This is a genomic window from Streptomyces sp. NPDC050743 (genome assembly GCF_044456925.1).
GTDB lineage: Bacteria > Actinomycetota > Actinomycetes > Streptomycetales > Streptomycetaceae > Streptomyces.
On the sequence record NZ_JBITGJ010000002.1, the window covers coordinates 54,165 to 279,512 of the forward strand.

Annotated in this window: 205 protein-coding genes, 5 pseudogenes and 1 riboswitch (2 of these 211 running past the window's edge); of the genes and pseudogenes, 96 read left to right on the forward strand and 114 right to left on the reverse strand. The window is 71.7% G+C overall.

All coding sequences use genetic code 11. From position 1 onward, the window contains the following. A protein-coding gene (locus tag ACIBJF_RS02670) for a VOC family protein (protein WP_399171837.1) crosses the window boundary here: on the forward strand, window positions 1-228 show its 3' portion. 186 nt of this gene lie to the left of the window's left edge; 228 of the gene's 414 nt are visible here — the last part of the coding sequence; the start codon falls outside the window, past its left edge; it ends in the stop codon at window positions 226-228. A gap of 16 nt (window positions 229-244) precedes the next feature. Here the strand turns inward: ACIBJF_RS02670 and ACIBJF_RS02675 are convergent, their stop codons facing one another. The 3 genes from ACIBJF_RS02675 to ACIBJF_RS02685 all read right to left on the reverse strand — a co-directional run bounded on the left by ACIBJF_RS02675 (window position 245) and on the right by ACIBJF_RS02685 (window position 3,933). Continuing rightward, window positions 245-1,807 (reverse strand): hypothetical protein, encoded by a 1,563-nt coding sequence (locus ACIBJF_RS02675; protein WP_399171838.1) that lies wholly within the window; start codon window positions 1,805-1,807, stop codon window positions 245-247. Between the two features lie 208 nt (window positions 1,808-2,015). Then, the gene (locus ACIBJF_RS02680; RefSeq protein ID WP_399171839.1) at window positions 2,016-3,143 is read right to left on the reverse strand and encodes an alpha/beta hydrolase; all 1,128 of its coding nucleotides are present in this window, start codon (window positions 3,141-3,143) and stop codon (window positions 2,016-2,018) included. A 127-nt stretch (window positions 3,144-3,270) separates the two neighbouring features. After that, window positions 3,271-3,933 carry a class II aldolase/adducin family protein gene (locus ACIBJF_RS02685; protein ID WP_399171840.1) on the reverse strand — a complete coding sequence of 221 codons (663 nt, stop codon included), beginning with the start codon at window positions 3,931-3,933 and terminating at the stop codon, window positions 3,271-3,273. 189 nt (window positions 3,934-4,122) lie between these two features. Between ACIBJF_RS02685 and ACIBJF_RS02690 the strand changes: the two genes are divergently transcribed. From ACIBJF_RS02690 to cobI, 10 genes are all read left to right on the forward strand, one after another. Beyond that, window positions 4,123-4,878, forward strand: coding sequence for a lysozyme (locus tag ACIBJF_RS02690; RefSeq protein WP_399171841.1), 756 nt, complete (start codon window positions 4,123-4,125; stop codon window positions 4,876-4,878). Between the two features lie 143 nt (window positions 4,879-5,021). Next, window positions 5,022-6,272: an anion permease gene (locus ACIBJF_RS02695; RefSeq protein WP_399171842.1), complete on the forward strand. Its 1,251-nt coding sequence runs from the start codon at window positions 5,022-5,024 to the stop codon at window positions 6,270-6,272. A 34-nt stretch (window positions 6,273-6,306) separates the two neighbouring features. Then, on the forward strand, window positions 6,307-6,534 hold the full coding sequence (locus tag ACIBJF_RS02700; protein WP_399171843.1) for a hypothetical protein: 228 nt from the start codon (window positions 6,307-6,309) through the stop codon (window positions 6,532-6,534). Window positions 6,535-6,676: 142 nt separating this feature from the next. Further along, window positions 6,677-6,819: riboswitch (cobalamin riboswitch) on the forward strand. 97 nt (window positions 6,820-6,916) lie between these two features. Continuing rightward, window positions 6,917-7,882: a cobalamin biosynthesis protein gene (locus ACIBJF_RS02705; protein WP_399171844.1), complete on the forward strand. Its 966-nt coding sequence runs from the start codon at window positions 6,917-6,919 to the stop codon at window positions 7,880-7,882. Next, window positions 7,879-9,387, forward strand: a complete 1,509-nt coding sequence (locus ACIBJF_RS02710) for a cobyric acid synthase (protein ID WP_399171845.1) — start codon at window positions 7,879-7,881, stop codon at window positions 9,385-9,387. The genes ACIBJF_RS02705 and ACIBJF_RS02710 overlap by 4 nt, the downstream gene beginning before the upstream one ends. Then, window positions 9,384-13,034, forward strand: a complete 3,651-nt coding sequence (gene cobN / locus ACIBJF_RS02715; RefSeq protein WP_399171846.1) for a cobaltochelatase subunit CobN — start codon at window positions 9,384-9,386, stop codon at window positions 13,032-13,034. The genes ACIBJF_RS02710 and cobN overlap by 4 nt, the downstream gene beginning before the upstream one ends. After that, on the forward strand, window positions 13,031-15,037 hold the full coding sequence (locus tag ACIBJF_RS02720; protein ID WP_399171847.1) for a putative cobaltochelatase: 2,007 nt from the start codon (window positions 13,031-13,033) through the stop codon (window positions 15,035-15,037). Before cobN ends, ACIBJF_RS02720 begins: the two co-directional genes overlap by 4 nt. Further along, window positions 15,037-15,636: a cob(I)yrinic acid a,c-diamide adenosyltransferase gene (gene cobO / locus ACIBJF_RS02725; protein WP_399171848.1), complete on the forward strand. Its 600-nt coding sequence runs from the start codon at window positions 15,037-15,039 to the stop codon at window positions 15,634-15,636. Before ACIBJF_RS02720 ends, cobO begins: the two co-directional genes overlap by 1 nt. Then, the gene (locus tag ACIBJF_RS02730) at window positions 15,633-16,982 is read left to right on the forward strand and encodes a cobyrinate a,c-diamide synthase (protein WP_399171849.1); all 1,350 of its coding nucleotides are present in this window, start codon (window positions 15,633-15,635) and stop codon (window positions 16,980-16,982) included. The genes cobO and ACIBJF_RS02730 overlap by 4 nt, the downstream gene beginning before the upstream one ends. Further along, window positions 16,979-17,710 carry a precorrin-2 C(20)-methyltransferase gene (cobI, locus tag ACIBJF_RS02735; RefSeq protein WP_399171850.1) on the forward strand — a complete coding sequence of 244 codons (732 nt, stop codon included), beginning with the start codon at window positions 16,979-16,981 and terminating at the stop codon, window positions 17,708-17,710. The genes ACIBJF_RS02730 and cobI overlap by 4 nt, the downstream gene beginning before the upstream one ends. Before the next feature lie 62 nt (window positions 17,711-17,772). On the opposite strand, the gene ACIBJF_RS02740 is transcribed toward cobI, so the two are convergent. Next, a complete protein-coding gene (locus ACIBJF_RS02740; protein ID WP_399171852.1) occupies window positions 17,773-18,507 on the reverse strand; it encodes a ZIP family metal transporter in 735 nt (244 codons plus the stop codon). Window positions 18,508-18,641: 134 nt separating this feature from the next. Between ACIBJF_RS02740 and cobM the strand changes: the two genes are divergently transcribed. The 6 genes from cobM to cobC all read left to right on the forward strand — a co-directional run bounded on the left by cobM (window position 18,642) and on the right by cobC (window position 25,174). Then, entirely contained in the window at window positions 18,642-19,460 is an 819-nt protein-coding gene (gene cobM / locus ACIBJF_RS02745) for a precorrin-4 C(11)-methyltransferase (protein WP_399171853.1), read from the forward strand. Beyond that, on the forward strand, window positions 19,457-20,701 hold the full coding sequence (cbiE, locus tag ACIBJF_RS02750; protein ID WP_399171854.1) for a precorrin-6y C5,15-methyltransferase (decarboxylating) subunit CbiE: 1,245 nt from the start codon (window positions 19,457-19,459) through the stop codon (window positions 20,699-20,701). Before cobM ends, cbiE begins: the two co-directional genes overlap by 4 nt. Before the next feature lie 196 nt (window positions 20,702-20,897). Then, window positions 20,898-22,604, forward strand: a complete 1,707-nt coding sequence (gene cobJ, locus ACIBJF_RS02755; protein WP_399171855.1) for a precorrin-3B C(17)-methyltransferase — start codon at window positions 20,898-20,900, stop codon at window positions 22,602-22,604. 5 nt (window positions 22,605-22,609) lie between these two features. After that, on the forward strand, window positions 22,610-23,197 hold the full coding sequence (locus ACIBJF_RS02760) for a precorrin-8X methylmutase (protein ID WP_399172122.1): 588 nt from the start codon (window positions 22,610-22,612) through the stop codon (window positions 23,195-23,197). Further along, window positions 23,194-24,129 (forward strand): sirohydrochlorin chelatase, encoded by a 936-nt coding sequence (locus ACIBJF_RS02765; RefSeq protein ID WP_399171856.1) that lies wholly within the window; start codon window positions 23,194-23,196, stop codon window positions 24,127-24,129. The genes ACIBJF_RS02760 and ACIBJF_RS02765 overlap by 4 nt, the downstream gene beginning before the upstream one ends. After that, complete coding sequence (gene cobC / locus ACIBJF_RS02770) at window positions 24,119-25,174, forward strand: Rv2231c family pyridoxal phosphate-dependent protein CobC (RefSeq protein ID WP_399171857.1); 1,056 nt, start codon at window positions 24,119-24,121, stop codon at window positions 25,172-25,174. The genes ACIBJF_RS02765 and cobC overlap by 11 nt, the downstream gene beginning before the upstream one ends. 9 nt (window positions 25,175-25,183) lie before the next feature. Here cobC and ACIBJF_RS02775 read toward each other — a convergent pair whose 3' ends face one another. After that, the gene (locus ACIBJF_RS02775) at window positions 25,184-26,020 is read right to left on the reverse strand and encodes a helix-turn-helix domain-containing protein (protein ID WP_399171858.1); all 837 of its coding nucleotides are present in this window, start codon (window positions 26,018-26,020) and stop codon (window positions 25,184-25,186) included. 113 nt (window positions 26,021-26,133) lie between these two features. Here ACIBJF_RS02775 and ACIBJF_RS02780 point away from each other — a divergent pair, with 113 nt between their 5' ends. Beyond that, window positions 26,134-26,727 carry an NADPH-dependent FMN reductase gene (locus tag ACIBJF_RS02780; RefSeq protein WP_399171859.1) on the forward strand — a complete coding sequence of 198 codons (594 nt, stop codon included), beginning with the start codon at window positions 26,134-26,136 and terminating at the stop codon, window positions 26,725-26,727. Between the two features lie 51 nt (window positions 26,728-26,778). On the opposite strand, the gene ACIBJF_RS02785 is transcribed toward ACIBJF_RS02780, so the two are convergent. From ACIBJF_RS02785 to ACIBJF_RS02805, 5 genes are all read right to left on the reverse strand, one after another. Beyond that, window positions 26,779-27,681, reverse strand: a complete 903-nt coding sequence (locus ACIBJF_RS02785; protein WP_399171860.1) for an SCO1860 family LAETG-anchored protein — start codon at window positions 27,679-27,681, stop codon at window positions 26,779-26,781. 160 nt (window positions 27,682-27,841) lie between these two features. Beyond that, a complete protein-coding gene (locus ACIBJF_RS02790; protein ID WP_399171861.1) occupies window positions 27,842-28,933 on the reverse strand; it encodes an amidohydrolase family protein in 1,092 nt (363 codons plus the stop codon). A gap of 18 nt (window positions 28,934-28,951) precedes the next feature. After that, the gene (locus tag ACIBJF_RS02795; RefSeq protein ID WP_399171862.1) at window positions 28,952-29,746 is read right to left on the reverse strand and encodes an amino acid ABC transporter ATP-binding protein; all 795 of its coding nucleotides are present in this window, start codon (window positions 29,744-29,746) and stop codon (window positions 28,952-28,954) included. Next, entirely contained in the window at window positions 29,743-30,576 is an 834-nt protein-coding gene (locus tag ACIBJF_RS02800) for an amino acid ABC transporter permease (RefSeq protein WP_399171863.1), read from the reverse strand. The genes ACIBJF_RS02795 and ACIBJF_RS02800 overlap by 4 nt, the downstream gene beginning before the upstream one ends. After that, on the reverse strand, window positions 30,573-31,424 hold the full coding sequence (locus tag ACIBJF_RS02805; RefSeq protein WP_399171864.1) for a transporter substrate-binding domain-containing protein: 852 nt from the start codon (window positions 31,422-31,424) through the stop codon (window positions 30,573-30,575). Before ACIBJF_RS02805 ends, ACIBJF_RS02800 begins: the two co-directional genes overlap by 4 nt. A gap of 150 nt (window positions 31,425-31,574) precedes the next feature. Between ACIBJF_RS02805 and ACIBJF_RS02810 the strand changes: the two genes are divergently transcribed. From ACIBJF_RS02810 to thpD, 6 genes are all read left to right on the forward strand, one after another. Then, window positions 31,575-32,618 carry a pyridoxal-phosphate-dependent aminotransferase family protein gene (locus ACIBJF_RS02810; RefSeq protein WP_399171865.1) on the forward strand — a complete coding sequence of 348 codons (1,044 nt, stop codon included), beginning with the start codon at window positions 31,575-31,577 and terminating at the stop codon, window positions 32,616-32,618. Window positions 32,619-32,696: 78 nt separating this feature from the next. Further along, window positions 32,697-33,236 (forward strand): DinB family protein, encoded by a 540-nt coding sequence (locus ACIBJF_RS02815; RefSeq protein WP_399171867.1) that lies wholly within the window; start codon window positions 32,697-32,699, stop codon window positions 33,234-33,236. Between the two features lie 255 nt (window positions 33,237-33,491). Further along, window positions 33,492-34,010 (forward strand): diaminobutyrate acetyltransferase, encoded by a 519-nt coding sequence (gene ectA, locus ACIBJF_RS02820; protein ID WP_399171868.1) that lies wholly within the window; start codon window positions 33,492-33,494, stop codon window positions 34,008-34,010. Between the two features lie 13 nt (window positions 34,011-34,023). Then, the gene (gene ectB, locus ACIBJF_RS02825) at window positions 34,024-35,295 is read left to right on the forward strand and encodes a diaminobutyrate--2-oxoglutarate transaminase (protein ID WP_351800938.1); all 1,272 of its coding nucleotides are present in this window, start codon (window positions 34,024-34,026) and stop codon (window positions 35,293-35,295) included. 47 nt (window positions 35,296-35,342) lie between these two features. Continuing rightward, window positions 35,343-35,747 carry an ectoine synthase gene (locus ACIBJF_RS02830; protein ID WP_356310542.1) on the forward strand — a complete coding sequence of 135 codons (405 nt, stop codon included), beginning with the start codon at window positions 35,343-35,345 and terminating at the stop codon, window positions 35,745-35,747. Window positions 35,748-35,753: 6 nt separating this feature from the next. Next, window positions 35,754-36,647 carry an ectoine hydroxylase gene (thpD, locus tag ACIBJF_RS02835; RefSeq protein ID WP_399171870.1) on the forward strand — a complete coding sequence of 298 codons (894 nt, stop codon included), beginning with the start codon at window positions 35,754-35,756 and terminating at the stop codon, window positions 36,645-36,647. 65 nt (window positions 36,648-36,712) lie between these two features. On the opposite strand, the gene ACIBJF_RS02840 is transcribed toward thpD, so the two are convergent. From ACIBJF_RS02840 to ACIBJF_RS02855, 4 genes are all read right to left on the reverse strand, one after another. Beyond that, window positions 36,713-37,774: an aminotransferase class V-fold PLP-dependent enzyme gene (locus ACIBJF_RS02840; RefSeq protein ID WP_399171872.1), complete on the reverse strand. Its 1,062-nt coding sequence runs from the start codon at window positions 37,772-37,774 to the stop codon at window positions 36,713-36,715. Window positions 37,775-37,869: 95 nt separating this feature from the next. After that, window positions 37,870-38,598: a DsbA family oxidoreductase gene (locus tag ACIBJF_RS02845; RefSeq protein ID WP_399171873.1), complete on the reverse strand. Its 729-nt coding sequence runs from the start codon at window positions 38,596-38,598 to the stop codon at window positions 37,870-37,872. 75 nt (window positions 38,599-38,673) lie between these two features. Then, window positions 38,674-39,177: a GNAT family N-acetyltransferase gene (locus ACIBJF_RS02850; protein ID WP_399171875.1), complete on the reverse strand. Its 504-nt coding sequence runs from the start codon at window positions 39,175-39,177 to the stop codon at window positions 38,674-38,676. Next, window positions 39,174-40,154 (reverse strand): GlxA family transcriptional regulator, encoded by a 981-nt coding sequence (locus tag ACIBJF_RS02855; RefSeq protein WP_399172123.1) that lies wholly within the window; start codon window positions 40,152-40,154, stop codon window positions 39,174-39,176. The genes ACIBJF_RS02850 and ACIBJF_RS02855 overlap by 4 nt, the downstream gene beginning before the upstream one ends. Window positions 40,155-40,224: 70 nt before the next feature. Between ACIBJF_RS02855 and ACIBJF_RS02860 the strand changes: the two genes are divergently transcribed. Beyond that, window positions 40,225-41,613: an MFS transporter gene (locus ACIBJF_RS02860; protein ID WP_399171876.1), complete on the forward strand. Its 1,389-nt coding sequence runs from the start codon at window positions 40,225-40,227 to the stop codon at window positions 41,611-41,613. Here the strand turns inward: ACIBJF_RS02860 and ACIBJF_RS02865 are convergent. Both ACIBJF_RS02865 and ACIBJF_RS02870 read right to left on the reverse strand, forming a co-directional pair. Next, a complete protein-coding gene (locus ACIBJF_RS02865) occupies window positions 41,573-42,181 on the reverse strand; it encodes a DUF1349 domain-containing protein (RefSeq protein WP_351800924.1) in 609 nt (202 codons plus the stop codon). The genes ACIBJF_RS02860 and ACIBJF_RS02865 overlap by 41 nt on opposite strands. 46 nt (window positions 42,182-42,227) lie before the next feature. Beyond that, a complete protein-coding gene (locus ACIBJF_RS02870; protein ID WP_356310554.1) occupies window positions 42,228-43,757 on the reverse strand; it encodes an aldehyde dehydrogenase (NADP(+)) in 1,530 nt (509 codons plus the stop codon). 131 nt (window positions 43,758-43,888) lie between these two features. On the opposite strand from ACIBJF_RS02870, the gene ACIBJF_RS02875 reads away from it, so the two are divergent. The 6 genes from ACIBJF_RS02875 to ACIBJF_RS02900 all read left to right on the forward strand — a co-directional run bounded on the left by ACIBJF_RS02875 (window position 43,889) and on the right by ACIBJF_RS02900 (window position 49,620). Continuing rightward, window positions 43,889-44,659, forward strand: coding sequence for an IclR family transcriptional regulator (locus ACIBJF_RS02875; protein ID WP_351800920.1), 771 nt, complete (start codon window positions 43,889-43,891; stop codon window positions 44,657-44,659). 49 nt (window positions 44,660-44,708) lie between these two features. Then, the gene (locus ACIBJF_RS02880; protein WP_399171877.1) at window positions 44,709-45,179 is read left to right on the forward strand and encodes a GNAT family N-acetyltransferase; all 471 of its coding nucleotides are present in this window, start codon (window positions 44,709-44,711) and stop codon (window positions 45,177-45,179) included. Between the two features lie 78 nt (window positions 45,180-45,257). After that, window positions 45,258-46,196 (forward strand): hypothetical protein, encoded by a 939-nt coding sequence (locus tag ACIBJF_RS02885; protein WP_399171878.1) that lies wholly within the window; start codon window positions 45,258-45,260, stop codon window positions 46,194-46,196. Between the two features lie 5 nt (window positions 46,197-46,201). After that, window positions 46,202-47,434 (forward strand): sensor histidine kinase, encoded by a 1,233-nt coding sequence (locus tag ACIBJF_RS02890; protein ID WP_399172124.1) that lies wholly within the window; start codon window positions 46,202-46,204, stop codon window positions 47,432-47,434. Between the two features lie 17 nt (window positions 47,435-47,451). After that, entirely contained in the window at window positions 47,452-48,111 is a 660-nt protein-coding gene (locus ACIBJF_RS02895; protein ID WP_399171879.1) for a response regulator, read from the forward strand. Window positions 48,112-48,165: 54 nt separating this feature from the next. Further along, on the forward strand, window positions 48,166-49,620 hold the full coding sequence (locus tag ACIBJF_RS02900) for a peptidoglycan D,D-transpeptidase FtsI family protein (RefSeq protein WP_399171880.1): 1,455 nt from the start codon (window positions 48,166-48,168) through the stop codon (window positions 49,618-49,620). A 7-nt stretch (window positions 49,621-49,627) separates the two neighbouring features. Here ACIBJF_RS02900 and ACIBJF_RS02905 read toward each other — a convergent pair whose 3' ends face one another. Continuing rightward, entirely contained in the window at window positions 49,628-51,079 is a 1,452-nt protein-coding gene (locus ACIBJF_RS02905) for an NCS2 family permease (protein ID WP_399171881.1), read from the reverse strand. Window positions 51,080-51,346: 267 nt separating this feature from the next. Here ACIBJF_RS02905 and ACIBJF_RS02910 point away from each other — a divergent pair. Next, window positions 51,347-52,384: pseudogene (locus ACIBJF_RS02910) on the forward strand (glycoside hydrolase family 43 protein); the annotation flags it as partial. 10 nt (window positions 52,385-52,394) lie between these two features. Here ACIBJF_RS02910 and ACIBJF_RS02915 read toward each other — a convergent pair. Next, on the reverse strand, window positions 52,395-53,192 hold the full coding sequence (locus tag ACIBJF_RS02915; protein WP_399171882.1) for an HAD family acid phosphatase: 798 nt from the start codon (window positions 53,190-53,192) through the stop codon (window positions 52,395-52,397). A gap of 156 nt (window positions 53,193-53,348) precedes the next feature. On the opposite strand from ACIBJF_RS02915, the gene ACIBJF_RS02920 reads away from it, so the two are divergent. After that, window positions 53,349-53,708, forward strand: coding sequence for a hypothetical protein (locus tag ACIBJF_RS02920; RefSeq protein WP_399171883.1), 360 nt, complete (start codon window positions 53,349-53,351; stop codon window positions 53,706-53,708). Window positions 53,709-53,777: 69 nt separating this feature from the next. Then, window positions 53,778-54,260 carry a hypothetical protein gene (locus ACIBJF_RS02925; RefSeq protein WP_399171884.1) on the forward strand — a complete coding sequence of 161 codons (483 nt, stop codon included), beginning with the start codon at window positions 53,778-53,780 and terminating at the stop codon, window positions 54,258-54,260. A gap of 151 nt (window positions 54,261-54,411) precedes the next feature. Here ACIBJF_RS02925 and ACIBJF_RS02930 read toward each other — a convergent pair. The 10 genes and pseudogenes from ACIBJF_RS02930 to ACIBJF_RS02975 all read right to left on the reverse strand — a co-directional run. Then, window positions 54,412-54,711, reverse strand: a pseudogene (locus ACIBJF_RS02930) (pectin esterase); the annotation flags it as partial. Continuing rightward, window positions 54,712-55,104, reverse strand: a pseudogene (locus tag ACIBJF_RS02935) (carbohydrate ABC transporter permease); the annotation flags it as partial. Between the two features lie 117 nt (window positions 55,105-55,221). Beyond that, window positions 55,222-56,934 carry an L-arabinonate dehydratase gene (araD, locus tag ACIBJF_RS02940; protein ID WP_399171885.1) on the reverse strand — a complete coding sequence of 571 codons (1,713 nt, stop codon included), beginning with the start codon at window positions 56,932-56,934 and terminating at the stop codon, window positions 55,222-55,224. Between the two features lie 8 nt (window positions 56,935-56,942). After that, a complete protein-coding gene (locus ACIBJF_RS02945) occupies window positions 56,943-57,854 on the reverse strand; it encodes a dihydrodipicolinate synthase family protein (protein WP_399171886.1) in 912 nt (303 codons plus the stop codon). Beyond that, window positions 57,851-58,558, reverse strand: coding sequence for a GntR family transcriptional regulator (locus ACIBJF_RS02950; RefSeq protein ID WP_399171887.1), 708 nt, complete (start codon window positions 58,556-58,558; stop codon window positions 57,851-57,853). The genes ACIBJF_RS02945 and ACIBJF_RS02950 overlap by 4 nt, the downstream gene beginning before the upstream one ends. 120 nt (window positions 58,559-58,678) lie before the next feature. Beyond that, the gene (locus ACIBJF_RS02955; RefSeq protein ID WP_399171888.1) at window positions 58,679-59,431 is read right to left on the reverse strand and encodes an MBL fold metallo-hydrolase; all 753 of its coding nucleotides are present in this window, start codon (window positions 59,429-59,431) and stop codon (window positions 58,679-58,681) included. A 142-nt stretch (window positions 59,432-59,573) separates the two neighbouring features. Further along, on the reverse strand, window positions 59,574-59,948 hold the full coding sequence (locus ACIBJF_RS02960) for a hypothetical protein (protein ID WP_399171889.1): 375 nt from the start codon (window positions 59,946-59,948) through the stop codon (window positions 59,574-59,576). Window positions 59,949-60,021: 73 nt separating this feature from the next. Further along, window positions 60,022-61,242 (reverse strand): RNA-guided endonuclease InsQ/TnpB family protein, encoded by a 1,221-nt coding sequence (locus ACIBJF_RS02965; protein ID WP_399171890.1) that lies wholly within the window; start codon window positions 61,240-61,242, stop codon window positions 60,022-60,024. 347 nt (window positions 61,243-61,589) lie between these two features. After that, window positions 61,590-62,171, reverse strand: coding sequence for a TIGR03086 family metal-binding protein (locus ACIBJF_RS02970; RefSeq protein ID WP_399171891.1), 582 nt, complete (start codon window positions 62,169-62,171; stop codon window positions 61,590-61,592). A gap of 4 nt (window positions 62,172-62,175) precedes the next feature. After that, window positions 62,176-62,622: a DUF6010 family protein gene (locus ACIBJF_RS02975; protein ID WP_399171892.1), complete on the reverse strand. Its 447-nt coding sequence runs from the start codon at window positions 62,620-62,622 to the stop codon at window positions 62,176-62,178. A gap of 143 nt (window positions 62,623-62,765) precedes the next feature. Here ACIBJF_RS02975 and ACIBJF_RS02980 point away from each other — a divergent pair, with 143 nt between their 5' ends. Then, window positions 62,766-63,998 carry an MFS transporter gene (locus ACIBJF_RS02980; RefSeq protein ID WP_399171893.1) on the forward strand — a complete coding sequence of 411 codons (1,233 nt, stop codon included), beginning with the start codon at window positions 62,766-62,768 and terminating at the stop codon, window positions 63,996-63,998. Here ACIBJF_RS02980 and ACIBJF_RS02985 read toward each other — a convergent pair. Then, window positions 63,935-65,098, reverse strand: coding sequence for a hypothetical protein (locus tag ACIBJF_RS02985; RefSeq protein ID WP_399171894.1), 1,164 nt, complete (start codon window positions 65,096-65,098; stop codon window positions 63,935-63,937). The genes ACIBJF_RS02980 and ACIBJF_RS02985 overlap by 64 nt on opposite strands. 31 nt (window positions 65,099-65,129) lie before the next feature. Further along, window positions 65,130-66,071, reverse strand: coding sequence for a 5-dehydro-4-deoxyglucarate dehydratase (locus tag ACIBJF_RS02990; protein ID WP_399171895.1), 942 nt, complete (start codon window positions 66,069-66,071; stop codon window positions 65,130-65,132). Window positions 66,072-66,284: 213 nt separating this feature from the next. Between ACIBJF_RS02990 and ACIBJF_RS02995 the strand changes: the two genes are divergently transcribed. From ACIBJF_RS02995 to ACIBJF_RS03025, 7 genes are all read left to right on the forward strand, one after another. Then, window positions 66,285-67,094 (forward strand): NAD-dependent epimerase/dehydratase family protein, encoded by an 810-nt coding sequence (locus ACIBJF_RS02995; protein WP_399171896.1) that lies wholly within the window; start codon window positions 66,285-66,287, stop codon window positions 67,092-67,094. 294 nt (window positions 67,095-67,388) lie between these two features. Then, window positions 67,389-68,159 (forward strand): DeoR/GlpR family DNA-binding transcription regulator, encoded by a 771-nt coding sequence (locus tag ACIBJF_RS03000; RefSeq protein ID WP_399171897.1) that lies wholly within the window; start codon window positions 67,389-67,391, stop codon window positions 68,157-68,159. Between the two features lie 76 nt (window positions 68,160-68,235). Then, entirely contained in the window at window positions 68,236-69,603 is a 1,368-nt protein-coding gene (locus tag ACIBJF_RS03005) for an ABC transporter substrate-binding protein (protein WP_399171898.1), read from the forward strand. Further along, entirely contained in the window at window positions 69,600-70,535 is a 936-nt protein-coding gene (locus tag ACIBJF_RS03010) for a carbohydrate ABC transporter permease (RefSeq protein WP_399171899.1), read from the forward strand. Before ACIBJF_RS03005 ends, ACIBJF_RS03010 begins: the two co-directional genes overlap by 4 nt. After that, window positions 70,532-71,359 (forward strand): carbohydrate ABC transporter permease, encoded by an 828-nt coding sequence (locus tag ACIBJF_RS03015; protein ID WP_399171900.1) that lies wholly within the window; start codon window positions 70,532-70,534, stop codon window positions 71,357-71,359. Before ACIBJF_RS03010 ends, ACIBJF_RS03015 begins: the two co-directional genes overlap by 4 nt. Further along, window positions 71,356-72,345, forward strand: coding sequence for a zinc-dependent alcohol dehydrogenase family protein (locus ACIBJF_RS03020; RefSeq protein WP_399171901.1), 990 nt, complete (start codon window positions 71,356-71,358; stop codon window positions 72,343-72,345). Before ACIBJF_RS03015 ends, ACIBJF_RS03020 begins: the two co-directional genes overlap by 4 nt. Window positions 72,346-72,456: 111 nt before the next feature. Then, complete coding sequence (locus ACIBJF_RS03025; RefSeq protein ID WP_399171902.1) at window positions 72,457-73,686, forward strand: TerD family protein; 1,230 nt, start codon at window positions 72,457-72,459, stop codon at window positions 73,684-73,686. Between the two features lie 130 nt (window positions 73,687-73,816). Here ACIBJF_RS03025 and ACIBJF_RS03030 read toward each other — a convergent pair whose 3' ends face one another. From ACIBJF_RS03030 to ACIBJF_RS03060, 7 genes are all read right to left on the reverse strand, one after another. Continuing rightward, the gene (locus tag ACIBJF_RS03030; protein WP_399171903.1) at window positions 73,817-74,383 is read right to left on the reverse strand and encodes a TetR/AcrR family transcriptional regulator; all 567 of its coding nucleotides are present in this window, start codon (window positions 74,381-74,383) and stop codon (window positions 73,817-73,819) included. Between the two features lie 60 nt (window positions 74,384-74,443). Next, entirely contained in the window at window positions 74,444-75,007 is a 564-nt protein-coding gene (locus ACIBJF_RS03035) for a 2'-5' RNA ligase family protein (protein ID WP_399171904.1), read from the reverse strand. Window positions 75,008-75,415: 408 nt separating this feature from the next. Beyond that, window positions 75,416-76,432, reverse strand: a complete 1,017-nt coding sequence (locus ACIBJF_RS03040) for a 1-aminocyclopropane-1-carboxylate deaminase (protein WP_399171905.1) — start codon at window positions 76,430-76,432, stop codon at window positions 75,416-75,418. Between the two features lie 25 nt (window positions 76,433-76,457). After that, the gene (locus tag ACIBJF_RS03045; protein WP_399171906.1) at window positions 76,458-77,105 is read right to left on the reverse strand and encodes a GntR family transcriptional regulator; all 648 of its coding nucleotides are present in this window, start codon (window positions 77,103-77,105) and stop codon (window positions 76,458-76,460) included. A gap of 104 nt (window positions 77,106-77,209) precedes the next feature. Then, complete coding sequence (locus tag ACIBJF_RS03050) at window positions 77,210-78,793, reverse strand: TROVE domain-containing protein (RefSeq protein WP_399171908.1); 1,584 nt, start codon at window positions 78,791-78,793, stop codon at window positions 77,210-77,212. 358 nt (window positions 78,794-79,151) lie between these two features. Next, window positions 79,152-80,600: an alkaline phosphatase PhoX gene (locus ACIBJF_RS03055; RefSeq protein WP_399171909.1), complete on the reverse strand. Its 1,449-nt coding sequence runs from the start codon at window positions 80,598-80,600 to the stop codon at window positions 79,152-79,154. Window positions 80,601-80,762: 162 nt separating this feature from the next. Then, window positions 80,763-82,190, reverse strand: a complete 1,428-nt coding sequence (locus ACIBJF_RS03060) for a hypothetical protein (protein ID WP_399171910.1) — start codon at window positions 82,188-82,190, stop codon at window positions 80,763-80,765. Between the two features lie 265 nt (window positions 82,191-82,455). Between ACIBJF_RS03060 and ACIBJF_RS03065 the strand changes: the two genes are divergently transcribed. Continuing rightward, window positions 82,456-84,282: an endonuclease/exonuclease/phosphatase family protein gene (locus ACIBJF_RS03065; protein ID WP_399171911.1), complete on the forward strand. Its 1,827-nt coding sequence runs from the start codon at window positions 82,456-82,458 to the stop codon at window positions 84,280-84,282. A 12-nt stretch (window positions 84,283-84,294) separates the two neighbouring features. Here the strand turns inward: ACIBJF_RS03065 and ACIBJF_RS03070 are convergent, their stop codons facing one another. The 5 genes and pseudogenes from ACIBJF_RS03070 to ACIBJF_RS03090 form a co-directional block, all read right to left on the reverse strand. Next, the gene (locus ACIBJF_RS03070; RefSeq protein ID WP_399171912.1) at window positions 84,295-85,032 is read right to left on the reverse strand and encodes an SRPBCC domain-containing protein; all 738 of its coding nucleotides are present in this window, start codon (window positions 85,030-85,032) and stop codon (window positions 84,295-84,297) included. Window positions 85,033-85,046: 14 nt separating this feature from the next. Beyond that, on the reverse strand, window positions 85,047-85,658 hold the full coding sequence (locus ACIBJF_RS03075) for an ArsR/SmtB family transcription factor (protein WP_399171913.1): 612 nt from the start codon (window positions 85,656-85,658) through the stop codon (window positions 85,047-85,049). Window positions 85,659-86,107: 449 nt separating this feature from the next. Beyond that, window positions 86,108-86,413: pseudogene (locus ACIBJF_RS03080) on the reverse strand (DUF3618 domain-containing protein); the annotation flags it as partial. 282 nt (window positions 86,414-86,695) lie between these two features. Continuing rightward, window positions 86,696-87,409, reverse strand: coding sequence for a hypothetical protein (locus ACIBJF_RS03085; protein ID WP_399171914.1), 714 nt, complete (start codon window positions 87,407-87,409; stop codon window positions 86,696-86,698). Further along, entirely contained in the window at window positions 87,406-87,549 is a 144-nt protein-coding gene (locus ACIBJF_RS03090; protein ID WP_399171915.1) for a hypothetical protein, read from the reverse strand. The genes ACIBJF_RS03085 and ACIBJF_RS03090 overlap by 4 nt, the downstream gene beginning before the upstream one ends. 168 nt (window positions 87,550-87,717) lie before the next feature. Between ACIBJF_RS03090 and dapA the strand changes: the two genes are divergently transcribed. After that, window positions 87,718-88,617 (forward strand): 4-hydroxy-tetrahydrodipicolinate synthase, encoded by a 900-nt coding sequence (gene dapA, locus ACIBJF_RS03095; RefSeq protein WP_399171916.1) that lies wholly within the window; start codon window positions 87,718-87,720, stop codon window positions 88,615-88,617. Here dapA and ACIBJF_RS03100 read toward each other — a convergent pair whose 3' ends face one another. The 3 genes from ACIBJF_RS03100 to ACIBJF_RS03110 all read right to left on the reverse strand — a co-directional run bounded on the left by ACIBJF_RS03100 (window position 88,618) and on the right by ACIBJF_RS03110 (window position 91,022). After that, window positions 88,618-89,838: a WD40 repeat domain-containing protein gene (locus ACIBJF_RS03100; protein WP_399171917.1), complete on the reverse strand. Its 1,221-nt coding sequence runs from the start codon at window positions 89,836-89,838 to the stop codon at window positions 88,618-88,620. After that, window positions 89,835-90,386 (reverse strand): SigE family RNA polymerase sigma factor, encoded by a 552-nt coding sequence (locus ACIBJF_RS03105; protein WP_399171918.1) that lies wholly within the window; start codon window positions 90,384-90,386, stop codon window positions 89,835-89,837. The genes ACIBJF_RS03100 and ACIBJF_RS03105 overlap by 4 nt, the downstream gene beginning before the upstream one ends. Window positions 90,387-90,572: 186 nt before the next feature. Next, window positions 90,573-91,022, reverse strand: coding sequence for an ester cyclase (locus ACIBJF_RS03110; RefSeq protein WP_399171919.1), 450 nt, complete (start codon window positions 91,020-91,022; stop codon window positions 90,573-90,575). 330 nt (window positions 91,023-91,352) lie between these two features. On the opposite strand from ACIBJF_RS03110, the gene ACIBJF_RS03115 reads away from it, so the two are divergent. Further along, window positions 91,353-91,580: a hypothetical protein gene (locus ACIBJF_RS03115; protein ID WP_399171920.1), complete on the forward strand. Its 228-nt coding sequence runs from the start codon at window positions 91,353-91,355 to the stop codon at window positions 91,578-91,580. Next, entirely contained in the window at window positions 91,580-93,178 is a 1,599-nt protein-coding gene (locus ACIBJF_RS03120; RefSeq protein WP_399171921.1) for a phytoene desaturase family protein, read from the forward strand. The genes ACIBJF_RS03115 and ACIBJF_RS03120 overlap by 1 nt, the downstream gene beginning before the upstream one ends. 297 nt (window positions 93,179-93,475) lie before the next feature. Here ACIBJF_RS03120 and dapD read toward each other — a convergent pair whose 3' ends face one another. The 3 genes from dapD to ACIBJF_RS03135 all read right to left on the reverse strand — a co-directional run bounded on the left by dapD (window position 93,476) and on the right by ACIBJF_RS03135 (window position 95,383). Continuing rightward, window positions 93,476-94,462, reverse strand: coding sequence for a 2,3,4,5-tetrahydropyridine-2,6-dicarboxylate N-succinyltransferase (dapD, locus tag ACIBJF_RS03125; RefSeq protein ID WP_356304302.1), 987 nt, complete (start codon window positions 94,460-94,462; stop codon window positions 93,476-93,478). A 64-nt stretch (window positions 94,463-94,526) separates the two neighbouring features. Continuing rightward, complete coding sequence (locus ACIBJF_RS03130; protein ID WP_399171922.1) at window positions 94,527-95,060, reverse strand: TetR/AcrR family transcriptional regulator; 534 nt, start codon at window positions 95,058-95,060, stop codon at window positions 94,527-94,529. Further along, a complete protein-coding gene (locus tag ACIBJF_RS03135; RefSeq protein WP_365722216.1) occupies window positions 95,060-95,383 on the reverse strand; it encodes a multidrug efflux SMR transporter in 324 nt (107 codons plus the stop codon). The genes ACIBJF_RS03130 and ACIBJF_RS03135 overlap by 1 nt, the downstream gene beginning before the upstream one ends. Before the next feature lie 180 nt (window positions 95,384-95,563). On the opposite strand from ACIBJF_RS03135, the gene ACIBJF_RS03140 reads away from it, so the two are divergent. Then, window positions 95,564-95,893 (forward strand): AbfB domain-containing protein, encoded by a 330-nt coding sequence (locus ACIBJF_RS03140; protein ID WP_399171923.1) that lies wholly within the window; start codon window positions 95,564-95,566, stop codon window positions 95,891-95,893. Window positions 95,894-95,926: 33 nt separating this feature from the next. Here ACIBJF_RS03140 and ACIBJF_RS03145 read toward each other — a convergent pair whose 3' ends face one another. From ACIBJF_RS03145 to ACIBJF_RS03180, 8 genes are all read right to left on the reverse strand, one after another. Next, window positions 95,927-96,259 carry a metal-sulfur cluster assembly factor gene (locus ACIBJF_RS03145; protein WP_103812962.1) on the reverse strand — a complete coding sequence of 111 codons (333 nt, stop codon included), beginning with the start codon at window positions 96,257-96,259 and terminating at the stop codon, window positions 95,927-95,929. Beyond that, a complete protein-coding gene (gene sufU, locus ACIBJF_RS03150; RefSeq protein ID WP_399171925.1) occupies window positions 96,256-96,723 on the reverse strand; it encodes a Fe-S cluster assembly sulfur transfer protein SufU in 468 nt (155 codons plus the stop codon). Before sufU ends, ACIBJF_RS03145 begins: the two co-directional genes overlap by 4 nt. An 18-nt stretch (window positions 96,724-96,741) precedes the next feature. Further along, window positions 96,742-97,998, reverse strand: coding sequence for a cysteine desulfurase (locus tag ACIBJF_RS03155; protein WP_399171926.1), 1,257 nt, complete (start codon window positions 97,996-97,998; stop codon window positions 96,742-96,744). Continuing rightward, complete coding sequence (sufC, locus tag ACIBJF_RS03160; RefSeq protein ID WP_399171927.1) at window positions 97,995-98,759, reverse strand: Fe-S cluster assembly ATPase SufC; 765 nt, start codon at window positions 98,757-98,759, stop codon at window positions 97,995-97,997. The genes ACIBJF_RS03155 and sufC overlap by 4 nt, the downstream gene beginning before the upstream one ends. 7 nt (window positions 98,760-98,766) lie before the next feature. Next, window positions 98,767-99,084, reverse strand: coding sequence for a non-heme iron oxygenase ferredoxin subunit (locus ACIBJF_RS03165; RefSeq protein WP_351604967.1), 318 nt, complete (start codon window positions 99,082-99,084; stop codon window positions 98,767-98,769). Beyond that, window positions 99,081-100,265, reverse strand: a complete 1,185-nt coding sequence (sufD, locus tag ACIBJF_RS03170; RefSeq protein ID WP_399171930.1) for a Fe-S cluster assembly protein SufD — start codon at window positions 100,263-100,265, stop codon at window positions 99,081-99,083. The genes ACIBJF_RS03165 and sufD overlap by 4 nt, the downstream gene beginning before the upstream one ends. Before the next feature lie 84 nt (window positions 100,266-100,349). Further along, on the reverse strand, window positions 100,350-101,771 hold the full coding sequence (gene sufB, locus ACIBJF_RS03175) for a Fe-S cluster assembly protein SufB (protein ID WP_399171931.1): 1,422 nt from the start codon (window positions 101,769-101,771) through the stop codon (window positions 100,350-100,352). Then, on the reverse strand, window positions 101,768-102,502 hold the full coding sequence (locus tag ACIBJF_RS03180; RefSeq protein WP_399171932.1) for a helix-turn-helix transcriptional regulator: 735 nt from the start codon (window positions 102,500-102,502) through the stop codon (window positions 101,768-101,770). Before ACIBJF_RS03180 ends, sufB begins: the two co-directional genes overlap by 4 nt. Window positions 102,503-102,686: 184 nt before the next feature. Here ACIBJF_RS03180 and ACIBJF_RS03185 point away from each other — a divergent pair, with 184 nt between their 5' ends. The 4 genes from ACIBJF_RS03185 to ACIBJF_RS03200 all read left to right on the forward strand — a co-directional run bounded on the left by ACIBJF_RS03185 (window position 102,687) and on the right by ACIBJF_RS03200 (window position 106,371). After that, complete coding sequence (locus tag ACIBJF_RS03185) at window positions 102,687-103,481, forward strand: aminoglycoside N(3)-acetyltransferase (RefSeq protein ID WP_399171934.1); 795 nt, start codon at window positions 102,687-102,689, stop codon at window positions 103,479-103,481. 83 nt (window positions 103,482-103,564) lie between these two features. After that, window positions 103,565-104,542, forward strand: a complete 978-nt coding sequence (locus tag ACIBJF_RS03190) for an ABC transporter ATP-binding protein (RefSeq protein WP_399171935.1) — start codon at window positions 103,565-103,567, stop codon at window positions 104,540-104,542. A 53-nt stretch (window positions 104,543-104,595) separates the two neighbouring features. Then, the gene (locus tag ACIBJF_RS03195) at window positions 104,596-105,312 is read left to right on the forward strand and encodes an ABC transporter permease (protein ID WP_390681745.1); all 717 of its coding nucleotides are present in this window, start codon (window positions 104,596-104,598) and stop codon (window positions 105,310-105,312) included. A 48-nt stretch (window positions 105,313-105,360) separates the two neighbouring features. After that, the gene (locus tag ACIBJF_RS03200; RefSeq protein WP_399171937.1) at window positions 105,361-106,371 is read left to right on the forward strand and encodes a heme A synthase; all 1,011 of its coding nucleotides are present in this window, start codon (window positions 105,361-105,363) and stop codon (window positions 106,369-106,371) included. Window position 106,372: 1 nt separating this feature from the next. Here the strand turns inward: ACIBJF_RS03200 and ACIBJF_RS03205 are convergent. The 4 genes and pseudogenes from ACIBJF_RS03205 to ACIBJF_RS03220 form a co-directional block, all read right to left on the reverse strand. After that, a pseudogene (locus tag ACIBJF_RS03205) lies at window positions 106,373-106,989 on the reverse strand (nucleotidyltransferase). A gap of 18 nt (window positions 106,990-107,007) precedes the next feature. Continuing rightward, window positions 107,008-108,114 carry an amidohydrolase family protein gene (locus tag ACIBJF_RS03210; RefSeq protein ID WP_399171938.1) on the reverse strand — a complete coding sequence of 369 codons (1,107 nt, stop codon included), beginning with the start codon at window positions 108,112-108,114 and terminating at the stop codon, window positions 107,008-107,010. Between the two features lie 104 nt (window positions 108,115-108,218). Continuing rightward, window positions 108,219-108,539, reverse strand: coding sequence for a hypothetical protein (locus tag ACIBJF_RS03215; RefSeq protein WP_356304339.1), 321 nt, complete (start codon window positions 108,537-108,539; stop codon window positions 108,219-108,221). Between the two features lie 69 nt (window positions 108,540-108,608). Continuing rightward, the gene (locus tag ACIBJF_RS03220) at window positions 108,609-109,565 is read right to left on the reverse strand and encodes a heme o synthase (RefSeq protein WP_399171939.1); all 957 of its coding nucleotides are present in this window, start codon (window positions 109,563-109,565) and stop codon (window positions 108,609-108,611) included. Between the two features lie 374 nt (window positions 109,566-109,939). On the opposite strand from ACIBJF_RS03220, the gene tkt reads away from it, so the two are divergent. The 7 genes from tkt to ACIBJF_RS03255 all read left to right on the forward strand — a co-directional run bounded on the left by tkt (window position 109,940) and on the right by ACIBJF_RS03255 (window position 117,709). After that, window positions 109,940-112,027: a transketolase gene (tkt, locus tag ACIBJF_RS03225; RefSeq protein ID WP_399171940.1), complete on the forward strand. Its 2,088-nt coding sequence runs from the start codon at window positions 109,940-109,942 to the stop codon at window positions 112,025-112,027. Between the two features lie 33 nt (window positions 112,028-112,060). Next, the gene (tal, locus tag ACIBJF_RS03230; RefSeq protein ID WP_399171941.1) at window positions 112,061-113,179 is read left to right on the forward strand and encodes a transaldolase; all 1,119 of its coding nucleotides are present in this window, start codon (window positions 112,061-112,063) and stop codon (window positions 113,177-113,179) included. A gap of 1 nt (window position 113,180) precedes the next feature. Continuing rightward, window positions 113,181-114,719, forward strand: a complete 1,539-nt coding sequence (zwf, locus tag ACIBJF_RS03235; protein ID WP_399171942.1) for a glucose-6-phosphate dehydrogenase — start codon at window positions 113,181-113,183, stop codon at window positions 114,717-114,719. Continuing rightward, window positions 114,716-115,771, forward strand: a complete 1,056-nt coding sequence (gene opcA, locus ACIBJF_RS03240; RefSeq protein WP_399171943.1) for a glucose-6-phosphate dehydrogenase assembly protein OpcA — start codon at window positions 114,716-114,718, stop codon at window positions 115,769-115,771. Before zwf ends, opcA begins: the two co-directional genes overlap by 4 nt. Next, a complete protein-coding gene (gene pgl / locus ACIBJF_RS03245) occupies window positions 115,768-116,550 on the forward strand; it encodes a 6-phosphogluconolactonase (RefSeq protein WP_399171944.1) in 783 nt (260 codons plus the stop codon). The genes opcA and pgl overlap by 4 nt, the downstream gene beginning before the upstream one ends. A 185-nt stretch (window positions 116,551-116,735) precedes the next feature. Then, window positions 116,736-117,230, forward strand: a complete 495-nt coding sequence (locus tag ACIBJF_RS03250) for a lamin tail domain-containing protein (RefSeq protein WP_399171945.1) — start codon at window positions 116,736-116,738, stop codon at window positions 117,228-117,230. 26 nt (window positions 117,231-117,256) lie between these two features. Beyond that, complete coding sequence (locus tag ACIBJF_RS03255; protein ID WP_399171946.1) at window positions 117,257-117,709, forward strand: hypothetical protein; 453 nt, start codon at window positions 117,257-117,259, stop codon at window positions 117,707-117,709. A 15-nt stretch (window positions 117,710-117,724) separates the two neighbouring features. Here ACIBJF_RS03255 and ACIBJF_RS03260 read toward each other — a convergent pair whose 3' ends face one another. The 5 genes from ACIBJF_RS03260 to ACIBJF_RS03280 all read right to left on the reverse strand — a co-directional run bounded on the left by ACIBJF_RS03260 (window position 117,725) and on the right by ACIBJF_RS03280 (window position 124,323). Next, window positions 117,725-118,564: a carbohydrate ABC transporter permease gene (locus tag ACIBJF_RS03260; RefSeq protein ID WP_399172125.1), complete on the reverse strand. Its 840-nt coding sequence runs from the start codon at window positions 118,562-118,564 to the stop codon at window positions 117,725-117,727. Window positions 118,565-118,586: 22 nt separating this feature from the next. Further along, window positions 118,587-119,939 (reverse strand): ABC transporter permease subunit, encoded by a 1,353-nt coding sequence (locus tag ACIBJF_RS03265; RefSeq protein WP_399171947.1) that lies wholly within the window; start codon window positions 119,937-119,939, stop codon window positions 118,587-118,589. 12 nt (window positions 119,940-119,951) lie between these two features. Continuing rightward, the gene (locus ACIBJF_RS03270; protein WP_399172126.1) at window positions 119,952-121,277 is read right to left on the reverse strand and encodes an ABC transporter substrate-binding protein; all 1,326 of its coding nucleotides are present in this window, start codon (window positions 121,275-121,277) and stop codon (window positions 119,952-119,954) included. Between the two features lie 28 nt (window positions 121,278-121,305). Then, entirely contained in the window at window positions 121,306-122,916 is a 1,611-nt protein-coding gene (locus tag ACIBJF_RS03275; protein ID WP_399171948.1) for a glycoside hydrolase family 13 protein, read from the reverse strand. Window positions 122,917-123,051: 135 nt separating this feature from the next. After that, complete coding sequence (locus tag ACIBJF_RS03280) at window positions 123,052-124,323, reverse strand: ABC transporter substrate-binding protein (RefSeq protein ID WP_399171949.1); 1,272 nt, start codon at window positions 124,321-124,323, stop codon at window positions 123,052-123,054. A 129-nt stretch (window positions 124,324-124,452) separates the two neighbouring features. Between ACIBJF_RS03280 and ACIBJF_RS03285 the strand changes: the two genes are divergently transcribed. Genes ACIBJF_RS03285 through ACIBJF_RS03295 form a run of 3 tightly spaced genes read left to right on the forward strand, consistent with a single transcriptional unit; the run spans window position 124,453 to window position 128,011 of the window. Then, on the forward strand, window positions 124,453-124,959 hold the full coding sequence (locus ACIBJF_RS03285) for a PadR family transcriptional regulator (protein ID WP_365722258.1): 507 nt from the start codon (window positions 124,453-124,455) through the stop codon (window positions 124,957-124,959). Continuing rightward, the gene (locus ACIBJF_RS03290) at window positions 124,956-125,708 is read left to right on the forward strand and encodes an ABC transporter ATP-binding protein (RefSeq protein ID WP_399171950.1); all 753 of its coding nucleotides are present in this window, start codon (window positions 124,956-124,958) and stop codon (window positions 125,706-125,708) included. Before ACIBJF_RS03285 ends, ACIBJF_RS03290 begins: the two co-directional genes overlap by 4 nt. A gap of 2 nt (window positions 125,709-125,710) precedes the next feature. Then, window positions 125,711-128,011 carry an FtsX-like permease family protein gene (locus ACIBJF_RS03295; RefSeq protein ID WP_399171951.1) on the forward strand — a complete coding sequence of 767 codons (2,301 nt, stop codon included), beginning with the start codon at window positions 125,711-125,713 and terminating at the stop codon, window positions 128,009-128,011. A 48-nt stretch (window positions 128,012-128,059) separates the two neighbouring features. Here ACIBJF_RS03295 and ACIBJF_RS03300 read toward each other — a convergent pair whose 3' ends face one another. The 14 genes from ACIBJF_RS03300 to ACIBJF_RS03365 form a co-directional block, all read right to left on the reverse strand. Next, window positions 128,060-128,824, reverse strand: a complete 765-nt coding sequence (locus tag ACIBJF_RS03300) for a DsbA family protein (protein ID WP_399171952.1) — start codon at window positions 128,822-128,824, stop codon at window positions 128,060-128,062. Between the two features lie 89 nt (window positions 128,825-128,913). Beyond that, window positions 128,914-130,566 (reverse strand): glucose-6-phosphate isomerase, encoded by a 1,653-nt coding sequence (gene pgi, locus ACIBJF_RS03305; protein WP_399171953.1) that lies wholly within the window; start codon window positions 130,564-130,566, stop codon window positions 128,914-128,916. A gap of 52 nt (window positions 130,567-130,618) precedes the next feature. Beyond that, window positions 130,619-131,881: an MFS transporter gene (locus tag ACIBJF_RS03310; RefSeq protein ID WP_399171954.1), complete on the reverse strand. Its 1,263-nt coding sequence runs from the start codon at window positions 131,879-131,881 to the stop codon at window positions 130,619-130,621. Window positions 131,882-132,011: 130 nt separating this feature from the next. Then, window positions 132,012-132,347: an RNA polymerase-binding protein RbpA gene (locus tag ACIBJF_RS03315; protein WP_078066843.1), complete on the reverse strand. Its 336-nt coding sequence runs from the start codon at window positions 132,345-132,347 to the stop codon at window positions 132,012-132,014. Between the two features lie 217 nt (window positions 132,348-132,564). Continuing rightward, complete coding sequence (gene secG / locus ACIBJF_RS03320; protein WP_399171955.1) at window positions 132,565-132,801, reverse strand: preprotein translocase subunit SecG; 237 nt, start codon at window positions 132,799-132,801, stop codon at window positions 132,565-132,567. A 108-nt stretch (window positions 132,802-132,909) separates the two neighbouring features. Next, window positions 132,910-133,686, reverse strand: a complete 777-nt coding sequence (tpiA, locus tag ACIBJF_RS03325) for a triose-phosphate isomerase (RefSeq protein WP_399171956.1) — start codon at window positions 133,684-133,686, stop codon at window positions 132,910-132,912. Window positions 133,687-133,691: 5 nt separating this feature from the next. Then, window positions 133,692-134,903: a phosphoglycerate kinase gene (locus ACIBJF_RS03330; RefSeq protein ID WP_399171957.1), complete on the reverse strand. Its 1,212-nt coding sequence runs from the start codon at window positions 134,901-134,903 to the stop codon at window positions 133,692-133,694. 144 nt (window positions 134,904-135,047) lie between these two features. Further along, a complete protein-coding gene (gene gap / locus ACIBJF_RS03335; protein WP_055709530.1) occupies window positions 135,048-136,055 on the reverse strand; it encodes a type I glyceraldehyde-3-phosphate dehydrogenase in 1,008 nt (335 codons plus the stop codon). 343 nt (window positions 136,056-136,398) lie between these two features. After that, entirely contained in the window at window positions 136,399-139,353 is a 2,955-nt protein-coding gene (locus tag ACIBJF_RS03340; RefSeq protein ID WP_399171958.1) for a M14 family zinc carboxypeptidase, read from the reverse strand. 173 nt (window positions 139,354-139,526) lie between these two features. Beyond that, entirely contained in the window at window positions 139,527-140,516 is a 990-nt protein-coding gene (whiA, locus tag ACIBJF_RS03345; RefSeq protein ID WP_030583311.1) for a DNA-binding protein WhiA, read from the reverse strand. Then, window positions 140,507-141,598, reverse strand: coding sequence for a uridine diphosphate-N-acetylglucosamine-binding protein YvcK (yvcK, locus tag ACIBJF_RS03350; protein ID WP_399171959.1), 1,092 nt, complete (start codon window positions 141,596-141,598; stop codon window positions 140,507-140,509). Before yvcK ends, whiA begins: the two co-directional genes overlap by 10 nt. After that, on the reverse strand, window positions 141,595-142,614 hold the full coding sequence (gene rapZ, locus ACIBJF_RS03355) for an RNase adapter RapZ (protein WP_399171960.1): 1,020 nt from the start codon (window positions 142,612-142,614) through the stop codon (window positions 141,595-141,597). Before rapZ ends, yvcK begins: the two co-directional genes overlap by 4 nt. Then, complete coding sequence (gene uvrC, locus ACIBJF_RS03360; protein WP_399171961.1) at window positions 142,611-144,707, reverse strand: excinuclease ABC subunit UvrC; 2,097 nt, start codon at window positions 144,705-144,707, stop codon at window positions 142,611-142,613. The genes rapZ and uvrC overlap by 4 nt, the downstream gene beginning before the upstream one ends. A gap of 68 nt (window positions 144,708-144,775) precedes the next feature. Then, window positions 144,776-145,150 (reverse strand): hypothetical protein, encoded by a 375-nt coding sequence (locus ACIBJF_RS03365; protein WP_399171962.1) that lies wholly within the window; start codon window positions 145,148-145,150, stop codon window positions 144,776-144,778. Between the two features lie 280 nt (window positions 145,151-145,430). On the opposite strand from ACIBJF_RS03365, the gene ACIBJF_RS03370 reads away from it, so the two are divergent. After that, window positions 145,431-146,378, forward strand: a complete 948-nt coding sequence (locus tag ACIBJF_RS03370) for a hypothetical protein (RefSeq protein ID WP_399171963.1) — start codon at window positions 145,431-145,433, stop codon at window positions 146,376-146,378. Between the two features lie 175 nt (window positions 146,379-146,553). Here ACIBJF_RS03370 and ACIBJF_RS03375 read toward each other — a convergent pair whose 3' ends face one another. Continuing rightward, window positions 146,554-146,982, reverse strand: coding sequence for a Rieske (2Fe-2S) protein (locus ACIBJF_RS03375; protein ID WP_399171964.1), 429 nt, complete (start codon window positions 146,980-146,982; stop codon window positions 146,554-146,556). A gap of 245 nt (window positions 146,983-147,227) precedes the next feature. Here ACIBJF_RS03375 and ACIBJF_RS03380 point away from each other — a divergent pair, with 245 nt between their 5' ends. Continuing rightward, the gene (locus tag ACIBJF_RS03380) at window positions 147,228-148,376 is read left to right on the forward strand and encodes a LacI family DNA-binding transcriptional regulator (RefSeq protein ID WP_399171965.1); all 1,149 of its coding nucleotides are present in this window, start codon (window positions 147,228-147,230) and stop codon (window positions 148,374-148,376) included. Then, window positions 148,373-149,284: a carbohydrate kinase gene (locus ACIBJF_RS03385; RefSeq protein WP_399171966.1), complete on the forward strand. Its 912-nt coding sequence runs from the start codon at window positions 148,373-148,375 to the stop codon at window positions 149,282-149,284. Before ACIBJF_RS03380 ends, ACIBJF_RS03385 begins: the two co-directional genes overlap by 4 nt. A gap of 162 nt (window positions 149,285-149,446) precedes the next feature. On the opposite strand, the gene uvrA is transcribed toward ACIBJF_RS03385, so the two are convergent. Continuing rightward, a complete protein-coding gene (gene uvrA / locus ACIBJF_RS03390) occupies window positions 149,447-152,473 on the reverse strand; it encodes an excinuclease ABC subunit UvrA (RefSeq protein ID WP_399171967.1) in 3,027 nt (1,008 codons plus the stop codon). Between the two features lie 224 nt (window positions 152,474-152,697). On the opposite strand from uvrA, the gene ACIBJF_RS03395 reads away from it, so the two are divergent. The 5 genes from ACIBJF_RS03395 (at window position 152,698) to ACIBJF_RS03415 (ending at window position 156,938) form a co-directional block, all read left to right on the forward strand. Then, window positions 152,698-153,384 carry a maleylpyruvate isomerase family mycothiol-dependent enzyme gene (locus ACIBJF_RS03395; protein ID WP_399171968.1) on the forward strand — a complete coding sequence of 229 codons (687 nt, stop codon included), beginning with the start codon at window positions 152,698-152,700 and terminating at the stop codon, window positions 153,382-153,384. A 44-nt stretch (window positions 153,385-153,428) separates the two neighbouring features. Continuing rightward, a complete protein-coding gene (locus ACIBJF_RS03400; RefSeq protein ID WP_351800759.1) occupies window positions 153,429-154,085 on the forward strand; it encodes an MBL fold metallo-hydrolase in 657 nt (218 codons plus the stop codon). A gap of 314 nt (window positions 154,086-154,399) precedes the next feature. Continuing rightward, window positions 154,400-155,284, forward strand: a complete 885-nt coding sequence (locus ACIBJF_RS03405; protein WP_399171970.1) for an ABC transporter substrate-binding protein — start codon at window positions 154,400-154,402, stop codon at window positions 155,282-155,284. Next, complete coding sequence (locus ACIBJF_RS03410) at window positions 155,281-156,183, forward strand: amino acid ABC transporter permease (protein ID WP_399171971.1); 903 nt, start codon at window positions 155,281-155,283, stop codon at window positions 156,181-156,183. Before ACIBJF_RS03405 ends, ACIBJF_RS03410 begins: the two co-directional genes overlap by 4 nt. Beyond that, a complete protein-coding gene (locus ACIBJF_RS03415; protein WP_399171972.1) occupies window positions 156,180-156,938 on the forward strand; it encodes an amino acid ABC transporter ATP-binding protein in 759 nt (252 codons plus the stop codon). Before ACIBJF_RS03410 ends, ACIBJF_RS03415 begins: the two co-directional genes overlap by 4 nt. On the opposite strand, the gene aroQ is transcribed toward ACIBJF_RS03415, so the two are convergent. Further along, window positions 156,939-157,412 carry a type II 3-dehydroquinate dehydratase gene (aroQ, locus tag ACIBJF_RS03420; protein ID WP_365722309.1) on the reverse strand — a complete coding sequence of 158 codons (474 nt, stop codon included), beginning with the start codon at window positions 157,410-157,412 and terminating at the stop codon, window positions 156,939-156,941. A gap of 212 nt (window positions 157,413-157,624) precedes the next feature. On the opposite strand from aroQ, the gene ACIBJF_RS03425 reads away from it, so the two are divergent. Further along, window positions 157,625-158,896 carry an MFS transporter gene (locus ACIBJF_RS03425; RefSeq protein ID WP_399172127.1) on the forward strand — a complete coding sequence of 424 codons (1,272 nt, stop codon included), beginning with the start codon at window positions 157,625-157,627 and terminating at the stop codon, window positions 158,894-158,896. A 77-nt stretch (window positions 158,897-158,973) separates the two neighbouring features. Here the strand turns inward: ACIBJF_RS03425 and ACIBJF_RS03430 are convergent, their stop codons facing one another. The 6 genes from ACIBJF_RS03430 to ACIBJF_RS03455 form a co-directional block, all read right to left on the reverse strand. Beyond that, window positions 158,974-160,074, reverse strand: a complete 1,101-nt coding sequence (locus ACIBJF_RS03430) for a calcium:proton antiporter (protein WP_399171973.1) — start codon at window positions 160,072-160,074, stop codon at window positions 158,974-158,976. A 191-nt stretch (window positions 160,075-160,265) separates the two neighbouring features. After that, window positions 160,266-161,267 carry a TerC family protein gene (locus ACIBJF_RS03435; protein ID WP_399171974.1) on the reverse strand — a complete coding sequence of 334 codons (1,002 nt, stop codon included), beginning with the start codon at window positions 161,265-161,267 and terminating at the stop codon, window positions 160,266-160,268. Between the two features lie 220 nt (window positions 161,268-161,487). Continuing rightward, window positions 161,488-163,443 (reverse strand): TerD family protein, encoded by a 1,956-nt coding sequence (locus tag ACIBJF_RS03440; protein WP_399171975.1) that lies wholly within the window; start codon window positions 163,441-163,443, stop codon window positions 161,488-161,490. Window positions 163,444-163,504: 61 nt separating this feature from the next. Next, window positions 163,505-164,083 carry a TerD family protein gene (locus ACIBJF_RS03445; protein ID WP_399171976.1) on the reverse strand — a complete coding sequence of 193 codons (579 nt, stop codon included), beginning with the start codon at window positions 164,081-164,083 and terminating at the stop codon, window positions 163,505-163,507. Between the two features lie 156 nt (window positions 164,084-164,239). Further along, complete coding sequence (uvrB, locus tag ACIBJF_RS03450) at window positions 164,240-166,387, reverse strand: excinuclease ABC subunit UvrB (protein ID WP_399171977.1); 2,148 nt, start codon at window positions 166,385-166,387, stop codon at window positions 164,240-164,242. 40 nt (window positions 166,388-166,427) lie between these two features. After that, window positions 166,428-167,294 (reverse strand): MHYT domain-containing protein, encoded by an 867-nt coding sequence (locus ACIBJF_RS03455; RefSeq protein WP_399171978.1) that lies wholly within the window; start codon window positions 167,292-167,294, stop codon window positions 166,428-166,430. A gap of 281 nt (window positions 167,295-167,575) precedes the next feature. Between ACIBJF_RS03455 and ACIBJF_RS03460 the strand changes: the two genes are divergently transcribed. Next, a complete protein-coding gene (locus tag ACIBJF_RS03460; protein WP_399171979.1) occupies window positions 167,576-168,445 on the forward strand; it encodes a glycerophosphodiester phosphodiesterase in 870 nt (289 codons plus the stop codon). Between the two features lie 41 nt (window positions 168,446-168,486). After that, a complete protein-coding gene (locus tag ACIBJF_RS03465; protein WP_399171980.1) occupies window positions 168,487-169,041 on the forward strand; it encodes a methylated-DNA--[protein]-cysteine S-methyltransferase in 555 nt (184 codons plus the stop codon). A gap of 57 nt (window positions 169,042-169,098) precedes the next feature. Here the strand turns inward: ACIBJF_RS03465 and ACIBJF_RS03470 are convergent, their stop codons facing one another. After that, the gene (locus ACIBJF_RS03470; protein WP_399171981.1) at window positions 169,099-169,530 is read right to left on the reverse strand and encodes a VOC family protein; all 432 of its coding nucleotides are present in this window, start codon (window positions 169,528-169,530) and stop codon (window positions 169,099-169,101) included. Window positions 169,531-169,643: 113 nt separating this feature from the next. Between ACIBJF_RS03470 and ACIBJF_RS03475 the strand changes: the two genes are divergently transcribed. Both ACIBJF_RS03475 and ACIBJF_RS03480 read left to right on the forward strand, forming a co-directional pair. Further along, window positions 169,644-170,552: a pseudouridine-5'-phosphate glycosidase gene (locus ACIBJF_RS03475; RefSeq protein ID WP_399171982.1), complete on the forward strand. Its 909-nt coding sequence runs from the start codon at window positions 169,644-169,646 to the stop codon at window positions 170,550-170,552. Continuing rightward, complete coding sequence (locus ACIBJF_RS03480) at window positions 170,549-171,472, forward strand: carbohydrate kinase family protein (RefSeq protein WP_399172128.1); 924 nt, start codon at window positions 170,549-170,551, stop codon at window positions 171,470-171,472. The genes ACIBJF_RS03475 and ACIBJF_RS03480 overlap by 4 nt, the downstream gene beginning before the upstream one ends. Before the next feature lie 150 nt (window positions 171,473-171,622). Here ACIBJF_RS03480 and ACIBJF_RS03485 read toward each other — a convergent pair whose 3' ends face one another. Next, a complete protein-coding gene (locus tag ACIBJF_RS03485; protein ID WP_399171983.1) occupies window positions 171,623-172,417 on the reverse strand; it encodes a class I SAM-dependent methyltransferase in 795 nt (264 codons plus the stop codon). A 222-nt stretch (window positions 172,418-172,639) separates the two neighbouring features. On the opposite strand from ACIBJF_RS03485, the gene corA reads away from it, so the two are divergent. Then, window positions 172,640-173,767, forward strand: coding sequence for a magnesium/cobalt transporter CorA (gene corA / locus ACIBJF_RS03490; protein ID WP_399171984.1), 1,128 nt, complete (start codon window positions 172,640-172,642; stop codon window positions 173,765-173,767). 31 nt (window positions 173,768-173,798) lie between these two features. Here the strand turns inward: corA and ACIBJF_RS03495 are convergent, their stop codons facing one another. Further along, window positions 173,799-174,431, reverse strand: coding sequence for a uridine kinase (locus ACIBJF_RS03495; protein ID WP_399171985.1), 633 nt, complete (start codon window positions 174,429-174,431; stop codon window positions 173,799-173,801). Between the two features lie 537 nt (window positions 174,432-174,968). On the opposite strand from ACIBJF_RS03495, the gene ACIBJF_RS03500 reads away from it, so the two are divergent. The 3 genes from ACIBJF_RS03500 to ACIBJF_RS03510 all read left to right on the forward strand — a co-directional run bounded on the left by ACIBJF_RS03500 (window position 174,969) and on the right by ACIBJF_RS03510 (window position 178,380). Continuing rightward, window positions 174,969-175,664, forward strand: a complete 696-nt coding sequence (locus ACIBJF_RS03500; protein ID WP_399171986.1) for a DUF2293 domain-containing protein — start codon at window positions 174,969-174,971, stop codon at window positions 175,662-175,664. Window positions 175,665-175,860: 196 nt separating this feature from the next. Next, a complete protein-coding gene (locus tag ACIBJF_RS03505) occupies window positions 175,861-176,340 on the forward strand; it encodes a DUF1772 domain-containing protein (protein WP_399172130.1) in 480 nt (159 codons plus the stop codon). Window positions 176,341-176,892: 552 nt separating this feature from the next. Next, window positions 176,893-178,380 carry a glutamate synthase subunit beta gene (locus ACIBJF_RS03510; protein ID WP_399171987.1) on the forward strand — a complete coding sequence of 496 codons (1,488 nt, stop codon included), beginning with the start codon at window positions 176,893-176,895 and terminating at the stop codon, window positions 178,378-178,380. Between the two features lie 189 nt (window positions 178,381-178,569). Here the strand turns inward: ACIBJF_RS03510 and ACIBJF_RS03515 are convergent, their stop codons facing one another. Then, window positions 178,570-179,088 carry a carboxymuconolactone decarboxylase family protein gene (locus ACIBJF_RS03515; protein WP_399171989.1) on the reverse strand — a complete coding sequence of 173 codons (519 nt, stop codon included), beginning with the start codon at window positions 179,086-179,088 and terminating at the stop codon, window positions 178,570-178,572. Between the two features lie 46 nt (window positions 179,089-179,134). Between ACIBJF_RS03515 and ACIBJF_RS03520 the strand changes: the two genes are divergently transcribed. Beyond that, window positions 179,135-180,556 (forward strand): PLP-dependent aminotransferase family protein, encoded by a 1,422-nt coding sequence (locus tag ACIBJF_RS03520; RefSeq protein WP_399171990.1) that lies wholly within the window; start codon window positions 179,135-179,137, stop codon window positions 180,554-180,556. A gap of 103 nt (window positions 180,557-180,659) precedes the next feature. Here the strand turns inward: ACIBJF_RS03520 and ACIBJF_RS03525 are convergent, their stop codons facing one another. From ACIBJF_RS03525 to ACIBJF_RS03535, 3 genes are all read right to left on the reverse strand, one after another. Next, window positions 180,660-181,010, reverse strand: coding sequence for a hypothetical protein (locus ACIBJF_RS03525; RefSeq protein WP_399171991.1), 351 nt, complete (start codon window positions 181,008-181,010; stop codon window positions 180,660-180,662). A gap of 188 nt (window positions 181,011-181,198) precedes the next feature. Continuing rightward, window positions 181,199-181,453: a DUF397 domain-containing protein gene (locus tag ACIBJF_RS03530; RefSeq protein WP_399171992.1), complete on the reverse strand. Its 255-nt coding sequence runs from the start codon at window positions 181,451-181,453 to the stop codon at window positions 181,199-181,201. Then, a complete protein-coding gene (locus ACIBJF_RS03535; protein WP_399171994.1) occupies window positions 181,454-182,314 on the reverse strand; it encodes a helix-turn-helix domain-containing protein in 861 nt (286 codons plus the stop codon). 229 nt (window positions 182,315-182,543) lie between these two features. On the opposite strand from ACIBJF_RS03535, the gene ACIBJF_RS03540 reads away from it, so the two are divergent. The 3 genes from ACIBJF_RS03540 to ACIBJF_RS03550 all read left to right on the forward strand — a co-directional run bounded on the left by ACIBJF_RS03540 (window position 182,544) and on the right by ACIBJF_RS03550 (window position 186,027). Then, window positions 182,544-183,326, forward strand: coding sequence for an ATP-binding protein (locus ACIBJF_RS03540; RefSeq protein WP_399171996.1), 783 nt, complete (start codon window positions 182,544-182,546; stop codon window positions 183,324-183,326). A 122-nt stretch (window positions 183,327-183,448) separates the two neighbouring features. Beyond that, complete coding sequence (locus tag ACIBJF_RS03545; protein ID WP_351801127.1) at window positions 183,449-183,835, forward strand: hypothetical protein; 387 nt, start codon at window positions 183,449-183,451, stop codon at window positions 183,833-183,835. A 167-nt stretch (window positions 183,836-184,002) separates the two neighbouring features. Continuing rightward, window positions 184,003-186,027 carry an ABC transporter ATP-binding protein gene (locus ACIBJF_RS03550; RefSeq protein WP_399171997.1) on the forward strand — a complete coding sequence of 675 codons (2,025 nt, stop codon included), beginning with the start codon at window positions 184,003-184,005 and terminating at the stop codon, window positions 186,025-186,027. Between the two features lie 24 nt (window positions 186,028-186,051). Here ACIBJF_RS03550 and ACIBJF_RS03555 read toward each other — a convergent pair whose 3' ends face one another. From ACIBJF_RS03555 to ACIBJF_RS03575, 5 genes are all read right to left on the reverse strand, one after another. Continuing rightward, window positions 186,052-186,225 carry a hypothetical protein gene (locus ACIBJF_RS03555; RefSeq protein WP_399171999.1) on the reverse strand — a complete coding sequence of 58 codons (174 nt, stop codon included), beginning with the start codon at window positions 186,223-186,225 and terminating at the stop codon, window positions 186,052-186,054. Between the two features lie 156 nt (window positions 186,226-186,381). Beyond that, a complete protein-coding gene (locus ACIBJF_RS03560) occupies window positions 186,382-187,038 on the reverse strand; it encodes a DUF899 domain-containing protein (protein WP_399172000.1) in 657 nt (218 codons plus the stop codon). Window positions 187,039-187,165: 127 nt separating this feature from the next. Next, entirely contained in the window at window positions 187,166-188,518 is a 1,353-nt protein-coding gene (locus ACIBJF_RS03565) for an amidohydrolase (RefSeq protein WP_399172001.1), read from the reverse strand. 15 nt (window positions 188,519-188,533) lie between these two features. Further along, window positions 188,534-190,372, reverse strand: coding sequence for an FUSC family protein (locus tag ACIBJF_RS03570; RefSeq protein WP_399172002.1), 1,839 nt, complete (start codon window positions 190,370-190,372; stop codon window positions 188,534-188,536). 148 nt (window positions 190,373-190,520) lie between these two features. Next, a complete protein-coding gene (locus tag ACIBJF_RS03575) occupies window positions 190,521-191,312 on the reverse strand; it encodes a nucleotidyltransferase domain-containing protein (protein ID WP_399172004.1) in 792 nt (263 codons plus the stop codon). 217 nt (window positions 191,313-191,529) lie between these two features. Here ACIBJF_RS03575 and ACIBJF_RS03580 point away from each other — a divergent pair, with 217 nt between their 5' ends. Then, complete coding sequence (locus tag ACIBJF_RS03580) at window positions 191,530-191,946, forward strand: RidA family protein (protein WP_399172005.1); 417 nt, start codon at window positions 191,530-191,532, stop codon at window positions 191,944-191,946. Then, window positions 191,943-192,395 (forward strand): GNAT family N-acetyltransferase, encoded by a 453-nt coding sequence (locus ACIBJF_RS03585; RefSeq protein WP_399172006.1) that lies wholly within the window; start codon window positions 191,943-191,945, stop codon window positions 192,393-192,395. The genes ACIBJF_RS03580 and ACIBJF_RS03585 overlap by 4 nt, the downstream gene beginning before the upstream one ends. 49 nt (window positions 192,396-192,444) lie before the next feature. On the opposite strand, the gene ACIBJF_RS03590 is transcribed toward ACIBJF_RS03585, so the two are convergent. Together ACIBJF_RS03590 and ACIBJF_RS03595 are read right to left on the reverse strand one after the other, a co-directional pair. Next, complete coding sequence (locus tag ACIBJF_RS03590) at window positions 192,445-193,167, reverse strand: aspartate/glutamate racemase family protein (protein WP_399172007.1); 723 nt, start codon at window positions 193,165-193,167, stop codon at window positions 192,445-192,447. Window positions 193,168-193,172: 5 nt separating this feature from the next. Next, on the reverse strand, window positions 193,173-194,630 hold the full coding sequence (locus tag ACIBJF_RS03595; protein ID WP_399172008.1) for an NCS1 family nucleobase:cation symporter-1: 1,458 nt from the start codon (window positions 194,628-194,630) through the stop codon (window positions 193,173-193,175). 189 nt (window positions 194,631-194,819) lie between these two features. Here ACIBJF_RS03595 and ACIBJF_RS03600 point away from each other — a divergent pair, with 189 nt between their 5' ends. After that, window positions 194,820-195,482, forward strand: coding sequence for a GntR family transcriptional regulator (locus ACIBJF_RS03600; RefSeq protein WP_399172009.1), 663 nt, complete (start codon window positions 194,820-194,822; stop codon window positions 195,480-195,482). A 904-nt stretch (window positions 195,483-196,386) separates the two neighbouring features. Here the strand turns inward: ACIBJF_RS03600 and ACIBJF_RS03605 are convergent. After that, complete coding sequence (locus tag ACIBJF_RS03605) at window positions 196,387-197,082, reverse strand: uracil-DNA glycosylase (RefSeq protein ID WP_399172010.1); 696 nt, start codon at window positions 197,080-197,082, stop codon at window positions 196,387-196,389. A gap of 227 nt (window positions 197,083-197,309) precedes the next feature. On the opposite strand from ACIBJF_RS03605, the gene ACIBJF_RS03610 reads away from it, so the two are divergent. Further along, on the forward strand, window positions 197,310-198,101 hold the full coding sequence (locus ACIBJF_RS03610) for an RNA-binding S4 domain-containing protein (RefSeq protein WP_399172011.1): 792 nt from the start codon (window positions 197,310-197,312) through the stop codon (window positions 198,099-198,101). A gap of 231 nt (window positions 198,102-198,332) precedes the next feature. On the opposite strand, the gene ACIBJF_RS03615 is transcribed toward ACIBJF_RS03610, so the two are convergent. The 3 genes from ACIBJF_RS03615 to ACIBJF_RS03625 form a co-directional block, all read right to left on the reverse strand. Then, window positions 198,333-198,782, reverse strand: coding sequence for a DoxX family protein (locus ACIBJF_RS03615; protein WP_399172012.1), 450 nt, complete (start codon window positions 198,780-198,782; stop codon window positions 198,333-198,335). Window positions 198,783-198,891: 109 nt separating this feature from the next. Next, on the reverse strand, window positions 198,892-199,587 hold the full coding sequence (locus ACIBJF_RS03620; RefSeq protein WP_399172014.1) for a class I SAM-dependent methyltransferase: 696 nt from the start codon (window positions 199,585-199,587) through the stop codon (window positions 198,892-198,894). 132 nt (window positions 199,588-199,719) lie between these two features. Beyond that, window positions 199,720-200,631, reverse strand: a complete 912-nt coding sequence (locus ACIBJF_RS03625) for an acyltransferase domain-containing protein (RefSeq protein WP_399172015.1) — start codon at window positions 200,629-200,631, stop codon at window positions 199,720-199,722. 86 nt (window positions 200,632-200,717) lie between these two features. Between ACIBJF_RS03625 and ACIBJF_RS03630 the strand changes: the two genes are divergently transcribed. Continuing rightward, window positions 200,718-201,014: a DUF6343 family protein gene (locus ACIBJF_RS03630; protein WP_399172016.1), complete on the forward strand. Its 297-nt coding sequence runs from the start codon at window positions 200,718-200,720 to the stop codon at window positions 201,012-201,014. A 62-nt stretch (window positions 201,015-201,076) separates the two neighbouring features. On the opposite strand, the gene ACIBJF_RS03635 is transcribed toward ACIBJF_RS03630, so the two are convergent. The 4 genes from ACIBJF_RS03635 to rpsA all read right to left on the reverse strand — a co-directional run bounded on the left by ACIBJF_RS03635 (window position 201,077) and on the right by rpsA (window position 204,825). Beyond that, the gene (locus ACIBJF_RS03635; RefSeq protein ID WP_399172017.1) at window positions 201,077-201,457 is read right to left on the reverse strand and encodes a tetratricopeptide repeat protein; all 381 of its coding nucleotides are present in this window, start codon (window positions 201,455-201,457) and stop codon (window positions 201,077-201,079) included. Window positions 201,458-201,518: 61 nt separating this feature from the next. Then, window positions 201,519-202,130: a dephospho-CoA kinase gene (gene coaE, locus ACIBJF_RS03640; RefSeq protein WP_399172018.1), complete on the reverse strand. Its 612-nt coding sequence runs from the start codon at window positions 202,128-202,130 to the stop codon at window positions 201,519-201,521. 45 nt (window positions 202,131-202,175) lie between these two features. Continuing rightward, on the reverse strand, window positions 202,176-203,114 hold the full coding sequence (locus tag ACIBJF_RS03645) for a PAC2 family protein (protein WP_399172019.1): 939 nt from the start codon (window positions 203,112-203,114) through the stop codon (window positions 202,176-202,178). Between the two features lie 220 nt (window positions 203,115-203,334). After that, on the reverse strand, window positions 203,335-204,825 hold the full coding sequence (rpsA, locus tag ACIBJF_RS03650) for a 30S ribosomal protein S1 (RefSeq protein WP_023551529.1): 1,491 nt from the start codon (window positions 204,823-204,825) through the stop codon (window positions 203,335-203,337). 228 nt (window positions 204,826-205,053) lie between these two features. On the opposite strand from rpsA, the gene ACIBJF_RS03655 reads away from it, so the two are divergent. Both ACIBJF_RS03655 and hrpB read left to right on the forward strand, forming a co-directional pair. Beyond that, complete coding sequence (locus ACIBJF_RS03655; RefSeq protein ID WP_399172020.1) at window positions 205,054-206,034, forward strand: class I SAM-dependent methyltransferase; 981 nt, start codon at window positions 205,054-205,056, stop codon at window positions 206,032-206,034. Window positions 206,035-206,102: 68 nt separating this feature from the next. Next, window positions 206,103-208,628 carry an ATP-dependent helicase HrpB gene (gene hrpB, locus ACIBJF_RS03660; protein WP_399172021.1) on the forward strand — a complete coding sequence of 842 codons (2,526 nt, stop codon included), beginning with the start codon at window positions 206,103-206,105 and terminating at the stop codon, window positions 208,626-208,628. Here hrpB and ACIBJF_RS03665 read toward each other — a convergent pair. From ACIBJF_RS03665 to ACIBJF_RS03675, 3 genes are all read right to left on the reverse strand, one after another. Next, window positions 208,618-209,610: a DUF3068 domain-containing protein gene (locus tag ACIBJF_RS03665; RefSeq protein WP_399172024.1), complete on the reverse strand. Its 993-nt coding sequence runs from the start codon at window positions 209,608-209,610 to the stop codon at window positions 208,618-208,620. The two genes, hrpB and ACIBJF_RS03665, sit on opposite strands and share 11 nt — an antisense overlap. Before the next feature lie 28 nt (window positions 209,611-209,638). Further along, the gene (locus ACIBJF_RS03670) at window positions 209,639-209,773 is read right to left on the reverse strand and encodes an SPW_0924 family protein (protein ID WP_361116210.1); all 135 of its coding nucleotides are present in this window, start codon (window positions 209,771-209,773) and stop codon (window positions 209,639-209,641) included. Between the two features lie 161 nt (window positions 209,774-209,934). Beyond that, on the reverse strand, window positions 209,935-211,650 hold the full coding sequence (locus ACIBJF_RS03675) for a lytic murein transglycosylase (protein WP_399172025.1): 1,716 nt from the start codon (window positions 211,648-211,650) through the stop codon (window positions 209,935-209,937). A 341-nt stretch (window positions 211,651-211,991) separates the two neighbouring features. On the opposite strand from ACIBJF_RS03675, the gene ACIBJF_RS03680 reads away from it, so the two are divergent. Beyond that, complete coding sequence (locus tag ACIBJF_RS03680; RefSeq protein WP_399172027.1) at window positions 211,992-212,879, forward strand: DUF4184 family protein; 888 nt, start codon at window positions 211,992-211,994, stop codon at window positions 212,877-212,879. Window positions 212,880-214,002: 1,123 nt separating this feature from the next. On the opposite strand, the gene polA is transcribed toward ACIBJF_RS03680, so the two are convergent. Continuing rightward, entirely contained in the window at window positions 214,003-216,729 is a 2,727-nt protein-coding gene (polA, locus tag ACIBJF_RS03685; RefSeq protein ID WP_399172028.1) for a DNA polymerase I, read from the reverse strand. A 181-nt stretch (window positions 216,730-216,910) separates the two neighbouring features. Here polA and ACIBJF_RS03690 point away from each other — a divergent pair, with 181 nt between their 5' ends. From ACIBJF_RS03690 to ACIBJF_RS03715, 6 genes are all read left to right on the forward strand, one after another. Continuing rightward, a complete protein-coding gene (locus tag ACIBJF_RS03690) occupies window positions 216,911-219,223 on the forward strand; it encodes an FdhF/YdeP family oxidoreductase (RefSeq protein WP_399172029.1) in 2,313 nt (770 codons plus the stop codon). Window positions 219,224-219,271: 48 nt separating this feature from the next. Continuing rightward, window positions 219,272-219,763 (forward strand): hotdog fold thioesterase, encoded by a 492-nt coding sequence (locus tag ACIBJF_RS03695; protein ID WP_399172030.1) that lies wholly within the window; start codon window positions 219,272-219,274, stop codon window positions 219,761-219,763. Between the two features lie 793 nt (window positions 219,764-220,556). Continuing rightward, on the forward strand, window positions 220,557-221,765 hold the full coding sequence (locus ACIBJF_RS03700; RefSeq protein ID WP_399172131.1) for a branched-chain amino acid ABC transporter substrate-binding protein: 1,209 nt from the start codon (window positions 220,557-220,559) through the stop codon (window positions 221,763-221,765). A 109-nt stretch (window positions 221,766-221,874) separates the two neighbouring features. Further along, entirely contained in the window at window positions 221,875-222,813 is a 939-nt protein-coding gene (locus ACIBJF_RS03705; protein ID WP_399172031.1) for a branched-chain amino acid ABC transporter permease, read from the forward strand. Window positions 222,814-222,818: 5 nt separating this feature from the next. After that, a complete protein-coding gene (locus ACIBJF_RS03710) occupies window positions 222,819-224,597 on the forward strand; it encodes a branched-chain amino acid ABC transporter permease (protein WP_399172132.1) in 1,779 nt (592 codons plus the stop codon). Between the two features lie 6 nt (window positions 224,598-224,603). Then, on the forward strand, window positions 224,604-225,348 hold the 5' portion of the coding sequence (locus tag ACIBJF_RS03715) for an ABC transporter ATP-binding protein (protein ID WP_399172032.1). The gene runs 206 nt beyond the window's last position; only the first 745 of its 951 coding nucleotides appear in the window; it begins with the start codon at window positions 224,604-224,606; its stop codon lies off the right edge, out of view.

Here is a 225,348-nt window from a genome sequence, read left to right on the forward strand (position 1 = left end):
AAGGGGCGCGGCGGCCTCTTCGACACGGCGATGAAGGACGCGGGCCCCGCCGGGGTGTACGTCGTCGTGGACGACGTGGACGCCCACCACCAGCGGGCCCTGGAGCACGGCGTGGAGATCCTGATGCCCCCGACGGACCAGGACTACGGCTCGCGGGACTACCTGGCCCGGGACACCGAGGGCAACATCTGGAGCTTCGGGACGTACGCCCCCGAGATCGGCGCCTGAGCGGCCACCGCGCCGCTCATCCCCCGGTGTGCACGTGGAAGGCGGCCCGGCGCACGGCCTTGGCCAGGGCCGGGTCGGGATGCGCGGCGGCGAGCGCCACCAGGACCTGCACGGTGCGCGGGTGCCCGACGGCGCGGACCTCGTCGAGCAGCTGGGGGACGGTGGGCTGCACCGCGGACTCCAGATGCCGGACCAGCATCGGCGACTCGCCGTGGTCGGCGACGGCGGCCGCCGTGTCCACCCACAGCCAGGTGGCCTCCTCGCGGGTGAGGACCTCGTGGGCGTCCTCGGGGTCGATCCCGTCGTGCTCGGCGAGCCACAGCAGGGCGTAGGGCCGCAGGGCCGGCTCGTCCACGACGGCGCGTACGTCGGGCTCGGCGGGGGCGCCGACGACGCGCAGCGCCTCGAAGGCCAGGCCGCGCAGCAGGGCGTCCTCGCCGCGGGCGGCGTGGATCAGCTCGGTGACGGCATCGCCGACGGTGCGGGCGGCGAGCCAGGCGCGGTATTCGGCGCGGGCGGCGTTGGGGCGCAGCTGTGCGCAGCCGCGGAGCATGTCCTCGGCGGACTGCTCGATGTTGCCGGCCGGGCTCTGCGCGGCCACGCAGATCTGCTCCAGCTTGACCCAGACCGCCCAGCTGCCCAGCGGGGTGAGGGTGGCCTGGCCGTCGCCGTAGGTCAGCGCGCCGACCGCGGCGAGGGCCCGCAGCGCCCAGTCGAGGAGGGGTTCGAGCGGGGCGTTGCCGGTGGGCGCGTCGCCCGAGACGACGGCCGTGAGTCCCGCCGGGCTCGGGGAGTCGGCCGCCGGGCGGACGGGCCCCGGCTCGGACGGCCGCCGCGCCCCCGCCAGGGCCGGCTGTGCGGATCCCGGCTCGGACGGCTGCCGGGCCGCCGGCACGGTCGGCCGCGCGGGCCCGGGCTCGGCGGGCTGCCCGGCGCCGTGCTCGTAGGGGACCTCGCAGCGCTCGGTGCGCAATTCGGTGACCCGCTGCTGGAGCAGGTCGAGCAGCTGCTCGACCGGGACGGGCCCGGCGGACAGCTGGAGGAAGGAAAGCACCTGGGGCATGGCCGAGACGACCTCGGCGACGGCGGCCGGCTCGTGCTCCTCGGGTTCCGGGGAGGCGAGCGACCAGGCGTCGAAGAGGGCGACCCAGCCGCGCAGTACGGCGCTGTCGTCGCGGTCCCAGGCGCGCAGCCGCCAGCCGGGGCGCGCGCTGTCGCCGTGTACCTCGACGAGTCCGGCGAGGCGGGCGGTGTCCCAGTCGGCGCGGATCCGGGCGACGCTCAGGCCCAGATCGGCGGCGGCGCGCCGGGCGGTGGCGTCGGAGAGGGTGGCCTTGCCGTCGGCGGTGGCGCTGTCGCTGCCGGGGCCGAGTGCGGCGTCGGCCCAGCGGGCGACGCGGACCGGACCGGCCAGCCCGGTGCGGGCCATTTCGGCCAGTTCCGCGGGTGCCGGGGTGCCCTCCGGCGGCCGGGGTGCGGGGCGGCGCGGGCGCCGCTGGTTCACAGCTCTGGGGGCGGCGGCCAGGGGTCGCGGTCGGACGAGTCGGAGCCTGGAGTCGCGCGGGATACGGGACGTCACGAGTGCAGTCTTCCGGTTGACGGTCCGAAAACCCAAACGGAATGTCACGGCGGGCGACGGGGCTGGCCAAGGCACGGGGGCCGGGGCGGGGCGAGGAGTGGTGTTCAGGCCAGTGGCACGGCCTTAAACGGAATGCCCGGCACCGGGCCTCCCGGCGCCTGCCGGAGGGTCAAGAGCGTCCCCGTACCGGCGGGGTGGGGTGGCGTGCTCATACCAGTGGGGTCAGGAAGCGGCGCAGCCGCTCCTCGTACTCCTTCGGGTCGGCGTTCCACATCGCCGCGTGCGGGGCCCGCGGGACGGTGTGCAGGGCGACCAGATCCGGGCGGCGGTGGGCGAGCCGACGGGAGAACTCCCAGGGCGCCACCCGGTCGTCGGGCCCGTGGAAGATCAGCGTCGGCACGGTGAGCACGTCGGGGTCGGTGATCTCGGGGACCCGGTCGGCGTACAGGCCGGTCCGGCCCTGCGCGGCGCGCACGGCGAGCGGCAGCAGCGGCTGCGGGGTGCGGCGGGCGCGGGCGAGGGCGCGCAGCGTGGCCTCCCAGCTGAGCACCGGCGAGTCGAGGACCAGTCCGGCGATGTGCTCGCGCACCGCGGAGCGCTCGGCGGCGCGCAGCGCCATGGTGGCGCCGGTGGACCAGCCGAGCAGGACGACCCGGCGGGCGCCGTAGCGGAGGGCGTAGCGGATCGCCGCGTCCAGGTCGCGCCACTCGGTCTCGCCGAGGTGGTTCAGTCCGTCCGGGGGGCGCGGGGCGCCGAGGTCGCCGCGGTAGGCGAGGGCGAGGACCGGTACCCGGCGGGCGTGCAGGGGGGCCATGAGGTTCATGGCCTGTTCCCGGGTGGTGCCGAGGCCGTGCACGGCGATCACCCAGGTGTCCCGGGCGCCGGGCACGAACCAGGCGGGCAGTTCGCCGAGTTCGCCGGGGACGTCGATGTCGGCGTGGTCGAGGCCGAGGGCGGTGCCGGGGTTGCCGACGTACAGGTTCGGGGTGAACCACACCGCGTCGCCGGAGGCGAGGGTGCCGTGGGTGACGCGTACCAGGCGGCGTACGACGGTGTCGGCCGCGTGCTCGGCCGCCTCCAGGACGGGGCCGACGACCGCGTGGGAGCCGTCGCCGGAGAGGCCGTAGGTGCCGGGGCGCAGCGAGGCCAGATCGCGGGTGAGCGTGATCTGGCCGGCGGCGGTGCCGTGCACGGTGAGCCGGGGTTCGGTGGGCAGGGGGCGGCCCGCGGGCGCCTTCAGCGCGGCGTCGCTGGCGATCCGGCCGGCGGCGACGGATGCCGCGCCGGCGGCGAGGATCGCGGTCAGTGCGGTGGCGGTCGCTTTGACTGGGCGCACGGGTCCAGTGTCGTGGGGGTCGGGCCTGCCGGCCAGTGGAAGGGCCGGGCGGTGAGCAGGGACCGGCGGGGAAGGGTGGGCGAGGCGGTCGAGGAAGCGCCGGAGCGAAGGACTGGGCAGCACGGTGTCACCTCCGTTGGCCGTACCCCTTCAAACGTTCCCCGACCTCCGCCAGTTGTGCCTCCGTCAGCAGGGACGGGTTCGGGCCCGGTACCGAGGACGCCGTCAGCCACAGGCGGCACATCCACTCCAGTTGGGCGGTGCGGTCGTAGGCCTGGTCGAGGGTGGTGCCGTAGGTGACCGTGCCGTGGTTCTGCAGGAGGCAGCCGGAGCGGTCGGTCAGGGCGCGGAGCATGTTCCCGGCGAGCTCGTCGGTGCCGTAGGTGGCGTAGGGGGCGACCCGGACGGGGCCGCCGAGGGCCGCCGCCATGTAGTGGACCAGCGGGAGCTCCGGGACGAGCGTGGAGACGGCCGTCGCGTGCACGGCGTGGGTGTGGACGACCGCACGGGCGTCGGTGGTGCGGTAGACGGCGAGGTGCATGGGCAGCTCGCTGGTCGGCACCAGCGTGCCGAGCACCTGGCGTCCGTCGAGGTCGACGCCGGTGATGTCGTCCGGGGTGAGCCGGTCGTAGGGAACGCCGGACGGGGTGACGAGCACCAGGTCGCCGATGCGCGCGGAGACGTTCCCGGAGGTGCCGACCACCAGCCCGTCGGCCACGGTCCGCCGCGCCGTCGCGACCAGTTCCGCCCAGACCCGTTCGTGTTCCGCGTCCCGCCGCTGTCCAGCCATGCCGTGATCCTGCCAGCCGCGACCGCGGAAGGAGGACGGCCGGTCGCTTCCGGCCGGAAGTGCGCACCCTCCGAACGAGCGAAAACATGGCGAACCGCCGCAAAGAGGCGCTGATTCGCTGTTCAGCGGGCCTTCAATGGTCTCTCTTGCCCGCCGGACGATCTTCCGTCCGCCGACCCGGGGAGACACATGGCCCGCGAACGCACCCTTCTCCGTCACCGCGCCGGTGTCCTCGCGGCGGCCACGGCGGCGCTCGCCCTCACCGCCACCGCGTCCGCGGCCGCCGGACCTCCGGCACCGGCCACGGGCCTGCCCCGGGGGCACGACGTCTCGTCCCACCAGGAACACGTGGACTGGGCGGCCGCCCGGTCCATGGGCGCGCGGTTCGTCTACGTCAAGGCGACCGAGTCCACGGACTACCTCAACCCCTACTTCGACCAGCAGTACGACGGCGCCCGTGCGGCGGGCCTGTACCGGGGCGCGTACCACTTCGCGCGGCCGAACAAGTCCTCCGGCGCCTGGCAGGCCGCGTACTTCGTGCGGCACGGCGGGGACTGGGTGGCGGACGGCCGGACGCTGCCGCCCGCGCTCGACATCGAGGACAACCCGTACAGCAAGAAGCACAAGTGCTACGGGCTGGGCAAGACGCGGATGGTCCGCTGGATCCGGTCCTTCAGCGATGAGATCAAGCAGGAGACCGGCCGCCGACCGGTGATCTACACGACGACCCAGTGGTGGCGGCTGTGCACCGGCAACAGCCGCGCGTTCGCCAAGGGCCACGCCCTGTGGATCGCCCGGCACGGCACCTCGCGGCCGGGGACGCTGCCGGGCGGGTGGCGGTACTGGACGTTCTGGCAGTTCGACACCGACGGCCGGCTGCCGGGTGACCAGAATCTCTTCAACGGCTCCACGAGCCGGCTGCGGACCTTCGCGCGGGGTTGGTAGCCAAGGGACGCCTGGGCCGCCCGCGCCAAGCGGAACCTCAACCCTCCTCTCCGGACACCCCTACGCCTGTCGCAGTTCACCTTCCGTTCACCCAGGTTGCCTACGGTCGTCCAGCCAATGACCTCGAACGATTGCCTGGGTAAATGGAAAGCTTCTCGCTGATCCTCGCGATAGTGGTGACAACCGCTCTCGCGTTCGATTTCACGAACGGTTTCCACGACACCGCCAACGCGATGGCCACGACCATCTCGACAGGCGCCCTGAAGCCCAAGATCGCGGTGGCCATGTCCGCCGCCCTCAATCTGGTGGGCGCCTTCCTCTCCGTGGAGGTCGCCAACACGATCTCCAAGGGTCTCGTCGACGAGACCGGCATCCGTCCCGAGGTCATCTTCGCCGCCCTGGTCGGCGCGATCCTCTGGAACCTGCTGACCTGGCTGGTGGGCCTGCCCTCCAGCTCCTCGCACGCCCTGATGGGCGGTCTGATCGGCGCCACCATCGCCTCCGCCGGCTTCGGCGCCGTGCACGGTGACGTCCTGGTCACCAAGGTGCTGCTCCCCGCGGTCGCCGCGCCGATCGTGGCGGGCGTCGCCTCGATGCTGGCCACCCGGTTCTCCTACGGCATCGGCGGCAAGGCCGAGGGCGAGGCCACCCGCAAGGGCTACCGAGCCGGCCAGATCGCCTCCGCCGGCCTGGTCTCCCTCGCCCACGGCACCAACGACGCCCAGAAGACGATGGGCATCATCACCCTCGCGCTGATCACGGGCGGCGCCATCGCCCCGGGCTCGAACCCTCCCACCTGGGTCATCCTCTCCGCCGGCCTGGCCATCGCGCTCGGCACCTACATCGGCGGCTGGCGGATCATCCGCACCATGGGCAAGGGCCTGACCGACCTGGAGCCGCGCCAGGGCTTCGCCGCCCAGACCAGCGCCGCGACCGCCATCCTGGCCTCCTCCCACCTGGGCTTCTCCCTCTCCACCACGCATGTCGTCTCCGGCTCGGTGATGGGCGCGGGCCTCGGCCGCAAGGGCGGGGTGGTCCGCTGGTCCACCGCGACCCGCATGGCCGTCGCCTGGGTGCTCACCCTCCCGGCCGCCGCGCTGGTCGGCGCGGGCGCCGAGTCCGTCACGGACCTCGGTGACTGGGGCACCGCCGTCGTCGCCGTCTTCCTGGTCGCCGCGAGCGCCGCGATCTGGAAGGTCTCCCGCCGCGAGGTCGTCGACCACACCAACGTCGTCGACGCGCCCGAGGAGCCGGCCGGCGTGGTGACCACCGCCATCGCCGCGGTGACCCCGCCCCCGGCGGGCACGATCACCGAGGACCTGACGGCCACGATCCCCGCCCCGGCCACCGCCGAGCCCGCCCCCGAGGCCGCGCCGCCGGCCGCCACCGTCTGACCCCGGCCACACCGGTAACCAAGGAAGCAACCCCATGAAGATCGACTGGTCGGCCCTCGGCTCCGTCTTCGGCGCCAGCCTCGTGTTCACGGTGGGCCTGGTGGCCCTGTTCACCCTCGGCATCAACGGTCTGGCGCGGCGCGAGAAGGCCGCGGCCGAGGGCGGCTCCGCCACCCTCGCCGTCACCGGCGCCTACCTCTGCTTCGCCGCCTGCGCGGCGGCGGTGTCGTACGGCATCTTCCTCATCGTCTCCAAGTCCTGACGGAACACCACGAACCAGGCAACCCGAAGGCTCCCCGCCGTCCGTGACGGAGGGGAGCCTTCGTCGTGCCCAGGAGTCACGTGCGCCCCGCGATGTGGGGATCGGCACACTCTCCCCGCGCAGGTCAACGGCAAGTTGACGGCCGTTCCGGGCGCGTGGTGGACTGCCCAGGCCATGTACGGCGGCAAGAGAGGAAGCCGGTGCGAATCCGGCGCGGTCCCGCCACTGTCACCGGGGAAGAACCCCCGGGAGCCAGGAACTCTCACCGCCGAATCTCGTCGAACCAGGGCGCGGACACCCTGAGTGAGGACACAGATCGCCATGCTCGGCTGCCGAAGGACCCGTACCAGGCCCGCTCCTGCACCCACGGCCGGCTGAGCCGATGGGTGCCGATCGCTCCTACGCGTACGGCGCCGCCGCCGGCCTTCTCGGTGACCTGCTCCTCGGCGATCCGCGCCGCGGGCATCCGGTCGCCGCGTTCGGGCGTGCGGCCGCTGCCGTGGACCGCGCGTTGTGGCACGACCACCGCGGCTGGGGCGCCGTGCACACCGTCGCGTGCGCCGGTGGCGCCGTCGCACTCGGCACGCTGGCCGCACGCGCCGTACGCCCCTCCCCCGCCGCCTCCGCCGCGCTGACCGCCGCCGCCACCTGGGCGGTCGTCGGCGGCACCTCGCTCGCCCGGGAGGCCCGCACGATCGGGCGCGCCCTGGAGTCCGGGGACGTCGAGGCCGCGCGGGCGCGGCTGCCGCATCTGTGCGGCCGGGACCCGCAGGCGCTGGACGCCGACGGGATCGCCCGGGCCGTGGTCGAGTCGGTCGCCGAGAACACCTCCGACGCCGTCGTGGGCGCTCTGGTGTGGGGGGCGGTGGCCGGGGTGCCGGGGCTGCTGGGGTTCCGGGCCGTCAACACCCTGGACGCGATGGTCGGTCACAAGTCGCCCCGCTACCGCCGCTACGGCTGGGCCTCCGCCCGGCTGGACGACCTGGCCGGCTGGCCGGGGGCCCGGCTGACCGCCGTCCTCGCGGCCGCGGCCGGACCGGACCCGCGGGGTGCGCTGCGCGCCTGGAAGGCCGACGCCCATCGGCACCCGAGCGCCAACGCCGGGCCCGTGGAAGCGTCGTTCGCGGGGGCGCTCGGCGTCCGCCTGGGCGGAACGCTCTCCTACGGCGGCCGGGTCGAGCACCGGCCCGTGCTCAACGGGGGCACCGGCCGGGCCGTCGGGGTCGCCGACATCGACCGGGCCGTACGACTCTCCCGCCGCGTCGGCCTGCTCGCGCTCGGCGGCACGGTCGCCGCGCGCCCCCTCGCCAAAGGTCTCGTCAAGGTCCTGAAGGGACGTGGGAAGTGAACGGGGGACTCCTCGTCGCCGGCACCACCTCCGACGCCGGAAAGAGCGTCGTGACGGCCGGGATCTGCCGGTGGCTGGTGCGCCGGGGCGTGAAGGTCGCGCCGTTCAAGGCGCAGAACATGTCGCTCAACTCCTTCGTCACCCGCGAGGGCGCGGAGATCGGGCGGGCGCAGGCCATGCAGGCCCAGGCGTGCCGGATCGAGCCGACCGCGCTGATGAACCCGGTGCTGCTCAAACCGGGCGGCGAGCAGAGCAGCCAGGTGGTGCTGCTGGGCAAGCCGGTGGGCGAGTTGAGCGCACGCGGCTACCACGGCGGGCGGCAGCAGAAGCTCCTCGGCACGGTGCTGGACTGCCTGGCCGAGTTGCGGGGCACGTATGACGCGGTGATCTGTGAGGGCGCGGGCAGCCCGGCCGAGATCAATCTGCGCCGGACCGACATCGTGAACATGGGCATCGCGCGGAACGCGCGGCTGCCCGTGCTGGTGGTCGGCGACATCGACCGCGGGGGCGTCTTCGCCTCCTTCTTCGGCACCGTGGCCCTGCTCTCGCCGGAGGACCAGGCGCTGGTCGCCGGGTTCCTGGTGAACAAGTTCCGCGGCGATGTCTCCCTGCTGGAGCCCGGATTGGAGATGCTGTACGGCCTCACCGGGCGGCGCACGTACGGCGTGCTGCCGTTCCGGCACGGGCTCGGCATCGACGAGGAGGACGGGCTGCGGGTGTCCCTGCGGGGGACGGTCCGCGAGTCCTCCGTCGCCCCGCCGGTCGGCGAGGACGTGCTGCGGGTCGCCGTGTGCGCGATCCCGCTGATGTCCAACTTCACCGATGTGGACGCGCTCGCCGCCGAACCAGGGGTCGTGGTGCGGTTCGTGGACCGCCCGGAGGAACTGGCGGACGCGGACCTGGTCGTCATCCCGGGCACGCGCGGCACCGTGCGGGCGCTGGAGTGGCTGCGCGAGCGCGGGCTCGCGGACGCGCTCGTCCGAAGGGCCGCCGAAGGACGCCCGGTTCTCGGCATCTGCGGCGGCTTCCAGATCCTCGGCGAGCGCATCGAGGACGAGGTCGAGTCGCGGGCCGGCGCGGTCGACGGGCTCGGTGTGCTGCCCGTACGGGTGCGGTTCGCGCGCGAGAAGACCCTGACCCGGCCGTCCGGACAGGCCCTCGGCGAGCCGGTCGAGGGATACGAGATCCACCACGGGGTCGCCTCCCTGGAGGGCGGGGAGCCCTTCCTCGACGGCTGCCGGGTCGGTCAGACCTGGGGCACCCACTGGCACGGCTCGCTGGAGTCGGACGGTTTCCGCCGGGCCTTCCTGCGCGAGGTGGCCGCCGCCGCGGGCCGCCGCTTCGTGCCCGCGCCCGACACCTCCTTCGCCGCGCTGCGCGAGGAGCAGCTCGACCGGCTCGGCGACCTGATCGAACAGCACGCGGACACGGACGCGCTGTGGCGGCTCATCGAGTCGGGCGCGCCGCAAGGACTGCCTTTCATCCCACCGGGAGCGCCTGCATGAGCACAGTGTTGTTGTTGTCGACCGCCGACACGGACCTGCTGGCGGCCCGGGCCTCAGGCGCGGACTACCGCATCGGCAACCCGACCCGGGTGGACGTCGGGCAGGAGCTGCCGGGGCTGCTCGCGGGCGCGGACCTCGCCGTCGTACGGCTGCTGGGCGGCAAGCGCGCCTGGGAGGAGGGGCTGGCCGTCCTGAGGGCGTCCGGCGTGCCGACCGTGCTGCTGGGCGGCGAGGCCGTACCGGACGCCGAGCTGATGGCCGAGTCGTCGGTGCCGGCCGGTGTCGTGGCGGAGGCGCTGAAGTACCTGGTCGAGGGCGGTCCCGCGAACCTGCTGGAGCTGTCCCGGTTCCTCTCGGACACCGTGCTGCTGACGGGTGAGGGCTTCGAGGAACCGCGCAAGATGCCGGAGTACGGCGTCCACGGCTCCCACGAGCTCCAAGGCGGCTGGCCGACCGTGGGCGTGCTCTTCTACCGGGCGCACGAGCTCAGCGGCAACACCGCCTTCGTGGACACCCTGTGCGACGCGATCGAGGCGAAGGGCGCCAACGCCCTTCCGGTGTACTGCGGTTCGCTGCGGGGGGCGGACGCCGGGCTGTACGCGCTGCTGGGACAGGCGGACGCGCTGGTCGCCACCGTGCTCGCGGCCGGCGGCACGCACGCCTCCGAGGCGTCGGCGGGCGGTGACGAGGAGTCCTGGGACATCGGCGCGCTCGCCGATCTCGACATCCCTGTGCTGCAGGGGCTTTGCCTCACCTCCTCGCGGGCCGCGTGGGAGGGGTCGGACGCCGCCCTCTCCCCCATGGACGCGGCGATGCAGGTCGCGATCCCCGAGTTCGACGGCCGGCTGGTCACCGTGCCGTTCTCCTTCAAGGAGCAGGGTCCAAACGAGGTCCCGGTGTACGTGGCCGACCCGGAGCGGGCCGCACGGGTGGCCGGAATCGCCCTGCGGCACGCGCGGCTGAGGCACAAGCCCAACGCGGAGAAGAGGATCGCGCTGGTCTTCACCGCGTACCCGACCAAGCACTCAAGGGTCGGCAACGCGGTCGGTCTGGACACGCCCGCGTCGGCGGTGCGGGTGCTCGACGCGCTCCGGGACGCCGGGTACGGGCTCACCGCGTACCCTTCCGGCGGCGACGAGTTGATCCACCGGCTGATCGAGGCCGGCGGCCACGACGTGGAGTGGCTGACGGAGGAGCAGCTGGCGGCGGCGCCCGCGCGCGTCCCGCTGGCCGACTACCGGGCGTGGTTCGAGAAGCTGGAGCCGGACCTCAGGGACGCCATGGTGGAGGCGTGGGGCGAGCCGCCGGGCGGCCTGTACGTCGACGGCCAGGACATCGTGCTGGCGTCCCTGCGGTTCGGGAACGTCGTGGTGATGATCCAGCCGCCGCGCGGCTTCGGCGAGAACCCGATCGCGATCTACCACGACCCCGACATGCCGCCCTCGCACCACTACATGGCGGCCTACCGCTGGCTGGAGAACAGCTTCGGCGCCGACGCGCTCGTGCACATGGGCAAGCACGGCACGATGGAGTGGCTGCCGGGCAAGGGGCTCGGCCTGAGCGCGGGTTGCGCTCCGGACGCCGTCCTCGGCGACCTCCCCCTCGTCTACCCGTTCATCGTCAACGACCCCGGCGAGGGCACCCAGGCCAAGCGGCGCGGGCACGCCACCGTGGTCGACCACCTCGTACCGCCCATGGCGCGTGCCGACACCTACGGCGACCTGGCCAAGCTGGAGCAGCTGCTGGACGAGTACGCGCTCGTCTCCGACCTGGACCCGACGAAGGCACCGGCCGTCCGCGCCCAGATCTGGACGCTGGTCAAGGCGGCCGAGCTGCACCACGACCTGCATGTGGACGAGCAGCCGGACGACGACGCGTTCGACGAGTTCGTCATGCACATCGACGGCTATCTGTGCGAGATCAAGGACGTGCAGATCCGCGACGGCCTGCACATCCTGGGCGGCGGCCCGGTCGGCGAGCCCCGCGTGAACCTGGTGCTGGCGGTGCTGCGGGCATCCCAGGTGTGGGGCGGCCGGGCGAACGCCCTGCCCGGGCTGCGGTCCTGCCTCGCCGCCCACTTCGGGCTGGACGAGAAGGAGTTGCTGGCCGAGCCCGGCGCCCCGGTGAAGGTGCCGGTGGAGCTGACGGACCTGGTGGAGGGGCCGGCCCGTACCGCCTCCGACGCGGTCGACCTGCTGGAGCAGCTGTGCCGGCGGATCGCGGAGGGCATGGAGGAGCGGGCCTGGGACCGCACGGCCGTACCCGCCGTCCTGAGTGACGCGCTCGGCACCGAACTCCCCGCCGCCGTCGCGGTGCTGGAGTTCGCCTGCGACGAGGTCGTACCGCGCCTCGCCCGCACCACCGACGAGATCGGGAACATCCTGCGGGCCCTTGACGGCGGCTATGTCCCGGCCGGGCCCTCCGGCTCCCCGACCCGCGGTCTGGTCAACGTGCTGCCGACCGGCCGGAACTTCTACTCGGTGGACCCCAAGGCCATCCCCTCCCGGCTGAGCTGGGAGGTCGGCCAGTCGCTCGCCGACTCCCTGGTGCAGCGGTACCTGCAGGACACGGGCGCGTACCCGAGGTCCGTCGGCCTCACGGTGTGGGGCACGTCGGCGATGCGCACCCAGGGCGACGACATCGCCGAGATCCTGGCGCTGCTGGGCTGCCGTCCGGTGTGGGACGACGCCTCGCGCCGGGTCACGGGCTTCGAGGTGGTCCCGCTCGCCGAGCTGGGCCGGCCGCGCGTCGACGTCACGGTCCGGATCTCCGGGTTCTTCCGGGACGCGTTCCCGCACGTCGTCGGCCTGATCGACGACGCCGTGCGGGCGGTGTCCGAGCTGGACGAGCCCGCCGAGAGCAACTTCGTGAAGGCGCACGCCGACGAGGACACCGCCGAACACGGTGACCGGCGGCGGGCGACGGCCCGGATCTTCGGCTCCAAGCCGGGCGCGTACGGCGCCGGCCTGCTGCCGCTGATCGACGCCCGCAACTGGCGCTCCGACGCCGACCTCGCCGAGGTCTACGCGGTGTGGGGCGGTTACGCCTACGGCCGCGGGCTCGACGGGCGGGCGGCGCGCGGCGACATGGAGACCGCGTTCAAGCGGATCGCGGTCGCCGCGAAGAACGTCGACACCCGCGAGCACGACCTGGTCGACGCCGACGACTACTTCCAGTACCACGGCGGCATGGTCGCCATGGTCCGGCATCTGACCGGCGCCAACCCCGAGGCATACGTGGGCGATTCGGCCGTGCCGGACCAGGTGAGGACCCGCACCCTGGGCGAGGAGACCCACCGTGTCTTCCGGGCCCGCGTGGTCAACCCGCGCTGGATGGCGGCCATGCGCCGGCACGGCTACAAGGGCGCCTTCGAGATGGCGGCGACCGTGGACTACCTGTTCGGCTACGACGCCACGGCGGGCGTGGTCGACGACTGGATGTACGAGAAGCTCAGCGCGGAGTACGTCTTCGACCCGGAGAACCGGGACTTCATGAAGAAGTCCAACCCGTGGGCGCTGCGCGGCATCACCGAGCGGCTGCTGGAGGCGGCGGACCGGGGCCTGTGGGCCGAGCCGGACGCGCAGACCCTGGAGCGGCTGCGCGCCACCTACCTGGAGCTGGAAGGCGACTTGGAGGGCGACCAGTGACAACCCCCTTCCCTTTTACGGCCGTTGTCGGTCAGGACGACCTGCGGCTCGCACTGCTGCTGAACGCCGTCTCCCCGGCGGTCGGCGGGGTGCTGGTGCGCGGCGAGAAGGGCACCGCCAAGTCGACGGCTGTGCGCGCTCTTTCGGCGCTGCTGCCGGAGGTCGCCGTCGTGCCCGGCTGCCGCTTCTCGTGCGACCCGGGGGCACCGGATTCCGGGTGCCCCGACGGTCCGCACGAGCCGGGGCCGGGTGCGCGGCGGCCCGCGCGGATGGTCGAGCTGCCCGTCGGCGCCTCCGAGGACCGGCTGGTCGGTGCCCTGGACATCGAGCGGGCGCTCGCGGAGGGCGTGAAGGCGTTCGAGCCGGGTCTGCTGGCCGACGCGCACCGCGGGATCCTGTACGTCGACGAGGTCAACCTGCTTCACGACCACCTGGTCGACCTGCTGCTGGACGCGGCGGCGATGGGCGCCTCGTACGTGGAGCGCGAGGGCGTCTCCGTGCGGCACGCGGCCCGCTTCCTGCTCGTCGGCACGATGAACCCCGAAGAGGGCGAGCTGCGCCCGCAGTTGCTGGACCGGTTCGGGCTGACCGTGGAGGTCGCGGCCTCGCGCGAGCCCGAGCAGCGCGTCGAGGTGGTGCGGCGCCGCCTGGCCTACGACGACGATCCGGCCGGCTTCGCCGCGCGGTGGGCCGCGGAGGAGTCCGCCGTACGGCAGCGGATCGTCGCGGCGCGGGAGCTGCTGCCGCAGGTGCGGCTGGGCGACGGCGCGCTGCGGCAGATCGCGGCGACCTGCGCGGCCTTCGAGGTGGACGGCATGCGCGCCGACATCGTGATGGCGCGTACGGCGGCTGCGCTGGCCGCGTGGGCCGGGCGGACGGACGTGCTCGCCAAGGACGTGCGGCAGGCGGCGCTGCTGGCGCTGCCGCACCGGCGCCGTCGCAACCCGTTCGACGCGCCGGGCCTGGACGAGGACAAGCTGGACGAGACGCTGGAGCAGTTCTCCGGCGAGGACGAGACCGAGAGCGACGACGATCCCGACCCCGACGGTCCCGGTGGCGGCGGTGGGCAGCCGGCGCCCGGCGGCGGCCCCCAGGGCGGCGGGGACACCGCCGCGCGGCCCGAGGCCGGGGAGGGCGGGGAACCACAGGCGCCCGGCTCGACGGAGCAGTCGGCCGTACGGGCCGCCGAGCCGTTCCGGGCCAAGGTGCTGAGCGTGCCCGGGATCGGCGAGGGTGCCGCGGGCCGCCGGTCACGGGCGCGTACCGAGCACGGGCGGACCACCGGCGCCCGGCAGCCTCGGGGCGCGCTGACCAAGCTGCACCTGGCCGCCACCGTGCGGGCCGCGGCCCCGCACCAGCGGGCGCGCGGCCGGTCGGGGCCGGGGCTGGTGATCCGCCGCGACGATCTGCGGCAGGCGACCCGGGAGGGACGCGAGGGCAACCTCGTGCTGTTCGTCGTGGACGCCTCGGGGTCGATGGCGGCGCGGCAGCGGATGGGCGCGGTGAAGGGAGCCGTGCTGTCGCTGCTGCTGGACGCCTATCAGCGGCGGGACAAGGTGGGGCTGGTGACCTTCCGGGGGTCGGCCGCGGAGGTCGCGCTGCCGCCCACGTCGTCCGTGGACGCGGCGGCGGCCCGGCTTCAGTCGCTGCCGACCGGTGGCCGTACGCCGCTCGCGGCCGGGCTGCTCAAGGCGCACGAGGTGCTGCGCGTGGAACGGCTGCGGGATCCGGCGCGGCGGGCGCTGGTCGTGGTCGTGACGGATGGACGGGCCACGGGCGGACCGGAGCCGGTCGCGCTGGCGGGGCGTGCGGCACGGCTGTTCGCCGCCGAACAGGTCGCCTCCGTCGTCGTGGACTGCGAGTCGGGGCCGGTGCGACTCGGCCTCGCCGGGCAGCTCGCCGGTGAGCTGGGCGGTACGGCCGTCACGCTCGACGAGTTGCGGGCCGACTCCATCGCCGGGCTGGTCAGGGATGTGCAGGGGACTTCGAGGAGGGCCGCGTAATGCCGCAGGGGCAGCCGAGTGTCGTACCCGACGACGGTTTGACGACCCGTCAGCGCCGTAACCGTCCGCTGGTCGTCATGCACACCGGTGTCGGCAAGGGGAAGTCCACCGCCGCGTTCGGGCTCGCGCTGCGCGCCTGGAACCAGGGGTGGCCGATCGGGGTGTTCCAGTTCGTCAAGTCGGCGAAGTGGAAGGTCGGCGAGGAACGCGCGCTGCGGGTGCTGGGCGACAGCGGTGAGGGCGGCTCGGTCGCCTGGCACAAGATGGGCGAGGGCTGGTCCTGGGTGCAGCGGGACGCCCAGATGGACAACGAGGAGAAGGCCCGCGAGGGCTGGGAGCAGGTCAAGCGGGACCTTGCCGCCGAGACGTACCGGCTGTACGTGCTGGACGAGTTCGCCTATCCCCTGCACTGGGGGTGGGTGGACACCGACGAGGTCGTGGACGTGCTGCGGAACCGGCCCGGCACGCAGCACGTGGTGATCACCGGGCGCAACGCGCCGGAGAAGCTGGTGGACTTCGCCGACCTCGTCACCGACATGTCCAAGGTCAAGCACCCCATGGACGTGGGCCAGAAGGGCCAGAAGGGCATCGAGTGGTGACGTCGTCGGTGCCTCGGCTGGTCATCGCCGCGCCCTCCTCGGGCAGCGGCAAGACCACCGTCGCCACGGGGCTGATGGCCGCGTTCGCCGCGCGGGAGCTCGCCGTGTCCCCGCACAAGGTCGGGCCGGACTACATCGACCCCGGGTACCACGCGCTCGCCACCGGGCGGGCGGGGCGCAACCTGGACGCGTACCTGTGCGGGCCGGAGCTGGTCGCTCCGCTGTTCCTGCACGGGGCGCGGGGGTGTGACATCGCCGTGGTCGAGGGCGTGATGGGGCTGTACGACGGGGCGGCGGGCGAGGGTGAGCTCGCGTCCACCGCGCACGTCGCCAAGCTGCTGCGGGCACCGGTGGTGCTGGTCGTCGACGCGTCGTCGCAGTCGCGGTCGGTGGCGGCGCTGGTGCACGGGTTCGCTTCCTGGGATCCGGAGGTGCGGCTCGGGGGCGTGATCCTGAACAAGGTCGCGTCCGACCGGCACGAGGAACTGCTGCGGGAGGCGCTGGACCAGGCAGGGGTGCCCGTGCTGGGGGTGCTGCGGCGGGTTCCTCAGGTGGACACGCCGTCGCGGCATCTTGGGCTCGTACCGGTCGCCGAACGTCGCTCCGACGCCGTGAACGCGGTGACGGCCATGGCCGCACAGGTCGAGCGAGGGTGTGATCTCGAGGCTCTGCTGGCACTGGCCCGGAGTGCGGGAGCGTTGTCCCATGCCCCCTGGGAGGCGCCCGTCGGCCCGACGCAGAAGCGTGCGGTGGTCGCCGTCGCCGGCGGGCCCGCGTTCACCTTCTCCTATGCCGAGCACACCGAGCTGCTCACCGCCGCCGGTGCCGAGGTCGTCACCTTCGATCCGCTGAGGGACGAGCAACTGCCCGAAGGCGTCGCCGGACTGGTGATCGGCGGTGGCTTCCCCGAGGTGTACGCGGCCGAGCTGTCCGCCAACGAGCCGCTGCGCAAGGCCGTCGCCGAGCTCGCGCTGAGCGGTGCGCCCGTGGCCGCCGAATGCGCCGGGCTGCTGTACCTGTCCCGGGAGCTGGACGGGCAGCCGATGTGCGGGGTGCTGGACGCCGCCGCGCGGATGACGCAGCGGCTCACCCTGGGCTACCGGGACGCCGTGGCCGTCGGGGACAGCGTGCTGGCCGTCGCGGGGACGCGGATGCGGGGGCACGAGTTCCACCGGACCGTCGTCGAGCCCGGGGCCGGGGCCGCTCCGGCGTGGGGTGTGCGGGCGCCCGTCCGACGGGTCGAAGGTTTCGTACAGCAGGGCGTGCACGCGAGTTATCTGCACACGCACTGGGCGTCCCGGCCCGGTGTCGCCCGTCGGTTCGTGGAGAGGTGCCGGACGTCATGAGCAGCAGGCTGGTCGGAGTCGGGGTCGGTCCCGGTGACCCGGAGCTGGTGACCGTCAAGGGGGTCAACGCGCTGCGGGCCGCCGATGTCGTCGTCGTACCCGTGATGGACACCGGGGAGCAGGGGCGGGCCGAGGCGACCGTGCTGCACTACGTGCCCGGGGACAAGGTGGTCCGGGTGGTGTTCGCGCTGAACGAGCGGACCGACCGGGCGCGCCGGGAGGCCGCCTGGGACGCGGCGGGCGAGCGGGTCGCCGAGCTGCTGAAGCGGCACGCGTCCGTCGCCTTCGCCACCATCGGCGATCCCAATGTGTACTCGACGTTCACCTATCTCGCGCAGACCGTCGCCGCCCTGGTGCCGGGTGTCGTCGTGGAGACCGTGCCCGGGATCACCGCCATGCAGGATCTGGCGGCCCGCTCCGGTGCCGTGCTGACCGAGGGCACCGAGCCGCTGACGCTGGTGCCGGTGACCGCCGGGTCCGCCGTGCTCAAGGAGGCGCTGGCCGGGCCGGGGACCGTCGTCGCGTACAAGTTCGGGCGGCAGGCCGCCGAGGTCGCCGAGGCGCTTGCGGAGACCGGGCGGCTGGCCGATGCCGTGTGGGGCTCGGCGCTGGGGCTGCCGGAGGAGTCGGTGCGGCAGGCCGCCGAGCTGGACGGGGCGCCGCTGCCGTATCTGTCGACGCTGATCGCGCCGCCGCGGCGGGACGGCGGACGGGGCGGGAAGCTGTGAGGCGGCCGGGGCGGCCGGCCGGGGCGGCCACCGGGGACGGCGGCCGCCGGGCACCGGTCCGTTCAGCCGCCGGACAGACCCACCACCAGCCAGATGAACGCCGCGCCCGCCACCGTGCACAGCAGGGTGGAGCGCGCGGGGTGCTCGTGGTGGGCCTCGGGCAGGATCTCGGCGGCGGCGAGATAGAGCAGGACGCCCCCGAAGAGGCCCAGGTAGCCGCCGAGGAGCGCTTCGGGGATGTGGAAGAAGGCGGTCGACAGCGCCCCCACCACGGGTGCGCAGGCGTCGGCCACCAGCATCGCGATCGCCCGGCGGCGGGCGTTGCCGTACAGGCTCGTGATGGTGAAGGTGTTGAAGCCGTCGGCGAAGTCGTGCGCGATCACGGCGAGCGCCACGGCGGCGCCCATGCCGCCGCCCACCTGGAAGGCCGCGCCGATCGCCACGCCGTCCATCGCGCTGTGGCCGACCATCGCGCCGGCCGCCGTCAGCCCCACCTCGGGCGCCCGGTGGTTGTGCCCCTCGGCGCCGCCGTGCGCGGCCTGGCGGGCGGCCAGGGTCCGTTCCACCAGGTGGGCCAGGAGGAAGCCGGCCACGAACAGCAGCAGGGCGGCGGGGACGCCGAAGATCTCGCGGCCGGCCGCGCGCAGCGCCTCCGGCAGCAGGTCCAGGCCGACCACGCCCAGCATCAGGCCGCCGGCCAGTCCCAGGACGAGATGGCGACGGTCGGTCACGCGCTGTGCCGTCCAGCCGCCGGCCAGCGTCATCAGGAACGCGCCGAGCGCGACGAAGACCGCCATAGGCCCTTGCTATCCGATGGAGGCACCTTCGCGCACATCCGGCGCCGCACACACCCCACCAGACCCTGACATTTCACCGATTCCGACTTGCGTTTCCGCAGTTTCCAGAGCTTCCGTACGAGAGGACCCTTCCCATGGCCGATGCCCCCACCGGCAAGGTGACGTTCGTCGGTGCCGGCCCCGGCGCCGCCGATCTGCTGACGTTCCGCGCCGCGCGCGCCATCGCGGAGGCGGACGTGGTGATCTGGGCGGCGAGCCTGGTCCAGGCGGAGGTCCTCGAACACGCGCGTGCGGACGCCGAGATCCTGGACTCGGCGACCATGGCCCTGGAGGACGTCGTCGCGGTCTACCGGCGCGCCTACGCCGGGGGTCTGAAGGTGGCGCGGATCCACTCCGGCGACCCGGCGCTGTGGGGCGGCACGCAGGAGCAGCTGGACCGGTGCGCGGAGATCGGGATCGAGACCGAGGTCGTACCCGGGGTCTCGGCCTTCTCCGCCGTCGCCGCTCTCGCGCGGCGCGAGCTGACCATTCCCGAGGTGGCGCAGTCCGTCGTCCTCACCCGGCTGGGCGGCGGCAAGACGCCGATGCCGCCCGGCGAGGAGGTGCGCGAGTTCGCCCGGCACGGTACGACGATGGCGGTCTTCCTCTCCGCCGCGCGCAGCGGGCAGCTGGTGCGCGAGCTGCTGGAGGGCGGCTACCCGACGGACACCCCGGTGGTCGTCGCGTACCAGGCGACCTGGCCGGAGGAGCTGGTCGTGAAGTGCACGATCGGCACGCTGGAGGAGACGGTCAAGGAGCACAAGCTCTGGAAGCACACGCTGTTCCTGGTCGGCCCGGCGCTGGACGCGCACGGCACCCGCTCGCACCTGTACCACCCGGGGCACTTCCACGGGTACCGCAAGGCCGACCCGGAGGCCCGGCGGGCCCTGCGCGAGCGGGGGGCGAGCAGTTGATCACGGTCGTCGGTGCGGGGACGGGGGCACCGGTTGCGGAGGACCTCCTCGCCGGGGCCGCCCTCGTCGTCGGCGGGCGCCGGCACCTGGACGCGGTACGGCTGCCGGAGGGCGCCGAGCGGGTCGTGCTCGGGCCGCCGGCGCCCGCCCTGGACACGATCGCCGAGTATGTCGACAAAGAGCTTCCGGTGGTGGTGCTGGCCTCCGGCGACCCGGGGTTCTTCGGGATCGTGCGGATGCTGGCCGAGCGGTTCGGGTCGCGGCTGCTCAAGGTGCGGCCCGGGGTCTCGTCCGTCGCCGCCGCGTTCGCGCGGGTGGGGCTGCCGTGGGACGACGCCGTGGTCGTCAGCGCGCACGGCCGGGAGCTGCGTACGGCGGTCAACGTGTGCCGGGCGCGGCCGAAGGTGGCGGTGCTGACGGGGCCGGGCGCGGGGCCGGCGGAACTGGGGGCGGCGCTGCTGCGCGACGCGCGCGAACCGGGCCGTGTCCTCGTCGTCGTCTCCGCCCTCGGCTCCGCAGACGAGCGCGTCGAACGGGTCACGCCCGCCGAGGCCGCCGCCCGGGACTGGGGTGCGGCGGTGAGCGTGGTGCTGTGCCTGGACCAGGCGCGGGCGCTCGGGCCGGTGCGTACGGTCGCCGGGGTTCCCGCGCGGCCTTCCCGGTGGGCCCTGGACGAGGGCGAGTTCGCCCACCGCGACTCGATGATCACCAAGTTCGAGGTACGGGCGCTGGCGCTGGCCCGCCTGGGGCCGGGCCTGGGCGACCTGGTGTGGGACGTGGGCGCCGGCTCGGGCTCGGTGGCGGTGGAGTGCGCCCGGCTCGGCGCCGCCGTCGTCGCCGTGGAGAAGGCGGCGGACGGGGTGGAGCGGATCCGCGCCAACGCCCGCGCCCACGGCGTGGACGTGGACGTGGTGCACGGCTCGGCGCCCGAGGCCCTGGACGCGCTCGACGATCCCGACGCGGTGTTCGTCGGTGGCGGTGGGCGCGAACTCCCGGACATCGTCGGGGCGTGCGCGCGCCGCGCCCGGCGGACGGTCGTGGTCGCCATGGCCGCGCTGGACCGCGTACCGGCCGCACGCGAGGCGCTCACGGCCGCCGGGTTCACCTGCGACGGGGTGCTGCTGCAGTCGTCGCGACTGACACCGCTGCCGGGAGATGTGACCCGGCTCGCGGCGACCAATCCCGTGTTTCTGCTGTGGGGCGTCAGGCGCCCAGCGGTAAGCGAAGGAGTTACCGATTGAATCCTCTCCCCCGTCGGCGGGGGAGATTCCCGGCTCACGCTGCTCGTCGGTTCGATGAACCGCCGAGTCTGACGCGATCGACACCAGCCGGGTTGAAACCAGCCCGGTTTATGAAGTTGTTGGAGGTTACTGCTGTGCTGGCTTGGTTCTCGCTCAGCGATTCGCGACCCTACCAGTCACCATCCGGAGGCACCCGGTGATTGGACTCATTTCCACCACCGCCGCCGGAACCGTCGCACGGGACCGGCTGGCCGCGGCCTGGCCGGGCCGGACGCGGGTGTACGAGGGGCCCGTCGGGGAGGCGGTGCGGTCCGCGTTCGCCGAGTGCGAGCAGCTGGTGTGCTTCCTGGCGACGGGCGCGGTGGTACGGCTGCTCGCACCGCTGCTCGGCGACAAGGCGGCCGACCCCGGTGTGGTGTGCGTGGACGAGGGCGGCCGGTTCGCGGTGTCGCTGGTCGGCGGGCACGGCGGCGGCGCCAACGAACTCGCCCGTTCGGTGGGCGACTTGCTGGGGGCCGAGCCGGTGGTGACGACCGCGACGGACGCGGTGGGGCTCGCGGGCCTGGACACGCTGGGGCTGCCGTACGAGGGCTCGGTCGCGACCGTGTCCCGGGCCCTGCTGGACGGTGAACCGGTCGCGCTGGAGGCCGAGTTGGCGTGGCCGCTGCCGCCGCTGCCGGTCTCGCCGTGGGGCGCCTGCACCATCCGGCTCACCGACCGGGACGTCGTGCCCGGCGAACGCGAGGTGCTGCTCAGGCCGCCGTCGCTGGTGGTCGGGGTCGGCGCGTCCAAGGGTGCGCCCGTGGAAGAGGTCCTCGGGCTCATCGAGGGGGCGCTGCGGGAGGCGGGGCTCTCGCCGAAGTCCGTGGCCGAACTCGCCACCGTGGACGCCAAGGCGAAGGAGCCGGGCCTCGTGGCCGCCGCCGGGCGGCTGGGGGTGCCGCTGGTGACGTACTCCGCCGGGGAACTGGCGGCGGTCGAGGTGCCGAACCCCTCCGAGGCGCCGCTGGCGGCCGTCGGCACGCCGTCGGTGGCGGAGGCGGCGGCGCTGGTGCGCGGAGGTGAACTCCTCGTGCCCAAGGCGAAGTCGCAGGGCCGGCCTGCCATGGCGACCTGTGCCGTCGTACGGCGTCCGGGGCGCGGGCGGCTCGCGGTGGTCGGGCTCGGACCGGGCGCCCGGGACCTGCTGACCCCGCGCGCGGCGGCCGAGCTGCGCCGGGCCTCGGTGCTGGTCGGGCTCGACCAGTACGTGGACCAGATCCGCGACCTGCTGCGGCCCGGCACCCGGGTGCTGGAGTCGGGGCTCGGCGCCGAGGAGGAGCGGGCGCGCACGGCGGTCGCCCAGGCCCGCGAGGGGCATGCGGTGGCGCTGATCGGCAGCGGGGACGCGGGCGTGTACGCCATGGCCTCGCCGGCGCTCGCCGAGGCCTCGGACGACATCGACGTGGTCGGGGTGCCCGGGGTGACGGCCGCGCTGGCCGCCGGGGCGGTCCTGGGCGCGCCACTGGGCCACGACCACGTGTCCATCAGCCTGTCCGACCTGCACACGCCGTGGGAGGTCATCGAGCGGCGGGTGCGGGCGGCGGCCGAGGCGGACATCGTCGTCACCTTCTACAACCCGCGTTCCCGGGGCCGCGACTGGCAGCTGCCGAAGGCGCTCGCGATCCTCGCCGGGCACCGGGAGCCGACGACGCCGGTGGGTGTCGTGCGCAATGCGTCCCGGCCGGACGAGTCCAGCCGGGTCACGACCCTCGCCGAACTGGATCCGGCGACGGTCGACATGATGACCGTCGTCACCGTGGGCAATACGGCCACCCGGATCGTCGCGGGCCGCATGGTGACCCCGCGCGGCTACCGCTGGCAGGAGAGCGCCCAGGAACGCACCCAGGAGGGCGCCCAGTGAACCCTGTGGCCCGTGTGGTCCATCCGATCGAGCAGGAGTCCTTCCGGCGGCTGCGTGCCCGTCTGGACACCTCGCACTTGCCGCCGCTGACCCGGGCGGTGGTGGAGCGGGTCATCCACTCCGCCGCCGACCTCGAGTACGTGACCGATCTCGTTATGGACGAAGGCGACCTGGTCAAGGCGCACGCGGCACTGCACGCCGGGGCGCCGGTCGTCGTGGACGTGGAGATGGTCGCGGCCGGGATCACCCGCCGGGAGACGGTCTGCCGGCTGAAGGACGTCAGGTCCGGTCCGGGACTGACCCGTTCGGCCCACGCCGTCCGGCTCGCCTACGAACAGGTCGGACCCGGCGCCCTGTGGGTGATCGGCTGTGCGCCGACCGCCCTGGAGGAACTGCTCGCCCTGGACGCCTCCCCCGCGCTCGTCATCGGCCTGCCCGTCGGTTTCGTCGGCGCCGCCGAGTCCAAGGCCGCGTTGCGCGCGAGCGGGCTGCCCGCCGTGAGCAACGTGTCCGAGAAGGGCGGCTCGGCGGTCGCCGCCGCCGCGCTCAACGCCCTGCTGTACTACCCCGTTTCGTCTGAGGAGGCCTCGTGACCACCCCGCCCGCCCTGCTCATCGCCGGCCACGGCACCCGTGACGACGCCGGAGCCGAGGCGTTCCGCGACTTCGTGCGGCAGTTGCAGCTCCGCTCCGACATGCCGGTCGCGGGCGGCTTCATCGAGCTGTCCGCGCCGCCGCTGGGCGAGGCCGTCGCCGGACTGGTCGCGCGGGGCGTACGGCGGTTCGCCACCGTGCCGCTGATGCTGGTGTCCGCCGGGCACGCCAAGGGCGACATCCCGGCCGCGCTGGCCCGCGAGAAGGAACGGCACCCGGGGATCTCGTACGCCTACGGCCGTCCGCTGGGCCCGCACCCGGCGCTGCTGAGCGTGCTGGAGCGGCGGCTGGACGACGCGCTGGGTTCCTCCGGGCGGAGCCCCGGGGACCGGGCCGATGTGACGGTGCTGCTGGTGGGCCGCGGTTCGACCGACCCCGACGCCAACGCCGAGGTGTTCAAGGCGGCGCGGCTGCTGTGGGAGGGCCGTGGGTACGCCGGGGTGGAGACGGCGTTCGTGTCGCTGGCGGCGCCGGACGTGCCGAGCGGCCTGGACCGGTGCGCGGCGCTGGGGGCGCGGCGGATCGTCGTCCTCCCCTACTTCCTGTTCACCGGGATCCTGCCGGACCGGGTGCGGCAGCAGACCGAGGGGTGGGCGGCCGCGCACCCGGAGATCGAGGTGCGGTCGGCTGATGTCATCGGGCCCGAGCCGGAGCTGCTGGATCTGGTGCTGGAGCGGTACGAGGAGGCTGTCAAGGGCGATCTGCGCATGAACTGCGACTCGTGCGTGTACCGGATCGCGCTGCCGGGCTTCGAGGACAAGGTGGGGCTGCCGCAGCAGCCGCACTTCCACCCGGACGACGACGGCCACCACGGCCCCGGGCACGGTCACGGGCACCATCACGGGGGGCACTCGCACAGCCATGCGCACTGAGGGCACGGGACAGGATCTACGGCACCACGGGGACGCCGAGGTGCGGGACGACGGGGCCGCGCTGGTCGACCTCGCCGTCAACGTCCGTGCGGACACGCCTCCTTCGTGGCTGCGGGAGGAGATCGCCGGCTCGCTGTCGTCCCTCGCGGCCTACCCGGACGGGCGGGCCGCGCGGGCGGCGGTGGCGGCGCGGCACGGGCTGCCCCTGGAGCGGGTGCTGCTGACGGCGGGCGCGGCGGAGGCGTTCGTGCTGCTCGCCCGCGCGCTGAAGGTACGGCGACCGGCCGTGGTGCACCCGCAGTTCACCGAACCGGAGGCGGCGCTCAGGGACGCGGGGCACACCGTGGACCGGGTGCTGCTGCGGGAGGAGGACGGGTTCCGGCTGGATCCGGCGGCGGTGCCGGAGGAGGCGGACCTGGTGGTCATCGGGAATCCGACGAATCCGACGTCCGTGCTGCATCCGGCGGGCGCGATCGCCCGGCTCGCCCGGCCGGGGCGGGTGCTGGTGGTCGACGAGGCGTTCATGGACGCGGTGCCGGGTGAGCGGGAGGCGCTGGCCGGGAGGACGGATGTGCCGGGGCTGGTCGTGCTGCGCAGTCTGACCAAGACGTGGGGGCTGGCCGGGCTGCGGATCGGGTATGTGCTGGCTCCGGCGGAGATCGTCGCCGAACTGGAGCGGGCCCAGCCGTTGTGGCCGGTGTCTACGCCGGCGCTGGCCGCGGCCGAGGCGTGTGTCACGTCTCGCGCGCTGGCGGAGGCGGGGCATGCGGCGCATCGCATCGCGGCGGACCGGGCCCACCTGGTGGCGGGGCTGTCGGAGTTCGCTTCGCGGGGAGTGCGGGTGGTGGAGCCTGCGGAGGGGCCGTTCGTGCTGGTCCGCATGCCGGGGGCGGCGGCTGTACGACACCGGTTGCGTGACCTTGGCTACGCGGTGCGGCGGGGGGACACGTTCCCGGGGCTCGGCGTGGAATGGGTGCGGGTGGCCGTGCGGGACCGGGTGACGGTGAGCGGGTTTCTCTCGGCGCTGTCCGTTGCGCTCGGCTGAGAGGTTCCGCTACGAGATCGCCCTCAGCCTTCCTCGCGTGCGTGCCCGGAGTCCGGCCAGCGCCTCGCTCGTCTCCTCGTCCGCCGGCAGGAACACCACGAGTTGCTGGGCGTCCGCCGGGGCGTCCAGCGTTTCGCGGGTGAGGCGGAGTTCCGGACCTGCCGGGTGGTTCAGGCGGAGCACCCCGCGGCGCGGCACCGCGTGGCGGTTGATGCGGCGGGTGAACTCGGGGCCCGCCACGGGGGCCAGTTCCGTGCTGAGCCATTCCGAGCTCTCCAGCGACGGGCCGAGCCACAGGTCGAAGGCCTGCTCGTCGGCGACCTCGTCCCAGTCGGCGAAGAAGGCACGTGCGCGGGGGTCGGTGAAGACGTACCGGGTGAGGTTCGGGGCGTAGCCGTCGAGCAGCCCGGTGCCGGCGGTCACCAGCTCATAGCCGCTGGTGTGGGCCAGGATGTCGCCGAGGCGGTTGGTCACGACGGCGATGCCCGGTTCCAGCAGGCCGAGGGTCTGGCGGAGAGAGGGCCGGACGTCCCGGCCGGGCGGGGCCGGCGGGCGGTGGGCGGTGCAGACGCCGCCGGTGATCTTCGCGAGGTAGCGCAGGTGGTTGCGCTCGTTCGGGTCGAGGCTGAGCGCGTCGGCGAGGGCGTTGACCACGGACACCGAGGGCTTGCGGTCGCGGCCCTGTTCGATGCGGGTCAGGTACTCGACGCTGATGCCGGCCCGTGCGGCGAGGTCCAGCCGGCGCAGGCCCGGGGAGCGGCGCCGGCCGCGTTCGGGCAGCCCCAGTGTCTCCGGCTGGATGCTGTCGCGCTTGGCCCGGATGAAGTCCCCCAGTGGCGTACCCATGGGCCGAGGATAGGTCGGCGGCCCACGGTCGGTGGAGGGCTCAGGGTGGCCCTCCGGGGGCCAGCCTGGGCCCGGCCTGGTTACCTCGTGCCCGGCGGCCGATCGTGAGGGGCATGGAGAACACGCACAAGTTGCTGATCATCGTCGGAAGCGTCCGGGAAGGCCGGTTCGGGCCGGTCGTGGGTTCGTGGGTGGCCGAACAGGCCCGCGAGCACGGTGGGTTCGAGGTCGACGTCGTCGATCTGGCCGACGTCGACATTCCGTTGGCGCTGCCGGTGGAGTCGCCGAAGTTCGCCGGGGACGCCTACCCACGTCCGGCCGGGATGGCCCGGCTGACCTCGGCGCTGGAGGAGGCCGACGCGTTCGTCGTCGTCACCCCGGAGTACAACCACAGCTACCCCGCCTCCCTGAAGGCGGCCATCGACTGGCACTTCACCCAGTGGACGGCCAAGCCGGTCGCCTTCGTCAGCTACGGCGGCGCGGCCGGTGGCCGGCACGCCGTGCTGCACCTGGAGAACGTGCTGACCGAGCTGCACGCGGTGACCATCCGGGACGGTCTGGCCTTCCCGAACTACTTCACCGCGTGGCGGGACGGCCGCCCGCTGGACGAGCAGGCCCCGGGCTACGCCAAGACCCTGCTGGACCAGTTGTCCTGGTGGGCGGCCACGCTCCGGTCAGGCCGTAAGGCCGCTCCCTACCCGGCGTGAGCCGGGCCCACCGCCGCACGGCCGGGCGGGGAGCGGCACAGGGAGGTGGTGTCAGCCCTTGCGGCGCCGGGCCACCGTCACCGCTCCCCCGCCGAGCAGCAGCAGTGCCAGCGCGCCGCCCGCGATGTACGGGGTCGCGGAGCTGCCGCCGGTCTCCGCGAGGTCGGCCTGGGATCCCTGGGGCTTCACGTCGGCCGCCGGGTCGTGGCTCGGCACCGGGTGGCGGGTGGGCGGGACCGCCGGGGTCTCGCAGGTGGCCTTCGCCAGGGTGACCGTGCCCTCGACGTCGGCCACGTTGAGCTTCAAGGGGTTGACGGAGACCTTGAGTTCGAGGGCGGTGGCGGCGGCCGTGCGGGTCGTGGTGCGCCGCTGCGCGAGGTCGAGGCGGACCTCGCCGACGCCGGGCACCTTGACCTCGGTCGGGCCGCCGGCGGTGAGGGTGACGCGCTTGCCGAGGACCGTGACGGCGCCGAGGACGTTCGCGTCGGCGACGGGTGCCTTGCCGGCCTCGCAGGTGGCCTTGGCGGTGACCGTGCCCACCTCGATCAGGGACAGCAGGGGCAGGCCGGGGACGTGCATCCTGGCGCCGACGAGCCTGACCGAGCCCTCGGCGCGCCCGGCGGTCACGGTGGCCTTCGCCGACGCGACGTCCGCGCCGAGGACCGTGAACGGTCTGCCGCCGGCCACGCCGTCGAGCCGGGCGGACAGCGCGGTCCTGTCGGCGCTCTGCGGTGCCTGGACCTCGTTGAGGGAGACCGCGAGCGGGACGTCGACGGTCTTGTTGAGCAGGGACACGTCGAGCCCGGTGCGCAGGACGACGGCGGAGGCGCGACCGTGGTCACCGGTCGCGTGCGCGGCGCCCGCGCCCAGGACCGCGGGTGCCGCGGCGAGGGCGGTGACCGTCGCCGCGGCGGCGAGACGGCGTGCGGGCATGCGGGAGTTGTTGCTGTTCAAGGCGGTGGGACCCCCAGTGGAAACTTGCTTGGGACCCGTCAACCTTGTACGCACTGTGGGTGAACGGTCAGCGATCCTGCGTCACTTCACTCAAACGTGGATTTGCCGCACACCGATTCGAATCGGCAGGCACAGCCGTTCCCCTGCCCCCTGCGCGCACCTAGTCGATCACGAGTCCGTTCAGCACCACCCGGCGCGGTGCCGCCAGTACCCGTACGTCCGTACGCGGGTCGTCCTCGTACACCACGAGGTCGGCCGGCGCGCCCTCTTCCAGACCGGGTCGGCCGAGCCAGGCGCGGGCGCCCCAGGAGGCCGCCGACACGGCGTCCACGGCGGGGATGCCGGCGGTGACCAGCTCCGCCACCTCGTCCGCGACCAGACCGTGGGCCAGCGAGCCGCCGGCGTCCGTGCCGACGAACACCGGGATCCCGGCGTCGTAGGCGCCGCGCACGGTGTCGTAGCGGCGCTCGTGCAGCCGGCGCATGTGCGCGGACCAGCGCGGGAACTTGCTGTCGCCGCCGGCCGCGAGCTGCGGGAAGGTGGCGATGTTGACGAGGGTGGGGACGATCGCGACGCCGCGCTCGGCGAACAGTGGGATCAGGTCGTCGGTCAGGCCGGTCGCGTGCTCGATGCAGTCGATGCCGGCCTCGACCAGGTCGCGCAGGGAGCTCTCGGCGAAGCAGTGCGCGGTGACGCGGGCGCCCAGCCGGTGGGCCTCGGCGATGGCCGCCTCGACCGCCTCGCGCGGCCAGCAGGCGGACAGGTCGCCGAGGTCGCGGTCGATCCAGTCGCCGACCAGCTTGACCCAGCCGTCGCCGCGCCGGGCCTCCTGGGCGACGTAGGCGACCAGGTCCTCCGGCTCGATCTCCCAGGCGAAGTTCCTTATATACCGGCGGGTGCGGGCGATGTGCCGGCCGGCCCTGATGATCTTCGGCAGGTCCTCGCGGTCGTCGACCCAGCGGGTGTCGGAGGGCGAACCGGCGTCCCGGATCAGCAGGGTGCCGGCCTCGCGGTCGGTGAGCGCCTGCTTCTCGGCGGTGGCGGCGTCGACCGGGCCGTGGGCGCCGAGGCCCACATGGCAGTGCGCGTCGACCAGGCCGGGCAGCGCCCAGCCCTCGACGGTCCGGACGTCCCCGGCCCCGGCGGGGCGGTCGTAGGACACCCGGCCCCCGACCACCCACAGCTCGTCGCGGACCTCCTCGGGTCCGACGAGGACCCGCCCCTTCACGTGCAGCACCGCGCCATCGCTCATGTCCTGCACCCTAACGACCTACGGCCGGTCCTTCCCCACCTGGTCGGAGGTCTCCTCCTCGACCTCGGCCATCGCCGGGTCGAGCAGCCGGGACAGGAAGTGGCGGGTGCGCTCGTGCTGCGGGGCGCCGATGACCTGCTCGGGGCTGCCGTCCTCGACGATCACGCCGCCGTCCATGAAGACGACCCGGTCGGCGACCTCGCGGGCGAAGGTCATCTCGTGGGTGACGACCATCATGGTCATGCCCTCGCGGGCGAGCATGCGCATGACGGCGAGGACGTCGCCGACCAGTTCCGGGTCGAGGGCGGACGTCGGCTCGTCGAAGAGCATGACCTCCGGGCCCATCGCCAGCGCCCGGGCGATGGCCACACGCTGCTGCTGGCCGCCGGAGAGCGAGGAGGGGTAGGCCTCCGCCTTCTCGGCCAGGCCGACGCGGGCCAGGTTCTCGGCGGCGATCCGCGCGGCCGCCGCCTTGTCCCGCCCGAGCACCCTGCGCTGCGGGAGCGTGAGGTTCTCGGTGACGCTCAGGTGCGGGAAGAGGTTGAACTGCTGGAAGACCATGCCGATCCGGCGGCGTACGGCGTCGATGTCGACGTCCGGGTCGGTGAGCTCGGTGCCGCCGACGAAGACCTGGCCCTTGGTGGGCTCCTCCAGCAGGTTCACACAGCGCAGGAGGGTCGACTTGCCGGAGCCGGAGGGGCCGATGACGCAGACGACCTCGCCCTGATTGATCTCCAGGTCGATGCCGCGCAGGACGTGGTTGTCGCCGAAGGACTTGTGCAGGTCCTGGACGCGGATCTCGGGGCGGGTCACTTGATCTCCTTCTGGGCCTTGGCCTCCAGACGGCGGGCGACGAAGCCGAGCGGGATCGTGACCAGCAGATAGCACAGGCCCGCGACCAGGATCGGCGTGGAGTTGGCGGTGGTGCTCGCCAGGTCCCGGCCGAACTTGGACAGTTCGCGCTCCTCCAGGGTCACGCCCAGCAGCAGCACCAGGGAGGAGTCCTTGAAGAGCATGATCAGCTCGTTGGTGAGCGGCGGGAGGATGATCCGGAACGCCTGCGGGATGATGATGGAGATCATCGCGCGGGCGGGCGAGAAGCCCAGCGAACGCGCCGCCTCCATCTGCCCCTTGGGGACCGCCTGGATGCCGGCGCGGAACGTCTCCGCCATGTAGGCGGCACCGATGAGTCCGAGGCCGAGGGCGCCCTTGCCGTAGGTGCCGCCGGGGATCTCCGTGCCCGGGAAGGCCAGCGGGACGGCCACCGCGATGAAGACGAAGATCAGCAGGGCGGGCAGGCCGCGGAAGATCTCGATGTAGATGCCGGCCACCCAGCGGTACGGCCCCACGGAGGACAGCCGCATCAGCGCGATGACCAGGCCGAGCACCAGTCCGAGGACGAAGCCGGACACCGTGTACAGGACGGTGTTCTTCAGCGCCAGCGTGATGACGTCCGGCCACATCTGCTTCGCGATGCCGCCCTGCGCGAACTGGTTCTGCAGCCGGCCCCAGTCCGCCGTGACCGCGATGGCGATCACGGCGGCGACGAAGACGGCGTACTGGATGCCGCGCGACAGCCGGCGCTTCTGGCGTCGTGTCAGCCCCTGCTTCTTCGGCTGGAGTCGTACGTCCGTGTCGGTCATGAGGCGGCGGGAGAGGCCACGGAGGGGTTGTACGGGCCGATCCACTGCTCGTAGATCTTCTTGTAGGTGCCGTCGGCCTTGGCGTCCTTCAGGGCCTTGTCGATCGCCTCGCGCAGCGCCGTGTTGCCCTTCTTGACCGTGAAGCCGTACTGCTCGCCGGTCTTGAGGTTGTCGACGACCTTGAACTTGTCCGCGTTGGCCTTGTCCTTCAGCCAGCCCTGGACGACCGGGTAGTCGATGACGACGGCCTGGACCTGGCCGGTGCGCAGGCCGTTGAGGACCGCGTCGGAGGACTCGAAGGAGATCGGGTCGTAGCCCTTGCCCTTGACGTAGTCCTCGCCGGTGGTCTGCGCCTGGGCGCCGAGCTTCTTGCCCTTGGCCTTGACGTCGGCGAGCGAGTCGACGCCGCTGTTCTTGGCGGCGAGGACGGCCTGGGTGGCCTCGAAGTACGGGTCGGAGAAGTCGACGTTCTTCTTGCGCTCGGGCGTGATCGTCATGCCGGCGGCGGCCAGGTCGCACTGGCCGGAGTTCAGGAAGGCGCCGGTCTTGAAGTTCTCGAACGGCGTGTCGACGATCTGCTGCTTGACGCCGAGGTTCTTGGCGACGAGGTCGATGAGGGAGACGTCGAAGCCCTGCACCTTGCCGTTGATCTCCGACTGGAACGGCGGGTAGGGCAGGTGGGTGCAGGTGGTCAGCTGTCCGGCCTTGACGAGGTGGACCCCCTTGACGGTGGCACCGCCGCTCCCCCCGTCGCCGTTCGAGGAGCAGCCGGCCACGACGAGGACGAGCCCGGCGGTCGCGGTGGTGGCAGCCAGGAGGCGGGTCCGGCGTCCGAGGAGGGTTTTCATGGGGGGATCTTCTCTGTGGGGGAACTGTGGGTTCCGATTATAAGGAAGCATTTGAGTCTCTCAAATCAAACCGATGGTTACGGAGCCGTTGGACCTAAGATCGGTGGAGTTGCCCCCCGCGTTGACGCCGAGAACGAAGAGAGCACCACCGTGACCCACCCCTTCCTCGACCTGCCCCCGCTGAGCGCCGAGCGCTTCGCCGCCATCGAGGACGGGGTCGCCCGGCTGCTGGACACCCGGCAGGACGTGCTGATCACGCAGGGTGAGGCGCTGCTGCCGCTGGAGGGCGCGATCCGCGCGGCGGCCGGTCCGGGCACGGTGGCCCTGAACGTGATCACGGGCCCCTACGGGCAGACCTTCGGCAACTGGCTCAGGGACGCGGGTGCCACGGTGTACGACCTCTCCGTGCCCTTCCACACGGCCGTGACCGCGGACCGGATCAGGGAGGCGTTCGCCCGGCACCCGGAGATCGACTTCGTGTCGCTGGTGCACGCGGAGGCGGCGACCGGCAACACCAACCCGGTCGCGCAGATCGGCGAGGCGGTACGGGAGCAGGGCGCGCTGTTCTACCTGGACGCGGTCGCATCCGTGGGCGCGGAGCCGGTACTGCCGGACGCGTGGGGCGTGGACCTGTGCGTGATCGGCGCGCAGAAGGCGATGGGCGGCCCGGCGGGTGTGTCGGCGATCTCGGTGAGCGAGCGGGCCTGGGCCCGGATGGCGGCGAACCCGAACGCGCCGCGCCGCTCCTATCTGTCCCTGCTGGACTGGAAGGAGCGCTGGATCGACACCGGCCGCGCGGTGCTGCCGCACGCGCCGGCGCAGTTGGAGATGCTGGCGCTTCAGGCGTGCCTGGAGCGGATCGAGTCGGTGGGGCTGGATGCGGTGATGGCCCGGCACCGCGACGCCGCGCTGGCCACGCGGGCCGGTGCGGTGGCCCTGGGCGGTGGCCTGGAGCCGTATGTGTACGAGGAGAAGGACGCGGCCCCGGTGGCCACGACGCTCCGGGTGCCGGCGGGCGTGGTCGCCTCGGAGCTGGTGGCGCGCGCCCTGGCCGACGACCCGACGCTGCCGATCGCCGCCGGTGGCGGGGCGCTGGCCAGGGAGATGATCCGGGTGAACCATTACGGGGCGGACGCTTCGCCGGAGACCGTGCAGAGGTGTCTGGCGGCGCTCGGGGCGGCGCTCGGCGTCTGACGCCGGGTCCTGGGGGCCCGGCCCCCGGACCCCCGTTCGTGCCGGGTGGATGTCAGTGGCCCGTGCCATCCTCCCCGCATGACCACACCACGGACATCCCAGGCCCCGCACGCCCTCCCCGACGGCCGGCCCATCCCCCCGATGACCGGGTCCGAGCACGCCCTGCTGGAGGGCTGGCTGGACTTTCACCGGGCCACGCTGGAGCTGAAGTGCCGGGGGCTGGACGACGCGCAGGTGCGGCAGGCCCCGGCCGAGCCCTCGGAGCTGACGCTGCTCGGGCTCGTGCAGCACCTCGCCGAGGTCGAGCGGAACTGGTTCCAGCGGGTGCTGGCCGGTCGGGAGGTGCCGCCGGTGTTCGAGGAGGAGACGGGGTACGCCCTCGATCCGGAGCGGGGGCTCGAAGAGGCGCTGGCCGTGTGGCGGCGGGAGATCGCGTGCGGCCGGGAGCTTCTCGCCGGGCTGCCTCTGGACGGTACCGGGCGGATCGTCGACGAGCCGATGGCCGGTGTCGAGGTCAGTGTGCGCTGGGTGCTGATCCACCTCATCGAGGAGTACGCCCGGCACAACGGACATGCCGACATTCTGCGTGAACGAATCGACGGGGTCACCGGAACATGAATTCAATTTAGCTTCACAATTTCCGCCATTTTTCCGGGTGGCAGCTTCCCATCCTCTTCTGCCCGCTTTTTCCAGGGCTAAACGGGGAAGTTTCCTGGCGGTTTTTTGACGGTTTCAAGCATGTGACGCACTCCACAATGCGGTAACTTTGTCCCGATTTAACGCAGGTCAATCCGGGCATTTCAACAGACCCTCTGTGCGGCGCAGTGAGAGTGGCCGTGCATTTCCTAATTCACCTCGCTAAATTCGTGCCGCATGACTGCCGCACCCGCAGACCTGCTCATCGATCAGCCGGCGGTGACCGACGGAGCCGCGCTCTGGCGTCTCGCCAAGGACTCGAAAACCCTCGACCTGAACTCCTCGTACAGCTATCTGCTGTGGTGCCGGGACTTCGCCGGCACCTCGGCGGTGGCGCGTGGTGCGGACGGGGAGCCGGTCGGTTTCGTCACCGGCTATGTGCGGCCGGAGCGCCCCCGCACGCTGCTCGTCTGGCAGGTGGCCGTCGACTCCGCCCACCGCGGTCTCGGTGTCGCCGCCGCGCTGCTGGACGGGCTGATCGCACGGCTCACCGCCGAGCGCGGCATCACCGACGTGGAGACCACCATCACTCCCGGCAACACCGCCTCCGAGCGGCTGTTCACCTCGTTCGCCGCCCGGCACGGGGCGTCCCTGGAGCGTGCGGTGCTGTTCCCCGCCGAGCTGTTCCCGGACGGCCCGCACGACCCCGAAGTCCTCTACCGCATCGGCCCGTTGACCGACACGACCGCCCACTGAGGAGCGATTCACCGTGACCATCACCCAGCCCGACCTCAGCGTCTTCGAGACACTCGAGTCCGAGGTGCGCAGCTACTGCCGCGGCTGGCCCACGGTCTTCGACCGCGCGCAGGGCAGCCGGATGTTCGACGAGGACGGTCATGCCTACCTCGACTTCTTCGCCGGTGCCGGCTCACTCAACTACGGCCACAACAACCCGGTGCTCAAACGGGCGTTGATCGACTATCTGTCGCGGGACGGGGTCACCCACGGCCTGGACATGTCGACCACGGCCAAGCGGTCCTTCCTGCAGACCTTCCAGGACCTGGTGCTGCGCCCGCGCGATCTGCCGTACAAGGTCATGTTCCCGGGCCCGACCGGCACCAACGCCGTGGAGTCGGCGCTGAAGCTGGCCCGGAAGGTGAAGGGGCGCGAGGCGATCGTGTCGTTCACCAACGCCTTCCACGGGATGTCGCTGGGCTCGCTCGCGGTGACCGGCAACGCCTTCAAACGGGCCGGCGCCGGGATCCCGCTGGTGCACGGCACGCCGATGCCGTTCGACAACTACTTCGACGGCACGGTCCCGGACTTCCTGTGGTTCGAGCGGCTGCTGGAGGACCAGGGCTCCGGCCTCAACAAGCCCGCCGCCGTGATCGTGGAGACCGTGCAGGGCGAGGGCGGCATCAATGTCGCCCGGCCCGAATGGCTGCGCGCGCTGAAGGAGTTGTGCGAACGGCAGGACATGCTGCTGATCGTCGACGACATCCAGATGGGCTGTGGCCGCACCGGCGCCTTCTTCTCCTTCGAGGAGGCGGGGATCACGCCCGACATCGTCACGGTGTCCAAGTCGATCAGCGGCTACGGGCTGCCGATGTCGCTGTGCCTGTTCAAGCCGGAGCTGGACGTCTGGGAGCCGGGCGAGCACAACGGCACCTTCCGGGGCAACAACCCCGCGTTCGTCACCGCCACCGCGGCGCTGGAGACGTACTGGACCGACGGCTCTGCCATGGAGAAGCAGACCCGCGCCCGTGGCGAGCAGGTCGAGCAGGCGCTGATCGCCATCACCGAGGAGAACCTCGCCGATGTGAAGGAGTACCGCGGGCGCGGCCTGGTGTGGGGCATGGAGTTCCACGACAAGGACCGGGCCTCGCGGATCGCGCGGCGGGCCTTCGAGCTCGGGCTGCTCATCGAGACGTCCGGCCCCGAGGGCGAGGTGGTCAAACTGCTGCCCGCGCTCACCGTCACCTCCGACGAGCTGGACGAGGGCCTGAGCATCCTGGCCCGCGCCGTCCGCGAAACCGTCTGACCGACCCCTCTGATCGACCCTCTGATCAACCGGAGAGAGAACACACCGTGATCGTCCGATCGTTCAAGGACATCGAAGGCACCGACCGGCACATCAAGTCGAAGTCCGGCACGTGGGAGAGCAAGCGGATCGTCCTCGCCAAGGAGCGGGTCGGCTTCTCCCTGCACGAGACCATCCTGTACGCCGGCACCGAGACGTCGATGTGGTACGCCAACCACATCGAGGCCGTCGTCTGCACCCAGGGCGAGGCCGAACTCACCGACCACGAGGCCGGGACGACGTACACCATCACGCCCGGCACCATGTACCTCCTCGACGGGCACGAGCGGCACACGCTGCGCGTCAAGGAGGACTTCCACTGCATCTGCGTGTTCAATCCGCCGGTGACCGGGCGGGAGGACCACGACGAGAACGGCGTCTACCCGCTGCTCACCGAGCCCGAGGAGGTGTGAGAACCCATGACCACCGCACCCGTGAAGGATCTCTACCCGACCCGCGGCACCACCGAGGTGACCGTCCCGCGCCAGGACCCGGTCGTCTGGGGCTCGCCCGGCACCCCGGGCCCGATCCCCGCGGCCGACCTGCAGGGGTACGAGCGTGACGGCTTCCTCGCCATCGAGGAGCTGATCACCCCGGACGAGGTCGCGGTCTACAAGCGTGAGCTGGACCGGCTGGTCACCGACCCGGCGATCCGCGCCGACGAGCGCTCCATCGTGGAGCCGAAGTCCAAGGAGATCCGCTCGGTCTTCGAGGTGCACAGGATCAGCGAGGTGTTCGCGAACCTGGTGCGCGACGAGCGGGTGGTCGGCCGCGCCCGGCAGATCCTCGGGTCGGACGTCTACGTCCACCAGTCCCGGATCAACGTCAAGCCCGGCTTCGGCGCGAGCGGCTTCTACTGGCACTCGGACTTCGAGACCTGGCACGCCGAGGACGGTCTGCCGAACATGCGCACCGTGTCCGTCTCGATCGCGCTGACCGAGAACCACGACACCAACGGCGGCCTGATGATCATGCCGGGCTCGCACCGGACGTTCCTGGGCTGCGCCGGCGCCACGCCCAAGGATAACTACAAGAAGTCGCTGCAGATGCAGGACGCGGGCACGCCCTCCGACGAGGCGCTGACCGCGCTGGCGGGCGAGCACGGCATCCGGCTGTTCACCGGCAAGGCCGGCTCGGCCACCTGGTTCGACTGCAACTGCATGCACGGCTCGGGCGACAACATCACGCCGTTCCCGCGCAGCAACGTGTTCATCGTGTTCAACAGCGTGGAGAACACGGCGGTCGAGCCGTTCGCGGCCCCGGTGCGGCGGCCCGAGTTCATCGGGGCGCGGGACTTCACCCCGGTGAAGTAGCCCCCTTCCGGCACCGGGCCGGGGCCTCCTCGTGTGGGACGGGGGGCTCCGGCCCGGTTACGTCGTCAGCCGGCCAGGACGTCCAGCAGGCGGTCCACGTCCGCTTCCGTGTTGTAGAGGTGGAAGGACGCGCGCAGGTTGCCGGCGCGGTTGGAGACCTCGATGCCCGCGCGGCTCAACTCCCCTTGGCGCGCGCCCAGTCCGGGCACGGAGACGATGGCCGAGCCGGGTGCGGGCAGCGGTTCGTGACCGAGTGAGACGAGCCCGGCGCGGAACCGGTCGGCCAGCGCCAGGTCGTGCGCCTGTACGACGGCCACGCCCAGCTCCTCGATCAGGGCCAGCGACCGCGCCACCCCGGTGTAGGTGAACAGGGCCGGGCTGACGTCGAACCGCCGGGCGGAGTGGGCGAGTTCGGTCACCGGGCCGTAGCAGCTGTTCCACGGTTCCTCGGCCGCGACCCAGCCCGCCAGCAGCGGGGACAGCCCGCCGAAGTCCTCGGGGACGACGAGGAAGGCCGCCCCGTGCGGGCCGAGCAGCCACTTGAAGGTCGTCGCGACGGTGAAGTCGTGGGCGTCCGCCTCCAGCGGCAGCCAGCCGGCGGCCTGGGAGAAGTCGATGTAGGTGCGCGCACCGTGCGCCCGGGCCGCCGCGCGCAGGGCGGGCAGGTCGGCGATCCGTCCGTCGGCGGACTGCGCGGCGCTGACCGCGACCAGTGCGGTGCCCGGCCGGATCGACTCGGCGAGCCGTTCCAGCGGGACCGCGCGCACCTTGAGGTCGCCGCGCACATGGAACGGGTTCAGTACGGAGGTGAAGTCGTCCTCCGCGGTGAGCACTTCGGCGCCCGCGGGGAGCGAGGCGGCGATCAGCCCGGTCTGGGCGGAGACCGACGGGCCCGCCGCCACCCGGGTGACCGGCACCCCGGCCAGCCGGGCGAACGCGGCCCGGGCGGCCTCGACGTCGTCGAACAGCGGATCCAGCGGACGGCCCTCGGCCCGGATGGCGACCGCCTCGTGCAGCGCGGCGGCCGTACGGGCCGGGAGCAGGCCGCTGCTCGCGGTGTTCAGGTAGGTGTTCTTCGGGGCGAACTCGGCGCGGACGAGGCTCTCGAACGTCTCCGTGGTCTCCATGGGTCCACTCTGCGGCCCCGTGAAGTCCCCGTCCATTGCGAATTTTTACGTGGATCCGCTTAGGCCTTCTTATACGTCCGCCCCGACCTGCGGTTTCAGCCCTGCTGCGGCACGGCGCACCCGCCGGGCCCGCAGGCCGCCCCGTCCCCCTGGTCCCCCTGCTCGACCAGCTTCAGCGGGGAGCGCTCGCCCCAGGCCTGGCTGAGCGCCTGGGTGAAGACCTCGGCGGGCTGGGCGCCGGAGACTCCGTACTTCCGGTCGAGGACGAAGAAGGGCACGCCGCTCGCGCCGAGCTCGGCGGCCTCGCGCTCGTCGGCGCGGACCTCGTCGGCGTAGCGGGAGGGGTCGGCGAGCACCGCGCGGACGGCCTCGGCGTCGAGACCGGCCTCCACGGCCAGCTCGGCGAGCCGCTCGTCGCCCTCGGTGAACACGGACCGCTCCTCGGCGAAGTTCGCCCGGTACAGGATCTGGATCAGCTCGTCCTGCCTGCCCTGCTCCTTGGCGAAGTGCAGCAGCCGGTGCATGTCGAAGGTGTTGCCGTGGTCGCGGCCCCGGGTGCGGTAGTCCAGGCCCTCGGCGGCGGCCTGCGCGCCGAGGTTGTCCTCGCCGGCCTGGGCCTGGGCCTCGCTCATGCCGTACTTCCTGGTCAGCATGGTGATCACCGGCTGGACGTCGCCCTTGGCGCGGCCCGGGTCCAGCTCGAAGGAGCGGTGCACGACCTCGACGTCGTCGCGGTGCGGGAAGGCGGCGAGCGCCTTCTCGAAGCGGGCCTTGCCCACATAGCACCAGGGGCAGGCGATGTCGCTCCAGATCTCGACGCGCATGTCTTCGGCCTTCTTCGGGTCGTACGGGCACGGAGGCTCTCTCCGCCCGGTACGTGAACGTTCAAACAGCCGGCCTCATTCCCGGGGCACGGAGAAGCGCAGGACGAGGTGGTGGTCGCCCTCGGCCGGCGGGTTCTCCGGATCCGGGACCCAGCCCTGGCGGGCGTAGAAGGCCTGGGCGCGCCGGTTGTCCACGTGGACGTCGAGGACCGCCGTGCGCTTGCCGTCGGCGCGCCACTCCTCCACGCAGGCGGCGTGCAGGGCCCCGCCGATGCCGGAACGCCAGTGGCCGGGGTCGACATGGAACTGGAACAGCTTGACCGTTTCCGCGGGGGCGCCGTCCGGGGTGCGGAAGGAGGCGACGGCGACGATCCGGCCCTGTGCGACGGCGCACAGCACATGGCCGTCGGGGCGCTCGACGGAACCGCGCCAGGCCTCGGTCCAGTCGACGTCGGCCTGCGGGACACCCTCCGGGTAGTACGTCGAACGGGCCCGGAAGTGCAGCTCGGCGATGACCTCGGCCTCGGCGGGGAGGGCGGTGCGGATCACCGGACCGGCCGTCACACGTTGACTGATCACGCAACGAATGACGTGACCGCGCCGGACCCGGTTCCGAGGCGGCTGAACTGGGCCCGGTACGCGCTCGGTGTGAGGCCGGTGCGGCGCACCACGTGGGTGCGCAGGGAGTCGGCGGTGCCGAGGCCGCAGGCCGCGGCCACCTGGTCCATGGGCAGCGTGGTGGTCTCCAGCAGTTCCCTGGCCCGCTCGATGCGCTGGTGGAGGAGCCACTGCAGGGGGCTGACGCCGGTCTCCGCGTGGAACCGGCGGGTGAGCGTGCGTACCGAGACCCCGGCGTGCCGGGCCAGGTCGGTCAGGGTGAGCGGCTTGTCGAGGTTGCGCATGGCCCAGCCGCGGGTGTCGGCGCACGCGGTGCCGCGCTCGGGCGGCAGCGGGGTGTGGGTGAACTGGGTCTGGCCGCCGGGGCGGACCGGGGCGACCAGGGCGAGGCGGGCGACCTCGTTGGCGACGGCGGCGCCGTAGTCGGTGCGGATGATGTGCAGGCACAGGTCGATGCCGGCGGCGTAGCCGGAGGAGGTGACGTAGGGCCCGTCCTGGACGTACAGGACGTCGCCCTGGAGTTGCACCTGCGGGTACCGTCTGCGCAGCTCGTCGGCGTGCGCCCAGTACGTGGTGGCCTTGCGGCCGTGCAGCAGGCCCGCCTCGGCGAGCTGGAAGGCGCCGGTGCAGATGGAGGCGATCCGCTTGCCGTCGGCGGCGGCCGCACGGACGGCCGCCACGATCCGGGGCTCCGGCTCGAACGGGGCGCCGGTGCCCGCGACGACCACCGTGTCCGCCTCGCACACGGCGTCGAGCCCGTGGCGTACGTGCAGGTCGAGACCGCCGGTGGTGGGGACCGGGCCCGGGTCCGCGGCGCAGACGAACACCTGGTAGCCCGGTCGGCCGTCCACCTCCACCTTGCCGAACAGCATCTCGGGGATGGCGAGGTTGAACATCGACACCGGTGAGGGCGCGATGACGGCGACGCGGTGCGGCATGGCCAGAACCTCCGGGTGCATGGCATTCAGGCCACTACTGTACGACGCCGGCGATCCGCAGCATGGGAGCATGTCAACGAACCAGATGCCCGGGGTCCGACAACTCGGCTCCGAGGAAGGTGACTTGGAGCCCGCAGGGTCCTCCGCCGCGCTCACCCTCACCGCCGCCCTGCTCGGCTTCGCGCTGATCTGTCTCGACGCGTCCGTGGTCAATGTGGCCCTGCCCGCGATCGGCTCCTCCCTGGGCGGCGGGATGTCCGGCCTGCAGTGGGTGGTGGACGCCTACACGTTGGCGTTCGCGGCGCTGATGCTGTCGACCGGGGCCTTCTCCGACCGGGCCGGGGCGAGCCGGGCGTTCGCCCTCGGCACCGCGGTGTTCACGCTCGCCTCGGCGGCCTGCGGACTGGCGCCGAGTCTGCCGGCCCTCATCGGCGCGCGGGTGGTCCAGGGTGCCGCGGCGGCGGTGGTGCTCCCGGCGTCGCTGGCGCTGGTGCGGCAGGCGTACCGGGAACCGGCGCGGCGGACCCGCGCGGTGGCGGCCTGGGCGGCGGGCGGTTCGCTCGCCGTGGCCCTCGGCCCGGTGGCGGGCGGTGCGCTGACCACCGTCTGGGACTGGCGTGGCATCTTCTTCGTCAACCTGCCGGTGGGGGCCGCGATCCTGGCCCTGCTCGTCCGTGCCCCGCGCTCGCGGCCCCGCCCGGCACCGCTGGATCTGCCCGGCCAGCTGACGGCGGTGGCGGCCCTGGTGTCCCTGACCTTCGCGGTGATCGAGGGCGGGACGGCGGGCTGGGCGGCACTGGCGGTGGCCGTCCTCGCGGGCGCGGCGTTTCTGCGCGTCGAGGCGCGCCGGCCCCACCCGGTGGTGCCCCTCGGCCTGTTCCGCGACCGGACCGTGGCGACGGCGGTCGCGGCGGGCTCCGCGGTCAGTGTGGCGTTCTACAGCATGGTGTTCGTCTTCTCGCTCTTCTTCCAGCAGGTCCAGGGCCACTCCGCGCTGTCCGCCGGGCTGATGTTCCTGCCGATGACGGGCCTGATCGCGGTGACGAACGTGGTGGCGGGCAAGCTCGCGGGCCGCTACGGCGCCCGGCTGCCGATGCTCGTGGGGCAGCCGATCGCCGTCGCCGGCCTGCTCCTGCTGCTGTACGTCGACGCCGGCACGCCCCCGGCCCTGGTGTCGGTGCTGCTGGTGCCGCTGGCGCTGGGCTGCGCGCTGACGGTGCCGCCGCTGACCGCCGCGATGATGGACGCCGTACCCGCCGAACGGGCGGGCCTTGCCGCCGGGGTGCTCAACTCGGCCCGTCAGGTGGCCGGCGGCCTGGGCATCGCGGTGTTCGGGGCGCTGCTCGGCCACGGCTTCCAGGCCGGCATGCGCTGGAGCCTGGCCGTCAGCGCGGCCCTGCTCACGGTGACGTTCGCGCTCAGCTTCCGTCTCGCAGGTCGCTCGGCCAGGACGTCCTGAACTCCAGGTGGTCGTAGGTGACCACGCAGCCCTCCCCCAGCGGCGACTGGGTCATGAAGCCGACCAGCGCCTCACCGGTCTCCTTCTCGTCGCCGAGGGTGAACAGCCGGACGAAGGTCCAGCGCTCGCCGTCCCGGGAGGCGTGGAAGGCCAGGGCCCGCCCGGTCCTGCTGACCCGCAGCCAGACCGAACTCCCCTCCACCGTGAAGGAGTTCGCGTCGTCGGAGTGTCCCCGGGTGACCACCGTGCAGACGGTGGGCACGTCCGGGGAGTACTCCAGGCAGAGCTTGGCCCAGGCCCGGTCGCCGACGTGGACGTAGAGCACGCCCGCGTCGAAGGACGCGTTGAACCCGACGGTGACCCGGGCGATCAGCTGGAAGTCCCCTTCCGGCGCCCCCAGCAGCCGGGGCGCGTCCGAGGCCGGGTCCAGGGCCTCCCCGGTGGGCGTGACGAACCGGTCCTGCCGGGGGCCGGCCCAGCCGGTGAGCACACCGTCCTCGTACGACCAGTGCCCGTCGGGCCCGTAGGTGCGGAGAGGGAAGGGGAGTTCGGGGAGTTCCACGTCCATGGTCCGATCGTCTCAGCTGTCCGGGCGGTAAGGTCCGGGTTCTCGGCTACCGCTCCAGAACGCCGTTGAACCTCCGGGGAAGCCCCAGCGGGTTCTCGTCCTTCAACTCGGCCGGCAGCAGGGCCGACGGCGCGTTCTGGTACGCGACCGGCCGCAGCCACCGCTCGATGGCCGTGCCGCCGACAGAGGTGGACGTCGAGGTCGTCGCGGGGTAAGGCCCTCCGTGATGCTGGGCCGGCGCCACCGCGACGCCCGTCGGCCACGCGTTGACCACCACACGCCCGGCCAGCGGAGTCAGCTCGGTGAGGAGCTCCGCACCGCGCCCCTCCCCCGCCGCCTCCTCGGCGGACAGCTGCACCGTCGCCGTCAGGTTGCCCGGCAGCCGGGACAGCACCGCCGCCGCCTCACCCTCGTCCTCGTAGCGGACCACCACGGTGACCGGCCCGAAGCACTCCTCCAGGAGCCGGTCGTAGGCCCCCTCCCCGGCCAGCCTATTCGCCGGCACCGTGAGGAACCCGGCGCTGACCGTGTGCTCGCCGCCCGCGCCCGGGGTGACCGGGGAGTCCACCTCGGGGAGCTCGGCACGCTCGGCCACCCCGGCGATGAAGTTGTCCCGCATCCGGTGGTCGAGCAGCACCCCCGCCTCGGTGTTGCTCACCGCGGCCGTCAGGGCCTTGACCAGGCCGTCGCCCGCCGCGCCGGACGGCACGAGCACCAGACCGGGCTTCACGCAGAACTGCCCGACCCCCAGCGTCATCGACCCGGCGAGCCCGGTGCCGATCTCCTCGGCGCGCTCGGCTGCGGCGGCCTCGGTCACCAGGACCGGGTTCAGCGAGCCCAGCTCACCGTGGAACGGGATCGGCACCGGTCGGGCGGCGGCCGCGTCGAAGAGGGCGCGCCCGCCCCGCACCGAGCCGGTGAAGCCGGCCGCGGCGACCAGGGGGTGCTTGATCAGTTCGACGCCCGCCTCGAAGCCGTGCACCAGGCCGATGACGCCCTCGGGGATGCCGTGCTCGGCGGCGGCCCGGCGCAGCACCTTGGCGACCAGCTCGGACAGGGCCGGGTGGTCGGGGTGGGCCTTGACCACGACCGGGCAGCCCGCGGCGAGCGCGCTCGCGGTGTCGCCGCCGGCGACGGAGAAGGCGAAGGGGAAGTTGGAGGCGGAGTAGACGGCGACGACGCCGAGCGGCACCTTGTAGCGGCGAAGGTCCGGGATGGGCGGGGTCGCCGTGTCGTCGGGGTGGTTGATGACGACGTCGAGGAAGGCGCCCTCGTCGACGATGCCGGCGAAGGCCCGCAGCTGGTAGCTGGTGCGGGCGAGTTCGCCGGTCAGCCGGACCGGGCCGAGGGCGGTCTCGGCGTCGGCGGTCTCGACCAGGCCGTCCTTGGCCGCGTCCAGGCCCGCGGCGGCCGAGCGCAGGAAGGCGGAGCGCACCGCGCGGTCGGCGAGGGCCCCGCGCGCGGCGTGGGCCGCCCTGACCGCCGTGTCCACCTCCTGGGCTGTGGCCTCCACCGCAACCTGTTCACGCTGCTTCCCGGTACGCGGGTCGACACTCCAGACTGGTGCTGCTGCCACCGCGGGTCCCTCCAGTAAGGCCGCAAGAACTAGGGTCACCGATCAGCCGCGTTCGATATACTGAACACTGTCTCCGATGATGAATATGCTGCTCGGAGACTATTTCCCGGCGATTGAAGGGGTCAAGGGCGATGTCGGCTGGCGAGACAGGCGGGGCCCAGGTCAAGTCCGCGGTGCGGACCGTTGAATTGCTCGAGTACTTCGCCGGCAAGCCCGGCATGCACTCCCTCGCGGCCGTACAGGAGGCCGTGGGGTACCCCAAGTCCAGCCTGTACATGCTGCTGCGCACGCTCGTGGAGCTCGGCTGGGTGGAGACCGACGCGACGGGCACGCGATACGGCATCGGGGTGCGGGCGCTGCTGGTCGGCACCTCGTACATCGACGGCGACGAGGTGGTGGCCGCGGCCCGGCCGACCCTGGACCGGCTCTCCGACGACACCACGGAGACCATCCACCTGGCCCGGCTCGACGGCACCAACGTCGTCTATCTGGCCACCCGCCAGTCCCAGCACTACCTGCGCCCCTTCACCCGGGTCGGGCGCCGGCTGCCGGCCCACTCCACCTCCCTCGGCAAGGCGATCCTCGCCACGTACACCGACGAACAGGTGCGCAAGCTGCTGCCGGAGACGCTGCCCGCGCTCACCGAGAACACCCTCACCGACCGGGAGAAGCTCATCGAGGAGCTGCACCAGGTGCGGGAGCAGGGTTTCGCGGTCGACCGCGAGGAGAACACCCTCGGCCTGCGCTGCTTCGGCGTGGCGATCCCCTACCGCACCCCGGCCCGGGACGCGATCAGCTGCTCGGTGCCGGTGGCCCGGCTGACCCCGGCCCACGAGCAGATGATCAGGGACGCGCTGTTCGACGCCCGCGACCGGCTGACGCTGGCGACCCGCAGGCTCTGAGGCGCACGGTCGTGGGCTTGGCGCCCGGGCCGTCGTAGGCTCGGGCACCATGGAGATCGCGCTGCGGGCCGTCGAGGACGGCGACCTGCCGGTGTTCCACCGGCAGATGACCGACCCGGAGGCCGTCCGGATGGCCGCGTTCGGACCGGAGGACCCGTACGACCCGGAGGCCTTCGCGGCCTACTGGCAGCGCGTGCGCGACTCCGCCCACGTGCTGCGCGCGGTCCTGGCCGACGGCGAGGTGGCCGGTAACGCGGCGGTCTACGGAGTGGCCGGCGAGCGCGAGGTGACCTACTGGATCGACCGGGCCCACTGGGGCCGCGGTATCGCCACCGCGGCGCTGCGGGCCCTGCTCGCCGAGGTGCCCGAACGTCCGCTGTACGCGCGGGCGGCGGCCGACAACACCGCGTCGCTGCGGGTGCTGGACAAGTGCGGCTTCCGCGAGACGGCCCGGGCCCAGGGGTACGCGAACGGGCGCGGCAAGGAGATCGAGGAGGTCGTGCTCGTCCTGCGGGACTGAGCGCCTCCCCCGTGCGGCGGAGACGGATCGTCGGGGCGCAGGAGGTGAACACCCCGGGCCGCGCGGGAGCGTGGGGCCATGACGACCTCAACGGCCCCTGTTCCCCTGGGTGTCTGCGCCCGGCGGCGCTTCCTCCGGCTCGCCGCCATCGCGGCCTGTCTGCCGTATCTCTCCCTCAAGCTCGCCTGGATCGCCGGAAGCCACCTCGGCATCCCGGACGGCAGCCCGCTGCTGAAGCACCGGCTGCCCCTGGCGCTCGCCAACGGTCTCACCGTGCTGATGGACACGGCCGTCGTCGTCCTGGCGCTGCTGCTGACCCGGCCGTGGGGGCGGCGCGTGCCCGCCTGGCTGCTCGTGGTGCCGATGTGGCTCGCCGTGGGACTCATCGCCCCGATCATGGTGGGCTTCCCGCTGCAACTCGTCCTGCACGGCGGCGGTGGCGGCCACAGCGACGGCCGGCCCTTCCTGGCCGACTGGGTGTTCGGGGTGGTGTACGGCGGGTTCATCGTGCAGGGACTGGCGCTGGGCGCGCTGTTCACCGGGTACGCCCGCGAGCGCTGGGGGCATCTGTGGCGGGGGCCGGTACGGGAGCTGCGGGCCGGAGGCGCCGGGCGGGCGCAGCGGCGGACGGCCGTGGCGGCGGCGCTGCTCGCGCTGTTCCCGGGCGCGGTGCGGTTTCTGCGCGGCTGCGGGGCGATCGGGCTCGACGGCGAGGGGGACCGGTCCATGGAGTTCGTCTACGTCCTCTTCCTCGCCGCCGCCGTCATCGGTGCCTGGCAGCTCGCCTTCCGCAGGGGCGGTACGCTGCCCGTCGCCGTGCCGCTCGCGCCGGCCTGGATCGGCTCCGGCGCGGTGGCCTGCTGGGGCGGATGGATGTCGCTGGCGGTGCTGGTGACGGGCGACGAGCTGGCACCGCCGACCGCCCTCACCTACGCTGGGCAGGTGATCACCGGCTTGCTCGTGGCGAGCGTCATCGCCCGCTTCCTCAGGGACCGGTCCGCCAAGGCCCTCAAGTGACAAGGATGTTGGGGCTGCTCGTCGGCGGACGGGCGCGGCGCCGCTGGATCCACCTGATCCTGGGCGGCGCCCTCGCCATGCCGTACGTCCTCGTCGGCTCGGTGATCGTCGGGCCGGTCACGGGCGTGGACGACGTCTTCCAGTCCCTGCCCCTCCAACTCGGCTCGTTCGCCGTCGGGTTGCCGATCGCGGCCGTCACCTCGCTGTTCCCGCTGACCCGGCCGCTGGAGTCGGCGGCGGTGCGAGCCCTGTGCGGGATCGACGCGGACCTGCTCGCCCACGGCCCGGCCCGGACGCGCGCCGAACGGACCCGCACGGCCGCCTGGTTCACGCTGCACCTGGGCTTCGGCGGGATCGTCGCCGGGATGTCACTGGCCGTGCCGCCCTTCGCGGTGGTGCTGATCGTCCTGCCGCTGTTCGCCGGGCTGCGCCACTCCCCGCTCGCCCTGCCCGAAGTCCTCGACCACTCCTGGGCGCTGGCGCTCTCCCCCGTCGCCGGCCTGGCCGCGCTGCTCGCGCTCGCCGCCTGCGCCGCCGGCTGCGCAGCCCTGCTGGCCCGCTGGGCGCCCGCGCTGCTCGGGCCCACCCCCGAGGACCGGCTGGCCGCCGCCGAGGCCCGCGCCGCCGACCTCGCCGTACGCAACCGGCTCGCCCGCGAGCTGCACGACTGCGTCGGCCACGCCCTGAGCGCCGTCACCCTCCAGGCGAGCGCGGCCCGCCGGCTCCTCGACACCGACCCGGAGTTCGTCCGCGAGGCGCTCGCCGCCATCGAGGAGACCACCCGGCGCACGGTCGGCGAACTCGACGCCGTGCTCGGCGTGCTGCGGGACGGAGACGCGCCGGGCACCGGGCCCGCGCCGACCCTGGAGAGCGACCTGGACGGGCTGCTGCGCCGCACCCGGGCCGCCGGGCAGCCCGTGACGGCCACCCTCGGCACCGACCCCGCCGCGCTGCCGCCGCTGGTCTCCCGGGAGGCGTACCGGATCGTGCAGGAGGGACTGAGCAACGCGCTGAAACACGCCGGCACGGCCGTCGCCGTCCGTATCGCCACCGCCGCCGGTCATCTGGAGATCACCGTCGAGAACCCGCTGGGCGCCGCCCCGGCTGCCCGCCCCGGCGGCGGCCACGGGCTGCGGGGCATCGCCGACCGGGTGCGGCTGCTCGGCGGCACGGTGCGGGCGGGACCGTCGGGAGACACCTGGCGGCTGTCCGTACGGCTGCCGTTGAAGGCCACGTGACCGTCGAAAGGACTCGTATGCCCCAGCCCGCGATCCGGATCGTCCTCGCCGACGACGAGCGCATGGTCCGCACCGCCCTGCGCGCCATCCTCTCGGTCGAGCCCGATGTGGAGGTGGTCGGTGAGGCGGCCACCGGTGCCGAGGCCGTGTCCGTCGTCCGGGAGCTGCGGCCCGATGTCGTCCTCATGGACGTGCGCATGCCTCAGATCGACGGCATCCAGGCCACCGAGCAGATCCTCGCCACGCTCGACGAGCCGCCTCGGGTCGTGGTCGTCACCACCTTCGAGAACGACTCCTACGTGTACGACGCGCTGCGCGCCGGAGCGTCCGGGTTCCTGCTCAAGCGGGCGGACGCCGACGCCCTCGTGCAGGCGGTGCGGCTGGTCGCGCGCACCGACAGCCTGCTGTTCCCGTCGGCCGTCCGGGCCCTCGCGGCCGAGCACGCCCGCACGGCGCCCGCGCCGCCCGCGTGGGTGAGCAAGCTCACCGGACGCGAGCGCGAGGTACTGCGGCACCTGGCCGACGGGCTGACCAACGCCGAGATCGCCCGGCGCCTGGACGTCGGCCCCGCCACCGTGAAGTCGCACGTCGCGGCGGTGCTGGCCAAGACGGGCGCCCGCGACCGCACCCAGGCGGTGATCGCCGCGTACGAGGCCGGTTTCCTGAGCGCGAGATGAGAAAACGGGGCGTACGGGAACGATCGACCCCCTCCCGATCGTCTTCGGGGCGGGATGAACAAGACGATCAGGCGGGCGTCCGTCTTCACGCTGCTGCTCGTGCTCGCTCTGCTGGTCAGGGCGACCTGGGTGCAGTTCTACGACGGCAAGGCCCTCGCCGACGACAACGACAACCGGCGGAACGCGATCCGGACGTACTCGCAGCCGCTCGGCAACATCATCGTGGCCGGAAACGCGATCACCGGTTCCACCCGGACCAAGGGGAGCGACCTCGCGTACAAGCGGACGTACACGGACGGCAGGCTCTACGCGCCGGTGACGGGCTACGCCTCGCAGGCCTATGCCCCCACCCAGCTGGAGGGCATCTACAAGGACCTGCTCAACGGCACGGACACCCGGCTGAAGAACGTGCTGGACACGCTCACCGGAAAGCGCGCCGACCCGGGTGACGTGCTCACCACGATCGACCCGGACGTGCAGAAGGCGGCCTACCGCGCGCTCGGCGGCACGAAGGGCGGGGCCGTCGCGATCGACCCGAAGACGGGCAGGATCCTCGCAGCCGTGTCCACGCCGTCGTACGACCCCGACGCGCTCACCGACGCCAACACGGCCGGGTCCGCGTGGAAGCGGCTCAACGCGGACAAGGACAAGCCGCTCACCAACCGCGCGCTGCGCCAGCCGCTGCCGCCCGGCTCGACGTTCAAGCTGGTCGTGGCGGCGGCCGCGCTGGAGGACGGACTGTACGGGAACGTGGACGAGCGGACCGACAGCCCGGACCCGTACACCCCGCCGGGCACGACGCACGTCCTGGTGAACGAGAACAGGTCGGCGCCGTGCAAGAACGCCTCCATCCGCGTCGCCCTGCAGTACTCCTGCAACAACGTCTTCGGTCACATGGCCGTCCAGCTCGGCCAGGACAAGGTGAAGGCGATGGCCGAGAAGTTCGGCTTCAACGACGACAAGCAGGACGTGCCGGTGCGGGCCTACGCCAGCGTGTACCCCTCCGGCATGGACCAGCCGCAGACCGCGTACTCCGGCATCGGCCAGTTCGACGTCACCGCGACCCCGCTGCAGATGGCCATGGTGTCCGCGGCCATAGCCAACGGCGGCAAGCTGGTCTCGCCGCATATGGTGTCGCAGATCACCGACAGTGGCGGTGATGTGTTGCAGAACTACGACGACAGCGCGGACACCAAGGAGATCGTCAGCTCCTCCACCGCCGAGCAGCTCCAGTCGGCCATGGAGACGGTGGTCAAGGACGGCACCGGCACGAACGCCCTGATCGACGGCGCCACCGTCGGCGGCAAGACCGGCACCGCCCAGCACGGCGAGAACAACAGCAAGACGCCGTACGCCTGGTTCACGTCCTTCGCCAAGTCCGACACCAACGGCAAGGAAGTGGCCGTCGCCGTGATGGTGGAGCAGTCGGACGCGGCGAGGTCGGAGGTCAGCGGCAACGGTCTGGCGGCGCCGGTGGCCAAGGCGATGATGGAGGCGGCGTTGAAGTAGGCCCCCCTTACTTCACCCCGAGAATCTGCTCGACGGGGTCGATGGCGAAGTACACGAGGAACAGCGCCGACACGGCCCACAGCAGCCAGTTGACCTCCCTGGCCTTGCCCAGCACCGTCTTGATGACGACGTAGGACAGGAAACCGGCCCCGATCCCGTCGGTGATGGAGTAGGTGAACGGCATCGCCGCGATGGTGAGGAACGCCGGGATGGCGATCTCGTACCGGTCCCAGTCGATGTGCTTGACGTGGGTCATCATCAGGAAGCCCACCGCGATCAGCGCGGGCGCCGCCGCCTGGAGCGGGACGATGGTGAGCAGCGGGGTGAGGAAGAGGGCGAGGCCGAACAGGCCGCCGGTGACGAGGTTGGCGAGGCCGGTGCGGGCGCCCTCGCCGACGCCGGCCGCGGACTCGATGTAGGCGGTGTTGGAGGAGGCGGAGCCGATGCCGCCGACGGCGGCCGCGGCGCCGTCGATGAACAGCACCCGTCCGATGCCGGGCACCTGGCCCCGCTCGTCGAGCAGTCCGGCCTCCGCGCTGATGCCGACGATCGTGCCCATGGCGTCGAAGAAGTCGGACAGGATCAGGGTGAAGACCAGCAGGACGGCGGTGAGCACGCCGGCCTTGGCGAAGCCGCCGAACAGGCTGAAGTGACCGATGAGCCCGAAGTCCGGTGCGGCGACGAGCTTGTCGGGGACCTTGGGCGTGGTCAGGCCCCAGCTCTTGATGTCGGCGACGGCGTTGATGATGATCGCGACGATCGTCATCGTCACGATGCTGATGAGGATCGCGCCCTTCACCTTGCGGGCGATGAGGGCGATGGTCAGCAGCACACCGAGGCAGAAGACGAGCACGGGCCAGCCGGTGAGGCGTCCGACGGCGCCCAGTTGCACGGGCACGGTGGTGTGCGCGGCGTCCGGCATGCGGCTGACGAACCCGGCGTCGACGAAGCCGATGAACGCGATGAACAGGCCGATGCCGACGCCGATGGCCTGCTTCAGCTGCTGCGGGATCGCGTTCATGATGGCCTCCCGCAGTCCGGTGAGGACCAGCAGGCAGATGATCAGGCCCTCCAGGACCACCAGGCCCATCGCGTCGGGCCAGCTCATCAGCGGGGCCAACTGGAAGGCGACGACGGCGTTGAGGCCGAGGCCGGCGGCGATGGCGAGCGGGAGGTTGCCGCCGACGCCCATGACGATCGTCATCACGCACGCCACCAGCGCGGTGGCGGTGACGAGTTGGCCGGTGCCGAGGGTGTGCCCGAACTTGTCCTTGGCGCTGCCCAGGATGATCGGATTCAGGACGAGGATGTAGGCCATGGTGAAGAACGTGGCGAAGCCGCCGCGTATCTCCCGGCCGAACGTGGATCCCCGCTCGGAGATCCTGAAGTACCGGTCGACGCCGTTCCGGGCGGGTGGCCCGGCGTACGGCCGCTGGTCCACCGTCTGCGTCTCGGACATGGTCCAACTCCTCGTTGCCTGGTGAGCGGTGTGCGGATGCTGGCTGGATTGTTCCCCCGTCCAACCCGTTTCAGGTTTTCCCCGTGTTACGGAATTTCGGTCCGGCCCCGCACCCGGATCCGCAGCGCCGGTGCGCTCTCGTGAAAACAGCCGAAACTTTCGGTCGCCCAAGTCGCCCGCGCATCGATTGACGCCCTGTCCCCCGCTGGCCACACTCCGAGAACGCACAGCCCTCAACAGAAACCCTCACGATCCCCCAGGACTGTCATGCGTCGTCTCAGAGCTCTGCTGGTCCCCCTGTTCACGCTGCTCCTGACCCTGCCGGCCGCCCCACCGGGCTCGGACCACACCCCGCGCACCCGGTACGCCGGTTACCTCTTCGTCTACTTCACCGGCGAGGGCACGGCCGACGGCGAGCAGATCCGCTACGCCCTCAGCCAGGGCAACGACCCGCTGCACTGGCGGGAGTTGAACGCGGGCAGGCCGGTGCTGACGTCGACCATCGGGGAGAAGGGGCTGCGCGATCCGTTCGTGATCCGCTCCCCCGAGGGTGACAAGTTCTACCTGATCGCCACCGACCTCAGGATGTACCAGAACAGCAGCGGCAGCTGGGACTACGTCCAGCGGCACGGCAGCAGGTCCGTCATGATCTGGGAGTCCGCCGACCTGGTGCACTGGACCGACCAGCGGCTGGTGAAGGTGGCACCGGACAACGCGGGCAACACCTGGGCGCCGGAGGCCTACTGGGACGACCGGCTGCACGAGTACGTCGTCTTCTGGGCGTCGAAGCTGTACGCCGCCGACGACCCCGACCACACCGGCTCGACGTACAACCGCATGCTGTACGCGACCACCAAGGACTTCCGCGCCTTCGGCGCGCCGAAGGTCTGGGACGACCCCGGCCACTCGGTGATCGACTCGACGGTCATCAAGGACAAGGGCACGTACTACCGCTTCACCAAGGACGAGCGGGACCCGGGCTCCGGCTCACCGTGCTCGAAGTTCATCACCGCCGAGAAGTCGCGGGACCTGACCGACACGTCGTACGGCTTCGTCGCCGACTGCATCGGCAGCGGTGCCGTCCAGCGCGGCGAGGGCCCGACCGTGTTCCGGTCCAACACCGAGAAGAAGTGGTACCTGTTCATCGACGAGTACGGCCTGCGCGGTTACGTCCCCTTCGAGACGACGGACCTCGCCTCGGGCGCGTGGACCCCGTCCACGGACTACGCGCTCCCGGCCGGCCCCCGCCACGGCACGGTGCGGCCGGTGACGGGGGCCGAGTACGAGCGGCTGCTCAGGACGTACGGTCAGGACCTCAGCTGACGAAGTACGTCGGGTTCGGCAGCTTGTAGGTACGGTCGGCGTAGCCGCCGTCGAGGTCCGAGTACTGGTCGCCGAAGTTGGCGATGATCTCGTACCCCAGGTCGTCCTCGATGTGCTTGCGCGTCCCGGACTTGTACTGCACGGTCGTGCAGTTCCAGGCGTTCGGGGTGGCGCAGTCGCCCAGGTAGGCCGGCGGGTTGGCCTTGTCCTTGAGGAACATGTGGTCGGCGTCGAGGTTCACATCGGCGCCGATCTTCTTCAGGTTCTCGACGGCGGCGGTGCGCTGGGCCTCGCTCAGACCGGAGTTGTAGAAGACCTCGACGCCCTGGGACTCGGCGTACCGCACCAGCTCGGGGCTGCCGAAGACGGCCGGGCGGTCGGCGCGGTTCACGTAGTCGTTCCACGTGGTGGGGTTGTACGTGTAGTTGTAGCGCTTCTCGTAGTCGAGGCTGAGCAGCAGCGTGTCGTCGATGTCGAAGACGACGGCCGGCTTCTCGCCGTGGTGGTGCGCCTTGCGGGCCGCCTTGTCGATGTAGCGCTTGGCGTCGGCGTCGATGTCGGCCAGGTCCTGGGCGTACGGGCTGTCCGGGGAGGCCTGATAGACGCCGTTGCCGTCGGCGTGGGTGCCGTAGTAGGTGTCGATGTCCTTCACCAACTGCCCGATGTTGTAGGGCTCGTGGGTGGAGTTCGCCGTCGACTGCCCGGCGGTGGCCGCGCCCGCGCCGTACAGCGCGACACCGGCGAGAGCACAGGCGGCACCGGCGGCGACGACTCTGTGGGACTTCCGCATGGATTCTCCGGATCTGGTGGGATGAGAGTGATGTACCAGGTCGGGGACTATCTACGCGCATAACACCCCGCGCTGCGAGGCCTGTTATCCGATCGATACACTATTCTCCGTGATCGCTGCACGCCCCGCGCTGCTCCGACGGCAGCCCCTCGTCTCATGACGACCGAGCGTCTCCCCGCGCCGAGTCGGCGGCTCCTCACCAAGCTCCTCGCGGCCGGGTTCCCGGGCGCGGCCGAGCTCAGGGACCAGGTGGCAGAGGCCCGCGTCGCGGGGCACTGGGGTGCCGCGTCGCCGAGCGTGGACCTGGCCGTGCCGTCGCGGGTCCCGGCGGCACCGGTCGAGGACGGCCTCCTTCCGGTCGTCGGCACGGTGCGGGACGGCTCCGGGGAGCTCGTCGGCGAGTTGCTCGTCTGGGTGAGCGGAGGAAGGCTGTCCGCACTCGAGTTCACCTGGTACGGCGACGCCGCTCCGGCGGAGCTGCCGGGGCCCGGGCTTGTCACCGTGACCGTCGAGTGAGGCGGCGATGACGCCGGGCCCGGACGGCGCTCCCGACTGCCCGGACCTCGACCGGAGAGGACCGAGGACGTGAAATTCGTCAAGGCCCTTTGGCAGGACCACGGTTTCCACGTCGATCCGACGGCCTACCTCGCCGAGCTGCCGCGCCTGCGCGGAGTCCTCCCCCCGGGGGCTTGGGCGTTCGCGTCCGATCCGGGGCACTACGACATCCCCGGCGCCGTCCGCTGTGTGAAGGACCTGGAGCTGGCCGGGATCCATCCGGCCACCGACAAGAGCGGGCGGCTGGTGCTGGAGTTCGCGCCGAACCGGTTCAAGCACGACTCGGGGCTGCTCGTCAGCTACTCGGGCGTGCGGCACTTCTCCGTCGACTACCACCGTGCGATCGACTGGATGCGGGTCGACACCGTGCTGCTCGACGAGATCCTCCCGGACGAGGAAGCCGGCGAGGACGGTGTCGAGGCCGGCGGCTGTGTGCACGAGATCGCGCTCACCGACGCGTCGATCACCGTCCGGTGCCAGGATCTCCACGCGGAGTGGGGCGCCGGCAGCTGACGCCGGCGGCCAGTTCGCCGTCGCGCCGACCGCCGTGCTCCCCGTCGTCAGTCCACCCGGGCCCTCCACCCGGGCCCGGTGACGGCGTCCGGGGTGCCGGGAGCCGTCGCGCCATCGACGAGGAAGCCGGGGAGCGTGCGTCTGCACAGCGTCAGCACTCCTCCCACGGCGCCCAGTCCCCCAGATAGGCCTCCCGGGTCGCCGACTCGGCCTGCTCGTCGGTGAGCTGGGGGCGGTTCTCCGGGACGGTGACGACCGCCCCGGGACCGGTGTCGCGGTACTCGGCGAACCGCTGCCGCTGCCAGGGGTAGGCGTCCGACATGTTCGTGTAGGGGGCGGCCGCGTCGATGCCGGGGCCCAGCCAGGTGTCGCGGACGGTGAGCATCGGGCGGGAGGTGGGGTCGGAGCCGGGCACCCAGGGGCGGGCCAGCTTGTAGTACGCGTCCGGGGCTGCCCACGGGGAGAGGACCAGGGCCCGGCCCAGCGCCCGCCCGGCGAAGGTCTGGTTGACGATGAGCGCCAGCGCCAGGCCGAGCAGCAGCTGCAACCCGACCTCGGCCACGACCCACTTGGCGCTGAAGGTCAGCGTGTCCCAGAACTGGGGGTCGTGGGCGAAGATCTGCGTGAAGTTGTCGAGGCCCGCGAAGCCGTTCCGCCACGGCTTGGTCGGGTTGTAGTTCTGCAGGCTGTAGCAGAAGACGCTGAGCACCGGGTAGGCGATGAAGCCCAGCATCAGCAGGGCCGCCGGGGCGATCAGCAGGTACGGCAGCCTGCGCGGCGTCGCGGAGGCATGCCGCCGCCGGGGTGGCGCGGGCGGTTTCGCCACGGCTGCGGCTTGGGCCATGACTGATCTCCGGTCGCAGTGGGACAATTACAGTGGGTGTGGGAAGCGCTTGCTATGTACACGTGAGTCAAGCGCTTCACCTCTCTGGATGCGGGGTCGGCTCTCTGCTGTGCTCGGTCAGCCGGCGTACGGGTCCGGCACGTGGCCCGGCCGGGCCAGGAACTCGAAGTCGCAGCCGGTGTCGGCCTGCGTGATCTGTCCGTTGTAGAGGACGCCGTAGCCGCGCTGGTAACGGGCGGGCGGCGGCGTCCACGCGGCGCGCCGGCGCTCCAGCTCCGCGTCGTCCACGTGGAGATGGAGGCTGCGGGCCTCGACGTCCAGGGTGATGAGGTCACCGGTGCGCACGAGCGCCAGGGGTCCGCCGACGTACGACTCCGGGGCCACGTGCAGCACGCAGGCGCCGTAACTCGTACCGCTCATCCGGGCGTCGGAGATCCGGACCATGTCCCGTACGCCCTGCTTGAGCAGGCGGTCGGGGATGGGGAGCATGCCGTACTCGGGCATGCCGGGGCCGCCCTTGGGACCGGCGTTGCGGAGCACCAGCACGCTGTCCGCGGTGATGCCGAGCGCGGGATCGTTGATGGTGCGCTGCATGGTCTTGTAGTCGTCGAAGACGACCGCGGGGCCGGTGTGCTCGAGCAGGTGCCGCTCGGCGGCGATGTGCTTGATGACCGCGCCGTCCGGGCAGAGGTTGCCGCGCAGAACCGCGACCCCGCCCTCGCTCGCGACCGGGTTGTCGCGGGGGCGGATGACGTCGTCGTGGTGCACCTGGGCGCCCTGGAGCTGCTCGCGCAGGGTGTCGTGCGACACCGTCGGCCGGTCCAGGTGGAGCAGGTCGGTGATCCGGGACAGGAAGCCGGGCAGGCCGCCCGCGAAGTGGAAGTCCTCCATCAGGTACTTGCGGCCGCCGGGGCGGACGTTGGCGAGGACGGGCACGGTCCGGGCGATGCGGTCGAAGTCGTCGAGGGTGAGCTTCACCCCGGCGCGGCCGGCCATGGCGATCAGGTGGATCACGGCGTTGGTGGAGCCTCCGAGGCCCAGCACCGTCGTGACCGCGTCCTCGAACGCCTCGCGCGTGAGGATCCGCGACAGCCTCCGGTCCTTGCGTACCAGCTCCACGGCCGTCATCCCGGCCTTGGCGGCCATCCGGTCGTGCCCGGAGTCGACGGCGGGAATGCTCGACGCGCCCGGCACGGTCACGCCGAGGGCCTCGGCGGCGGCGGTCAGCGTGGACGCCGTCCCCATGGTCATGCAGTGCCCCGGGGAGCGCGCGAGCCCGCTCTCCAGCTCGCTCGTCTCGCAGTCGCCGATGAGACCGGCCCGCTTGTCGTCCCAGTACTTCCACATGTCCGTACCGGACCCGAGCACCTCGCCGCGCCAGTGCCCCGGCAGCATGGGCCCGGCGGGCACGAAGAGGGCGGGCAGATCGGCGCTGGCCGCGCCCATCAGCAGCGCGGGCGTGGACTTGTCGCAGCCGCCCATCAGCACGGCCCCGTCGACCGGATAGGAGCGCAGCAGCTCCTCGGTCTCCATCGCCAGCAGGTTCCGGTAGAGCATGGGCGTCGGCTTCTGGAAGGTCTCGCTCAGCGTCGAGACCGGGAACTCCAGCGGAAAGCCGCCGGCCTGCCACACCCCCCGCTTCACGGCCTGGGCGCGGTCCCGCAGGTGCACATGGCAGGGGTTGATGTCGGACCAGGTGTTGAGCACGGCGATCACGGGCTTGCCCAAGTGCTCCTCGGGCAGATACCCGAGCTGCCGGGTCCGGGCCCGGTGACTGAACGACCGCAGCCCGTCGGTCCCGTACCACTGATGGCTTCTCAGCGTCTTCACACCGTTGCTCATATGGACCATCCGGCGACGATGGCGGCGACCTCGGCGCGCTCGTCCTCGGGCAGCGGCCTGCTCGGCGGGCGGACGTCCCGGCGGCACAGGCCGAGCGTGGCGAGGGCCTCCTTGACGACGGTGACGTTGTTCGCGGAGCCGTGGGCGGCGCGGAGTTCCTCGAAGCGGCGGATCTGCTCCCAGACCTTCATGGCGGCCGGGTAGTCGCCGGATCGAAGCGCTTCAATCATGTTCAGCGAAACGGCCGGAGCGACGTTCACGAGCCCGGAGGTGAAGCCGGTGGCGCCCGCGGAGAAGTAGGAGGGGGCGTACGGCTCGGCGAGGCCGGCGACCAAGACGAAGCGGTCGAGGCCCGCGTCACGCGCGAAGGCGGCGAACCGTGCGGCGTCCGGTACGGCGTACTTGACGCCGATGACGTTCGGGCAGTGGTCGGCGAGTTCGGCGAGCCGGGTGCCGGGCAGCTGGGCGTTGCGGATGTAGGGCACCACGCCCAGCTCGGGCACGGACTCGGCGATGGCGCGGTGGTAGTCGACCCAGCCGGCCGCCGAGACGTACGGGTGGACGGGCTGGTGGACCATGACCATCCGGACGCCGAGCTCGCGGGCGTGCCGGGCGGAGGCGACGGCGGTGGGCAGGTCGTGGCCGACGCCGACGAGGACGGCGGCGCGGTCCCCGGCCTCCTCGACGGTCGACTCGGTGACCAGGCGGCGCTCCTCGGGGGTGAGGGCGTAGAACTCGCCGGTGTTGCCGTTCGGGGTGAGGGTGCGGATCCCGCCGTCGAGCAGGCGACGCAGCAGGGCCCGGTGGGTGACGGTGTCGACGGAGCCGTCCGCGGCGAAGGGGGTCACCGGGATGGCCACCACGTCGGCCAGGGCCGCCCGTTGGGTCTCGAACGTCACGCTGCTCATGAATGACCTTCCTGTGCGTGGGGGGCGACCCCGGTGTCCCCGGTTGCCCCGGTGTCCTCGGTGTCCTCGGTGTCCGAGGGGAACGCGCGCCGGACGAAGGAGGCGGTGTGGGCGTGCAAGGCGCTCGCCGCGCCGTCGGCGTCGCCGGCGAGCGCGAGCCGGAGGATCTCGCGGTGCTCGGCGGCCTCCCGCTCCCAGGAGGGGTCGGCGGCCCAGGCGACGGCGGAGACCAGCGCGGCCTGGTCGCGGACCTCGTCCAGCATCCGGCCGAGCAGCGGGTTGCCGCAGGGCAGGTAGAGGGCGCGGTGGAACTCCCGGTTGGCGAGCGACCGTTCGGCGGTGTCGTGGGCGGCATCGGCCCGGCCCAGCGCGTCGCGCGCGGCGTCGAGGGAGGCACCTCGCCGGACGGCCCTGCGCAGCGCCTCGGGCTCCAGCAGCAGCCGCACGTCGTAGACCTCGCGTGCCATGTCCGCGTCCACCATGCGCACCGTGACGCCCTTGTACTGGTTCATCACCACGAGACCGGTCCCGGCGAGCGTCTTCAGCGCCTCCCGCACCGGGGTCTTGGACACCCCGAACTGCGCGGCCAGCTCCGTCTCGACCAGGGCCTGACCGGGCGTCAGCTGCCCGGTCAGGATGCGGTGTTTGATCGCGTCCAGCACGAACTGCGTGCGGGACGGGATCGGGGTGGGCACAGAGGTCATGCGGCCCTCTCGGATCTCACGTATCGCGTCTCATATATGACGTACGAAGTACGACGCGTTGAAGGTAGGAGGGAGGCCGTGTTTCGTCAATGCTTCTGACAAAGAAGTCGGGTGGCGACCTCAGACGGTGCGGGTGTGGCCCTCCACGGCGGTGTGCGTGGGCCGGCCGGAGACCGCGGCGGCGCGGGCGGTGGCCTCCTCCCGGGTGAGCGTGGGTCCGACATGGGTGACGAGCAGTTCGCGCACCCGCGCCTCGAGGGCGGTACGGCCCGCGTCCTCCGGCGTCAAATGGACCCGCCGGCCGTCGTGATGCGCGTCGATGTCCGCCTCGCACAGGAACAGGTCGGCTCGGGCGGCGAGTTCGCCGAGCGCGGCACAGGGCCCGCTGTCCCCGGAGTAGGCGAGCACGCTCCCCTGGCATTCGGCGCGCAGCCCGTACGCCTCGGTGTCGTGGGCGACGGCGCGGGCGGTGAGGCGGAGGTTCCAGTGCCGCACGTCATGGCCGTCGTACAGGGCGCGGAAGTCGAAGACGCCCTTGAGGAAGTCGACGTCCGCCCGCCCGAGGAAGCCGGCGAGCCGGCGGGCGCAGTCCTGCGGGGCGTACACCGGGATCGGTGCTGCCGGGGTCATGCCGCCGAAGGCGAAGGCGTAGGCGGCGGACAGCAGATCGGCGCTGTGGTCGGCGTGCAGATGGGAGATCCAGATCGCGGTGAGCCGCGCGGGGTCCGTGTGCCGCTGCAGCGCGGCGAACGTACCGGGCCCCGCGTCCACCCACACCTCGGCACCCCCGCCGGACAGCAGGTATCCGGAACAGGGCCGGTCGGGGCCGGGGTGCGGGGAGGCGGTGCCGAGGACGGTGAGGGTGAGTGGCATGGGGGGAGAGTACGACGGCCCAGGACCCCGCTTCGGCCCACTCGGACAAGCAGAACCGGCGGTGTCCGGCGCGCCGTCCCGCCGCGGCCGGCACACACGCGCCTCGGTGGCGGCCGCGTCGACAACGCCGTGCTCGATACACCTAGGGCGCGGGCAGGGTGAAGACCAGGAGCAGGATGCTCAGCGGTGGCAGCAGGGCGACGAGGGACGCCGCGGCGCGGGCCGCCGTCCAGCGGCGTTTCCAGGGCAGCAGCCAGGCGGTGAGCAGTGCCGCGGTCGAGACCGCGCCGCCGTAGGTGAGCAGGCGGTAGATCCAGGCCAGCGCCGTGTCGAGGGCCGCCGAACAGTCGTCGGGGCCGCAGCTGTCCGTGGCCATGGCGGACAGCCCGCCGAAGAGGAGGGCGGCCGGGCCGAGCACCACCATCAGGGCGGTCGCGATCGTCGGGGCCACCCAGCCCCTGGGGTCACGCGCGTTCCCGTCCACCGGGCCCGGAACCGTCACGAAGTGCTGTGTCATGCGCTCATTGAAGGCTCCCCTCCCTGAAGGGAGGGGATGCGTCACCCTCCAGGGCTGAGCGGGGATTTACGGCTCAGGCCGCCACCGGAGCCGGCGGCTCGGGTGGTCTTACGCCCTCGGCACCGTCCGGGTTCCAACCTGCCCGGACCAGCATCACGCGGGCGGAGTTCTTGTCCCTGGGGGACACGGCTGCGCACGCGGTGCAGGTATACGTTCTCATCGACAGAGGCAGTGCGTGCTTGGTTCTCGCTCCGCACGTGGCACAGTCCATCGTGGTGTGCGCCGGGCGCACGAGACGGACCTCCCGCCCGTGTTTGCGGCCCATCTCGACCAGGGCACGCTTCGTCGCGGCGATGGCGGCATCGGCCGCCTTGCGGGCCATGGTGGTCTTCGCCAGGAACCTCGGCCTGAAGTCCTCCACCGCAACCCCGTCGTGGCCGCGCATCACGGACTTGGCCCACTTGCGGCCGGTGTCCTCACGCTGCCTCGCCACCTTCTTGTGCAGCTTCGCCGCCCGTGCCTGCGCCTTGCGGTAGCCGGCGGATGCGGGCTGTCCCTTCGGACGCCGGCGCCGGGCCATCATCCGCTGATACCTCGCCAGCCGCTGCGCGGCCCGCCTGCCGTGCTCGGCATGCGGCAGATCGTAGGCGTCGTCGGTGGTGGTGGCGGTCTCCTTCACACCCCAGTCCACCCCGAGCACGCGCCCCGTGGCGGCGAGCGGTTCGCTCTGCGCGGCAACGACGAAGGACACGTACCAATGTCCGAGCGTGTCCTGGAACACCCGCACACTCGACGGGTCGGCCGGAAGGGGCCGCGACCACACCACCCTCAGCACAATCCCGCCCGCAAGGTGCAGGCGGCCGTCCCTGAGGCGGAAACCGCGCTTGGTGTAGTTGAGGCTGGGCCGCGCCTCCCGCTTCTTCTTGAAGCGGGGCATCCCGGCCCGCCGGTGCATCGGCAACCGGTCCTTGATGTCCTTCAGCGCTTTCGCCCTCGACCTGGCGAAGTCCCGAATCACCTGCTGCTGAGGCACGCTCGCGCCCTCAGCCAGCCAGGGCGTCGCCCCGCGGGCCTCGGTCAGCATCTTGTCGAGCTGAGCCGGACCGCAGGTCAGCTTCTCGCCACCCGCTGTGCCCTGCACGTGGACCTGCCGGGACTTGGCCACGCATTCGTTCCAGATCCAGCGGCAGCGATCCCACTCGGCTTCGAGCCGGCGCCTGGCCGTGTTCGACAGGCGCACACGGAAGGTGTACCGGGCATGCCCGGTGTCCTTCGTGGTCGCCTCTGTCGTCATGCATCCGAACCTACCTGAGAGCACTGACAGTTGAGAGTTCTTGATCATCGTGGGCGGCATCACCGCCGTGCGGGGTGGACGCCGGATCGCCCTGACGGCGATCCGGCTACCCCTGCCCTGCTCCGCAGGAGTCCGATTCCTCCCCGGCCTGAAGGCCGGGGCATCCTCGGAGGAACCCGGTGAACCGGCAGGGGGATGCCCGGCACACCGGCGCAGGTACTCACGCCGCACCGGACCACCTACTCAGTGCCCGACGGGAGGCCAGGCGCCCGGTACGGAGGCGTGCTGGGCGGCCTGATCCATTTCCGCGACGATGCGGTGACCGATGTTTCTTCGAGGTACTTCCGTTACGGACGCCACCCCGGGTCCCGCCCGCTCAGCCCCACCGCCCGGTCCAGCAGGGGCGCCTCCGCGGGCACCAGGACGACCGGGCTGAAGATGCCGCCACCGCGGTGCGGGTCCTCGGCGGCAGCGAGCAGGAAGCCGTGGGCCGAGTCCAGGGCCGCGGGGTCGGGAGCGTAGGGCCGGCCGACGGCGCGGGCCAGGTCCCAGCCGTGGACGACCAGTTCGTCGGTGACGACGGCGCCGGCGACATCACCGGGCAGGTCCACCCCGCCCGCGCGGGTCATGCCGGTCCAGGCGTCCGGGTCGCGCCAGGCGTCGGCCAGTTCGTCCAGGACCTTGGCCAGCTCCTCGCGCCAGCCGGGGCCGATGTCCGGGACGGCGGCGTCCGGGGCGGTGTCCGTCGTCGTACCGAGGTCCTTGCGGGCCGCGTCCCGGAAGGCGATGGACAGGTGCAGCAGGTGGCCCAGCAGATTCCGCACCGCCAGGTCGGGGCACGGTGTGCGGGCCGACAGCTGCTCGTCGGCCACGGACTCGGCAAGCCGCGCCACGATCTGTGTCTGCGGGCCGAGGTCGATCACGGTCATGCCGCTACTCCTTCACGGTTGCGCTCCTCGTACGAAGGACTGACCGGCCGGCCCGCGAAAACTCATCGGTGCCGTGCGGCCGCCGCCACGGGGATCGCCCGCCGCCCAGGCACCACACCGCGATCACCGGGTCGCACAGCGCGCAGCCGAAGGAGGAGTCGTGGGCGAACGGGACGATCGGGTGGCCCTTGAGGTGGTGCACGACGTCCCAGGCCGTGTGCAGCAGCCAGCCGGCGCCGATCCAGGCCCAGGAGTCGAGGCCCTTGTAGGCGACGCAGGTGGCCGCCGCGGTGAACGCGAACTCCCAGCCGCCGAGTCCGCCGCCGCTGAGATAGGCGGCGCCCGCGCCGGCCACCATGACCGCGTTCAGGCGGCGCCGGTGGCGTTCCGGGACGAGGGACATCAGCAGGACGTAGACGAGACCGATCAGGATCGGGGCGATGTAGCGCATGGCGCCGACGGTAGGTTCGGGCGGGCGCGCGCCCCAGGGGCATTACCGACAGGTTCCGACGGATTGCCGCCGTCCGCCGGCCCGGCGGGATAAGGCACCTTACCGATCCGCGCCCGCCCGCCTCAGACCCACGATGAGCAGGCATGACGACTTCCTGGACCCTGCGGCGCGTGCTGCGGGACCGCAACGCGGGGCTGTATCTGACGGCGGTGGTGGTGTCGGGCTTCGGCAACTCCGCGCTGTTCCTGGCCTCGGGTGTGTGGGTGAAGGACCTCACCGGGTCCGACGGCCTGGCCGCGCTGTGCATGTTCGCCATGTGGGCCCCCACCCTGGCCGGCCCGCCGCTGGGCACGATCGCCGACCGCCTGCCGCGCAAGCCGCTGCTGGTGGCTCTGAACACCGGCCTGGCAGCCCTGCTGCTCACCCTGTGCACCGTGGACTCCCCGGGCGGCCTGTGGCTGCTCTTCACCGTCCTGCTGGTCTACGGCGCCGCCGAGGTCGTGCAGGACGCGGCCGAGTCGGCCCTGGTGAGCGCGGCGATCGCCGCGGAGCGCCTCGGCGACTTCAACGGGCTGCGCATGGCCGTCACCGAGGGCATGAAGCTCGTCGCCCCGCTGACCGGGGCGGGTCTGTACACCGCCTTCGGCGGCCTGGCCGTCGCCTGCCTGGACGCGGGCACTTTCGTGGTCGCCGCCGGGCTGTACGCCCTGCTGCGGGTGCGCGAGGAGCGGCCCGCACGGTCCGGCGGCGGCTGGCGCGAGGAGACCGCGGAGGGCGTCCTGCACCTGTGGTGCCACCCGGGGCTGCGCCCGCTGGTCCGGGCGGGCGGCACGACGATGCTCCTCACCTCCCTGGGCAGCACCACGCTGTACGCCGTCGTCGACGGTCTCGGTCACTCCCCCGCGTACACCGGCGTGCTGTACGCCGTCCAGGGCGCCGGTTCGGTGACGGCCGGGCTGGTCTCGGGCGCCGCGCTGCGGCGGCTCGGCGCGCGCCGGCTCGCGGCGGCGGGGATCGCGCTGACGGCGCTCGCGGTGGCCGCCCGTGCCGTGCCGTCGGACCCGGTGGCCCTCACGTCGTCCGCGGCGGCCGGTCTCGGCCTGCCCTGCGTGCTCGTCGCGGTCTTCACCGCCGTGCAGCAGCAGACGCCCGGCCCGCTGCTCGGCCGGGCCACGGCCACCGCCGGCACCCTGCTCCTCACGCCCAACGCCGTCGGACTGGCCGGCGGCGCGGGGCTGGTCGAACTGGCCTCACCCCCGCTGCTGTTGCCGGTGTACGGCCTGGCGCTGCTCGGGACGGCGGCATCCCTGGCTCAGCGCGCCGACAGCGCCTCGCGTACCGCCGCCAGGTCACCGTCGGACGCCAATCCGGCGTGATAGAGCCGCAGTTCGGTCGCGCCCCGCACACGCGCGCGTGCCGCGTCCGCCGCGAGCGTGCGGGGGCTGCCGCCCATCCCGGAGACGACGGTGAGGTTGGCGGCCAGCACCGTCCGCTCCAGGGCCTGTTCGGCGAAGGGCGCCAGCAGGGCCGCACCGCCGGTGCAGGGCACCACCACGCCGTCGGCGACGGCGAGGACGCGGGCGGGGTCGACGCCCGCGTTGGCGCCGCAGTGGTAGGAGACCGGGTCGGCGTGCAGCAGGACCTGGAACCCGGCCGGAGCGGTGGTGCGTACGGCGGCGACGGCCTCCTCCTGGAGCGTGCCGGCGGTGTCGTCGCGCCACGCGCGCGTGCGGGCCGTCTTCTCCTCGCCGAGCAGCTTCTGAACCGTCGGCCAGCCCTCGTCGCCGGTCGAGCCCCGCCACAGCGGCTCCAGCGCGGCGCGCACGGAGGCTGCCAACTCCTCGGGATCCATGCCCTGTCCGGCGTACCCGGCGCGGCAGGACGGGCAGAAGCACAGGGACATCAGGTACTGCCCGGCCTCGCCGAGGCCGACCCCGGAGATCTTGTCGTGGGCGTGCAGGTGCTGGAGCCCGTACCAGCCGAGGGACTCCAGCTCGGTGCCGTGCGCGCCGGGGCGTACGGCGGCCTCGGCGGCCAGGTCGACCAGGTACGCGCGCGTGGCGGGCTGGGCGATGCAGGGCGCCCACGGGTAGCGGTCGCCGTAGGCGTTGACGACGGAGGTGTCCGGGTGTTCGGCGCCCAGGCGGGAGTTGTGGGCGAGGACCACCCAGGTGTGCACCTGAAGGCCCGCGGCGGTCAGGGCCGCCGCCGCCTCGCCGTAGGCGTCGCCGGGGGCCCAGCGGCCGGCGGGGTACGGCCTCAGGCCCCGGCCCGCCCAGCGGTCGCCCGGCGGGTAGAGCACGGCCGCGTACTCGGCGGTGACGATGCGGTGGCGGGGGTGGCGCGGGGTCAGGGCGCGCGTGGAGTGGTAGGCGGCGGCGAGGGTCACCTGCTCCACGCCGAGCCCGGCGATGCGTGCGGGGGCCTCGGGATCCCCGTTGACATCCCAGGGGTAGACGAACGCCGACGCCTTCACGCGGCCCCCTCCAGGCCGTACCGACGCTTGCTCACGCCTCCTCCTCCAGCAGCGCGTAGCCCCGCTCGATCAGCTGGGCGAGTTGTTTGACGTGGTCCTCGGCCGGTTCGTGCAGCGGGGGCCGGACCTCGCCGACGTCCAGGCCGCGCAGCCGTACGCCCGCCTTGACGAGCGAGACGGCGTAGCCGCGGCCCTGGGCGCGCAGCTCCACGAACGGGCGGTAGAAGCCGTCCAGGAGGCGCCGCAGGGTCGCGGTGTCGCCCGCGGTCAGGGCCCGGTAGTAGGCGAGGGCGATCTCGGGGGCGAAGCAGAAGACGGCCGAGGAGTACAGGGGGACGCCGAGGGCGTGGTAGGCGAGCTGGGTCTGCTCGGCGGTGGGCAGGCCGTTGAAGTACAGGAAGTCGCCGGGGACTTCGGTGCGTACGGCGCTGATGATCCGCTGCATGAGATCGAGGTCGCCGAGGCCGTCCTTGAGACCGATGATCCCGTCGGTGCGGGCGAGCTCCACCACCGTGCGCGGGGTGAAGACGGCGTTGTCGCGCTGGTAGACGATCACCGGCAGGGCGGTCGCGGCGGTGACCTCCCGGTAGTGCCGCAGCAGCCCCTCCTGACCGGCGAGGACGAGGTACGGCGGCATGGCGAGGAGGCCGTCGGCGCCCGCCCGCTCGGCGAGACGGGCGTAGCGGACGGCGAGCGCGGTGCCGTAGCCGGCGCCCGCGACGACCGGGACGCGGCCCTCGGCCGCCTCCACGGCCGCCCGGACGCAGGCCTCGAACTCCTCGGGCAGCAACGCGTGGAACTCCCCGGTGCCGCAGCAAGCGAACACGGCGGCGGCACCGGCGGCGACGCCGCGGCGGACGTGGGTGCGGTAGACGTCGAGGTCGAGCGAGCCGTCGGGGCCGTAGGCCGTGACGGGGAAGAAGAGCGGCCCGCTCGGTTCGCAGAGCCGTTCGGTGAGGGGGGCTGGCGTCACGGGCTCTCCCTTGAGACACGCCGGTGCATGTTTCTGATCCACGTCTATATTTCTGAACGCGACCACGCTAAGGGGCCTTCTTATGACAGGTCAAGCAGGCAAACTCGCAACGCCGGGAGCGGATTCACCAACATCACGGGACACTTGACGGTGCACGGCGAAACTCTCTAGCGTGTCCACGTATGTGAATACCGGCCACAAGGAGAACCGAGGATGCCCGCTCCCCGCACCGTTCTGCTCACCGGCGCCGCCGGCGGACTCGGCACCCTGATGCGGTCCCTGCTGCCGGAGTACGGCTACACGCTGCGCCTGTTCGACGTGCGCCCCATCGAGGACGCGCCGGACGCGATCACCGCGGACCTCACCGACACCGGGGCACTGCGCGAGGCGGTGCGGGGTGTGGACGCGGTCCTCCACCTCGCGGGCATCTCCCTGGAAGCGCCCTTCGAGAAGATCCTGAAGTCGAACATCGAGGGCACCTACAACCTGTACGAGGCCGCCCGCCAGGAGGGCGTACCCCGGATCGTGTTCGCCTCCTCCAACCACGCCGTCGGCTTCACCCCGGCCCCGCGCGCGGGCGAGCCGCTGATCCCGATCGACACCCCGCGCCGCCCGGACACCTTCTACGGCCTGTCCAAGTCCTTCGGCGAGGACCTCGCCCAGCTGTACTGGGACAAGCACGGCCTTCAGACCGTGTCCGTGCGCATCGGCTCCTGCTTCCCGGAGCCGACCAGCGTGCGCATGCTCTCGGTGTGGATGAGCCCGGCCGACGGCGCCCGCCTCTTCCACGCGGCCCTGACCGCCGAGGAGGTCGGCCACACGGTCGTCTACGGCTCCTCCGCCAACACCCGGCTGTGGTGGGACCTGACCACGGCGCGGGCGCTCGGCTACGAGCCGCAGGACGACTCCGAGCCGTACGCCGAGAAGCTGATCGCCGAACAGGGCGAGCTGGACCCGTCGAACCCGGCGCACGGCCACCTCGGCGGGCACTTCGTGAACGACCCGCCGATCTGGCCGTACTGAGCCTCCCGGGCGCCTCGGGCACCTGCCCGAGGACCCTCGGCGGCGCGAAACGATCGCTCACGCGCGCGGGCGGGCACCGAACGGGCCCGCCCGCCGCCGTGTTCGGGCATCCACGGCGCCCGCTCCCACCCCGCCGGACACGGCCTCGCAGGTCCGCGCCGGGCACCGCCCTCGGTAAACGGGCACAAGCGGGCAGCATCGAGCCCGCAACAAGCCTGGTCAGTGCCGCACACCCGCTGTAGAACTTCCCCCATGGGCCCGAACGGGCAGTTCCGCGGGAAGGTGGGTGACGAGATGAGCACGAGGACGGCGGAAGAGCGCCAGCGCGCGATCGTGCGGGCCGCGCGCGCCACCGGCTCGGTCGACGTCACCGCGCTCGCCGCCGAGCTGGGCGTGGCCAAGGAGACCATCCGGCGCGATCTGCGCGCCCTGGAGGACCACGGACTGGTCCGCCGTACGCACGGCGGCGCCTATCCGGTGGAGAGCGCCGGCTTCGAGACGACGCTCGCCTTCCGCGCCACCAGCCATGTGCCCGAGAAGCGCCGGATCGCGACCGCCGCGGCCGAGCTGCTCGGGGACGCGGAGACGGTCTTCGTGGACGAGGGCTTCACCCCGCAGCTCATCGCCGAGGCCCTGCCTTCCGGCCGGCCGCTGACCGTGGTCACCGCGTCCCTGCCGGTCGCGGGCGCCCTGGCGGAGGCCGAGCATGTCTCGGTGCTGCTGCTCGGCGGCCGGGTCAGGGCCGGCACGCTGGCCACCGTCGACCACTGGACGACGAAGATGCTCGCCGGCTTCGTCCTCGACCTCGCCTACATCGGCGCCAACGGCATCTCCCGCGAGCACGGCCTGACCACGCCCGACCCGGCGGTCAGCGAGGTCAAGGCGCAGGCGATACGGGCCGCCCGCCGCACGGTCTTCGCGGGCGTGCACACCAAGTTCGGCGCGGTCAGCTTCTGCCGGTTCGCCGAGGTCGGCGCGCTGGAGGCGATCGTGACGAGCACCCAGCTCCCGGCCTCCGAGGCCCACCGCTACTCCCTGCTGGGCCCGCAGGTCATCCGGGTCTGAAAGTCCACCCCACTCCCTTGGCGGCCCTCCATACCGCCGAGCGCCCCTTATCTCCCGATATCTCCAGGAGCGATCCATGCGAACCCAGAGCCGACGGAGGCCGCGAGCCACGCTCGCCATGGCCGCCGCAGGGACGCTGCTCGCCCCGCTGCTCTCCGGCTGCTGGGTCGGTGCGGGCGGGACCGGTTCCGGCGGCGACTCCATCAACGTGCTGATGGTCAACAACCCGCAGATGACCGAGCTGCAGAAGCTCGCCCCCCGCTTCACCGAAGAGACCGGCATCAAGGTCAACTTCACGGTCCTGCCCGAGAACGACGTCCGCGACAAGATCAGCCAGGACTTCGCCAACCAGGCGGGCCAGTACGACGTGGCGACGCTGAGCAACTACGAGATACCGATCTACGCCCGCAACGGCTGGCTGCACGAGATGAGCTCGTACGTCGCCAAGGACCCGTCGTACGACGAACAGGACGTCCTGGGCCCCATGCGCCAGTCCCTGACCGCCTCCGACGGCAAGCTCTACGGCCAGCCCTTCTACGGCGAGTCGTCCTTCCTGATGTACCGCAAGGACGTGTTCGCGGCGAAGGGTCTGACGATGCCGGCGCATCCGACCTGGCAGCAGGTCGCCGACCTCGCCGCACGGGTGGACGGCGCGCAATCCGGCATGAAGGGCATCTGTCTGCGCGGCCTGCCCGGCTGGGGCGAGATGATCGCGCCGCTGACCACCGTGGTGAACACCTTCGGCGGCACCTGGTTCGACAAGAACTGGAAGGCGCACCTCGACTCCCCCGAGTTCGAGAAGGCGACGAAGTTCTATGTCGACCTGGTCCGCGCGCACGGCGAGTCCGGCGCCGCCCAGTCCGGCTTCGCCGAGTGCCTCAACGACATGACGCAGGGCAAGGTCGCCATGTGGTACGACGCCACCTCAGCGGCCGGCCTGCTGGAGGCGAAGGGATCCCCCGTCAAGGGCAAGCTCGGCTACGCCCCCGCCCCCGTGGAGAAGACCCCGTCCTCCGGCTGGCTCTACACCTGGGCCTGGGGCATCCAGCAGGCCTCCCGCAATCCGGACAAGGCCTGGAAGTTCGTGTCCTGGGCGTCCGGCAAGGAGTACGAGCGGCTGGTCGGCGAGACCAGCGGCTGGCCGAACGTCCCGGCGGGCAAGCGGGCGTCGACGTACACCAACGCCGAGTACCGCGCATCGGCCGCCGCCTTCCAGGACATGACCAAGCAGGCCATCGAGAGCGCCCGCCCGAACGACCCCGGCGTACAGCCGCGCCCCGCGCCCGGCATCCAGTTCGTCGGCATCCCCGAGTTCACCGACCTCGGCACCAAGGTCTCCCAGGAGATCAGTGCGGCCATCGCCGGACGCCAGTCCGTCGAGTCGGCCCTGAAGAAGTCTCAAGCGCTCGCCGAGAAGATCTCCAAGGAGTACGAGGGACGATGACCGCGACGACAGCACCCCTTGCGACCACACCGGTACGCGCCACGCGGCAACCCTCCGCCCGCCTGCGCGCCTGGGCCACCCGGGCCCCCCTCATGCCCGCCCTCGTCTTCATGATCGTCGTGACCCAGCTGCCGTTCGTGGCCACGCTGGTGGTCTCCTTCTTCGACTGGAACGCCCTCTATCCCAAGGCCCGCCACTTCACCGGCCTGGACAACTACCGCCAGGTCCTGACCGACGCGGACCTGCGCCACTCGGTCTGGACGACCGTGCTGCTCACGGTGACGGTGGTGCTGGTCAGCCTGGTCCTCGGACTGGCGCTGGCCCTGCTCCTGGACCGGAGGTTCCGCGGCCGGGGCGTCGTCCGCACCCTGCTGATCGCCCCGTTCCTCGTCGTCCCGGTGGCCGCGGCCCTGCTCTGGAAGCATGTGCTCTATAACCCCGAATACGGACTGCTCAATGGGTTGTTGCACTATGTGGGCGGCCCACAGCCCGACTGGATCTCCAACACTCCGCTGCTCGCGGTCGAGGCCTCCCTGGTGTGGCAGTGGACGCCGTTCATGATGCTGATCCTGCTCGCCGGCCTGCAGAGCCGTGACCACGAGCAGATCGAGGCCGCGCGGGTGGACGGCGCGAACGACTGGCAGGTCTTCCGCCATCTGACTCTCCCGCACCTGCGCCGCTACCTCGAACTCGGCGCCCTGCTGGGCTCGATCTACATCGTCCAGAACTTCGACGCGGTCTTCACGATCACGTCCGGCGGACTCGACACCGCCAACCTGCCCTACACCGTCTACCAGAGCTTCTACCAGGCCCACGAGAACGGCCTCGCCTCGGCCGCCGGCGTCCTGGTGGTCATCGGCTCGATCATCATCGCGACCTTCGCCCTGCGCGTGGTGTCGTCCCTGTTCCGCGAGGAGGTGTCCCGCGCATGAACGCCGTGCGGAGCCGAGGCGGCCTGGGTCTCGTGGCCTGGCTCGTCGGGATCGTGTTCTTCCTGCCCATCGCCTGGATGGCGCTGACGTCCTTCCACTCCGAGGCGGACGCGGCGACCAACCCGCCGTCCTTCGCCGCGTCGCTGACCCTCGACGGCTACCGCGAGTTCTTCGGGTCGGGCGGCGGCGCGAGCCCCTGGCCGGCGCTGATCAACTCCACGGTGGCGTCCGTGGTGTCGACGATCTGCGTGCTGCTCCTCGCCCTGCCGGCGGCGTACGCGCTGTCCATCCGGCGGGTCCGCAAGTGGACGGACGTCCTGTTCTTCTTCCTGTCCACGAAGATGCTGCCAGTGGTGGCCGGTCTGCTGCCGATCTACCTGTTCGCGAAGAACACCGGGATGCTCGACAACATCTGGCTCCTGGTCATCCTCTACACCTCCATGAACCTGCCGATCGCGGTGTGGATGATGCAGTCGTTCCTCGCCGAGGTCCCGGTGGCGGTGATCGAGGCCGCCCAGATCGACGGCGCCCGGCTGCCGACCATCCTCGCGCGCGTGGTCGCCCCGATCGCCCTGCCCGGCATCGCCGCCACCGCACTGATCTGCTTCATCTTCAGCTGGAACGAGCTGCTGTTCGCCCGAGTCCTGACGGGCGTGGTCGCCGAGACCGCCCCCGTCTTCCTGACCGGCTTCATCACCAGCCAGGGCCTGTTCCTGGCCAAGGTGTGCGCCGCGTCGCTCGTCGTCTCCCTGCCGGTGCTCGCCGCGGGGTTCGCCGCCCAGGACAAGCTGGTCCAGGGCCTGTCGTTGGGAGCTGTGAAATGAAGGCCGCCGTCATCGAGTCCGTGGGCCGCGCCGTCGTCACCGAGGTGCCCGACCCGACTCCGGGCCCCCGCGAGGTCGTCGTGGAGGTGGCGGCCTGCGGCCTGTGCGGCACGGATCTGCACATCCTCCAGGGCGAGTTCGCGCCCAAGCTGCCGATCGTCCCGGGGCACGAGTTCGCGGGCGAGGTGGTCGGCGTCGGCAGCCAGGTCACCGAGGTCGCGGTCGGCGACCGGGTGGCCGTGGACCCCTCCCTGTACTGCTACGAGTGCCGCTACTGCCGCGACGGCCACAACAACATGTGCGAGCGGTGGGGCGCGATCGGCGTGACGACGGCGGGCGGGGCGGCACAGTACGCGGTCGCCCCCGTGGCCAACTGCGTGAAACTGCCCGAGCACGTGCGCACCGAGGACGCGGCCCTGGTGGAGCCGCTGTCCTGCGCGGTGCGCGGCTACGACGTCCTGCAGTCCCGCCTGGGCGCCCATGTGCTGATCTACGGCTCCGGGACCATGGGGCTGATGATGCTGGAGCTGGCCAAGCGGACCGGCGCGGCGAGCGTCGACGTGGTCGACGTCAACCCGGCCCGGCTGGAGACCGCCCGCAAGCTCGGTGTCTCGGGCGCGGCCGGAAGCGCGGACGAGCTGGACCGCCCGCGGGGCTGGGACGTGGTCGTGGACGCGACCGGCAACGCGGCGGCGATCCAGGACGGCCTGGAGCGGGTGGCGAAGGCGGGCACCTTCCTGCAGTTCGGGGTGGCCGACTACGCGACCCGGGTGACGATCGACCCGTACCGCATCTACAACCAGGAGATCACCATCACCGGCTCCATGGCGGTGCTGCACAGCTTCGAGCGGGCGGCCGAGCTGTTCGCGAACGGCGTGCTGGACCCGCAGGTGTTCATCAGCGACCGGATCCCGCTGGCCCGCTACCCGCAGGCGCTGGAGCAGTTCGCGGCCGGGGTGGGACGGAAGATCGTGGTGGTGCCCTGAGGCGAATCGGGGTCGGGCCCCTGAGCCGATCGGGGGCCGGACCCTGAGCCGATCGGGGGTCGGGTAAGGGAACGGTAAAGCGGTGTCGTTCGTTCACCCGGCATGACAGCTATGACCCCTGGCTCGAACATCGCTCTCCCTGCCGCACGCGTGACGGTGGACGTCGCCGCTCCGGTGCGGCTCGACGTGTCGGGCCTGCTGCTCACGGCCGACGGCAAGGTGCGCTCGGACGACGACTTCATCTTCTACAACCAGCCGGCGGGGCCGGGCGTGACGTACACCTCCGGCGGCGGTGCGGCGCCGGACGCGATCACGGTCGACACCGCCGCCGTCCCGCCGGACATCGAGAAGATCGTGGTCACGGCCAGCCCGGACGCGGCCGGCCAGACCTTCCAGGGCATCGAGCCGACGGCCACGATCCGCGACGCGGACGGCGGCACGGTGCTGGCCACGTTCACCCCGCCGCAGCTCGGCGCGGAGACCGCGCTGGTCGTCGTGGAGATCTACCGCCGGGGCGGCGTCTGGAAGGCCCGCGCGGTCGGCCAGGGGTACGCCGACGGGCTGGCCGGCATCGCGACGGACTTCGGGGTAACGGTGGAGGAACCGGCGGCCACGCCCGCGGCACCCCCGCAGCCGGCCGCCGCCCCCGCGGCCCCGCCGCAGCAGCCGGTCGCCCCGCCGCCCGCCATGCAGCCGCCGGTCACCCCTCCGGCCCCGCCGGTGTCCGCTCCCCCGGTCCCGCCCTCCCCGGCGCCGGGCGCGGGGAAGATCAACCTCGACAAGGGGCGGGTCAGCCTCCAGAAGAACCAGACGGTTTCCCTCATCAAGGGCGGCCGCCCGCTGCTCTCCCAGGTCAAGATGGGGCTCGGCTGGGAGCCGGCGTTCCGCGGTGCGGACATCGACCTGGACGCCTCGGTCATCGCCTACGGCCCGCAGCGCAACCACCTCGACAGCTGCTACTTCGGCAAGCTGACGATCCTGAACGGCGCGATCAGGCACTCCGGCGACAACCTCACCGGTGAGGGCGCGGGCGACGACGAGGTGATCACGGTCGACCTCGGCCGTCTCTCCCAGGAGGTCACCGGCCTGGTCTTCACGGTCAACTCCTTCTCCGGGCAGAAGTTCACCGAGGTCGCCAAGGCCTACTGCCGTCTGCTGGACGCCACCACCGGCGAGGAGCTGGTCCGCTTCGACCTCACCCACGCCGAGCCCCAGACGGGCGTGATGATGGCCAAGCTCGTCCGTCAGTTCTCGGGCGAGTGGGACATGACGGCGCTGGGCGACTTCGTGAAGGCCCGGACGGTGAGAAACATGGTGGAGCCGGGGGCACGGGCCCTGTAGCTCGCGGGGTGCGGGGAGCTATGCGGCCAAAGGCCGCCGTCGGGATGCGGACCCTCGCCGGGTGCGGGTCCGTGGTGGCCGGCCGAGCCCGCGCGGCGGGGCCGCATGGTCAATGCGGCCCCGCGCCCCTTCAGGGCGCCAGCCCCTCCATCAGCAGCGCCAGGTACCGCCGGATCTCCCGCCCCTGCCCACCCCCCAGTTCCGAAGCCGTCGCCACCCCGTGGGCCAGCCGCAGCAGCTCGATCGGCCGCAGGTCGGCCCGCAGGGCACGCTCCCTCTGAGCCGCCTCCACCAGCCGGCCCGCCGCCCGCTGCACCGTCGTGGCGCACGCCGTCGACGCGGCCGAGCTGCCGTCCGTGACCGCCGACCCCAGCAGCGCCTTCATCCCGCGCACCTGGATCGTGGCCACGCACAACTCGTTCAGCCACTCCATCAGCGCCTCACCCGGCGGCAGTTCCTCCGCCAGCTCGTCGGCCCGCGCCCCCAGCGCCTCCATCCGGTCCACGTACGCGGCCTCCAGCAGCGCCTGCCGGGTCGGGAAGTGCCGGTAGAGGGTGCCGGAGCCGACGCCCGCCCGCTTGGCGATGTCGTCCAGCGACGCGTTCTCCCCGTGCTCGGCGAAGGCCTGCGCCGCCACCTTCAGCAACCGCTCGTAGTTGCGCCGGGCGTCCGCGCGCATGGGCCTGACCTGCGGCATCCAGCAACTCCTCGCACCCGGGGATCGTCTCCACAGCCTAGCGAGACCCGGTTCGCCCGGTCAGTGCCGCTCCGGTGGCTCGTATCCGCCGCTCGCCGGGTCCGGACCGAGGTGGCGGCGTACCTCACCGGTGCCGAGGCCGACCGTGGCACGCGTCCGCATGGGGCCGTCACCGCGGCGGGACAGCACGGCGATCTCGTCCACGCGGGCGTGCAGCACCCCGAGCCGGGCGGCGCATTCGGCCGCGAGGACACGCGGGGCGCGGGTGCGCCCGAGCGAGAGGTGCGGGGTGAAGCGCGGGAAGCGGTCCGTGCAGGCCGGGAAGGGCTCCGCCAGCAGGCGCCTCAGCTCGGTCCAGGGCGCGGCGCCGGCCGCCGCGGGGTCGAGCCACACGGTGGAGTAGGACCGGTGACGGAAGAAGCGGACCCCGTCGAGCCGGATGTCGAAGGGCTCGCACTCCGTGGCCGCGGCGGCCAGCAGCGGGAGCGCCGCCGCGAAGTCCTCCTCCGGTACGAAGCCGAAGATCAGGTTCACATGGGGCGGCCAACGGCGGATCTGCGGGTCGTGCTCGGCACGGATGCCCTGGATCGCGGGCCACAGCCCGGCCGGCGGCAACCACGCCACGGCGCTCCGCGGCGTGGGCTCCGCCCCCAGCCGGCCGGGGGCCGCAGCCGGGAGGGGGGTCTTGGGCGGACCGGGGGCCTCGGAGGGTCCAGCGACCCCAGCCGGGCCTGGGGTCTCGGAGGGACCGGGGGCCTCGACTGGTCCAGGGACCTCGGGAGGGCCAGAGACGACCTGAGCCGAGCCGGGGGCCTCGTGCGGGCCGGGGACCTCGGCTGCTCCAGGAACCCCAACCCGGCCGAGAACCTCAACCGAGCCGGGAACCTCCAGCAGACCGGAAACCTCAACCGAGCCGGAGATCTCAGCCGAGCCGGAGACCCCCGCAGGACCGGACTTCGTGGGGTGGGGCACTCTCCCATCATGGCCCCGCCCTCCAAGCGGGGCGTCGGTGCGAGCTCGGTCGGAGCGGGGTTAGAACAGGGCGCTGTAGGCGTTCAGCGCCGGCTGGCCGCCGAGGTGGGCGTAGAGCACGGTGGAGTCCGCGCCGATCTCGCCGCGCCCGACGAGATCGATGAGCCCGGCCATCGACTTCCCCTCGTACACGGGGTCGGTGACCATGCCCTCGGTCCGCGCGGCCAGCCTCATGGCCTCCAGGGTCGACGCGTCGGGGATGCCGTACGTCCCCGCGTGGTACCGCTCGTCCAGCTCGATGTCCGCCTCGGTCAACTCGCCCTTCACACCGATCAGTCGGCCCGTGGCGTGGGCGATGCGGGCGATCTGCGCACGGGTGGCGGCGGGTTCGGCCGACGCGTCGACGCCGATCACCCGGCGCCGCCGTCCGCCCGCCTCCTCGAGCGCCCGGAACCCGGCGACCATGCCCGCCTGCGTGGACCCGGTCACCGAGCACACGATCACCGTGTCGAAGAAGACACCCAACTGCGCTTCCTGCTCGGCGACTTCGTAGGCCCAGTTGGCGAAGCCGAGGCCGCCGAGCGGGTGGTCGGAGGCGCCGGCCGGAATGGCGTACGGCTTGCCGCCCGCCGCCTCGACGTCCCTGAGCGCCTGCTCCCAGCTCTCCTTGAACCCGATTCCGAACCCGGCCCGCACCAGCCGCACCTCCGCCCCGGCGAGCCGGCTGATCAGGATGTTGCCCACCTTGTCGTACACGGAGTCCGGCCACTCGACCCAGCTCTCCTGCACCAGCACGCACCCGAGTCCGGCGCGGGCGGCGACGGCCGCGACCTGCCGGGTGTGGTTGGACTGCACCCCGCCGATCGACACCAGCGTGTCGCAGCCCTGGGCGAGCGCGTCGGCGACCAGGTACTCCAGCTTGCGGGTCTTGTTCCCGCCATAGGCGATCCCGGAGTTGCAGTCCTCCCGCTTGGCCCACAGCGAGGCGCCGCCGAGGTGCGCGGTCAGGCGTGGGAGCGGGTGCACCGAGGAGGGGCCGAAGAGGAGGGGGTAACGGTCGTACGACGCCAGGGACACGGGACCTCCAGGGACGGAGAAGGGATCAGTCGGGGTCGGCCAGGTCGGTGAGCGTGCGCCAGATCTGCTCCGTGACGCGGACCGCGCCGTCCACGTCACCGCCGGCGCAGGCCTCGATCAGCCGCTCGTGCAGTCCGGCCGAGCGGCACGAGCCGCCCTCGCCGAAGCGCTGCCGCTCCAGGCGGCGGATGAGCGGGGTGTAGCGGGCGACGGTGGCGGCGGCCGCGCGGTTGCCGGCCGCCCGGACCAGCACGTCGTGCAGGTCGTCGTCGGCGCGCAGGGCCTCGTCCACGTCGCCGGAGCGCACGGCGGCGGCGAACCGGTCGTTCGCCGCGCGCATCTCCGCGACGTCCGCCGGCCGCAGTCGGGGGACGGCGACCCGGGTGACCAGCTCGTGCATGGCGCCGACCACGGCCGCCGCGTCCCGTACGTCGGCGGCGACGAGCGGGGTGACCCGGGTGTAGCTCTGCGGCTTGCTCTCCAGCAGCCCCTCGTCCACCAGCCGGGAGAAGGCCTCGCGCACGGGCGCACGGGACAGCCCGAGCCGCTCGGCGAGGTCGGCGTCGCGCACCACCGCGCCGGGCTCGATCTCCCCGGCCACGATGGCGTCCCGGATCGCGGCGTAGGCGCGGTCCCGCAGCAGGGTGCGGGGAACCGGTCGTAGGCTCTGCACGAACTGAAATGTTAGATGTCAAGTCCGTGCCCGACAATCCCCGGGCACGGATGTGGCCCGCACCCCCCGTAGAAGTGCGGGCCACGCTCAGGGCCGGATGCCGCTCAGGCCTGCCACGGCCAGCGGCTGTCGTCGGCCGCCTCAAGGAGGGGCACCATCCGGAAGGCCGCGTCCGAGAGGCCGCCGAAGGTGTGCCTGTTCCCCGTGCCCGACGGTCCGTGGCCCGCCCGGTATCCCTCCAGGTTCCAGGTGTAGACGGGCACATGGGCCGGGATCTGGTCGGTCGGGCCGCCGTGCCGGCTCGGGGCGTACTGCTCGTCGGTGACGATCAGCACCCGGTCGTGCTTGCGGTAGTGCCGGCGCACCGCGTCGGTGGTGTCGGTGCCGCCCAGGCTGCCGAAGCGCTCCAGGATCCTCAGCACCGACTCGCCCTTGCGGAACCTCACCGTGTCGCTGGTCGTACCGAACTGCACGAGGTCGGCGTCGGCCGCCCGCAGCGCGAGCGCGGTACCGAAGATCGCCGCCGCGTCGGCCCGGGTGAGCCCCGAGCGGTCCTGGGACGGGGACCAGAACATCGAGCCCGACCGGTCGACCAGGACCAGCGTCCGGCCCGGCAGCGCGGGCACGTTGGCCAGCGAGTGGCCGAGCGCCTGCTCCAGCGGGTAGGACCAGCGCAGCGACGGCGCGTGCCGGTGGGCGGCGAGGTAGCGGAAGGGGAACTGCCGCGAGCGCGCCACCTGCTCCGGGTCGCTGATCTTCGCCGCCACCCGGGCCGCGACCTCGTCGGACACCCCGGCCTCGTCGAAGTTGCGCAGGTTGCGGACGAGCGCCATCGCACCCATCGACGGGATCACGGCCTCCCAGGCCGCCTTGTCCATGGGGCCCTGGAGCCACCCGGCCAGCGCCTCCCAGGTGATCCCGGCCGCCGCGAGCCGTTCGGCGCCGCCGGGCGAGGTGACGACCGCCCGCCGGTCCCCCAGCGGCAGTGCCATCAGCTCGCGGTGCGCCGTGAGCACCGGCAGGGACGCGGGCGGCACGGCGGCGTCCGGGCGGTGCCGGCGGTCGAGCGCGTACTGGAACAGCTCGCCCTGCCACGGCTTGTCCGGGTCCGGCGCCGCGTGCACCAGGTTGAGGATGTCGCCGAAGCGGTAGCCCTTGGACGCGGTGTCGTACTTCAGCAGCGCCTTGGCGTGGTACAACCGCCGCACGGCGTCGGCGACCCCGCGCTTGACGGGCTTGGGTACGGCGCGGCCGTGGACAGACGTCCAGTACGCGAGCAACTCGCCGGGCTCGTCCGGGCGCTGGAGTACGCGGTCCACGACCTGCCGGTTCGACGGGCCGTCGCTCGCGCCGGCCGTCAGACGTGCGTGCACGTACTCGGCGGCGCCGACGAGCGAGGCCGTCCGCAGCTGCCCGTCACCGCGCAGCCAGCCGAGCAGGCCGGCCGTCCAGTCGGGGTCGCGGACGGCGAGCTCGCGCACCAGCCGGGCGAACCGGTCGTCACGGTCGGTGCCGGACTCGTAGAAGGTGCTCCGCGTGACGAAGTTGGAGACGGCGAGCAGAAAGAGCTCGGAGCGTGCGTCACGCTCGTGCCCCCGGCCGCCCTCGTACGTCGGCAGGATCCGGCCGGTCGTGGTGACGGGCGAGACCGGCTGTGCCTTCGCGGCACGCGTGTTGAATCGCGCCATGGCGAATTCCCCCGAATTCTCTGCTGTTTCGGAGGGAGGCGCAGCAAGTGGAGGGTGCCCGAGGTCGGAAGTCGGCGACGGTCCTTAGTCAGATGCTCTATCCGTTAAGCTACATCGACCCGTGGTCGATGACGGGATTCGAACCCGCAGCCTTCTGATCCCATGAAGTATCCGCTGCCTGCGCACCGGACACCCACCATGAGCTGCGCCTCCCGAGATCAAGTCGGCTGCGGCTGTTGTTTCATTCCTGGACAGGGAAGTAGCCGCTGCCATCGCACCGGGAGGTGCGTGACGTTGTGATCTCACTGTAGGAGGCGCAGCTCTGGGGGTGCGAGCGAATTAATCCCCGCTTCCGGCGTTACCGCTGCTGCCGCTTCCACGGCCCGGTGATGGCGAGCATGATGCCGGGCGTCTGGATGTTGGCGAACAGGATCCGGCCGTCGGGCGAGAAGGTGACGCCGGTGAACTCGCTGTACTCCGGCTCCGCTTCGGTGCCGATGTTGAGCTCGTTGCGGGCGATCGGGTAGGTGCGGCCGCTCTCGGTGGCGCCGAACAGGTGCTGGACGCCCTCGCCGTCCTCGGCGATGACGAGGCCGCCGTACGGGGAGACGGTGATGCTGTCGGGGCCGTCGAAGGCGCCGTCCTTGGCCGGGTCCGGGTTCACACCGAGCAGCACCTTCAGGGTGAGGGTCCGGCGCCGCGGGTCGTAGAACCAGACCTGGCCGTCGTGCTGGACCGGGCTCTCCGCACGGGCGAAGGAGGAGACGATGTAGGCGCCGCCGTCGCCCCACCACATGCCCTCCAGCTTGCGGGCGTGGGTGACCTGGCCGTCGGTGAACTGCTTGCGGACCGACACCGTCTTGGCGTCGCGGTCGGGGACGTCCACCCAGTCGACGCCGTAGACCGTGCCGATCTTCGTGGCGCGGGAGAGGTCGTCGACGAACTTGCCGCCGGAGTCGAAGCACTTGAAGGCCTGCAGCACACCGGCGTCGTCGGCGAGGGTGCGCAGCTTGCCGCGGCCGTGGCGGAAGCCCTCCGGCGGGGTCCAGCGGTAGAGCAGGCCGTTGGGGCCGGCCGCGTCCTCGGTCAGGTAGAGGTGGCCGCGCTTGGGGTCGACGACGACGGCCTCGTGGGCGTAGCGGCCGAGGGCCTTGATCGGCTTGGGGTCGCGGTTGGCCCGGCGGTCCTCCGGGTCGACCTCGAAGACGTAGCCGTGGTCCTTGGTGAAGCCGTTCTTGCCGGCCTTGTCCTCGGTCTCCTCGCAGGTCAGCCAGGTGCCCCACGGGGTGCTGCCGCCCGCGCAGTTGGTGGCGGTGCCGGCGATGCCGACCCACTCGGCGACCTCGCCGCCGTGGCGGACCTCGACGACGGTGCAGCCGCCGGCCGCGGCCGGGTCGTAGACGAGGCCCTCGGTGAGCGGGACCGGGTGCGGCCAGTTGGCGCGGGCACCGGCGAGCTCGTGGTTGTTGACGAGGAGGGTGGTGCCGCGGGGGCCCTCGAAGGTGGCGGTGCCGTCGTGGTTGGACGGGGTGAACTCGCCGGATTCCAGCTTGGTCTGGCCGCTGTAGGTGATGATCTTGTACGTGAAGCCCTCGGGCAGGGCCAGGATGCCGTTCGGGTCGGAGATCAGCGGGCCGTAGCCGATGCCGTGGTGGCCACCGCGCGCCGACTCCACCTCGTCGCTGTCGATGTCCGTCGCGGCGAGGGCGTTCGGCGCCGTGGCGAGCGCGCCGACGCTGCCCGCCAGGGCGACACCGGCACCGGTGATCGCGGATTTTCTGGCGAAGTCCCTGCGGGTGAGCGACATGGTGTGTCTCCTGAGACGGTGGGAGTGCCGTGGAGGGTGGCAGACCTCGGTTCGGCGCACACGCTCCCGCCGCACCTTGAACGGGGGTTGAACAAAGGACTGCTTCAGAGGCCCTTGTTCAAGAATCCGTATGCGTCACCCCATGACCGGCTCAAGGAGATGTCAAGCCCCGTACTGCGATCGCGCCTTGAACGCGGCCTTGCGCGCTTCCTTCGCCACCTTCTTGTCCGGATGCAGCCGCCCCATCGCCTCCAGCACCTCGGCCGTGGCCGGGTGCTCCACCCGCCAGGCCGCGGAGAAGAACCCACTGTGCTGCGCGGCCAGCCCCTCCACCAGCGCCTGGAGTTCCTCGGAGTTCCCCTCGGCCGCGAGCTGCGCCGCCACCGTGTCGATGGTCAGCCAGAACACCAGCTCCTCGGACGGTGCCGGCACACCCGCCGCACCCCGTTCGCTGAGCCACACCCGGGCCAGCCCGCCGAGTTCCGGGTCGTCCAGCACCTCCCGCAGCGCCGGCTCGGCCTCCGCGCCGATCAGGGACAGGGCCTGCTGGCAGCGCAGCCGGCGCAGCGGCGCGCCCGCGTCCCCACCCCGTGCCGCCGCGAGCAACTCCCGTGCCCCGGCGAGCGGTTCCCGCCGGGCGAGCCACTGCTCGGTCTCGGCGTGCGCCGCCGCCTGGCCGAACGCGGCCGTACCGTCGAGCAGCGCGTCCGCTCCCTTGTCGGCGAGTTCACCGACGGCCGGCGCCTGGAACCCGGCCTCCAGCAGCCGCGCCCGCAGTCCGTACGCGCCGAGCGGGGTGAGCCGGACCATGCCGTACCGCGAGACGTCGGTGTCGTCCACCGGCGCGGCGGGCTCCTCGTCGGGGTCGGCCATGAGGGCCTCGTCCACCGGCCGGTACTCCACGACCCCGGCCGGCTCCAGCATCCGGAACTGGTCGTCCAGCCGCATCATCGCGTCGGAGACCTGCTCCAGGACGTCGTTGGTGGGCTCGCCCATGCCGTCGGGGACGATCATCGAGGCGGCCAGGGCGGGCAGCGGGACCGGGCCCTCGCCGGGGCCGTCCTCACTCACGGTCAGCAGATACAGGTTGCCGAGGACGCCGTCCAGGAACTCCGCCTCGGCCTCGGGATCCCAGTCGAGTGACGAGAAATCGATCCGGCCGCCCTCGTCCAGGGCGTCGACCAGATCGTCCAGATCCGGAACGCTCGCGTCGGCGATGACGGTCTCCAGCGCGGCGAGCCACACGGCGAGCACATCGGCCGGGGCGCCGGCGGTGAGCAGCTTCAGCTCCTCGCCGGCCCGGACCGTGCCAGCCTCCTCGTCCACGATCTCGACCAGTCCGGCGTCCACGGCGACCCGCCAGGCCTCACTCGCGTACGCGGCGGCGTCATCGCCGCTCAGTCCGAGCAGTTCGGCGGCGGCCGGAAGCTGCTCCTCGGCCAGTCCGCCACCGGCGTCCACACGGGTCTCGGGCCCGGCCCAGCGGGCGAGGCGGGCGGCGCGGGAGAGCAGCGGAGTGGACAGCGCGGCGCGTGCCAGCTCCGCTTCGGAGTGCAGCCGTACGGGCGGCAGGGGGGAGCTGTCTGACATCGGCTGGTTCTCCTCGGACCGTGAACGGGCTCAGCCGCTCAGCCTAGACGGATTTCCACCCATGCCGCCCGGTTCATCTCCCCGTCAGCCGTCGTACATGGCCGAAACCTTGACAACTCCCCACCCCAGGCAGGAGATTGACGCGCGTAGAAGTTGGGGGGACAACTGTTCACTCGGCTCTACGCGTGTCACAGAGGGCTACGAGCCCCACACGCTCCCGTACCACCCTCGTCCCGGCGCATCGTCACGTCCCCGGAGGGATCCCTTGCCGAGCAGGTCTTCCGCGCGCCTCGCCGCGCTCACCGTCGCCGCCGTCTGCAGTGCGGCGTCCGCCGTCGTCCTCACCTCGCCCGCGCACGCCGACTCCGTGCGTATCCACGATATCCAGGGCACCACCCGAATATCGCCGTTCGCGGGCCAGAAGGTGACGGACGTGCCGGGCGTCGTCACGGCCACGCGCACCTACGGCTCCTCGAGAGGTTTCTGGATCCAGGATCCGAGCCCGGACGACAACCCGGCCACCAGCGAGGGCGTCTTCGTCTTCACCAGCTCCACCCCGAAGGTCGCGGTCGGCGACTCGGTGACGGTGACCGGCACGGTCTCCGAGTACGTCCCGGGCGGCGCCTCCTCCGGCAACCAGTCCCTGACGGAGATCACCAAGCCGACGATCACCACCGTCTCCAGCGGCAACGCGGTCCCGGCGCCGGTCGTGATCGACGAGGACTCGGTGCCGGACGCGTACACGCCCGAGGGCGACACCGCCGCCGCCGGCTCGATCAACGGCCTGACCCTGGACCCGTCGACGTACGCCCTGGACTACTACGAGTCCCTGGAGGGCATGAACGTCCAGGTCGAGGACACCCGCGTGGTCACCGCCACCGACCCCTACAGCGAGCTGTGGGTCACGGTGAAGCCGTGGGAGCACCGCAGCAACCGGGGCGGCACGGTCTACGGCTCCTACGACTCGCAGAACACCGGCCGGCTGCAGATCCAGTCGCTGGGCTCCACCGCCGACTTCCCGAAGGCGAACGTCGGCGACACCCTGGAGGGCACCACCACCGGCCCGCTGGACTTCAACCAGTACGGCGGCTACACCCTGGTCGCGAGCAAGCTCGGCACGCTGCACAGCGGCGGCCTGGAGCGGGAGACCACGCGGAAGCAGTCGAGCCGCGAGCTGGCGGTGGCGACCTACAACGTCGAGAACCTCGACCCGTCGGACGCCACCTTCGACAAGCACGCCGCCGCGATCGTGAACAACCTTCAGTCGCCCGACATCGTGTCCCTGGAGGAGATCCAGGACAACAACGGCGCCAAGGACGACGGCACGGTCGACGCGAACGAGACCGTGAACAAGCTGATCGACGCGATCGTCGCGGCGGGCGGCCCGAAGTACGACTGGCGCTCGATCAACCCGGTCAACGACCAGGACGGCGGCGAGCCCGGCGGCAACATCCGCCAGGTGTTCCTGTTCAACCCGGAGCGGGTCTCCTTCGTGGACCGCGCGGGCGGCGAGTCCACCACCGCGGTCGGTGTCACCAAGGTGGACGGCAAGGCGCAGCTGACGGTCTCCCCGGGCCGTATCGACCCGACGAACGCGGCCTGGACCAGCAGCCGCAAGCCGCTGGCCGGCGAGTTCGTCTTCCGCGGCAAGACCGTCTTCGTGATCGCCAACCACCTCAACTCCAAGGGCGGCGACCAGGGTCTGACCTCGCAGTACCAGCCGCCCGTGCGCAGCTCGGAGATCCAGCGCCACGCCCAGGCGACCGAGGTGAACGCGTTCGTCAAGGACATCCTGTCCGTGCAGAAGAACGCGAACGTCATCGCGCTCGGCGACATGAACGACTTCGAGTTCTCCGAGACCGCGAAGATCCTCGAAGGCGACGGCGAGCTGTGGTCGGCGATCAAGTCGCTGCCGAAGAGCGAGCGTTATACCTACGACTACCAGGGCAACGAGCAGGTCCTGGACCAGATCCTGATCAGCCCGGCGATCCGGCGCGGCTGCGACTTCGAGTACGACAGCGTGCACGTCAACTCGGAGTTCAACGACCAGATCAGCGACCACGACCCGCAGGTGCTGCGCTTCCGCCCGTGAGCGAAGCCGCTCTCAGGACCGGCTGAACACTCCGTCCAGCCAGTCCTGCCAGGCGCTCTCGTTCGCCTCGGCGTCGGCGTCCGGCGCGAAGTCGTGCACGCTGATGCCGAGCGGGGCGCCCCAGTGGCCGCGCCCGAAGAAGCGGATGAGCGCGTCGTCGGTGCGCAGCCCGATGAAGTACGGGTTGCGGTAGTCGAGTACGGCGTCCAGGGTCCGTCCGCCGGGACCCTGGACGGCGACCTTCGCACCCGCGGCGGCGTCGTCCGCCAGGCCGAGGGCACGCCCGGCGGCGGCGAGGGCCTCCGGGGTCCCCGAGGCCGCCGGCCCGTTCAGCTGGGCGAAGGTGACCGGGCGGGGCGCGAAGTGCGTCAGGTACTCGCACAGGGTGTGCAGATAGAAGTTGGTGTGCTTGCTGGCGCCGTCGTACTGGTTGTTCCAGTCGTCGGTGAAGATGCCGCTGTGCACATAGCGCACCCAGGCGCGGCGGCCCTCGTCGCGGGGCTCGATGGTGTAGTCGAGCTGGTTGAGCGACTGGACCGGGAAACCGACGTCCTCGCTGCGGTTGGTGTAGCGGTGGGGCGGGTCCCAGGCGGTGACCGTGGACCCGAAGGGCCCCGAGCCGCCGACCCGGGGTTCGGGCGGGTCCATGGGCCACAGATAGCCACCGGTTCCGGTGGTGACGGCCTCCCACACCTTCTCGGGCGGGACGTCGACCTCGAACTCGCGGACGATCTCGAATTCCTGGGGCATGGCGGGGCTCTTTCTCACTGGTCCAGTGCGGGGTCGGGCTGCTGTTCCTTGACCGTGGGGTGGAGGGCGACGACGATCCGGTGGTCCCTGCCGCCGTCGGCGTCCGGGGCGTCGTACTTGCGGATCAGGGCGCTCACACCCGCCGTCAGCTCCTGCACGAAGGCCGCGCGGTCGGCGGCGGAGGCGAACCGGACCTGGCCGTCCAGGGCATAGGTCGCCAGCCGCTTCCTGGCCTTGGCGGCGCCGGTGATCAGCGCGCCGACGTCGCGCACCAGGCGGGCGCCGAGCGCGAGCAGCCAGCGCGCGGAGAGCTGGTCACGGAAGCGGTCCGGGTCCGGCTGCACGGCGGGCAGGGCGGCCGGCGAGATGACGTACGACGCGGCGGTCGCGCGCATCAGCCGCTCGGTGACATTGCCCTTGCGGCGCTCTCCGGCCAGTTCGACCAGGCCGTGCCGCTCCAGCGCCCTGAGGTGGTAGTTCACCTTCTGGCGGGGCAGTCCGACCTTGCCGGCCAGCATCGCCGCCGACGCGGGTCCGGCGGCCAGCTCGGCGAGCAGCCGGGCCCGGACGGGGTCCAGCGACACCGCCGCCGCCTCGGGGTCCTCGATCACGGTCACGTCCAGCATGCGACCACCCTCGCACCGAAAACTTTGTTTGTCCAGACGGACTGAGTTTTCGGCCGAGGGTGGTGTCGTGTCGAGCCCCGGCGGGCCGGGAGCCGTCAGTGGCGGCGGCGCTGCCTGCGCCAGGCGATGCCCGCCGTCACCGCGGTCGCGCCCAGCACCCCCACGGCGATGACCGGCCCCGGATGACGCATGCCCGCGCGCAGCGTGCCACGCAGGGGCTGCGGGACGGAGCCCTCCACGGCGTGCCCGGCACGACTCGCCCGGCCCTGCACGGCGTGCCCGGCCTGTGCCGCCCGGCCCTGTGCCGCATGCCCGGCCTGCGCGGCCCGCCCCTGCAGCGTGTGCCCCACCTGCCCGGCCTTGCCTTGCACCGCGTGGCCCACCTGCCCGGCCTTGCCTTGCACCGCATGCCCCGCCTGAGCAGCCCGGCCCTGCACCGCGTGGCCCACCTGCCCGGCCTTGCCTTGCACCGCGTGCCCCGCCTGAGCGGCCCGGCCCTGGACGGCGTGACCGGCCTTGGCGGCCCTGTCCTGCATGCCGTGGCCGGCGTGGGCGGCGCTCGCGCGCAGCTGCACCGTCATGGCACCGGCCTTGTCCTTCAGGTCGGCGGCCCGCACCCGGGCCCGGCCCTTGACATCGGCCTTGCCGACCAACTGGGCGACCGTGTGCCCCAGTTGATGCCTGGTGTGCTCGATCTGCCGCCGCAGCTCGTCGGGACCCTTGGCGCCCGATCCGTGCGGAACCCTGTGCTTCATCGGTGTGCCCTTTCCCTGATCGCTGTAGCGCTGAGCGTGATGCCTCCTGCGGCCGCACACGGCGGGGAGGGAACGCGGCGGGTGGTGTCCGCCCGCCGCGGCCGCGAGGACTTCCCACACCACGCGACGAACAGCCCGCCGGACCGAGACCGGACACCACCCGGCGCGGCACCGACTCACAGACCACCGTAGGCGCGACACCGGCCACCACGCACCCGCACGGGCCGCCGGAGGCATCCGCATCCGCGCACCCGTACGTTCGGGTACCCGGCCCGGAGACGTTCAGCCCCGCTCGGCGCCCCCGGTGCCGCGCTCGCCCAGCCGCGCGAGTTGGCTCTGGAACCAGTCGAGCCGCGCCTGCAACAGGGCGGCCTCCGCGACGAGTTCGGGCATCCCCAACTCCGCCCCGGCCGCCGACTCGCCGGACTCGCCGGACCCGCCGAAGGGAAATCCGCTTTCCCCGCCCCGCGCCACCACCCGCAGCCCGTGCCCGGCCAGCCGGGCGAAGCCGGCGAGCGAGACGGACGGACGGCCGCGCACACAGCCGGCGCAGACGGGGCCGAGGGCCCGCCAGCCGGGCCTGCCCCAGCCGGCGTCGGCGAGCGCGGCGGCGGTGGCGCCACAGGCGCACGGACCGGCGGTGGCCGTGCGCACCCGCTGGCGGGCGTAACGGAAGCCGCGCTCGAAGCGGATGTAGGCGCCGAGCACAAAGACCTCCAGCACCAGGGCGGTCCGGTGCTCGGCGGTGCACAGCATGGCCTCGGCGGCACTGCGGTCGTGGACGCAGTGGAAGCCGCAGTCGCACAGCCGGGCCGGCGGGCGGTGCCGGCGGCCGTAGACGCAGGAGGCGTCGTCGAGCACGGCGTAGGGCAGCGCGCCGCCGAGCGACACACCGGTGAACCCGGCCCGGGTGCCGTCCTGGGAGAGCACCGGGTGGGCGATCTTGTATCCGGTCGGCGGCTCCGTCGGGCGTTCCGCCGGGAGCCGCAGTCTCATCGGGCGGCCGGGACCTCTTCGCGGGCCGGCTCGGCCGGTTCGACGGGGGCGGCGGTCTCCTCGGGGAGCGGGGCCCGTTCTTCGTCCACGAGCGGCCGCTCCTCGGCGACTCCGGTGGCCAGTGCCTTGCCGAGCTTCATGGTGCCTCCCATGACGGACGTCGGTGACCCTCCGGCCATAGTGACCCATGAGGGGCCGAGTTGGACACAGGGCCTTCGGCCACCCAGCCCGATACTTCAGTAGTACTTAGCTATATCTCGTAGGGGAATTAAGTAGAGCTTCACGGAGGTCGTGCCGACACTACCCGTATGACGACCTCACGCACCGCCCGCCCCTTCGGCCGCACGCTCTGCGCCATGATCACGCCGTTCACCGAGGAAGGCGCCCTCGACCGGGAGGGTGCCCGGAGGCTGGCCGCGTGGCTGGTGGCCGAGGGCTGCGACGGCCTGGTGCTGAGCGGTACCACGGGCGAGTCGCCCACCACCACGGACGCGGAGAAGGCGGAGCTGATCAGGGCGGTCCGGGAGGCGGTCGGCGACCGGGTGTCCCTGGTGGCGGGCGTGGGCAGCGCCGACACCCGGCACACCGTCGAGCTGGCCCTGGCGGCCGAGAAGGCGGGCGCCGACGGCGTGCTGGTGGTGACGCCGTACTACAGCAGGCCGCCGCAGGAGGCGGTGGAGGCGCACTTCCGCGCGGTCGCCGACGCGAGCGGGCTGCCCGTGATGCTCTACGACATCCCGGGCCGCACCGGCACCCGGATCGAACCGGAGACGATCATCCGCCTCGCCGGGCACCCCAGGATCGTGGCCGTCAAGGACTGCTCCTACGACTTCCTCGGCACCCAGAAGGTGCTGGCCCGCACGGACCTGGCGTACTACGCGGGCTGCGACGAGCACGTACTGGCCCTGTACGCGGTCGGCGCGGCGGGCTGTGTGAGCACGGTCGCCAACGCCGTCCCCGCCGAGATCGCCGCGATCCTGGACGCCTTCGACGCGGGCGACACCGCCCGGGCGACCGAACTCCAGCTGCGGGCCACGCCGTTGATCGAGGCGATGATGGGCGCGGGTCTGCCCGGCACGGTCACCGCCAAGGCCCTGCTCGGCCGTCTCGGCCGGCCCGCGGGCCCGGTGCGGGCGCCGCTGCTGCCCGCCGGCCGGGAGGCGGCCGACGGGCTGCTGGCCCACTACGAGGCGCTCACGGCGCTCTGATCAGCGGTCGGCGAACACCGGCTCCCAGTCCCGCTCGCCGTAGCCGTCGTTCGGCTCCTGGAAACCGCTGAGCGGGACGACCTCGGTGCTGCCGATCGTGACCAGCACCAGCCGGGGCCGGTACCGCTCCACGTCCGGGTCTCGCTCCCAGGCGATGAGCCGCTTGTCGTCGGCCCAGGCGAGCAGATGGGCGCCGCGCACCCGGGTGAGCTCCTTGCCGGTCAGCGGATCGCGGATCGAGGAGTACGACGTGTGGTGCGGCTCGGCCACCAGCCCCCAGGCGGCGAGCCGCCCGTCCGGGGACAGCCGGGCGCCGACGTCCGACCTCAGCTGGGCCTCGTTCGCGGGCGCGGGCACCTTCCGGCCCGCGAAGTCGTAGAACTGCTGCATACCGTCGCGGGGTCCCACGATCCGCGCGTACAGCAGGTCACCGGCGCGGCCGAAGGCGAAGTCCTCCCGGCCGAGGAACTCCCGGCCCGGCGGAACCGCGACCCAGGTTCCCCGTCCGGAAGCCACGTCCAGGATCTCGAAGCCGGTCCGGGACAGGGACTGGAAGCGCGGCACCCAGTGGGAGCGGCCGGTCCGGGCGTCCACGGCCTTCTCGAACGCGTCGGGACTGTCCGTGTACGTCGTGGCGACCAGCCTGCGGCCGTCAGGCGAGAAGGCGAGCCCCCCGACGCCGTGCGACACCGGGATCCACCGCTCGACCTCCCCCGTCGCGAGGTCGAGCAGCCCGATCCGGGCGGCGGGCATCCGCCGCTCCAGCACGGCGGCGGTCCGCAGGCCCGGGGCGACGGCCACGAACGACCACCGGTCGTCCTTCTCGTACCGGCCGGTCCTCTGGTTCAGCAGCCGGTACGTGCGCTCGCCGATCGCGAGGCCGGCGCTCCGCGGCACCACCTTCACCGTGTAGTACGCGGCCAGCACCGACCGCCCCGCCGCGATCAGCTCACGCGGCGGCCCCTGGTCCGGATGCGCGCTGACGTCACGGGAGTCCAGCACGCCGGAGGGCCGTACGTCCTTCCGGCCGCCGGAGTCCAGCAGCGGCACCCCGACACCGACGGCCACCACGGCGGCGGTGGCCACCGCGATGGACGCGAGCCGGCGGGTACGGCGGTGCTGGCGGGCGCCCAGCACCCGGTCGGCGAATCCGGCCGGCGCCGGCGGCTGCTGCGCGGCCTGCTCCCGCAGCGCGTCGCGCACGAGTTCCTCGACGTTCACGGGCGCACCTCCACGGGCGAGAAGTCGCGGGACGGCTGCTGCCGGCCGGGGTCCAGTGCCGCCAACTCGGGGGCCAGCGCACGGAGTCTGGCCAGGGAGCGATGGGTGGTGGACCGTACGGTGCCCACGGAGCAGCCCAGGATCCGGGCCACGTCGGCCTCGGGCAGGTCCTCGAAGTACCGCAGCACCAGCACGGTGCGCTGGCGGGCGGTGAGCCGGGACAGCGCCGTACGCATGACGAGCCGCAGCTCGGCGGCGCCGGACGCGTCCGGGGCCACGGCGTCCTCGGGCGGCTCGGCGACGGTCACCTCCCGCCGCGGCCACTTCAACCGCCAGCGGCTGATCTGCTGCCGGTACAGGATCCGCCGGACGTACGCCTCCGGCTCGTCGATCCGCTGCCACCGTCCGGCCGCCCTGACCAGCGCGTTCTGCAGCAGGTCCTCGGCGGCGTGCCGGTCGCCGCCGGTCAGCAGGACGGCGGTCTTCAGCAGCGCGGGCGACCTGCCGGCCACGAACTCCCGGAAGTTCTCCTGCGCTTCGGCATCCATCGTCACCTTCTCTTCCCCCGGGCCACGCGTCGTCGCGGCCCTTCATCCCTCCTGACGCGCGGCAGGTCCGCCCGCTATGCCTCACGCCCACAAGAAAGGGCGGGCGCGGCCCGAAGGCCTGCGGGAGCCGGACTTCGCGGCACTGTGGCCGTTCGCGTCCGTACCACCGGTGTGACCGAGCTTCCCTCAGCGCAGCTGTGAAGGGCGCCCGAGGGGTGGATCGACTTCGGCGAGGCCGAGTTGACGCAGCATGCCGAGTTCGTCGCTGCTGCCCCAGCGCTCGACGAGCTTGCCGTCGTCGTCGAAACGGCTGATCTGCATGCCCCGGTAGCTCACCTTCTTACCGGTCGCCCGATGCCCCATCAGCGGACCCAGATGCGTCCCGGTGACGGTGTAGGCGAAGGCCACCTCGTCGTCGGTGGCCACCAGATGGTCCACCGCGATCTGCAGGTCGGGGAAGGCCGAGCGCAGCTCGCCGAACATGCTCTTGTATCCCTCGGGCCCCGGTACCTGTCCCGGCGCGGGGTCGTGGTCGATCGAACCGGGCGCGACGATCTCTCCGAGAACGTCGAGGTTGCCGGAGACGACGGCTTGTGCGAAAGCGGTCTGCGCGGCGATGTTCGTTTGCTGGGACATGGATGCTCCTCGGGTGCCTGTCGACCACCGGTCCGTCCGCCGGCTGCGAGATCCACGCACCTGTGCCCTAGTGCGACCGTACATCGGGCCCACGCCCCCGGCATGTCCTCAACGCCGCGGCGGGACGCAGGTCAGGGGCCCGGCTTGCCCCTGGGCCGTCTCGAGGCCGCCCTCGGTGGCAGAAGATGAGGGCAAGACAGCCGTACGCATGGGGACCTTGGCGGTAGCAGAGCGACTGTCTTGAGGCCTTGGAGCAGCGACGCGGCAGCGCACGTCCAGCCAAGAATGAACTCCTTTGCGTCACCCCGGAGTACAGTCACCACCTCGCGCGTGCCGAAGAACGCCATCGACTGCCTGTTCGCCGAGTGGGACGACAAGGCCAACGGCATCGTGCCTTACGGGGACGTCGCCGGCCGACTCGCCAACAGGCACAGCGTTGGACAGCCCGGTGCCCGAGGGGAAGGCTGGATCGGCGTGGGCCGCGCCCTCGTCCTCGCTGGTGGCGGCTCGCTCGGGCGGAGCCTTGGCCCCCCACCCCTCATGTCAGAGGAGCGCTGATGACACCTACTTTCGACGCGGTCGTGATCGGGTCCGGCGTGAACGGCTTGGTCGCCGCTGCCCAGCTGGCCAAGGACGGCTGGTCGGTGGCCCTCATAGAAGGAAGCGACCGGCTGGGCGGCTTCATCGCCACCGAGGAGCGGACTCTGCCCGGCTACCTGCACGACACGTACTCCTCGTGGCACCCGCTGTTCGTGTCCGGCGGGGCCTACGCCGCCCTCGGTGAGGACCTGCACCGTCACGGTCTGGAGTACCGCAACACCGATGGACTGATCACGGGCACCGTCACCGACGAAGGGCGCGTGGTCCTGGCCCACCGCGACCCCGCGGCCACCGCCGAGATGTTCGGCCACTTCGAGGACCGGACCGCCTACCTCGCCCTGCTGCAGAGGTTCCTCGACAACGCCGACGCACTCGGCGGCATCCTGGGCAGTGAGCCACGCTCGCCCCGTGTGCTCCGGCATGTGGTGAAACTGCTGCGCCGCGAGCGCTTCCGTGGCACCGAGGAGTGGTTGCGGGCCACCGTGACCAGCGGCCGCTCCTACTGCCGCGGCACCTTCCGCGGCGACGAGCCCGATGTGCTGTGGATCCCCTGGCTGCTGCACGCCGGACTGTCTCCGGACCACGCCTTGGGCGGCCTGATGCTGCCTGTCATGGCCGCGACCCTGCACGGTTTCGGCATGCCCGTGGTGGCGGGCGGCGCCCGGAACTTCGTCCGCGCCTTCGAGGCACTGCTCGGCGAGCTCGGGGTGCACATCTCCACGGGGCGGTCGGCGGAGCGGCTGCTCCTCACCGGCGGCCGGGTCACCGGCGTCGCCACCGACGGCGAAACCGTCCGGGCCCGCCACGCCGTCCTGGCCTCGGTGACCCCGACCGCGCTGTACGGCGAGCTTCTGCCACAGGACGCGCCCGTCCCGCCCGCCATCCGCGACCAGGCCCTGCGCTATCGGTACGGACGCGCCGCGATGCAGCTCCACGTCGCCCTCTCCGCCCCGCTCGGCTGGCGCGACGCGCGCCTGGCCGGCATACCGCTGGTCCATCTCAGCGACGGTTCCGCGAGCACCGCGATCGCGTGCGCGGAGGCCGAGGCGGCGCTGCTGCCGCGCAGGCCCACACTGGTCGTCGGCCAACAGCATGTCCTGGACCCTTCACGCGTGCCGGACGGCGCGGCGACCTTGTGGATCCAGCTCCAAGAACTGCCCTACAAGCCGACCGGCGACGCGGCGGGCGAACTGGACGCCCACGGCCGCTGGACGAAGGAGCTGACCGAGGGATACGTCCAACGGGTCCTGGCCAGGATCGCGCTTCACGCGCCCGACCTGCCGGAGAAGCTACTCGCCTGGGACGCCGTCACACCGTCGGACCTGATGGCGCACAATCCGAACGCGGTCGACGGCGACCCCTACGGCGGCTCGGCCGAACTCGACCAGGCCCTGCTGTGGCGCCCCCTACCGGGCGCGGCCCGGCACGCAACCCCCGTACCCGGCTTGTGGCACATCGGCGCCTCGACCCACCCCGGCCCCGGCCTCGGCGCCGGATCGGGACACCTCGTGGCCCAGCACCTCATCCGCGGCAGGCGCCGGAGCAGCCGCCGCTGACCCGCGGTGAGGTGGGCATCTGCCCGGTCACCTGGTCGGGACGACTCGCTCAGCGTCCCACCCGGCTGACGGATCCCCCGATGCCGGACACTGCACAGGACGCCGGCAAGCAGGACACCCGGCCCTCGGCCCGCCGGCAGGAACTCCTGATGCGGTGCTCACGCAGGAACGCCCTCCCGGGCCGTCCTGGGCCGTGGAAGGGCGCTCGCTGGTGACCGACGTCGACAACTGCCGACAGCTCGGCAGCAGGTCAGAGCGATGATCGATGAGGCGGCCACAGGTCAGGGCCGCCGATGATCAGTTGTGGCTGTGCAGGATGTCGTTCAGGCCGCCCCAGACCGCGTTGTTCGGGCGGGCCTCGACCACGCCGGTGACCGAGTTGCGGCGGAAGAGGATGTTGGAGGCGCCGTTCAGCTCGCGGGCCTTGACGATCTGGCCGTCGGGCATGGTGATCCGGGTGCCCGCAGTGATGTAGAGGCCGGCCTCGACCACGCACTCGTCGCCGAGCGCGATGCCGACGCCCGCCTCGGCGCCGACCAGACAGCGCTCACCGATGGAGATGATCACGTTGCCGCCGCCGGACAGGGTGCCCATGGTGGAGGCGCCGCCGCCGATGTCGGAGCCGTTGCCGACCACGACGCCGGCCGAGATGCGGCCCTCGACCATGGAGGTGCCGAGCGTGCCGGCGTTGAAGTTGACGAAGCCCTCGTGCATGACCGTGGTGCCCTCGGCGAGGTGCGCGCCGAGGCGGACCCGGTCGGCGTCGGCGATGCGCACGCCCTTGGGGACGACGTAGTCGGTCATCCGCGGGAACTTGTCGATCGAGGTGACCTGCAGGTGCAGGCCCTCGGCGCGGGCGTTGAGCCGCACCTTCTCGATGTCGTCCACGGCGACCGGGCCGAGCGAGGTCCAGGCGACGTTGGCGAGGTGGCCGAAGATGCCGTCCAGGCTCTGGCCGTGCGGCTTGACCAGGCGGTGCGAGAGCAGGTGCAGACGCAGGTAGACGTCGTGCGCGTCGATCGGCTTCTCGTCCAGCGAGGCGATGACCGTGCGGACCGCGACCACCTCGACGCCCCGTCGGGCGTCCGGGCCGATCGCCGCGGTCGCGCCGCCGCCCAGCAGCTGAGCCGCCTGCTCGGCGGTGAGCCGCTCGGTGCCGGCCGGACCCGGCTCCTCGACCAGCTCGGGGGCCGGGAACCAGGTGTCGAGAACGGTGCCGTCGGAGGCGAGGGTGGCGAGGCCGGCGGCGACGGCGCCGGTGGTGCGGGAAGCAGAGTCGGTCATGCAGGCAAACCTAACGTGGGCGGGGTGGTCGGGGCGAACCGCGTCTCACGTGCCGGGCGCCCCTTCAGGGGATCAGCCGAGCGAGGGCGGCGCGGGCGTACTCCTCGTCGTAGGAACCGCCTGTCAGCAGCACCTGGAGGCAGATCCCGTCCAGCAGGGCGAGCAGGGCGCGGGCCGTGACCGGGTCCGTGCGGCCGGCCAGCAGGGCCGCCGCGGCCTCGGTCCACTCGGCGGCGACGGGACGCAGGGCGGGCCGGCGCAGGGCCGCCAGATACAGCTCGTACTCCAGCTCCACGCCCGTACGGTCGCCGCCCAGCCACACGCCGAGCGCGCCGGCGAGTTCGGCGGCGAGATCGCCCGCACCGTCCTTGGGCAGCCGCTCGGCCAGCACCCGGCCGAAGTTCTCGTTCGACTGCCGCAGCGCGGCCACCATCAGCTCTTCGAGGGTGGCGAAGTGGTACGTCGTGGAGCCGAGCGGCACGTCCGCCTCGGCGGCGACCGAGCGGTGGCTGAGGCCGGCGATGCCGTCGCGGCCGACCACGCGGATCGCCGCGTCGATGAGGCGCCAGCGCCGGTCGGGGTCGTAGCGGCGGGGCATCAGTGGCTCGCTCCCCCCAGGTTCAGCACGACCACTCCCCCGATGATCAGCAAGATCCCGCCGACCTTGGCGACGCTCAGCCCCTCCCCGAACAGCAGCAGACCGAGGAGGGCGATGGTCGCGGTGCCCACGCCGGACCAGATCGCGTACGCCGTCCCGATCTGGACGGTCTTCAGCGTCTGGGCGAGCAGCGCGAAGGAGACCAGGTAGCCCAGCGCCGTCACGAGCGAGGGCCACAGCCGGCTGAACCCCTCGCTGTACTTCATCGCCGTCGTCGCGGCGACCTCGGCGGCGATGGCGCCGGCGAGTGTCAGGTATCCCATGTGTACGAGCGTACACAACGGATGCGTACGGTCGTACACGTCCGCGGAACCGCGAGAAAGTTTCACTTTCATAGACTCCGGCCGGCCGCGCGCCGGCGTTCGCGGTCGTCACCGCCTTTGTCACCGCCTTGGTCATGAACGACGGGCCCCTGCACACCACGACCACCCCGCGGCCGACCGGTGCCCCCATGGACAACGGCTCCGGCCTGCTCTCCTTCGCCTCCCCGTCGGCGCCTACGACCGCTCCCCCGAAGGGCGGGCGCGGCACGACCCCGGTCACCCGAGCCCGCCGCGCAGGGCACCTCCGTCCGCCCCCTCAACTGCCCGGACCGCTACTGGCACATCAGCGACGGCTACGTGCGGCTCGATCCGGTCGCCTCGCCCGCCGACCGCCGCGCCGCGGCCTTCACGGTGGTCAAGGGCCTTGCGGAGAGCCGCTGTTACTCCTTCGACGGGGCGGCCATGCCGGAGTCGGTTGGGCTGAGCAGACGAAAGCGGCGGCACCCGTGAAGGGTGCCGCCGCTTTCGCGGGTACAGAAGCCGTCAGACGTTGAAGCCGAGCGCCCTAAGCTGCTCGCGGCCGTCGTCCGTGATCTTGTCGGGGCCCCACGGGGGCATCCAGACCCAGTTGATGCGGAGTTCGTTGACGAGGCCGTCCGTGGCGGACTTGGCCTGGTCCTCGATGACGTCCGTCAGCGGGCAGGCCGCCGAGGTCAGGGTCATGTCGACCGTGGCCACGTTGGAGTCGTCGATGTGGATGCCGTAGATCAGGCCGAGGTTGACGACGTCGATGCCCAGCTCGGGGTCGACCACGTCCATCAGGGCCTCGCGGAGTTCCTCCTCCGAGACCGGCTTCATCTCTGCGGTGTCGGTCATGCCGTCTTCCTTTCGGCGTCGGCGCCACCCAGCGCCTGGGCCGTCGCGTCCTTCCACGCCATCCAGCTCAGGAGGGCGCACTTGACCCGCGCGGGGTACTTGGAGACGCCGGCGAACGCGACCGCGTCCTCCAGGACGTCCTCCATCGCGTCGTCCGGCTCGATCCGGCCCTTGGACTGCATCAGCTCCAGGAAGGTCTCCTGGATCTTCTGCGCCTCGGTGACGTCCTTGCCGACCAGCAGCTCGTTGAGGACCGACGCGCTCGCCTGGCTGATCGAGCAGCCCTGGCCCTCGTAACTGACGTCCGCGATCTTCGTGCCGTCGTACTTCACGCGGAGGGTGATCTCGTCGCCGCACGTCGGGTTCACATGGTGCACCTCGGCGTCGCCATCCCGCAGACCACGCCCGTGGGGGTTCTTGTAGTGGTCCAGGATGACTTCCTGGTACATCGAGTCCAGCTTCACGGTTTCAGCTCACGCCTCTCAGCCGAAGAAGTTCCGTACGTGCTCCAGCCCCTCGACCAGTGCGTCGATCTCGGCCGGCGTGGAGTACAGATAGAACGACGCTCGCGTGGTCGCAGGAATTCCGTACCGGAGGCAGACGGGCCGCGCGCAGTGGTGGCCGACGCGGACCGCGATGCCCTGCTCGTCGAGGACCTGGCCCACGTCGTGCGGGTGGATGTCACCGAGCGTGAAGGAGATCGCGGCGCCCCGGTCCTCGGCCGTGGTCGGGCCGATGATCTTCAGGTCCGGGACCTTCTGCAGACACTGGACCGCGTACTCGGTCAGCGCGTGCTCATGGGCGAGGATCTTCTCCATGCCGATCGACTGGAGGTAGTCGATCGCGGCACCGAGACCGACCGCCTGAGCGATCGGGGGCGTGCCCGCCTCGAACTTGTGCGGCGCCGGGGCGTAGGTGGACGAGTGCATCGAGACGGTCTCGATCATCTCGCCGCCGCCCAGGAAGGGGGGAAGGTCCTCCAGCAGCTCCTGGCGGCCCCACAGGACGCCGATGCCCGTCGGGCCGCACATCTTGTGGCCGGTGAAGGCCACGAAGTCGGCCTGCAGGGCCTGCACGTCCAGCGGCATGTGCGGGGCGGCCTGGGAGGCGTCGATGCAGACCAGCGCGCCGACCTCCTGGGCGCGGCGCACTATCGCCTCGACCGGGTTGACCGTGCCCAGGATGTTCGACACCAGCACGAAGGAGACGATCTTCGTCTTCTCCGTGATGATCTCGTCGATGTTGGTGAGGTCCAGCCGGCCGTCGTCCGTGAGACCGAACCACTTCAGCTTCGCGCCCGTGCGCTGCGCGAGCAGCTGCCACGGCACGATGTTGGAGTGGTGCTCCATCTCCGTGATGACGATCTCGGTCTCGTGGTCCACCCGGTAGGGCTCCTCGGCCCAGCCCAGCATGTTCGCCACGAGGTTCAGCGACTCGGAGGCGTTCTTGGTGAAGATCACCTCGTCGCGGCTCGGCGCGTTGATGAACGCGGCGACCTTGTCGCGCGCGCCCTCGTACAGCGCCGTGGCCTCCTCGGCGAGCACATGCACACCGCGGTGGACGTTGGCGTTGTAGCGCTCGTAGTACTCGCTCAGGGCGTCCAGCACCTGGCGCGGCTTCTGCGAGGTCGCCGCGTTGTCCAGGTACACGAGCTTCTTGCCGTCGTGGACCAGACGGTCCAGTACGGGGAAGTCCTTGCGGATCGCCTCGGTGTCGAGGAGGCCCGGCAGCTGTGTCACGCGGATACGCCACCCTTCGTGTATGCCTCGTAGCCCTCGTCCTCCAGCTTGTCGGCGAGCTCGGCACCGCCGGACTCGACGATCCGGCCACCGGAGAAGACGTGGACGAAGTCGGGCTTGATGTAGCGCAGGATGCGCGTGTAGTGCGTGATCAGCAGGGTGCCGACCTCGCCGGTCTCGCGGACGCGGTTGACGCCCTCGGAGACGATGCGGAGCGCGTCGACGTCCAGACCGGAGTCCGTCTCGTCCAGGATCGCGACCTTGGGCTTGAGCAGCTCCAGCTGGAGGATCTCGTGGCGCTTCTTCTCACCGCCGGAGAAGCCCTCGTTGACGTTGCGCTCGGCGAAGGACGGGTCCATGTTGAGACGCTCCATGGCCTCCTTGACCTCCTTCACCCAGGTGCGCAGCTTGGGGGCCTCGCCGCGGACGGCGGTGGCGGAGGTGCGCAGGAAGTTGGAGACCGAGACGCCGGGGACCTCGACCGGGTACTGCATCGCCAGGAACAGGCCGGCGCGGGCACGCTCGTCGACGGACATCGCGAGGACGTCCTCGCCGTCGAGGGTGACGGTGCCGTTGGTGATCGTGTACTTCGGGTGACCCGCGAGGGAGTAGGCGAGGGTCGACTTGCCGGAGCCGTTGGGGCCCATGATGGCGTGCGTCTCGCCCTGCTTCACGGTGAGGTCGACGCCCTTGAGGATCTCCTTCGTGGCGTTGTCGGCCTCGACGGTGACGTGCAGGTCTCGGATTTCAAGCGTTGCCATGGGTGCCTCAGGACTCCTGGGTGAGGGAGACGAGAACGTCGTCCCCTTCGATCTTTACGGGGTATACGGGGACGGGGCGCGTGGCCGGGAGGCCGGACGGCTTGCCGGTGCGCAGGTCGAAGGAGGAGCCGTGCAGCCAGCACTCGATCTGGCAGTCCTCCACCTCGCCCTCGGAGAGCGAGACGTTCGCGTGGGAGCAGATGTCGTAGATCGCGAACACCTCGCCCTCGGTCTTGACGACCGAGACCGGTGTGCTGTCGATCTCCACCCGCTTCGGGGTGTCCTCCTCCAGCTCGCTCAGCCCGCAGACGCGTACGAAGGTCATGCGACCGAAGCCTCCAGCTCCTCCTCGATCTTGGCGAGCAGACGCTCCTCGATGTCGGCGACACCGATCTGCTGGACCAGTTCGGCGAAGAAGCCGCGGACCACCAGGCGGCGGGCCTCGTGCTCCGGGATGCCGCGGGCCATCAGGTAGAAGAGCTGCTCGTCGTCGAAGCGGCCGGTCGCGGAGGCGTGGCCGGCGCCGACGATCTCGCCGGTCTCGATCTCCAGGTTCGGCACCGAGTCGACACGCGCGCCGTCCGTGAGGACCAGGTTGCGGTTCATCTCGTAGGTGTCCGTGCCCTCGGCCTTGGCCTCGATGAGCACGTCGCCGATCCAGACCGCGTGCGCGTCGTCGCCCTGGAGCGCGCCCTTGTAGACGACGTTGGACTTGCAGTGCGGGGTGTTGTGGGTGACCAGCAGGCGGTGCTCCTGGTGCTGCCCGGCGTCGGTGAAGTACAGGCCGAACAGCTCGGCCTCGCCGCCGGGGCCGGCGTACGTCACGCGCGGGTGCAGGCGGACGACGTCGCCGCCGAAGGTCACGACCACGGACTTGTAGGAGGCGTCCCGGCCGACCAGCGCGTTGTGCTGGGCCACGTGGACGGCCTTGTCGTCCCAGTCCTGGACGGAGACGACGGTCAGCTTCGCCCCGTCCCCGAGGACGTAGTCGACGTTGGCGGCGAGCACCGCGTCACCGGTGTGGTCGATGACCACGACGGCCTCGGCGAAGGCGCCCAGCTCGATCACCTGGTGGCCGAAGGCGGTGCCGCCCTGGCCGTGCACCGCGATGCGGATCGGCTCGGTGAGGACGGTCTCCTTCGGGACGGTGACGACCGAGGCCTTCTCGAAGGCGGAGTACGCCTGCGCGGCGACCCGGTCCACCGGCGTGCCCGCCTTGCCGAGCCGCGCGTCGTCGCGGCCGACGGTCTCGACGGTGACGACCTCGGGGGCCTGGACGTCGACCTTCACGCCGTCGCCGTTGGCCACCGCGGTGCCGTCGTGCAGCCCGCGCAGGCGCTCCAGCGGGGTGAACCGCCACTCCTCCTCGCGGCCGTGCGGGACCGGGAAGTCCGCCACGTCGAAGGACGGGGGCGCGCTCATGCGCGAGACGACGGTCGACTCCGCGGCGACCGCGATCGAGCCGGCGGTGGTGGAACCCACCGGGATGTTCTGGGCCTCAGCCATGGCTGTCGTTGTGCTCTCTTTCCTGCGTCAGTTGAGATCCTCGGCCCGCCCACGAGGCGGGCCGCCGCTGCGGGGAGGCCGGTCCTAACCGACCGCGCCCTCCATCTGCAGCTCGATCAGCCGGTTGAGCTCCAGCGCGTACTCCATCGGCAGCTCCTTGGCGATGGGCTCGACGAAGCCGCGCACGATCATCGCCATGGCCTCGTCCTCGGACAGGCCGCGGCTCATCAGGTAGAAGAGCTGGTCCTCGGAGACCTTGGAGACGGTGGCCTCGTGGCCCATGGACACGTCGTCCTCGCGGACGTCCACGTAGGGGTAGGTGTCCGAGCGGGAGACGGTGTCCACCAGCAGCGCGTCGCACAGCACGTTGGACTTCGACCCGGCGGCGCCCTCGCCGATCTCGATCAGACCGCGGTAGGAGGTACGGCCACCACCGCGCGCGACCGACTTGGAGACGATGTTGGACGAGGTGTTCGGCGCCATGTGGACCATCTTGGCGCCGGCGTCCTGGTGCTGGCCCTCGCCCGCGAAGGCGATGGACAGGGTCTCGCCCTTGGCGTGCTCGCCCATCAGGTAGACGGCCGGGTACTTCATCGTCACCTTGGAGCCGATGTTGCCGTCGATCCACTCCATGGTCGCGCCCTCGTAGGCCACGGCGCGCTTGGTGACCAGGTTGTAGACGTTGTTCGACCAGTTCTGGATGGTCGTGTAGCGGCAGCGGGCGTTCTTCTTGACGATGATCTCGACGACCGCGGAGTGCAGCGAGTCCGACTTGTAGATCGGGGCGGTGCAGCCCTCGACGTAGTGCACGTAGGCACCCTCGTCGACGATGATCAGGGTCCGCTCGAACTGGCCCATGTTCTCCGTGTTGATGCGGAAGTAGGCCTGCAGCGGGATCTCGACGTGGACGCCCTTCGGGACGTAGATGAACGAGCCACCGGACCACACGGCCGTGTTCAGCGCGGCGAACTTGTTGTCACCGGCCGGGATGACCGTGCCGAAGTACTCCTTGAAGAGCTCCGGGTGCTCCCTCAGCGCGGTGTCGGTGTCGAGGAAGATGACGCCCTGCTCCTCCAGGTCCTCGCGGATCTGGTGGTAGACGACCTCCGACTCGTACTGGGCGGCGACACCGGCGACCAGGCGCTGCTTCTCGGCCTCCGGGATGCCCAGCTTGTCGTAGGTGTTCTTGATGTCCTCGGGCAGGTCCTCCCAGGACTCCGCCTGCTTCTCCGTGGAGCGCACGAAGTACTTGATGTTGTCGAAGTCGATGCCCGAGAGGTCGGAGCCCCAGTTCGGCATCGGCTTCTTCTCGAAGAGCTTCAGGCCCTTCAGGCGCAGCTTGGTCATCCACTCCGGCTCCGACTTCTTGCCGGAGATGTCGCGGACGACCTCCTCGTTCAGGCCGCGCCTGGCGGAGGCACCGGCCACGTCGGAGTCGGCCCAGCCGTATTCGTACTTGCCCAGGCCCTCGAGTTCGGGGTGGGCAGTCTCCGTGGGGAGAGTCATGCGGGGTTCCTCCCGGCCGTGCTTGCAGGTGCGTCGTTGGAAATCTCGGGGATGAACGTCGTGCAGACGCCGTCGCCGTGCGCGATGGTCGCCAATCGCTGGACGTGGGTACCCAGCAGCTCGGCGAAGATCTCCGTCTCCGCCTCGCACAGCTGCGGGAACTGCTCCGCGACATGGGCGACCGGGCAGTGGTGCTGGCACAGCTGCTCGCCGACCGGTGCGCTGCGTGCCGTAGCAGCGTACCCGTCCACGCTCAAGGCCTTGGCCAGCGCTTCGGTGCGCTTGTCCGGGGTGACCGCCTCGATCGCCTTGCGGTACGCGCTCGCCTGGGCGGCGATCCGGGCGCGGGCGAAGGCCGCGACCGCCTCGGGGCCCCCGCCCTGCTCGGCGATCCAGCGGAGCGCGTCCGCGGCGAGCTTGTCGTACGACTGGTCGAAGGCGTCCCGGCCGCAGTCGGTCAGCGCGAAGACCTTGGCGGGGCGGCCGCGCGTGCGCGTGCCGTACACCCGCTGTTCGCGGGCCTCCACGACGTCGTCGGCGACCAGTGCGTCCAGGTGGCGCCGGACGGCCGCCTGGGTGAGTCCCAGCCGGCCGGCGAGTTCGGCGACGGTCGACGGGCCGTGGTCCAGGATGGAGCGCGCGACGCGGTTGCGCGTGGAGCGCTCACCGGTCGCGAGTTCCTCCTGTGGGGCCCCCAGAGGGGTCTCCCGAGCCTCGCCGACGTTTTTCACAACGCCATTGTTGCGTAATTCCTCGGAGCCTGACAAGCGCCGTCCGGATCATCGACCGGTGCCCTGCATCACTTAGGCATACCTAATGCGACCTGCGGAAACGATCTTTGATCGATCATCCGGCACGCTTCTGAGCAGGCAATTCGGTGGCGGCACGGACGCCCGTCGGGAAGACTTGCGAACCATGCCGACACCCCCTCCGACCGGCCCTCTTGTCACACGGAACACCCTGGCCACACAACTGCGCCTTCTGGGTGTCGAGACCGGCGAGATCCTCCTCGTCCACTCCTCCCTCACCTCCCTCGGCTGGGTCAACGGAGGTGCCGTCGCGGTCGTCCAGGGACTGCTCGACGCCCTGGGCCCGTCCGGCACCCTGGTCGTCCCCGCCCAGTCGGCCCAGCTGTCCGACCCGGCGCTGTGGGCGAGGCCGCCGGTGCCCGAGCAGTGGTGGGACCGGATCCGGGCCACCATGCCGCCGTACGACCCGCTGATCACGCCCACCCGCGGGGTCGGCATGATCCCGGAGACCGTGCGGACCTGGCCGGGTGCCCTGCGCAGCGCGCACCCGCAGACCTCGTTCGCGGCGCTCGGCCCGCGCGCCCGGGAGATCACCGACGGCCACGCCCCCGACTGCCGGCTCGGCGAGCACAGCCCGCTGGCCCGGCTGGAGAAGCTGGGCGCCCGGGTCCTGCTGCTCGGCGCGGGCTACGACTCCTGCACCAGCTTCCACCTGGCCGAGTACCGCATACCCGCGCCGCTGGTGGAGGTCGGGCGGCCCGCTCCCGGCGGCGGCTGGGAGACGGTGATCGAGGTGTCGATCGACTCCGACCGGTTCGACGAGCTCGGGCACGACTTCGAGCGGGACCGGCCCGTCGTACGCGGCAGGGTCGGCGCGGCGGACGCCCGGCTGTTCCCGGTGGCGGACGCGGTGGCCTATGCCGAGCGGTGGCTGCCGCTGCACCGGCCCCGCGAGGTGTGACCCGGCCCGCGGGAAACCCCGTGCGGAGGACTTCCCGCACCCCCGCGCCTGAACGGCAGGCGGTCTCCCTAGACTCTGGACCCATGCGAAGTGAGCCCGTCCACCCGTCTCCCGACCACCATCCCTCAGGGAGACGCTTCGCGTCGCACCCGCTCATCGAGGTCCAGGCCCTGGTGAAGCGGTACGGCACGAAGACCGCGGTGGACGGCCTCGACCTGGTGGCCGGTGCGGGCGTGACCGCCGTCCTCGGTCCCAACGGGGCCGGCAAGACGACCACGGTCGAGACCTGCGAGGGGTACCGGAAGCCGGATTCCGGCACGGTGCGCGTCCTGGGCCTCGACCCCATACGCCAGTCCGCCGAGCTGCGTCCCCGCATCGGTGTGATGCTCCAGTCCGGCGGCGTCTACTCCGGCGCCCGGGCCGACGAGATGCTCCGGCACGTCGCGAAGCTGCACGCGCACCCGCTGGACGTGGACGCCCTGATCGAGCGGCTGGGCCTCGGCAGCTGCGGCCGGACCTCCTACCGGCGGCTGTCCGGCGGCCAGCAGCAGCGCCTCGCGCTCGCCATGGCCGTCGTCGGGCGCCCCGAACTGGTCTTCCTCGACGAGCCGACGGCCGGCCTGGACCCACAGGCCCGCCGGGCCACGTGGGACCTGGTGAAGGACCTGCGCGCCGACGGCGTCTCGGTGATCCTCACCACCCACTACATGGAAGAGGCCGAACAGCTCGCCGACGACGTGGCGATCATCGACGGCGGCCGGGTCATCGCCCAGGGCTCGCCGGAGGAGCTGTGCAAGGGCGGCGCCGAGAACACCCTGCGCTTCACCGGCCGCCCCGGCCTCGACGTGGGCTCCCTGCTGAAGGCCCTCCCGGCCGACTGCACGGCCGCCGAGCTCACCCCGGGCGCCTACCGGGTCGTCGGCAAGGTCGACCCGCAGCTGCTGGCCACCGTGACCTCCTGGTGCGCCCAGCACGGAGTGATGCCGGAGCGGATCTCGGTGGAGCGGCACACGCTGGAGGACGTCTTCCTGGAGCTGACCGGCAAGGAGCTGCGCTCGTGACCACTGCAACCGGTACCTACGCCCCCAAGCCGGGTGCGGCGCCGCTCCCCCGTATGATCGCGGCCCAGGCGGCCCTGGAGACGAAGATGCTGCTCCGCAACGGCGAGCAGCTGCTGCTGACCGTGGTCATCCCGACCCTGCTGCTGGTGCTCTTCAGCTCGGTGGACATCGTGGACACCGGCAAGGGCGAGGCGGTCGACTTCCTCGCCCCCGGCATCCTGGCGCTCGCCGTGATGTCGACGGCGTTCACCGGGCAGGCCATCGCCACCGGCTTCGAGCGCCGCTACGGCGTGCTCAAGCGGCTCGCCTCCTCGCCGCTGCCCCGCTGGGGCCTGATGACCGCGAAGACCGCGTCCGTGCTGGTCACGGAGGTCCTGCAGGTGATCCTGCTGACGGCGATCGCGTTCGCGCTGGGCTGGTCCCCGCACGGCAACCCGGCCGCGGTCGTGCTCCTCCTCGTCCTCGGTACGGCGGCCTTCTCCGGCCTGGGCCTGCTGATGGCGGGCACGCTGAAGGCGGAGGCGACCCTGGCCGCCGCCAACCTGGTGTTCCTGCTGCTGCTCGTGGGCGGCGGGGTCATCGTCCCGCTGGACAAGTTCGGTTCGGGCGCGCAGACCGTGCTCGGGCTGCTGCCCATCTCCGCGCTCTCGGACGGCCTGCGGGACGTGCTCCAGCACGGCGCCGGGATGCCCTGGGGCGACCTGGGGATCCTGGCGGTGTGGGCGGTCGTCGGGCTGGCCGCCGCGGGAAAGTTCTTCCGCTGGGAGTGAGCCCGCACGATGGACCCTCGTGAAAGCGTGCACAAGCGGCGGCCTACGATGGTGGGCGTGCCAAAGCTGAACCCCGCCGACGCCGCAGCGGCCGTGCGCAACCCGCTCGCCTTCATCGCCGAACGCTGGACCCCGACCCCGAGGACGGTCCAGCGGGCGGCCCTCGCCGCGCTCGTGATGTCGGTGGTCATCGTCGTCACCGGCGGCGCCGTACGCCTGACCGGGTCCGGCCTCGGCTGCCCGACCTGGCCGGAGTGCACCGACGGCTCGCTGACCCCGACGAACGCGCTGAGCTACCACAGCGCGATCGAGTTCGGTAACCGGATGCTGACCTACGTGCTGTGCGCCGCGGTCGGCTGGGCGATCATCGCCGCCCGCTCCGAGAAGCCGTACCGGCGCAGCCTGACCCGGCTGGGCTGGGCGCAGTTCTGGCTGGTGATGAGCAACGCGATCCTCGGCGGCATCGTCGTGCTGGTGGGCCTCAACCCGTACACGGTCGCGGCCCACTTCCTGCTGGCGACGGCCCTGACCACCGTCGCCGCGGTGATGTGGCAGCGCACCCGCGAGGGCGACGGCGCGCCCCGGCCGCTGGTCGGCAAGGCCGTGCAGCAGCTGGTGTGGTTCCTGGTGGCCGCGTCCCTGCTGCTCATCGCGGTCGGCACGGTGGTGACCGGGGCCGGCCCGCACGCGGGTGACTCCAGCGAGGTCAAGCGGATCCCCATCGACTGGGAGACGGTGGCCAAGCTGCACGCGGTGCTCGCCTGGATCGTGGTGACGCTGACGTTCGCGCTGTGGTTCGTGCTGAAGGCGGTGGACGCCCCGAAGGGGCCGCTCGCCCGCACCCGCGATCTGTTCCTGATCCTGCTCGGCCAGGGTGTGATCGGCTACGTGCAGTACTTCACCCACCTGCCCGGGGTGCTGGTGGGCCTGCACATGCTGGGCTCCTGCCTCGTGTGGATCGGCGTCCTGCGCGTCCTGCTGGCCCTCCGCGAACGCCCGGAGGCCACCCTGGACCTGCCCGGTCCCTCGGCCGAGGTCGCGGTGGGCACACGCGCGTGAGTCACCCGTGGGTGGTGACCGGCGCGTCGATCGCCGGGCCGAGGTAGGCGCGGGTCGGCTCGGCGCGGCGGACGAGCGAGTCCCGGGCGGCCGGGGCGGGACCGTCGTCGTGACGCCGGCGGGTGATGTCCGTGACGACCTCGGCGGGAGCGCCGAGTGCCGTGAGTTCGTCGAGCGCCTCCCGCTTGGAGACCAGCCGACCGTCCCGCAGGGTCACGGCGGCCCGGGCGAAGGTCAGCGGGCCCAGGCCGACCCACACGTCCTGCCGCCGCAGCCGGGCTTTGTCGGCCGCCGGGTGCCAGTAGTCCCGCTGGTCCCGTACGACGAAGTCGTGCGGCTGCCGCTCCGGCACCGGCGGGAGCAGCCCGGCCGGCGACCCGCCTGGCTGCAGTGGAGCTTCGCGGAGAGCGGCAGGGCGCGCAGCGTCCGGTGCGGGACCACCACCCGCCGCCGTACGGTCCCGAGGCGCACCGGGCCGGGCAGTACGGCGATCAGGTCCAGGTCGCTGCGGCCCTCCTGGCAGTCACCGCCGGCCAGTGAGCCGTGTGCCCGCACCGCGCGCGGTCGCAGCGGCGTGAGTCCGTCCGGGAACCAGTCGAGCAGCGATGCGGTCGGCATCCGCCCGGTCCGGGCAGCTCACGCCAGTCCGTAAACCCGGCGCGCGTTGTCCGCCGCGACCATCCGGGCCACCCGCTGGGCGTCCTCCAGGGACCAGGCGCCCTCGGCCACCCAGCCGCCCAGGACCTGGGCCAGGGCCTCGCGGAACAGCCGGGCGCCTACGACGTGCAGCTCGGGCAGGCCGTGGGCGCCCGTGGAGAAGAGGATCTTGCCGAAGGGCGCCAGCTCCAGGATCTCGGCGAGGACGGTGGCCGCGCGGGCGCCGGTGCGGACCAGCGCGGCGCCGGAGTCGGTGTAGACGTGCGGGAAGACGCCGGCCAGATGGGCGGCGTGACGGTGGTACGGGTAGCCGTGCAGCAGGATCAGGTCGGTGCCGAGGCCCGCCGTGGCCCGCACGAAGTCGGTGAGCAGCACGGGGTCGGTGCGGTCGATGCGGGAGGCCGGCTCGCCGAGCCCGGCGTGCAGTTGGAGCGGCAGGCCCGAGGCCACGGCGATCCACAGCAGGTGCCGCAGCAGCACCGGGTCGGTGAGCGGCCCGCCGGCCCTGCGCCCGGCCAGCCAGCGGCCCGCCGCGCCCCGCACCTCCCCCGGTCCCGGCGGCTCGGGCGCGAGCGCCAGGCCGCGTCCCAGCCCCGCGACGGAGGTGAAGGCGACGGCGTTCGCGGCGGCGCCGTGCACCGACTCGGCGAGGTTGGCGAGGAAGGACTCGACGGTGCCGGAGGTGTCGGCGACCTGCTCCGCGAGCTGCTCCAGCCGGACGATTTCACGGGCGTCGGCATCGCCCGTGGACGCCAGTTCGGCGGGGCCGGTGAGGTCGCCGGGGAGCCCCGTGTCGACCAGGTAGGTGGTGATGCCGCTGCCGCGCAGCAGCCTGCGGCCCGCTTCCAGGACGCCCAGTTCCCGGCGCCGGGCCAGATAGCGGGCGGGCGGGCAGTGCGGCTCCAGGCCGAGCAGGGGCGGGCACCAGCGCCGTACGGCGAATCCCGTCTGGGTGTCGAAGAGGGTGGTGCCGGGTGCCGGTGGGCCCTCGGTGCGGGCGAGTTGGGCCTCGAAGGTGCCGAGGCCCAGCTCCGTTCGCAGTACGCCGTGGCAGTACTGGTCCACGAGGGACGGCGTTTCGATCATCCCGGACTCCCCGTGTGCACCGGCTTTTGCGGCTTAACGAGTGAACGGGGTTCGAGGTCGCGGATCGGCTCGGGAATGCGCGCGCCCTTTCAGGGGCGCGCTGTTCAGCCGCCGATCTGAATGCCGGCCATCCGCTTCCACTCGTACGAGCCCGTCTTCACCTTCGCCGCGAACTCGCCGTCGAAGGACTCGTGGACGGTGATGCCGGACTTCTCGACGGCCTTCTCGGCGATCTCGGTGCTGGGGGCCACCAGGTCGCCCCAGCCGCCGTCCTCTCCGACGAGGACGATGCGGGCGCCGCGCTCGCCGATGTGGGCCACCTGGCCCTCGGCGCCGCCGTGGGCCTTGGCGAAGGCACTGATCTCCCGGGCGAGTTTCGCGGCCTTGCGCTCGGCCCTCGCGTCAACCTGCTGCGTGTCTGCCATGGCCAGGATGCTACTCGTGGGTAGATCAGCTGGCGAGAGCAGGGCTCTGTGACGTACGCCCGGCGTCGGTCAGCGCAGGAACGGGTCCACCGCGATCGCCACGAACAGCAGCGACACATAGGTGATGGACCAGTGGAACAGCCGCATCTCCTTCAGCTTCCCGCCCGTGACCTCGGCCTTGGCCCGGTTCTGCAGCGCGTGCGCCTCCCACAGCCACCAGCCGCCGGCGGCCAGCGCGACGGCCGTGTAGAACCAGCCCGTGTAGCCGAGCGGGGTGAGCAGCAGGGACACGGCGACCATCACCCAGCTGTAGATGACGATCTGCTTGGCGACGACCTTGTTGGACGCGATGACCGGGAGCATCGGGACGCCCACGCGCGCGTAGTCGTCCTTCACCTTCATGGACAGCGGCCAGTAGTGCGGCGGGGTCCAGAAGAAGATCACCAAGAACAGGATGACCGGCGCCCAGGAGAGGGAGTTCGTCACGGCCGACCAGCCGATGAGCACGGGCATGCAGCCCGCGATGCCGCCCCACACGATGTTCTGCGAGGTACGCCGCTTGAGGATCATCGTGTAGACGACGACGTAGAAGAGGAGTGCCCCGAGGGACAGCCAGGCGCTCAGCCAGTTGACGGTGAAGCCGAACAGGAGCGTCGAGACGACCGCGAGGGTGATACCGAAGGCGAGGCACTCGGGCGGGCTGACCATGCCGGTCACCAGCGGCCGCTGCGAGGTGCGGTCCATCAGGGCATCGATGTCCCGGTCGATGTACATGTTCAGCGCGTTGGCGCCGCCCGCGGAGAGGTAGCCGCCGACGCAGGTCAGCAGCACCAGCTTCAGGTCGGGCACACCCTGCTGCGCCAGGAACATCACCGGAACGGTGGTGATGAGCAGCAGCTCGATGATCCGCGGCTTGGTCAGAGCCACGAACGCCTTGACACGGGCCCCGAACGGCCGGTGAACCGGGCCCTGGCTCGCACCACCCAGCACGCCCGCTGGACGTGATTCGACGGCCGTCACGCACACCCCTGACAGAGACTCCCAGCGAGCCTCCCTGTGAAGTGCCGGTAAAGGCTCGCGCGTACCACGCCACTTTAGACGTTGCCCATACCCCGGCCTTCGCGGGGGTGGGGTCGTGTTGACGCACGCCCCATAAGAGGGGACCCATCACTCGATTGAGCGCTCAGATGACCGGCTCCGTATTCAAGTGCCACACGGCTTCTCGGCCAGTCGGGAGGCGGATCGGGGAGAGTCCCGGCAGTCTGGAAACACTCGAAAAAACGCACGTCCTCACAGGGGTAGGCTCGGCAGCGGCCGGCGGGCAGAAGCACGCCGGCGGCCGGGTGGGCGTATGCCCCGAAGACCGGCGACCGACATGTGGAGAGGAGCCCTGACCCAGGGTGAGCACCAAGCCGACCACCACAGACCTTGAGTGGACCGAGCTGGACCAGCGGGCCGTGGACACCGCCCGGGTCCTGGCCGCCGACGCCGTACAGAAGGTCGGCAACGGCCATCCCGGTACGGCGATGAGCCTGGCCCCGGCCGCCTACACCCTCTTCCAGAAGGTGATGCGGCACGACCCGGCGGACCCCCAGTGGGTCGGACGCGACCGCTTCGTGCTGTCCGCCGGCCACTCTTCCCTGACCCTCTACACGCAGCTCTACCTGGCCGGCTTCGGTCTGGAGCTTGAGGACCTGGAGTCCTTCCGCACCTGGGGTTCCAAGACCCCGGGTCACCCGGAGTACGGGCACACCAAGGGTGTCGAGACCACCACCGGTCCGCTCGGCCAGGGTGTCGCCAACGCGGTGGGCATGGCGATGGCCGCCCGCTACGAGCGCGGCCTGTTCGACCCGGACGCGGCCGTCGGCGAGTCCCCCTTCGACCACTTCGTCTACTGCATCGCCGGTGACGGCTGCCTCCAGGAGGGCATCTCCGCCGAGGCGTCCTCGCTGGCCGGTCACCAGAGGCTCGGCAACCTGATCCTGCTGTGGGACGACAACCACATCTCGATCGAGGGCGACACCGAGACGGCCGTCTCCGAGGACACCGTAAAGCGGTACGAGGCCTACGGCTGGCACGTGCAGCGCGTGGAGGCCCGGGACAACGGCGACCTCGACCCGCAGGCGATCTACGAGGCGATCCAGAAGGCCAAGGCCGTCACCGACCGGCCGTCCTTCATCGCGATGCGCTCGATCATCGCCTGGCCGGCCCCGAACGCCCAGAACACCGAGGCCGCGCACGGCTCCGCGCTGGGCGAGGAGGAGGTCGCGGCCACCAAGCGCGTCCTCGGCTTCGACCCGGAGAAGCACTTCGCCGTCGAGGACGAGGTGATCACCCACACCCGCAAGGCCCTGGAGCGCGGCGCCCAGGCGCGTGCCGAGTGGGAGAAGGCCCTGCAGGTCTGGCGGGACGACAACCCCGAGCGCGCCGCCGAGTTCGACCGCATCAGCCGGGGCGAGCTGCCCACCGGCTGGGAGGAGAAGATCCCGGTCTTCGAGCCGGGCAAGGGTGTCGCGACGCGTGCCGCCTCCGGCAAGGTGCTGCAGGCGCTCGGCGCGGTGATCCCCGAGCTGTGGGGCGGCTCCGCCGACCTCGCCGGGTCGAACAACACGACCATCGACAAGGAGAGCTCGTTCCTGCCCGAGGGCAACCCGCTGCCCGAGGCCAAGCCGTACGGGCGCACCATCCACTTCGGCATCCGCGAGCACTCGATGGGCGCCGAGCTGAACGGCATCACGCTGCACGGCAACACCCGTGTTTACGGCGGTACGTTCCTCGTCTTCTCCGACTACATGCGCAACGCCGTGCGCCTGTCGGCCCTGATGCACCTGCCGGTGACGTACGTGTGGACGCACGACTCCATCGGCCTGGGCGAGGACGGCCCCACCCACCAGCCGGTCGAGCACCTGGCCTCGCTGCGCGCGATCCCCGGCCTGAACATCGTCCGCCCGGCCGACGCCAACGAGACCGCGATCGCCTGGCGCGAGATCCTGCGGCGCTGGACGAAGGAGTTCGGCAAGGGGCAGCCGCACGGCCTCGCCCTCACCCGCCAGGGCGTGCCGACGTACGAGCCCAACGAGGACGCGGCCAAGGGCGGCTACGTCCTGTTCGAGGCCGACGGCGGCGAGCCGCAGGTGATCCTGATCGCCACCGGTTCCGAGGTGCACGTGGCCGTGGAGGCGCGTGAGCGGCTCCAGGCCGAGGGCGTTCCCACGCGTGTCGTGTCGATGCCGTCCGTCGAGTGGTTCGAGGAGCAGGACCAGGGGTACCGGGACTCCGTGCTCCCGCCGTCCGTCAAGGCCCGCGTGGCCGTGGAGGCGGGCATCGGACTGACCTGGTACCGCTACGTCGGGGACGCCGGCCGCATCGTTTCCCTGGAGCACTTCGGTGCTTCCGCCGACGGCAAGGTGCTCTTCCGCGAGTTCGGCTTCACTGCCGAGAATGTGGCCGCCAAGGCCCGGGAATCCATCGCCGCCGCCCAGCGCTGACGCTCATATACGACACGTAGGAGATGTAATTCCATGACAGACGCACTCAAGCGCCTCTCCGAAGAAGGCGTCGCGATCTGGCTGGACGACCTGTCGCGCAAGCGGATCACGTCCGGCAACCTCGCCGAGCTGATCGACCAGCAGCACGTCGTGGGCGTCACCACCAACCCGACGATCTTCCAGAAGGCGATCAGCGGCGGCGACGGCTATGAGCAGCAGGTCGCGGACCTCGCCGCCCGCAAGGTCACCGTCGAAGAGGCCATCCGCATGATCACCACGGCGGACGTCCGCGACGCCGCCGACATCCTGCGCCCGGTCTTCGACGCCACCGGCGGCAAGGACGGCCGGGTCTCCATCGAGGTCGACCCGCGCCTGGCGCACAACACCAAGGCCACCGTCGCCGAGGCCAAGCAGCTGGCCTGGCTGGTGGACCGCCCCAACACCCTGATCAAGATCCCGGCCACCGAGGCGGGTCTGCCGGCGATCACCGAGACGATCGGCCTCGGCATCAGCGTCAACGTCACCCTGATCTTCTCCCTGGAGCGGTACCGGGCCGTCATGGACGCCTACCTCTCCGGCCTGGAGAAGGCCAAGGAGCGCGGCCTGGACCTGTCCCTGATCCACTCCGTGGCGTCCTTCTTCGTGTCCCGAGTGGACACCGAGACCGACAAGCGCCTGGACGGCATCGGCACCGACGAGGCCAAGGCGCTGCGCGGCAAGGCCGCCGTCGCCAACGCCCGCCTCGCCTACCAGGCGTACGAGGAGGTCTTCTCCTCGAGCCGCTGGCAGGCGCTGGAGAGCGCGGGCGCCAACAAGCAGCGTCCGCTGTGGGCGTCGACCGGTGTGAAGGACCCGGCGTACCCGGACACGCTGTACGTCACCGAGCTGGTCGCGCCGAACACGGTCAACACCATGCCGGAGGCCACGCTGGAGGCCACCGAGGACCACGGCGAGATCAGCGGCGACACCATCGCCGGCACCTACGAACAGGCGCGCGCCGACCTCGACGCGCTGGAGAAGCTCGGCATCTCGTACGACGACGTCGTGCAGGTGCTGGAGGACGAGGGCGTCGAGAAGTTCGAGGCGTCCTGGAACGACCTGCTGAAGTCCACTCAGGCGGAGCTCGAGCGCCTTGCCCCTTCGGAGGGCTGAGTTGTCCCCCCTTTCCGGTTCCGGAGCGAACCCGCTTCGTGACCCGGCCGACCGACGGCTCCCGCGCATCGCGGGGCCGTCGGGTCTGGTCATCTTCGGTGTCACGGGCGACCTTTCCCGCAAGAAGCTGATGCCCGCGGTGTACGACCTCGCCAACCGGGGTCTGCTGCCGCCGGGCTTCTCGCTGGTGGGCTTCGCCCGCCGCGAGTGGGCGCACGAGGACTTCGCGCAGGAGGTCCACGACGCGGTCAAGGCGCACGCCCGTACGCCGTTCCGCGAGGAGGTCTGGCAGCAGCTCATCCAGGGGATGCGCTTCGTCCAGGGCACCTTCGACGACGACGACGCGTTCGAGCGGCTGCGTTCCACCATCGACGAGCTGGACAAGGCGCAGGGCACGAGCGGCAACTTCGCCTTCTACCTGTCGGTGCCGCCGCGTTCCTTCCCGGTGGTCATCCAGCAGCTGAAGAAGCACGGGCTGGCCGACCAGTCGGGCGGTTCCTGGCGGCGCGCGGTCATCGAGAAGCCGTTCGGGCACGACCTGAAGTCGGCCGAGGACCTGAACAAGGTCGTGCACGAGGTGTTCGAGCCGGACCAGGTGTTCCGGATCGACCACTACCTCGGCAAGGAGACCGTCCAGAACATCCTGGCGCTGCGCTTCGCCAACACGATGTTCGAGCCGATCTGGAACCGGTCCTTCGTGGACCACGTGCAGATCACCATGGCCGAGGACATCGGCATCGGCGGCCGCGCCGGTTACTACGACGGCATCGGCGCCGCCCGTGACGTCATCCAGAACCACCTGCTGCAGCTCATGGCGCTGACCGCCATGGAGGAGCCCGCCTCCTTCGACGCGGACGCGCTGGCCGCGGAGAAGGAGAAGGTGCTGGGCGCGGTACGGCTGCCCAGGGACCTGGGCAGCAGCACCGTGCGCGGGCAGTACGCGGGCGGCTGGCAGGGCGGCGAGAAGGTCATCGGCTACCTCGAAGAGGACGGCATCGACCGGAAGTCGAAGACCGACACCTACGCGGCGATCAAGCTGGAGATCGACAACCGCCGCTGGGCGGGCGTCCCCTTCTATCTGCGCACCGGCAAGCGCCTCGGCCGCCGCGTGACGGAGATCGCCGTCGTCTTCCAGCGGGCCCCGCACTCCCCCTTCGACACCACGGCGACGGAGGAGCTGGGCCAGAACGCGATCGTCATCCGTGTCCAGCCCGACGAGGGCGTCACCGTCCGCTTCGGCTCCAAGGTGCCGGGCACCTCGATGGAGATCCGGGACGTCTCCATGGACTTCGCCTACGGCGAGTCCTTCACGGAGTCCAGCCCGGAGGCGTACGAGCGGCTGATCCTGGACGTGCTGCTGGGCGACGCCAACCTCTTCCCGCGCACGGAGGAGGTCGAGCTGTCCTGGAAGATCCTCGACCCGATCGAGGAGCACTGGGACAAGCACGGCAGGCCCGCGCAGTACCCGTCGGGCACCTGGGGCCCCGCCGAGGCGGACGAGATGCTCGCACGAGACGGACGGAGCTGGCGCCGGCCATGAAGATAGACCTGACCGACACCACCGCCGGCGACATCAACAAGGCGCTCGTCCAGGGCCGCCGCGCCATCGGCACCCCCGCCGTGGGCATGGTCCTGACCCTTGTCATCGTCACCGACGAGGAGAACGCCTACGACGCGCTGAAGGCCGCCAACGACGCCGCGCACGAGCACCCCTCGCGCACGCTGGTGGTCATCAAGCGGGTCTCCCGCAGCCCGCGCGACCGCACCTCCTCGCGTCTGGACGCCGAGGTGCGGGTGGGCGCGGACGCGGGCACCGGCGAGACGGTCGTGCTGCGGCTGTACGGCGAGGTCGTGGGCCACGCCGACTCGGTGGTGCTGCCGCTGCTGCTGCCGGACGCGCCGGTGGTCGTGTGGTGGCCGGTGAACGCCCCGCTGGACCCGGCGAAGGACCCGCTGGGCGCCCTCGCCCAGCGCCGGGTCACCGACACCTACGCCGCCGAGCAGCCGGTGCGGGAGCTGTCCGCCCGCGCCGAGGCCTACACGCCCGGCGACACCGACCTGTCCTGGACCCGGATCACGCCGTGGCGTTCGATGCTCGCGGCGGCCCTGGACCAGGTCACCTGCCAGGTGACGGCCGCCGAGGTGGAGGGCGAGGAGTTCAACCCGAGCTGTGAGCTGCTGGCGATGTGGCTCGCGGACCGGCTGGACGTACCGGTGAAGCGGTCGCTGTCGGGCGGCCCGGGCCTCACCGCGGTCCGCATGGACACGAGCTGCGGCCCGATCGTCCTGGACCGCGCGGACGGCACGCTGGCCACGCTGTCCATCCAGGGCCAGCCGGCCCGCGCCGTGGCGCTGAAGCGGCGGGAGACCGCCGAGCTGATCGCGGAGGAGCTGCGCCGGCTCGACCCGGACGACACCTACGCGTCGGCGCTGCGCTACGGCGTCGAGCGGCTGAACCCGGTTCCGGAGCAGTCCGTCAAGGAGCCGGTGGCCGAGCCCCGGTCCGAAGAGGAAACGGCGAAGGCACCGGCCAAGAGGGCGGCGTCCAAGACCGCGAAGAAGGTACCCGCGAGGAAGGCGGCGGCGAAGTGAGCACTCCGCAGCTGGTCGTCCACCGCGACAAGGAGCTGATGGCGCAGGCCGCCGCGGCCCGCCTGATCACGAAGATCGTGGACGCGCAGGCCTCCCGGGGCACCGCGTCCGTGGTCCTCACGGGCGGACGCAACGGCAACGGCCTGCTGGCCGCGCTGGCGGCGGCCCCGGCCCGGGACGCCATCGACTGGGGCCGGCTCGACCTGTGGTGGGGCGACGAGCGCTACCTCCCCGAGGGCGACCCCGAGCGCAATGTCACGCAGGCCCGCGCGGCCCTGCTCGACTCCGTTCCACTGGCCCCGGAGCGCGTGCACGCCATGCCCGCCTCCGACGGCCCGTACGGTACGGACGTCGACGCGGCGGCGGAGGCGTACGCGGCGGAGCTGGCGAAGGCGGCCGGACCCGAGAACCACGGCTCGGTGCCCACCTTCGACGTGCTGATGCTGGGCGTCGGCCCGGACACCCACGTGGCCTCGCTCTTCCCGGAGCATCCGGGGGTGCGGGAGACGGAACGCACGGTGATCGGCGTCCACGGCGCCCCCAAGCCGCCGCCGACCCGGGTCTCCCTCACGCTCCCCGCGATCCGTTCGGCCCGCGAGGTCTGGCTCCTCGCGGCCGGCGAGGACAAGGCGGAGGCCGCGGCCATCGCCCTGTCGGGCGCGGGCGAGATCCAGGCCCCGGCGGCGGGGGCGTACGGCCGCTCGCGCACACTGTGGCTGCTGGACGCGGCCGCGGCTTCGCAGTTGCCGAGATCGCTGTATCCGCCGGCTTCACCGTGAACCGGTGAACCGGTGAACTGCTGACGCACATGAGGGCGGCAGGGGACGACTCCCCTGCCGCCCTCGTCGTGTGTTCCGACTCCCCCTCAGGCAAGTCCTTCACGACTTCCACGAAATATTCATATAAGACTCAACTTTTGTGTAAGCTCCTGGGCGCACTGATCGCACCACTGAGGGGGGACCTCATGCGTATACGTTCCGCGCTGACCGCCACCGCCGCCGCCGGCGCTCTCGCCGTCGCCGCCGCCGCCCCGGCCCAGGCCACCGAGTACTCCTCCGCCCTGAAGATCACGGGCGTCCAGTACGACGCGCCGGGGCGGGACTCCAACAGCTGCAGCACGGGCAACACCCGGGACGAGTACCTGACGATCAAGAACTACTCGCGCAGCACGACCGTCAACCTCAAGGGCTACTTCGTCAAGGACGCCACGGGGAACCGGTTCACGTTCGGCTCGAACCACTACCTCCAGCCCGGCGACTACGTGAAGCTGCGCGGGGGACACGGCACCGACTCGGACGCCCACAACGTCGTCTACCGCCAGAACTGCAACTTCATCTGGAACAACGACAAGGACACCATCTACCTCTACAAGCCGTCCGGGGCCCACGCGGACACCCACGCCTACACCAAGTCCGGCAACGACCGGGACGGCAACGGTTACATCACCTTCCACGGCTGACACCGAGCCGTCCGGGGAGAGTGACCGTGAATCCGTACAGGAGTCCGCACCGACGCGTTCGGGTGTGGGCCGCGTGCGTCGCCCTGCTGGCCGCTGGCGCGGCCGGCTGCGGCCAGTCCACGCACGACAGCGCGGCCAAGGCGTCGGCACCGGCGCCCCGGCCCACCGTGACCGTCACGGCGACGACCACCGTGACCGCCCGGCCGGAGCCCGGGCCGACGGTCACCAGGACGAAGACCGTCCGAACGCCCGGACCGACCGTCACCGTCACCAAGGCCGCCTCCGGCACGGTGCGCAGTGACGACACCAGCAGCGGCAGTGGCGGCGGCACCTGCTCCATCGTCTCCAACGCGGGCAACTGCTACCAGGCGGGCCAGTTCTGCCGCAGCAGCGACCACGGGGCGACGACCACCACGGCGAGCGGTACGCCGATCACGTGTTCCTACAGCGGCAGCGCCTGGCGCTGGACGTACGCGTGAGCCGCGCGGGCTCGGTCACTTGACCGAGCCCGCCATCACGCCCTGGACGAAGTGCCGCTGGAAGGCGAAGAACACCGCCACCGGCACGATCAGGGACAGGAACGCGCCCGGGGCGAGGACGTCGATGTTGCTGCCGAACTGACGGATCTGGGACTGGAGTTCCACGGTCAGGGGCTGGGAGGAGCTGTCGGCGAAGAGCAGCGCCACCAGCATGTCGTTCCAGACCCAGAGGAACTGGAAGATCGCGAGCGAGGCGATCGCGGGACGCCCCACCGGCAGGACCAGGCGGGTGAAGATGCGCCATTCGCTGCCGCCGTCCATCCGGGCCGCCTCCAGCATCTCCTTCGGCATCTCCGCGAAGTAGTTGCGGAGCAGGAACACCGCGAACGGCAGCCCGTACGCCACGTGGAACAGGACGACTCCGGGGATCGTGCCGAACAGGCCCAGCGCGCCGAAGAGTTTGGCCACCGGCAGCAGCCCGATCTGGACCGGCACCACCAACAGGGCCACCACCAGCAGGAAGAGGGGCTCCCGGAGGGGGAAGTCCAGCCAGGCGAAGGCGTATCCGGCGAGCGCTGCGATGACCACGACGAGGGTCGTGGCCGGTACCGAGATCAGAACCGTGTTCCAGAAGGCCTGCGTCATGCCGGCGTTCTTCAGCAGGGCCGAGTAGTTGTCGAAGGACAGCTGGCCGGGGCTGGTGAGCGCGGTCCACCAGCCGCCCTTCGCGGTGTCCTGTGCCGAGCGCAGGGAGGACACGAAGAGGCCTGCGAGCGGGGTCAGCCAGACCAGGCCGATCACCACCAGGAAGGCCTGCACCAGGCCGTTGCCCAGGCCCCGCCTGATCGCGTTCATGGCCGAGTTCATCGCTGGCTCCTCATCGTTGACTACGGCGGAAACGGCGGACGTTGAAGACCATCGCCGGGATCACCAGGAGCAGGAGCAGCACACCCAGCGCGCTGCCGAGGCCCTGGTTGTTGCCGCCGCCGAAGGACACGAGCCACATCTGCGTGGCGAGCACCGTGGCGTCCTCCTGCACCGGTCCGGGCGCGATGATGTAGACGAGGTCGAAGACCTTCATCACGTTGATCACCAGGGTGACGAAGACGACCGTCAGCACGGGGGCCAGCAGCGGGACGGTGATCCTGCGGAAGATCTGCCACTCGTTCGCCCCGTCCATCCGGGCCGCCTCCAGCGCGTCCCGCGGCAGGGTCGACAGGCCCGCGCCGATCAGCACCATCGCGAAGCCGGTCCAGATCCACAGGTACGCGCCGATGATCGCCGGGGTGACGAGGGTCGGGCCGAGCCAGGAGACGCCCTGGTAGGGCGGGGCGAAGTTGGACCGCGGGAGTCTCACCGTGTACGAGCCCGCGCGCAGCCCGGAGAAGCGGAAGGAACCGTCGGCCGCAGTGGTCGTGCTCGCGACCGTCCGCCCGTCGCGCACCGCCTGGACCCTCATGCCGGGCAGGCCGCTCTCCTTCGCGTCGACCTTGCCCTGCCTGCCCCCGCCGCCGGGCGTGAAGTCCAGGTAGACGACACCGCGCAGCTCGCCGGGCGCGGCCTTGCGCGAGGCCGCCGCATCGGCGGGCTCGGCCCCCTTCGGCAGGTCCTTGGGCAGCACGCCGACCATCGGGAGCGTCACCGAGTGACCGGCGGAGGCGGTCGTGCGCCAGGAGCCGTCGTGGTCCTGGGTCAGCAGGCCCTGGCGGCCGCGCGCCGTCGGGTACGACGAGGTGCCCTGGAAGGCGTCGTGGACGGAGACCACGGCCGCGTTCAGCACGCCCTTGTTCGGGTCCTCGTCGTAGGCGAGCCGGAAGATGATGCCGGCGGCCAGGAAGGACACCGCCATCGGCATGAAGAGCAGGAGCTTGAAGGCGGTGGCCCAGCGGACCTTCTCCACCAGCACGGCCAGGATCAGGCCGAGGCCGGTCAGCAGGGACGGGGCCACGACCACCCAGATGGCGGTGTTGCGGATGGCCTTGAGGGTCGCCGGGTCGCGGAACATCTCGGCGTAGTTGCCGCCGCCGACGAACCGGGTGCCGGAGGCGTCGAAGAAGCTGCGGCCGACGGAGAACAGCACGGGGTAGACGACGAGCGCGCCGAGCAGGAGCAGCGCGGGGAAGACGAAGAGCAGGGCGATCAGCCGGGCGCGCCGCCGGCTGCGGCGCCCGCGCGCCTCGCCGGCGGCCCGCGGGCCCGCCTGCCGTTTCACAACAGTGGTGGCGGTCATGATCGCTGCCGGTCAGCCCTGGTAGGCCTTGGCCGCTGCCGACTCCAGCTTGGCCGCGGTGCCCTTGGGGTCCGACGGGTTGCGCAGGAAGTCCTGGAGCAGCTTCCACTCGCCGGCGCCCTTGGTGCCGCCGAAGGCCGCCGGGGCCTGGTCGGACATGTCGAAGCGGACCGAGTCGCCCGCGTCGATCAGGGACTTGGCGGTGGCGCGGGTGACGTCGTCGCCGTAGGAGGAGAGGTCGAGCTTCTTGTTCGGGGACAGGAAGCCGCCCGCCTTCGCCCACACGGCCGCGGCCTCGGGGCTCGCCAGGTACTCCAGGAGCTTCATGCCGGCCTTGGCGTTCTTCCCGTCCTTGAGGACGACCGCCGCGTCACCGCCGCTGACGACGGGTGCCGTGCCGCCGTCGACCGCCGGGAACGGGAAGAAGTCGGCGTCCTTGCCGATGGTCTTGCCGAACTGGTCGTGCGCGACACCGGCCACGAAGTCGCCCTCGTAGACCATGCCGGCCTCGGGCTTGGGCCCGAACACCTTCTCCACCGAGCTCGGGAAGTCGGTGTTCAGGGCCTCCTTCTGGCCGCCCGCGATCAGCTGCTTGTCCTTGAACAGCTTGCCGAGCGTGGTGAGCGCCTTGACCACGGACGCGTCGGTCCACTTCAGCTTGTGCGCGGCGAGGGCGTCGTACTTCTCGGGCCCGGCCTGGGAGAGGTAGATGTTCTCGAACCAGTCGGTGAGGGTCCAGCCGTCCTCGCCGGCGACGGAGAAGGCGGCGAGTCCGGAGTCGGAGACGGTGTGGCCGGCCTTCAGCAGCTCGTCGTAGGTCGTCGGCGGCTTGACCCCGGCCTGGGTGAGCGCGTCGGGGCTGTACCAGACGGTGGACTTGTGCGCGGCCTTGAAGTACAGGCCGTACAGGGTGCCGTCGACGCTGCCGTAGTTCTTCCACACGGGCGCGTAATCGGCGGTGATCGTCTGCTGGGCCGTGCCGGACAGCGGCTTGAGCCAGCCCTGCTTGGCGAACTGCTGCAGGACGCCGACCTGCGGGACCATCACGACGTCGGGCGCGTTGCCGCCCTCGATCTTGCTGCCGACGACCGTGGAGACGTTGTCCCCGGTGGAGATGAACTGCGTCTTGGCGCCGGTCTTGGCGGTGAACGCGTCCAGGACCTTCTGGAAGTTCTTCTGCTCGCTGCCGGTCCAGACGCCGGCCACGGTGACGGTCTGGCCGCTGAGCGCCTTGTCGCCGCCGCCGGCCGAGACGGGCCCGCCGCCGCAGGCGGTCGCGCCGAGCGCCAGGGCGAGGGCGGTGCAGCCGGTGAGCAGGGTGGTACGTCGTCGCATCATCATCGATGTCCCTTCGAGAGGCGGTTGATCACAGGTCGGTGAGCCACCAGGCCGCCGTGGCGCCGGGCAGGACGCCGGACGGGCAGGGGCCGCTGGAGAGCAGGGGGGTGCCAAGGACCGGGGCGGGCGTGGGGGCCGTACCGAAGTTGACGGCGCAGACCAGGCCGTCGCCGCGGGTGAAGGCGAGGACGCCGGGCGGGGTGTCCAGCCAGCGGAGCGTTCCCTCCCCCAACTGGGGCAGGGCGGCGCGGAGTTGGAGGCCGTCCCGGTAGAGGTGCCAGAAGGAGCGGGTGTCGGCGAGGGCGCGGTCGGTGGCGTACTCGGCGAAGTAGTCCGGCTGGGGCAGCCAGGGCTTCACGCCCTCGACGCCGGAGGTGAAGCCGAACGGGGAGGCCTGACCGGACCAGGGCAGCGGCACCCGGCAGCCGTCGCGGATGCGGGCGCGGCTGCCGGTGCGGCGGAATATCGGGTCGGTGAGGACGTCGTCGGGCAGGTCGACGACCTCGGGCAGGCCCAGTTCCTCGCCCTGGTAGATGTACGCGGCACCGGGCAGCGCCAGCATCAGCAGCGCGGCGGCGCGGGCGCGGGCGGCGCCGAGTCCGCTGCCTTCGGGGGCGGGTTCGCCGTAGCGGGTGACGGTGCGGACCTGGTCGTGGTTGTTGAGGACCCAGGTGACGGTCGAGCCGGTGCCGGCGATGTCCTGCATGGCCTCGGAGATGACCTTGCGGAAGGCGTCGGCGTCCCAGGGCGCGCCGAGCAGGTCGAAGAAGAAGGCCTGGTGGAGTTCGTCCGGGCGGACGTACAGGGCGTGTTCGCGGGCGGTGGGGACGGAGACCTCGCCGACGAGGAGGCGTTCGCGGCCGTCGCGTGCGGTGTACTCCTCGCATGTCGCGCGCCACTGCCGCCACACCGCGTGCACCTCGGGCTGGTTCCAGGCGAGCGGGTTGACCGAGTCGCGAGTGCGCGCGTCGGCCTCGGGGTCGTCGGAGTCGGGCAGTTCGGGGTGCTTGTAGAGGCCGGCGGCGACGTCGATGCGGAAGCCGTCGACGCCCCGGTCGAGCCAGAAGCGCAGCACGCGGTCGAACTCGGCGGCGACCTCGGGGGTGCGCCAGTTCCAGTCGGGCTGCTCGGGCGTGAACATGTGCAGGTACCACTGGCCGTCGGCGGCCCTCGTCCAGGCGGGTCCGCCGAACATGGCGTGCCAGTTGTTGGGCGGCTCGTCGCCGTCCGGGCCGCGGCCGTCGGCGAAGTGGAAGCGGGCGCGGGCCGGGCTGCCGGGCGCGCTGTCCAGTGCCTCGCGGAACCACGGGTGCTCGCTGGAGCAGTGGTTGGGGACGATGTCGAGGAGCACCTTGATGCCGAGCCGGTGCGCGGCGCCCATCAGCAGGTCGAACTCGGCGAGGTCGCCGAAGATCGGGTCGACGTCGCAGTAGTCGGCCACGTCGTAGCCGTGGTCGTGCTGCGGCGAGGGGTAGAACGGGCTCAGCCAGATCCCGTCGACGCCCAGCTTCTTCAGGTACGGCAGCCCGGCCCGGACGCCGGCCAGATCGCCGACGCCGTCGCCGGTGCTGTCGAGAAAGCTGCGGACGTAGACCTGGTAGATCACCGCGTCACGCCACCAGTGGTACTTACTCAGCATGCATGCATGTTAGGTAGGCGTGTCGTCAGCGTGTCAACGAAAAGAACGCAGGCTACTGGTGAGTTGAGGGCGCAAATTCGGACTTAGCCGGGCATCGCGCGTCGAGATGAGATCTGCGCGTTACTTAACAAGTAACTATCGGCGGGCGATCGCGTCGAGCTCGTGCGCCAGCCGGCGCACGGCCTGCTCGGGCGTCTGGCGCCCGCTGAGCGCATCCTGCATCACGGCCTGCACCACCAGGCTGACCTGGTCGTAGCGCGGACTCTTGGGGCGCGGCCGGGCCGTGAGCACGGCGGTGCGCAGGGTCGGCAGATAGGGGAACCGCCGTACGAGTCCGGGGTCCTCGTAGAGCGCGGCGCGCACGGGCGGCAGCGCGCCCCGGGTGAGCACCTGGCGCTGCACGGGCGCACTGGTGAGGTAGGCGATCAGTCGGGCGGCCGAATCGGGGTGCTCCGTATGGGAGTTGACGGCCAGGTTGGAGCCGCCGAGCACACTGGTCCCCGGCCCGTCGGGGCCGGGCAGCGGTACGGCGCCGATCTTTCCGGCGACCTTGGATCCCCTGGCGGAGGCGACGGCGTAGGCGTAGGGCCAGTTGCGCAGGAAGAGCAGCCTGCCGTCCTGGAAGGCCTGTTTGGACTCCTCCTCCTTGTACGTCAGCGCCGCCTTCGGTATCCAGCCCTCGCGGACGCCGCGGGCGAGGAAGCCGATGCCCTCGCGGGCGGCGGAGGAGTCGACGGTGACCCGGGTGCCCTCGTCGCCGAGGATCGTGCCGCCCGCCGAGTACACGGCCTCGGCCGCGTTCACGGTGAGGCCCTCGTAGGGCAGGAACTGGCCCGTGTAGCCGCCGAGTCCGTACTTCGGCGCGATGGTCTTCGCGTCGTGCTCCAGCTCGGCCCAGGTGCGCGGCGGCGGCACGCCCTCCTTGGCGAGGATGTCCTTGCGATAGAGGAGAAGTCCGGCATTCGTGACGTACGGCACCGCGTACAGCCGACCGTCGTAGGTGGCCGTGTCGACGACCGGCGGCAGGAAGCTCTTCAGCGGGAAGCGGTCCGGCGGCAGCGGGCGGATCCAGCCGGCCGCCGCGAACTCCGAGGTCCAGTTGACGTCGATGTTGAGGACGTCGAACCGGCCCCGGTCGCCGCCGCGCAGGTCGGTGGTCATCTGCGCGTGGGTCTCGTCGGCGGAGTCGGGCAGCTCGACGAGGGTGACCTTCTCGCCGGGATGGGTGCGGTTCCAGCCCTGGAGCAGCGGGGCGAGATAGCCGGTGAGGTCGCCGGCGGTGGCCAGGGTGAGCGGGCCGCGGCCGTCGCCCGTGCCCTCGTCGGCACGGGCGCCGGAGGCGACGTACCCGGTGAGGATGACGACGAGAACGAGGAGGCCCCTACCGGCGGCGCGTATCCACCGCATAGGTTCCTCCCTGAACACGTACACACGGCTCCGGGCGTCCTCGCCCGGGAGTCAGAGGCCATGTATACCTGTTAGGTATGGGCGATACTAGGGCCTGGAGCACATTGAGCAGACAGGAGGACAGCACGAGTGCGCCTGCCCCTCCTGGCACTCCTCGCCCGCGGCCCGGCCCACGGCTACGAGCTGAAGCAGGACCTTGAGCAAGTGCTGGGCTCCGCGTACCCTCAGCCCAACGTCGGCCAGATCTACGTCACCCTCGGCCGCCTCGAGAAGTCGGGACTGATCGAGGGCGAGGACGTCGAGCAGTCCAGCCGGCCCAACAAGAAGGTCTACCACCTCACGGACGCCGGGCGGGAGGCGCTGCACGCCTGGTTCGAGGAGACCGAGGACGAGCCGCGGGTGCGGGACGAGTTCTTCATGAAGCTCGCCCTCGCCCCGCAGACCGGCCTCGCCGACCAGATCGCCCTCATCAACCGGCAGCGGCGCCAGTACCTCAACACCATGCGCAACCTGTCGAAGCTGGCCGCGGCCGAGAACCGGGACAACCGCATCGCCCATCTGCTCATCGAGGGCGCGATGCTGCATCTGCAGGCCGATCTCGACTGGCTGGAGCGGTGCCAGGAGGAACTGGAATGAGCGAGGACGCTACTCCGGTGCTGCGCGCCGAGGGTCTGGTCAAGACCCACCACGGCGAGGGTGCCCCGGCACACGCCGTCCGCGGGGTCGACCTGTCCGTGGCGCGGGGCGAGTTCGTGGCGATCACCGGCCCCTCCGGCGCCGGCAAGTCCACGCTGCTGCATCTGCTCGGCGGACTGCAGCGCCCCGACGAGGGCAGCATCTGGCTGGACGGCCGGTGCACGGACTCCTTCGGCGAGGCGCGCTGGGCGGTGGAGCGCCGCAAGGCCATCGGGATCGTCTTCCAGTTCTTCAACCTGGTGTCGAACCTGTCGGTCGCCGACAACGTCGAGCTGCCCGCCCTGCTCGCCGGGGTTCCGCCGAGGAAGGCCCGCGCCGAGCGGGAGGAACTGCTGGCCGAGCTGGGGCTCGAGGGCAAGGAGCGCAGCATGCCGGGCGAGTTGTCCGGCGGTGAACAGCAGCGGGTCGCGCTGGCCCGGGCCCTGGTCAACCATCCGCCGCTGCTGCTGGCCGACGAGCCCGCCGGCAGCCTGGACAGCAAGGGCACCCACGAGGTCATGCGGCTGCTGTCCCGCTTCCACGGACGCGGGCAGACGATCGTGCTGGTCACGCACGACGCCCGGCTGGCGAGCGCCGCCGACCGCGTGATCAGCTTCTTCGACGGCCGGATAGCCGACGACGCCACCCTGGACGGCACCCCGCCGCCCCGGCGCGGCGGCATCTTGGGTGTGCTGGAGTTGAGGGACTGACCGTGCTGGATCTGCGGGACGTACGAGCCACCCTGCGCTGGGCGCACTCGGACCTGCGCACCCACCGGGGCGAGGCGCTGTTCCTCGTGCTGGCCACCGCCGGGATCGTCGTCTCGCTACTGCTGGCCACCGCCCTGTTCGGGTACGCGACCAACCCCTGGCAGCGCGTCTTCACACAGGCCCGGGGGGCGCACGTGTGGATCCACACCGTGCCCTCGGCCGACGCCCGCGATCTGGCCCGGCTGGGCGGCGTCGAGTCCGTGGCCGGCCCCTACCGCACCGAGTCCGTCACTGTCGCCGTACGCGGCACCCGCGCCTCCGTGGAGCTGCGCGGCACGCCGGAGCCGCCCTCCGTCGGCCGGCCGCTGCTCACCGCCGGGCACTGGCTTCAGGCGGCCGAACCGGACGGCGTGGTGCTGGAGAGCAGCCTGGCCAGGGCGTTGCTGGCCGAGCCCGGGGACACCCTCACGCTGCCCGGTACGGCCCGCACCCTGACCGTCGAGGGCATCGCGGACAGCGCCGAGCCCCGCTACAGCGCGGGCGAGCAGCCGGGGCTGGTGTGGGCCCTGCCCTCCGCCGTTCGCGCTCCCGGCGGCCAGGTCATCGGGCTGCGCCTCGCCGACCCGGCCGACACGGACTACGCGGTGCAGCGTGCCGTCACGGTGCTGGGCGCGGGCGCGGTCGGCGAGGTCTCCACCTGGCAGCAGGCGCGCTCCGCGGCCCAGGGCGACAACCGGCTGCTCGGCCAGGTGCTCGGCCTGTTCGGTCTCGGCGCCCTGATCGCCGCGGGGTTCGCGGTGCACGGGGCGATCGCCACCCGCATCCGCGGCCATCTGCGGGACATCTCGGTGCTGAAGGCGATCGGCTTCACCCCCGGCCAGGTCGTGCGGGTCTTCCTGCTCCAGCATCTGACGTACGCGCTGCTCGGCACGGTGGCCGCCGCGGCGCTCACCAAGACCCTGGGCAGCCGGATCCCCGGCCGGCTAGGTGACGCCGTGGGCGTGTGGCAGGGGCTACCGGGGCACACCGTGGCGCTGTTCGTGGTGCCCGTGGGCGCGGTGCTGTTCATCGGCCTGACCACGGGGCTCGCGGCGTGGCGGGCCGGGCGGGTGCCGCCGGTCCCGGTGCCGCGCCCGGCCACGACGGCCGGCGGACGGCTGACCGGCCTCGCCCGGCGGGCGCTCGGGCTGCGGCTGCCGGCCGCGCTGGTCCTCGGCTGCCACAAGGCGTTCGCGGGTCGCGGCCGGTCGCTGGCCACCGTGGCCCGGCTGACGCTGCCGCTGCTGCTGATCGTGGTGGCGCTCAGCGCCTGGACCACGATCGACCGCTTCCACAGCAGGCCGGCCCGCATGGGTGTGCCGACGGCCCTGACGGTCCGTTCCGACGGTGCCATGGACACATCCGCCGTACGGTCGTGGCTCACCGGCGATCACCGGGTCGCCGCCGCCTATCCGGGCGTCGAGGTCGCCGCGCTGGTCCCCGGTCAGACCGGCACCATCGCTTTGCGCGGCGTCGGCACCCGCGCCGAGCCCTACCCCTACGCCCTCGCCGAGGGCCGGGCCGCACGCGGACCCGACGAGGCGGTGGCCGGCCAGGGCCTGCTGGACCTGCTGCACGCCCGGGTCGGCGACTGGGTGCGCATGACGGTGGGCGACCGGCCGCAGATCCTGCACATCGTGGGCCGCAGCATCGAACCGCAGAACGCCGGCCGGGTGGTGACCACCTCCCTGGACACCCTCCGCGAGAACGACCCCGCGCTGACCCCCGCCTTCTACGAACTGCGGCTGCGTCCCGGCACCGACCCGCAGCACGTGGCCGCCGCGCTGGCCCGGGCCGGCCGGGGCCATCTCGACGTGCACACGGTGACGAACCCGGCCGACGGCCTGTCCCCGCTGCGCGGAGTCGTCGCCGGGCTGATCGCCGTGCTGGCCCTGATCGGGCTGGTCGAACTGCTCACCGCCATCGGCGGCAGCGTCCGCGAGGGCGAGCGGGACGTGCTGGCGCTGAAGGCGATCGGCATGTCGCCACGGCAGATCACCGCGATCACCGTCACGGCGACGAGCTGTACGGCCCTGGCCGCGATGATCGCCGCCACGGCGCTGGGGCTGCCGCTGGGCCGCCGGCTGATCGACGCCCAGGGCAGCTCCAGCGGTATCGGCGCCGGGATCGCTCAGTCCCCCTCGCCCGCGCTGCTGCTCGCGCTGGGCGCGGCGGCCGTGCTCGGGGCGGCGGGCCTCGCCGCACTGCCCGCGGCCCGCGCGGCCCGCAGCCGCCTCGCGGACACACTGAGCGCGGTGGCCTGAGCCCCCGGCTCAGGCGACCGCGTGGCAGGGACCAGCCGGCGGGACGGGTCAGCCGGCGTCCTGCCCCACGTCGGGGTTCTCCCGGATCTTCGCGAGCAGCCCGGAGAACACATCGCCGTCGAACAGCACGCCGTTGTACTCGGCGGGGACGCGTATGCCGTCGATCTCGGCGGTGGGGGTGCCGGGGCCCTGGGGGTCCTGCGCTCCGCCCGCTTCCTCGTACGCCTTCTCCGACCGGGTCACGAACGAGCGGTACTTCATGGTCTTCACGGCCGAGTCGAAGTCCGGCCCGCGCAGTCCGGGGACCCGGCCCGCCAGCTTGAGCAGATACGCGTCGGTGAACCCGTCGACGCTCTCGGCGGGCTGGTGGGCGTAGAGGACGTCGTGGTATTCGGCGAACTTGCCCTTGTCCAGCGCGGCCCGCAGGGCGTTGACCGCCTTGCGGGAGCCGGAGCCGGTGAGCCGGTCGTCGAGGAAGGAGGCGAGGGTGTACTCGGTCCTCGCCTCCCGCCGGACGGTCGCCGCGCGCAACTGCGGGGCGCCACCGGTGGTCTCGAACTCCTTGCACACCGGGCACCGCGGGTCCTCGTACAGGTGCACGGTCACCGGGGCGGCCGGGTCCCCGACCGTGATGGTCGTCCCGTCCTCGCCCAGCCGCTCCGGAACGGCCGACAGCCCGGAGTAGGCCGACGCGGCCGTGCTCGTGGCCCGGCCGTCCTTGGACTCCGCCGACTGGTGTCCGCTGCCGCACCCGGCCGCCGACACCACGATGACGGCCGCCGCGACCGCCGCGACGAACCCTCTGTGCACCATGCGCTTCCTCCCCTGAAGATCCCCCGAACCTTAAGGGATGTGCAAAGAGAACGCACAGAAAAAGTCGCCGCGCCGGCTCGGCGGGCGGATCAGCTCCGGCCGCGCAGCTCCCGGTATCTGCCGACCAGCGCCTCGGTGGAGGCGTCGAGGCCGGAGACCTCCGCCCCCTCGGTGAGCGCCGGCTCGACGCGCTTGGCGAGGACCTTGCCCAGCTCCACGCCCCACTGGTCGAAGGAGTCGATGTTCCACACCGCGCCCTGCACGAACACCTTGTGCTCGTAGAGCGCGATCAGCTGGCCGAGCACGGACGGGGTGAGTTCCTTCGCCAGGATGGTCGTCGTCGGCCGGTTGCCCCGGAAGGCCTTGTGCGAGACCAGCTCCTCGGGGACGCCCTCCGCGCGGACCTCCTCGGCACTCTTGCCGAAGGCGAGCGCCTGGGTCTGGGCGAAGAAGTTGGCCATCAACAGGTCGTGCTGCGCCTTGAGTTCCTCGCTCAGCTCGCCCACCGGCTCGGCGAAGCCGATGAAGTCCGCCGGGATCAGCTTGGTGCCCTGGTGGATCAACTGGTAGTAAGCGTGCTGGCCGTTGGTGCCCGGCGTGCCCCACACCACCGGCCCGGTCTGCCACTCCACCGGCCGGCCGTCGCGCTGCACCGACTTGCCGTTGGACTCCATGTCCAGCTGCTGGAGATAGGCGGTGAACCTCGACAGGTAGTGGCTGTAGGGCAGGACGGCGTGCGACTGGGCGTCGTGGAAGTTGCCGTACCAGATGCCCAACAGGCCGAGAAGCAAAGGCGCGTTGGCCTCGGCGGGTGCGGTGCGGAAGTGGTCGTCGACCAGCCGGAAGCCGTCGAGCATCTCCCGGAACCGCTCCGGGCCGATGGCGATCATCAGGGACAGGCCGATCGCGGAGTCGTACGAGTAACGCCCGCCGACCCAGTCCCAGAACTCGAACATGTTGTCCGGGTCGATGCCGAACTCGGTGACCTTCTCCGCGTTCGTGGACAGCGCCACGAAGTGCTTGGCGACCGCCGACTGGTCGCCGAGCGCGTCCAGCAGCCACGTCCGCGCGGAGGTGGCGTTGGTGATGGTCTCGATGGTGGTGAAGGTCTTGGAGGCGATGATGAACAGCGTCTCGGCCGGGTCCAGGTCCCGGGTGGCCTCGTGCAGGTCGGCGCCGTCCACGTTCGAGACGAAGCGGACCGTCAGGGCGCGGTCGGTGAAGCTGCGCAGCACCTCGTAGGCCATCGCGGGGCCGAGGTCGGAGCCGCCGATGCCGACGTTGATCACGTTCCTGATGCGCTTGCCGGTGTGGCCGGTCCAGGCGCCGGAGCGGACGCGGCCGGCGAAGTCACTCATCTTGTCGAGGACGGCGTGCACCTTCGGCACGACGTTCTCCCCGTCGACCTCGATCACCGCCTCACGCGGGGCGCGCAGCGCCGTGTGCAGGACCGCACGGTTCTCGGTGACGTTGATCTTCTCGCCGCGGAACATGGCGTCCCTGAGCCCGAACACGTCCGTGGCGGCGGCCAGCTCGCGCAGCAACCGCAGCGTCTCGTCGGTGACCAGGTGCTTCGAGTAGTCGAGGTACAGATCGCCGACCTGGAGCGTGTACCCCTCACCGCGACCGGGGTCGTCGGCGAACAGGTCCCTGAGATGGGTGTCGGCCAGCTCCTCCCGGTGCTTGGCGAGAGCGGTCCATTCGGGCGTCTGGTTGAGCCTGGTACGGCCGTCTGCGTTCATTTCCGACTTCCGCCTTCTTTCGTGCCTGTCCCAGCTGTTCCAACCTATTTGATCAGCGCGCGGCACGAGCCGTCGTGACGTCGTCCTGCGGCGCAACAACAGGTACGTCCGGCTTGCGGGCCGGTCTCAGCGCGGTGACGGACAGGACGAAGAAGGCCGCTGTCAGCAGGGCCGGCGTGTTGCGGCCCCAGGCTGTGGCCACGACGCCGCCGAGCAGGGCGCCCACCGGGGCTCCGGCGACGGCGAGGGTGCGGAAGGCGGAGCTGACCCGGCCGAGCAGCCCGGCGGGGGTGCGCTGCTGCATCAGTGTCGTGGTGTTGACGTTCCAGAGCATGCCCATGCAGCCGAACACCGCGAGGGCGGCCACCAGAGCGGTCAGGCTGCGCACCGAACCCATGACGACGAGCGCGCCGATCTGCACGGCGCCGGCGAGCAGTACGGTCCGCAGGGGGCCGAGCCGGGCGGTGACCCACCGGTTGAGCGCTCCGCCGGCCAGACCGCCGAGGGTGTACGCGGTCGTCGCCGCCGCGTATCCGGCCGTGCCCGCGTGCAGCCAGCCGGTCACCAGGATCACCAGGGTGGCGATCAGGGCGCCCATGCCGATGTTGCACAGCGCCGTGGCGGCGCACAGCCCGCGCAGCGTCCGGTCGTGCCACAGGGTGCGCAGGCCGGCGGCGATCTCCCGGCGCAGGCCGCCGCCCGCCGCTCCGGCCGCGCGCTCGGGTGCTTCGGTCCGCAGGGAGGCGACCAGTGCGGCGGCCACGAGGAAGGTGGCGGAGTCGGCCGCGAAGGGGACGGCCGCTCCGGCGGCGATCAGCACCGGCACGACGGGCGCGCCCAGCAGGCCGCCGGCGATCTTCTGGCCGGTCATCAGCCGGGCGTTGGCACTGCCGAGCGCCTGCCCCTCCACCAGGGCCGGCAACAGGGCCGTGGCCGCGTTGTCGAACAGCGTCTGGAGGGTGGTCAGGGTGAAGGCCAGGGCGATGAGCAGCGCGATCGAGGCGTACCCCCAGGCGACGGCCACCGCGAATAGACCCATGAGCAGCCCGCGCACGGCGTCGACGGCCCACATCGCGCGCCGCTGGTCGACACGGTCGGCGACCGCGCCGCCGAGCAGCCCGCAGACGATCCAGGGCAGATAACCACACGCGGTGACCGAGGCGATGAGCAGCGGCCGGTCGGTCAGCGACGCCGCGAGCAGCGGGAGCGCGGCCGCGCGCAGGGCGTCCCCGAACCGGGAGACCACCGCAGCCGTCCACAGCCGTCCGAAGCCCCCGCGCCACGCCGGCGCGTGCCTCTCCCCCGCCTCGACCACTGCCGGAACTCCCCCCGCCCAGTTCTCGCCTGCACGAAAACCGTAGAGGGCACCACTGACAATCGGTCGGCCGGTGCGGAGCGATACGGCTCCGGCCGGACACCCGAAGGCACCCGGCCGGTCTCAACTCCTAGATCTCGCCCCGCAGTTTGGCGAGCGCCTCGGCGAGGATCGCCTCGCCGTCCGCGTCGCTGCGCCGCTCCCGTACGTACGCGAGGTGCGTCTTGTACGGCTCGGTGCGCGGCGGGTCCGGCGGGTTGTCCCGGTCCTGCCCGGCCGGGAAGCCGCAGCGCGGGCAGTCCCAGGTGTCGGGGACCTGCGCGTCGCTGGCGAAGCTCGGCTGCGTCTCGTGCCCGTTGGAGCACCAGAAGGAGACGCGCAGCCGCGGCGCGGACTCGCCGCGCTCGGCCTCGCCCATCGGCCCCGCCCCGACCCGGCTTCCTCGGATCGCGTTGCCACTTGCCACGGTCGTAACTCCCTGCGTGATGGTGCCGCGAAGCGAGTCGGCGTTCCGCTTCGCCGCGAGCGCCTCAGTCTACGTAAGGCCCAACGCGCGTCCAGTCATTGGAGTTACCAGCCCCACATCCAGACGCAAGCCCCATGATAGGCCGCGCCCAGGAGCGCGTACCGAACATGGGGCCTTACGTACCGAATATGCGTGATGTGTGTGCTGCGCGGGTGCGTCAGCTGTTCGTCTTCACCAGGATGCCGAGGACGATGATGCACGCGAACCACAGCAGGCCGACCACGATGGTGATCCGGTCCAGGTTGCGCTCGGCGACCGAGGAGCCGCCGACGGAGGACTGCATGCCGCCACCGAACATGTCGGAGAGGCCGCCGCCCTTCCCCTTGTGCATCAGCACCAGCAGCATCAGCAGCAGGCTGAAGACGATCAGGGCGATCGAGAACCCCAAAACCACGGCTGGACCAACTTCCTCGGATTCGGATGGACGACGGGGGCACAGCACGTCGGCTGTGCCCCCGCAAGAGTACGACGTATCGCCGCTACCGCCTACTCGCGGCGTGTGTCACTGATCGCGGAAGCGCACGATCTTGACGAACTCGTCGGCGTCCAGCGAGGCGCCCCCGACCAGGGCGCCGTCGATGTCGGCCTGCGCCATGATCTCGGCGACGTTGCCGGCCTTCACGGAGCCGCCGTACTGGACGCGGACCTTGTCGGCCACGTCCTGCGAGTACAGCTCGGCGATCTTGGCGCGGATGGCGGCGCAGACCTCCTGGGCGTCCTCGGCGCCGCAGACCTTGCCGGTGCCGATGGCCCACACCGGCTCGTAGGCGATCACGATGGTCTCGGCCTGCTCGGCCGGGAGGTCCTTCAGACCGCCCTCGACCTGGGTGAGGGTGTGGCCGACGTGGTTGCCCGCCTCGCGGACGTCCAGTTCCTCGCCGACGCACAGGATCGGGGTCAGGCCGTGCTTGTAGGCGGCCTTGACCTTGGCGTTCACGAGCTCGTCGGTCTCGTTGTGGTACTGGCGGCGCTCGGAGTGGCCGATGACAACGTACGTGCACTTCAGCTTGGCCAGCATCGGACCCGAGATCTCGCCGGTGTAGGCGCCGGAGTCGTGCTGCGAGATGTCCTGGGCACCGTACTTGATCTTGAGCTTGTCACCGTCGACCAGAGTCTGCACCGAGCGCAGGTCGGTGAAGGGCGGCAGGACGGCGACCTCGACGGCCTCGTAGTCCTTGTCGGCCAGGGCGAAGGCGAGCTTCTGGACGTGCGCGATGGCCTCAAGGTGGTTGAGGTTCATCTTCCAGTTGCCCGCCATCAGCGGCGTGCGCGTGCTCATCGAGGTCAGTCCTCCAGTGCGGCGAGGCCGGGGAGCGTCTTGCCCTCGAGGTATTCGAGGGAGGCGCCGCCACCGGTCGAGATGTGGCCGAATGCGTTCTCGTCGAAGCCGAGCGTACGCACGGCCGCGGCGGAGTCACCACCGCCGACGACGGTGAAGCCGTCCGAGTCGACGAGGGCCTGGGCGACGGCCCGGGTGCCCCCGGCGTAGTCGGGGTGCTCGAAGACGCCCATGGGACCGTTCCAGAACACGGTCGCGGCGTCGGTGAGCTTCGAGGCGTACAGCTCTCGGGTCTTCGGGCCGATGTCCAGGCCCTCCTGGTCGGCGGGGATCTTGTCCGCGTCGACCACGTCGTAGTCGGCCGGCGCCTTGGTCTTCAGGTCCGGGAACTCCCGGGAGACCAGGACGTCGACGGGGAGCACCAGCTCGACGCCCTGCTTCTCGGCGCGCTCCATGTACTCCGTGACGGTCGGGATCTGGTCCTCCTGCAGGAGGGAGATGCCGACCTCGTAGCCCTTGGCCTTGAGGAAGGTGTAGGCCATGCCGCCGCCGATGAGCAGGCGGTCGGCCTTGCCGAGCAGCTGGTCGATGACGGCGAGCTTGTCGGAGACCTTGGCGCCGCCGAGCGCGACGACGTACGGGCGCTTGACGTCCTCGGTGAGCTGCTTCAGGACGCCGACCTCGGTGGCGATGAGGTAGCCGGCGTAGTGCGGCAGCCTGGCCGGGAGGTCGTACACGGAGGCGTGCTTGCGGTGCACGGCGCCGAAGCCGTCCCCGACGTAGACGTCGGCGAGGGCGGCGAGCCGGTCGGCGAAGGCGCCGCGCTCGGCGTCGTCCTTGCTGGTCTCGCCGGGGTTGAAGCGGAGGTTCTCCAGGACGGCGACCTGGCCGTCCCTCAGGCCGGCGACCGCGTCCTGGGCGGACTGGCTCACGGTGTCGGTCGCGAAGGCCACGGCGGAGCCGAGGAGTTCACCCAGGCGGGAGGCGGCCGGCGCGAGGGAGAAGGCGGGGTCCGGGGCGCCCTTGGGGCGGCCCAGGTGCGAGGCGACGACCACCTTGGCGCCCGCGTCCGCGAGGGCCTTGACGGTGGGCAGCACGGCGCGGATCCGGCCGTCGTCGGTGATGGTGCCGCTCTCCAGCGGCACGTTGAGGTCGGCGCGGACGAAGACCCGCTTGCCGCTCACGCCGGCGGCGAGAAGTTCGTCGATCGTCTTCATTGAGTGGACTCCAAAGGAGGGCTCGTGGTGCACCTGATCGTAAAAGGACGTGGTCCGTACGCGAGACAGGGCCCGGACAGCGCGGCGGTGCGCTGCCCGAGCCCTGCTCTCACTTCAAGGTCCTGCTGCCGCTGTTCGCGGCGATCAGAGCTGGTTGCCGACGAAGACCGTGAGGTCGACGAGGCGGTTGGAGTAGCCCCACTCGTTGTCGTACCAACCGATGACCTTCACGTTCTTGCCCTCCTGGACCATGGTCAGGGAGGAGTCGAAGGTGCAGGACGCCGGGGCGTTGACGATGTCGGAGGAGACGATCTGGTCCTCGGTGTAGTCGAGGAGGCCCTTCAGCTCGCCCTCTGCGGCCTTCTGGAAGGCGGCGTTGACCTCTTCCTTGGTGACCTCGCGGGACAGTTCGACCACGAGGTCGGTGACCGAGCCGGTCGGGACCGGGACGCGCATGGCGATGCCGTCCAGCTTGCCCTTGAGCTGCGGGAGGACCAGGGCGGTGGCCTTCGCGGCACCGGTGGTGGTCGGGATGATGTTCTCGGCGGCGGCACGGGCGCGGCGCAGGTCCTTGTGCGGGAAGTCCAGGATGCGCTGGTCGTTCGTGTACGCGTGCACCGTGGTCATCAGACCCTTGACGATGCCGAAGTTCTCGTCGAGGACCTTCGCCATCGGCGCCACACAGTTGGTGGTGCAGGAGGCGTTGGAGATGACGTGGTGGTTCGCCGGGTCGTACTTGTCCTGGTTGACGCCCATCACGATGGTGATGTCCTCGTCCTTGGCCGGGGCCGAGATGAGGACCTTCTTGGCGCCGCCGGCGAGGTGCTTGGCGGCGTCTTCCTTCTTGGTGAAGATGCCGGTCGACTCGATGACGATGTCGACGCCGAGCTCGCCCCACGGGATGTCGGCCGGGTTGCGCTCGGAGAGCACCTTGATGGTGTGGCCGTCCACGGTGATGGTGTCGGCGGTGTGGGAGACCTCCTGCTTGAGGCGACCCAGGATCGTGTCGTACTTGAGCAGGTGAGCGGTGGTCGCGGTGTCACCCAGGTCGTTGACAGCCACAACCTCGATGTCCGCCCCCTGCTCCAGCAGCGCGCGGAAGTAGTTACGCCCGATGCGGCCGAAGCCGTTGATGCCTACGCGGATCGTCACGAACCGATCTCCTCGTTGGTACGCCGGCCATGCGGTGCCGGCGAGCTCTGTTTGGGATGTCCCCGACCACCACCGACCCTACCTCTCTGCGGGCCCCGGGGTGACATCGAGATGGCCCATACACGGGCAGGCGTTCCGTACCCGTCAGTAGGGGTACGGACCGTGCCGGAACGGCAGTGGATTCACTCGTATTTAGTACGGAATGCCGGGCGGTTTTTGCGTCGTCTTCACTCGTTCGTGAGCGGGTCGGCTCACTTGATCAGGGCCCCCTCCGCGCACCGTTGAGAGGGCTCCCGCTCACCTGTTGGAACAAGGCGAGCGGGACTTGTCAACGTGGCGGCCCTCACCCGCCGAGCGCCGCGAACGCCTTCCTCACCAGAACCGCCCGGTCGGCCGCCGACGGCACCTGCTCCAGGCCGAAACCCAGCAGCACGGTGTCGTCCGTGGTGACCGCTCCGTACGTCTGGAACAACGCGCCGGAGCGCGCCCAGTCCTTCAGTAGCGGCGGGCTGCCCGCGGGCGGTCCGGCCACGTGCCAGGCGCCCAGCGACGACTCGAATCCCTCCGTCTCCTTCGCCGACCCGCCCACGACGAGCGAGGCGTCGTCCGCGAGCACGCCGTGTCCGCCGGTGCCTGGGTCGGTGACGTAGGAGATCGAGACCTCGACGGACTTCCCGGCGTAGGCGCTCAGGTCGAAGGTGACCTGCTGCCAGCCGCCGGAGCTGCCGGTGAGGCTGTTCCAGGAGCCGGTCGTGCCGGTCGCGGTGCAGGCGTTGTCCGCGAGCGTCAGATAGTGTTTCAGCCACGGATGCTCGGCGATCAGGAACCCCTGCCCGCAGTCCGCCGGCACGGCCGTCTTCGTGGCGCCCGAGGCCTCCGGCAGCGTGGTCCAGTCGTCGGCGCCCACGGTGTGCGCCTCGATCACCGCGTGGTCGTAGCCCGGCTCGGTGTCCCACAACAGCCGGGTGGTGAGGGCCGGCTTGTCGGCGGCGCCGACACCCGTGAGGTCGATGGTGCGGGTGAGGCGCTTGTAGGCGTCGTCGGTGTGCACGGCGGCGGCCATGTACGAGCCGGCGTACGGCCCGTAGGGGCTGGCCGTCCCGGCGAACCGGCCCGCGCCCGCGCTCTTGAACTGCGGGTACGCCGACACCGGAAGCTCCTCGGAGGTGACGCCGTAGGTGCCCGCCTCGTCCAGCGGATTGCCGGGCGCGTCGCCGAGGGCGCCGGTGTAGCCGTCCAGGGCGCCGGAGCCGGTGAAGCCGGTGGCTCCCTTGGTCGACGTACGGCTGTAGGCGCCCAGGTAGTACTGGCTGAAGTCGTCCGAGAGGGTGCCGTCGCCGAGGTCGACGCTGCCGCCGGCCAGCTCACCGGCCTCGATCAGCCGGCCGCCCTCGTTGAGGTAGGCGCGCAGCTGGAGCTGCGTGGCGTTGCCGGGTCCGTTCGCGCCCGAGTAGTGCACGACCGTCCGGAAGTGCTTCAGCACGCCGAGCGCGTCCGGGGCGCCCTGTGTGGCGGCGTCCCACACGATCGCCCGGTGCCCGGCCGCCTTCACCGCGTCCGCGTACTTCTGCGCCTGCGTGGCCGCCGCGCCCTCCTCGGCGACGACGAGCGTGTCGGCCTTCGGCCGCTCGGCGACGGTGTACGTGAAGTGCGAGCTGGAGGCCTTCCTGCCGCCCTTCGTCTCGCCGGTGAACCACACCTCGACCTTGTCGCCCGGCGCGCCGCCCCGCACCTCGGCCCGGTACTCGTCGAAGTACAGGTCGTCCCGGCCGCCGTAGGTCTCGCCGCCCTTCCAGCGCCGGAGCGCCTGTTCGTGCGTACGGCCGCCGTTGACGCGGTACTTCAGCTCCTTGTCGCGGATCGCCTTGCGGACGACGACGGAGACCTCCTGGTCCGCACCCCGGGCGTACGACGTGCGGAACGTGGCCGGGGTGAAGTCGGCGGCGCTCAGCCCGACCGAGGAGACCGGCCGGTCCGGGTGTACGGCGGTCTCGGCGACAGAGAGCGCGAACGGGATGTTCTTTTCGAACTCCTGGCGGATCAGCTTCTCGTCGTCGGGGAAGTTGAAGACCGACCGGCAGTCCTCGGGCTTCCAGGCGTCGTTCGGGTCGATCTGCGAGGCGGTCTGGCAGGTGGACATCTCCGGGGTGAACATCGCGATGCCGTTGACGTTCGACGCGTGCCCGTCCGCCTCGCCGTTGGTGGTGTACAGCTCCGAGGAGACCTGCGAACGGTAGCCGGGGATGGCCGGGTTGTCCGGGGTGCCGGCGAGCGCCTTGTAGAGGACGTCGTCCGGGGTGGGGGTGGCGACCTGCCAGCCGACGCCGTAGAGGAGGAGTTCGGCGGCGGAGTGGTAGTTGACGGCGTAGCGGAATCCGACGCGCTTCTCGAAGCCGTCCAGCGCCCTGGTCTCGGGCTCGGATGCGGGGCTCGCGCCACGGTAGGTCTCGCTGGTCGGGTCGGGGGACGAACCCTCGTCGTCGTAGCCCCACTTGTAGGGGAAGTTGCGGTTGAGGTCGACGCCGTCGCCCGTGCCGATGACACCGTCGCCGTTGACGTCCCGCAGGTTCTTGCGCCACAGGCGGGTCGTGGAGTCCTGGAAGGTGTAGTCGTAGCCGTCGGGGTTGGCCGAGATGACGAACCACAGCTCGGTGGAGTCGACGATCCGCCGGATGCGCTTGTCGCTCTTGTAGTGGTCCAGGTAGTAGTGCATCAGACGCCGGGTCATCTCGGGTGTGATCCACTCGCGCGCGTGCTGGTTGGACAGGTACAGCACGGGCGGCTTGGAGCCGTCCTTCGTCTTCCTGGCGTTCGTGGTCAGTTTGACGGCGAGGATGTCCTGGCCGTTCACCGTTTTGCCGATGGACTCGACCTTGGTCAGGCCGGGGTTGGCCCGGGCGGTGCGGAGGATCTCCTCCTTGAGCCCGCCGCTTCCGCCGTAGGGGCGGAACACGCCCTGGGACGCCTTTTCGGTGCGCGCCTGCGCCCTGGCCGGGACGGTGTGCTCGGTGAGGCCGACGCCCTGTTCACGGAGTTTCGCCGCCTGCCGGCCGGTGAGGTAGACCTCGATCTGGGACTTGCCGCTTCCGGTGACCTGCTCGGCGAGTTCGTCGCCGTCCTGGCCGGCCTTGAGAAGCAGGGGTATCTGCTCCTTGGTGACATCGGCGCGGAAGACCTCGACCGCGTCCGGGTCGGACTTCGCCGGACGTCCGCTCTGTGCCTGGGCTACGGGTGCGAGGCTCGCTCCGCCGATCAGGAGCGCGCCGACAGCGAGGATCGATCTCGCTCTGTGTCTCATGAACCCCCCTAGCGGTGGTCCGCCACAGCGGCGAACAGATTGCCAGGCTCATGTCAGACAGTGATCGAGTCAAGAGCGCCTCACGGCCACGTAAATGAACGTGTGTCAGGCATGCGCAGGCCGGTGCCGAGGCCCCGACTGGGCTTCGGCACCGGCCTGTTGGTGTGGTCCGGTCAGCCGGCCAGGTTGTCCGCCAGCTCCTCGCTGAGGTTGGCCTCCGTGCCCGGGATGCCCAGGTCGGCGGCGCGCTTGTCGGCCATGGCCAGCAGGCGGCGGATTCGGCCCGCGACCGCGTCCTTGGTCAGCGGCGGGTCGGCGAGCGCGCCCAGCTCCTCCAGGGAGGCCTGCTTGTGCTCCATGCGCAGGCGTCCGGCGGCCGCGAGGTGCTCGGGGACCTCGTCGCCCAGGATCTCCAGCGCCCGCTGCACCCGGGCACCGGCGGCCACGGCGGCCCGGGCCGAGCGGCGCAGGTTGGCGTCGTCGAAGTTGGCGAGCCGGTTGGCCGTGGCCCGCACCTCACGGCGCATCCGGCGCTCCTCCCAGGCCAGCACCGACTCGTGCGCGCCGAGCCTGGTCAGCAGCGCGCCGATCGCGTCACCGTCGCGGACCACCACCCGGTCCACGCCCCGCACCTCACGGGCCTTCGCGGCGATGGACAGCCGGCGGGCGGCGCCGACCAGCGCCAGCGCGGCCTCGGGCCCCGGGCAGGTCACCTCCAGAGAGGAGGAACGGCCGGGCTCGGTCAGCGAGCCGTGCGCCAGGAAGGCCCCGCGCCAGGCCGCCTCCGCGTCGCACGTGGCCCCGGAGACCACCTGCGGGGGCAGCCCGCGGATCGGGCGGCCCCGGCCGTCCACAAGCCCCGTCTGGCGGGCCAGCTGGTCACCGCCCGCGACGACCCGCACGACATAGCGCGAGCCGCGGCGCAGCCCGCCGGGCGCCATCACGATCAGCTCGGAGCTGTGGCCGAAGATCTCCAGGATGTCCCGCTTGAGCCGGCGGGCCGCCATCGCGGTGTCCAGCTCCGCCTCGATCACGATGCGCCCGCTCACCAGGTGAAGGCCGCCGGCGAACCGCAGAATGGCGGAGACCTCCGCCTTCCTGCAGCAGGTCCGGGTGACGGGAAGCCGGGAGATCTCGTCCTTCACCGCTGCCGTCATCGCCATGGGCCGATCCTTCCATGCATCCGAAAAATACGGTCGTACGCGGCGGCCAACAGCTCCGGGTCGTGCCGGGGTGTTCCGTCGGTCCGGGCCACCGGCGCCAGCTCGACCGCGGCTCCCAGCCGCTCGGCGGCCTCGGTGAGCGAGTCGCGGTCGGGCACGGCGGCCTCGTCGGCCAGCACCACGTCCAGGGCGAGTTTAGGGGCGTGTCGCCCCAAAACCTCCAAATGACGCTGCGGGGAGAAGCCCTCGGTTTCTCCCGGCTGCGGGGCGAGGTTCAGCGACAGCACCTTGCGCGCCTTGGTCGCCATCAGGGCGTCCAGCAGCTCGGGGACGAGCAGATGCGGGATCACCGAGGAGAACCAGGAGCCCGGGCCGAGCACCACCCAGTCCGCGTCCAGGACCGCCGCCACCGCCTCGGGCACCGCCGGCGGGTCGTTCGGCACCAGGTGCACCGACTGGACCTCGCCGGGCGTCAGGGCGACGTTCGCCTGCCCGCGCACCGTGTCGACGTCCTCCGGGCGCTCCGGGTCGTGCCCCCTGACCAGGGCCTGCAGCTCCAGCGGCACCGCGGACATGGGCAGCACCCGGCCGTGCGCGCCGAGCAGCTTGCCGACCAGGTCCAGGGCCTGGACGTGGTCGCCGAGCTGCTCCCACAGGGCGACGATCAGCAGATTGCCGACCGCGTGCTCGTGCAGATCGCCCTTGGACTGGAAGCGGTGCTGGATGACCCGGGCCCAGGTCTGGCCCCACTCGTCGTCGCCGCACAGCGCGGCCAGCGCCTTGCGCAGGTCGCCGGGCGGCAGCACGCCCAGCTCGTCACGGAGCCGGCCGCTGGAGCCGCCGTCGTCGGCCACGGTGACGACGGCGGTGAGGTCCCCGGTGATCCGGCGCAGCGCGGCGAGCGAGGCGGACAGACCCATGCCGCCGCCGAGCGCGACCACCTTGGGCTGCGCGCCCCGGCGGCGGGGCCGGCCACCGCGGGCCTCGGCCGGGCGGGGCGCCCCCTCGGCCGTGGCACGGCTGGAGCGCCCCTCCGGCACCATCCGGCGCAGCATGCCGATCCGCCGTGTACGTTCCGTCATTCCCGTCCCATGTCCCGGTGTACGACCACCGTCTCCACGCCCTCGGCCGCGAGGCGCGCGGCGAGCTTCTCCGACATCGCGACCGAGCGGTGCTTACCGCCGGTACAGCCGATGGCGATGGTCACATACCGCTTGCCCTCGCGCCGGTAGCCGGCGGCGATGAGCCGCAGCAGTTCGGCGTACCGGTCGAGGAACTCCTTCGCACCGGGCTGGTTGAAGACGTACGCCGACACCTCCTCGTTCAGGCCGGTGAACGGGCGCAGCTCCGGGACCCAGTGCGGGTTGGGCAGGAACCGCATGTCCGCGACCAGGTCGGCGTCGACCGGGAGGCCGTACTTGAAGCCGAAGGACATCACGGTGGCCCGCAGCTCGGGCTCCTCCTCGCCGGCGAACCGGGCGTCCATCTTGGCGCGCAGCTCGTGCACGTTCAGGCTGGAGGTGTCGATCACCAGGTCGGCGTCGCCGCGCAGCTCGCGCAGCAGCTGGCGCTCGGCGGCGATGCCGTCCACGATGCGGCCGTCGCCCTGCAGCGGGTGCGGGCGGCGCACCGATTCGAAGCGGCGCACCAGGGCCTCGTCGGAGGACTCGAGGAAGACGATCCGCCGGGTGACGCCCCGGGTGTCGAGGTCGGCGAGGGATTCGCGCAGATTGTCGAAGAAGCGCCGGCCGCGCACGTCCACGACGACCGCGATCCGCGCCACGTTGCCCTGCGAGCGGGCGCCCAGCTCCACCATGGTGGGGATGAGGGCGGGCGGGAGGTTGTCCACCACGAACCAGCCGAGGTCCTCCAGACACTTCGCCGCCGTCGACCGTCCCGCTCCGGACATGCCGGAGATGATCACCAGCTCGGGGATGGCCGCTTCCGGGCCCGAGGCCGGCGTACCGTCCGTGCTCACCTGTGCTCCGTTTTCCTGGGCCGCGGGCTGCTCACCCGCCGCGGGGTGTGGCTGATCCTGCCCCGCTTCACTGTGGGCCCGATCTCGCTCCGCTGTGGGCTGTGCGTCGTGCTCCGTCATCTCTCCTGCCCCCGTCGTTCGTCCGGGAGGCCCGCGGTTACGGGCTCCCCCGTGGAACCCGCCGTCGTATCGGGTTCCTCGTCATCAATGATCTCTCCGGTCGCCGTGTTCACGGCGGGTGCGGCCGGAGCCGCCTGGGCGAGGGCCGCGGCGATGGTCTCGGCCGTCTTCCGGCCTATCCCGGGCACCCCCTGGATCTCTTCGATTGTGGCGGACCGCAGCTTCTTCACCGAGCCGAAATGCTTGATGAGCGCCTGTTTGCGGGTCTCGCCGAGGCCGGGGACATCGTCCAGGGGGCCGGCCCGGAAGCGTTTGGCGCGCTTGGTGCGCTGGTAGGTGATCGCGAACCGGTGGGCCTCGTCGCGGACACGCTGGAGGAGGTAGAGGCCCTCGCTGGTGCGGGGCAGGACCACCGGGTCGTCGTCGCCGGGCAGCCAGACCTCCTCCAGGCGCTTGGCGAGGCCACAGACGGCGATGTCGTCGATGCCCAGCTCGTCCAGGGCGCGCCGGGCCGCGGCGACCTGCGGCTGCCCGCCGTCGACCACGACGAGCTGGGGCGGATAGGCGAACTTCTTCGGACGGCCGTCGTCGCCCTTGAGGGAGTCGGTGATCTCGTCCGGACCGGTGAGCGTGCCGTCGCCGTCGGTGAGGGCGTCCTCGCTACCGGAGCCGTCGGCCCACTCCCCCGTCTTCTCCTTCTCCGCGAGGTACCGCTTGAAGCGGCGGGTGATCACCTCGTGCATGGAGCGGACGTCGTCCTGACCGGCGAAGCCCTTGATCTGGAAGCGGCGGTACTCGCTCTTGCGCTGCAGGCCGTCCTCGAAGACGACCATGGAGGCGACCACGTCGTCCCCCTGGAGATGCGAGATGTCGTAGCACTCGATGCGCAGCGGGGCGCTGTCCAGGTCGAGGGCCTCGGCGATCTCCTCCAGGGCGCGCGAGCGCGTGGTCAGGTCGGAGGCGCGCTTGGTCTTGTGCAGCGCCAGCGCCTGCTGGGCGTTGCGCTGCACGGTCTCCATGAGCGCCTTCTTGTCGCCGCGCTGCGGGATGCGCAGAGACACGTTCGCCCCGCGGCGGCCGGTCAGCCACTCCTGGACCGGCTCGACGGGCTCGGGCAGCGCCGGGACCAGGACCTCCTTGGGGACGGCGTCCCCGGTCTCCTCGCCGTAGAGCTGCTGCAGGGCGTGCTCGACCAGGGCGCCGGTGGTGATCTCCTCGACCTTGTCGGTGACCCAGCCGCGCTGGCCGCGCACCCGGCCGCCGCGCACATGGAAGATCTGCACGGCCGCCTCCAGCTCGTCCTCGGCGACGGCGATGAGGTCGGCGTCCGTCGCGTCGGCGAGCACGACGGCGTTCTTCTCCATGGCCTTCTTCAGGGCCTCGATGTCGTCGCGCAGCCGAGCGGCGCGCTCGTACTCCATCTCCTCGGCCGCCTCCATCATCTGCTTCTCCAGACGGCGGAGGTAGGTGCCGGTGCGTCCGGCCATGAAGTCGCTGAACTCCTCGGCCAGCTCCCGGTGGTCCTCGGGGCTGATCCGGCCGACGCAGGGGGCGGAGCACTTGCCGATGTAGCCGAGCAGGCAGGGGCGGCCGGTGCGGGCGGCGTTCTTGAACACGCCGGCCGAGCAGGTGCGCACCGGGAACACGCGCAGCAGCAGATCGACGGTGTCGCGGATGGCCCACGCGTGGGCGTACGGCCCGAAGTAGCGGACGCCCTTCTTCTTGTGACCGCGCATCACCTGCACGCGCGGGAACTCCTCGTTCATCGTCACCGCGAGGTAGGGGTAGCTCTTGTCGTCGCGGTACTTGACGTTGAACCGGGGGTCGTACTCCTTGATCCAGGAGTACTCCAGCTGGAGTGCCTCGACCTCCGTGGACACCACGGTCCACTCCACGGACGCGGCGGTGGTCACCATCGTCCGGGTGCGCGGGTGCAGGTTCGCCAGGTCCTGGAAGTAGTTCGCCAGGCGCTGGCGCAGGCTTTTCGCCTTTCCGACGTAGATCACCCGCCGGTGCTCGTCACGGAACCTGTACACCCCCGGAGAGCCCGGGATCTCACCCGGCCTGGGGCGGTAGCTGGAGGGGTCGGCCATGTCTCACACCCTACTGGCGAGCACCGACACCGCGTCGGGCCTGTGGACAACGCCCACGGCCGTGCCGCTCAGCCGTCCACAACCCATGCGGTGCCGGCCGGCGGCAGGCCCGTACGGATCAGGTGCCGGACGATCCGGAACGCCTCGTCGAGCGGCACGGTGTCCTCGTCGGGGTACGTGTCGCACTGCCCGTTCGCCGACCGGAAACCCCCGCTGACCCCATCGGATCCCACGGAGACGGCGTGGGCTCCCGGGTCGCCCTCCCGGTCGAGAAGCATCACCAGCGTGCGTTCGGTGTTGCTCACCACGGACAGCAGGCGCCCGGCGGAGCCGGTCAGCCAGGTTTCGAGACGGCCCTCGGCGATCCGCAGTCGCAGCACGGCGACCGCCGCGTCCGCCGTCACGGCCGTGTGATCACCGTCGAAGGTCCAGGTCTCCGTCACGCGGCGATCTTCCCATCGGCCGGCTCGGGCGGGCCTGACGCCAGCGGCCGCGGGCTCCTGCGCGAAGGCGCGGCCTCGCCGGGGTGGTCGTGGCGGGTTCGAGGTGTTGTCGGGGCCTGGTCAACACGCTTCAATGCGGGGGAACTCGGGGCCGTGCACGCACGCGTACAGACGCGGCGTGCGCAGCCAGGGCGTCCACGACGCCCACGGGGGTGGCCCCGCACACCAGCGCAGGCGGTCTGACCAGCCGTAGCGACACCTCACAGAAAGGCGCCCCGGCATGCGGCATGCCACTGAGCACGTGCATCTCCCCACCGCGGAACTGGACACGGCCCTGCGGGGCGGCCCCTTCCATGTGGCGCTGCGCGCCGCGATCGCCGCACGCGGGCTGCCGCTCCAGCGCGTCCAGCACCATCTGTCCCGGCACGGGGTCAAGGTCGGTGTCACCAGCCTGAGTTACTGGCAGCAGGGTGCCCGCCGCCCCCAGCGCCCCGAGTCGCTGCGGGCCGTACGGGCGCTGGAGGAGATCCTCCAGCTGCCGGACGAGTCACTGATCCGGCTGCTCGCCGAGGCCGACGGGCGCGCGGCGGGCGGCAGGCCGGCGGGGCGCTCCTACCGCTCCCTGATCGAGGCCTCGGACGTCCTGAACCGGCTCCGGGCCGAGCTGGGCTGGTCCCTCGACGGCGGGCTGCACACCCTCGGCCACCACGAATGCCTCCGCATCGGCGCCCGGCGCGAGCTGGCCGGCCGCGAGGCCCACCACATCGTGCGGGCCCACCGCGACGGTGTCGACCGCTTCGTCGCCGTGCACCACGGCGACCCCGGCTGCCGCCCGCACGACATCCGGGTGCGGGCGCTGGAGAACTGCCGCACCGGACGCGTCCGCTGGGACCAGGGCACCGGCGTGCTGGCCGCGGAGCTGCTCTTCGACACCCGGCTGAGCGCCGGCGACACCTTCCTCTTCCGCTACGGCATCGAGGACGGCACGGCCGGGCCCAGCCGCGAGTACCTCCACCGCTTCGGCTTGCCCGGCGGCCAGTACGCCCTTCAGGTGCGCTTCGACGAGGCCGCGCTGCCGGCCCGCTGCCATCGCTTCACCCAGCACTCGGCGGCGGCCCCCCGCACCGGCCGCCACGAACTGCCGGTCACCGGCCCCCACCACTGCGTCCACGTGGTCGAGCCACGGATACGGCCGGGGATCGTGGGGATCGCTTGGGAATGGGAGTGATACCCCGGCGCGGGCACGCTGGCGTGGGGTGCGGGGCTGGGTGCGGGGACTCTGGGGCGTGGGAAGGTGGGCGGGCTGGGCGCGCGGCGCGAGCTGGGCACGCAAGGTTCCGGCGGCGGTGCCGTGCGGCCGTACACCCCGTTCACGCGCCCAGGGTGTCAGCGTGGCTGTCCGTTCAGGCGCCCGGGCCGGCGATGATCCTGCCGTTCGTGGTCTTCACCGGCAGCTCGGTCAGGGGCTCGGTGGCCGGTGACTCGACCACCTTGCCCGTCACGGCGTCGAACTGGCTGCCGTGGCAGGGGCAGATCAGGGTCGTCCCCTGCAGCTTGTTGATGGGGCACCCCGCGTGCGTGCAGATCGTGCTGTAGGCCTTCAGCGCGCCGCTCCCGTCGCGGCTGACGACGACGTTGTGGTCCCGGTAGAGCTTGGCGCCGCCCTTCACGACCTCGCTCTCGGCGCCGAGATCCACCGGCGCGGTCGGAGTGGCCGCGGCCGAACTGCCCTGGCCCGGTGCCGCGCATGCGGCCAGGCCGAGCCCGGCGACCGGGGCCACAGCGGCCCCTCGAAGGACGGTACGACGGCTCGCGGACGGTCGGGCGGGCATCTGGGACTCCACTGGTCAAGGGGTGTGCAGGGCGACGATACCCGGGCACAAGGCCCGGCCCCGCGGCGGGCCGGTGATCGCGGGGAGGGGCCGGTGTGTGGCAGTGAGGAGCGCGGGGACGCTCCTGGGAACACTGTGGAGGCAGCCCAACGTAAACGCTTACGCAAGCGTTTACGCGGGGGCGGTCGATGGGATACCGTCCCGCCCGGAACGACTTCGCCCGGGCTGTGCAGGAGGGAGACACGATGCCCACCATGGCGGACGTCGCGCGGAGCGCCGGGGTCTCCGTGGCGACCGTCTCTCACGTCCTGAACGGCACCCGTCCGGTGCTGCCCCACACCCGCCAGGCCGTGCTCGACGCCATCGACGCGCTCGGCTACACCCCCAACACGCTGGCGCGGTCCCTGGTGACCTCCCGCACCCGCTCCATCGGGCTGGCGGTGTCGGCGATCAGCAACCCGTACTTCACGGAGATCCTCCAGGGCGTCGAGGCCGCCGCCCTGGAAGCGGGCTACAGCCTGCTCATCGCGGACCCGCACGACGACCCCGGGCACGAACGCAAGGTCGTGCAGCTCCTCCATGAGCGCCGGGTGGACGGCATGATCGTCGCTCCCTCCGCGCGCCCGCACGAACTCGTCGGCTATCTGGGCCGCCACACCGTACCGACCGTGTTCCTGGACCGGGTGATCGACACCGACGTGATGGACGGCTCCATGGTGGGTGGTGGGGCGGACGCCGCCCCTGACGAGGACGCGCCCTGGTACGACCAGGTTTGCGCCGACAGCGCCGAGCCGACCGCCCGTCTGGTCGCCCATCTCGCCGAACTGGGCCACCGCAGGATCGGCCTGGTCGCGGGTCTGCCCGGGCTCAGCATCACCAGTGAGCGTGTCTCGGGCTACCGGGACGCCCTCGGCGCCGCCGGCCTGGACCTCGATGAACGGCTCCTGGTGTCCGGCAACTCCGAGTCCACCGGTGCCGAGCAGGCCACGGCCGCCCTGCTCGCCCTCCCCGAACCGCCCACGGCACTCGTCGCGGCCAACAACGCCATGACCATCGGCGCCCTGCGCGCCCTGCGCCGGTGCGGCCTGTCCGTGCCCGACGACATCGCCCTGTGCTGCTTCGACGACTTCGCCTGGGCCGATCTGTTCTCCCCCCGGCTCACCGCCATCGCCCAGCCCAGCAGGCAGTTGGGCGCGCAGGCCGTCCGGGTGCTCCTGGACCGTCTCGACGAGCCGCGCCGGCCGACCCGGACGGTGCGGCTGCCGTGCGCGTTCGTCCATCGCACGTCCTGCGGATGCCCGGAGGAGCCGGGCGGGTCCGAGGAGTCGGGCGGGTCCGAGGAGTCCGGGCACAGCCCATCATCCACGTCGTCGCAGAAGGGAACCGCCTCGTGATCGTCGTCGCCGGTGAGGCACTGATCGACCTGGTACCGCAGGGCTCCGGCGCCCTCGCGGCCCTGAAGCCGGCGCTCGGCGGCGGCCCGTACAACACCGCCGTGGCCCTCGGCCGGCTCGGCTCCCGCACCGCGTTCTGCTCCCGGACGTCGCACGACGCCTTCGGTGAGGCCCTGCTCGACGGGCTGCGGCGCGCTGGGGTGGACGTGTCGGGCGTGCAGCGCGGGACGGAGCCGACGACGCTGGCGGTGGCCACGATCGACCACGGTGGCTCGGCCGCCTACTCCTTCTATGTCGACGGCACCGCCGACCGTCTGTTCACCGCCCCCACTGCGCTGCCCGCCGGTACGCGCGCGGTGTCCTTCGGCACGTGCTCGCTCGTCCTGGAACCGGGGGCGAGCGCCTATGAGGAGCTGATGCGCGCGGCGGCCGGGCAGGGGCTGTTCACCGCGCTCGACCCCAACATACGGGCGGGGCTGATCCCGGACGCGGACGCCTACCGGGCGCGTTTCAAGAGCTGGCTGCCCTCGGTGACGCTGCTGAAGCTGTCCGCGGAGGACGCCGAGTGGCTGGGCGGCACCCCGCGCGAGTGGCTGGCCGCGGGACCGGCGGCCGTGGTGGTGACCCGGGGCGGGGACGGTCTGACCGCGTTCACCCGGGACGGCGCGGAGTACTGCGTACCGGGTGAGAAGGTCGCCGTGGTGGACACCATCGGCGCCGGGGACACGGTGAACGCGGCCTTGCTGCACGGGCTTTCCGCCCTGGACGCGCTGTCGGAGGAAGCGCTGGCCGCCCTCGGGACGGAGGGCTGGACGCGGCTGCTGCGCTTCGCGGCACGCGCGGCGGCGATCACCTGCTCGCGGGCGGGGGCCGAGCCGCCGTTCGCGGCCGAGCTCGGTGATCTATGAGCGGCCCCTTTTGTCTCTGCTGTCTTCCTCTCTGCTGTTGTCAAGGAGCGGCCGGACCCGTGGTCCGGGGACCTGACGGACCTCGGAGCCGGGGTGGCTGATAGTGGAACGAGTGGCGCCCCGCGGGGAGTTCCTGCGGGGCGCCACTTTTCTGCCGATATGTCAGGCCTTGCGTGCCCGCGTCGACTTCTTCGCGGTCGTCGCCTTCTTCGTGACCGCGTCGGCCTTCTTGGTCGCCGTGCTGTTGGTCTTGGCCGTCACCGTCTTCTTCGCCGCCGTCTTCGCCGCGGCCGTCCTCTTGGCCGTGACGGTCCGCGGCGCCTTCACCGGTTCCGCGTCGCTGATGCGGTCGGCGCCGAGGATCTCGCGCAGGAACTTACCGGTGTGGCTGGCCGGAACCCCGGCGACCTCCTCGGGCGTGCCCTCGGCGACCACGAGGCCACCGCCCGCGCCGCCCTCCGGACCCATGTCCACGACCCAGTCGGCGGTCTTGATCACGTCGAGGTTGTGCTCGATGACGATGACCGTGTTGCCCTTGTCGACCAGGCCGCCGAGGACCTTCAGCAGCTTGCTGATGTCCTCGAAGTGCAGACCGGTGGTCGGCTCGTCCAGGACGTAGACCGTGCGTCCGGTGGACCGCTTCTGCAGCTCGCTGGCCAGCTTCACGCGCTGGGCCTCACCGCCGGAGAGCGTGGTCGCGGACTGTCCGAGGCGGACGTAGCCGAGGCCGACGTCCTTCAGCGTCCCCAGGTGCCGGGAGATGGCCGGGACGGCCTCGAAGAATTCGGTGGCCTCCTCGATCGGCATGTTCAGCACGTCGGCGATGGACTTGCCCTTGTAGTGGACCTCCAGGGTCTCCCGGTTGTACCGGGCGCCGTGGCAGACCTCGCACGGGACGTAGACGTCCGGGAGGAAGTTCATCTCGATCTTGATCGTGCCGTCGCCCGCGCAGTTCTCGCAACGGCCGCCCTTGACGTTGAAGGAGAAGCGACCGGGCAGGTAGCCGCGGACCTTCGCCTCGGTGGTCTCGGCGAACAGCTTGCGGATGTGGTCGAAGACGCCGGTGTACGTCGCCGGGTTGGACCGCGGGGTGCGGCCGATCGGCGACTGGTCGACGTGCACGACCTTGTCGACCAGGTCGTCGCCGTCCACGCGCGTGTGCCGTCCCGGGACGTTCCTCGCGCCGTTCAGCTCGCGGGCCAGGTGCGTGTACAGGATGTCGTTGACCAGCGTCGACTTGCCGGAGCCGGAGACGCCCGTGACGGCCGTGAACACGCCCAGCGGGAAGGACACGTCGATGTCCTGCAGGTTGTTCTCACGCGCGCCGTGCACGGTCAGCCGACGGGACGGGTCGCGGGGGCGGCGGATGTCCGGCACAGGGATGGCCTTGCGACCCGACAGGTACGCGCCCGTCTGCGACTCGGTGTTGGCGAGCAACTCCGTGAGGGAGCCGCTGTGCACGACCTTGCCGCCGTGCTCGCCGGCGCCGGGGCCGATGTCCACGACCCAGTCGGCGACCTTGATGGTGTCCTCGTCGTGCTCCACGACGATGAGCGTGTTGCCCATGTCCCGCAGCCGGACCAGGGTCTCGATCAGCCGGTGGTTGTCGCGCTGGTGCAGGCCGATGGACGGCTCGTCCAGCACGTACAGGACGCCGACGAGGCCGGAGCCGATCTGGGTGGCCAGCCGGATGCGCTGGGCCTCGCCGCCGGAGAGAGTGCCCGCCGCGCGGTTCAGCGAGAGGTAGTCGAGGCCGACGTCGACCAGGAAGCGCAGCCGCTCGTTGACCTCCTTCAGCACTCGCTCGGCGATCTTCTTGTCTCGGTCGCTCAGCTTCAGCCGGCCCAGGAAGTCCGCGCAGTCGCTGATCGACATCGCGGAGACCTCGGCGATCGACTTCTCCATGATCGTGACCGCGAGGACGATCGGCTTCAGGCGCGTGCCCTCACAGGAGGGGCAGGGCACCTCGCGCATGTAGCCCTCGAAGCGCTCGCGGCTGGCGTCGCTCTCGGCCTCGCTGTGCCGGCGCTTCACGAAGGGCACCGCGCCCTCGAAGGGCGTGGTGTACACGCGCTCGCGGCCGTACCGGTTGCGGTAGCGGACCTCGATCTGGGTCTTGTGGCCGTGGAGCAGGGCCTTCTTCGCGCGCTGAGGCAGGCCCGCGAACGGGATGTCCGTGCGGAAGCCGAGCGCGTCCGCGAGGGCGCCGATCAGGCGGCCGAAGTAGTCCTTGGTGTGCCCGTGCGACCAGGGGTGGATGGCGCCCTCGTCCAGGGTCTTTTCCTCGTCCGGGACGATCAGCTCGGGGTCCACCTCCATGCGCGTGCCGATGCCGGTGCAGTCGGGGCAGGCGCCGAAGGGGGAGTTGAAGGAGAAGGAGCGGGGCTCCAGCTCCTCGAAGGACAGGTCGTCGTACGGGCAGTACAGGTGCTCGGAGTACATGCGCTCGCGCTCGGGGTCGTCCTCGGGGAGGTCGACGAAGTCGAGCACGACCATGCCGCCGGACAGGCCGAGCGCGGTCTCCACGGAGTCGGTGAGGCGGCGCTTGGCGGACTCCTTCACCGTGAGGCGGTCCACGACCACCTCGATGGTGTGCTTCTCCTGCTTCTTCAGCGCCGGCGGGTCGGACAGCTGGATGGTCTGCCCGTCCACGCGCGCGCGGGAGTAACCCTTGGTCTGCAGGTCGGCGAAGAGGTCGACGAACTCGCCCTTGCGCTCGCGCACGAGCGGTGACAGCACCTGGAAGCGGCTCCCCTCCGGCAGCTCCAGGACCCTGTCGACGATGGCCTGCGGCGACTGGCGGGAGATCGGGCGGCCGCACTCGGGGCAGTGCGGCTTGCCGATGCGCGCGAAGAGCAGCCGCAGGTAGTCGTAGACCTCGGTGATGGTGCCGACCGTCGAGCGCGGGTTGCGCGAGGTCGACTTCTGGTCGATGGAGACCGCCGGGGACAGGCCCTCGATGAAGTCGACGTCCGGCTTGTCCATCTGGCCGAGGAACTGCCGGGCATACGAGGAGAGCGACTCCACGTACCGGCGCTGGCCCTCGGCGAAGATCGTGTCGAAGGCCAGAGAGGACTTGCCCGACCCGGACAGGCCCGTGAAGACGATGAGCGAGTCACGCGGCAGGTCGAGCGAGACATTCTTCAGGTTGTGCTCGCGCGCGCCACGGACGATGAGACGGTCGGCCACGCCGGTCCGCACCTTTCTTGAGAGAAGTGACAGGGGCGGGGCCCCCGTGCTTCTTCAGACTAGGGGGAGCCACTGACAACGCCGGTCGGATTCTCCGGTTGCATAACAATCCCCGGCCATCCAGCATGCCCGACGCCGCCCTCGACGATATAGCACGTGCTTTCGATTTGCGGCCGAGGTTCACCACCTTCACCCGAACGTGTGGTGGGGCTAGGGTCAGGCCCATGATTGATCACGCTCATGACCTGGCATGTGTACGTGACGCGACCGAACGGCTCCTCACCGCGGTCGCCAAGCTGGACAACGCGTCGCTCGCCGAGCCGTCACGGCTTCCGGGCTGGACCCGCGGGCACATCCTCGCCCACCTCGCCCGCAACGCGGACGCACTCGTGAACGTGCTCGAGGGCCGCCCCATGTACGCGAGCGCCGAGGCGCGGGACGCCGACATCGAGCGTGACGCCCCGCGTCCCCTCGACGACCAGCTCGCCGACCTGCGCGAGAGCGCGGCCCGCTTCCAGGCGGTGGGAGACATGCCGGCGGACTGGTCGCGCACGGTTCAGCTGCGCAACGGGGTCACCGACTCGGCGTCCCGCGTGCCGTTCCGGCGGTGGGTCGAGGTCGAACTGCACCACGTCGATCTCGGCATCGGTTACGAGCTGGAGGATCTCCCGGCCGAGTTCACGGACCGGGAGATCGACTTCCTGGCGGAACGCTTCGCCGGACACAAGGACGTCCCCTCGACCGGCCTGAGCGCAGGCAATGGCCGGAACTGGACCACGGGCGGCGGGGCGGAGGGCGGACCGGTCGGGGTCGAGGGGACGGCCGCCGACCTGCTCGGCTGGCTGGCCGGGCGACGCGACGGCTCCGGCCTGACCACGAACGGCACGCTGCCGAAGCTGCCTCCGTTGTAGGTCTCGGAGGGTCCGCGGGGCCTCACCGCTATAGGCTGATCGTCATGACGTACACCGGAGAGGTCAGGGTCGGCGGACCGGCGGATGTGCACGAGCTGAAGGACCTGATGATCACGAAGATCGCGGTCGGCCCGATGGACAACAACGCTTATCTGCTGCGCTGCCGGGCCACCGACGAGCAGCTTCTGATCGACGCCGCCAACGAGGCGCAGACGCTCCTCGGCATGATCGGTGACGACGGCATCGCGTCCGTCGTCACCACGCATCAGCACGGCGACCACTGGCAGGCGCTCGCCGATGTCGTCGCGGCCACGGGCGCGCGCACGTACGCCGGCCGCGAGGACGCCCCCGGCATCCCCGTGCCCACCGATGTCCTCGTGGACGACGGCGACGTCATCCGGGTGGGACAGGTGGAGCTCACCGCGCGGCACCTCGTCGGGCACACTCCGGGTTCCATCGCGCTGGTCTACGACGACCCGCACGGCCACCCGCACGTCTTCACCGGCGACTGCCTCTTCCCGGGCGGTGTCGGCAACACGCGCAAGGATCCGAAGGCCTTCGCCAGCCTGATCCACGACGTGGAGACGAAGATCTTCGACGTGCTGCCCGACGAGACCTGGGTCTATCCCGGGCACGGTAACGACACGACCCTGGGCGCGGAGCGGCCGCAGCTGCCGGAGTGGCACGCGCGCGGGTGGTGAGCACCGGGTGCTTTCCTCTCCCGAGCGCCGGGCGCGTGCTCGCCACGCGCCCCGTGTGAACGTTTCGCCCGCGCCGGGGGCGCGTACGCGCTCCCCGCACGCCCTGTCACGCGGTCAACTGGTGGCAACCCCGCAGAGGGTGACGGCTCCTCTGCGGCAGGGCCGCCGGTCTTCAACCCCGCCCTCGGCCGGCGGCCCAGGCCAATGGCCTGCGCCCTGAGGGTCGTTCACACGACCGCAACACCCGTTCCCAGCATGCGGACAGTTATGGTCGTGACCTGGACAAACGCGGGGTTCGCTGCCAATCTCCCGCCATGTACACAGCCCCTCGTGTCCTGCGCCGTGCGGCAGCCGCCGTCACCGTAGCCCTGCTCGCCACCGCCGTCGGCTGCGCTCCGCAGCCGGAGGAGAAGGCGTCGGCCTCCCCCTCCGGCTCGGCCGCGAAGAGCTGCGCCAAGGGCAAGCTGGCCACCAAGACGTCCGGAAAGCTGACGATCGCGACGGACGAACCGGCGTACGAGCCCTGGTTCAAGGACGACAAGCCCGCGAACGGCAAGGGCTTCGAGTCGGCGGTCGCCTACGCCGTGGCCCGGCAGCTGGGTTACGGCCAGAGCGCGGTCGTATGGCAGAGCGTGCCGTTCAACAAGGCGTTCGCGCCCGGCGAGAAGACCTTCGACTTCGACATCAACCAGGTGTCGATCAGCGCCGAGCGCAAGAAGGCCGTCGACTTCTCCTCGGGCTACTACGACGTGCGCCAGGCCGTCATCGCGCTGAAGGGCAGCAAGGCCGCGAAGGCGACGAGCATCGCGGACCTGAAGGGCCTCAAGCTGGGCGCCCAGGTGGGCACGACGAGCCTCGACTACATCAGCGACGTGGTGAAGCCGTCGCAGCAGGCGGCCGCGTACTCCAAGAACGACCAGGCTGTCTCCGCGCTCAGGAACGGTCAGGTGGACGCGATCGTCGCCGATCTGCCGACCGCCTTCTACGTCACCTCCGCCCAGGTCACCAACGCCGAGATCGTCGGCCAGTTCGAGAACAAGGGCGGTACGCCCGAGCAGTTCGGGCTCGTCCTCGACAAGGGCAGCGGCCTCACGTCGTGCGTGACGTCGGCCGTGGACGCCCTGCGCAAGGACGGCACGCTGGCGAAGCTGGAGCAGCAGTGGCTGTCCGACGCCGTCGACGCTCCGGTGCTCAAGTGACGGTCACGAAGGAGGAGTCCGGGGAGGACTCCGGCGAGCACGACATGCGCGACGGGTACGTCCCGTCCGAGCGGCGACTGGAGCGCGAACGCCACAAGCGCGCGCGTGCCCGCCGCGCGACGGCGATCGCGGCCCTCTCGACCCTGGTCACCGGCGTCGTCCTCTACCTGGTCGTCGTCGACGCGCCCGGCTGGCCGCGCACCAAGGAGACCTTCTTCGACGGGCAGTACGCGCGCGAGGCCTTGCCCAAGGTCCTCGAAGGGCTGTGGCTCAACGTCCGGCTGCTGCTGATCTGCGGCGTGCTGGTACTCGTCCTCGGCATGCTGATCGCCATCGCGCGCACCCTGCCCGGGCCCGTGTTCTTTCCCCTGCGGGTGCTGGCGGCCGCGTACACGGACTTCTTCCGCGGTCTGCCACTGATCATCAACCTGATGATCGTGGTCTTCGGGGTGCCCGCGCTGCGCCTGCAGGGCGTGACCGTCGATCCCGTCCTGCTCGGTGGTACGGCGCTGACACTGACCTACTCCGCTTATGTCGCCGAGGTGTTCCGCGCCGGCATCGAGTCCGTGCACCCCTCGCAGCGCGCGGCGGCCCGCTCGCTGGGCCTGACCAATCGTCAGGCACTGCGGTACGTGGTGCTCCCCCAGGCGGTACGGCGTCAGGTGCCGCCCCTGCTGAACGACCTCGTGTCCCTCCAGAAGGACACCGGGCTCGTGTCGATCGGCGGCGCGGTCGACGCCGTGCGGGCGGCCGACATCATCGCCCAGCGCAGCCTCAACTACACGCCGTACATCGTCGCGGGCCTGGTCTTCGTCGCACTGACCATTCCGATGACCCGGTTCACGGACTGGGTGACGGCCCGGATGGACCGGCAGCGGGCCCAGGGAGGATCGCTATGAGCGACGCAGTCGCGCCCGTGCTGCGCATGGAGTCCGTCCGCAAGACCTTCGGCGGCTCCGTCGTGCTGCGCGACGTCGGTCTGGAGGTCGCCCCGCACACGGTGACCGCGCTGATCGGCGCCTCCGGCTCGGGCAAGTCCACGCTGCTGCGCTGCGCCAACCTCCTGGAGGAGATCGACGACGGTGCGATCTGGCTGGACGGCGAGGAGATCACCGATCCCCGTGTCGACCAGGACGCGGTGCGGCGCCGGATCGGCGTGGTCTTCCAGGCGTACAACCTCTTCCCGCACATGACCGTGCTGGACAACATCACGCTGGCGCCCCGCCGGGTGCACGGCGTCTCCCGCGCGGAGGCCGAGGAACGGGCCAGGGAGTTGCTGGAGCGCCTGGGACTGGGCGCCAAGGCGGACGCCTATCCGGACCGGCTCAGCGGCGGCCAGCAGCAGCGTGTGGCGATCGTGCGGGCGCTTGCCGTACGGCCCCGGCTGTTGCTGCTGGACGAGATCACGGCGGCGCTCGATCCCGAACTCGTGGGCGAGGTGCTGGAGGTGGTCCGGGATCTCAAGGAGGACGGCATGACCATGGTGCTGGCGACGCACGAGATGGGCTTCGCGCGGGACGTCGCCGACCAGGTTTGTTTTCTGGACGGGGGCGTCGTGCTGGAGCGCGGCACCGCCGAGCAGGTCTTCGGCGACCCGCAGCAGGAGCGCACGCGGCGCTTCCTGCGGCGGATCGTGGAGGCGGGCCGGCTGTAGCTACGCCTCGGCCTGGGCCGCGCCCACCAGGGCGGCAACCCGCTCCACACCGAAGACGTAGCCCTGCACTCCGCATCCGGCGATCACGCCGTCGGCGCGCAGCGAGACATAGGAGTGGTGCCGGAACGATTCGCGCTGGTGGATGTTGGAGATGTGCACCTCCAGCACGGGCATGCCGTCGCAGGTGTTGAGTGCGTCCAGAATCGCGACCGACGTGTGGGAGTAGGCGCCGGGGTTGATGACGATCCCGCAGTGGTTCAGGCGCGCCTCGTGGATCCAGTCGACCAGCTGACCCTCGTGGTTGGACTGCCGGAAGTCCACGGTGCCGCCGTGCGCGGCCGCGGCCTTGGCACACATCGCCTCGATGTCGGCCAGGGTGTCCCTGCCGTAGATCTCGGGCTGGCGCTGGCCGAGCAGGTTCAGGTTGGGCCCGTTGAGGATCATGATCGGGGCGTTGGCCAGGGTGCGGGGCACGTTTCCTCCGGTCCGTTCGGGGCGGTACGTCGACGACCGCCGCTCGCACCCGGTCTATCACGGTGACCGCAGCGCATGGCGGGCCATGTGCGCCGGAGGCCCCGGCGGCGCACGCCACGGTCGCCCGATCGCCTCCGCGCGCCCCGTAACTGTTGATCACGGTGGGTGGTTGACGCGGCATGCAGCCTGTACGTGCCGTGAGCGCCCCTTCGATGCCGAGACTCGCCGCCGCGTCCCTGGCGGGGACCGCGATCGAGTTCTACGACTTCTTCGTCTACGGGACCGCGGCGGCCCTGGTCCTGGGGCCGCTGTTCTTCCCGACGTTCTCGCCGGTCGCGGGGACGCTGGCGGCGTTCGTGACGTTCGGGGTGGGGTTCGTCGCCCGGCCGCTGGGTTCGGTGGTGTTCGGGCATCTCGGCGACCGGCACGGGCGGCGGCCGGTGCTCGTCGCCTCTCTGCTGCTCACGGGCGCCTCGACCGTCGCGGTGGGCTGCGTGCCGTCGTACGGGACGATCGGCGTCGCCGCGCCCCTGTTTCTGCTCGTGCTGCGCTTCCTGCAGGGTCTCGGGCTGGGCGGGGAGTGGGGTGGAGCGGTGCTGCTGACCGCCGAGCACGCGCCAGCCGCGCGACGCGCGCTGTGGTCGAGCTTCCCTCAAGTAGGGCCTGCGGTCGGCTTCGTGCTCGCCAACGGGGTGATGCTCGCGCTGTCGGCGGCCCTGCCCGAGGCGGAGTTCGCGCAGTGGGGATGGCGCGTGCCGTTCTGGGTCGCCGGTGCGCCGGCGCTCGCCGGCCTGTGGTTGCGCTCCTCGCTCGCCGAGAGCCCCCGGTTCCTGGAAGTCGACGACCACGCGCGCGTGCCGCTCGTCGAGGTCGTACGGCATCACGGGCGGCTGGTGCTGCTGACGGCCGGCGCGCTGGCCATCGGGTACGCGGTGTTCTACGCGGTGACGACCTGGTCGCTGGCGTATGCGACGGAGCGGCTCGGGGTGAGCCGGACGGTGATGCTGACCTGTGTCATGGCCGCGGTGGTGGTGAAAGGGACCCTCACGCCCTTGGTGGCGCTGCTCGGCGACCGCTATGGGCGGCGCCCGATGTGTCTGACGGGGTGCGCCGCCTGCGTCGTGTGGATGCTTCCGATGGTGGCGCTGCTGGCCACCGGCCGGCCCCTGTTGATGTTCCTGGGCATCCTGGGCGCACTGATCGCCTTTGTCACCATGTTCGCGGTCATCGCCGCCTACCTGCCGGAACTGTACGAGGCGCGGGTGCGCTGCACGGGCGCCGCGGTGGGCTACAACCTCGGCGGGGTTGTCGGCGGCGCGCTCACCCCGATCGTGGCCACGGCGCTCGCGGAGCAGAGCGGGCGGGTGCCCTGGGCCGTGGGCGTGTATCTGACGGGCATCGGGCTGATCAGCCTGGTGTGCTTCACGCTGCTTCCGGAGACGCGGCCGGTGCCCGTGCCGGCGGTGGAGCCGGCGACGGGCTGACCGGCCCGGACCCGGGACGTCGGCGACCGGCCACGGGCCTCCCGTGGAGGGACCGGGCGGGTGGGCGCGCGGGCGCGCTACGGGCTGATGGCCAGCTCCAGGTAGGCCGCGAAGAGCACCAGGTGGACACCGCCCTGCAGGGGCGTGGCCCGTCCCGGCACCACGGTCAGGGAACTCACCACGATGGTCAGTGCGAGCAGCACCATGTGTGTCGAACCGAGGCCGAGGACGAGCGGTCCGGACAGCCAGATCGAGGCGAGGGCGACGGCCGGGATGGTCAGGCCGATGCTGGCCATGGCCGAGCCGAGTGCGAGGTTGAGGCTGGTCTGCACCCGGTCGCGGCGTGCGGCGCGCAGCCCGGCGATCGTCTCCGGCAACAGCACGAGCAGGGCGATGATCACACCGACGACGGCCTGGTGCAGTCCGGCCGCCGCCACGCCCGACTCGATGGTGGGCGACACACCCTTGGCCAGGCCGACCACGCCGATCAAGGCGAGGGCGAGCAGGCCGAGGCTGTTCCGGGCGGTCCGCGCGGACGGGGGCCGGGCGTGGTCGTCGGCGGTGATGACCTCGCCCTGCCGGGTGATCGGCAGGAAGTAGTCGCGGTGGCGCACGGTCTGGGTGGCCACGAACAGTCCGTACAGGATCAGCGAGGACAGCGCGGCGAAGGTCAGCTGCACCGAGGAGAACTCGGGTCCGGGCTTGCTGGTGGTGAAGGTCGGCAGCACCAGGCTGAGCGTGGCGAGCGTCGCCACGGTCGCCAGGGCGGCGCCGGTGCCCTCGGGGTTGAAGACCGCGGTGCCGTGCCGCAGGGAGGCGACGAGCAGACAGAGCCCGACGACGCCGTTGCAGGTGATCATCACGGCGGCGAAGACGGTGTCCCTGGCCAGGGTGGAACTCTTGGCGCCCCCGTCCGCCATGAGGGTGACGATCAGGGCCACCTCGATGATCGTGACGGCGACGGCGAGCACCAGGGAGCCGAAGGGCTCGCCGACGCGGTGGGCGATGACCTCGGCGTGGTGGACGGCCGCCAGGACGGAGCCGGCGAGGACCAGGGTCACCAGGGCGACGACCGCGCCCGGCAGGTTGCGGCCCCAGGTGAAGACCAGGAGGACGACGGCGAAGACGGGCACGAGGGTCGTCCATTGCCGGGTGAGCGCCTGGAGCCGAGTGATCATGTGGCGATGGTCGCAGAGACGTACATGGTTCGCATTCCGCTCTTTTCCGATGTTTCTCCTCTCCTTTCCAATACCTCTCGTCCCTTCCCCCGCGGGGCTCGCCCCTCCCCCGGCGGGGCCCGGCCCCGGCGGGAGCGGGTGTCTGCTTCGCGCGCCCGCTCCCGCCCTGGCCGTACCTGCCGCAGGCTCGGTCAGGCGTCGACGCTGTCCTTGGCAGCGGCTTCGCCGGCTGCGTGCGCGGCCTCGACGGAGGCCTGCTTCCTGGTGGCCATCAGGCTGGTGATGGTCGTGACGACCAGGACCGCGCAGATCACGCCGAGCGAGACCGGGATGCTGATCTCGGGGACGTGGACGCCGGACTCGTGCAGGGCGTGCAGCACCAGCTTGACGCCGATGAAGCCGAGGATGACCGACAGGCCGTACGAGAGGTGGACCAGCTTCTTCAGCAGGCCGCCGATGAGGAAGTACAGCTGTCGCAGGCCCATGAGGGCGAAGGCGTTGGCGGTGAAGACGATGTACGGGTCCTGGGTCAGACCGAAGATCGCGGGGATGGAGTCCAGGGCGAACAGGACGTCCGTGGTGCCGATGGCGAGCATCACGACCAGCATCGGGGTCATGACCCGCTTGCCGTTCTGCCGTATCCACAGCTTGGTGCCGTGATATCGGTCGGCCACACCGAACTTGCGCTCCGCGGCCTTCAGCAGCTTGTTCTCCTCATACTCCTCATCCTCCTCGTCCACGCGGGCCTCCTGGACGAGCTTCCAGGCGGTCCAGATCAGGAAGGCACCGAAGAGGAAGAAGACCCAGGAGAAGCTACCGATGATCGCGGCTCCCGCGGCGATGAAGACGGCCCGCAGGACCAGCGCTATGAGCACGCCGACGAGCAGAACACGCTGCTGGTACTGCGCGGGCACCGCGAACTTCGCCATGATCAGGACGAAGACGAAGAGGTTGTCGACACTCAGTGACTTCTCGGTGATGAATCCCGCGAAGAACTCGCCGGCCGGCTGTCCGCCGCCGAAGACGAGAAGGCCGAGGCCGAACAGCCCGGCCAGGGCGATCCAGACGCCGGTCCAGATTCCGGCTTCCTTGATCGACACCTCATGGGGCTTGCGCCCGATGAAGAAGTCGACCGCGATCAGGGCGGCAAGGCCCGCGATGGTCAGGACCCACAGGGTCATGGAGACTTCCACTGCACCTCCGGCATTAGTAACGGCAAGCACGTCAGCGTCGTCGCTGCCGGAGGTCTCTTCCACCCGCGTCGGGCCGGCGCCCCGGGACCGGAACCGGTCCGTACTGACGGGTGCGCCGCAGTCAGGGAGTACTCCCCTCCGTACGGAAGACGGTACCCAATCACCAAGGAAAGGTAAAGGAAAAAGTAAAAGAAAGACCAAAATCCCTGGTCGAAGGCCTTTAACTGCGCTTGGTCATGGCCCTGGCCACCTCGGTGAGCACCTGATGCACGACCTGGCTCCCGGCCGGCACCAGCGACGGCTCGTACGTCCAGGCGTGCCCCACCCAGGGGTCGGCGAAGTGGTCGTCGGGCACCGGAGTGAGTCGCATCAGCGAACGCCACAGCGGATCGAGCAGGGGGCCGTAGGCGGCGGCGTCCTCGCGATCCGCCACCAGCAGGAGGTGGACCCCGACGTCGGGCCCCTCGTCGGCCAGATAGCGCAGCCGGGTCACCGCCCGCTCGTCGAAACCGTGCGGGAAGTCGTTGACGATCAGCAGCTGACGCGCGGTGTCGACATCGGCCGGCAGCGATTCGGGCGCGCCGCCACGCACCGCCATCTGCACCAGGTCGACTCGCCGGGTGAGCCGCTCCAGCATCTCCGTCACCCCTGCCGCGCCGGTCGCGGGAGGCGAGACCAGCACGCCGGTCCGCGTGAGCGGGGCGAACGCCGCGGCCCCGGTGCCGGCCGGGTCGATGATCCGTACGGCGAAGTCCCCCGGCGGATGCACGGCGAGCAGCCGCGCCACGAGCGCCACCGCCGCTTCCATGGCCAGGTGCCGCAGCTCGGTGGAGTCCGGGAAACCGCCGGGTGCCGCCGCCGGGCCGCTGTCGAGCCACAGGCCGCGCTCCAGCGGGAGCCTGACGAGCAGAGGGATGCGCAGCGGCACGCTCTCGGGGAGATGGAGGTCGCCGAGGCGCAGGGCCATCGGCGGCTCGGCGGGCACGCGGTAGCCGTGCCAGACGGGGTTGTCCCAGCAGGCGTAGGCGGGCGGAAGCGCGGGTTCGACCACCTCGGACTCGGCCGTGAGCTGGCCGAGGTCACGGTCGAGGACCGCACGCGCCTGGTCCACCAGCTGAATCCGGCGGGTGTGGGCCGCCTCGCGCGCGGCGTCGCCCGCGGTGCCGAGACGGCCGCGGGGGTCGGTGAGGGCCTGGTCGAGTTCCTTCTCCAGGCGGGAGTCGGCGAAGTCGACGGCGCTGCGGTACGCGGCGGTCGTGCGGGCCAGGTCCTCGAACATGCCCCAGACCTGGTTGTACAGCCGCTCCTCCATCGACCAGCCCACGGCGTCGCCCGCAACGGGCTGCGCGGGCCGGCCGTCGGCGGCCGGAGCCACCGGAGGCGGTGTGTCGTGCGGGCGACGGCCCGGGTGCGTGTAGTCGACAGGGGTGCCGGGGCCTCGGGGGGCTGTGCCGCCGGATGCCTGCGTGTCGTACGGCCCGGCAGTCGGCGTGACGCGCGCGGCGGAGGCGGACGCGTCGTGTGGCAGGGCAGAGGTGTCCTGCGGCGCGCGAGCCGAAGTCCCGTGCGCTGATGGTGCGGAGGCCGGAGTCGACAGCGCGCGGGACGGGCCGTGGGCGGCCGCGTCGCCAGGGGCTGTCGCGGCATGGGCGGCGGCCGCGACGTCGGCGGCCTCGCGCAGGCCCTGGTCGGCGAGGAGCGCGGTGAGCCCGGCCGCGTAACCCTGGCCCACCGCACGTACCTTCCAGGCGCCCTGTCTGCGGTACAGCTCCAGAGCGAGCACGGCCGTCTCGCTGTCCAGCCCGGTGAGGGTGTAGCAGACGAGTTCGGTGCCGTCGGGGCCCTCGACCGTCGTGTGCGGGGCGGCGACGGCACCGAACCGGAGCGGTCTTCCGGCCTCGGTGGGCAGAGCGAGGAAGACGCTGACGCGGTGGACGGCTTCGGGGAGGGCGCCCAGATCGACGGCGAGCCGGTGCCTGGTGGCGGCGTGCCGGGGCACCTCGACGCCGGGCAGGGCGGGGCCGCCGGGGTGGGCCACCCACTGGGCGCCGTGGACCGTGCCGTTCTCGTCGCCGAGTGTGGCGCCGGCCAGGACCGGCGCCCCGGCCGAGATCCGGATCGCCAGCCGGCCCTGGGACAGCGGGTGGTTCTGCCCCCGCACCAGCTCGGCCGTCATCGCCGTCGCCCCCTGTGTCGTTGTCGTCCTGTCCTGCGCTCCGCCGGTCGAGCGGGCGGGCCTAAAGGTGCTTCTGGATCTCCGGCATCAGGTCCTGGAACGTACGGCCGTAGGCCGCGGCGCCCAGGGCGGTCATCGTCCAGCTGGCGCCCGCGCGGTGCACCTTCGCCATGATCTGGGCGGTGTAGTCGCCGCCGCCGTCCAGCGTGTAGCGGGCCAGTTCCTGGCCGTTGGTCTCGTCCACGAGACGGCAGAACGCGTTCTGCACCTCCTGGAAGGTCTGGCCCGTGAAGGAGTTCACGGTGAAGACGATCTGGTCGATGTGGACCGGAACGCGCTGCAGGTCCACGAGGATCGCCTCGTCGTCACCGCCCTGTCCGGCGCCGCCGACGAGGTTGTCGCCGGTGTGGCGGACGGAACCGTCGTCGCTCACCAGGTGGCGGAAGAAGACGACATCGACCGGCTGGCCCTCGGCGAAGAGGACGGCCGACGCGTCCAGGTCGATCTCGCGCGTGCGGGACCCGAACAGACCGCGCCGCTTCGCCGCCTGCCAGCCGAGCCCCATACGGACCGCGGTGAGGGTGCCCCCGTCCTTCTTCTCCAGGCTGATGGCCTGACCCTTGCTCAAGTTGACGGACACCGCTGAATCCCCTCTCGAAGGTCCCCTGTTGCCGCGCAGTGCGCGGTTGTCCAGAACCCTACGCAGGGGCACCGACAGTGCCGAACCCCGGCCCGCGCTTTGTGTCGGTGTTGCAACACTTCGCGCATATACCGAGGTCCGGCAGGGTCGCGGGGCTCAGGCGAGACCGGCCTCCCGCATCTGGCGCAGTTCCTTCTTCATCTCCGAGACCTCGTCACGCAGCCGGGCCGCGATCTCGAACTGCAGCTCCGCGGCAGCGGCGCGCATCCGCTCGGTCATCTCCTCGATCTGCTCGGCGAGTTCGGCCGCCGGGCGGTCGGTGGGAACCGTGGCCGCCGCCTTGCCCTTGGCGGCCTTGCCAGCCTTCGCGGTCTTGGTCGCCTTGTCGCCGAGCGCCGGGACGGGTGCCTTGGCGCCCTTGCCGTCCTTGGACTTGCGGTAGCCGGTGCCGAGCAGCTGCTCGGTGTCGACCTCCTCGCGGGCGATCTGCGCGACGATGTCGTTGATCTTCTTGCGCAGCGGCTGCGGGTCGATGCCGTTGGCCTTGTTGTAGGCGATCTGCTTCTCCCGGCGGCGGTTGGTCTCCTCGATGGCCTTCTCCATCGCCGGGGTGATCTTGTCGGCGTACATGTGGACCTGGCCGGAGACGTTGCGCGCCGCGCGGCCGATGGTCTGGATCAGCGAGGTGCCCGAGCGCAGGAAGCCCTCCTTGTCGGCGTCCAGGATCGCCACGAGGGACACCTCGGGCAGGTCGAGGCCCTCCCGCAGGAGGTTGATGCCGACCAGGACGTCGTACTCACCGGAGCGCAGTTCGCGCAGCAGCTCGACGCGGCGCAGGGTGTCGACGTCGCTGTGCAGATAGCGCACCTGGATGCCGAGCTCCAGGAAGTAGTCGGTGAGGTCCTCGGCCATCTTCTTGGTGAGCGTGGTGACGAGGACACGCTCGTTTTTCTCTGTGCGCTTGCGGATCTCGTGCACCAGGTCGTCGATCTGGCCCTCGGTGGGCTTGACCACGACCTCCGGGTCCACCAGACCGGTGGGGCGGATGATCTGCTCCACGACGCCGTCCCCGCGGGACAGCTCGTAGGTGCCCGGGGTCGCGGACAGATAGACGGTCTGCCCGATGCGCTCCTGGAACTCCTCCCACTTCAGGGGGCGGTTGTCCAGCGCGGAGGGCAGGCGGAAGCCGTGCTCGACCAAGGTCCGCTTGCGGGAGGCGTCGCCCTCGTACATGGCGCCGATCTGCGGGACGGTGACGTGCGACTCGTCGATGACGAGCAGGAAGTCGTCCGGGAAGTAGTCCAGCAGGGTGTTGGGCGGGGAGCCTGGCGAGCGGCCGTCGAAGTGCATCGAGTAGTTCTCCACGCCGGAGCAGGTGCCGATCTGGCGGAGCATCTCGATGTCGTACGTGGTGCGCATCCGCAGGCGCTGGGCCTCCAGGAGCTTGCCCTGCTTCTCCAGCTCGGCCAGGCGCTCCCCCAGCTCCTTCTCGATGTCGTTGACGGCTCGCTCCATGCGCTCGGGGCCGGCGACGTAGTGAGAGGCGGGGAAGACGTACAGCTGCTGGTCGTCGCTGATGATCTCGCCCGTGAGGGGGTGGAGCGTGGAGAGTGCCTCGATCTCGTCGCCGAACATCTCGATGCGGACGGCCAGCTCCTCGTAGACCGGGAAGATCTCGATGGTGTCGCCGCGGACCCGGAAGGTGCCGCGGGTGAAGGCCATGTCGTTGCGCGTGTACTGAATGTCGACGAAGCGGCGCAGCAGCTCGTCCCGGTCGATCTCGTCGCCGACCCTGAGGGGGACCATCCGGTCCACGTACTCCTGCGGAGTACCGAGACCGTAGATGCAGGACACCGAGGCGACCACGATGACGTCGCGGCGGGTGAGCAGCGAGTTCGTCGCCGAGTGGCGCAGCCGCTCGACCTCCTCGTTGATCGAGGAGTCCTTCTCGATGTACGTGTCGGACTGCGGGACGTAGGCCTCGGGCTGGTAGTAGTCGTAGTACGAGACGAAGTACTCGACCGCGTTGTTGGGCAGGAGCTCGCGGAACTCGTTGGCCAGCTGGGCGGCCAGCGTCTTGTTCGGCGCCATCACGAGCGTGGGGCGCTGGAGCTTCTCGATCATCCACGCCGTGGTGGCGGACTTGCCGGTGCCGGTCGCGCCCAGCAGGACGACGTCCTTCTCACCGGCCTGGATGCGCTTGGCGAGGTCGGCGATGGCCGTCGGCTGGTCGCCGCTGGGCTGGTAGGGGCTGACGACCTCGAAGGGCGCCACCGTGCGTTCGATCTGGGAAACGGGCCGCATGCCATCCACCGTACGACCCCGCACTGACAACGGGTCCGGATCAGCGGTTCTGCGGGGTCCGGGACACGTGGTGCTCGGGCCGGTACTCCTCGTGGAGGGCGGGACCGCGGTGCGGGTGGGAGGCGACGGCGGAGGCGGGGACGCCCGGTTTGTGCTCGACGGGCCTGGGGACGGGTCGGCCCGTGATCATCAGAGGGTCGAAGACCACCAGGATGCCAGCGAGGAGCAGGAAGGCGAGCGGGCCGATCAGCATGGGCGCGAGCACGGACGGCTCCGGGGCGCCTCCGCCGGTGCGGGAGATGCCGTCGAGGTGGACGCCGAGGGCGGCCATGCCCGTGTAGTGCATGCCGCTGACCGCGAGCCCCATCACGAGGCTCGCCCCCACGCTCCACATGAAGCCCCGGACACGTCCGGCTGCCCACAGCGCGGCGGTGGCCGCCACGACCGCTATGACGACGGAGGCGGCGACGGTGAACGTGTTGTAGGTGAACCGCCCGTGGAAGTGCACGCCGGCCATGCCGAGGTAGTGCATCGAGGCGACGCCCAGACCGGTGATCGTGCCACCGGTGAACAGCGCGGTGCCGGTGGCGCCCCGGTAGCCGACGATGAAGATCCCGACACCGACCATCACGATGGCGAGACCGAGGCTCGCGTAGGTGATCGGCTTGTCGTAGTGGATCGACGTCTCCTTGATGGCGAAGCCCATCATGGCGACGAAGTGCATGGTCCAGATGCCGGAGCCGATCGCGGCCGAGCCGAGGGCCAGCCAGGCGGGCCGCCGCGAGTGCGTGACCAGCAGGGACCGGGTGGTGCAGCGCAGGCCGAGGGCGCCGCCGAGGCAGGCCATCAGGTAGGCCACCAATGGAGTGACGGCCCCGTAGCTGAATCCGTCGACCGTGCCTTGCATCCGCGGCTGCCCTTCCGCCCTGTTGCGTCCCGGAATCGTTGAAATGTTCCCCCGGCCCAGGACCGCCGGGGCGGTCAGGGTTGTCGCAGAGAGTATGACCCCCACCGGAATGGTCGAACGATGTTCCGGCAAAGAAACACGGCCTTGCCGCAGTTGTGCGGCACCGGTGTGCGGACTTGGGACATACCCGTTCCGTCTGTGGGCATCGTGCGCTCGGGTGCTGGTGACCGTCTGCTGTCAGTCTGGTAGCTGTCCGTGTTCGCTCGAAGCGAGGAGTCTGCATGCACGCGCGCGTAGTTGCCGCCACGGTCGCCGCGATCCTGGGGACGGCGGCCCCGCTGAACCCCGGCTCCAACGCCCGGGCCGGCGGCGTCGGCGAGCCCACGGTGATCGCCCACCGGGGTGCCTCCGGCTACGCTCCCGAGAACACGCTGGCCTCGATCGACAAGGCCGCGCAGCTGGGCTTCTCCTGGGTCGAGAACGACGTCCAGCGCACCAAGGACGGCGAACTGGTCGTCATCCACGACGACAGCCTGCAGCGCACCACGAACGTCGAGCAGGTGTTCCCGGGCCGGGCGCCGTGGAAGGTGAAGGACTTCACCGCGGCCGAGATCGCCCGGCTGGACGCGGGCAGCTGGTACTCCCCCGCCTACGCGGGCACGCGCGTGCCGACGCTGGATCAGTACATGCGCCGGGTCGAGCGCAACCACGAGAAGCTTCTCCTGGAGATCAAGAACCCGGGGCTGTATCCGGGCATCGAGCAGCAGACCCTGAAGCTGCTCGGCAACGAGGGCTGGCTGGACCACAAGCACCTGGACCGGCTGATCGTGCAGAGTTTCAGTGCCGACAGCATCCGGACCGTGCACGAGCTGAAGCCCGCGGTCACCACCGGCTATCTCGGCTCGCCCACCGTGGCGCGGCTGCACCAGTACGCGGGCTTCACCGATCTCGTCAACCCGTCGTACGGCTCGCTCTCCAAGGGGTATGTCGCGGCCGTGCACGCCTTCGACGGGCCGCACGGCAGGCCGCTCGAGGTGTTCGCCTGGACGGTGAACGACGCGGCGACGGCGCGCAAGGTCGCGGGCTACGACGTGGACGGGATCATCACCAACAAGCCCGACGTGGTGCGGGCGGCGCTCGGCTCGGACTGAGTGCGGCGGGCATTGTCAGTGGCGGGCCGTACCGTGAGCGCATGGACACCCATGGGCAGGATGAGCAGCAGGTCGTGTGGGCCGTGGTGGGCACGGACATCGGGCCGCTGATGCTGGCGGCCACGCGTGACGGCCTGGTCAACGTCGTCTTCCACGCCACGGACGCGGTGCGCGACCGCGCCCTGGAGCGGCTGGCGGCCCGGCTGGGCGCGGCTCCCGTGGAGGATCCCGACTCGCCGCTGCTGGCGGAGGCGATACGCCAACTGCGTGCCTACTTCGAGGGCGAGCGGCACGACTTCGACCTGCCGTTGGACTGGTCGCTGATCTCGGGCTTCAACCGGCAGGTGCTGCGCGAGCTGGCCTCCGGTGTGCCGTACGGCACGGTGGTGGGGTACGGCGATCTCGCCGGGCGGGTCGGGCAGCCGGGCGGGGCGCAGGCGGTCGGCGCGGCCATGGGTGCCAATCCACTGCCGGTTGTCGTGCCCTGTCACCGGGTGGTGGAGAGCGACGGAGGGATCGGCGGCTTCGGGGGCGGCCTGGAGACCAAGCGGCAGCTGCTCGCCTTGGAGGGAGTGCTGCCCGAGCCGCTGTTCTGACCGGCCCCGGCCTTCGTCCCCGATCGGCCCCGGCCATCGGTGTCCGACCGGTCTCGGCTACTCGTCGTAGTGACGGGCCTCGAAGACGTTGCCGTCGGGATCGCGGAAGTAGAAACTGCGCGTGGCGTTGCCGCGGGCGCCGGAGAGGTCGTGGTCGATGCCCGACAGGGCGACGCCGTGTTCCTGCAGGCGGGCGCGGAGGGCGTCGAAGGCGTCGCCCGGCAGGGAGAGGCAGATGTGGTTGACGGGGTGGCCGGCGCTCTCGGCCGCACCGGGCAGCATGTTCATGCGGGCGGCCATGGTGAGCGGGGCGAGGTCGAGGATGGTCTCCTCGTTGACGCGTACGGAGGGGAAGGCCACCTCGCCCTCGGCGAACTCGGCGACCCTGATCGGTTCGAGACCGACGGCGTCCTGGTAGAAGCCGGCCGCGGCCACGGGATCGGCCACCCACAGGACGGCGTGGTCGAGACGCGTGCTGTTCCTGGTCATGCGCCCAGGCTGGTGGCCTCCCGCGCGGTCCGCAAGGGCGACAGGCCGTGAGCGTTTAACGGCGGCCGGAGCCCGCCAGAGATGAGGAAAGGCCGGCGGACAGGAGGCGGTACGTGGTGCTGGTGGTGTCGGAAGAAGTCCGGGAAGCGATCGACGCACGGCGGCCGGTGGTGGCCCTGGAGTCCACGATCATCGCGCACGGTCTGCCCCGCCCGCGCAACCTGCAGGTGGCGCTGGAACTGGAGGACACGGTGCGCCGGGAGGGCGCCGTACCGGCGACCATCGCCGTGCTCCACGGTCGTGCCCATGTCGGCCTGGACAAGGAGCAGCTGGAGCGGGTCGCGAACGAGGACGGCATCCGCAAGCTCGGCCACCGCGATCTGCCGCTCGCCGTGGCGAGCGGTGCGAGTGGGGCGACCACGGTGTCGGCGACGGCACAGCTGGCCGCGCTCGCGGGCCTTCGGGTGTTCGCCACCGGCGGGCTGGGCGGTGTGCACCGGGAATGGACGGTGACCCAGGACGAGTCGGCCGACCTGGGCCTGCTGGCCCGCACCCGGATCACGGTGGTCTGCGCGGGCGTGAAGTCGATCCTGGACGTGCCGGCGACCCTGCAGCGGCTGGAGACGCTGGGCGTGGCCGTCGCCGGGTACGGCACGGACCGGTTCCCCGGCTTCTACCTGTCCGACTCGGGGCATCCGGTCGACTGGACGCTGGAGACCCCGGCGCAGGTCGCGGACGTCATGCGGGCCCAGGACGCGCTCGACGCGCCGCCGTCGGCGCTGATCGTCGCCCAGCCCGTGCCCGAGGCGGAGCAGCTCGATCCCGAGCTGCACGCGCGCGTACTCGCCGACGGCCTGCGCGCCTGCGCGGACCAGGGCATCTCCGGTCCGGCGGTGACCCCGTTCCTGCTGGACTACCTGGTCCGGCACACCGACGGGGCCTCCCTGAGCGCCAACCTGGCGGCCGTCCGCGGCAACGTACGACTGGCGGCGCGGATCGCCACGGCGTGGACCAGGGGATGACCCCGGGCCGGGACGGGGCACTGCTGGTCGTCGGGGACGTGGTCACCGATGTGGTCGCCCGGCACCAGGGGCCGCTCGCGGCCGGCACCGACACCGCCGCGGCGATCCGCACGCTGCCGGGCGGCGCGGGCGCGAACGTGGCCTGCTGGGCCGCGCACTCGGGCTGTGCGGACGTACGGCTGCTCGGGCGGGTGGGCGCGGACGCGGCCGCCTGGCACGAGCGTGAGCTGGTCGCCGCCGGAGTGCGGCCCCGGCTGGTGGTCGATCCGACAGCGGCGACCGGGACGGTGATCTGCCTCGTCGATGCGGGTGCGGCGGCCGAGCGTACGTTCCTCACGGACAGCGGAGCGTCCTTGCGGCTCGAACCCGCCGACTGGTCGGACGCGCTGCTCGACGGCGTCGGCCGGCTGCACCTGTCGGGCTATCTGCTGTTCACGGAGCCGAGCCGGGAGCTCGCGCGGACGGCGCTCGCGGCGGCACGCGCGCGTGGCGTGCCGGTCAGCCTGGATCCGGCGTCGGCCGGCTTCCTGATGCGGCTCGGGGTGGACCGCTTCCTGGCCTTCGCGGAGGAGCTGGACGTGTTGCTGCCCAGCCGGGACGAGGCATGCCTGCTGACGGGGCTGCCGGATCCGGCGGACGCGGCAGCCAAGTTGAGCCGTCTCGTTCCGCTGGTGGTCGCCAAGGCGGGTGCGGACGGTGCGCTGGTGGCCCGCTCCGGCAGCGCACCGACCAAGGTCCCGGCCGTGCAGGCGGTCGCCCGGGACACCACGGGCGCCGGCGACGCCTTCACCGGTGCGTTCCTCGCCGCCCTGCTGGCGGGCGCGGACCCGGAGGAGGCGGCGGCACGCGGCTGCCGGGCGGGTGCGGAGGCGGTCGAACGGGTGGGTGCCCGACCGCGGTGTCCCGGCCGCGACGGCTAGCCGCCCCCCGGCGTTATGTGGACACCGGCGGCGCGGGCCCGGCCCGCGCCGTGTACGCCGCGGCCGGGGCGGCCGGGATCCGCGCCGAACCCGGCCGGGGCGGCTGGGATCCGCGCGTACCGAGGCGCGCGCCCCCAGGCCTTCTTCCCTCTAGTCCTTCCTCCCCCACGCCGAGATCATCGGCGCGGTGGCCAGGTCCATGCCGCCGGACTCGACGTTGGCCAGGTGCTGGTCGACGTCCTCGTCGGTGGCGAGCCCCGCGGTGACCAGCCGGTCCCGGATCTGACGGACCGTCGCGGCCTCAAGGGCGGTGCAGGCAGGTGACGTCACCGGGAAGAACGCATCGGCCTCCACCCCGTTCAATCCGGCTTCGCGGAGCAGACGCGGGAGTTTGCGGCCGTACGACAGATCCGCGCCACGTTCGGCGAGCAGCTTGCGGAAGCCGTGCCGCAGGCGGTTGGCGAGCCGCTGCTCGGGGCCGTACTCGTCGGGACAGATCAGTGGCTGGAGAGCGGGATCGGCATCCTCGATCAGCAGCATCCCGCCGGGCCGCAAGGCCTGAATCATGGACCGCAAGGCCCTTTCCCGGTCCGGCACATGGACGAGGACGAGCCGGGCGTGGACCAGGTCGAAGCCCTCACCCGGCGGTTCCTCGGCACCCACGTCGTGGACGCGGACCACCACCGGCGGGCGGGCCGCGGCGGCGAGCCGCGAGGTGTCGATGTCGGTGGCGACGACCTGCCCGGAGGGGCCCACCTTCCCGGCCAGCCAGGACACCACGGAGGTGCCGCCGGCGCCGACTTCCCAGCAGCGCCAGCCGAGCCCGATGCCGAACGCCTCGATGTGCCGGAAGGTCGTCGGGTCGAAGAGGGCGGCGAAGGCGTCGAAGCGCTCCGCGGCCTCGTTCTGCCGGTTGTCGAGGAGGTACCCGTCGGATGAGGTCATGCCACGATCCTCCCAGTCACCCGGCTTTGACCGGTCGGCCGACGCCCCGACCGGGGACGGACCGGGCCGAGGTGGCCGCGGCATCGATACTCCGTCCACAGCCGGGAACCAAGCGGAACATCACGTTCCCACAGGCTTACCCACGCTTTGCGCTTGGCTGGCAGACTTGCCGGGCAAGGCGCGAAAAGCGTTGCGTGAGGAGATCCAGGCAAGGAGATCCAGATGTCCATGGCGGGGAATCTGCGGAAGGTCACGGGGCTGGGCAGGGTCGGCGGCCTGCGCAAGGTGGCGCGGCTGACCCGGCGACGGCCGCGCGTGGACCTGAGCCATCCCGCCCGGTCACCGCTGGGCTCCTCGGTGGTCAACTGTGTGACGTACCAGGACGGCGTGCGAGTGCCGCAGTGCACGGACCTGGTGGAGGCCGTGCGGATGGTGCGCAAGACGGGCGAGGGGTTCGTCTGGCTCGGACTGCACGAGCCGACGGACCGTGAGTTCGCGGGCATCGCCGAGCTGTTCGACCTGCACCCCCTGGCGGTGGAGGACGCGGTCGAGGCTCATCAGCGTCCGAAGCTGGAGCACTACGGCGACACGCTCTTCGCGGTGTTCAAGACGGTCTGCTACGTGGAGCACGAACAACTGACGGCGACCAGCGAGGTGGTCAACACCGGCGAGATCATGGTGTTCGTCGGTGAGGACTTCGTCATCACGGTGCGGCACGGCCGGCACGGCTCACTGGGCCCGCTGCGCGAGGAGCTGGAAGCGCATCCCTATCAGCTCGCCAAGGGGCCGGCGGCGGTGCTGCATGCGATCGCCGACCATGTCGTCGACGACTATCTGAACGTCACGGACGCGGTGCAGGCCGACATCGACCAGGTCGAGACCGAGGTGTTCTCGGAGAACGGCGCACGGCTCGACCCCGGCCGCATCTACCAGATGAAGCGCGAACTGCTGGAGCTGAAGCGGGCGGTGGTGCCGCTCGGCCGCCCGGTGGAGGACCTTGCCACCCGGCCCATACGGGTCGTCGCCCCGGAGATACAGGCGTACTTCCGGGACGTGCTCGACCACCTGATACGGGCCAAGGAACAGATCGCCGCCTTCGACGAACTGCTCAACTCGATTCTGCAGGCCCACCTCGCGCAGGTGACCGTCGCACAGAACGAGGACATGCGGAAGATCACGGCCTGGGCCGCGGTGATCGCTGTGCCGACGATGGTGTGCGGGGTGTACGGCATGAACTTCGACCACATGCCGGAGCTGCACTGGCGGTTCGGCTATCCGCTGGTCATGGCCGTCATGGCGACGGCGTGTCTGGTGCTGTACCGGGGCTTCAGGCGCAACGGCTGGCTCTGAGCCGCGGGGCCGCGCTGCCGGGCCGCCCGGATCAGCCGCTCCAGGCGGGACGGCGCGGGTCGTCGGCGCGTACGAGGACGTCCGCCGTGCCCGCGGGGTCGGTCTCGGACTCGTAGCGCTCGAAGGCGGGGAGCGTCCAGTGCTCGGTCTCGGGGGTGCGACGGCGCAGGGCACCCGGGGAGAGGAGGAGGTGCACGGTCAGGTCGAAGGGGAACCAGTGCCGCAGCAGAAGGGGGCCGTGCAGCAACAGGACCCCTCCTGGCGGGAGCTGGACATACGGGCTGCGGGTGGCCCGGTCGGTGGCCGGATCCCACAGGTCGGGCAGGACGCGCCCGCTGCCGCCGGGGTCGAGGGGGCCGAAGACCTCGCGCCACAGGGCGCCGGTGTCGAACCAGCCACCGTAGTACGACTCCGCGTCGCGCCGCCCGTGTTCCAGGCGCAGCGAGGCCGGGCGCAGGAACCCCTCGGCGCCGACCACCAGTGAGGGCCGGCCGCGCACCCGCAGCGCCTCCCCGACCCGTTCGGCGAGGTCGCCGGGCCGGGCGGCCGGGGCCCCGTCGAAGCCGACACGCGGCCAGGCGCTCCCGTCGGCCGGCTCCAGCCCGGCCAGCCGATCGGCGAGCCGCTCCGCGAGCCGCTCCCAGGTGATCGCTTCGAGTCGCACACGGCCCATGATGCCGGGTGCCGGAAGGTGAGGTGACAGTGCCTGCCGGTCACGGGCCCGACGCTGACCGGCGTCGGGGGCGCCGGGTCGGTTGCGGTGTTCGGACGCTCGACGGGCCGCCAGCAGGTTCGGGAGATGGATCTCGCTCCAGGTGCGCGCCGCGTCGAGGAAGGGGGATCAGTGTGCGGCCGAGCCGGGCGAGGGCGTGATGCTCACGCCCGCCGGGCACCTCGGGCGCAGCGGACGCGGATGGGGCGGTACCGCGTCGGCGGGCAGGGACTGCCCGGTGTCGAGAGGGTGACGGCGGGGCTGAGCCGTGGCTGTCGTACGCCCTCGCGGTGGCGAGGGCGGCCGAAATCCAGGCCCTGGCGCGGCAACTTGTCCGGGTGTCGGCGTTCGACTCCCGGAGCGGGAAGGAGGAGGACATCCGGAAGGAGGCAGAGGCGGCAAAGAGGCAGAGGCGGCAAAGGTGAAGAAGGAGAAGGCAGAGTAGACAAGGCGTGAGAGGCGCGGGCGGCGGCGGGGAAAGTACCGCGTATGGCGCTTCCCTCAACTCCCCGCTCCCCCGGTCGGCTTGTCGTCGTCCAGGCGCAGAAGCCCAAGCGGTGCGCCACGTGCCGGCGCGGACCGCTGTCGCTGCTCGTGCTGGAGGACGGGGCACCGCGCTGCCTGCACTGCGCGGACCTCGGACACCTGGTGTTCCTGCCGCGCGGGGACACCGCGCTGACCCGCAGGTCGAGGGGGGAGAGCGGGCTGTCGGTCGTCGTGGTGCGGTTCAACCGGCGCAAGAGCCGTTACGAGCGGCAGGGCGTGCTCGTGGAGGAGGCGGCGCTGGCCCGGGCCGAGGCCCGCTGCCTGGCGGACGCGGAGGCGCGGCGCAGGCGGCGGGCGCGGGACGCACGGCGCCGGGCGGCGGAGGACGCACAGTTCACGGCGGCTTTCGCGGCCGAGATCCTGCGGCTCTTTCCCGGCTGCCCTGCCGACCGAGCGCGGGCCATCGCGGCGCACGCGTCCGTGCGCGGCAGTGGGCGGGTCGGGCGCAGCGCGGCCGGGCGCGCGCTGTCGGAGGGAGCGGTTGTCTCGGCGGTCGTGGCGGCCGTACGGCATGTGGACACGCCGTACGACCAGCTGCTGATGAGCGGGGTGTCCCGGTACGAGGCACGACGCCGGATCGCCCCGGCCGTGGAGAGCGTGCTGCGGGCCTGGCAGGGCGCGGGGGCGGAGGTTGGCTGAGAGGGATGGGGAGGGGTGGGGAGGGGGTGGGGTGGGGAGGGGGAGGGGGAGGGGGGAGAGGGAGGGGGGACGGAGACGCTCGCGCATCTCGTCGCGTTTCTCGGCCATGGTCGGCGCCCGTTCCTGGGCATTCACTGGGGATGATGGTGGTGCCGGGCAGGTACCGGGCGGAACGAGACGGGATGGGGGCGTGGAGATGATCGACGGGCCGTTCTTCGTGCTGGTCGTGGCGGGGATTCTCGGCACCGGGCTGATGGCCGGGGCCTTCTGCGCGTTCTCGACCTTTGTGATGCGGGGGCTCGCGGCGCTGCCGCCGGCGCAGGGCGTCGCGGCGATGAACGCGATCAATGTCGCCGCGGTCCGTCCCGCCTTCATGACGGTGTTCACCGGTTCGGCGGTGCTGAGCGCGGTGATCGCGGTGGTGACGTTCGTGGTGTGGCCGGACGAGGGGAGGCTCGAACTGCTACTGGGCAGCGCGCTGTACCTCTGCGGATCGTTCGGGCTGACGATCGTCGCCAACGTCCCGCGCAACGAAAGGCTGGCCCAGCTGCCCCCGGGCGCGCCGGAGGCCTCCGTGTACTGGCCGGCGTATGTGCGCGAGTGGACGTTCTGGAACCACGTCCGCACCGTCGCCTCGGCAGCGGCCGCCCTGGTCTACGTACTGGCCCTCACCTGATCCCGGTACGGCCGCTGGCCTGACCCGCTCCTGACAAGCCACGGTGCCCCTGGCCTGGTCATGCCCGGCCGCCCCCCGACCCACCTGCGGCAGGCCCCTGACCGCTCCCCGATCGCACCCTCCCCCTCCCTGACCGCTCCCTGGCTGCACCATGGCCCCTTCCCTGACCACTCCGCGACCGCTCCCCGACTGTGCCATGATCCCTCCCTGGCCACGCCGTGATCAGTCCCTGACCGCCCCCCGACCCGTCCCCGAACACTCCCTGACGACTCCCTGACGACTCCCTGACGACTCCGCTCCTGATCATCCACTGACCAGCCGCTGACCAGCCACGACCAGCCGCTGATCAACACCTGAGGGCCCTGGGCAGGAAGTCCCCGCGCGTCTGGTGCCCGGCTCAGGGGAGCCTCGCGAGAAAGCGCTGTCCACCACTCTGCGCTGTGGTCGGGGCGGACGTATCGTGGCCGAGAGAGCCGAAGGACGCCGCCCGATGGCGTACGGCCCGTCGTACACGCGATGCCCGCGCGGTATCCGTACGCGAGGAAGACGACCATGGCCGATCCCAAGGGGTTCATGACCACGCCGCGCCAGGAGTGGCCGCGGCGGCCCGTCGAGGAGCGGGTGCGGGACTGGGACGAGGTGTACGTCCCGGGAGCGCTGCTGCCCATCATCAGCAAGCAGGCCGACCGGTGCATGGACTGCGGCATCCCGTTCTGCCACGAGGCCTGCCCGCTGGGCAATCTCATCCCGGAGTGGAACGACCTGGTCTCGCGGGAGGACTGGCGGGCGGCGAGCGACCGGCTGCACGCGACGAACAACTTTCCCGAATTCACGGGCCGGTTGTGTCCGGCGCCCTGTGAGGCGGGATGTGTGCTCGCGATCAACCAGCCGGCCGTCACCATCAAGAACGTCGAGTGCGCGATCGCCGACCGGGCCTGGGAGGAAGGTTTCACCCAGCCCCGGCCGCCCGAGCGGCTGTCCGGGAAGACGGTCGCCGTCATCGGCTCCGGGCCCACCGGACTCGCCGCGGCACAGCAGCTGACCCGGGCCGGGCACACGGTCGCCGTGTACGAGAAGGACGACCGGATCGGCGGGCTGATGCGGTACGGGATCCCCGAGTTCAAGATGGAGAAGCGGCATCTGGAGCGGCGGATCGAGCAGATGCGGGCCGAGGGGACGAAGTTCCGTGCCTCGACGGCCGTCGGGCGGGACGTCGGGGCGGCCGAGCTGCGGGGGCGGTACGACGCCGTCGTCATCGCGACGGGGGCCACGGAGTGGCGGGAACTTCCGGTCCCGGGCCGGGAGTTCGACGGGATACACCAGGCGATGGAGTATCTGCCGCTGGCGAACCGGGTGTGCGAGGGGGATCTGGAGGTCTCACCGCTGTCCGCGGCCGGCAAGCATGTGGTGATCGTCGGCGGCGGGGACACCGGGGCGGACTGTCTGGGGACCGCGGTGCGCGACAGGGCCGCGTCCGTGACCCAGCTGGACATCTACGCGCAGCCGGGCGCCGAGCGCGACGAGGACACCGAGCCATGGCCGACCTACCCGAAGATCTACCGGCTGTCGGCCGCGCACGAGGAGGCCCGGGATCTTCGTACGGCACCGGTGGCGGACGCGGACGCGCGGCTGTTCGCGGCGTCCACGCTCCGCTTCACCGGCGACGACAGCGGGCATGTGCGCTCTCTGCATCTGGTGGAGGTCGACGAGCGGCGCCGGCCGGTGTCGGGCACCGGGCGGACGCTTCCCGCCGATCTCGTGCTGCTCGCCCTCGGGTTCACCGGGCCGGACCAGGAGGACGGGCTGATCGGGCAGTTGGGGCTGACGCTCGATCCGCGTGGCACGATCGCCCGCGACGACGGCTTCGCGACCAACGTCCCCGGGGTGTTCGCCGCCGGGGACGCGGCGCGCGGGCAGTCGCTCATCGTCTGGGCTATCGCGGAGGGGCGGGCGGTGGCGTCGGCCGTCGACCGCTATCTGACCGGGAGTTCACGGCTGCCGGCACCGGTCTCTCCGCGGGATCGGCCGATGAGGGTGTAGGTGTGGCCGCCGGTTTCTTCTCGCCATCGGCTGTGCTCGGCTGGTGACGTGGGTCGAGTGACCGGCGAGACTCGGCGATCGGCGCCGGCGTCTGCCGTCTGCCGTCTGCCGTCTGCCGTCTGCCGTCTGCCGTCTGCCGTCTGCCGTCTGCCGTCTGCCGTCTGCCGTCTGCCGTCTGCCGTCTGCCGATCATCCCTTCCGCTCGTCCGTCCCCGCCACCTTCCCCGTCGCCAGGGCCACCCGGTTCCACGTGTTGATCGTGCAGATCACGGCGATGACGTGGGCCAGTTCCTCCTCGTCGAAGTGGGCCGCGGCCTCGGCGTAGACGGTGTCGGGGACGCCCGCGTCGGTGACGAGGGTGAGGGCCTCCGTGAGCGCGAGGGCGGCCTGTTCCCTGGGGGTGAAGAAGTGCCGGGCCTCGCGCCAGACGGCCACCATGTGCAACCGGTCCTCGCTCTCGCCGGCCTTGCGTGCGTCGTTGGTGTGCATATGCAGGCAGTAGGCGCAGTGGTTGAGGAGGGAGGAGCGGATCTGGATCAGCTCCACCAGCGCCGGATCGAGGCCGGCGCGGGCGGCGGCGTCGAAGCCAACGACGGCGCGGAAGACCTTCGGGGCGGACCTCGCGAGGTCCAGCCGGGTACGGGCGGCCTCGACCTCGGCGATCGCGCTGGTGATGTCGGCTGCGGCGGTGTTCGTGTCGGTCGTCATGGCTTCAACCTACGGGCCGGATAGACCGGCTATAGGGTGCATTTCCATGACGGAATCGTGGGTCAATTCCGCGGAGCGGATCGGCGCCGATCTGCATCTGGAGCTGTCGGGTCCGGGCGGGCGGCGGGCGGCGCTGACCCGGGCGCTGCGGGAGGCCGTGCGCAGCGGGCGGCTGGCGCCGGGCACCCGGTTGCCGCCGTACCGGTCGCTCGCCGCCGATCTGGGCGTGGCCCGCAACACGGTGGCCGACGCCTATGCGGAACTGGTCGCGGAGGGCTGGCTGACCGCCCGCCAGGGCTCGGGCACCCGGGTCGCAGACCGGGCGGAGCCGCTGCGGCACGCCGTACGGACGCCGGTGAGGACACCTCCACGCGCGCGTGGCCCACGACACGATCTGCGGCAGGGCGCGCCGGACGCGTCGGCATTCCCGCGCGCGGCCTGGTCGGCCTGTTATCGGCGGGCGCTCCAGGCGGCGCCGAACGAGGCGTTCGGGCCGGGGGATCCGGCCGGGCGCCGGGAGCTGCGGGAGGCGCTGACCGAATATCTGGCACGCGCGCGTAGTGTGCGGACCGAGCCGGACCGGATCGTGATCTGCTCGGGCTTCGCGCACGCGCTACGGCTGCTGTTCGGCCAGGGCGCGGCCGGGGTGCTGCGCGGTCCGCTGGGCGTGGAGGCGTACGGGCTGGACTTCCACCGGGGGCTGCTCACCACGGCCGGGGTGCGGACGGTGCCGCTGCCGCTGGACGAGCACGGCGCGCGGGTGGACGTGCTCGGGCGGGAGCGGGCCGTGCTGCTCACGCCAGCGCACCAGTTCCCGACGGGCGGGCCGCTGCACCCGGAGCGCCGGGCGGCCGTGATCGACTGGGCACGCGCGCGTGGGACGGTCGTCCTGGAGGACGACTACGACGGCGAGTTCCGGTACGACCGCAAGCCGGTCGGCGCGCTGCAGGGCCTCGATCCGGAGCGGGTGATCCACCTCGGGTCGGTCAGCAAAAGCCTGTCACCGGCGCTGCGGCTGGGCTGGATGGTGCTGCCGGAGCGGTATGTGGGGCCGGTGCTCGCGGCCAAGGGCGAGCGGGAGGGGTGGGCGAGCGTCCTGGACCAGCTGGCCTTGGCGGAGTTCATCGTCTCCGGGGCCTACGACCGTCATGTGCGGCGCATGCGGCAGCGCTACCGGCACCGGCGTGACCGGCTCGTCGCCGCGCTGGCCGAACACGCGCCGCAGGTGGAGGTGACGGGCATCGCGGCCGGGCTGCACGCGGTGCTGCGGCTGCCGCCCGGCACCGAGCGGTCCGCGGTGAAGGCCGCCGCGTGGCAGGGGATCGCCCTGGACGGACTCGCCGCGTTCCGGCATCCGGAAGCCGAGGCGACGGTGGGTGACGGACTGGTGGTGGGGTACGCGGCGGCCGCGGAACACGCCTACGGCGCGGCGTTGGAGGCGCTGTGCGGGGTGCTGCCCCCGGGGTGAGCACCGGGATGCCTCCGGCGGGCGGAGCGGGGTGCCTGCGGCGGTCGTAACGGGTTGCCTCCGGCGGTCGTAGCGGGGTGCCTCCGGCGGTCGGAGCGGTGGTTCAGAGATCGGGGTCGGCGGCGGTGACGTAAACCTTCGCGCCCGGCGGTCGGCTGTGGGCCGGCGGCCGGGACCGGTCGGCCGGAGCGGGTCCGGCGGATCGGGGGGTAGCGATGACTTGCGACGGAAGGATCCACTGCCTGCGCACCTGAACCCTGAGCAGCGTAGGCGCGGTGGGCGCGGCCGCGCAGCCGAATAAACGCCGGGCGCCCCACCCGTCGGCCTGCGGATGCTCCATCGCGCCGTCGGGTGTGCTGTGCGGCTGGGCCGCGGCGTGGGCCGGCACGATCGGGTCGTTGTCGCAGCAGACGACCCGGGCCGTCACCGGCACCCGGGGGTCGAGGGCCGGCATCTGCCAGCCCTCCCCCAATGCCTCAAGGGCGTGGGCGGTGCCCCCATTCGTCGACGGGGTAGTGGTCCTTGCTTCGGGTCCTGCCCTGTCATGCGGCACTCCATGAACGTCATGAGCGTCCGGCGCGATGAGTGATCAAGTGGGCGTCACCATGAGGAAGTTGAGGAAAAAACAACACACGGTCGGGGTCAGGACAGCAGGAAGTCGGCCTCCCCCGCCTTGGCGCCCTCTATGAACGCGGTCATCTCGGCCGTGGTGTAGATCAGCGCCGGCCCGTCCGGGTCGGTGGACTGGCGCAGGGCGATCCGGCCGTCGGCCAGCTTCATCGCCTCCAGGCAGTTCCCGCCGTTGCCGCCGCTCCAAGGCTTGTGCCAGCCCTCGCTGCCCAACTCCCGCGCGGGCATGCCGTTGTAGACGCGTCCGCGCGGCGTGATGCGATCCATTCACAGCTCCTTGCGGAGATCCCGGAGGATCTCCTTCGTGCGTTGTGCCGTAGCGGCCTGCGCCGCCATGCGGTCCATGACCTCGAGGTGGGTGGCCACCTCCGTGCGCGCGTCCAGATAGACCGCGCCGGTCAGGTACTCGCTGTAGACCATGTCCGGCAGCTCCGGCATGGCGAATCGGAACAGCACGAAGGGCCCGTACGTCCCCGGGTGCGGCCCGCCGGCGAACGGGGCGACCTGGAGCGTCACATGGGGCAGCTTCGTGGCCTCGAGCAACTTGTCGATCTGCGCGCGCATCACCTCCGGGCCGCCGACCGGGCGACGCAGGGCGGTCTCGTCCATCACCGCCCAGAAGTGGGGGGCGTCGGGACGGGTGAGCAGGTGCTGGCGTTGCATCCGCAGGGCGACGTGCCGCTCGATGTCGTCCGGGCTGGTCTGGCCGATGGCTCCGGACTTGAGCACACCGCGCGCGTAGTCCTCGGTCTGGAGCAGCCCGGGGACGAAGTGCGGCTCGTAGGAGCGGATGAGGGCGGCCGCACCCTCCAGGCTGACGTACATCGAGAACCAGCCGGGCAGGATGTCGTGGAAGCGCTGCCACCAGCCGGGCTTGTTGGCCTCCTCGGCCAGCTGGACGAAGAGTTCGGCCTCGTCGTCGGCCACGCCGTAGGCCTTCAGCAGCAGTTGCAGGTACGGGATCTTGAGGGCGACCTCGGCCATCTCCATGCGGCGGACGGTGGCGGGCGCGACGCGCAGGACGCGGGCGGCCTCCTCACGCTTCAGTCCGGCGCGTTCCCGCAGGTCCAACAGGCGCCGTCCGAGGACCACCTGGCCCACCGTCGGCGCGGACCGCGGTTCGCTCACGCTCTCACCTCCACCGAACGCCTCCACTGAACGTTTGCACCGAACGTTTCCCGAGGGATGTCTCCCGACGGATGTTTCCCGACAGCCCTGCGGCGCCATTCGAAGGTGCATTCGAAGACCGGGGCGATCTCCGATGACCCCAATTGGCGCCGCTCGACGTGCTGTTGTGAGCAGTGTGCCACGGCGCCTGACCGAGTCACACAGCACTCTGCATTTTTCAGAGTGACACTTGCCAAGTGTTCACGGCGGGGAGATAGTGGCAAGCGTGATTCCGTCCGCGCCCTTAGGAAGAGACGCCGCCGCAGACCCTCCCGGTCTCGGCGCAGCCGCGGGAGCAGCCCCTGACGGGGGCGCTGCCGGGCGCCGGTTCCGCTTCGAGCTGGCCGCACATCCGGGTTCCGTCGCCCAGGCGAGACGCCTCACGCATGCCCGGCTGGCCGGCTGGTCGGTGTGCGCGGACACCTGCGACAGCGCGGCCCTGGTCATATCCGAGCTGGTCACCAACGCGATCGTGCACACCGCGAGCAGCCGTGTGGTGTGCGAGCTGCACGACCACGACGACACCCTGCGGATAGCCGTACGGGACGAGGGCTGTGCCCCCGGCGATCCCCATCCCTCCGCGCAGCGGCCCGATGAGGAGCACGGGAGGGGATTGCTCCTGGTCGACGCGCTGTGCCGGGCCTGGGGCGCCCAGGAACACGGGCCCGGCCTGCTGGTCTGGGCCGAGCTGGCCCGCCGGTCCGACGCGGCCGACGACACCGCGGCTCCGCGCGGCGACCTGGGCTGGGGCGCCCGCCCCAAGCCGGGCCGCCCGGACGACTCCGGCGAGGACGAGGCGCCGGAGGGCCGGCAAGGGGCTGCCGGGTACCCCCACCGTCTGGCCCCGCTCGCCTCTGAGCACCAGCACCGCCACGGGGTGCCGGACCCCCACCGGCACCGCATCCTGGACCGGCCGCCGCACCAGTCGTCGTACCGGGCCCCCGAGCAGCACCGTTCCGGGGACCGGCCGTGACCGCACGGTACGGCTCCGGCGGGTACGCCTCCGGCGACTACGACTCCGACGGGCACCACGCCCCGAGTCCCTTCCCGGCCAGCACCGTCGGCGCCGCCCGGGGCGCCGAGCGGTCCCTCGGCCTGGACACCCTGGTGCGGCTGCAGCGGCTCAGGCCCGTCCCGGACGCGCCCCGCCGGCTCGCCGTGCCGGACGGCATGACCGCGCCGCTCGGCTGCGACGCCGTGGCCGTGCCCGACCGACTCGGCCCACTCGTCGTACCGCGGCTGCCGCGGCTGGGCTGTGTGTACACCGACGGCGCCCGCTGGTGGTGGATCGTTCCGTCGGACTCCGACTACGCCCTGCCCTGGCCGTCCCCGGCCCACTACGCCCCCGGCGCCCTGGTCACCGGCACCGCCCGGCTCATCCACCGCCCGGAGGGCACGGTCCCCTACACCCCGCCGATCCCGCTGTACCTGGCTTTGTGCCGGGTGACCGGAACGACCCCGGACTGGTCCCGGGCGGCGTGACGCTGCGCGCGTCCCGGCCCCGGTCACCCTGGTCGGCCGAGGGGCGGACCTCTCTGCGGAGTCCCGCCACACGCCCCCTTCGCTCCCCCCGCACTCCCCCGCACGCCCTCCCCCGCCACCGGTTCGCCCGGAGATAGTGGCCGTTCCGTCACGCTACGGGAGGTCATGTGAGGAAGAAGCGGGGGACGCCCGAGCCCGTGGTGTCGGGGTCGGAGCGGCTGCTGTTCGGGGGACCGCTGCGCTACGACATGGGCTGGAACGAGCACGCGGACGCCTTCCTGGAACTGGGCTTCCGTGCGATGGTCGTCCGGCTGCCCGGCATGCTGGCCTCCAGTCTGCGGCTGGCCCTCCAGGCCGACGCCCGGGCCGCGCGGATCGTCCTGGCCGCCGAGGCGCTGCGCGGCGCCGCCCAGGCGGTGAGTCTGCTGGCCGTGAACAGCGCGCTCGCCAGGCTGCTGACCGGCCCGGACATCGAGCGGCGACTGCGGTCGGCCGCCCCCGCGCTGCTCGCCATGGCCGCCGTATCGCTCGTGGCCGTGCTGCTGCGGGCGGCCTCCACGTACGCCATCGGGCGGCTGGAGCCCAAGGTGGAGCGGGTGGCGACCGAGCTGTATCTGGAGCGGGCGGCGAACGTGGAGCTGGCCGCCATCGAGGACCACGCCTTTCACAAACTGCTGGACACCGCCCGGTACGGCGCCGAGTCCGCGCGCCGCATGATCTCCTACGGCGCCCGGGTGATCGGCGCGCTGATCTCGCTGATCGCGGCGGCCGGCGTGCTGGCGGTACTGCATCCGGTGCTGCTGCCGCTGCTGGTCACCATGACCCTGCCGAGCGCCTGGAGCGCGCTGACCAACGCCCGGCGCCGCTACGAGTCCTTCCATGTCTGGGTGCAGCACGCCCGCGCGGGCCGGCTGATCAGCCATCTGCTCACCGAGCCGGCCGCGGCCCCGGAGATCCGGGTGCACGGGGTCGGCCCGTTCCTGCTGCGCCACTTCCGGTCCATGTCGGAGACGGCGGAGGCGGAGCACGCCCGGCTGGCCCGGCTCGCCGCCCGGACCGGTCTGATCGCGGCCGGCTGGTCCGGCCTCGCCACGCTCGCGACCTACGCCACGCTGGGCGTGCTGCTGCTGACCGGCGCGATGGCCCTGTCGGTGGCCGGTACGGCGGTGATCGCGATCCGCACGGGTGCGTCGAGCCTGGACACGCTGGTGCTGGAGATCAACCAGCTGCACGAGGAGGCCCTGTTCGTCGGGGACTTGCAGCGGCTGTACGTGGAGGCGGCCGAGCGGGCCGTCCCGGAGGGCGGCGAGCTCCTGCCGGAGGACCCGAAGGAGATCCGGTTCGAGCACGTCACCTTCAGTTATCCGAGCGACGCGCCGGACCCCTCTTCCGGTGGGCCGTCCGCCTCCTCCGGTGAGCCGGCGGCATCGTCCGGTGGGCCGCGGACCCGCCCCGCCCTGGACGATGTCACCCTCACCCTGCCGCTCGGCCGGATCATCGCGCTCGTCGGCGAGAACGGCTCGGGCAAGACCACGCTGGTCAAGCTGCTCGCGGGCCTGTACACCCCGGACCGCGGCCGCATCCTGTGGGACGGCGTCGACGCGGCGCGGGCCGACCGGCGGCTGCTCGCCGAGCGGATCGCGATGGTGGCCCAGGACTTCAAGCGCTGGCCGTTCACCGCCCGGGTGAACGTGGCCGTCGGCCGCCCGGCCGTGCCCATCACCGAGGAACGGCTGGCCGCGGCCGTCGCCGAGGCGGGGGCGGAGGAGGTGGTCGCGGATCTGCCGCGCGGCCTGGACACCCTGCTGGCCCGCGACTTCAGCGGCGGGCACGAGCTGTCCGGCGGTCAGTGGCAGCGGCTCGGCATCGCCCGGGCGGCGTACCGGCGCGGTCAGGTGCTGATCGTCGACGAGCCGACGGCCGCCCTGGACGCGCGGGCCGAGCTGGAGGTGTTCGAGAAGATCCGGGCGCTGGCGGGCAGTGGGCAGACGGTCGTGCTGATCACCCACCGGCTGGCCTCGGTCCGGCATGCCGACCTGGTGCATGTGCTGGAGCACGGGCGGCTGGTGGAGTCCGGGCCCCCTCAGGAACTGCTGGCCAGGGGCGGAGTCTACGCCGAGCTGTACGCGCTGCAGGCGGAACAGTTCACCGCGCAGGTGCCGACGCAGGTACCGGCGCCGAAGCCGGCCTGAGCCGGCCGGACGGCACCGGTCGCGTCACTCGGCCGCCTCCGCCCCTCGCACGATCACCAGGAAGGTGTCCGTCGCGAGGTCCATGACCACTTCGGCGGGCAGGCCTTCCAGACGCCGCGCGTGCGCGAACTCCTCCGCGGGCCGGGATCCCCGCGGACCACCGGCGGGAAAGCGCTCGAGCACCGTTCGCCCGTTCACCGTCTCGCACCTCCAGAAAGCGTCGTACTCGTAGGAGTTAACGCTCTGGAGAAGGGAAAGGCCTCACTCGATGACGGGACTGAGACATTACCTACACCCGTTCGGCGCGGAGCGTGCGGGACCGTTCACTTTGCGACGTGAACCGCACCCTCCGCGTCAGTGGTCGTACTCGTCGTGAAGCCGCAGCCGCTCGCTGCCGGCGGAGCTGCGGCCGAGGGCGGTGAGGTCGAGCAGGCCGGCGAGGGTGCCGAGTCCGTCCAGCCCGTCGTCGAACACCGAGTAGGTGTGGAAGACCCGGTCGCTCTCGCGCAGGAAGCAGCTGACGCCCGGCCGGTCGACCAGGCCCTGGCCCGAGTCCACGGTGGCCTCGAAGTCGAGGTTGAAGTCGCCGTGGGACGCGGAGCACGACGAGGAGTACCAGGGCACGACCCAGCCCATCCGCGCCTTGAACGGCAGGATCCGGGTGAACGGCGCCCGGGAGACGGCCGCGAAGGAGGTGTTCCGGGCCCGCAGGTGGGCGAGGTGGCCGATCTGGTCCAGGAAGGCCGAGCAGCACGGGCAGCCGTTCTCCCACTCCGGGGAGAACCTGAAGTGGTGGACGACGAGCTGGGCCCGGCCCTCGAAGAGGTCCAGGAGGGTGGCCTTGCCGTCACCGCCCTCGAAGACGTACCCGGCGTCGACCTCGACCATGGGCAGCCGCCGCCGCTCCTGACCGAGCACCTCGCGGGCCCGTCTGACCGTCTCCTCCTTGCGCTGCAATTCCTCGCGCGCCGCGCGCCACTGCTCGCGCGAGACGATCCTCGGAAGCGACATGGGCCCTCCTGTCCGACGGTCGGTACGGGGTGGTGACCGTCGCCGGGAGCGGAACTCATCGCCGTGCGCGGAGATTTTCGCGGAGATTTCCCTCCGGCCTCGCCGACCCGCACGGCATCGGGCCGGCTCAGGTGCCGTACTCCTGGATGCGCCGCCCATGGCTCCGGTCGGTCAGCGCGGGCAGCCGGCGGCCCGACTCCGCCACGACGGCGGGCAGGTCGAGGGTGAGGAGTTGCCGGTCGCGCATCAGGACCCGGCCGTCGACGACGGTCGTGCGGACGTCCGAGGAGCGCGCGCTGTGCACGAGAGTGGCGGCGAGGTCGTGGACGGGCTGGGTGTGCGGCCCGGTCAGGTCGACCAGGACGATGTCGGCGCGCCGGCCGGGCGCGAGGCTGCCGACGCGGTCGGCGAGACCGACCGCGCGGGCGCTCTGCAGCGTGGCGTGGTGCAGGGCCTGACGGGAGGTCAGCCAGCGTGGATCGCCTTCGGCGGACTTCTGGATCAGGGAGGTCAGCGCCATCGACTCCCAGACGTCGAGGGAGTTGTTGGAGGCGGCGCCGTCCGTGGCGAGCCCGACGGGGACGCCGGCCGCGCGCAGGGCCCGTACCGGAGTGGTGGTGGGCCAGGCGAACTTCAGGTAGCCGCGGGGCGCGGTCGCCACGGCCGTACGGCCGCCCGTGCGGGCCAGCAGCGGAAGGTCGCGCTCCACGATGCCGGTGCCGTGCGCGATGAGCAGGTCGGTGTCGAGGAGTCCGGCGCGGTCGAGGACCTCGACGGGGGTGAGGCCGTGCCGGGCGAGGCTGGTGTCGGTCTGGTCGCGGTTCTCGGCGGCGTGGATGTGGACGGGCAGGCCGTGGGCGCGGGCGAGATCGGCGGTGGCGGCCAGGTCGGCATCGGTGACGGTGTAGGGGGCGTGCGGGGCGAGGGCGGTGGTGATGCGGCCGTCGGCGGTGCCGCGGTACCGGAGGGCGAACTCGGCCGACCGCTCCCGCCCTTCGGGGCCCTGACTGGAGAAGTAGGCCTCGCCGAGGTGCGCGCGCAGCCCGCACTCGGCGACGACGGCGGCGACGGCGTCCATGTGGAAGTAGTGGTCGGCGAAGCAGGTCACCCCGCCCCGGATCATCTCGGCGCAGGCCAGTCGGGCACCCGACTCCACGTCGTGGGCGGTGAGGTTGGACTCGACCGGCCAGACGACGTCGTTGAACCACTCCTCGGTCGGCAGGTCCTCGGCGAGTCCGCGTAAGGCCACCATCGGGGCGTGCGTGTGGCAGTTGATCAGTCCCGGCATGGCGACCTGCCCGTACGCCTCGATCCGCTGCACGGCGGGCAGGTCCCGCACGGACGCGGCGGAGGTGACCGACTCGATGACCCGGTCGCGTACGACGATCGCCGCGTCCTTGCGGAAACCGACCTGTTCCGCCTCGTCATGGACGAGCGCGGTGCAGCCGGTGATGACGAGGTCGGCGGGAGCGGGGCGCATGGGCCCACCGTACGGCTACGCGGCGACGGGCAGGGGAACCTCGATCTGCTGGTGCCTCAATTCGTCGAGTGCGTCCTGCAGTTGACCGGCATGCCGAGGGGTCAGCCGGCCCGTCTCGTCGAGGTGTACGGCACAGGCCGTGGTCGTGTCGACAAGTCGCTCCAGGACGTCCGCGACGGCGTCCGTGCCCGCCGTGTGCCGGGCGAGGGCGGGCAGTTCGGCGGCGGCCAGCGCGATGGCGGTACGGGCCTCGGCGAGGGTGCGGTAGGCCTCCCGGCGCAGCGCCCACCGCTCGGCGCGGTCGCCGGACCCGCCGAGGACGTGCACGAGATAGGCGTGCGCGGCGCCCCCGGCCGTGGCGAGCCGCGCCCGTACCCCACCGCCGCGCTCCCCCGGCATCGGCAGATGCCCGACGACCAGCACGAGCGCGCAGGCCAGCAGGGTCTCCCCGATCCGGCTGACGGAGGCCTGGGGCTCACCGCCGGCCATCACCAGGGCGAGCACGAGGACGGTGACGACGGCGGTCAGCGCGGCGAAGTGCCGGGTGGCGACCGGCACGAGCGCCCCGCAGACCGCCACCAGCGCGATCAGCCCGGCCGGGCGTGGCAGCAGCGCGGCGAGCCCGGCGAACACCAGGGCGCCCAGCACGGTCCCGGCGGCCCGGCACAGCACGCGGGAGGCGAGCGGCCCGAGGTCGGGCTTGACGAGGAAGACGGCGGTGGCGGGCAGCCAGTACCAGTGCTGGTGCTGGCCGTACCAGCGGGTGTGGTGCAGCGCCTGGGCGATGGCTGCGCTGGCCCCGAAGCAGACGGCGACCCGCAGCCCGTACTCGCGGCCGCCGGTGCCGAACGCGGCGCGCAGCGCGCCCGGGAGGCCCGTGCGCCGGGTGAGCAACCGGTGCTGGGCGCCCTTGCCCTGGTCGAAGGCCTCGGCCGCGCGCAGCAGGGCGTCGTCGAGGGCGCGCAGGGCGGGGGCCGAGCGGTGGGGTGCGGGCAGCGGGCCGGTGCCGGTGTTGCCGCGGACGGCGGCGGCGAGCCGCCGGGGTCCTTCCGCGGCCCGCGCGGAGACGGGCTCGCCCGCCCAGAACAGCGCGGTGGCGGCCTCTGCGAGCGGGAGCGCGGCCACGTACTGCGCGTGCAGCCGGCGCTCGGCGGCGGAACTGGCGTACCGGCGCAGCCGGGGTCCGGCGAGGGCGTCCTGGGCATGATCGAGGGCGGCGGTGAGCGCGGCCCGCCGGGCGGTGGCCCGCTCCCCGCCCACGGCGTCGAGGAGCGCGGCGACGGCGTCGTACACGTCGGCGACCGCCGCCCGCTCCCCGTCGAACCGGAAGTCCCCGGCGAGCGAACCGGGCGTGGGCAGGGCGAGCCGCAGCACGAGCAGCCAGCCGGCCCCGGCGAGAAAGGCGAGGGCCCGCTGCCAGCCGCTCTGGGCCGCCGGCATCCCGGCGCCGATCGCGGCGCCGACGAGGAGCTGCGTTCCCGCGGCGGAGGCGACGGGCCCGACCGCGCTGATGCCACCGGCGACCAGCCCGAGCAGGGTGAGCGCCAGGGTGAGCGGTACGGCGGCCAGCCCCTGCCCCGCATACGTCCCCGCGAGCAGCCCGAACGCCCCGGCCAGAGCGGGCGCCCCGAGCCGTTTGACGGAGGCCCGCCGGCTGCCCGGCCGGTCGTTGATGCCGGCGAGCATCGCGGCGATCGCGGCGAGGACGCCGAGCGCGGTGTGCCCCGTACCGACGCCGGCGAGCAGCAGCGGCCCGGCGGCGAGCGCGCCCCGGGTGACCGCGCTCCAGGGGACGGGGCCGCGCTGGGCGCGCAGGGCATGGGCGAGCCAGAGGGGGGCGGCGGGCCGGGACACGGGGCTCCTGTCGTACGCGGGCGGGTTGTGCCTTGCCTTCGGACGGCGGTGGCCGGGTGGGCTGTGCCCCACGGTAGGGGGCTTTCTTGGTGCGAACGGTGCGATCAAGTTTCCGGCACGTGAAAGGTGCCGCGGCCGGCCGGTTTCTTTATGAACGCAATGCCCCGGCGACGATCTCCTCGGCCTCGGTCACGGCGGCGACGAGGGCCTCGGGTTCGGACGGCAGCGCCCCCACCACCGCGTCGATCCCCCGCAGCCCGGCCCGCTCCAGCAGCCGTTTCTCGTTCGTCACCCACTCGCCGCGCGCCGCGAGCACTCCGTGCGCGGCCTGGGCGGCGGCCGTCGCGAGGGCGCCTGCGGTCTCCGTGAGCCGGCCGTGGGGGGCGTGGTTGGCCTTCGCGTAGGCGAGGGTGGCGCGGGCGGTGCCGTGCCAGCGCTCGGCGGCGGTGACGCGCAGCCGCGCCGGGTAGCCCGCCGGGCGGGGCAGGGTGCCTCGGAGCACCTGGTTGACGGCCAGTTCGGCCACGATCAGGTAGGTGGGGATGCCGGCGAGATGGAAGAGCAGCGGCTCCACCCGGAACCGTCCCTCCTCCGCCTCCGCCAGCTCGTGCTCGACCACGTCCAGGTCGCGGTAGTGCACATCGACCCGGCGTCCGTCGATGGTCAGCCAGGCCCCGCCGTTGAAGACTCCGCCGCCCCACCCGCCGATCTCGCAGACCTCGCCCTCCCAGCCGACGGCGCGCAGGTCGTCGGGGTCGAAGGGGCCGCGGTAGTAGATCGCCAGGTCCCAGTCGCTGTCCGGGCGGTGGGTGCCCTGGGCCCGGGAGCCGCCGAGGGCGACCGCCCGGACGGCGGGGAGGGCGGCGAGGCGGTCGGCGGTACGCGCGAGGAAGACGGGATCGGGAAGCTGGGGCGTGGGCGTCGGCTGGGACGTGGGCATGGCCCCAGCCTGCCGCGGCCGTCCCGGAGTCCGCTCCCGAAATTCCGGCGGGGCCTTCCCGCCCGTGCGGGAAGTCGAGAGTCCGTACGCCTCCGCCGTCGGTGTCCCGTCAGCAGAGCGGTCCCGGTAATTCGGATGCGGGCAGGGCCGACGGGACCGATCATCGGGATTCGTCGGGAAGTCGTGTCGTCCACCGCCGATTGAGGAGAGCGCCCCAGTGATCCAGCGCGTAACCGTCCCAGTCCTCTTCCCGCCGCCCCGCTATGCGCACGCCTCCGTTGTCGAGGCCGGTACGAAGCTGGCCTTCCTCGCCGGGGCCGTGCCGCTCGACGAGAAGGGGGAGATCGTCGGCCCGGGTGATCCGGTGCGGCAGGCGGAGCAGGTGATCGCCAATCTCCGGGAGCAACTGGACGCCGTCGGGAGCGACTTGGCGCATGTGGTCGCGACGGACGTGTACGTGGTGAGCAGCGAGCCGTCGGCACTGTCCGCGGTGTGGGACGTGGTGGAGGCCTCCGGGCTGAGCGCGGGACCGCACTCGTCCACGCTGCTCGGGGTCGCCTGCCTCGGGTACACCGGGCAGCTGGTGGAGATCACGGCCACGGCCGTGGTGCCGGAGCGCGAGGGGAACCGGTGACGGACGAGGTCGTGCTGCGCCGGGCCGTGGCGGCGGACGCCCTGGCCGTCGCGGACGTGTATCTGCGGTCCTTCGACGCCGCCCTGCCCACCGTCGTGCGGCCGCACACCGACGACGAGGTGCGCGAGTACATCCGGGATGTCGTCGTGCCGTCACGGGAGACCTGGGTGGCGGAGGCCGGCGGCGGGATCGTCGGCCTGATGGTGCTGAACCGGGAGTTGCTGTCGCAGCTGTATCTGGCCCCGGAGTGGCGGGGGCGCGGCATCGGTGACCGGTTCGTGGCGCTGGCCAAGGAGCGCAGCCCGGGCGGGCTGACCCTGTGGACCTTCCAGGTCAACAAGCCCGCCCACCGCTTCTACGAGCGCCATGGTTTCGCCGCGGTGGAGTTCACCGACGGCAGCGGCAACGAGGAGCGGGAGCCGGACGTGCGGTACGTCTGGCGGCCGTGAGCCCGGCCGTACCGGCCCGCCGTGGCGAGCGAGAGCCACGCCGTCCGGCTCAGCGTGCCGGGCGTCCCCACCTCCTCTTCTTGGGCCGTGGCCTGTCGTAGCTGCCCGCTCGGCTGGTGGTCAGGCCCAGGGCGACCAGGGACTCGGCAAGCTTGACCGCCGCCGCCACACCGTCGACCACGGGCAGCCCGAGCTTCTCCCCCACCGCCCGCTGCAGTCCCGTCATCCCGGCGCAGCCCAGGACCAGGACCTCGGCGCCCGCGTCCCGGGCCCGCTCGGCCGCCGTCAGGAACGCGGCCTCGGTGCGGCCGGGGTCGCCGGCGAGGTCGAGGACGCCGAGGCCGGTGCCGACGACGGCGGCGCAGTTCCGGGCCACACCGGCCGTCTCCAGGCTGTCCTCGATCTGGCCGCAGGAGCGGTGCAGGGTGGTGACGACGCCGTAGCGGCGGCCGAGGAGGCAGGCGAGGTGGGCGGCGGCCTCGGTGATGTCCACGACCGGGACGTCCACCAACTCCCGTACGCCTTCCCGGCCGTGCTCGCCGAAGCCGGCCAGGACCACGGCGTCGTACGCGGGTCCGTCGTACGTCCGCAGGGTGTCGAGGACGGCGGCGGCGGAGAGATAGCTGTCCAGCCAGCCCTCGGCGGACGCCGGGCCCCAGGCGGGGGTCAGACCGGTCACCGAGGTGGCCGGGCCCGCGGCGGCCCGGGCGCCGCGGACGATCTCCTCGGTCATCTCCTGCGTGGTGTTGCAGTTGGTGACGATGATCCGCACGCCCGTCAGGCCTCCTTCGCCGTCGTCGCGCGCTCCCGGCGGGTCAGCAGGGCGTACAGGCCGGCGGCGAGTGCCGTGCCGATGAACCAGGAGTACGGCGCCACATCGCCGAAGCTCTTCACCAGCGCTACCACGGCGGCCACCGCGGCGGAGGGCAGGAACGCCCACAGCGCCGTCGGGTTGACGCCCTTGCGGTAGTGGTACGGGGTGCCCGGCCGGGCGTCGAACAGCGCCTCGACGTCGACCTTGCCGCGCTTGACCCAGTAGTAGTCGACCATGATCACGCCGAACAGCGGGCCCAGGAAGGCGCCGAGGCCGCCGAGGAAGTAGTTGACGACGGTCGGGTTGGAGAAGAGGTTCCAGGGGGTGACGAGCAGCGCCGCGACCGTGCTGATCATGCCGCCGACCTTGAAGGTGATCTTCTGCGGCCAGACGTTGGCGAGGTCGTACGCCGGTGAGACGAAGTTGGCGACGATGTTGACGCCCATGGTGGCGACCGCGAACGTGAACGCGGCGATCACGAGCACCCAGGTGTTGCCGACCTTGGCGACCAGTTCCGCGGGGTCGGTGATGGCCTGTCCGAACGCCTTCAGCGAGCCGGCCGTGACGATCACCGACACCACGACGAAGGCGGTGGAGTTGATGGGGAGGCCCCAGAAGTTGCCGCGCCGGACGGTCTTGTAGTCGGGCGCGAAGCGGGAGAAGTCGCAGAAGTTGAGCATCAGGGTGCCGTAGGTGGCGAGGATGAGGCCGATCGCGCCGAACCACTGCCGCCACTGCTCTCCCGTGGACACCGGGTGCGGGGTGGAGGTGAGCGAGATGCTCCAGTGGGCCTTGGCCAGGACCCACAGCGCCAGCGCGATCATCACCAGCCAGATCGCCGGACCGCAGAAGTCCTGGAACTTCCGTACGGCCTCCATGCCCCGGCTGATGATCAGCGCCTGGATCACCCAGAGCGAGACGAAGGAGATCCAGCCGAGCGCGTCCAGGCCGAGGAAGGAGTGGTGGGTGAGGGAGTCGAGGCCCGGCCAGGCCGCGAGCAGCATCACGTTGACGGCGACAGAGGCCAGATAGGTCTGGATGCCGTACCACATGATGGCGATCACGGCCCTGATCAGCGCGGGGATGTTGGCACCCCAGACGCCGAAGCTGATCCGGCCGACCACCGGGAAGGGCACGCCGTGGCGCTGGCCGATCCTCCCCATCCAGTTCATGCCGGCGTAGATGAGCACGAAGCCGGCGAGCAGGGAGGTGAAGACCTGCCAGACGTTCATGCCGAGGACGAGCAGGCCGGCGGCGAAGGTGTAGTTGCCGAGGTTGTGGACGTCGGACATCCACATGGCGAAGAGGTCGAAGACCTTCCAGTTCCGCCGCTCGGCGGGGGCGAGGTCCTCGTTGACGAGGCGAGGATCGGGGACGAACGCGGGGGCGCCGGTGGTTTCGGCACGGTCGGCGAGGGACACGGGACCTCCTGGACAGGGGGACGAAGGGGCCATACCGCAGGAACTCGGACGGACTGCGGGCCGGAAACCCACAGCGAGCCGCGTTTGGTATACCAAATAGCTGCCATGGTGCCGTCGTCAAGCGTTCGGACCGATGTCCTTGTCGTTACGGCCCCGTAAAAGTGGCCTCGCGTCGGCGAAGATGGGCCCATGACGAAGATCGAACCCCTGGGCGCGGTGCGCGAGCGCGTCCTGGCGAGCCTGCGGGAGGACATCATCGCCGGGCGCCTCGGGCCCGGTGACCGACTCGTCGAACGGGAGCTCGCCGAGCGGTTCGGCGTCTCCCGGGTGCCGGTGCGGGAGGCGATCCGCGCGCTGGTCGCCGAGGGCTTCGTCCTCTTCGAGTCGGCCCGCCGCACGGTGGTGCGCCGGCTGAACCCGACCGACGTCAGGGAACTCTTCGAGCTGCGCGAGGCCTTGGAGGTGTACGCGGCGGGGCTGGCGGCGTCCCGGGTGACTCCCGAGGCCCTGGCGGAGCTGAGGGACCTGCTCGACCAGGCGGCTCGGGCGACGAAGGAGGGCGACGCCGAGGCGATCACGGACATCAACACGCGCTTCCACGACCGCATCCGCGCCCTGGCCGGCAACAGCCTGCTGATCTCGGTCATGGAGCCGGTCGACGGCCGCCTGCGCTGGCTCACCCGGCGCAACGAGGAATGGCCCCAACTCCTCACCGAGCACCGCGAGTTGTACGAGGCGATCGCCTCCGGCGACCCCGACCGCGCCCGCGCCCACGCCCTCGACCACGTCCGCGCCAACTACCGCTCGACGGTACGGCACCTGTTCGGAACCGATCCCGCCGACGCCGACTGAAGGACCACGGCCGGCCGAAGAGGGACCGCTGGGGGCTCGTGACGGACGGCTACCGGCTCACGAGGGACCGCTGCGGACCGCTGACATACGCCGGCCGGCCCCTGATGGACCACTGTGAGCTGCTGACCGGCGGCTGTCGCCTCCGAACGGGACCACCACGGGCTGCTCGCGCAGCGGCTACCGGCTTCCCGGCTTCCGGATTCCGCGGGACCGGTGCGAGATCCTGGCCGGCGGCTGTCGCCTCCCGAGGGACCACCGCGGGCTGCTCACGAGCGGCCACCGGCTTCCGCGAGACCGGTGCCGGATCCTGGCCGACGGCATTCGCCTCCCGACGGGACCACCCCGAGGTGCTCACGAGCGGCCACCGGCTTCCGCGAGACCGGTGCCGGATCCTGGCCGACGGCATTCGCCTCCGGACGGGACCACCCCGAGGTGCTCACGAGCGGCCACCGGCTTCCGCCGGACCGGTGCCGGATCCTGGCCGACGGCATTCGCCTCCGGACGGGACCACCCCGAGGTGCTGCACGAGCGGCCACCGGCTTCCGCCGGACCGGTGCCAGATCCTGGCCGACGGCATTCGCCTCCCGACGGGACCACCCCGAGGTGCTCACGAGCGGCCACCGGCTTCCGCGAGACCGGTGCCAGATCCTGGCCGACGGCATTCGCCTCCCGACGGGACCACCCCGAGGTGCTCACGAGCGGCCACCGGCTTCCGCCGGACCGGTGCCGGATCCTGGCCGGCGGCTGTCGCCTCCCAAGACACCACCCCGAGCTGCTGGCGGGGCTCGATCGGCTCCTGATGGACCCGGCGGTAGCCGACCGGCGCCGGTCGGGTACCGATGGGCCGCCCGATGAGCCGCCGCTGACGGACGGGCGCCGGTCGGGGTCGGCTGTTGGAGGGCGGTTACCGCAGGCCGGCTGCCTCCGCCGCTGTGCGTAGCACCTCGCGGAGCATCTCCGTGGTGAGCCGGCCGGTGAAGGTGTTGCGCTGGCTGACGTGGAAGCAGCCGAAGAGGTCCAGGTCGTCGAGCGCGACCCGGGTGCCGTGGGCGAAGGCCGGGCGGGGCCGGGGCACGGTCCAGCCCGCCTCGCTGAACGCGGGCAGCGCGGCCTGCCAGCCGAAGGCTCCGAGCACGACCGCCGCCCTCAGCGTCGGGCGCAGCAGCCTCAGCTCCTGGACCAGCCAGGCGCGGCAGGTGTCACGCTCGCCGGGGGTCGGCTTGTTGGCGGGCGGGGCGCAGTGCACGGGCGCGGTGACCCGGACGCCGTACAGCTCCAGCCCGTCGTCGGCGCTGACGGACGTCGACTGGGAGGCCAGCCCCTCGTCGTACAGCGCCTGGTAGAGCACGTCTCCGGAGCGGTCGCCGGTGAACATCCGGCCGGTTCGGTTGCCGCCGTGCGCGGCTGGAGCCAGCCCGATGATCACCAGCCGTGCGTCGGCGGGGCCGAAGCCGGGCACCGGCCGCCCCCAGTACGTCCAGTCGGCGAACGCGGCCCGTTTCGTGCGGGCCACCTCCTCGCGCCACTCGACCAGGCGAGGGCACGCCCTGCAGTCCGCGACCCGCCGGTCGAGCCGGGCGAGGGCGCTGCTGTCGTCCATGCGGCCACCGTATGCCTCTACCGGCTCTCGTGGACGCCGCGCCCTGCACCAGGAACCCGCCGTGGCCGACCTCGGCCGGGGCCCGATCAACACGGCCGCTGACGGAAGCAGCGGGGCCGGCTGCGAGAGGGATCGCACCGGCACACCGGGCACCCCGCGCCCGGCATCCCATAACCCCGGGAAAATCGCCTCCGGCTCACACGGCCCGGAGAGTTAAGGTCGGGGGCATGGCTTCCGAGGATGCGGACGAGAACGTGAACCGTGGGACCGGCGGACCGGACGGGCCCCGCCCCGCCCAGGACGCCCCGGACACCCAGGACCACGGCTCCGGTGCCTCCGCCGAGCAGCCCGTCGATCCGAAGATCGCCGCCGCGGTGGCCGCCGCCGAGGCGGCGGGACCGGCCAAGGGTGAGACGGTCCGGATCGACAGCTGGATCTGGGCCGTGCGTCTGATCAAGACGCGTTCCCTGGGCGCCACCGCCTGCCGTGGCGGCCACGTCCATGTGAACGGCGAGCGGGTGAAGCCCGCCTACTCCGTGCGCGTCGGCGACGAGGTGCGCCTGCGACACGAGGGCCGGGAACGCGTCGTGATCGTCAAGCGCCTGATCCGCAAGCGGGTCGGCGCCCCCGTGGCCGCCCAGTGCTACATCGACAACTCCCCTCCGCCTCCGCCCCGCGAGGCCATCGCCCCCGCCGGCCTTCGCGACCGAGGCACCGGCCGCCCCACCAAGCGCGACCGCCGCGAAATGGAACGCCTGCGCGGCCTCGCGGACCCGGGCCTCCCGGGCGGCTTCGGCGCCTTCGGCGGCGCCGCAGCCCCCGGCGGCTTCGCCGGACTCGGCGGCCCCGGTGGGTCCGGGGGCCGAGGTGGGCCCGCGGCCGGCGGCCGCGGCCGCTCCGGTGGGAGCGGTGGATCCAGCGGGTCCGGCAGGTCCGGTGGGTCCGGCAAGTCCAGTGGATCCGGCAGGCGTGGTGGATCCGGGTCGGGCGGGACCGGTGGGCACCCCCGGGGACGGTGACCTGCAGCGTTACCCCGCAACGACCGCCGGCGCCGCCGACCGGCCCCCGCCCGACCGGCATGGACCCGGCTCCCGGGGACCAGTGGGTGGATCCGGGTCCGGATCAGGTGGGACCGACAGGCCGTCACCGGGGCCGATGATCCGAAGGCACCACCACCCCGCAAGCACACGCCGGTGCCGTCGGCCGGGCCCCCGCGCCCGGCCGACGGCACCGGCGACACGCGCCCGGGGTCACCGCCGCCGCACCAACCCCAGAAGGTCCGCGTTGTGCCCGCGCCGGGCCCAGGCGATCAAGGCGAGCGGCACCATCAGGATCACCGGGGTCGCCGCGTTCTGGCCGTCGAAGGCCGTGAGCTGCACGATGAACGCACCCACCATCAGTGCGCTGAGCGCGATCGCCGCCACGGACTGCAGCACGGGGATCAAGAGCGCGACGCCTCCGGCGAGTTCGAGCGCGCCGATGGTGTACATGGCCCCGCTGCCCCAGCCGATCTTGTCGAAGGCCTCGACGGCCGAGGGGTGCGCGATGAGCTTGGGCAGCGCGCTCGCGAGGCCGTAGAACAGCGCGAGCAGCACCTGCACGGTCCGCAGCGCGACCCGGGCCGCGCGCCTCCGGCCGCTGAGGGAGCCGGCGGAGTCGACGGAAGCGGTGCGGGAGACGGGAGCGGTGGTCTCGGACATGAGGGTCTCCTGGGGGAAGCGGTGCCGATTGCTTTCACCGAGGTAGACCGGACACGGTCCGGAAACTCATCGCTCTTCCGGCCGCCCCGTGCGACCGTCCGCCCGCCCACTATGCCTTCGGCACCGCCCGCACCCAGATCCCGTCCGGTGTCAGATACGCGTCCACCTCCAGCCCCGCTTCCTCCAGTGCCGACTCGAACTGCTCCTTGGTCAGCGGCCGGGCCAGGAACGTCTGGGTCCAGCGCGCGTCCGGGAAGTCGTACTCGACATGCACCGAGTTCGCTCCGTTGCCGGCCGGCTCCGAGGAGACGATCCGTATGGTGAAGCCGCTCGGGTCGACCCGCTCCCTGGGCACGTTCGTGTGGTAGTCCTCGCCCTCCCGCTGGATGAGCACGCAACCGCCCTTCGCCACATGCCGGGCGCAGGTACGCAGCAGGCCCCTGCGCACCTCCTCGTCCCCGGCGTGCACGAGGAACGACGCGAGCATCACCACGTCGAACTCCTCGCCGCCCAAGTCCAGTTGCTCGATGGGGCCGCATATCGTGCGCGCCCCGCGGATGCGGCTCAGCATGTCGGCGGACTCGTCCACCGCCGTGACCGTGAAACCGCGCTCGAGAAGGGGGTGGGTCATCCGGCCCACTCCGCTGCCCAGCTCCAGGATGTGCGCCCCGGCCGGTACCGCCGCGGCGATGATGTCCGGCTCGTCGCCGACCGGCAGCCGCTCGTACAGCTCGACCGCGCAGCCGTCCGGGGTGATCGCACCGGGTCCCGTGCCCTCGTATCCCTCACGCATCTCGACCGTCATGCCCGAACAACGGCCCGCCCTCGCACGGCCGTTCCCGTCCGACCGTAGTTCACTCGTTCGAGTTAGCCACCCCTGTTCGGCTCGGCTCTGTGCGGTGCGGCGGCCTGATCCGCGCTGTTCGCGTGGTCCTCGCTATCGCGCCGGGAAGGGAAACCAGCCGCGCCCGATGTACCAGTGGCCGCCCGCCCGCAGATGGTCCCCCACGGCCCGCTCCACGGACGTGCGGGCGGGCAGCTCCGCGGCCGGCAGATCGGGGTCGCCGAAGACGAACTGGACGGGTTCGGTGTCGGCCGGTTCGGTGTCCTCGCGGACGGTGCGGAACCGGTCCTGGAAGCGGATGATGTTGGAGTCGGCCGGCAGGTACCGCTTCAACTGCGGGTCGAGCAGCCAGGAGTGGCACAGTGCGGCCACCGGCCGCTCCTCGGGGAAGTGCACGGCGAAGAACTCGCGCGCCCGGGCCAGTGAGCGGTCGCAGGCGGACGGGGTCAGCGGACCGTGGAAGTCGGGGATGTGCAGGTTGAGGCAGGCCGTGCCGGGGAGCGCGTCCAGGCCGGCCGCCACGAGCACGGGAGCCGTGCGCTGCCCGAGTCGTGCCCGCTCGAACTGCAGCCGGCCCAGCTGGAACAGCTCGCCCCGGAAGTGACGGACGAGCCAGCGTCGCGACTGCACGCCGGTCGTACCGTGCCGTCTGCGGTGCACGGCCATCTGACGGCCCAGGTCGGCCAGGGTGCGCCGGGAGACCTCGGGCGGGATGCCGCGTTCCCGGTGCCGGGCGAGGGTGTGCGGGGCCGCGGCGACGAAGACGTAAACGGCGAAGACGCCGGCCAGCTCGGCTGGCGCCGCGTCGAGGAGTCCGGCGAGCTCGGGCGTGCGATCGACCTCCTCCGGATCGCGAAACAGCTCCTCGACGCACTCCTCCAGGAGTCTCAGCACTCCCGGGTCACCGGTCACCCGGCGCCGCCCGGACACCAGGTCGTTGATGTCCTCGTGCGGCACGGCCAGGTCGAGGAGCAGTTCGGGCAGGTCGTCGGCGTCCGGCAGCAAGAGAACCCCCTTGGACGAGCAACGGTCGAGCGCCGTTGGTGTGCGTCGTCAGCGAAGAGTACGTTGCAAGCAGGAGTGGTGTTCCGATGCGTACGGGCAGTGAACCGGCGACCGCGCGCAGTGCTCTGCGGGCGCGGTTCTGGCTGTCCGTGTGGGGGCTGGTCTGGGCGGTCTTCGGCACGGTGGCGTTCGCACTCCTCGGGCGCCCCGGCTGGGCGGTGGCCTGCGGGGTGCTGTGGCTGGTGGTCACCGTCGACATGGCCATGATCGTCAGGCACATCCGGCAGGGCGCGCACTATCAGCCGGGCCGTGACGTGCCGCCGTACCGGCCGCCGGAGGGCGGACCGCCGTTCACGGGTCCGCCTCGGCACCGCCATCCCTGACCGACCCGACGCACGGCACGGCCGGCTCGGTCACTCGGTCACTCGGTCACTCGGTCACTCGGTCACTCGTCGAAGCGTGCCGCCTCCAGGTACCGCGGGTTCGGGTCCAGTGCGGCAGCGAGACGGAAATGGCGTTTGGCCTGGTCGGGGCGGCCCTGGCGTTCGTAGGTGCGGGCCAGTGCGAAGTGCGCGAACGCGTTGTCCGGCTCGCGCTCCAGCACGATCGTGAACTCCAGCTCGGCGGGCCGCAGTTGCGCCGCGGCGAAGAACGCACGCGCGCGCAGCAGCCGGGCCGCGGTGTTCTCCGGGTGCGCGGCGATGACTGGGTCGAGCAGCTTCACCGCACCCCGGGGGTCCCGTGAGTTGAGCAGATGCTCGGCTGCACGGAAGTCGATGACATGCGTCTCCGGAGTACGTCCGGTGGAACCGCTGGTCTCGGGCACGGCAGAGTCCTTCCCTCACTGCAGCCATTCAACGCCCGCGGGGAGGGCCGCTATTCCGACGCTACTCAGCGGTACCCTCGCTCGCCCGCCGTACGAGGTCCTCCCACACCTCGGTGACGCGCTTGTGCAGCGCGTCCAACGGTACGTCGTTGTCGATCACGATGTCCGCGATCCGTCTGCGCTGCTCGCGGGTCGCCTGCGCGGCCATACGCGCGCGTGCGTCCTCCTCGGTCATCCCGCGCAGCCGGACCAGCCGGTCGAGCTGGGTCTCGGGGCTCGCGTCCACGACGATCACCAGGTCGTACAGCGGCGCCAGGCCGTTCTCGGTGAGGAGGGGCACGTCGTGGATCACCACGGCGTCGGCGGCCGCGGCCTCCTCCAGCTCGCGGGAGCGGGCGCCCACCAGGGGGTGCACGATCGAGTTGAGGACGGCGAGCTTCTCGGGGTCGGCGAAGACGATCGAACCGAGCTTGGGCCGGTCCAGGCTGCCGTCCGCGGTGAGGACGTCCTCGCCGAAGGCCTCGACCACGGCGGCGAGGCCGGGGGTGCCCGGCGCCACGACCTCGCGCGCGATGCGGTCCGCGTCGATCAGCACGGCCCCGTGCTCCACGAGCAGCCGTGACACCTCGCTCTTGCCGGCGCCGATCCCACCGGTCAGGCCCACCTTCAGCATGACCGGAAGCTTAGGCCCTGCCGCTGACAGCAGGCCCCGGGGAGGTCAGTTCTCGCCTTCGCGCTCCGCCAGGAACCGCTCGAACTCGCGCCCGATCTCGTCGGCGGACGGAATGTCCACCGGCTCGGCGAGCATGTTGCCCCGGGTCTCGGCGCCCGCGGCGGCGTCGTACTGGTGCTCCAGGCCCTGGACGAGCGCGGTGAGTTCCTCGTCGCCCTCCTGGATCTGGCGGTCGATCTCCGTCTGGGTGCGGTACGCGTCCGTGCGCAGCGAGTGCGCGACGCCCGGGAGGACCAGTCCGGTGGCGGCCGTGATGGCCTCCAGGACGGTCAGGGCGGCGTCCGGGTAGGGCGAACGGGCGATGTAGTGCGGGACGTGCGCGGCGACGCCCAGGACGTCGTGCCCGGCCTCCATCAGGCGGTACTCCACCAGCGACTCGGCGCTGCCGGGCACCTGGGCCTCCTCGAAGGGGCTGCGGTGGCCCGGGACGAGGTCGGAGCGGTTGCCGTGCGGGGTGAGACCCACCGGGCGGGTGTGCGGGACGCCCATGGGGATGCCGTGGAAGTTCACGGAGAGGCGCACGCCGAGCCGCTCCACGATCTGCTGTACGGCCGCCGCGAACCGCTCCCACTCCACGTCCGGTTCGGGCCCGGAGAGCAGCAGGAAGGGAGCGCCCGTGGTGTCCTGGACGAGGCGGACCTCGATGGCCGGGACCTCGTAGTCGGTCCAGCGGTCCCGCTTGAAGGTCAGCAGGGGCCGGCGGGCCCGGTAGTCCACGAGCCGGTCGTGGTCGAATCGGGCGACGAGCTGGTGGGGCAGTGAGTCGAGCAGTCCGTCGACGATCTGGTCGCCGGTCTCGCCCGCGTCGATGTATCCGTCGAAGTGGTAGAGCATGACAAGGCCGGCCGACTCCTGGGCGAGCGCCATGTCGACAACGGCGAGGCCCTTCGGCTCCCATGCGTACAAACCCTGCGGATCAAGCACTGTGACCGCTCCTCCTCGTGTTCCTCAGGGTCAACGCCCCCTGGAACGCGGTCATTCCCGCGACACGCCGCTGATCAGCGATCTCATGGACGACATCGGCACGGGCAGCTCCGTGGCCGGGGACGCGGCGGTGCTCCGGGCAGCGGAAAGCCACCCGGCAACGCCCGAGGGGCCGCACCTCGAAAGGTGCGGCCCCTCGGAGCCGGCTATCGGCTAAGCCTCAGCTCTGGCCACCGGCGAGCTTCTCGCGCAGCGCGGCCAGCGCCTCGTCCGAGGCCAGCGCACCGGAGGTGTCCGCGCCCTCGGAGGAGTACGAACCGCCGGTCGCGGCCGGAGCCGCAGCCTCGCCGCCCTCGGCCGCGGCAGCGGCGTCGGCCTCGCGGGACTTGATGACCTGCTGCTGGTGCTGCTCGAAGCGGGCCTGCGCCTCGGCGTACTGGCGCTCCCACTCCTCGCGCTGCTTCTCGTAGCCCGGCAGCCAGTCGTTGGTCTCCGGGTCGAAGCCCTCGGGGTAGATGTAGTTGCCCTGGTCGTCGTAGGACGCGGCCATGCCGTACAGGGTCGGGTCGAACTCGACCGAGGCCGGGTCGGCACCGAAGGACTCGTTGGCCTGCTTCAGCGAGAGGCTGATGCGACGACGCTCGAGGTCGATGTCGATGACCTTGACGAAGATCTCGTCGTTGACCTGGACGACCTGCTCCGGGATCTCCACGTGGCGCTCGGCCAGCTCGGAGATGTGGACCAGACCCTCGATGCCCTCGTCCACGCGGACGAACGCACCGAACGGCACCAGCTTGGTGACCTTGCCGGGCACGACCTGGCCGATCTGGTGGGTGCGGGCGAACTGCTGCCACGGGTCTTCCTGGGTCGCCTTCAGCGACAGGGAGACGCGCTCGCGGTCCATGTCGACGTCGAGAACCTCGACGGTGACCTCCTGGCCGACCTCGACGACCTCGGACGGGTGGTCGATGTGCTTCCAGGACAGCTCGGAGACGTGGACCAGACCGTCGACGCCACCCAGGTCCACGAAGGCACCGAAGTTGACGATCGAGGAGACGACGCCGGAGCGGACCTGACCCTTCTGGAGGGTCGTGAGGAACGTCTGGCGGACCTCGGACTGGGTCTGCTCGAGCCAGGCGCGGCGGGACAGGACCACGTTGTTGCGGTTCTTGTCCAGCTCGATGATCTTGGCCTCGAGCTCCTTGCCGACGTACGGCTGAAGGTCACGGACGCGGCGCATCTCGACCAGGGAGGCCGGGAGGAAGCCACGGAGGCCGATGTCGAGGATGAGACCACCCTTGACGACCTCGATGACGGTACCGGTGACGATGCCGTCCTCTTCCTTGATCTTCTCGATGGTGCCCCAGGCACGCTCGTACTGGGCGCGCTTCTTCGAGAGGATCAGGCGGCCTTCCTTGTCCTCCTTCTGAAGGACCAGGGCCTCGATCTCGTCGCCGACGGCCACGACCTCGTTCGGGTCGACGTCGTGCTTGATCGAGAGCTCGCGGCTCGGGATGACACCTTCGGTCTTGTAACCGATGTCGAGCAGGACCTCGTCCCGGTCGACCTTCACGATGACGCCGTCGACGATGTCGCCGTCGTTGAAGTACTTGATCGTCTCGTCGATCGCTGCGAGGAAGGCTTCCTCGTTACCGATGTCGTTGACCGCTACCTGCGGGGTGGTGGCGGTGGTCTCGGTGCTGCTCGTCATGTGGGAAAGGGCTCCGGTACGGACATTGAAGTCGTAGGCACTGCTTACGCCGGGAGCCCGTTTCGCTCTGCAGAAGCCGGACAGCCAAGGAAGCGCCACCAAATGGACACCGGGTGCCCGGTGGCGCCTCGAGAACCGAGGGGACATACAACAGATGCGAGCGCAGCCTGCTCCGTCTGAGGCGCGCAGGCCCGCAGCGCAACTTGTAGCATACGGGGACAGCCGGACATGGTCAATGCGCGAAGGCGCACACCCGGGGCAGATCGCCCCATAACCGGCAGAAGAAACGTCCCTGGAGGCCACGCAGGCCTTGGGGACCGCTTCCGTGACGAGCCCCGGCGGGTTGGACGGAAGAGTACGACGAGGGAGCCCATCATCCAAGAGCCGGAAACGTACGAGCCCGAGGGACCCGAGGCGTTCGAGCCGGAGGCGACACGCCGTGACGCCGGTGTCGCGGAGAGCGCACGGGCCAACCGGGGCTGGTGGGATCGCAACGCGGACGAGTACCAGGTCGAGCACGGCACGTTCCTGGGCGACGACTGCTTCGTGTGGGGCCCGGAGGGCCTGGACGAGGTGGAGGCCGAGCTGCTCGGCCCGCCGGAGGAGCTGAAGGGCAAGGACGTCCTGGAGATCGGCGCGGGCGCGGCGCAGTGCGCGCGCTGGCTGGCCGCCCAGGGGGCCCGCCCGGTGGCCCTGGACCTCTCGCACCGCCAGCTGCAGCACGCCCTGCGCATCGGCGGATCGTTTCCGCTGGTCTGCGCGGACGCCGGCGCGCTGCCCTTCGCGGACGGCTCCTTCGACCTGGCCTGCTCCGCGTACGGGGCGCTGCCCTTCGTCGCCGACCCGCGGCTGGTGCTGCGCGAGGTGCGCCGGGTGCTGCGGCCGGGTGGCCGGTTCGTGTTCTCGGTGACGCACCCGATCCGCTGGGCGTTCCCGGACGAGCCGGGCCCCGAGGGCCTGTCGGTGTCCTCCTCCTACTTCGACCGCACGCCCTACGTCGAGCAGGACGAGGAGGGCCGCGCGGTCTACGTCGAACACCACAGGACGATCGGCGACCGGGTCCGGGACATCGTGGCGTCCGGTTTCCGCCTGGTGGACCTGCTGGAGCCGGAGTGGCCGGCCTGGAACACCTCGGAGTGGGGCGGCTGGTCCCCGCTGCGGGGCAATCTGATCCCGGGGACGGCGATCTTCGTGTGCGAGCGGGACTGACCTCCCGACTCGTACACGCGTGCACGCGCGCGTGAGGGCCGCTTTCGCCGCCGTACGACACTAGGGGCGTGATCCGTTACGACGCCCTGGACGCGCTGCCCGTGCGCTCGGCCCTGCCCGCCCTGACCGAGGCCCTGGAGGACGGCGGCACCGCCGTGCTCGTGGCGCCGCCCGGCACCGGCAAGACGACACTGGTGCCGCTCGTGCTGGCGGGGCTGGTCGGGGGCGGGCCCGCGCGGCGTGTCGTGGTGGCCGAGCCGCGCCGGATCGCGGCGCGGGCGGCGGCCCGGCGGATGGCCTGGCTGCTGGGCGGGAAGCCCGGCGAGAGCGTCGGCTTCACGGTGCGCGGCGAACGGGCCGTGGGGCGGCACACGCGCGTGGAGGTCGTGACGACCGGTGTGCTGCTGCAGCGGCTGCAACGGGACCAGGAGCTGCCGGGCGTCGACGTCGTGGTCCTCGACGAGTGCCACGAGCGGCATCTGGACGCCGACACGGCGGCCGCGTTCCTGTGGGACGTGAGGCAGGCGCTGCGGCCGGAGCTGCGGCTGGTGGCCGCGTCGGCGACGACCGACGCCGAGGGCTGGGCGCGGCTGCTGGGCGGGGCGCCGCTGGTCGAGGCGGAGGGCGTCGCGCACCCGGTGGAGGTGGTGTGGGCGCCTGCGGTGCGCCCGGTACGGCCGCCGCACGGGATGCGGGTCGACCCGGCGCTGCTGGCCCATGTGACGTCGGTGGTGCGGCGGGCGCTGGCCGAGCGGGACGGGGACGTGCTGTGCTTCCTGCCCGGCGTGGGGGAGATCGCGCGCGTGGCGGGCCGACTGGGCGATGTGGGGGACATCGACGTGCTCCAGGTGCACGGGCGGGCGCCGGCCGCCGTGCAGGACGCGGTACTGGCGCCCGCGGCGCGGCGCCGGGTGGTGCTGGCGACCTCGGTGGCGGAGTCCTCCCTGACGGTGCCCGGGGTGCGCGTGGTGGTGGACTCGGGGCTGGCGCGGGAGCCGAGGGTGGACCACGCGCGCGGGCTGAGCGGGCTGACGACGGTACGGGCGTCGCGGGCGGCCGGGCGGCAGCGGGCGGGGCGGGCCGGCCGAGAGGCGCCGGGGGCGGTGTACCGGTGCTGGTCCGAGGCCGAGGACGGGCGTCTGCCGGCGTTTCCGACGCCGGAGATCAAGGTGGCCGACCTCACCGCGTTCGCCCTGCAGACGGCTTGCTGGGGCGATCCGGACGCCTCCGGGCTGGCGTTGCTCGATCCTCCGCCGGGTGGGGCGATGGCGGCGGCGCGGGAGGTCCTGTCGGCCGTCGGCGCGGTGGACTCCGTCGGCCGGGCGACGCCGGTGGGTGTACGTCTGGCTCGGCTGGGGGTGCACCCTCGGCTCGGGCGGGCCCTGTTGGACACCGGTGGTGAGGGTGCGGAGGTTGTCGCCCTGCTCTCCGAAGAGGTGCCGCGGGACTACGGGGACGACCTCGCCGGTGCGTTGCGTCGTGCGCGGCGCGGGGGTGACGCCTATGCGGGGCGGTGGGCCGCGGAGGTACGGCGGCTGCGGGCCGTCTCGGAGGATTCTTCCCACCGGCCCGCCGGCGACCGTCAGACAGAAAGTGCCCTTGAGGTCGGACCGGGTACCGGTGATGAGCGGCTCGCCGGGGTCGTCGCCGCGCTCGCCTTTCCCGAGCGGGTGGCCAAGCGCGACGGCGAGTCGTATCTGATGGCCTCCGGCACGCGGGCCGAGTCGGGTGACGGGTCGGCGTTGCGGGGTGCGCCCTGGATCGTCGTCGCCGTGGCCGATCGGCCCGCCGGGAAGGGGCACGCGCGTGTGCTGCTCGGAGCCGCCGTCGACGAGGGCGTGGCACTCGCCGCCGCCGGGACCCTGCTCGACGAGCGGGACGAGGTCCACTGGGCCGACGGCGACGTCGTGGCCCGGCGTGTCGAACGGCTCGGCGCCATCGAGCTGGCCGTACGGCCGCTGAAGGACGCCGATCCCGCGCTCGTACGCGGGGCCCTGCTCGACGGGCTGCGGCAGGAAGGGCCCGGGCTGCTGCGCTGGTCGCCGGAGGCGGAGGTGTTGCGGCAGCGGCTCGCGTTCTTGCACGCCCGCGTGGGCGAGCCGTGGCCGGACGTGTCCGACGACGCGCTGCACGCGCGCGTGGACGACTGGCTGGAGCCGGAGCTGGGCCGGGCCCGGCGGCGGGCCGATCTCGGCCGGATCGACGCCGGGCAGGGGCTGGCACGGTTGCTGCCGTGGGCGAGCGGTGAGGCCGCGCGGCTGGACGAGCTGGCGCCCGAGCGGATCACCGTGCCGAGTGGGTCCAGGATCCGGATCGACTATCGGGATCCGGAGCGGCCCGTGCTCGCGGTGAAGCTGCAGGAGATGTTCGGGCTGCGCGAGACGCCGGCCGTCGCGGGCGTGCCGCTGCTCGTGCACCTGCTCTCCCCCGCCGGGCGGCCCGCCGCCGTCACGGCCGACCTCGCCTCCTTCTGGCGGGACGGCTACCGGGGCGTGCGGGCCGAGCTGCGCGGGCGCTATCCGAAGCATCCGTGGCCCGAGGACCCGGCGACGGCCGAGCCCACCCGGCACACCAACGCGCGGCTCAGGCGCTGACCGGTTCGGGTGCGGCGGGTTCCGTGGGTGCCGGGTCCCGGGGGCGGCGGGCGCGGGCCTCCAGGTAGAGGGAGAGGGCCAGGAGCAGCAAGCCCGTGGCCAGGGAGCCCCAGGGCACGTACGAGGTGAGCAGCAGCACCAGGGTGCGGTTGTGCTTGACCAGGGCGACCGTGTGCTCGATGTAGTCCTCGCGCATCTTCACGTCCCCGGCGAACGCCGTCACCCTGTCCCGGCCGCCGAGCAGGGTGCCGCCGCGCAGTTCCTCCTTGTGGAGCTCCTCGCCGTAGACGGGCGCGCCGGTGACGGGTTCGACCCAGAACCTGCGGACGGTGCTGTACCAGCGGGTGGTGCCGGTCCTGGCGACCGATTCCGGCGTGATGCCCTGGACGGGCATGGTCTTCGGCAGGGCGACCTTGGTCCAGGGGATGGTCTGTTCGAAGTAGTAGACCTCCAGGCCGCGGAAGGTCCGGGTGCCCTTGTAGTGGATGGGGCTGGTGGTGCGGGTCTGCGCGTCGAAGTACTCGTAGTCGCGTTTCTGCGTCAGGAAGGGCCACTTGAACTCGATGCCCCGGCGGGTGACCGGGTCGCCGTCGACCGTCTCGCCGGTGGCGTGCACGGGGTCCTGGCTGTGGGCGTCGAAGATGTAGCGCTCGGGGACCTTGGAGACCATCTTGCCGTCGGGGCCCTGGACGTAGGAGAGGCCGTCCCAGACCACGACCGGCCGGCCGGCCGTCTTCTCGATCCTCTTCGCGGCCGCCACATCGCCCTTGAGGGTCTGCACGATGGTGACCTTGGAGACCTTCCGCGCGCGCATCGTGCCGTAGTCGAGGAGGGTGGCGCCCTTGGCCTCCAGGACCATGTCCTGGTACTGGTTGGCGGGAATCCTGGCCAGGCGCGGGAAGGCGTACCAGCGCATGAGCGGGGCGAGCGCCGCGCAGAAGACGGCGCAGGCGAGCAGGACCAGGCTTGCCTTGCGGCGCATGGAAGGCCTCCCTCCGGGACGGGCGCGGCTACGGGTGCGAGGGCACCGTCGTCAGCAGCGGCTTGGGGGATGTCCGGCCCGTCGGCGCGCCCATGGCGGTCATCGCCAGGACCAGGGCGAACGCGAGGGCGAGACCGGTCGCGGCGGCGATGAGGGCGCGCATACGGGCCTCCCGGCGGACGGTCGTGTCCTGACAGCTTTCTGATGGCTCGTCAGGTTCGGCACCGTAGCAACGGGCGGGTGAGATGAGAACAGCGGTGCACGCACGAACGAGGGCGCCCTCCCCGCCGGTGCGGGGAGGGCGCCCTGCCGGTGCGCGTGGTGTCAGGAGGCGGACGGGCTCGGGGACGGGGACGGGCTCGCCGAGGAGTCCGCGGCCGCGACCTTCAGCTCGACGGTGAGCGTCGCCCCGCCGGCGGTGGTGATGCGCAGCAGGAAGGTGCCGGTGGTGTCGTCCGCGTACAGCTTCGGCAGGGTCAGCAGGCCCTTGTCGTCCGTCTTGAGGCCGGTGAGGGTGCGTACGGTCTTGCCGTCGGCATCCTTGAAGTACGGGCCCTTGTCGTTCTCGGTGGCGTCGGTGTCGGACTTGATCAGGGTGGCGGTGGCCGCCACCTTGTCCGCGACGGCGCCCTTGTACGTCGCCTTCACCTGGACCTGGTCGGCGAACTCGCCGCCCGGGGTGCAGGTCAGCGGGGTGTCGTCGGTGCGCGCCAGGGTGTCGGCGGCGCGCTCGGTGACGGTGACCGGGTAGGCGACGCCCTTGACCGTGCGGCCCACGACGGTGGCCATGACCTTGAAGTCGCCGGTCTTCTCGCCCGCCTGGAGGGCCGGGGCGAGGGCGACGCCCTTGGCGTCGGTGGCGACCGTGGCCACGGTCTCGCCGCCGGCGAAGGTGGCGTCGGTGTCCCCGGTGATGGTGAACCGGATCCTGACCTTGGCGACGGCCTTGCCTGCCTTGGTCTCCGCGCGGGTGCCGATCCGTTCGGTGAAGGCGTGCCCGGCCATCGCGGTGAGCTTGGCGGTGCCCGCGTCCTGAAGGTGGTCCACGGTGTCGGTGGGGGTCTGCGGGGGCGTCGGCGGGACGGGCGACTTCGGCGGGGTCGGGCTGGGGCTTCCGCTCCCGCCGCCGGGCGTGCTGGGCTTCGGGTCGGGCTTCGGCGCCTTCGAGTGCCTCGGGGACTTGGCGTGCGGGCTGCCGTCGTCGCTGCGGTGGGTGGGCACGTCGCCGGTGCCGTCGGGCACGGAGTGGGTGCCCTTGCGGTAGTACTCCAGCCACGACAGGACGGTGTTCAGGTAGTCCTGCGAGTTGTTGTAGCTGAGGATCGCGCTGTGCAGGTTGCCCTCGCGCGAGAGGTCCCAGCCGTTGCGGCACAGGTAGTGGCCGGCGGCGAGGGCGGCGTCGTAGACGTTGTTGGGGTCCTTCTTGCCGTCGCCGTTGCCGTCGCGGCCCGCCCAGGCCCAGGTCGAGGGGATGAACTGCATGGGGCCGACGGCCTGGTCGTACTCGGTGTTGCCGTCGTAGACGCCGTGGTCGGTGTCCTTGATGAGCGCGAAGCCGTTGCCGTCGAGCGCCGGGCCCAGGATCCGGCCGATCGTGGTGCCGTCGGCGTCGACCCGGCCGCCGCGGGCCTGGCCCGACTCGACCTTGCCGATGGCGGCGAGCAGCTGCCAGGGCAGGTTGCAGCCGGGCTTGGCGGAACGCAGTTCGGCCTCGGCCTTCTTGTAGGCGTCGAGGACCGTCGCCGGGATGCCGGCCTCGGCGTCGCCCTGGGCGACGGGGGTGCCGGTGGCGGTCGGCGAGGGGCTGGGTTCGGGGCTGTTGAGCGGCGGCAGGTCCGTGTAGTACGGCGAGTTGCCGGTGGCGTTGTCCTCGGACGTCGCGTCGGGTACGGGGGCGGAGGAGCCGGCCGTCGCCTGTCTGCCGTGATCCTCGCCGGGCACCGCCGGAGCCTGGGACGCGGACAGTGCCGCGACCGCCGCCGCGGCCACGGCGGTGGTCGCCGCCCCCTTGCGCAGCCGCCTTCCGAAATGCGCCGCCATCGAGTGAAACCCTCCTGTGGACTCCGTGCGTCCGTCTCCGTCTGTCTGCCTCGCCCTGGTGTGACGGTTGACCCGGTGTTCTGGTTGCCCCTGTGACGCCCTTCCATTTGTGCGACGTGTGTTCGGCCGCGCGCCCCGGAGGGCACGCCGCAGGTGACCCTACGACAACTTGCTTTGCGTCGGGACCCGTTCGCGCCCGTTTTTCACCCGTTGGCCAACTGTCGTTGACACGAACTTTCCAGGAGGCGGTCCCGCGCACCGGACGGACCTCGTCGGCGGATACTGGACGGACGCGATCACCGGCCCGGCGCCACGGCCGACGACCGTTCCTGGGGGCTCTGTTGCCGTTCACGCTCAGCCATGCGGCCGCCGTGCTGCCCGCGGTCCGCCGGGACGGGACCGGCCGCGGCCCGCTGGTGCCGGCGGTACTCGTCGCGGGCTCCTTCGCACCCGACATGACCTACTACGCGGCGAATGTCCTTCCGGGCGGCATGGAATTCGGTGCGGTCACGCACGCGTTCGCCGGGGTCTTCACGGTCGACGTGCTCATCTCCTGGGCGCTGGTGGGGCTGTGGCTGCTCGTCCGCGAGCCGTTGCTCGCGCTGCTGCCCCGGGGCCGGCAGGGGCGGCCGGCCGTGCTGCTGCGCTGCGGTGCGCCACGCGCGCGTGCCCGTCCGGTCGCGGTGGTGCGGTGGTACGTCTCCGCGGTGCTGGGTGCGCTGACCCATGTGGTGTGGGACGCGTTCACGCATCAGGGGCGGTGGGGGACGCGGCTCCTTCCGGCCATCGGGCGGGGCCGGGTGGCGGGCATGCCGCTGTTCTCGTGGCTGCAGTACGGCTCGTCCGTGGCGGCCGCGGTCGTGATCGCGGTGTTCGCCGTGCGTGCGCTGCGGTGTGCGCCGGACGGGGTGCCGCTGGGGGTGCCCGTGCTGTCCGTGCGGGACCGGTGGTGGGCCGGCGCGGTGATCGGGGGCTGTGCGGTGGCCGGGGCGGTGCAGCGGGCGGCGCGCCGGCGTGCGCCCGCGGGGGCGCCGGAGCGGCCGTGGGAACTGGTGCCCACCCTGTGCTTCGGGGTGGGCGCCGGGCTGGTCCTGGGCGTGGTGCTGTACGCCCTCGGGGTCAGGGCGTGGCGTCGGGGCCCGGTTCCGGACGGTCCTGGGGGTCTCGCTGGTCCGGGTGATCCCGGTGGGGTGGTCGGTGCGGGCCCGGGGCGGCCGGTCGCTCGGTGAGGGACGCGACGAAGACCGTGAGAGTGCACCGGGGGCGGCGTCTCGGGATCGTGGTGAGCGCGAGGGCGAGGTAGCCGCGGGCCAGATCGGCCCACTGGCGCCAGTCGGGGGCGGCGCGCTCCCCGGGGGCGGACGGGCCGGCGAGTCCGTGCCGGAGGTTGGCGGCGGCCCTGCGGACGGTCGCGGTCAGCTCGGCGGGGATGCGGGCGGTGCTTGCGTCGGCCGCGAGGGCCGGGACCGGCGAGGCCGACATGGCCTGCGCCGAGACGGAGTCCGCCCAGCCCCGGAGGTCTGCCTCGGGTGTCCGGCGGTGAAGCATGCGTATACCCATGCCCGCAGTTTTGCGGCTGTGAGGGGTGGGGGGCGTATTGGCGGGGTCCACGTGAGTGACGGGTCCCTCCGGGGGTTCGGCCGAATTGCTGGTGTGGGTGCCCTGCCGGATTCTTCTGCTGGTGGGGCGGGGTGGGGCTCAGCGGGGGGGTGGGTTGCGGGGGGTTGGCACCGCCGGGGTGGCGCGGTGGGACTGGGCGCCGTCGCTGCGGGATGTGGGTGGGCCCGGCCATTCAGAGTCCGGGTTGGGCGGGACCTGGATTGCGGCCGGTTTGGCACCGCCGGGGAGCGTGGTGGGGGCTGAGCGCCGTTGCGGCGGGATGTGGGTGGGGCCGAGAAAATCGGGGTGGGTGCGGGGGTCGGGCCCGGGCGCAGGTTCCGGCGGGGTCGGGAACCGCCGTGGGAGCGCGGTGAAGGCTGAGCGCCATTACGGCGGGAGTGCGTGGACCGGGAGATTCACGGTGCGGAAGGGGCCCGGGCGCACGTAGCGGCCGGTCCGGCACCGCCGGGGAGCGCGGGGGGCTGACCGCTTCGCGGCGGGACGCAGGTGAGCCGGGAGATTCACGGTGCGGGTTGCGCGGGGCCTGGATTGCGTCCGGTCTGGCCCCACTGGGGAGCGCGGGGGCTGACCGCCTTTGCGGTGGGGATGTGGGCCCGGGGATAGGAGGAGTCCGTGCCGGCGGCTGCTGCGGGGGAGTCCGGGCCGGCGTCGTCTCGCAGTGCCGCTGCTCGGGCGGAGGGAGCGTCGCGGTCGGCCTTGGCCGCGACGCCCCCTCCGCTCGAGCGCCGCGGGCTAGTGCGCTGCCGACTCCCAGTCCGGGCCCACGCCGACCGAGACGTCCAGGGGGGCTCGGAGGTGGACGGCGTTGGACATTTCCTGGCGGACGATCTGCTCGGCGGCCGACCGCTCGCCAGGGGCGATCTCCAGGACGATTTCGTCGTGGACCTGCAGGAGCATGCGGGACTTCAGGTCCGCCGCCCGCAGGGCGCTGTCCACCTTGAGCATGGCGATCTTGACGATGTCGGCGGCCGTGCCCTGGATGGGCGCGTTGAGGGCCATGCGCTCGGCGGCCTCACGGCGCTGGCGGTTGTCGCTGTTGAGGTCGGGGAGGTAGCGGCGGCGGCCGAAGAGCGTCGCCGTGTAGCCCGTCGCCCGTGCCTCGTCGACCGCGCGGCGAAGATAGTCCCGGACGCCGCCGAAGCGCTCGAAGTAGGCGTCCATCAGGGCGCGCGCCTCCGCCGCCTCGATGTTCAGCTGCTGGGACAGGCCGAACGCGGACAGGCCGTAGGCCAGGCCGTACGACATCGCCTTGATCTTGCGGCGCATCTCCGCGTCCACCGCGGCGGGCTCGACGCCGAACACCTGGGAGGCGGCCGTGGTGTGCAGGTCCTCGCCGGAGGTGAACGCCTGGATCAGGCCCTCGTCCTCGGAGAGGTGGGCCATCACGCGCAGCTCGATCTGGCTGTAGTCGGCGGTCATCAGGGACTCGAAGCCCTCGCCGACCACGAAGCCGCGGCGGATCGCGCGGCCCTCGTCCGTGCGGACCGGGATGTTCTGGAGGTTGGGGTCCGTGGAGGACAGGCGGCCGGTCGCCGCCACCGTCTGGTTGAACGTGGTGTGGATACGGCCGTCGCCCGCGATCGTCTTGATCAGGCCCTCGACCGTGACCCGCAGCTTCGCCTGCTCGCGGTGGCGGAGCATGATCACCGGCAGTTCGTTGTCGGTCTGGGTGGCGAGCCAGGCCAGGGCGTCGGCGTCCGTGGTGTAGCCGGTCTTGGTCTTCTTCGTCTTCGGCAGGGCCAGCTCGCCGAAGAGGACCTCCTGGAGCTGCTTTGGCGAGCCCAGGTTGAACTCGTGGCCGGCGGCCGCGTGGGCCTCCTTCACGGCCTGCTGCACCGCACCGGCGAACGTCTGCTCCATCGTTTCGAGGTGCGGGCGGTCGGCCGCGATGCCGTGGCGCTCCATGCGGGCGAGCAGGGCGGAGGTGGGCAGCTCCATGTCGCGCAGGAGGTCCGCCGCGCCGACCTCCGCGAGGCGGGTCTCGAAGGCCGCACCGAGATCGAGGACCGCGCGGGCCTGGATCATCAGGGCCTCCGCCTCGGCGCCCTCGTCGGCGCCGAAGGCCAGCTGGCCGTCGGCCGCGGCGGCGGGCGCCAGCTCGCGGTGCAGGTACTCCAGGGACAGCGCGTCCAGGTCGAAGGAGCGGCGGCCCGGCTTGACCAGGTAGGCGGCGAGCGCGGTGTCCATGGACACGCCCTCGACGGTCCAGCCGTGCTCGGCGAAGACACGCATGGCGCCCTTGGCGTTGTGCAGCACCTTGGGGCGGCCGGCGTCGGCCAGCCAGGTCGCGAACGCGTTCTCGTCGGCCTCGTCCAGCTCGGCGGGGTCGAACCAGGCGGCCGCTCCCCCGGCCGCGGCCAGGGCGACCTCGGCGACCGAGCCGGCGCCCAGCGCCCAGGCGTCGACGGTGGCGACGCCCAGGGTCTCGGCGCCGTGCTCGGCGAGCCAGGGGGCCAGCTCGCCGGTGCGCAGGATCTTGCCGTCCAGCTCCACCCCGTCGGTGGCGATCGGCGTGGCCTCGGCCTCCTCGGAGCCGGGGTCGACGGCGAAGAGACGCTCACGCAGGGACGGGTTGCGGATCTCCAGGGTGTCCAGAACCATCGAGACGGCCTTGCGGTCGTACGCGGCCCGCTCCAGGTCGGCGACCGCCTTGGGCAGCTCGACCTGGCGCTCCAGCTCGGTGAGGACCCGGTTGAGCTTGACCGACTCCAGGTGGTCGCGGAGGTTCTGCCCGGCCTTGCCCTTGACCTCCTCGACGCGCTCGACCAGCTCGGCGAAGGAGCCGAACTGGTTGATCCACTTCGCCGCGGTCTTCTCGCCGACGCCGGGGATGCCGGGGAGGTTGTCGGACGGGTCGCCGCGCAGGGCCGCGAAGTCCGGGTACTGGGCGGGCGTCAATCCGTACTTCTCGAAAACCTTCTCCGGGGTGAAGCGGGTCAGCTCCGAGACGCCCTTCGTCGGGTACAGCACGGTGATGTTGTCGGTGACCAGCTGGAAGGAGTCGCGGTCGCCGGTGACGATCAGCACCTCGAAGCCCTCGGCCTCGGCCTGGGTGGCGAGGGTGGCGATGACGTCGTCCGCCTCGAACCCGTCCACGGCGAAGCGCGGGGCGTGCATCGCGTCGAGGAGCTCGCCGATCAGCTCGACCTGGCCCTTGAACTCGTCCGGGGTCTTGGAGCGGTTCGCCTTGTACTCGGTGAACCGCTCCGAACGCCAGGTCTTGCGCGAGACGTCGAAGGCCACGGCGAAGTGCGTGGGCGCCTCGTCACGCAGGGTGTTGGCCAGCATCGACGCGAAGCCGTAGATCGCGTTCGTCGGCTGGCCGGTCGCGGTCGTGAAGTTCTCCGCGGGCAGCGCGAAGAACGCGCGGTAGGCCAGCGAGTGCCCGTCCATGAGCATCAGCCGTGGACGGGTACCGCCGGGGGTCTTGTCGGTCTTCTTCGATGCTGTCTCTGCCACGTCCCCGATCCTGCCACGCCGCACTGACACTCCGGTCCGGGACCGAGTGGAGGGCTGCGCAGGGTTGCCCTCGCTCACCGAGAGTTGCCGGAGTTCCCGTATGCCCTCCGGGCCCGGCTGTCGGTGCCCCGTGGCAGGATCGGCACCGTACTTCTCACACGCAGTCGAAGGGGAGCGTGCGATGGCGACGAAGCCGCCCAAGGGTGATCCGGTTCAGGACGCGCCGCAGGTCGCGGAGCCGAAGCACGCGGCGGCGGGGCTGCCCGCCATCGGACACACGCTGCGCATCGCCCAGCAGCAGATGGGTGTGCGGCGCACGGCACTGACGTTGCTGCGGGTGAACCAGAAGGACGGGTTCGACTGCCCGGGCTGCGCCTGGCCGGAGCCGGACCACCGGCACAAGGCGGAGTTCTGCGAGAACGGCGCGAAGGCGGTGGCCGAGGAGGCCACGCTGCGCCGGGTCACCCCGGAGTTCTTCGCCGCGCACTCCGTGGCCGACCTGGCGACGAGGAGCGGCTACTGGCTGGGGCAGCAGGGCCGGCTCACGCACCCCATGTACCTCGCCGAGGGCGGCACGCACTACGAGCCGGTCGGCTGGGAGCGCGCCTTCGACATCGTCGCCGAGGAGATCACCGCGCTCTCCTCCCCCGACGAGGCCGTCTTCTACACCTCGGGCCGCACCAGCAACGAGGCCGCGTTCCTGTACCAGCTCTTCGCGCGCGAGCTGGGCACGAACAACCTGCCGGACTGCTCCAACATGTGCCACGAGTCGTCCGGGTCGGCGCTCAGCGAGACCATCGGCATCGGCAAGGGCAGCGTCCTGCTGGAGGACCTCCACAAGGCCGACCTGATCATCGTCGCGGGGCAGAACCCGGGCACGAACCATCCGCGCATGCTCTCCGCGCTGGAGAAGGCCAAGGCGAACGGCGCGAGGATCATCAGCGTCAATCCGCTGCCGGAGGCCGGCCTGGAGCGGTTCAAGAACCCGCAGACGCCGCAGGGCCTGCTGAAGGGCGCCGCGCTCACCGATCTGTTCCTGCAGATCCGCATCGGCGGCGACCAGGCCCTCTTCCGGCTCCTCAACAAGCTCGTCCTGGAGACGGAGGGCGCGGTCGACGAGGAGTTCGTCCGCGAACACACCCACGGATTCGAGGAGTTCGCCGAGGCCGCGCGCGCCGCCGACTGGGACGAGACCCTGAGGGCGACGGGCCTCACCCGCGCGGAGATCGAGCAGGCCCTCGGCATGGCGCTCGCCTCCAAGCGCACCATCGTCTGCTGGGCCATGGGCCTCACCCAGCACAAGCACGCCGTCCCGACCATCCGCGAGGTGGTCAACTTCCTGCTGCTGCGCGGCAACATCGGCCGGCCGGGCGCGGGCGTGTGCCCGGTGCGCGGGCACAGCAACGTGCAGGGCGACCGCACCATGGGCATCTTCGAGCGGCCCGCCCCGGCCTTCCTGGACGCGCTGGAGAAGGAGTTCGGGTTCGCGCCGCCGCGCGAGCACGGCTTCGACGTCGTACGGGCCATCCGCGCGCTGCGCGACGGCGAGGCGAAGGTGTTCTTCGCCATGGGCGGCAACTTCGTCTCCGCCTCCCCCGACACCGAGGTCACCGAGGCCGCGATGCGGCGCGCGCGGCTGACGGTGCACGTGTCGACCAAGCTCAACCGCTCGCACGCCGTCACGGGCGCGCGGGCGCTGATCCTGCCGACACTGGGCCGCACCGAGCGGGATCTGCAGGCGAGCGGCGAGCAGTTCGTGACGGTCGAGGACTCGATGGGCATGGTGCACGCCTCGCGCGGGCGGCTGGCGCCGGCGAGCGCGCACCTGAGGTCGGAACCGGCCATCATCTGCGGGCTCGCGCGCCGCGTGCTCGGTGAGAGCAGCGTCGTGCCGTGGGAGGAGTTCGAGAAGGACTACGCCACGATCCGTGACCGCATCGCGCGCGTGGTCCCCGGTTTCGACGACTTCAACGCGCGCGTGGCCCGGCCGGGCGGCTTCGCCCTGCCGCACGCCCCGCGCGACGAGCGCCGCTTCCCGACCGCCACGGGCAAGGCGAACTTCACGGCGGCGCCGGTGGAGTACCCCGAACTGCCCGAGGGCCGGCTGCTGTTGCAGACCCTGCGCTCGCACGACCAGTACAACACCACGATCTACGGCTTGGACGACCGCTACCGGGGCATCACGGGCGGCCGCCGGGTGGTGCTGGTGCACCCCGAGGACGCGCGGGCGCTCGGGGTCGCCGAGGGGTCGTACGTCGACCTGGTGAGCGAGTGGAAGGACGGCGTGGAGCGGCGGGCGCCCGGCTTCCGGGTCGTGCACTACCCGACGGCCCGGGGTTGCGCGGCGGCGTACTACCCCGAGACGAACGTCCTCGTCCCGCTCGACGCCACCGCCGACACCAGCAACACCCCGGCCAGCAAGTCCGTGGTCGTACGTCTCGAACGTCACACCGCTGACCCGGACGCCCGTCTGGAACAATCGGCGACCGACTGAGCGTTCGCTCAGCCATACAGACAGGTGTACGACGAAGGAGCCGGGCCCATGGGCGAGCAGCAGCAGGTGCAATTCCCGCAGGAGGTCATCGACGAGTACGCCGCGCTCGGTGTCGACCTGCCCGCCCTGTTCTCGGCCGGGCATCTCGGCACGCGGATGGGTGTGCAGATCCTGGAGGCCTCGGCGGAGAAGGTCGTCGGGACCATGCCGGTGGAGGGCAACACGCAGCCGTACGGCCTGCTGCACGGCGGCGCCTCCGCGGTGCTGGCGGAGACGCTCGGCTCGGTCGGCTCCATGCTGCACGGCGGCAGCTCGAAGATCGCCGTCGGCGTGGACCTGAACTGCACGCACCACCGCGGGGTCCGCTCGGGACTGGTGACCGGTGTGGCCACGCCGGTGCACCGGGGCCGTTCGACGGCGACGTACGAGATCGTGATCAGCGACGAGCAGGGCCGCCGGGTGTGCAGCGCCCGGCTGACCTGTCTGCTGCGGGACGTGGGCGAGGCCGACGCCGCGCGCGTCCAGGGCGCCCGCCCCTGACACACCGACCGGCGGGGCCGGCCGGCCCCGCCGAGCCGTCCCGCCCGGCGAAGGGGCTGCTCCGCGTAGCGGCCCGCCGCCGGGCGCGGACCTCGGGCACGGAATACAAACAGCCTGTTCCCTCCACTTAATTGACGTGGCGCCAGATGCCTTCGGAGCCCACCCCGCTCGGCCCACCGGACGGCCGCCCCAGCCCACATGCGCGCACCGCCCGCAGCGCGCGCCGCCCGTGGCTCACCGCACCTGCCGCCCGCACCCGGCCGCCCGCACGCGGCCCCATCCTCGGCGCGCAAACGCGGAGAAGTTCCGAAGCCTCGCCTTCCGCGCCGGCTTCCACCCCCGCCTCCACCCTCCCCCTCAGCCTCAACTCCCTTTTCCCGCGCGTAACCCTGCGTAATATGCATGCAATACGCATTCATATTTCCCCGGCTGCACCCCCTGATGCGCAACACCCCCGGGGACCACGCAAGTAGCCTGCAGCAACGGTGTCGTGTAATCACCAAAACCGCCGAGACGCCTGAACCGATTAGGGCAAGGCCTGCAGGTTCTCAGAATGCGGACAGGGTGAATCGGGCTTAATTCCTGCTTTCCCCCCACGCAGTACCGCTCTGCATTACCCCGTGTCATAACAAGAGCGTCACAGCCTTGGTCAAGCACTCCTCCACGTTCCTCACACACGCTTAGAGTCACGGCCAGTCACCGCTCCATAGGGAGTTCGGTACCGGCGCGGCAGCTCCGCACCCCAAGGGGCGGAACGTGCCTGCGGAAAGGATCGATAGTGCGACAGCGTTCTCTGGTGATTCTTACCTCCGTGCTGACCACCGGAGCTCTGACTCTCACCGCTTGCGGCTCCCGCAACAACGACAGCAAGGGCGGCGACAGCGGCAACGTGACCGTCACGATCGGCGTCGACGCTCCGCTGACCGGCCAGAACTCCGCGACGGGCCTGGGCATTCAGTACGGCGCCCAGATCGCCGTCGACGACGCCAACAAGAACAAGACGGTTCCGGGCGTCACGTTCAAGATCAAGGCGCTGGACGACAAGGCGATCCCGGCCACCGGCCAGCAGAACGCCACCCAGCTCGTCTCCGACAAGAGCGTGCTCGGCGTCGTCGGCCCGCTCAACTCCGGTGTGGCCACGCAGATGCAGCAGGTCTTCGCCACCGCCAACCTGGTGGAGATCTCCCCGTCCAACACCAACCCCGAGCTCACCCAGGGCAAGAACTGGCAGACCAGCAAGGCCCGCCCGTTCAAGACCTACTTCCGCACCGCCACCACCGACGAGTTGCAGGGCGCCTACGCGGCGGACTACGCCTACAACGGCGTCCACGCGAAAAAGGCGTTCGTCGTCGACGACAAGCAGACCTACGGCGCGGGCCTCTCCAAGATCTTCACGGAGCAGTTCACCAAGCAGGGCGGCAAGGTCATCGGCACCGACCACGTCAACACCGGCGACCGTGACTTCTCCACCCTGGTCACCAAGATCAAGAACTCGGGTGCCGACCTGCTCTACTACGGCGGCCAGTACGACGAGTCCCAGGTGCTGACCAAGCAGCTCAAGGACGCCGGCGCCAAGATCCCGCTGTTCGGCGGCGACGGCATGTTCACCCCGACCTACATCAAGACCGCCGGCAAGGCCGCCGAGGGCGACCTGGTCACCTCCATCGGCGTCCCGGTCGACACCCTGCCCGCCGCCAAGACCTTCGTCGAGACCTACAAGGCCAAGAAGTACCCCGGTGACTACGGCACCTACGGCTCCTACGCCTACGACGCCGCAACCGCCATCATCAAGGCCGTCGGCCAGGCCGTGAAGGACGGCAAGATTCCGTCCGACGCCCGCGCCCAGATCGTCGACGCCGTCCAGAAGACCTCCTTCGACGGCATCTCCGGCAAGATCTCGTTCGACGAGTACGGCGACACCACGAACAAGCAGCTGACCGTCTACCAGGTCAAGAACGGTGAGTGGAAGTCCGTCAAGAGCGGAACGGCCAGCCCGAAGTAAGCCACCGAAGCACATCGCCTCACCAGGGCCGCGCGGCGCAGACCACCGTCACCGCGCGGCCCGCCTTCTACCGCCCCCTTGACTCTCCCCACCACATGGAGGCCATGCGGTGAACACCCTGCCGCAGCAGCTGGCCAACGGGCTGTTCCTCGGCTCGATGTACGGGCTGATCGCCATCGGCTACACGATGGTGTACGGCATCGTCCAGCTCATCAACTTCGCCCACGGCGAGATCTTCATGACCGGAGGCTTCGGCGCCCTCACGGTCTACCTCGTCCTGCCGGACGGCATATCCATGTGGATAGCCCTGCCGGCGATGCTGATCGGCGGTGCACTGGTCGCCGTACTCATCGCCGTCGGCGCCGAACGCTTCGCCTACCGACCACTGCGCGGCGCGCCACGCCTCGCCCCCCTGATCACCGCGATCGGCCTGTCGCTCGCGCTGCAGCAGGCGGTCTTCAACTGGTACCACGTCGACGGCGACGCCAAATCCGCCCGCGTCTTCCCGCAGTTGCCGTTCGGCCCGCTGCACCTCGGCTCCGTAACCGTGCAGAGCGGCGACGTCTTCCTGATCATCGCCGCCCCGGTGTGCATGGCGGTCCTCGCCTTCTTCGTCCGGCTCTCCCGCACCGGCCGCGCCATGCAGGCCACCGCCCAGGACCCGGACACCGCCCAGCTGATGGGCATCGACACCAACCGCATCATCGTCATCGCCTTCGCCATCGGCGGCTTCTTCGCGGCCGTCGCCGGCGTCTCCTACGGCCTCAAGTACGGCTCGGTCTCCTACGACATGGGCTTCATCGCCGGCCTGAAGGCGTTCACCGCGGCCGTCCTCGGCGGCATCGGCAACATCTACGGCGCCATGCTCGGCGGCCTCGTCCTCGGCCTCGCCGAGGCCATGGCCACCGCCTACATCTCCGACATCCCCGGCATGCACCAACTCGGCGGCGGCAGCTGGGCTCCCGTGTGGGCCTTCGTCCTCCTCATCCTCGTACTCCTCTTCAGGCCACAGGGCCTGCTCGGCGAACGCGTCGCGGACAGGGCGTGAGCAGCATGACCGACACCACCACCGAGACCCCCGAACCGGCCGAGCGCGGGCCCGTCCCGCTCCCGCCGGCCGCCGCCCGCCTGCTCATCGTCGCCGGCGCGATCGGCACCATCGCCAGCACCTTCCTCAGCTGGACCTGGACCTCCTCCTTCCCCGGCGACCTGACGGTCTACGGCTACCCGGCGGGCCTGCAGGTCATCGCCCTCGTGGCCGGCGCCCTCACCCTGCTGTACGGGCTCACCCTGTGGAACGTGCGCGGGCTGAACTGGCTGAACCCGGGCAGGTCCACCACCCCGGTCCTCCTGATCACCCTCTCGGCCTTCACCGTCTGCTGGTTCACCGGCATCGCCATCGCCGTCGACCTCGGCGGCCTGGTGAACCTGGACCCCGGCGCCTACGTGGCGATGGCGGCCTCCGCACTGCCCGTCGTCGGCGCCCTCGCCCTGCCCCACCCGGCCCCCGGTACGGGCCTGCGCGGCTACCTCACCAAGCCCGACCAGCCCCGCCCCGGCACGCTCTCGCCGCTCGCCGAACGCGCCGCCATCACCCTCGGCACCGCGCTCGGACTGGTCGTCTTCACCTACGGCATCGGCATCAACGACGACGACAGCGAGACCTTCATCGGATTCCTGCTCGTCCTCGTCTTCGGCGCCTGGGGCCTGGTCCACGCCGGCCTTCTCGACCGGTACGCGACGATGTCCGCCCGCCACAAGGGCTTCGCCACCACCCTGGCCTTCGTCGCCGCCGTGATCTTCCCCTTCACCCAGAGCGACGACCACAACGCCAACATCGGCGTCAACATCCTCATCTTCGCCACCGTCGCCCTCGGCCTGAACATCGTCGTCGGCCTCACCGGCCTGCTCGACCTCGGTTACGTCGCCTTCCTCGGCGTCGGCGCCTACGCCGCCGCACTGGTCTCCGGCTCCGAGTACTCCCCCTACGACGTCCACTTCCCCTTCTGGGCCGCCGCCCTCACCGGCATGGCCGCCTCGCTGGTCTTCGGCGTCCTGATCGGCGGCCCCACGCTGCGACTGCGCGGCGACTACCTGGCCATCGTCACCCTCGGCTTCGGAGAGATCTTCCGCATCACCGTCAACAGCCTGGACGGCGACTCCGGACCGAACGTCACACGCGGCCCCAACGGCATCACCCAGATCCCCGACATCAAGATCTTCGGGTTCAACCTGGGTGACGCCCACGACGTCGGCGGATTCACCCTCGGCCGCTTCGCCAACTACCTCTTCCTGATGCTCCTCATCACGGCGATCGTCGTGCTCGTCTTCACCCGCGCCGCCGACTCCCGCATCGGCCGCTCCTGGATCGCCATCCGCGAGGACGAGACCGCCGCCACCGCCATGGGCATCAACGGCTTCCGGGTCAAGCTCATCGCCTTCGCGCTCGGCGCCTCCCTCGCGGGCCTCGCCGGCACCGTGATGGCGCACGTCAACTACAGCGTCAACCCGCAGCCGTACCAGTTCGCCGGCGCCGCCCCGCCCAACTCGGCCTTCCTGCTCGCCGCCGTCGTCCTCGGCGGCATGGGCACCGTCAGCGGCCCGCTGCTCGGCGCGAGCGTGCTCTACCTGGTCCCGGAAAAGCTCCAGTTCCTGCAGAACTACGAGCTGTTCGCCTTCGGCATCGCACTGGTCCTGCTGATGCGCTTCCGGCCCGAGGGCATCATCGCCAACCGCCGCCGCCAGCTGGAGTTCCACGAGACCGACCAGCTCGACGTGCCGGCACAGAAGACGCCGACCGACGAACCGGCCGTCACCAAGGCAGGGGCGTAAGGAACCATGACGACACCTGTACTCGAAGCCCGTGACGTCACGATGCGCTTCGGCGGTCTGACCGCCGTCCGGTCCGTCGACTTCACGGTGAACAGCGGCGAGATCGTCGGCCTCATCGGCCCCAACGGCGCCGGCAAGACCACCTTCTTCAACTGCCTCACCGGCCTGTACATCCCCACCGAGGGCACGGTCGCCTACCAGGGCAAGGTGCTGCCGCCCAAGCCGCACCTGGTGACGCAGGCGGGCATCGCCCGTACCTTCCAGAACATCCGGCTGTTCGCCAACATGACCGTCCTGGAGAACGTCCTCGTGGGCCGCCACACGCGGACCAAGGAGGGCCTGTGGTCGGCCCTGCTGCGCGGCCCCGGCTTCCGCAAGGCCGAAAAGGAGTCCGAGGCGAAGGCCATGGAACTCCTGGAGTTCGTCGGCCTCGCCGCCAAGCGCGACCACCTCGCGCGCAACCTGCCCTACGGCGAGCAGCGCAAGCTGGAGATCGCACGGGCACTGGCGAGCGAGCCGGGCCTGCTGCTGCTCGACGAACCGACGGCCGGCATGAACCCGCAGGAGACCCGCTCCACCGAGGAACTGGTCTTCGCCATCCGGGACAAGGGCATCGCCGTCCTCGTCATCGAGCACGACATGCGCTTCATCTTCAACCTGTGCGACCGGGTCGCCGTGCTCGTACAGGGCGAGAAGCTCGTCGAGGGCACCTCCGACGTCGTACAGGCCGACGAGCGCGTCGTCGCCGCCT

Bases quoted from the DNA above. Each gene is read 5' to 3' on its own strand.
- ACIBJF_RS03050 (WP_399171908.1), bottom strand. From the start codon at position 78,793: ATGGCGCGATTCAACACGCGTGCCGCGAAGGCACAGCCGGTCTCGCCC.
- ACIBJF_RS02965 (WP_399171890.1), bottom strand. From the start codon at position 61,242: ATGACGACAGAGGCGACCACGAAGGACACCGGGCATGCCCGGTACACC.
- ACIBJF_RS02900 (WP_399171880.1), top strand. From the start codon at position 48,166: ATGAACAAGACGATCAGGCGGGCGTCCGTCTTCACGCTGCTGCTCGTG.
- ectA (WP_399171868.1), top strand. From the start codon at position 33,492: ATGACTGCCGCACCCGCAGACCTGCTCATCGATCAGCCGGCGGTGACC.
- ACIBJF_RS02885 (WP_399171878.1), top strand. From the start codon at position 45,258: ATGACGACCTCAACGGCCCCTGTTCCCCTGGGTGTCTGCGCCCGGCGG.
- ACIBJF_RS02775 (WP_399171858.1), bottom strand. From the start codon at position 26,020: ATGGGTACGCCACTGGGGGACTTCATCCGGGCCAAGCGCGACAGCATC.
- ACIBJF_RS02970 (WP_399171891.1), bottom strand. From the start codon at position 62,171: ATGACCGTGATCGACCTCGGCCCGCAGACACAGATCGTGGCGCGGCTT.
- dapD (WP_356304302.1), bottom strand. From the start codon at position 94,462: ATGACCGACTCTGCTTCCCGCACCACCGGCGCCGTCGCCGCCGGCCTC.
- ACIBJF_RS03060 (WP_399171910.1), bottom strand. From the start codon at position 82,190: ATGTCAGACAGCTCCCCCCTGCCGCCCGTACGGCTGCACTCCGAAGCG.
- ACIBJF_RS02705 (WP_399171844.1), top strand. From the start codon at position 6,917: ATGGGTGCCGATCGCTCCTACGCGTACGGCGCCGCCGCCGGCCTTCTC.
- ACIBJF_RS02875 (WP_351800920.1), top strand. From the start codon at position 43,889: ATGTCGGCTGGCGAGACAGGCGGGGCCCAGGTCAAGTCCGCGGTGCGG.
- ACIBJF_RS03265 (WP_399171947.1), bottom strand. From the start codon at position 119,939: ATGACCGCCACCACTGTTGTGAAACGGCAGGCGGGCCCGCGGGCCGCC.
- ACIBJF_RS02905 (WP_399171881.1), bottom strand. From the start codon at position 51,079: ATGTCCGAGACGCAGACGGTGGACCAGCGGCCGTACGCCGGGCCACCC.
- ACIBJF_RS03030 (WP_399171903.1), bottom strand. From the start codon at position 74,383: ATGCCGCAGGTCAGGCCCATGCGCGCGGACGCCCGGCGCAACTACGAG.
- tpiA (WP_399171956.1), bottom strand. From the start codon at position 133,686: ATGAGCACGCGCACGCCGCTGATGGCGGGCAACTGGAAGATGAACCTC.
- ACIBJF_RS02865 (WP_351800924.1), bottom strand. From the start codon at position 42,181: ATGGACGTGGAACTCCCCGAACTCCCCTTCCCTCTCCGCACCTACGGG.
- ACIBJF_RS03510 (WP_399171987.1), top strand. From the start codon at position 176,893: ATGGCCGATCCCAAGGGGTTCATGACCACGCCGCGCCAGGAGTGGCCG.
- ACIBJF_RS03130 (WP_399171922.1), bottom strand. From the start codon at position 95,060: ATGCCCCGCCGCTACGACCCCGACCGGCGCTGGCGCCTCATCGACGCG.
- ACIBJF_RS03275 (WP_399171948.1), bottom strand. From the start codon at position 122,916: ATGCTGAGTAAGTACCACTGGTGGCGTGACGCGGTGATCTACCAGGTC.
- ACIBJF_RS03010 (WP_399171899.1), top strand. From the start codon at position 69,600: ATGACCGCGACGACAGCACCCCTTGCGACCACACCGGTACGCGCCACG.
- ACIBJF_RS03620 (WP_399172014.1), bottom strand. From the start codon at position 199,587: ATGACGGTCGAGATGCGTGAGGGATACGAGGGCACGGGACCCGGTGCG.
- ACIBJF_RS02690 (WP_399171841.1), top strand. From the start codon at position 4,123: ATGGCCCGCGAACGCACCCTTCTCCGTCACCGCGCCGGTGTCCTCGCG.
- ACIBJF_RS02980 (WP_399171893.1), top strand. From the start codon at position 62,766: ATGACGACTTCCTGGACCCTGCGGCGCGTGCTGCGGGACCGCAACGCG.
- ACIBJF_RS03005 (WP_399171898.1), top strand. From the start codon at position 68,236: ATGCGAACCCAGAGCCGACGGAGGCCGCGAGCCACGCTCGCCATGGCC.
- dapA (WP_399171916.1), top strand. From the start codon at position 87,718: ATGACGACCTCACGCACCGCCCGCCCCTTCGGCCGCACGCTCTGCGCC.
- ACIBJF_RS03520 (WP_399171990.1), top strand. From the start codon at position 179,135: ATGACGGAATCGTGGGTCAATTCCGCGGAGCGGATCGGCGCCGATCTG.
- ACIBJF_RS03270 (WP_399172126.1), bottom strand. From the start codon at position 121,277: ATGATGCGACGACGTACCACCCTGCTCACCGGCTGCACCGCCCTCGCC.
- ACIBJF_RS03165 (WP_351604967.1), bottom strand. From the start codon at position 99,084: ATGACCTTCGTACGCGTCTGCGGGCTGAGCGAGCTGGAGGAGGACACC.
- thpD (WP_399171870.1), top strand. From the start codon at position 35,754: ATGACCACCGCACCCGTGAAGGATCTCTACCCGACCCGCGGCACCACC.
- cobN (WP_399171846.1), top strand. From the start codon at position 9,384: ATGAGCACAGTGTTGTTGTTGTCGACCGCCGACACGGACCTGCTGGCG.
- ACIBJF_RS03415 (WP_399171972.1), top strand. From the start codon at position 156,180: ATGAGCGACGCAGTCGCGCCCGTGCTGCGCATGGAGTCCGTCCGCAAG.
- ACIBJF_RS02790 (WP_399171861.1), bottom strand. From the start codon at position 28,933: ATGAGCGATGGCGCGGTGCTGCACGTGAAGGGGCGGGTCCTCGTCGGA.
- ACIBJF_RS03380 (WP_399171965.1), top strand. From the start codon at position 147,228: ATGCCCACCATGGCGGACGTCGCGCGGAGCGCCGGGGTCTCCGTGGCG.
- ACIBJF_RS03135 (WP_365722216.1), bottom strand. From the start codon at position 95,383: ATGGGATACCTGACACTCGCCGGCGCCATCGCCGCCGAGGTCGCCGCG.
- tal (WP_399171941.1), top strand. From the start codon at position 112,061: ATGACAGACGCACTCAAGCGCCTCTCCGAAGAAGGCGTCGCGATCTGG.
- ACIBJF_RS03515 (WP_399171989.1), bottom strand. From the start codon at position 179,088: ATGACGACCGACACGAACACCGCCGCAGCCGACATCACCAGCGCGATC.
- ACIBJF_RS03250 (WP_399171945.1), top strand. From the start codon at position 116,736: ATGCGTATACGTTCCGCGCTGACCGCCACCGCCGCCGCCGGCGCTCTC.
- ACIBJF_RS02895 (WP_399171879.1), top strand. From the start codon at position 47,452: ATGCCCCAGCCCGCGATCCGGATCGTCCTCGCCGACGACGAGCGCATG.
- ACIBJF_RS02855 (WP_399172123.1), bottom strand. From the start codon at position 40,154: ATGCCGCACCGCGTCGCCGTCATCGCGCCCTCACCGGTGTCGATGTTC.
- ACIBJF_RS03290 (WP_399171950.1), top strand. From the start codon at position 124,956: ATGAGCGAGGACGCTACTCCGGTGCTGCGCGCCGAGGGTCTGGTCAAG.
- ACIBJF_RS03260 (WP_399172125.1), bottom strand. From the start codon at position 118,564: ATGAACGCGATCAGGCGGGGCCTGGGCAACGGCCTGGTGCAGGCCTTC.
- ACIBJF_RS03455 (WP_399171978.1), bottom strand. From the start codon at position 167,294: ATGCAAGGCACGGTCGACGGATTCAGCTACGGGGCCGTCACTCCATTG.
- ACIBJF_RS03440 (WP_399171975.1), bottom strand. From the start codon at position 163,443: ATGACGGCCGAGCTGGTGCGGGGGCAGAACCACCCGCTGTCCCAGGGC.
- ACIBJF_RS03600 (WP_399172009.1), top strand. From the start codon at position 194,820: ATGACGAAGATCGAACCCCTGGGCGCGGTGCGCGAGCGCGTCCTGGCG.
- ACIBJF_RS03085 (WP_399171914.1), bottom strand. From the start codon at position 87,409: ATGAGACTGCGGCTCCCGGCGGAACGCCCGACGGAGCCGCCGACCGGA.
- ACIBJF_RS03210 (WP_399171938.1), bottom strand. From the start codon at position 108,114: ATGATCGAAACGCCGTCCCTCGTGGACCAGTACTGCCACGGCGTACTG.
- ACIBJF_RS03565 (WP_399172001.1), bottom strand. From the start codon at position 188,518: ATGCGCCCCGCTCCCGCCGACCTCGTCATCACCGGCTGCACCGCGCTC.
- ACIBJF_RS02915 (WP_399171882.1), bottom strand. From the start codon at position 53,192: ATGCGGAAGTCCCACAGAGTCGTCGCCGCCGGTGCCGCCTGTGCTCTC.
- ACIBJF_RS03000 (WP_399171897.1), top strand. From the start codon at position 67,389: ATGAGCACGAGGACGGCGGAAGAGCGCCAGCGCGCGATCGTGCGGGCC.
- ACIBJF_RS03280 (WP_399171949.1), bottom strand. From the start codon at position 124,323: ATGCGGTGGATACGCGCCGCCGGTAGGGGCCTCCTCGTTCTCGTCGTC.
- ACIBJF_RS03300 (WP_399171952.1), bottom strand. From the start codon at position 128,824: ATGGTGCACAGAGGGTTCGTCGCGGCGGTCGCGGCGGCCGTCATCGTG.
- ACIBJF_RS03190 (WP_399171935.1), top strand. From the start codon at position 103,565: ATGCGAAGTGAGCCCGTCCACCCGTCTCCCGACCACCATCCCTCAGGG.
- ACIBJF_RS03145 (WP_103812962.1), bottom strand. From the start codon at position 96,259: ATGACCGACACCGCAGAGATGAAGCCGGTCTCGGAGGAGGAACTCCGC.
- ACIBJF_RS03215 (WP_356304339.1), bottom strand. From the start codon at position 108,539: ATGGCAGACACGCAGCAGGTTGACGCGAGGGCCGAGCGCAAGGCCGCG.
- ACIBJF_RS02805 (WP_399171864.1), bottom strand. From the start codon at position 31,424: ATGAAAACCCTCCTCGGACGCCGGACCCGCCTCCTGGCTGCCACCACC.
- ACIBJF_RS02845 (WP_399171873.1), bottom strand. From the start codon at position 38,598: ATGCGCGTCGAGATCTGGAGCGACATCGCCTGCCCCTGGTGCTATGTG.
- pgi (WP_399171953.1), bottom strand. From the start codon at position 130,566: ATGAACGCAGACGGCCGTACCAGGCTCAACCAGACGCCCGAATGGACC.
- ACIBJF_RS02955 (WP_399171888.1), bottom strand. From the start codon at position 59,431: ATGCCACTCACCCTCACCGTCCTCGGCACCGCCTCCCCGCACCCCGGC.
- ACIBJF_RS03395 (WP_399171968.1), top strand. From the start codon at position 152,698: ATGATTGATCACGCTCATGACCTGGCATGTGTACGTGACGCGACCGAA.
- ACIBJF_RS03710 (WP_399172132.1), top strand. From the start codon at position 222,819: ATGACCGACACCACCACCGAGACCCCCGAACCGGCCGAGCGCGGGCCC.
- whiA (WP_030583311.1), bottom strand. From the start codon at position 140,516: ATGGCGATGACGGCAGCGGTGAAGGACGAGATCTCCCGGCTTCCCGTC.
- ACIBJF_RS03465 (WP_399171980.1), top strand. From the start codon at position 168,487: ATGGACACCCATGGGCAGGATGAGCAGCAGGTCGTGTGGGCCGTGGTG.
- ACIBJF_RS03425 (WP_399172127.1), top strand. From the start codon at position 157,625: ATGCCGAGACTCGCCGCCGCGTCCCTGGCGGGGACCGCGATCGAGTTC.
- ACIBJF_RS03120 (WP_399171921.1), top strand. From the start codon at position 91,580: ATGACACCTACTTTCGACGCGGTCGTGATCGGGTCCGGCGTGAACGGC.
- ACIBJF_RS03690 (WP_399172029.1), top strand. From the start codon at position 216,911: ATGGCGACGAAGCCGCCCAAGGGTGATCCGGTTCAGGACGCGCCGCAG.
- ACIBJF_RS03195 (WP_390681745.1), top strand. From the start codon at position 104,596: ATGATCGCGGCCCAGGCGGCCCTGGAGACGAAGATGCTGCTCCGCAAC.
- ACIBJF_RS02880 (WP_399171877.1), top strand. From the start codon at position 44,709: ATGGAGATCGCGCTGCGGGCCGTCGAGGACGGCGACCTGCCGGTGTTC.
- ACIBJF_RS03055 (WP_399171909.1), bottom strand. From the start codon at position 80,600: ATGTCGCTCACCCGCAGGGACTTCGCCAGAAAATCCGCGATCACCGGT.
- ACIBJF_RS03480 (WP_399172128.1), top strand. From the start codon at position 170,549: ATGACCCCGGGCCGGGACGGGGCACTGCTGGTCGTCGGGGACGTGGTC.
- ACIBJF_RS03025 (WP_399171902.1), top strand. From the start codon at position 72,457: ATGACCCCTGGCTCGAACATCGCTCTCCCTGCCGCACGCGTGACGGTG.
- ACIBJF_RS03630 (WP_399172016.1), top strand. From the start codon at position 200,718: ATGCGTACGGGCAGTGAACCGGCGACCGCGCGCAGTGCTCTGCGGGCG.
- ACIBJF_RS03105 (WP_399171918.1), bottom strand. From the start codon at position 90,386: ATGGATGCCGAAGCGCAGGAGAACTTCCGGGAGTTCGTGGCCGGCAGG.
- ACIBJF_RS03695 (WP_399172030.1), top strand. From the start codon at position 219,272: ATGGGCGAGCAGCAGCAGGTGCAATTCCCGCAGGAGGTCATCGACGAG.
- rapZ (WP_399171960.1), bottom strand. From the start codon at position 142,614: ATGACGGAGCACGACGCACAGCCCACAGCGGAGCGAGATCGGGCCCAC.
- yvcK (WP_399171959.1), bottom strand. From the start codon at position 141,598: ATGACGGAACGTACACGGCGGATCGGCATGCTGCGCCGGATGGTGCCG.
- ACIBJF_RS02740 (WP_399171852.1), bottom strand. From the start codon at position 18,507: ATGGCGGTCTTCGTCGCGCTCGGCGCGTTCCTGATGACGCTGGCCGGC.
- ACIBJF_RS03460 (WP_399171979.1), top strand. From the start codon at position 167,576: ATGCACGCGCGCGTAGTTGCCGCCACGGTCGCCGCGATCCTGGGGACG.
- ACIBJF_RS03405 (WP_399171970.1), top strand. From the start codon at position 154,400: ATGTACACAGCCCCTCGTGTCCTGCGCCGTGCGGCAGCCGCCGTCACC.
- ACIBJF_RS03370 (WP_399171963.1), top strand. From the start codon at position 145,431: ATGCGGCATGCCACTGAGCACGTGCATCTCCCCACCGCGGAACTGGAC.
- ACIBJF_RS03655 (WP_399172020.1), top strand. From the start codon at position 205,054: ATGGTCAATGCGCGAAGGCGCACACCCGGGGCAGATCGCCCCATAACC.
- ACIBJF_RS02685 (WP_399171840.1), bottom strand. From the start codon at position 3,933: ATGGCTGGACAGCGGCGGGACGCGGAACACGAACGGGTCTGGGCGGAA.
- sufB (WP_399171931.1), bottom strand. From the start codon at position 101,771: ATGACTCTCCCCACGGAGACTGCCCACCCCGAACTCGAGGGCCTGGGC.
- uvrC (WP_399171961.1), bottom strand. From the start codon at position 144,707: ATGGCCGACCCCTCCAGCTACCGCCCCAGGCCGGGTGAGATCCCGGGC.
- coaE (WP_399172018.1), bottom strand. From the start codon at position 202,130: ATGCTGAAGGTGGGCCTGACCGGTGGGATCGGCGCCGGCAAGAGCGAG.
- ACIBJF_RS03430 (WP_399171973.1), bottom strand. From the start codon at position 160,074: ATGATCACTCGGCTCCAGGCGCTCACCCGGCAATGGACGACCCTCGTG.
- ACIBJF_RS03530 (WP_399171992.1), bottom strand. From the start codon at position 181,453: ATGGATCGCATCACGCCGCGCGGACGCGTCTACAACGGCATGCCCGCG.
- rpsA (WP_023551529.1), bottom strand. From the start codon at position 204,825: ATGACGAGCAGCACCGAGACCACCGCCACCACCCCGCAGGTAGCGGTC.
- sufD (WP_399171930.1), bottom strand. From the start codon at position 100,265: ATGGCTGAGGCCCAGAACATCCCGGTGGGTTCCACCACCGCCGGCTCG.
- ACIBJF_RS03575 (WP_399172004.1), bottom strand. From the start codon at position 191,312: ATGCCCACGTCCCAGCCGACGCCCACGCCCCAGCTTCCCGATCCCGTC.
- cobI (WP_399171850.1), top strand. From the start codon at position 16,979: ATGAGCAGCAGGCTGGTCGGAGTCGGGGTCGGTCCCGGTGACCCGGAG.
- ACIBJF_RS03610 (WP_399172011.1), top strand. From the start codon at position 197,310: ATGGCTTCCGAGGATGCGGACGAGAACGTGAACCGTGGGACCGGCGGA.
- ACIBJF_RS03500 (WP_399171986.1), top strand. From the start codon at position 174,969: ATGGCGCTTCCCTCAACTCCCCGCTCCCCCGGTCGGCTTGTCGTCGTC.
- ACIBJF_RS03200 (WP_399171937.1), top strand. From the start codon at position 105,361: ATGGTGGGCGTGCCAAAGCTGAACCCCGCCGACGCCGCAGCGGCCGTG.
- ACIBJF_RS03505 (WP_399172130.1), top strand. From the start codon at position 175,861: ATGATCGACGGGCCGTTCTTCGTGCTGGTCGTGGCGGGGATTCTCGGC.
- sufC (WP_399171927.1), bottom strand. From the start codon at position 98,759: ATGGCAACGCTTGAAATCCGAGACCTGCACGTCACCGTCGAGGCCGAC.
- ACIBJF_RS02920 (WP_399171883.1), top strand. From the start codon at position 53,349: ATGACGACCGAGCGTCTCCCCGCGCCGAGTCGGCGGCTCCTCACCAAG.
- ACIBJF_RS02950 (WP_399171887.1), bottom strand. From the start codon at position 58,558: ATGACCTCTGTGCCCACCCCGATCCCGTCCCGCACGCAGTTCGTGCTG.
- ACIBJF_RS02780 (WP_399171859.1), top strand. From the start codon at position 26,134: ATGGAGAACACGCACAAGTTGCTGATCATCGTCGGAAGCGTCCGGGAA.
- ACIBJF_RS03665 (WP_399172024.1), bottom strand. From the start codon at position 209,610: ATGCGCCGCAAGGCAAGCCTGGTCCTGCTCGCCTGCGCCGTCTTCTGC.
- ACIBJF_RS02890 (WP_399172124.1), top strand. From the start codon at position 46,202: ATGTTGGGGCTGCTCGTCGGCGGACGGGCGCGGCGCCGCTGGATCCAC.
- uvrB (WP_399171977.1), bottom strand. From the start codon at position 166,387: ATGCGGCCCGTTTCCCAGATCGAACGCACGGTGGCGCCCTTCGAGGTC.
- ACIBJF_RS02695 (WP_399171842.1), top strand. From the start codon at position 5,022: ATGGAAAGCTTCTCGCTGATCCTCGCGATAGTGGTGACAACCGCTCTC.
- ACIBJF_RS03330 (WP_399171957.1), bottom strand. From the start codon at position 134,903: ATGAAGACGATCGACGAACTTCTCGCCGCCGGCGTGAGCGGCAAGCGG.
- opcA (WP_399171943.1), top strand. From the start codon at position 114,716: ATGAAGATAGACCTGACCGACACCACCGCCGGCGACATCAACAAGGCG.
- ACIBJF_RS03020 (WP_399171901.1), top strand. From the start codon at position 71,356: ATGAAGGCCGCCGTCATCGAGTCCGTGGGCCGCGCCGTCGTCACCGAG.
- ACIBJF_RS03340 (WP_399171958.1), bottom strand. From the start codon at position 139,353: ATGAGACACAGAGCGAGATCGATCCTCGCTGTCGGCGCGCTCCTGATC.
- ACIBJF_RS02860 (WP_399171876.1), top strand. From the start codon at position 40,225: ATGTCAACGAACCAGATGCCCGGGGTCCGACAACTCGGCTCCGAGGAA.
- ACIBJF_RS03525 (WP_399171991.1), bottom strand. From the start codon at position 181,010: ATGCCGGCCCTCGACCCCCGGGTGCCGGTGACGGCCCGGGTCGTCTGC.
- cobO (WP_399171848.1), top strand. From the start codon at position 15,037: ATGCCGCAGGGGCAGCCGAGTGTCGTACCCGACGACGGTTTGACGACC.
- ACIBJF_RS03675 (WP_399172025.1), bottom strand. From the start codon at position 211,650: ATGGCGGCGCATTTCGGAAGGCGGCTGCGCAAGGGGGCGGCGACCACC.
- ACIBJF_RS02700 (WP_399171843.1), top strand. From the start codon at position 6,307: ATGAAGATCGACTGGTCGGCCCTCGGCTCCGTCTTCGGCGCCAGCCTC.
- ACIBJF_RS03375 (WP_399171964.1), bottom strand. From the start codon at position 146,982: ATGCCCGCCCGACCGTCCGCGAGCCGTCGTACCGTCCTTCGAGGGGCC.
- ACIBJF_RS03605 (WP_399172010.1), bottom strand. From the start codon at position 197,082: ATGGACGACAGCAGCGCCCTCGCCCGGCTCGACCGGCGGGTCGCGGAC.
- ACIBJF_RS03110 (WP_399171919.1), bottom strand. From the start codon at position 91,022: ATGTCCCAGCAAACGAACATCGCCGCGCAGACCGCTTTCGCACAAGCC.
- cobM (WP_399171853.1), top strand. From the start codon at position 18,642: ATGGCCGATGCCCCCACCGGCAAGGTGACGTTCGTCGGTGCCGGCCCC.
- ACIBJF_RS02815 (WP_399171867.1), top strand. From the start codon at position 32,697: ATGACCACACCACGGACATCCCAGGCCCCGCACGCCCTCCCCGACGGC.
- ACIBJF_RS03560 (WP_399172000.1), bottom strand. From the start codon at position 187,038: ATGTCGCTTCCGAGGATCGTCTCGCGCGAGCAGTGGCGCGCGGCGCGC.
- ACIBJF_RS03015 (WP_399171900.1), top strand. From the start codon at position 70,532: ATGAACGCCGTGCGGAGCCGAGGCGGCCTGGGTCTCGTGGCCTGGCTC.
- ACIBJF_RS03470 (WP_399171981.1), bottom strand. From the start codon at position 169,530: ATGACCAGGAACAGCACGCGTCTCGACCACGCCGTCCTGTGGGTGGCC.
- ACIBJF_RS03090 (WP_399171915.1), bottom strand. From the start codon at position 87,549: ATGAAGCTCGGCAAGGCACTGGCCACCGGAGTCGCCGAGGAGCGGCCG.
- ACIBJF_RS03485 (WP_399171983.1), bottom strand. From the start codon at position 172,417: ATGACCTCATCCGACGGGTACCTCCTCGACAACCGGCAGAACGAGGCC.
- ACIBJF_RS02975 (WP_399171892.1), bottom strand. From the start codon at position 62,622: ATGCGCTACATCGCCCCGATCCTGATCGGTCTCGTCTACGTCCTGCTG.
- ACIBJF_RS03185 (WP_399171934.1), top strand. From the start codon at position 102,687: ATGCCGACACCCCCTCCGACCGGCCCTCTTGTCACACGGAACACCCTG.
- ACIBJF_RS03670 (WP_361116210.1), bottom strand. From the start codon at position 209,773: ATGCGCGCCCTCATCGCCGCCGCGACCGGTCTCGCCCTCGCGTTCGCC.
- corA (WP_399171984.1), top strand. From the start codon at position 172,640: ATGTCCATGGCGGGGAATCTGCGGAAGGTCACGGGGCTGGGCAGGGTC.
- ACIBJF_RS02995 (WP_399171896.1), top strand. From the start codon at position 66,285: ATGCCCGCTCCCCGCACCGTTCTGCTCACCGGCGCCGCCGGCGGACTC.
- ACIBJF_RS03070 (WP_399171912.1), bottom strand. From the start codon at position 85,032: ATGCCCCAGGAATTCGAGATCGTCCGCGAGTTCGAGGTCGACGTCCCG.
- ACIBJF_RS03615 (WP_399172012.1), bottom strand. From the start codon at position 198,782: ATGTCCGAGACCACCGCTCCCGTCTCCCGCACCGCTTCCGTCGACTCC.
- ACIBJF_RS03075 (WP_399171913.1), bottom strand. From the start codon at position 85,658: ATGCTGGACGTGACCGTGATCGAGGACCCCGAGGCGGCGGCGGTGTCG.
- ACIBJF_RS02800 (WP_399171863.1), bottom strand. From the start codon at position 30,576: ATGACCGACACGGACGTACGACTCCAGCCGAAGAAGCAGGGGCTGACA.
- ACIBJF_RS02840 (WP_399171872.1), bottom strand. From the start codon at position 37,774: ATGGAGACCACGGAGACGTTCGAGAGCCTCGTCCGCGCCGAGTTCGCC.
- cobC (WP_399171857.1), top strand. From the start codon at position 24,119: ATGCGCACTGAGGGCACGGGACAGGATCTACGGCACCACGGGGACGCC.
- ACIBJF_RS02945 (WP_399171886.1), bottom strand. From the start codon at position 57,854: ATGAGCAGCGTGACGTTCGAGACCCAACGGGCGGCCCTGGCCGACGTG.
- ACIBJF_RS03400 (WP_351800759.1), top strand. From the start codon at position 153,429: ATGACGTACACCGGAGAGGTCAGGGTCGGCGGACCGGCGGATGTGCAC.
- ACIBJF_RS02960 (WP_399171889.1), bottom strand. From the start codon at position 59,948: ATGACACAGCACTTCGTGACGGTTCCGGGCCCGGTGGACGGGAACGCG.